The 230686-nt window shown below is 39.5% G+C and carries 220 protein-coding genes and 1 other RNA gene (2 of these 221 running past the window's edge); 109 read left to right on the forward strand and 112 right to left on the reverse strand.

Features of this window, described 5'->3' with window-relative positions:
- Both WAA86_RS04280 and WAA86_RS04285 read right to left on the reverse strand, forming a co-directional pair.
- Window positions 1-198, reverse strand: partial view of a magnesium chelatase gene (locus tag WAA86_RS04280; RefSeq protein WP_337299747.1) — the 5' portion only. The gene continues 1272 nt to the left of window position 1, outside the view; only the first 198 of its 1470 coding nucleotides appear in the window; it begins with the start codon at window positions 196-198; the stop codon falls past the left edge of the window.
- A 40-nt stretch (window positions 199-238) separates the two neighbouring features.
- Entirely contained in the window at window positions 239-1381 is a 1143-nt protein-coding gene (locus tag WAA86_RS04285) for a vWA domain-containing protein (protein ID WP_337299748.1), read from the reverse strand.
- Window positions 1382-1459: 78 nt separating this feature from the next.
- On the opposite strand from WAA86_RS04285, the gene WAA86_RS04290 reads away from it, so the two are divergent.
- The gene (locus WAA86_RS04290; protein WP_337299749.1) at window positions 1460-2278 is read left to right on the forward strand and encodes a DUF1853 family protein; all 819 of its coding nucleotides are present in this window, start codon (window positions 1460-1462) and stop codon (window positions 2276-2278) included.
- Here WAA86_RS04290 and hisIE read toward each other — a convergent pair.
- The 19 genes from hisIE to WAA86_RS04385 form a co-directional block, all read right to left on the reverse strand.
- A complete protein-coding gene (gene hisIE, locus WAA86_RS04295) occupies window positions 2273-2914 on the reverse strand; it encodes a bifunctional phosphoribosyl-AMP cyclohydrolase/phosphoribosyl-ATP diphosphatase HisIE (RefSeq protein WP_337299972.1) in 642 nt (213 codons plus the stop codon). The two genes, WAA86_RS04290 and hisIE, sit on opposite strands and share 6 nt — an antisense overlap.
- Window positions 2915-2979: 65 nt before the next feature.
- Window positions 2980-3735 (reverse strand): imidazole glycerol phosphate synthase subunit HisF, encoded by a 756-nt coding sequence (hisF, locus tag WAA86_RS04300; protein ID WP_337299750.1) that lies wholly within the window; start codon window positions 3733-3735, stop codon window positions 2980-2982.
- Window positions 3736-3799: 64 nt separating this feature from the next.
- Window positions 3800-4531, reverse strand: coding sequence for a 1-(5-phosphoribosyl)-5-[(5-phosphoribosylamino)methylideneamino]imidazole-4-carboxamide isomerase (gene hisA, locus WAA86_RS04305; RefSeq protein ID WP_337299751.1), 732 nt, complete (start codon window positions 4529-4531; stop codon window positions 3800-3802).
- Between the two features lie 9 nt (window positions 4532-4540).
- Window positions 4541-4960: a GNAT family N-acetyltransferase gene (locus WAA86_RS04310; RefSeq protein ID WP_337299752.1), complete on the reverse strand. Its 420-nt coding sequence runs from the start codon at window positions 4958-4960 to the stop codon at window positions 4541-4543.
- A gap of 3 nt (window positions 4961-4963) precedes the next feature.
- The gene (gene hisH, locus WAA86_RS04315) at window positions 4964-5548 is read right to left on the reverse strand and encodes an imidazole glycerol phosphate synthase subunit HisH (RefSeq protein ID WP_337299753.1); all 585 of its coding nucleotides are present in this window, start codon (window positions 5546-5548) and stop codon (window positions 4964-4966) included.
- 84 nt (window positions 5549-5632) lie between these two features.
- Window positions 5633-6766: a bifunctional histidinol-phosphatase/imidazoleglycerol-phosphate dehydratase HisB gene (gene hisB / locus WAA86_RS04320; RefSeq protein ID WP_337299754.1), complete on the reverse strand. Its 1134-nt coding sequence runs from the start codon at window positions 6764-6766 to the stop codon at window positions 5633-5635.
- Between the two features lie 50 nt (window positions 6767-6816).
- Window positions 6817-7869 carry a histidinol-phosphate transaminase gene (gene hisC, locus WAA86_RS04325; RefSeq protein ID WP_337299755.1) on the reverse strand — a complete coding sequence of 351 codons (1053 nt, stop codon included), beginning with the start codon at window positions 7867-7869 and terminating at the stop codon, window positions 6817-6819.
- Between the two features lie 63 nt (window positions 7870-7932).
- Window positions 7933-9222 carry a histidinol dehydrogenase gene (hisD, locus tag WAA86_RS04330; protein ID WP_337299756.1) on the reverse strand — a complete coding sequence of 430 codons (1290 nt, stop codon included), beginning with the start codon at window positions 9220-9222 and terminating at the stop codon, window positions 7933-7935.
- A complete protein-coding gene (hisG, locus tag WAA86_RS04335; protein ID WP_337299757.1) occupies window positions 9222-10079 on the reverse strand; it encodes an ATP phosphoribosyltransferase in 858 nt (285 codons plus the stop codon). The genes hisD and hisG overlap by 1 nt, the downstream gene beginning before the upstream one ends.
- A 241-nt stretch (window positions 10080-10320) precedes the next feature.
- Window positions 10321-11136 (reverse strand): prohibitin family protein, encoded by an 816-nt coding sequence (locus WAA86_RS04340; protein ID WP_337299758.1) that lies wholly within the window; start codon window positions 11134-11136, stop codon window positions 10321-10323.
- A 22-nt stretch (window positions 11137-11158) separates the two neighbouring features.
- Window positions 11159-13192, reverse strand: coding sequence for a VWA domain-containing protein (locus WAA86_RS04345; protein WP_337299759.1), 2034 nt, complete (start codon window positions 13190-13192; stop codon window positions 11159-11161).
- 87 nt (window positions 13193-13279) lie between these two features.
- Entirely contained in the window at window positions 13280-14026 is a 747-nt protein-coding gene (gene fabG, locus WAA86_RS04350; protein WP_337299760.1) for a 3-oxoacyl-[acyl-carrier-protein] reductase, read from the reverse strand.
- A 153-nt stretch (window positions 14027-14179) separates the two neighbouring features.
- Entirely contained in the window at window positions 14180-15052 is an 873-nt protein-coding gene (gene sucD, locus WAA86_RS04355) for a succinate--CoA ligase subunit alpha (protein WP_337299761.1), read from the reverse strand.
- Window positions 15053-15126: 74 nt separating this feature from the next.
- Window positions 15127-16059: a UDP-3-O-(3-hydroxymyristoyl)glucosamine N-acyltransferase gene (locus WAA86_RS04360; protein ID WP_337299762.1), complete on the reverse strand. Its 933-nt coding sequence runs from the start codon at window positions 16057-16059 to the stop codon at window positions 15127-15129.
- A 75-nt stretch (window positions 16060-16134) separates the two neighbouring features.
- On the reverse strand, window positions 16135-16701 hold the full coding sequence (gene efp / locus WAA86_RS04365; protein ID WP_337299763.1) for an elongation factor P: 567 nt from the start codon (window positions 16699-16701) through the stop codon (window positions 16135-16137).
- Window positions 16702-16706: 5 nt separating this feature from the next.
- On the reverse strand, window positions 16707-17492 hold the full coding sequence (gene lpxA / locus WAA86_RS04370; RefSeq protein WP_337299764.1) for an acyl-ACP--UDP-N-acetylglucosamine O-acyltransferase: 786 nt from the start codon (window positions 17490-17492) through the stop codon (window positions 16707-16709).
- A gap of 1 nt (window position 17493) precedes the next feature.
- Window positions 17494-18894: a bifunctional UDP-3-O-[3-hydroxymyristoyl] N-acetylglucosamine deacetylase/3-hydroxyacyl-ACP dehydratase gene (locus WAA86_RS04375; protein ID WP_337299765.1), complete on the reverse strand. Its 1401-nt coding sequence runs from the start codon at window positions 18892-18894 to the stop codon at window positions 17494-17496.
- Window positions 18887-19915: a UDP-3-O-(3-hydroxymyristoyl)glucosamine N-acyltransferase gene (gene lpxD, locus WAA86_RS04380; protein WP_337299766.1), complete on the reverse strand. Its 1029-nt coding sequence runs from the start codon at window positions 19913-19915 to the stop codon at window positions 18887-18889. The genes WAA86_RS04375 and lpxD overlap by 8 nt, the downstream gene beginning before the upstream one ends.
- A gap of 23 nt (window positions 19916-19938) precedes the next feature.
- Window positions 19939-21168, reverse strand: a complete 1230-nt coding sequence (locus WAA86_RS04385) for an HD domain-containing protein (RefSeq protein ID WP_337299767.1) — start codon at window positions 21166-21168, stop codon at window positions 19939-19941.
- A 37-nt stretch (window positions 21169-21205) separates the two neighbouring features.
- Here WAA86_RS04385 and porX point away from each other — a divergent pair, with 37 nt between their 5' ends.
- The 3 genes from porX to WAA86_RS04400 all read left to right on the forward strand — a co-directional run bounded on the left by porX (window position 21206) and on the right by WAA86_RS04400 (window position 23888).
- On the forward strand, window positions 21206-22750 hold the full coding sequence (gene porX, locus WAA86_RS04390) for a T9SS response regulator signal transducer PorX (protein WP_337299768.1): 1545 nt from the start codon (window positions 21206-21208) through the stop codon (window positions 22748-22750).
- Between the two features lie 20 nt (window positions 22751-22770).
- On the forward strand, window positions 22771-23175 hold the full coding sequence (tsaE, locus tag WAA86_RS04395; protein WP_337299769.1) for a tRNA (adenosine(37)-N6)-threonylcarbamoyltransferase complex ATPase subunit type 1 TsaE: 405 nt from the start codon (window positions 22771-22773) through the stop codon (window positions 23173-23175).
- Window positions 23176-23504: 329 nt separating this feature from the next.
- Complete coding sequence (locus WAA86_RS04400; RefSeq protein WP_337299770.1) at window positions 23505-23888, forward strand: hypothetical protein; 384 nt, start codon at window positions 23505-23507, stop codon at window positions 23886-23888.
- Window positions 23889-23893: 5 nt separating this feature from the next.
- On the opposite strand, the gene WAA86_RS04405 is transcribed toward WAA86_RS04400, so the two are convergent.
- Window positions 23894-25153 carry a hypothetical protein gene (locus WAA86_RS04405; RefSeq protein WP_337299771.1) on the reverse strand — a complete coding sequence of 420 codons (1260 nt, stop codon included), beginning with the start codon at window positions 25151-25153 and terminating at the stop codon, window positions 23894-23896.
- A 99-nt stretch (window positions 25154-25252) separates the two neighbouring features.
- A complete protein-coding gene (locus WAA86_RS04410; protein ID WP_337299772.1) occupies window positions 25253-26539 on the reverse strand; it encodes a hypothetical protein in 1287 nt (428 codons plus the stop codon).
- A 633-nt stretch (window positions 26540-27172) separates the two neighbouring features.
- Here WAA86_RS04410 and WAA86_RS04415 point away from each other — a divergent pair.
- From WAA86_RS04415 to WAA86_RS04430, 4 genes are all read left to right on the forward strand, one after another.
- Window positions 27173-27706, forward strand: coding sequence for a hypothetical protein (locus WAA86_RS04415; RefSeq protein WP_337299773.1), 534 nt, complete (start codon window positions 27173-27175; stop codon window positions 27704-27706).
- A 410-nt stretch (window positions 27707-28116) separates the two neighbouring features.
- Window positions 28117-28647: a hypothetical protein gene (locus WAA86_RS04420; RefSeq protein WP_337299774.1), complete on the forward strand. Its 531-nt coding sequence runs from the start codon at window positions 28117-28119 to the stop codon at window positions 28645-28647.
- Window positions 28648-28689: 42 nt separating this feature from the next.
- Window positions 28690-29889, forward strand: a complete 1200-nt coding sequence (locus WAA86_RS04425; RefSeq protein WP_337299775.1) for an alanine dehydrogenase — start codon at window positions 28690-28692, stop codon at window positions 29887-29889.
- 3 nt (window positions 29890-29892) lie between these two features.
- Window positions 29893-30276 (forward strand): DUF4258 domain-containing protein, encoded by a 384-nt coding sequence (locus WAA86_RS04430; protein ID WP_337299776.1) that lies wholly within the window; start codon window positions 29893-29895, stop codon window positions 30274-30276.
- Window positions 30277-30301: 25 nt separating this feature from the next.
- Here WAA86_RS04430 and WAA86_RS04435 read toward each other — a convergent pair whose 3' ends face one another.
- A complete protein-coding gene (locus WAA86_RS04435) occupies window positions 30302-31468 on the reverse strand; it encodes a proline dehydrogenase family protein (RefSeq protein WP_337299777.1) in 1167 nt (388 codons plus the stop codon).
- Window positions 31469-31562: 94 nt separating this feature from the next.
- Here WAA86_RS04435 and aroB point away from each other — a divergent pair, with 94 nt between their 5' ends.
- Together aroB and WAA86_RS04445 are read left to right on the forward strand one after the other, a co-directional pair.
- Window positions 31563-32624 (forward strand): 3-dehydroquinate synthase, encoded by a 1062-nt coding sequence (aroB, locus tag WAA86_RS04440; RefSeq protein ID WP_337299778.1) that lies wholly within the window; start codon window positions 31563-31565, stop codon window positions 32622-32624.
- 98 nt (window positions 32625-32722) lie between these two features.
- The gene (locus tag WAA86_RS04445) at window positions 32723-33052 is read left to right on the forward strand and encodes a hypothetical protein (RefSeq protein ID WP_337299779.1); all 330 of its coding nucleotides are present in this window, start codon (window positions 32723-32725) and stop codon (window positions 33050-33052) included.
- Here the strand turns inward: WAA86_RS04445 and WAA86_RS04450 are convergent, their stop codons facing one another.
- The 4 genes from WAA86_RS04450 to WAA86_RS04465 form a co-directional block, all read right to left on the reverse strand.
- Window positions 33053-33940 (reverse strand): YihY/virulence factor BrkB family protein, encoded by an 888-nt coding sequence (locus tag WAA86_RS04450; protein WP_337299780.1) that lies wholly within the window; start codon window positions 33938-33940, stop codon window positions 33053-33055.
- Window positions 33937-34452 carry a DinB family protein gene (locus WAA86_RS04455; protein ID WP_337299781.1) on the reverse strand — a complete coding sequence of 172 codons (516 nt, stop codon included), beginning with the start codon at window positions 34450-34452 and terminating at the stop codon, window positions 33937-33939. The genes WAA86_RS04450 and WAA86_RS04455 overlap by 4 nt, the downstream gene beginning before the upstream one ends.
- A 64-nt stretch (window positions 34453-34516) precedes the next feature.
- A complete protein-coding gene (locus tag WAA86_RS04460; RefSeq protein WP_337299782.1) occupies window positions 34517-34996 on the reverse strand; it encodes an Lrp/AsnC family transcriptional regulator in 480 nt (159 codons plus the stop codon).
- A 114-nt stretch (window positions 34997-35110) separates the two neighbouring features.
- Complete coding sequence (locus WAA86_RS04465) at window positions 35111-36220, reverse strand: M14 family metallopeptidase (protein ID WP_337299783.1); 1110 nt, start codon at window positions 36218-36220, stop codon at window positions 35111-35113.
- Window positions 36221-36513: 293 nt separating this feature from the next.
- Between WAA86_RS04465 and WAA86_RS04470 the strand changes: the two genes are divergently transcribed.
- A complete protein-coding gene (locus WAA86_RS04470; protein ID WP_337299784.1) occupies window positions 36514-36918 on the forward strand; it encodes a helix-turn-helix domain-containing protein in 405 nt (134 codons plus the stop codon).
- 201 nt (window positions 36919-37119) lie between these two features.
- Entirely contained in the window at window positions 37120-37368 is a 249-nt protein-coding gene (locus WAA86_RS04475) for a hypothetical protein (RefSeq protein ID WP_337299785.1), read from the forward strand.
- Window positions 37369-37616: 248 nt separating this feature from the next.
- Here the strand turns inward: WAA86_RS04475 and WAA86_RS04480 are convergent, their stop codons facing one another.
- From WAA86_RS04480 to ychF, 5 genes are all read right to left on the reverse strand, one after another.
- Window positions 37617-38576: a sterol desaturase family protein gene (locus WAA86_RS04480; protein WP_337299786.1), complete on the reverse strand. Its 960-nt coding sequence runs from the start codon at window positions 38574-38576 to the stop codon at window positions 37617-37619.
- Between the two features lie 96 nt (window positions 38577-38672).
- A complete protein-coding gene (mscL, locus tag WAA86_RS04485) occupies window positions 38673-39107 on the reverse strand; it encodes a large-conductance mechanosensitive channel protein MscL (RefSeq protein ID WP_337299787.1) in 435 nt (144 codons plus the stop codon).
- Between the two features lie 8 nt (window positions 39108-39115).
- Window positions 39116-41764, reverse strand: coding sequence for a DNA gyrase/topoisomerase IV subunit A (locus tag WAA86_RS04490; RefSeq protein ID WP_337299788.1), 2649 nt, complete (start codon window positions 41762-41764; stop codon window positions 39116-39118).
- 31 nt (window positions 41765-41795) lie between these two features.
- On the reverse strand, window positions 41796-43649 hold the full coding sequence (locus tag WAA86_RS04495; protein ID WP_337299789.1) for a DNA topoisomerase IV subunit B: 1854 nt from the start codon (window positions 43647-43649) through the stop codon (window positions 41796-41798).
- 309 nt (window positions 43650-43958) lie between these two features.
- Window positions 43959-45053, reverse strand: a complete 1095-nt coding sequence (gene ychF, locus WAA86_RS04500) for a redox-regulated ATPase YchF (RefSeq protein ID WP_337299790.1) — start codon at window positions 45051-45053, stop codon at window positions 43959-43961.
- Between the two features lie 380 nt (window positions 45054-45433).
- Between ychF and WAA86_RS04505 the strand changes: the two genes are divergently transcribed.
- On the forward strand, window positions 45434-48391 hold the full coding sequence (locus WAA86_RS04505; protein WP_337299791.1) for a TonB-dependent receptor: 2958 nt from the start codon (window positions 45434-45436) through the stop codon (window positions 48389-48391).
- Window positions 48392-48449: 58 nt separating this feature from the next.
- Window positions 48450-49193: a class I SAM-dependent DNA methyltransferase gene (locus WAA86_RS04510; RefSeq protein ID WP_337299792.1), complete on the forward strand. Its 744-nt coding sequence runs from the start codon at window positions 48450-48452 to the stop codon at window positions 49191-49193.
- Between the two features lie 50 nt (window positions 49194-49243).
- On the opposite strand, the gene WAA86_RS04515 is transcribed toward WAA86_RS04510, so the two are convergent.
- Window positions 49244-49594 (reverse strand): 4Fe-4S dicluster domain-containing protein, encoded by a 351-nt coding sequence (locus WAA86_RS04515; RefSeq protein WP_337299793.1) that lies wholly within the window; start codon window positions 49592-49594, stop codon window positions 49244-49246.
- 66 nt (window positions 49595-49660) lie between these two features.
- On the opposite strand from WAA86_RS04515, the gene WAA86_RS04520 reads away from it, so the two are divergent.
- The 5 genes from WAA86_RS04520 (at window position 49661) to WAA86_RS04540 (ending at window position 53767) form a co-directional block, all read left to right on the forward strand.
- Complete coding sequence (locus WAA86_RS04520) at window positions 49661-50722, forward strand: acyl-CoA reductase (RefSeq protein ID WP_337299794.1); 1062 nt, start codon at window positions 49661-49663, stop codon at window positions 50720-50722.
- A gap of 69 nt (window positions 50723-50791) precedes the next feature.
- Window positions 50792-51856 carry a 3-phosphoserine/phosphohydroxythreonine transaminase gene (gene serC, locus WAA86_RS04525; protein ID WP_337299795.1) on the forward strand — a complete coding sequence of 355 codons (1065 nt, stop codon included), beginning with the start codon at window positions 50792-50794 and terminating at the stop codon, window positions 51854-51856.
- A gap of 38 nt (window positions 51857-51894) precedes the next feature.
- Window positions 51895-52845, forward strand: a complete 951-nt coding sequence (locus WAA86_RS04530; RefSeq protein WP_337299973.1) for a D-2-hydroxyacid dehydrogenase — start codon at window positions 51895-51897, stop codon at window positions 52843-52845.
- 107 nt (window positions 52846-52952) lie between these two features.
- Window positions 52953-53414: a DUF6146 family protein gene (locus WAA86_RS04535; RefSeq protein ID WP_337299796.1), complete on the forward strand. Its 462-nt coding sequence runs from the start codon at window positions 52953-52955 to the stop codon at window positions 53412-53414.
- 35 nt (window positions 53415-53449) lie between these two features.
- The gene (locus WAA86_RS04540; RefSeq protein ID WP_337299974.1) at window positions 53450-53767 is read left to right on the forward strand and encodes a DUF6787 family protein; all 318 of its coding nucleotides are present in this window, start codon (window positions 53450-53452) and stop codon (window positions 53765-53767) included.
- Between the two features lie 285 nt (window positions 53768-54052).
- Here WAA86_RS04540 and WAA86_RS04545 read toward each other — a convergent pair whose 3' ends face one another.
- The 7 genes from WAA86_RS04545 to msrA all read right to left on the reverse strand — a co-directional run bounded on the left by WAA86_RS04545 (window position 54053) and on the right by msrA (window position 58990).
- On the reverse strand, window positions 54053-54931 hold the full coding sequence (locus tag WAA86_RS04545; RefSeq protein WP_337299797.1) for a sterol desaturase family protein: 879 nt from the start codon (window positions 54929-54931) through the stop codon (window positions 54053-54055).
- Window positions 54932-54998: 67 nt separating this feature from the next.
- A complete protein-coding gene (locus WAA86_RS04550) occupies window positions 54999-55469 on the reverse strand; it encodes a monoheme cytochrome C (protein WP_337299798.1) in 471 nt (156 codons plus the stop codon).
- 5 nt (window positions 55470-55474) lie between these two features.
- Window positions 55475-56695 (reverse strand): sulfite oxidase, encoded by a 1221-nt coding sequence (locus WAA86_RS04555; RefSeq protein ID WP_337299799.1) that lies wholly within the window; start codon window positions 56693-56695, stop codon window positions 55475-55477.
- A gap of 97 nt (window positions 56696-56792) precedes the next feature.
- Entirely contained in the window at window positions 56793-57356 is a 564-nt protein-coding gene (locus WAA86_RS04560; protein WP_337299800.1) for a class I SAM-dependent methyltransferase, read from the reverse strand.
- 126 nt (window positions 57357-57482) lie between these two features.
- Entirely contained in the window at window positions 57483-57782 is a 300-nt protein-coding gene (locus WAA86_RS04565) for a hypothetical protein (protein ID WP_337299801.1), read from the reverse strand.
- A gap of 50 nt (window positions 57783-57832) precedes the next feature.
- Window positions 57833-58432, reverse strand: coding sequence for a GTP cyclohydrolase I FolE (gene folE, locus WAA86_RS04570; RefSeq protein WP_337299802.1), 600 nt, complete (start codon window positions 58430-58432; stop codon window positions 57833-57835).
- Between the two features lie 15 nt (window positions 58433-58447).
- Window positions 58448-58990: a peptide-methionine (S)-S-oxide reductase MsrA gene (gene msrA, locus WAA86_RS04575; protein ID WP_337299803.1), complete on the reverse strand. Its 543-nt coding sequence runs from the start codon at window positions 58988-58990 to the stop codon at window positions 58448-58450.
- Between the two features lie 241 nt (window positions 58991-59231).
- On the opposite strand from msrA, the gene WAA86_RS04580 reads away from it, so the two are divergent.
- The 18 genes from WAA86_RS04580 to WAA86_RS04665 all read left to right on the forward strand — a co-directional run bounded on the left by WAA86_RS04580 (window position 59232) and on the right by WAA86_RS04665 (window position 78837).
- Complete coding sequence (locus tag WAA86_RS04580) at window positions 59232-59894, forward strand: ABC transporter ATP-binding protein (protein ID WP_337299804.1); 663 nt, start codon at window positions 59232-59234, stop codon at window positions 59892-59894.
- Between the two features lie 2 nt (window positions 59895-59896).
- Window positions 59897-60454 carry a CPBP family intramembrane glutamic endopeptidase gene (locus WAA86_RS04585; protein WP_337299805.1) on the forward strand — a complete coding sequence of 186 codons (558 nt, stop codon included), beginning with the start codon at window positions 59897-59899 and terminating at the stop codon, window positions 60452-60454.
- Window positions 60451-61215, forward strand: a complete 765-nt coding sequence (locus tag WAA86_RS04590; RefSeq protein WP_337299806.1) for a TIGR02757 family protein — start codon at window positions 60451-60453, stop codon at window positions 61213-61215. Before WAA86_RS04585 ends, WAA86_RS04590 begins: the two co-directional genes overlap by 4 nt.
- A gap of 180 nt (window positions 61216-61395) precedes the next feature.
- On the forward strand, window positions 61396-62886 hold the full coding sequence (locus WAA86_RS04595; RefSeq protein ID WP_337299975.1) for a S10 family peptidase: 1491 nt from the start codon (window positions 61396-61398) through the stop codon (window positions 62884-62886).
- Between the two features lie 127 nt (window positions 62887-63013).
- Window positions 63014-63361, forward strand: coding sequence for a hypothetical protein (locus WAA86_RS04600; protein ID WP_337299807.1), 348 nt, complete (start codon window positions 63014-63016; stop codon window positions 63359-63361).
- A gap of 207 nt (window positions 63362-63568) precedes the next feature.
- Complete coding sequence (locus WAA86_RS04605) at window positions 63569-65137, forward strand: glycerol-3-phosphate dehydrogenase/oxidase (RefSeq protein WP_337299808.1); 1569 nt, start codon at window positions 63569-63571, stop codon at window positions 65135-65137.
- A gap of 63 nt (window positions 65138-65200) precedes the next feature.
- A complete protein-coding gene (glpK, locus tag WAA86_RS04610) occupies window positions 65201-66691 on the forward strand; it encodes a glycerol kinase GlpK (RefSeq protein ID WP_337299809.1) in 1491 nt (496 codons plus the stop codon).
- A 24-nt stretch (window positions 66692-66715) separates the two neighbouring features.
- Complete coding sequence (locus WAA86_RS04615) at window positions 66716-67450, forward strand: MIP/aquaporin family protein (protein WP_337299810.1); 735 nt, start codon at window positions 66716-66718, stop codon at window positions 67448-67450.
- A 113-nt stretch (window positions 67451-67563) separates the two neighbouring features.
- Window positions 67564-68838 (forward strand): mechanosensitive ion channel family protein, encoded by a 1275-nt coding sequence (locus tag WAA86_RS04620; RefSeq protein ID WP_337299811.1) that lies wholly within the window; start codon window positions 67564-67566, stop codon window positions 68836-68838.
- Between the two features lie 167 nt (window positions 68839-69005).
- On the forward strand, window positions 69006-69797 hold the full coding sequence (locus WAA86_RS04625; RefSeq protein WP_337299812.1) for a DUF3050 domain-containing protein: 792 nt from the start codon (window positions 69006-69008) through the stop codon (window positions 69795-69797).
- A gap of 53 nt (window positions 69798-69850) precedes the next feature.
- Window positions 69851-70924 (forward strand): AI-2E family transporter, encoded by a 1074-nt coding sequence (locus tag WAA86_RS04630; RefSeq protein WP_337299813.1) that lies wholly within the window; start codon window positions 69851-69853, stop codon window positions 70922-70924.
- 91 nt (window positions 70925-71015) lie between these two features.
- Window positions 71016-71657, forward strand: coding sequence for an SGNH/GDSL hydrolase family protein (locus tag WAA86_RS04635; RefSeq protein ID WP_337299814.1), 642 nt, complete (start codon window positions 71016-71018; stop codon window positions 71655-71657).
- A 176-nt stretch (window positions 71658-71833) separates the two neighbouring features.
- A complete protein-coding gene (locus tag WAA86_RS04640) occupies window positions 71834-73354 on the forward strand; it encodes a bifunctional GNAT family N-acetyltransferase/carbon-nitrogen hydrolase family protein (RefSeq protein WP_337299815.1) in 1521 nt (506 codons plus the stop codon).
- A 170-nt stretch (window positions 73355-73524) separates the two neighbouring features.
- The gene (locus WAA86_RS04645) at window positions 73525-74532 is read left to right on the forward strand and encodes a glycosyltransferase (RefSeq protein WP_337299816.1); all 1008 of its coding nucleotides are present in this window, start codon (window positions 73525-73527) and stop codon (window positions 74530-74532) included.
- Window positions 74533-74675: 143 nt separating this feature from the next.
- Complete coding sequence (locus WAA86_RS04650; RefSeq protein ID WP_337299817.1) at window positions 74676-76595, forward strand: BatA domain-containing protein; 1920 nt, start codon at window positions 74676-74678, stop codon at window positions 76593-76595.
- Window positions 76592-77842, forward strand: a complete 1251-nt coding sequence (locus tag WAA86_RS04655; RefSeq protein ID WP_337299818.1) for a dihydroorotase — start codon at window positions 76592-76594, stop codon at window positions 77840-77842. Before WAA86_RS04650 ends, WAA86_RS04655 begins: the two co-directional genes overlap by 4 nt.
- Before the next feature lie 10 nt (window positions 77843-77852).
- Window positions 77853-78176: a hypothetical protein gene (locus WAA86_RS04660; RefSeq protein ID WP_337299819.1), complete on the forward strand. Its 324-nt coding sequence runs from the start codon at window positions 77853-77855 to the stop codon at window positions 78174-78176.
- 1 nt (window position 78177) lies between these two features.
- Entirely contained in the window at window positions 78178-78837 is a 660-nt protein-coding gene (locus WAA86_RS04665; protein ID WP_337299820.1) for an alpha/beta hydrolase, read from the forward strand.
- Here the strand turns inward: WAA86_RS04665 and WAA86_RS04670 are convergent.
- Window positions 78834-79328: a hydrolase gene (locus tag WAA86_RS04670; RefSeq protein ID WP_337299821.1), complete on the reverse strand. Its 495-nt coding sequence runs from the start codon at window positions 79326-79328 to the stop codon at window positions 78834-78836. The genes WAA86_RS04665 and WAA86_RS04670 overlap by 4 nt on opposite strands.
- 15 nt (window positions 79329-79343) lie before the next feature.
- Window positions 79344-80108, reverse strand: coding sequence for an MBL fold metallo-hydrolase (locus WAA86_RS04675; protein ID WP_337299822.1), 765 nt, complete (start codon window positions 80106-80108; stop codon window positions 79344-79346).
- Between the two features lie 88 nt (window positions 80109-80196).
- On the opposite strand from WAA86_RS04675, the gene WAA86_RS04680 reads away from it, so the two are divergent.
- Complete coding sequence (locus tag WAA86_RS04680) at window positions 80197-81654, forward strand: TonB-dependent receptor (protein WP_337299823.1); 1458 nt, start codon at window positions 80197-80199, stop codon at window positions 81652-81654.
- Between the two features lie 62 nt (window positions 81655-81716).
- Here WAA86_RS04680 and bcp read toward each other — a convergent pair whose 3' ends face one another.
- A complete protein-coding gene (gene bcp, locus WAA86_RS04685) occupies window positions 81717-82169 on the reverse strand; it encodes a thioredoxin-dependent thiol peroxidase (RefSeq protein ID WP_337299824.1) in 453 nt (150 codons plus the stop codon).
- Window positions 82170-82221: 52 nt separating this feature from the next.
- Between bcp and WAA86_RS04690 the strand changes: the two genes are divergently transcribed.
- Window positions 82222-82884: an endonuclease III domain-containing protein gene (locus WAA86_RS04690; protein WP_337299825.1), complete on the forward strand. Its 663-nt coding sequence runs from the start codon at window positions 82222-82224 to the stop codon at window positions 82882-82884.
- 254 nt (window positions 82885-83138) lie between these two features.
- Here the strand turns inward: WAA86_RS04690 and WAA86_RS04695 are convergent, their stop codons facing one another.
- Window positions 83139-83720 (reverse strand): RNA polymerase sigma factor, encoded by a 582-nt coding sequence (locus tag WAA86_RS04695; protein WP_337299826.1) that lies wholly within the window; start codon window positions 83718-83720, stop codon window positions 83139-83141.
- 247 nt (window positions 83721-83967) lie between these two features.
- Here WAA86_RS04695 and uvrA point away from each other — a divergent pair, with 247 nt between their 5' ends.
- The gene (uvrA, locus tag WAA86_RS04700; protein ID WP_337299827.1) at window positions 83968-86745 is read left to right on the forward strand and encodes an excinuclease ABC subunit UvrA; all 2778 of its coding nucleotides are present in this window, start codon (window positions 83968-83970) and stop codon (window positions 86743-86745) included.
- 126 nt (window positions 86746-86871) lie between these two features.
- Entirely contained in the window at window positions 86872-88191 is a 1320-nt protein-coding gene (locus tag WAA86_RS04705; RefSeq protein ID WP_337299828.1) for a hypothetical protein, read from the forward strand.
- 95 nt (window positions 88192-88286) lie between these two features.
- On the opposite strand, the gene WAA86_RS04710 is transcribed toward WAA86_RS04705, so the two are convergent.
- The 4 genes from WAA86_RS04710 to WAA86_RS04725 are packed head-to-tail and all read right to left on the reverse strand — an operon-like array spanning window position 88287 to window position 93750.
- Window positions 88287-89759, reverse strand: a complete 1473-nt coding sequence (locus WAA86_RS04710) for an oligosaccharide flippase family protein (protein WP_337299829.1) — start codon at window positions 89757-89759, stop codon at window positions 88287-88289.
- Window positions 89750-91030 carry a glycosyl transferase family 1 gene (locus WAA86_RS04715; RefSeq protein WP_337299830.1) on the reverse strand — a complete coding sequence of 427 codons (1281 nt, stop codon included), beginning with the start codon at window positions 91028-91030 and terminating at the stop codon, window positions 89750-89752. The genes WAA86_RS04710 and WAA86_RS04715 overlap by 10 nt, the downstream gene beginning before the upstream one ends.
- Window positions 91030-93465, reverse strand: a complete 2436-nt coding sequence (locus tag WAA86_RS04720) for a YfhO family protein (RefSeq protein ID WP_337299831.1) — start codon at window positions 93463-93465, stop codon at window positions 91030-91032. Before WAA86_RS04720 ends, WAA86_RS04715 begins: the two co-directional genes overlap by 1 nt.
- Before the next feature lie 21 nt (window positions 93466-93486).
- Entirely contained in the window at window positions 93487-93750 is a 264-nt protein-coding gene (locus WAA86_RS04725; RefSeq protein ID WP_337299832.1) for a DUF4834 family protein, read from the reverse strand.
- A gap of 104 nt (window positions 93751-93854) precedes the next feature.
- Between WAA86_RS04725 and WAA86_RS04730 the strand changes: the two genes are divergently transcribed.
- Both WAA86_RS04730 and WAA86_RS04735 read left to right on the forward strand, forming a co-directional pair.
- Entirely contained in the window at window positions 93855-94838 is a 984-nt protein-coding gene (locus WAA86_RS04730; RefSeq protein WP_337299833.1) for a transporter, read from the forward strand.
- Window positions 94839-94949: 111 nt separating this feature from the next.
- A complete protein-coding gene (locus tag WAA86_RS04735) occupies window positions 94950-96071 on the forward strand; it encodes a GTP cyclohydrolase (protein ID WP_337299834.1) in 1122 nt (373 codons plus the stop codon).
- Window positions 96072-96140: 69 nt separating this feature from the next.
- Here WAA86_RS04735 and WAA86_RS04740 read toward each other — a convergent pair whose 3' ends face one another.
- The 3 genes from WAA86_RS04740 to WAA86_RS04750 all read right to left on the reverse strand — a co-directional run bounded on the left by WAA86_RS04740 (window position 96141) and on the right by WAA86_RS04750 (window position 100792).
- Complete coding sequence (locus WAA86_RS04740; protein WP_337299835.1) at window positions 96141-97400, reverse strand: aminotransferase class I/II-fold pyridoxal phosphate-dependent enzyme; 1260 nt, start codon at window positions 97398-97400, stop codon at window positions 96141-96143.
- Window positions 97401-97527: 127 nt separating this feature from the next.
- The gene (locus WAA86_RS04745) at window positions 97528-98568 is read right to left on the reverse strand and encodes a PLP-dependent cysteine synthase family protein (protein ID WP_337299836.1); all 1041 of its coding nucleotides are present in this window, start codon (window positions 98566-98568) and stop codon (window positions 97528-97530) included.
- A gap of 85 nt (window positions 98569-98653) precedes the next feature.
- Window positions 98654-100792, reverse strand: a complete 2139-nt coding sequence (locus tag WAA86_RS04750; protein ID WP_337299837.1) for a S9 family peptidase — start codon at window positions 100790-100792, stop codon at window positions 98654-98656.
- 63 nt (window positions 100793-100855) lie between these two features.
- Between WAA86_RS04750 and WAA86_RS04755 the strand changes: the two genes are divergently transcribed.
- Together WAA86_RS04755 and WAA86_RS04760 are read left to right on the forward strand one after the other, a co-directional pair.
- Entirely contained in the window at window positions 100856-101182 is a 327-nt protein-coding gene (locus WAA86_RS04755; RefSeq protein ID WP_337299838.1) for a YbaB/EbfC family nucleoid-associated protein, read from the forward strand.
- Window positions 101183-101334: 152 nt separating this feature from the next.
- Window positions 101335-101658: a YegP family protein gene (locus WAA86_RS04760; protein ID WP_337299839.1), complete on the forward strand. Its 324-nt coding sequence runs from the start codon at window positions 101335-101337 to the stop codon at window positions 101656-101658.
- On the opposite strand, the gene WAA86_RS04765 is transcribed toward WAA86_RS04760, so the two are convergent.
- Both WAA86_RS04765 and WAA86_RS04770 read right to left on the reverse strand, forming a co-directional pair.
- Window positions 101653-102675 (reverse strand): threonine aldolase family protein, encoded by a 1023-nt coding sequence (locus tag WAA86_RS04765; RefSeq protein WP_337299840.1) that lies wholly within the window; start codon window positions 102673-102675, stop codon window positions 101653-101655. The genes WAA86_RS04760 and WAA86_RS04765 overlap by 6 nt on opposite strands.
- A gap of 15 nt (window positions 102676-102690) precedes the next feature.
- Window positions 102691-105108 (reverse strand): zinc-dependent metalloprotease, encoded by a 2418-nt coding sequence (locus WAA86_RS04770; protein ID WP_337299841.1) that lies wholly within the window; start codon window positions 105106-105108, stop codon window positions 102691-102693.
- A gap of 193 nt (window positions 105109-105301) precedes the next feature.
- On the opposite strand from WAA86_RS04770, the gene WAA86_RS04775 reads away from it, so the two are divergent.
- The 8 genes from WAA86_RS04775 to fumC all read left to right on the forward strand — a co-directional run bounded on the left by WAA86_RS04775 (window position 105302) and on the right by fumC (window position 115281).
- Window positions 105302-106768, forward strand: a complete 1467-nt coding sequence (locus tag WAA86_RS04775) for a circularly permuted type 2 ATP-grasp protein (RefSeq protein ID WP_337299842.1) — start codon at window positions 105302-105304, stop codon at window positions 106766-106768.
- Window positions 106769-106777: 9 nt separating this feature from the next.
- Entirely contained in the window at window positions 106778-107725 is a 948-nt protein-coding gene (locus tag WAA86_RS04780) for an alpha-E domain-containing protein (RefSeq protein ID WP_337299843.1), read from the forward strand.
- 43 nt (window positions 107726-107768) lie between these two features.
- Window positions 107769-108620 carry a transglutaminase-like domain-containing protein gene (locus WAA86_RS04785; protein WP_337299844.1) on the forward strand — a complete coding sequence of 284 codons (852 nt, stop codon included), beginning with the start codon at window positions 107769-107771 and terminating at the stop codon, window positions 108618-108620.
- Window positions 108621-108685: 65 nt separating this feature from the next.
- A protein-coding gene (prfB, locus tag WAA86_RS04790; RefSeq protein WP_337299845.1) for a peptide chain release factor 2 occupies window positions 108686-109787 on the forward strand; the annotation gives its coding sequence in 2 pieces (ribosomal slippage) (window positions 108686-108748 and window positions 108750-109787; 1101 coding nt in all).
- Between the two features lie 99 nt (window positions 109788-109886).
- Window positions 109887-110228: an arsenate reductase (glutaredoxin) gene (gene arsC, locus WAA86_RS04795; RefSeq protein ID WP_337299846.1), complete on the forward strand. Its 342-nt coding sequence runs from the start codon at window positions 109887-109889 to the stop codon at window positions 110226-110228.
- Between the two features lie 162 nt (window positions 110229-110390).
- Entirely contained in the window at window positions 110391-110852 is a 462-nt protein-coding gene (locus WAA86_RS04800; protein ID WP_337299847.1) for a hypothetical protein, read from the forward strand.
- A 15-nt stretch (window positions 110853-110867) separates the two neighbouring features.
- On the forward strand, window positions 110868-113342 hold the full coding sequence (locus WAA86_RS04805) for a TonB-dependent receptor domain-containing protein (protein ID WP_337299848.1): 2475 nt from the start codon (window positions 110868-110870) through the stop codon (window positions 113340-113342).
- Between the two features lie 541 nt (window positions 113343-113883).
- On the forward strand, window positions 113884-115281 hold the full coding sequence (fumC, locus tag WAA86_RS04810) for a class II fumarate hydratase (protein ID WP_337299849.1): 1398 nt from the start codon (window positions 113884-113886) through the stop codon (window positions 115279-115281).
- Window positions 115282-115356: 75 nt separating this feature from the next.
- On the opposite strand, the gene WAA86_RS04815 is transcribed toward fumC, so the two are convergent.
- Window positions 115357-116244, reverse strand: coding sequence for a hypothetical protein (locus tag WAA86_RS04815; RefSeq protein ID WP_337299850.1), 888 nt, complete (start codon window positions 116242-116244; stop codon window positions 115357-115359).
- Window positions 116245-116423: 179 nt separating this feature from the next.
- Between WAA86_RS04815 and WAA86_RS04820 the strand changes: the two genes are divergently transcribed.
- Entirely contained in the window at window positions 116424-116891 is a 468-nt protein-coding gene (locus WAA86_RS04820; RefSeq protein ID WP_337299851.1) for a GNAT family N-acetyltransferase, read from the forward strand.
- A gap of 87 nt (window positions 116892-116978) precedes the next feature.
- Complete coding sequence (locus tag WAA86_RS04825; protein WP_337299852.1) at window positions 116979-117773, forward strand: MBL fold metallo-hydrolase; 795 nt, start codon at window positions 116979-116981, stop codon at window positions 117771-117773.
- Window positions 117774-117829: 56 nt separating this feature from the next.
- Here the strand turns inward: WAA86_RS04825 and ettA are convergent, their stop codons facing one another.
- The 3 genes from ettA to WAA86_RS04840 form a co-directional block, all read right to left on the reverse strand.
- Window positions 117830-119521, reverse strand: coding sequence for an energy-dependent translational throttle protein EttA (gene ettA / locus WAA86_RS04830; protein WP_337299853.1), 1692 nt, complete (start codon window positions 119519-119521; stop codon window positions 117830-117832).
- Window positions 119522-119556: 35 nt separating this feature from the next.
- Window positions 119557-119739 (reverse strand): CAL67264 family membrane protein, encoded by a 183-nt coding sequence (locus tag WAA86_RS04835; RefSeq protein WP_062054425.1) that lies wholly within the window; start codon window positions 119737-119739, stop codon window positions 119557-119559.
- A 73-nt stretch (window positions 119740-119812) separates the two neighbouring features.
- Window positions 119813-120796: a Gfo/Idh/MocA family protein gene (locus tag WAA86_RS04840; RefSeq protein ID WP_337299854.1), complete on the reverse strand. Its 984-nt coding sequence runs from the start codon at window positions 120794-120796 to the stop codon at window positions 119813-119815.
- Window positions 120797-120872: 76 nt separating this feature from the next.
- Here WAA86_RS04840 and WAA86_RS04845 point away from each other — a divergent pair, with 76 nt between their 5' ends.
- Both WAA86_RS04845 and WAA86_RS04850 read left to right on the forward strand, forming a co-directional pair.
- Complete coding sequence (locus tag WAA86_RS04845) at window positions 120873-122501, forward strand: acyl-CoA carboxylase subunit beta (RefSeq protein ID WP_337299855.1); 1629 nt, start codon at window positions 120873-120875, stop codon at window positions 122499-122501.
- Window positions 122502-122559: 58 nt separating this feature from the next.
- Window positions 122560-122982: a DoxX family protein gene (locus WAA86_RS04850; RefSeq protein ID WP_337299856.1), complete on the forward strand. Its 423-nt coding sequence runs from the start codon at window positions 122560-122562 to the stop codon at window positions 122980-122982.
- Between the two features lie 56 nt (window positions 122983-123038).
- Here the strand turns inward: WAA86_RS04850 and WAA86_RS04855 are convergent, their stop codons facing one another.
- From WAA86_RS04855 to WAA86_RS04875, 5 genes are read right to left on the reverse strand one after another with little or no spacing between them, the layout of a single operon-like run.
- Complete coding sequence (locus tag WAA86_RS04855; RefSeq protein ID WP_337299857.1) at window positions 123039-125036, reverse strand: TonB-dependent receptor plug domain-containing protein; 1998 nt, start codon at window positions 125034-125036, stop codon at window positions 123039-123041.
- Window positions 125037-125046: 10 nt separating this feature from the next.
- On the reverse strand, window positions 125047-126393 hold the full coding sequence (locus tag WAA86_RS04860; RefSeq protein ID WP_337299858.1) for a M24 family metallopeptidase: 1347 nt from the start codon (window positions 126391-126393) through the stop codon (window positions 125047-125049).
- 42 nt (window positions 126394-126435) lie between these two features.
- Entirely contained in the window at window positions 126436-127524 is a 1089-nt protein-coding gene (locus tag WAA86_RS04865) for an AMP-binding protein (protein ID WP_337299859.1), read from the reverse strand.
- 5 nt (window positions 127525-127529) lie between these two features.
- Window positions 127530-128462, reverse strand: coding sequence for a CPBP family intramembrane glutamic endopeptidase (locus WAA86_RS04870; protein ID WP_337299860.1), 933 nt, complete (start codon window positions 128460-128462; stop codon window positions 127530-127532).
- Window positions 128453-129505: an o-succinylbenzoate synthase gene (locus WAA86_RS04875; RefSeq protein WP_337299976.1), complete on the reverse strand. Its 1053-nt coding sequence runs from the start codon at window positions 129503-129505 to the stop codon at window positions 128453-128455. The genes WAA86_RS04870 and WAA86_RS04875 overlap by 10 nt, the downstream gene beginning before the upstream one ends.
- Window positions 129506-129552: 47 nt before the next feature.
- On the opposite strand from WAA86_RS04875, the gene WAA86_RS04880 reads away from it, so the two are divergent.
- Window positions 129553-130347: an SDR family oxidoreductase gene (locus tag WAA86_RS04880; RefSeq protein WP_337299861.1), complete on the forward strand. Its 795-nt coding sequence runs from the start codon at window positions 129553-129555 to the stop codon at window positions 130345-130347.
- Here WAA86_RS04880 and WAA86_RS04885 read toward each other — a convergent pair whose 3' ends face one another.
- From WAA86_RS04885 to WAA86_RS04930, 10 genes are all read right to left on the reverse strand, one after another.
- On the reverse strand, window positions 130348-131028 hold the full coding sequence (locus WAA86_RS04885; protein ID WP_337299862.1) for a metal-dependent hydrolase: 681 nt from the start codon (window positions 131026-131028) through the stop codon (window positions 130348-130350).
- Between the two features lie 23 nt (window positions 131029-131051).
- Window positions 131052-133013: a sensor histidine kinase gene (locus tag WAA86_RS04890; RefSeq protein ID WP_337299863.1), complete on the reverse strand. Its 1962-nt coding sequence runs from the start codon at window positions 133011-133013 to the stop codon at window positions 131052-131054.
- A gap of 587 nt (window positions 133014-133600) precedes the next feature.
- On the reverse strand, window positions 133601-134353 hold the full coding sequence (locus WAA86_RS04895; protein ID WP_337299864.1) for a LytR/AlgR family response regulator transcription factor: 753 nt from the start codon (window positions 134351-134353) through the stop codon (window positions 133601-133603).
- A 33-nt stretch (window positions 134354-134386) separates the two neighbouring features.
- Complete coding sequence (gene menA / locus WAA86_RS04900) at window positions 134387-135295, reverse strand: 1,4-dihydroxy-2-naphthoate octaprenyltransferase (protein ID WP_337299865.1); 909 nt, start codon at window positions 135293-135295, stop codon at window positions 134387-134389.
- 2 nt (window positions 135296-135297) lie between these two features.
- Window positions 135298-135897, reverse strand: coding sequence for an SPOR domain-containing protein (locus tag WAA86_RS04905; protein ID WP_337299866.1), 600 nt, complete (start codon window positions 135895-135897; stop codon window positions 135298-135300).
- 171 nt (window positions 135898-136068) lie between these two features.
- Window positions 136069-136899: a CvfB family protein gene (locus tag WAA86_RS04910; protein WP_337299867.1), complete on the reverse strand. Its 831-nt coding sequence runs from the start codon at window positions 136897-136899 to the stop codon at window positions 136069-136071.
- Between the two features lie 104 nt (window positions 136900-137003).
- A complete protein-coding gene (locus WAA86_RS04915; RefSeq protein ID WP_062054454.1) occupies window positions 137004-137345 on the reverse strand; it encodes a DUF2853 family protein in 342 nt (113 codons plus the stop codon).
- 37 nt (window positions 137346-137382) lie between these two features.
- Window positions 137383-139113, reverse strand: a complete 1731-nt coding sequence (menD, locus tag WAA86_RS04920; protein ID WP_337299868.1) for a 2-succinyl-5-enolpyruvyl-6-hydroxy-3-cyclohexene-1-carboxylic-acid synthase — start codon at window positions 139111-139113, stop codon at window positions 137383-137385.
- A gap of 51 nt (window positions 139114-139164) precedes the next feature.
- Entirely contained in the window at window positions 139165-140292 is a 1128-nt protein-coding gene (locus WAA86_RS04925) for a chorismate-binding protein (protein WP_337299869.1), read from the reverse strand.
- Between the two features lies 1 nt (window position 140293).
- Complete coding sequence (locus WAA86_RS04930) at window positions 140294-140716, reverse strand: PaaI family thioesterase (protein WP_337299870.1); 423 nt, start codon at window positions 140714-140716, stop codon at window positions 140294-140296.
- A 110-nt stretch (window positions 140717-140826) separates the two neighbouring features.
- Here WAA86_RS04930 and WAA86_RS04935 point away from each other — a divergent pair, with 110 nt between their 5' ends.
- The 5 genes from WAA86_RS04935 (at window position 140827) to WAA86_RS04955 (ending at window position 145307) form a co-directional block, all read left to right on the forward strand.
- Window positions 140827-141468, forward strand: coding sequence for an alpha/beta hydrolase (locus tag WAA86_RS04935; RefSeq protein ID WP_337299871.1), 642 nt, complete (start codon window positions 140827-140829; stop codon window positions 141466-141468).
- A gap of 264 nt (window positions 141469-141732) precedes the next feature.
- Window positions 141733-142446, forward strand: coding sequence for a Crp/Fnr family transcriptional regulator (locus tag WAA86_RS04940; RefSeq protein ID WP_337299872.1), 714 nt, complete (start codon window positions 141733-141735; stop codon window positions 142444-142446).
- Between the two features lie 221 nt (window positions 142447-142667).
- Entirely contained in the window at window positions 142668-143198 is a 531-nt protein-coding gene (locus WAA86_RS04945; protein WP_337299873.1) for a hypothetical protein, read from the forward strand.
- Window positions 143199-143598: 400 nt separating this feature from the next.
- Complete coding sequence (locus tag WAA86_RS04950; RefSeq protein WP_337299874.1) at window positions 143599-144126, forward strand: hypothetical protein; 528 nt, start codon at window positions 143599-143601, stop codon at window positions 144124-144126.
- Window positions 144127-144485: 359 nt separating this feature from the next.
- Window positions 144486-145307: a hypothetical protein gene (locus WAA86_RS04955; RefSeq protein WP_337299875.1), complete on the forward strand. Its 822-nt coding sequence runs from the start codon at window positions 144486-144488 to the stop codon at window positions 145305-145307.
- A gap of 65 nt (window positions 145308-145372) precedes the next feature.
- Here WAA86_RS04955 and WAA86_RS04960 read toward each other — a convergent pair whose 3' ends face one another.
- Together WAA86_RS04960 and dnaK are read right to left on the reverse strand one after the other, a co-directional pair.
- The gene (locus WAA86_RS04960) at window positions 145373-146299 is read right to left on the reverse strand and encodes a hypothetical protein (RefSeq protein WP_337299876.1); all 927 of its coding nucleotides are present in this window, start codon (window positions 146297-146299) and stop codon (window positions 145373-145375) included.
- Between the two features lie 131 nt (window positions 146300-146430).
- Window positions 146431-148338, reverse strand: coding sequence for a molecular chaperone DnaK (gene dnaK, locus WAA86_RS04965; protein WP_337299877.1), 1908 nt, complete (start codon window positions 148336-148338; stop codon window positions 146431-146433).
- A 348-nt stretch (window positions 148339-148686) separates the two neighbouring features.
- Between dnaK and WAA86_RS04970 the strand changes: the two genes are divergently transcribed.
- Window positions 148687-150111 carry an L-serine ammonia-lyase gene (locus tag WAA86_RS04970; RefSeq protein WP_337299878.1) on the forward strand — a complete coding sequence of 475 codons (1425 nt, stop codon included), beginning with the start codon at window positions 148687-148689 and terminating at the stop codon, window positions 150109-150111.
- A gap of 3 nt (window positions 150112-150114) precedes the next feature.
- On the opposite strand, the gene WAA86_RS04975 is transcribed toward WAA86_RS04970, so the two are convergent.
- Window positions 150115-150567, reverse strand: a complete 453-nt coding sequence (locus WAA86_RS04975; protein WP_337299879.1) for a nuclear transport factor 2 family protein — start codon at window positions 150565-150567, stop codon at window positions 150115-150117.
- Between the two features lie 117 nt (window positions 150568-150684).
- Between WAA86_RS04975 and panB the strand changes: the two genes are divergently transcribed.
- Both panB and WAA86_RS04985 read left to right on the forward strand, forming a co-directional pair.
- Window positions 150685-151503 (forward strand): 3-methyl-2-oxobutanoate hydroxymethyltransferase, encoded by an 819-nt coding sequence (gene panB / locus WAA86_RS04980; RefSeq protein ID WP_337299880.1) that lies wholly within the window; start codon window positions 150685-150687, stop codon window positions 151501-151503.
- A 6-nt stretch (window positions 151504-151509) separates the two neighbouring features.
- The gene (locus tag WAA86_RS04985; RefSeq protein WP_337299881.1) at window positions 151510-152208 is read left to right on the forward strand and encodes an RluA family pseudouridine synthase; all 699 of its coding nucleotides are present in this window, start codon (window positions 151510-151512) and stop codon (window positions 152206-152208) included.
- Window positions 152209-152213: 5 nt separating this feature from the next.
- On the opposite strand, the gene WAA86_RS04990 is transcribed toward WAA86_RS04985, so the two are convergent.
- Window positions 152214-153077, reverse strand: a complete 864-nt coding sequence (locus WAA86_RS04990; protein WP_337299882.1) for a DMT family transporter — start codon at window positions 153075-153077, stop codon at window positions 152214-152216.
- Window positions 153078-153080: 3 nt separating this feature from the next.
- Entirely contained in the window at window positions 153081-154625 is a 1545-nt protein-coding gene (locus WAA86_RS04995; protein ID WP_337299883.1) for a hypothetical protein, read from the reverse strand.
- Window positions 154626-154771: 146 nt separating this feature from the next.
- Between WAA86_RS04995 and WAA86_RS05000 the strand changes: the two genes are divergently transcribed.
- A complete protein-coding gene (locus tag WAA86_RS05000) occupies window positions 154772-155944 on the forward strand; it encodes a 2-isopropylmalate synthase (protein ID WP_337299884.1) in 1173 nt (390 codons plus the stop codon).
- Window positions 155944-157062, forward strand: coding sequence for a 3-isopropylmalate dehydrogenase (gene leuB / locus WAA86_RS05005; RefSeq protein WP_337299885.1), 1119 nt, complete (start codon window positions 155944-155946; stop codon window positions 157060-157062). Before WAA86_RS05000 ends, leuB begins: the two co-directional genes overlap by 1 nt.
- Window positions 157063-157119: 57 nt before the next feature.
- Here leuB and WAA86_RS05010 read toward each other — a convergent pair whose 3' ends face one another.
- On the reverse strand, window positions 157120-158343 hold the full coding sequence (locus WAA86_RS05010) for a peroxiredoxin family protein (protein WP_337299886.1): 1224 nt from the start codon (window positions 158341-158343) through the stop codon (window positions 157120-157122).
- A 293-nt stretch (window positions 158344-158636) separates the two neighbouring features.
- Here WAA86_RS05010 and pheT point away from each other — a divergent pair, with 293 nt between their 5' ends.
- Window positions 158637-161063 (forward strand): phenylalanine--tRNA ligase subunit beta, encoded by a 2427-nt coding sequence (gene pheT / locus WAA86_RS05015; protein ID WP_337299887.1) that lies wholly within the window; start codon window positions 158637-158639, stop codon window positions 161061-161063.
- A 52-nt stretch (window positions 161064-161115) separates the two neighbouring features.
- On the opposite strand, the gene WAA86_RS05020 is transcribed toward pheT, so the two are convergent.
- Both WAA86_RS05020 and WAA86_RS05025 read right to left on the reverse strand, forming a co-directional pair.
- The gene (locus WAA86_RS05020) at window positions 161116-161682 is read right to left on the reverse strand and encodes a fasciclin domain-containing protein (protein ID WP_443217565.1); all 567 of its coding nucleotides are present in this window, start codon (window positions 161680-161682) and stop codon (window positions 161116-161118) included.
- 124 nt (window positions 161683-161806) lie between these two features.
- A complete protein-coding gene (locus tag WAA86_RS05025) occupies window positions 161807-162382 on the reverse strand; it encodes a fasciclin domain-containing protein (protein WP_337299888.1) in 576 nt (191 codons plus the stop codon).
- A 201-nt stretch (window positions 162383-162583) separates the two neighbouring features.
- Here WAA86_RS05025 and WAA86_RS05030 point away from each other — a divergent pair, with 201 nt between their 5' ends.
- Window positions 162584-163300 (forward strand): hypothetical protein, encoded by a 717-nt coding sequence (locus WAA86_RS05030; RefSeq protein ID WP_337299889.1) that lies wholly within the window; start codon window positions 162584-162586, stop codon window positions 163298-163300.
- A 91-nt stretch (window positions 163301-163391) separates the two neighbouring features.
- Here the strand turns inward: WAA86_RS05030 and WAA86_RS05035 are convergent, their stop codons facing one another.
- Entirely contained in the window at window positions 163392-165020 is a 1629-nt protein-coding gene (locus WAA86_RS05035) for an ABC-F family ATP-binding cassette domain-containing protein (RefSeq protein WP_337299890.1), read from the reverse strand.
- Window positions 165021-165191: 171 nt separating this feature from the next.
- On the opposite strand from WAA86_RS05035, the gene WAA86_RS05040 reads away from it, so the two are divergent.
- On the forward strand, window positions 165192-166574 hold the full coding sequence (locus WAA86_RS05040) for a TlpA family protein disulfide reductase (RefSeq protein ID WP_337299891.1): 1383 nt from the start codon (window positions 165192-165194) through the stop codon (window positions 166572-166574).
- 73 nt (window positions 166575-166647) lie between these two features.
- On the opposite strand, the gene fsa is transcribed toward WAA86_RS05040, so the two are convergent.
- From fsa to ffs, 3 genes are all read right to left on the reverse strand, one after another.
- A complete protein-coding gene (gene fsa / locus WAA86_RS05045; RefSeq protein ID WP_337299892.1) occupies window positions 166648-167301 on the reverse strand; it encodes a fructose-6-phosphate aldolase in 654 nt (217 codons plus the stop codon).
- A 79-nt stretch (window positions 167302-167380) separates the two neighbouring features.
- Window positions 167381-168190 carry an SDR family oxidoreductase gene (locus WAA86_RS05050; RefSeq protein ID WP_337299893.1) on the reverse strand — a complete coding sequence of 270 codons (810 nt, stop codon included), beginning with the start codon at window positions 168188-168190 and terminating at the stop codon, window positions 167381-167383.
- A gap of 110 nt (window positions 168191-168300) precedes the next feature.
- Window positions 168301-168399, reverse strand: an RNA gene (gene ffs, locus WAA86_RS05055) — signal recognition particle sRNA small type.
- 242 nt (window positions 168400-168641) lie between these two features.
- Here ffs and WAA86_RS05060 point away from each other — a divergent pair.
- From WAA86_RS05060 to WAA86_RS05095, 8 genes are all read left to right on the forward strand, one after another.
- Entirely contained in the window at window positions 168642-169688 is a 1047-nt protein-coding gene (locus WAA86_RS05060; protein ID WP_337299894.1) for a glutaminyl-peptide cyclotransferase, read from the forward strand.
- Window positions 169688-170077 carry an acyl-CoA thioesterase gene (locus WAA86_RS05065; RefSeq protein WP_337299895.1) on the forward strand — a complete coding sequence of 130 codons (390 nt, stop codon included), beginning with the start codon at window positions 169688-169690 and terminating at the stop codon, window positions 170075-170077. Before WAA86_RS05060 ends, WAA86_RS05065 begins: the two co-directional genes overlap by 1 nt.
- Before the next feature lie 18 nt (window positions 170078-170095).
- Window positions 170096-171643: a hypothetical protein gene (locus tag WAA86_RS05070; protein ID WP_337299896.1), complete on the forward strand. Its 1548-nt coding sequence runs from the start codon at window positions 170096-170098 to the stop codon at window positions 171641-171643.
- A gap of 157 nt (window positions 171644-171800) precedes the next feature.
- Complete coding sequence (locus WAA86_RS05075; RefSeq protein ID WP_337299897.1) at window positions 171801-172532, forward strand: LytR/AlgR family response regulator transcription factor; 732 nt, start codon at window positions 171801-171803, stop codon at window positions 172530-172532.
- Window positions 172533-172673: 141 nt separating this feature from the next.
- Window positions 172674-172832 (forward strand): hypothetical protein, encoded by a 159-nt coding sequence (locus WAA86_RS05080; protein WP_337299898.1) that lies wholly within the window; start codon window positions 172674-172676, stop codon window positions 172830-172832.
- A 121-nt stretch (window positions 172833-172953) separates the two neighbouring features.
- The gene (locus WAA86_RS05085; RefSeq protein WP_337299899.1) at window positions 172954-174999 is read left to right on the forward strand and encodes a tetratricopeptide repeat-containing sensor histidine kinase; all 2046 of its coding nucleotides are present in this window, start codon (window positions 172954-172956) and stop codon (window positions 174997-174999) included.
- Between the two features lie 15 nt (window positions 175000-175014).
- Complete coding sequence (locus tag WAA86_RS05090) at window positions 175015-175683, forward strand: histidine kinase (protein ID WP_337299900.1); 669 nt, start codon at window positions 175015-175017, stop codon at window positions 175681-175683.
- A gap of 153 nt (window positions 175684-175836) precedes the next feature.
- Complete coding sequence (locus tag WAA86_RS05095; protein WP_337299901.1) at window positions 175837-176508, forward strand: hypothetical protein; 672 nt, start codon at window positions 175837-175839, stop codon at window positions 176506-176508.
- 54 nt (window positions 176509-176562) lie between these two features.
- Here the strand turns inward: WAA86_RS05095 and glyA are convergent, their stop codons facing one another.
- Window positions 176563-177837, reverse strand: a complete 1275-nt coding sequence (gene glyA, locus WAA86_RS05100; RefSeq protein WP_337299902.1) for a serine hydroxymethyltransferase — start codon at window positions 177835-177837, stop codon at window positions 176563-176565.
- Window positions 177838-177949: 112 nt separating this feature from the next.
- On the opposite strand from glyA, the gene fahA reads away from it, so the two are divergent.
- Together fahA and WAA86_RS05110 are read left to right on the forward strand one after the other, a co-directional pair.
- Window positions 177950-179239 carry a fumarylacetoacetase gene (gene fahA, locus WAA86_RS05105; RefSeq protein ID WP_337299903.1) on the forward strand — a complete coding sequence of 430 codons (1290 nt, stop codon included), beginning with the start codon at window positions 177950-177952 and terminating at the stop codon, window positions 179237-179239.
- Between the two features lie 142 nt (window positions 179240-179381).
- Window positions 179382-180569, forward strand: a complete 1188-nt coding sequence (locus WAA86_RS05110; RefSeq protein WP_337299904.1) for a hypothetical protein — start codon at window positions 179382-179384, stop codon at window positions 180567-180569.
- A 53-nt stretch (window positions 180570-180622) separates the two neighbouring features.
- Here the strand turns inward: WAA86_RS05110 and ytxJ are convergent, their stop codons facing one another.
- A complete protein-coding gene (gene ytxJ, locus WAA86_RS05115; protein ID WP_337299905.1) occupies window positions 180623-181018 on the reverse strand; it encodes a bacillithiol system redox-active protein YtxJ in 396 nt (131 codons plus the stop codon).
- Between the two features lie 167 nt (window positions 181019-181185).
- Between ytxJ and clpB the strand changes: the two genes are divergently transcribed.
- Both clpB and WAA86_RS05125 read left to right on the forward strand, forming a co-directional pair.
- Window positions 181186-183786: an ATP-dependent chaperone ClpB gene (gene clpB, locus WAA86_RS05120; protein ID WP_337299906.1), complete on the forward strand. Its 2601-nt coding sequence runs from the start codon at window positions 181186-181188 to the stop codon at window positions 183784-183786.
- 111 nt (window positions 183787-183897) lie between these two features.
- On the forward strand, window positions 183898-184494 hold the full coding sequence (locus WAA86_RS05125) for a TetR/AcrR family transcriptional regulator (RefSeq protein ID WP_337299907.1): 597 nt from the start codon (window positions 183898-183900) through the stop codon (window positions 184492-184494).
- A 2-nt stretch (window positions 184495-184496) separates the two neighbouring features.
- On the opposite strand, the gene WAA86_RS05130 is transcribed toward WAA86_RS05125, so the two are convergent.
- On the reverse strand, window positions 184497-185900 hold the full coding sequence (locus WAA86_RS05130; RefSeq protein WP_337299908.1) for a PorP/SprF family type IX secretion system membrane protein: 1404 nt from the start codon (window positions 185898-185900) through the stop codon (window positions 184497-184499).
- Between the two features lie 94 nt (window positions 185901-185994).
- On the opposite strand from WAA86_RS05130, the gene WAA86_RS05135 reads away from it, so the two are divergent.
- Entirely contained in the window at window positions 185995-186522 is a 528-nt protein-coding gene (locus tag WAA86_RS05135) for a SixA phosphatase family protein (RefSeq protein ID WP_337299909.1), read from the forward strand.
- On the opposite strand, the gene WAA86_RS05140 is transcribed toward WAA86_RS05135, so the two are convergent.
- Window positions 186519-187265: a DUF6503 family protein gene (locus WAA86_RS05140; RefSeq protein ID WP_337299910.1), complete on the reverse strand. Its 747-nt coding sequence runs from the start codon at window positions 187263-187265 to the stop codon at window positions 186519-186521. The genes WAA86_RS05135 and WAA86_RS05140 overlap by 4 nt on opposite strands.
- Window positions 187266-187378: 113 nt before the next feature.
- On the opposite strand from WAA86_RS05140, the gene smpB reads away from it, so the two are divergent.
- On the forward strand, window positions 187379-187840 hold the full coding sequence (gene smpB, locus WAA86_RS05145; protein WP_337299978.1) for an SsrA-binding protein SmpB: 462 nt from the start codon (window positions 187379-187381) through the stop codon (window positions 187838-187840).
- Between the two features lie 29 nt (window positions 187841-187869).
- On the opposite strand, the gene WAA86_RS05150 is transcribed toward smpB, so the two are convergent.
- Window positions 187870-188511, reverse strand: coding sequence for a protein-L-isoaspartate(D-aspartate) O-methyltransferase (locus tag WAA86_RS05150; RefSeq protein ID WP_337299911.1), 642 nt, complete (start codon window positions 188509-188511; stop codon window positions 187870-187872).
- A 237-nt stretch (window positions 188512-188748) separates the two neighbouring features.
- On the opposite strand from WAA86_RS05150, the gene WAA86_RS05155 reads away from it, so the two are divergent.
- From WAA86_RS05155 to WAA86_RS05195, 9 genes are all read left to right on the forward strand, one after another.
- Window positions 188749-189714, forward strand: coding sequence for a Gfo/Idh/MocA family protein (locus WAA86_RS05155; RefSeq protein WP_337299912.1), 966 nt, complete (start codon window positions 188749-188751; stop codon window positions 189712-189714).
- Window positions 189715-189815: 101 nt separating this feature from the next.
- The gene (locus WAA86_RS05160) at window positions 189816-190703 is read left to right on the forward strand and encodes a 3-hydroxyacyl-CoA dehydrogenase family protein (RefSeq protein WP_337299913.1); all 888 of its coding nucleotides are present in this window, start codon (window positions 189816-189818) and stop codon (window positions 190701-190703) included.
- An 8-nt stretch (window positions 190704-190711) separates the two neighbouring features.
- Window positions 190712-191947, forward strand: coding sequence for a DUF1015 domain-containing protein (locus WAA86_RS05165; RefSeq protein WP_337299914.1), 1236 nt, complete (start codon window positions 190712-190714; stop codon window positions 191945-191947).
- A 44-nt stretch (window positions 191948-191991) separates the two neighbouring features.
- Window positions 191992-192651, forward strand: a complete 660-nt coding sequence (locus WAA86_RS05170) for a YggS family pyridoxal phosphate-dependent enzyme (protein ID WP_337299915.1) — start codon at window positions 191992-191994, stop codon at window positions 192649-192651.
- Window positions 192652-192689: 38 nt separating this feature from the next.
- Entirely contained in the window at window positions 192690-194051 is a 1362-nt protein-coding gene (locus WAA86_RS05175) for an exonuclease domain-containing protein (protein WP_337299916.1), read from the forward strand.
- Between the two features lie 50 nt (window positions 194052-194101).
- Window positions 194102-194941 carry an ion transporter gene (locus WAA86_RS05180; protein WP_337299917.1) on the forward strand — a complete coding sequence of 280 codons (840 nt, stop codon included), beginning with the start codon at window positions 194102-194104 and terminating at the stop codon, window positions 194939-194941.
- Entirely contained in the window at window positions 194941-195852 is a 912-nt protein-coding gene (miaA, locus tag WAA86_RS05185; RefSeq protein WP_337299918.1) for a tRNA (adenosine(37)-N6)-dimethylallyltransferase MiaA, read from the forward strand. Before WAA86_RS05180 ends, miaA begins: the two co-directional genes overlap by 1 nt.
- Window positions 195853-195854: 2 nt before the next feature.
- Complete coding sequence (locus tag WAA86_RS05190; RefSeq protein WP_337299919.1) at window positions 195855-196367, forward strand: gluconokinase; 513 nt, start codon at window positions 195855-195857, stop codon at window positions 196365-196367.
- A gap of 30 nt (window positions 196368-196397) precedes the next feature.
- The gene (locus WAA86_RS05195) at window positions 196398-197735 is read left to right on the forward strand and encodes a GntP family permease (RefSeq protein ID WP_337299979.1); all 1338 of its coding nucleotides are present in this window, start codon (window positions 196398-196400) and stop codon (window positions 197733-197735) included.
- A gap of 51 nt (window positions 197736-197786) precedes the next feature.
- Here the strand turns inward: WAA86_RS05195 and WAA86_RS05200 are convergent, their stop codons facing one another.
- From WAA86_RS05200 to WAA86_RS05260, 13 genes are all read right to left on the reverse strand, one after another.
- The gene (locus tag WAA86_RS05200) at window positions 197787-198497 is read right to left on the reverse strand and encodes a response regulator transcription factor (RefSeq protein WP_337299920.1); all 711 of its coding nucleotides are present in this window, start codon (window positions 198495-198497) and stop codon (window positions 197787-197789) included.
- A 9-nt stretch (window positions 198498-198506) separates the two neighbouring features.
- Complete coding sequence (locus WAA86_RS05205) at window positions 198507-200087, reverse strand: sensor histidine kinase (RefSeq protein ID WP_337299921.1); 1581 nt, start codon at window positions 200085-200087, stop codon at window positions 198507-198509.
- Between the two features lie 85 nt (window positions 200088-200172).
- Entirely contained in the window at window positions 200173-200754 is a 582-nt protein-coding gene (gene coaE / locus WAA86_RS05210) for a dephospho-CoA kinase (protein ID WP_337299922.1), read from the reverse strand.
- The gene (locus tag WAA86_RS05215; protein WP_337299923.1) at window positions 200751-201710 is read right to left on the reverse strand and encodes a CdaR family protein; all 960 of its coding nucleotides are present in this window, start codon (window positions 201708-201710) and stop codon (window positions 200751-200753) included. Before WAA86_RS05215 ends, coaE begins: the two co-directional genes overlap by 4 nt.
- A gap of 3 nt (window positions 201711-201713) precedes the next feature.
- On the reverse strand, window positions 201714-202721 hold the full coding sequence (locus tag WAA86_RS05220; protein ID WP_337299924.1) for a glycosyltransferase: 1008 nt from the start codon (window positions 202719-202721) through the stop codon (window positions 201714-201716).
- 68 nt (window positions 202722-202789) lie between these two features.
- Window positions 202790-203602 carry an enoyl-ACP reductase FabI gene (locus WAA86_RS05225; protein WP_337299925.1) on the reverse strand — a complete coding sequence of 271 codons (813 nt, stop codon included), beginning with the start codon at window positions 203600-203602 and terminating at the stop codon, window positions 202790-202792.
- Between the two features lie 52 nt (window positions 203603-203654).
- Window positions 203655-205307 (reverse strand): DNA repair protein RecN, encoded by a 1653-nt coding sequence (gene recN, locus WAA86_RS05230; RefSeq protein ID WP_337299926.1) that lies wholly within the window; start codon window positions 205305-205307, stop codon window positions 203655-203657.
- Window positions 205308-205364: 57 nt separating this feature from the next.
- Window positions 205365-206255 (reverse strand): type IX secretion system protein PorD, encoded by an 891-nt coding sequence (gene porD / locus WAA86_RS05235; protein WP_337299927.1) that lies wholly within the window; start codon window positions 206253-206255, stop codon window positions 205365-205367.
- Window positions 206248-207453: a bifunctional phosphopantothenoylcysteine decarboxylase/phosphopantothenate--cysteine ligase CoaBC gene (gene coaBC / locus WAA86_RS05240; RefSeq protein ID WP_337299928.1), complete on the reverse strand. Its 1206-nt coding sequence runs from the start codon at window positions 207451-207453 to the stop codon at window positions 206248-206250. The genes porD and coaBC overlap by 8 nt, the downstream gene beginning before the upstream one ends.
- A gap of 3 nt (window positions 207454-207456) precedes the next feature.
- Entirely contained in the window at window positions 207457-207789 is a 333-nt protein-coding gene (locus WAA86_RS05245) for a DNA-directed RNA polymerase subunit omega (protein WP_200960645.1), read from the reverse strand.
- A gap of 13 nt (window positions 207790-207802) precedes the next feature.
- Window positions 207803-208612: an outer membrane protein assembly factor BamD gene (locus WAA86_RS05250; protein ID WP_337299929.1), complete on the reverse strand. Its 810-nt coding sequence runs from the start codon at window positions 208610-208612 to the stop codon at window positions 207803-207805.
- 157 nt (window positions 208613-208769) lie between these two features.
- Window positions 208770-209660: a 4-hydroxy-tetrahydrodipicolinate synthase gene (gene dapA, locus WAA86_RS05255; RefSeq protein WP_337299980.1), complete on the reverse strand. Its 891-nt coding sequence runs from the start codon at window positions 209658-209660 to the stop codon at window positions 208770-208772.
- Window positions 209660-210196: a DUF6913 domain-containing protein gene (locus WAA86_RS05260; RefSeq protein ID WP_337299930.1), complete on the reverse strand. Its 537-nt coding sequence runs from the start codon at window positions 210194-210196 to the stop codon at window positions 209660-209662. The genes dapA and WAA86_RS05260 overlap by 1 nt, the downstream gene beginning before the upstream one ends.
- A 66-nt stretch (window positions 210197-210262) precedes the next feature.
- Here WAA86_RS05260 and WAA86_RS05265 point away from each other — a divergent pair, with 66 nt between their 5' ends.
- From WAA86_RS05265 to WAA86_RS05275, 3 genes are read left to right on the forward strand one after another with little or no spacing between them, the layout of a single operon-like run.
- Window positions 210263-211027, forward strand: coding sequence for a 5'-nucleotidase (locus WAA86_RS05265; protein ID WP_337299931.1), 765 nt, complete (start codon window positions 210263-210265; stop codon window positions 211025-211027).
- A gap of 1 nt (window position 211028) precedes the next feature.
- The gene (locus WAA86_RS05270) at window positions 211029-211940 is read left to right on the forward strand and encodes a metallophosphatase (RefSeq protein WP_337299932.1); all 912 of its coding nucleotides are present in this window, start codon (window positions 211029-211031) and stop codon (window positions 211938-211940) included.
- A gap of 6 nt (window positions 211941-211946) precedes the next feature.
- Window positions 211947-212453, forward strand: coding sequence for a GyrI-like domain-containing protein (locus WAA86_RS05275; RefSeq protein ID WP_337299933.1), 507 nt, complete (start codon window positions 211947-211949; stop codon window positions 212451-212453).
- Here WAA86_RS05275 and WAA86_RS05280 read toward each other — a convergent pair.
- The 4 genes from WAA86_RS05280 to WAA86_RS05295 form a co-directional block, all read right to left on the reverse strand.
- Window positions 212440-212742 carry a hypothetical protein gene (locus WAA86_RS05280; protein ID WP_337299934.1) on the reverse strand — a complete coding sequence of 101 codons (303 nt, stop codon included), beginning with the start codon at window positions 212740-212742 and terminating at the stop codon, window positions 212440-212442. The genes WAA86_RS05275 and WAA86_RS05280 overlap by 14 nt on opposite strands.
- 11 nt (window positions 212743-212753) lie before the next feature.
- The gene (ligA, locus tag WAA86_RS05285) at window positions 212754-214751 is read right to left on the reverse strand and encodes an NAD-dependent DNA ligase LigA (protein WP_337299935.1); all 1998 of its coding nucleotides are present in this window, start codon (window positions 214749-214751) and stop codon (window positions 212754-212756) included.
- Between the two features lie 69 nt (window positions 214752-214820).
- Complete coding sequence (gene prmC / locus WAA86_RS05290; protein ID WP_337299936.1) at window positions 214821-215672, reverse strand: peptide chain release factor N(5)-glutamine methyltransferase; 852 nt, start codon at window positions 215670-215672, stop codon at window positions 214821-214823.
- A gap of 6 nt (window positions 215673-215678) precedes the next feature.
- Window positions 215679-216164 carry a GNAT family N-acetyltransferase gene (locus WAA86_RS05295; RefSeq protein ID WP_337299937.1) on the reverse strand — a complete coding sequence of 162 codons (486 nt, stop codon included), beginning with the start codon at window positions 216162-216164 and terminating at the stop codon, window positions 215679-215681.
- 40 nt (window positions 216165-216204) lie between these two features.
- Between WAA86_RS05295 and ribD the strand changes: the two genes are divergently transcribed.
- From ribD to WAA86_RS05315, 4 genes are read left to right on the forward strand one after another with little or no spacing between them, the layout of a single operon-like run.
- A complete protein-coding gene (gene ribD, locus WAA86_RS05300; protein WP_337299938.1) occupies window positions 216205-217257 on the forward strand; it encodes a bifunctional diaminohydroxyphosphoribosylaminopyrimidine deaminase/5-amino-6-(5-phosphoribosylamino)uracil reductase RibD in 1053 nt (350 codons plus the stop codon).
- Complete coding sequence (locus WAA86_RS05305; RefSeq protein ID WP_337299939.1) at window positions 217250-217852, forward strand: HAD family hydrolase; 603 nt, start codon at window positions 217250-217252, stop codon at window positions 217850-217852. Before ribD ends, WAA86_RS05305 begins: the two co-directional genes overlap by 8 nt.
- 1 nt (window position 217853) lies before the next feature.
- Window positions 217854-218717 carry a DMT family transporter gene (locus WAA86_RS05310; protein WP_337299940.1) on the forward strand — a complete coding sequence of 288 codons (864 nt, stop codon included), beginning with the start codon at window positions 217854-217856 and terminating at the stop codon, window positions 218715-218717.
- A complete protein-coding gene (locus WAA86_RS05315) occupies window positions 218717-219337 on the forward strand; it encodes an IMPACT family protein (RefSeq protein ID WP_337299941.1) in 621 nt (206 codons plus the stop codon). Before WAA86_RS05310 ends, WAA86_RS05315 begins: the two co-directional genes overlap by 1 nt.
- A gap of 6 nt (window positions 219338-219343) precedes the next feature.
- On the opposite strand, the gene WAA86_RS05320 is transcribed toward WAA86_RS05315, so the two are convergent.
- On the reverse strand, window positions 219344-219742 hold the full coding sequence (locus WAA86_RS05320; RefSeq protein WP_337299942.1) for an acyl-CoA thioesterase: 399 nt from the start codon (window positions 219740-219742) through the stop codon (window positions 219344-219346).
- Window positions 219743-219949: 207 nt separating this feature from the next.
- On the opposite strand from WAA86_RS05320, the gene dnaA reads away from it, so the two are divergent.
- Genes dnaA through WAA86_RS05335 form a run of 3 tightly spaced genes read left to right on the forward strand, consistent with a single transcriptional unit; the run spans window position 219950 to window position 222576 of the window.
- Window positions 219950-221374 carry a chromosomal replication initiator protein DnaA gene (dnaA, locus tag WAA86_RS05325; RefSeq protein ID WP_337299943.1) on the forward strand — a complete coding sequence of 475 codons (1425 nt, stop codon included), beginning with the start codon at window positions 219950-219952 and terminating at the stop codon, window positions 221372-221374.
- Between the two features lie 9 nt (window positions 221375-221383).
- Window positions 221384-221842: a low molecular weight protein-tyrosine-phosphatase gene (locus WAA86_RS05330; RefSeq protein WP_337299944.1), complete on the forward strand. Its 459-nt coding sequence runs from the start codon at window positions 221384-221386 to the stop codon at window positions 221840-221842.
- A gap of 8 nt (window positions 221843-221850) precedes the next feature.
- Window positions 221851-222576: an SAM-dependent methyltransferase gene (locus WAA86_RS05335; protein WP_337299945.1), complete on the forward strand. Its 726-nt coding sequence runs from the start codon at window positions 221851-221853 to the stop codon at window positions 222574-222576.
- A gap of 50 nt (window positions 222577-222626) precedes the next feature.
- Here the strand turns inward: WAA86_RS05335 and WAA86_RS05340 are convergent, their stop codons facing one another.
- From WAA86_RS05340 to dapF, 4 genes are all read right to left on the reverse strand, one after another.
- On the reverse strand, window positions 222627-223229 hold the full coding sequence (locus tag WAA86_RS05340) for a hypothetical protein (RefSeq protein WP_337299946.1): 603 nt from the start codon (window positions 223227-223229) through the stop codon (window positions 222627-222629).
- A 185-nt stretch (window positions 223230-223414) separates the two neighbouring features.
- Complete coding sequence (gene mltG, locus WAA86_RS05345; RefSeq protein WP_337299947.1) at window positions 223415-224458, reverse strand: endolytic transglycosylase MltG; 1044 nt, start codon at window positions 224456-224458, stop codon at window positions 223415-223417.
- Window positions 224458-224982 carry a GNAT family N-acetyltransferase gene (locus WAA86_RS05350; protein ID WP_337299948.1) on the reverse strand — a complete coding sequence of 175 codons (525 nt, stop codon included), beginning with the start codon at window positions 224980-224982 and terminating at the stop codon, window positions 224458-224460. Before WAA86_RS05350 ends, mltG begins: the two co-directional genes overlap by 1 nt.
- Window positions 224976-225752: a diaminopimelate epimerase gene (gene dapF, locus WAA86_RS05355; RefSeq protein WP_337299949.1), complete on the reverse strand. Its 777-nt coding sequence runs from the start codon at window positions 225750-225752 to the stop codon at window positions 224976-224978. The genes WAA86_RS05350 and dapF overlap by 7 nt, the downstream gene beginning before the upstream one ends.
- A gap of 131 nt (window positions 225753-225883) precedes the next feature.
- Between dapF and WAA86_RS05360 the strand changes: the two genes are divergently transcribed.
- The 5 genes from WAA86_RS05360 to rplS form a co-directional block, all read left to right on the forward strand.
- Window positions 225884-227281 (forward strand): S1C family serine protease, encoded by a 1398-nt coding sequence (locus WAA86_RS05360; RefSeq protein WP_337299950.1) that lies wholly within the window; start codon window positions 225884-225886, stop codon window positions 227279-227281.
- A 117-nt stretch (window positions 227282-227398) separates the two neighbouring features.
- A complete protein-coding gene (locus WAA86_RS05365) occupies window positions 227399-228844 on the forward strand; it encodes a glyceraldehyde-3-phosphate dehydrogenase (protein WP_337299951.1) in 1446 nt (481 codons plus the stop codon).
- 194 nt (window positions 228845-229038) lie between these two features.
- Complete coding sequence (locus tag WAA86_RS05370) at window positions 229039-229668, forward strand: tRNA (guanine-N1)-methyltransferase (protein ID WP_337299952.1); 630 nt, start codon at window positions 229039-229041, stop codon at window positions 229666-229668.
- A 142-nt stretch (window positions 229669-229810) separates the two neighbouring features.
- Window positions 229811-230485, forward strand: coding sequence for a tRNA (guanosine(37)-N1)-methyltransferase TrmD (gene trmD, locus WAA86_RS05375; RefSeq protein ID WP_337299953.1), 675 nt, complete (start codon window positions 229811-229813; stop codon window positions 230483-230485).
- A 139-nt stretch (window positions 230486-230624) separates the two neighbouring features.
- Window positions 230625-230686, forward strand: partial view of a 50S ribosomal protein L19 gene (gene rplS / locus WAA86_RS05380; protein WP_337299954.1) — the 5' portion only. 289 nt of this gene lie beyond the right edge of the window; only the first 62 of its 351 coding nucleotides appear in the window; it begins with the start codon at window positions 230625-230627; the stop codon falls past the right edge of the window.

Consider the following 230686-nt stretch of genomic DNA (forward strand, 5'->3'; position numbering starts at 1 on the left):
ATTGTGCCTGGAAAGAATGGCCCGCTCCAATTCTGGAATAACAGAATTTTCATATCCCCAAACTCCGGTAAAGGTCTGTTCTTTGTTCTTGATCTTCTGAATTAGGTTGTCCCTAAGTTCATCTTTGATATTTTTTGTACGGTATCCTGCACTTTTTAGTGCACCCAGGGTGCTTATTTCTTTATAGTTCAATTTCATATATTTTTTTAAATACTTCTCTGGATGAAGTATGCTGTTATTATCCTTTCAATCGTTTTCTTCTGTTCTGTTCGTAATCTTCAAAGATCATTTCTCCAAGGCCCTTTAAACCTGTAAAAAATGCTTTTCCATTATTGGCCTCGGCAAAATGTCGTACAAATTGGGTCAGGTACGGATCTTGGGCGATCATGAATGTGGTAATGGGAATATGTAATTTTCGGGCCTGTCTGGCCATATTGTAACATTTCTCAACAATATAATCATCCAAACCCACACTATTTTTGTAATAGGTCCCATCTGGCATTCTCAGGCAACTGGGCTTGCCATCGGTGATCATAAATATTTGCTTGTTGGTATTCCGCTTCCTCCTTAGCATATCCATGGCCAATTGCAAACCAGCAACCGTATTGGTATGATAAGGTCCCACTTTCAAATACGGAAGATCTTTGATGGGAATGGGCCATGCATCATTTCCAAATACCAATATGTCCAAGGTATCCTTTGGGTAACGGGTCGTGATGAGTTCTGCCAAAGCCATGGCCACTTTTTTTGCCGGTGTAATCCGGTCTTCCCCGTAGAGTATCATACTATGGGAAATATCGATCATGAGCACGGTACTCATTTGGGCTTTGTATTGTGTGTCCTCAACCACGAGGTCATCTTCGCTCAGGGCAAAACTATCCATCCCATGGTTGATTTGGGCATTTTTTAAGCTTTCGGTCATGGAAATATGCTCCAACCCGTCCCCATAGCGGTATTCCCTGAATTCCCCGGTATGCTCATCTCCCCTACCGGATTTTCCAGTTTTATGGTTACCGGAACCACTGCGTTTGAGTTTGCCGAAAATCTGATCCAACGCAGCCTGCCTTATAATGCGCTCCATTTTGGCAGTAATGGACAAATCCCCATCGCCTTCGCCATTACCGTCACCATTACCATCCTTAAATTCTTCCCTTAAAAATCCTTTTGCTTTTAAGTCTTCTATAAAGTCCTCAATGGTGTAATTTTCATCTGTAAGTTCGTATTCCTTATCCAGTTCCCGCAACCAATCCAACGCCTCTTCCACATCGCCGGAAGTATGCGTGATCAGCTCTTTGAAAATCTCAAAAAGCTTTTCGAACGGAGTTTGGTTCGGTGCTTCATAGTTGGTAAAACGAAACCCTTTTCTTTTGTTCATAGCCATTCTATAAATTTAATACATTTGGAAGAGACCCTTAATTTTTTAAAGAAAACTTAACGGTTTGCACTACTTTAGTATCGTATGGATATCGCAAACCTTTCAAAATTTAACGCATTTTTACAAACCCCTCCCCTATGGCATGGGAATTACGATGGTCTAGAGCAATTTGAATTTCCAGATATCGACCTGAAGGATTTTCATTGTGAACCCATCCCGGAAAATTTAAGACTGGGCCATCAGATGGAACATATTTTTCATCAACTTATAACCAATTCTTCCCGATATCGGATAAGTGCCTTTAACATTCCCATTAGAAGGAACAAAATTAGTTTGGGGGAAATCGATTTTATTTTGGAGGACTTGACAATGGAAAAAAGGTTACATGTAGAACTTACCTATAAGTTTTATGTGTTGGATCCGGAATTTCCCAGTCTATTGCACCAATTGGTAGGACCCAACCGAAGGGATACCTTTTATGCCAAAAAAGAAAAGATCAAAAACCATCAAATACCTTTGTTGCATTCGGCAGAAGGAGATAAGGTATTACAGGACTTGGATATAGATTACAGGGGTGTTGAGCATCGAGTTTGTTTTAAGGCCCAGGTATTCGTTCCCATTCATCATGAAAAAAGTAGTTTCTTCCCTTTCAACAGTGAATGTGTTGCTGGTATTTGGATGGACAGGGATACTTTTTCATCCTTTATCGATGGTGAGGACCAACTCTATATTCCACCTAAAAAGGATTGGCCTAAGGCACCTACATCAGATTTAGATTGGCAAACCTATGACGAAGTACTTGGGGACATCAACACCCAATTGTCCAATAAAAATTCCCCAATGGTCTGGTTGAAAAAGTCCAATGGGGAATTGATGAAAATCTTTGTGGTCTGGTGGTTATGATTTGTTGTGCCTAACCTTTAATACCTCCACAATATCGTTGAGTTTAAATCCTTTTGCTTGAAGTAATATCAAGTAATGGAACAGCAGGTCGGCACTTTCATCCAAAAAGAGCCCATCATTATTATCTTTGGCTTCGATGACCACTTCTACAGCCTCTTCTCCAACCTTTTGGGCCACTTTATTGAGCCCTTTTTGAAAGAGTGAAGAAACATAGCTAGGTTTGCCATCTGCATCAATGGGAGCCTTTCCTTCTGCTTGATCCTTTCTATTTTGTATGATTTCCTCCAAGCCGGATAGAAATCCAAATGCCTGGACATTTTTATCCCCCCAACAGGTATCCGTTCCCTTGTGGCACGTAGGGCCAATAGGATCTACCGATACCAATAGGGTGTCCTGATCACAATCCAATTGGATATTGGTGAGTTTCAGAAAATTTCCACTCTCCTCCCCTTTGGTCCACAATCTGTTTTTTGTTCTGCTGAAAAAGGTTACCGTTTTGGTCTCCATGGTTTTATTATAGGCCTCCTCGTTCATATAACCAAGCATCAAAACATTTTTGGTATTCACATCTTGTATAATGGCCGGGACCAACCCATCTTTATTTTTATCAAAATCTATTTTCATAATTGTTTTAATTTTTTGCTGATGTCTTTCTATTTGGCACAACTTGTTTGGCTGTAAACCTACATAGGCGATATCTTTTATAAACGAACGGGAATGTCGTTCTTTTTTAATTCTTCCTTGAGATCCCTGATTTCAATTTCCTTAAAATGGAATACACTTGCAGCCAAGGCGGCATCAGATTTTCCATCAATAAAGGTATCCGTAAAATGCTGTATGGTACCGGCACCACCTGAGGCAATGATCGGAATATTCAGTTCATTGGACAATTTGGCCAAGGCCTCATTGGCAAAGCCATTTTTGGTTCCGTCATGGTTCATGGAAGTAAATAGTATTTCCCCTGCACCACGGCGCTCTACCTCTTTGGCCCATTCAAAAAGATTGAGTTCAGTTGGAACCTTGCCACCTACCAAATGAACGATCCATTCCCCATCTATTTGTTTGGCATCAATGGCAACAACGATACATTGGGAGCCAAATTTTGCCACCAAATCATTGATCAATTGAGGGTTTTTGACTGCAGAGGAATTGATGGAAACCTTATCAGCTCCATTTTGCAATAGGATATCCACATCCTCCACGGAAGAAATACCACCTCCCACGGTAAAGGGGATATTTACTTTTTCTGCCACCCTTAAGACAAGGTCAGCTAAGGTTCTCCGTCTCTCCTCTGTTGCTGATATATCAAGGAAAACCAATTCATCGGCTCCCGTTCTTGCATAGATTTCTGCCAATTCGACTGGGTCTCCCGCATCGCGTAGATCAACAAAATTAATGCCTTTTACAGTACGGCCATTTTTAATATCCAAACAAGGAATAATACGCTTTGTCAACATTGTCTTTGTACTTTATTTTGGTAATCCAAGGGGTAATTCTCTCCTTGATATTCCTTCAATTATTCTAACTACTCTTACTTATGAATTCTTCCAATTGTTTCATGGAAATCCTTCCCTCGTATATGGCTTTGCCAATGATGGTCCCTTCACATCCCATTTCCGCCAATTTTGGAAGTTCGTCAAAGGTAGATATCCCCCCGCTGGCTATCAGTTTTATCCCAGGAGCGGCCTCCTTTAATATTTTTGAGTATAGCTCAAATGATGGGCCCTCCAGCATACCATCTTTGCTGATATCCGTACAGATTACATAAGTTATTCCTTCTTTCTGGTACGTTTTGATAAAAGGCACCAGTTCTTCTTTGGAATCTTCCAGCCAACCGGATACAGCAACTTTTTCATTTTTGGCATCAGCGCCCAAAATAATCTTATCGGAACCAAACTTTTCTATCCAACTGATAAAGGTCGCCCTATCTTTTACGGCAATACTTCCTCCTGTAATTTGCCGGGCCCCACTCTCAAAGGCGATCCTTAGATCATCATCCGTTTTGAGTCCGCCTCCAAAATCTATTTTCAAGGCCGTTTTGGAAGCAATCTGCTCCAATACGCTATGGTTGACAATATGTTTCGATTTTGCCCCGTCCAAATCAACCAAATGCAGGTATTCAATACCATGCGCCTCAAACGCCTTGGCTACCTCCAAGGGGTTTTCGTTGTATATTTTTTTGGTATCATAATCCCCTTTCGAAAGTCTAACACACTTCCCATCTATGATATCTATTGCAGGTATTATTCTCATATGCTTATTTTATAAAAGGACTACCTTGTCCTTGGCCATCCAAAGTTTTGAGTTCCCAATTTTTTCAAATCCATAACGCTCGTAAAGAGTGTGGGCATCCTTGGTTTTCAGCGCAAATGTTTTTATCTTACTTAAAGCATCACTTTTAATGATGTGGTTTATTAATTTATTTCCTAATCCCTTGCCTTGATGTTCTTTAAAAATAATCACATCCATCAGATAGGCAAATACAACAAAATCTGTTACTACCCTGGCGAACCCCAACTGTTCATTTGTTTTGGAATACAAACCGAAACAATAGGAATGCTGGATGGTTTTCTGGACATCTTCCAACGTTCTGCCCATTCCCCAATACGAGTCCTGGCTTATATATTGGTGAATTTTGTAAGTATCCAGCTGTTCTTTGTTTGTGGTTATGTACGTTTCCATGGTTTAAACAACTTCTAAAAAGTTTCTCAAAATGGTTTCGCCCACAATGCTACTTTTTTCGGGGTGAAACTGTGTTCCGTAAAAATTGTCCTTTTGCAAGGCTGCACTGTACAGGACGTCATATTCTGATTCTGCTATGGTATCTGAGCATATTGGGGCATAAAAACTATGTACCAGATAAATATGCTCCTTTTCTGGGATTCCATTAAATAATGGTGACTTTAAATTGGTGATTTGATTCCACCCTATTTGTGGCACTTTTACATTTTTGGTAAATTTTTTCACATGCACATCAAATATCCCCAAACCTTGGGTATTTCCTTCCTCTGAGGAATGGCACATCAGCTGCATCCCCAAGCAAATTCCCAAGACTGGTTGTTTAAGTTCTGGGATTATGGCATCCAATTTGCTGTCCTTAAGCTTGTTCATGGCACTGCTTGCTTCTCCTACCCCAGGAAAGATAACCTTGTCGGCTGACATTATTTCTTCCACGTTATCACTTAAAATGGCCTCATACCCCAGTCTTTGTATGGCAAATTTGATACTCTGTATATTTCCAGCACCGTAGTTTATAATTACTATTTTCATTATTTTTTGATAGGCATTTAAAATCGTCCTTAGAATCCCTTCATACGAATGCCGATTCTGGTAATACGATTATTTAATTAAAGTTTATAGTACCCCCTTGGTGCTGGGTAGAACCATTTTTTCCACGTCTCTTTTCACAGCCATTTTTATGGCCTTGGCAAAAGCCTTGAAAATAGCCTCTATTTTATGGTGTTCATTGGTGCCTTCTGCCTTGATATTCAAATTGGCTTTGGCCCCATCCGTAAAGGATTTAAAAAAATGAAAGAACATTTCTGTCGGCATTTTTCCAATCATTTCCCGTCTGAATTCTGTTTCCCACACCAACCAGTTGCGGCCCCCGAAGTCAATCGCTACCTGTGCCAGACAATCGTCCATAGGCAAGCAAAATCCATATCTTTCTATCCCAAGCTTATTTCCCAGGGCCTTATGGAATACTTCTCCCAATGCAATTGCAGTGTCTTCTATGGTGTGGTGTTCATCTACCTCCAAATCCCCTTTTACCTTGATATCCAAGTCCATTTGTCCGTGCCTCGCCAATTGGTCCAACATATGGTCAAAAAAGTCGAGCCCGGTTTTAATGGAACTCTTTCCCGTACCGTCCAGATTTAATTTTATGAAGATATCCGTTTCATTGGTTTTGCGGTTTATTTCAAAGACCCTGTCTTTCAGCTTTAAAAATTCATATATTTTTTCCCAATCATTGTTTTCTAGGGCAATAATATCATTGAGTTCTTCGCGCTTTACAGTGATCTCCCCAGTACCCAAATTGGTATTGTCATTGATGTAGATCCCTTTGGCCCCTAAATTCTTGGCCAATTCTATATCGGTTAATCTATCTCCAATCACAAAGGAATTCTTTAAGTCGTACTGATCAGAAAAATACTCGGTCAACAATCCCGTTCCAGGCTTTCTGGTAGGGGCATTTTCATGTGGAAAAGTTCTGTCCAAAAAAACCTTGTCAAAAACCACTCCTTCATTTTCAAAAGATTTAAGGATAAAATTGTGTACAGGCCAAAAGGTGTCTTCTGGAAACTTATCGGTTCCCAATCCGTCCTGATTGGTGATCATGACCAGTTCATAATCCAACTCCTTGGCTATCTTACCCAGAAACGTAAAGGCTTTGGGGTAAAAGATCATTTTGTCAAAGGCATCAATTTGTTCATCAATGGTTTCTTTGATGATGGTGCCATCCCTATCTATAAATAATACTTTTTTCATATGACATGTTCCAAACCCAACTTCCGTTGTGGTTGCCTTGGGTTTATTTTTTAGTTATCTATTTCCTTTAATCGTGCTATCAGTTTCCTGTTCTCCTCGGGCGTACCAACCGTAAATCTCAACGTATTGGCACAAAGGGGTTGGGTCGTCCTATTTCTTACCACAATCCCGGCGTTTAACAACTGGTTGTACCTGTGGGTGGCATTATCTACCTGTGCCAGAATAAAATTGGCATCGGAGGGATATGTCTTTTCCACAAATCCTATCTCCGCCAATACCTGGTTCAAGGCGTTCCTTTCCCTTAGGATCTCTGCAATCTCATTACGGACGTCATCAATAGCATGTAACCGCTCCAAGGCCCGTTGTTGGGTTAGTTCATTGACATTGTAGGGCGGCTTTATTTTATTGAGCATGGCTATGATTTCTTCCGATGCATAACAGATTCCCAGGCGAATGCCGGCCAAACCATATGCCTTGGATAGTGTTTGGGTCACAATTAGATTAGGATATTGCGGTAATTCGGTAATCCAGCTGGCATCCTTTGAGAAATCTATATAGGCCTCATCAATCACGACCAATCCATTAAAATTAGTCAATAATTCACGGATATGGGTACTTGAAATACCATTTCCTGTTGGGTTATTGGGGGAACAAATAAACAAAAGTTTACTGTGTTGGTCCATTACCTTCAAGATTTCGCCCACATTGGGCTGGAACTCCTCGGTCAGTAAAACTTCCCTATTTTCAACGTTATTGATATTGGAAAGCACCTTGTACATCCCATAGGTTGGTGGCAACGAAATGATATTATCCACCTTGGGCTCGCAAAATGCCCTAAAAAGCAAATCGAGCACTTCATCGCTTCCGTTTCCTAAAAGGATCTGTGATGCTTCCACACCTTTTTGGGTCGCTAAAACATCCTTTAAACTGCGTTGCTGTGGGTCTGGATACCTGTTGACACCATTCTCAAAAGGATTTTCATTGGCATCCAAAAAAACCATCTCAGAGCCATCTGAAACGTACTCATCCCTGGCAGAAGAATAAGGACTGAGTCCTTTTACATTCTCCCTTACCAGATTGTTAATGTTTATTTCAATTTTCATAGTCGTATGTCCAAAGGACAAATAGCCGGATTCCAATGTGAGGTGCAGCGGAATCTTGGGTTTTTAATTTTTCTTTAAACTCTTTAACCTAAGGGTAACAGCATTTTTGTGTGCCTGAAGTCCTTCCGCCTCTGCCATTAGCTCAATGGTCCTCCCAATTTCTTGGATCCCCAGATCAGAAATTTTCTGGAAGGTCATACTTTTCATAAAACTGTCAAGGTTGACCCCACTGTATTGTTTGGCATAACCATTGGTCGGTAATGTATGATTGGTACCCGAGGCATAGTCCCCAGCACTTTCTGGGGTATAATTGCCAATAAATACCGATCCAGCATTACAGGTGTTGTCCAAAAAGAATTCTTCATTTCCCACACATAGGATGTAATGTTCCGGACCATATTCGTTGATAAGTTCTATCGCCGTATTTTCTTCCTCCACAAAAATTAACTTGCTGTTGGCCATGGCCTTCAAAGCTATTTCCTTTCTTGGGAGCACATTGATCTGTTTTTCTATTTCCTTTTCTACTGCTTCGATCAATTTTTTAGAGGTAGAAACCAAGATTACCTGACTGTCTATCCCGTGTTCGGCCTGACTCAATAGGTCCGATGCCACAAAGGCGGCATTGGCCGTATCATCGGCCATCACCAATAGTTCGCTTGGTCCCGCTGGCATATCTATGGCCACCCCATACTTGGTTGCAATTTGTTTGGCAACAGTAACATATTGGTTTCCCGGACCAAAAATTTTATACACCTTGGGAATAGATTCGGTTCCAAAGGTCATGCCTGCAATGGCCTGTATGCCCCCTACCTTAAATATTTGGGTTACCCCGCAAAGACTGGCCGTGTACAAAATGGCCGGATTGATTTTACCTTCTTTATTCGGGGGAGAGCATAGTACTACTTCCTTACAACCGGCAATCTCCGCCGGAACCGCCAACATTAGAATGGTTGAAAACAAAGGTGCCGTACCTCCTGGAATATACAATCCCACCTTTTGAATGGGCCGTTTTTCTTGCCAACATTGTACTCCAGTGGTGGTCTCCACAGCTACTTTCGAAGTTATTTGTGCCCTATGGAAGATCTCAATATTGCTTTTTGCCTGTTGAATGGCAGCTTTAAGGTCCTCAGACACCAATGATATTGCTTCCTCTATTTCTTTTTGGGCAACCCTGTTGTTTTCCAACAATACGCCATCGAATTGTTGGGTATATCTTTGGATAACGCTATCTCCCTGTTCCTTAACCTCCCTGAAAACTTGGTTGACGATCCCCTCTATTTCAGCCACTTCTTGAGTTGGTCTTTTGAGAAGTACCTCCCAATCCTTTTTTGCCGGACTATAAATTTTGTTCATTACAGTACCATTTTTTCAATTGGACAAACTAAAATTCCTTCTGCTCCCGCATCCTTTAATTCTTGGATTACCTCCCAGAATTTGTCCTTATTGATTACAGTGTGCACTGAGCTCCATCCTTCATCAGCCAATGGAAGTACGGTAGGACTCCTCATACCCGGCAAAAGGGCAATGATTTCTTTTAATTTCTCATTTGGAGCGTTTAATAGCACGTATTTGGATTGCCTTGCCCTAAGAACCGATTGAATCCTAAATCGTAATTTTTCCAGTAACTTTTTGCCTTCCTCGGATATTGATGGGGAGACGGCCAGTACAGCCTCACTTTGGAGCATGACCTCCACCTCTTTTAGATTGTTTTTAAAAAGGGTACTCCCACTGGAGACGATATCACAAATGGCATCCGCCAAACCTATATTAGGAGCTATTTCCACAGAACCATTGATAATGTGAAGCTCTGCCTTTACCCCTTTTTCCCTTAAATAATTTTCCACTGTATTGGGATAGGAGGTGGCAATTTTTTTACCCTCAAAATCCTTGACAGATTGATATTTTACCGATTTGGGCACTGCCAGGGAAACCTTGCACTTGGAAAAACCAAGCTTTTCGGCTACAATGATATCCTGACCTTTTTCTATCAAAACATTTTCTCCAATGATGGCAATATCTACCACCCCATCCCTTAGATATTGGGGAATATCCCCATTTCTGAGATAGAATACTTCCAATGGGAAGTTTCTCGATGAAGCCTTTAGCTGATCTTTACCGTTATCAATGGATATTCCACAATCTTTTAAGATCTGGAGGGAATCTTCATTGAGGCGTCCACTTTTTTGAATAGCAATTTTAATTTTTTTCATGTGTTATACATTGTTTTTTGGCCTGAACAAACAAACAGGATGTTAAAAACAAAACCCGTTTGATTGCTCAAACGGGTTAGAATATATTTTAGTTACAACAATACATTTCTAGCTCGCTTGATTGCAAGTAAAGAAATGATGATGATGTACACTGTACTTTTTCATATGCCAGCAAAAATAATACTAATTTTTATTCTTGAAAAATTTATGTCTCACATTTTATTTCAAAAATGTTAAAATACTATTGATTACCTAAAATTATTGGCATTCCGCTGTCCCCGGACCCAATCACAATTACTTTGCTATTTGGAGACTCCGATAATTTTATCGTAGCTTCTATTCCTTTGTCCTGAAGAATTTTATCGGTCAGGGAGGCACTTAAAATACGGTTTGCATCTGCCTTTCCCTGGGCCTCAATTCGTACTTTTTCTGCTTCCTTTTGGGCAGTAACCAGTCTAAATTCATATTCCAAGGATTCTTGTTCCTGCTTTAATTTACGTTCAATGGCTTCTTTGATCGTAGGTGGTAGCGTTACATCGCGTACCAAAACCTCATTCAGTTGTATGTGCTGTCCGTCTACAATCTTTTTGGTTTCCTCAAAAATTTCGGCCTGTATGGCGTCCCTTTTGCTCGAGTACAATTGTTCTGGGGTGTATCTTCCTACCACGCTACGTGCAGCTGATCTAATGGTGGGCAATAAAACCCTTTGGATGTATTCCTCTCCCTTTTCCTGGTGCAATCTGCCCAGTTGATCCGCCTTTGGTTGGAACCATGCCGAAGCGTCCAATTTAATATCCAAACCATTGGAGGAAAGTACATTCATTTTCTCAAAAACCTCTTGTTGCCTTACCTCATAAATGAATACTTTGTTCCAAGGGGCTACAATATGAAAGCCCTCCCCCATGGCAGGTTCATCCGTAACGACACCACCTCCAAATGTTTCATAGAGCACTCCGGCCTTACCGGACCCAATGGTAACGGCAGATTTGGTAATTAAAATGATAAGTAAGATAATAATGAATATTGCAGGTAATGCAATCTTTGGTAATTTGTCCATTTTGTAATTCTAAATTTAATTTTTAACTCAATCCGTTATATTTCCTTAAAAACCATTCTGCCGAAAAAGCTGCTGCAATCAAGGCCAAAAGGATTCTAAAATCGATTAAAGATACGACATTTTGAGTACCTACTTGTGATGGCAGGTAACGCTTGTCATTAACAAGCTGGTTGATAAGGCTATCCATCCCATCGGCATAATAAAGTTGTCCATTGCTGTTTTGGGCCAACCTTCCCATTTTCTTATAGTTACTGGACAGAAATTGTTTTTCAACATCAAAATCCAATATCTTAAATTGTCCGGTTTTGGAAATATTCTCATTTTGGACATCTACCCTGAACTCATAACTGCCACTGGTCAGATTTTGAAGATCAACTTCGTAATAACCGTTTTTCAGCAACATGGGCAGATCCCTGCCAGTATCTTCGGATATCCTTTTAATGTTCATGTTCAGAGAGGCATTGCCATCAAATAAATAGGTCTTATCAAAGTATGTAGCCTTTATTTTGGCATCTCCTGCACCGGAAAAAACGGCATTATAATCAAGTGTTAATCGCTCTTTGGCATTATTGGTGGCCAGATAAAGTATCAGCTTGCCCATCAATTCGTCAAAATTATCGAAACTCCGATCATTTCTAAAGCTCTGCATTCTCCATTTCCATATATTCTCACCAAAAAGGACCGCTTCTTTTTTGGCACCATCTGTAAGGATAGCCAATAGGGGCTCTCCAACATCTATACCCTTGATACGCTGGTCCATTAAGGTTTCATGCGGTTTCGTAATGAGAATCTCCCCCAGATCACCCTCCAAAGGCGGATAGTTGTCCACTGAAAATTCAGCGTTGTTGAATATGGTGAAATCGGGATTCAATACCGGGAAAATTTCTTCCGTTTGATTGTAGTCCGTTTTTTCAAAACTATTTTGTACGGAATTCAAAAAACCCCAGTCAGTTTTCGAACCCGTAACAGTAAACCTTTGGACACCCTTGGTCGCTATGAAATTGTATATAGGTTTAAAGGAACGGGTAGGCTGATATAATATGAACAGATCTATATCGTCCAGGGTTTCCAGTTCGGTATTGGACTTGTAGAGGACCACATTTCGTTGTTCATTGCTCTCTATCGCTTTTGTCAGTGCTCCAATATCAGGATGTAGGATATCAGATATGATGGCTACGTTCGTTTTTTCATCTATGACCTCCAAGGCAAGTTCGCGCTGGTTATTGGTAGTGTTTTTTTCACTGCTTAAGGGGCTTGCTGTAATTTTTATTTCTTTGACACCTACCGAATTGGCTTCCAACAAGGTGAGTATTCTTTTGGAATTGTCAGTATTGGACAACTTTACAGCTTCAGTTGCCACTACCCTACCGTCCATTAATATTTTGATAAGGGTATTGATACTCCCTTTCCCATCATAGGTAATATAGGTCTCTATGGGAAATTTGTTTTTCAAGAAGGCATATTTGTTGGCATTGACCTGGGAAATTCTAATATCATCATAGGAGGTCGTATCACCTACGACCATCGGATACAGATCCATTTTTCCAAATGTACCGTTATACTCATAATCCTCCCCCACGGTCTGGTTTCCATCACTGATCAAAATAGCAACCGAGTTGGAATTATCGAACATTGTGCTACTCGCATTGATGGCATCGGCAATGTTGGTGCTTTTTTTACTGAAGGTCAAACTGTCCAAGACCTCCAAACTATTTCCGAAACTGAATGTGTGAAGGTTGAAAAGTTCTAAAACCACGCTGTTCCCTGACACCTTTTTTATCAAGGAGTCTATGTTGGTTTTATTATTGATTTCCTTCAGAGAGGATGAATTATCCACCAAAACGACCAGATTGGTCTTTTCTATGCGGTACTCAGTTTTGGTGAATTTGGGATTGATCAATAATAGAAGAATTCCAAATATGCCAATAAAACGCAAAAGGGAGAGAATAACGTTCTGTTTTCTACTCCCTTTGTTTTTGTAAAAATATTGGAACAGTACTATCGCCAATGCGACCAAGGCCGCAAGCAATATTAATAGTACTGAAGATGTCTGCATATATGGGTGTGAAATTAATTTATAGGTCTAGGCATCAATCCGTTTTAATTGAATAAAAATGGAACGACCCCGAAGCCCAATGAAAGGTTATGTCAACATGCCACCATCAACATTAAGTACCTGTCCAGTTACATAGGCAGAAAGATCCGATGCAAAGAACAAACATGCATTCGCAACATCATCAGGAGAACCACCACGTTTCAATGGAATTCCGTCCCTCCATCCCTGAACTACCTTGGCATCCAGTTTATCAGTCATTTCTGTTTCGATAAATCCTGGAGCAATGGCATTGCAGCGAATGTTCCTGGAACCGAGCTCTAGGGCCACAGATTTTGTAAAACCAATCATTCCTGCCTTGGATGCGGCATAGTTGGTCTGTCCTGCATTACCCTTAACCCCAACCACACTACTCATATTGATAATAGAACCCTTGCGCTGTTTTAGCATGGTGCGTTGTACAGCCTTGGTCATGTTGAAAACAGATTTTAAGTTGATCTCTATTACCGTATCAAAATCTTCTTCGGACATACGCATAAGCAAGTTGTCCTTGGTTATTCCTGCATTGTTGATCAGTACGTCGATGCTATCGAAATCTTCCAAAATACTGTTGACCAATTTTTCTGAATCCTCATAACTGGCAGCGTTACTCTTATAAGCCTTGGCTTTTACTCCTTTAGCTGTTAATTCTTTTTCCAATTCAAGGGCAGGTGCCTCACTGGAACTATAGGTAAAGGCTACATTGGCACCATGGTCTGCAAAAACCTTTGCAATTCCCATACCTATTCCTCTACTGGCTCCGGTAATAATAACATTTTTTCCTTCTAGAAGTTTCATGTGATTCTGTTGTTTACTTAAGTTGATGTTCAAATATAGGCTATGTTTCAGATAAGGCGAAAAAAAAACCCTATTCCTCCTGAATTTTCTTCAGGGCAATAGGGTTTTTTTCTAGATTCAGTAACTGAATCCTTTAGGATTATTGGAAAATGACTATCCAGCCACTTCCTTTACTTTAAGTCCAATTTCCGCTGGAGAATCCACTACGTGAATCCCACATTCTCTCATAATGCGTTTTTTGGCCTGGGCTGTATCATCACTACCGCCAACAATCGCACCGGCATGACCCATGGTCCTACCTGCAGGAGCAGTTTCTCCAGCGATAAAACCTACAATTGGTTTCTTGCTACCGCTAGCTTTGTACCAATGGGCAGCATCAGCTTCCAATTGACCACCGATCTCACCGATCATAACCACACACTGTGTCTCTGGATCGTTTATCAATAGCTCAACCGCTTCTTTAGTAGTAGTTCCAATGATTGGATCTCCACCAATTCCAATTGCTGTGGTAATTCCCAAACCTTGACGAACCACTTGGTCAGCAGCTTCATAGGTCAAAGTTCCAGATTTTGAAACAATTCCGATATTTCCTTTCTTGAAAACAAACCCTGGCATGATACCAACTTTTGCCTCGCCTGGGGTAATAACACCAGGACAGTTAGGGCCTATCAATCTACAATTCTTATCTTTAATATAGTCGTATGCCTTCACCATATCGGCAACAGGAATACCTTCTGTAATGGTAATAATAACTTTGATACCTGCTTCAGCAGCTTCCATAATGGCGTCTGCAGCAAATGCGGGTGGTACAAAAATAATAGTTGTATCAGCCCCTACTTTCTCAACAGCCTCTGCAACAGTATTAAAAACAGGTCTTCCCAAATGCTCTTGTCCACCTTTTCCAGGAGTAACACCACCAACTACATTGGTTCCGTATTCGATCATTTGTTCGGCATGAAAAGTACCTTCACTACCTGTAAAACCTTGTACAATAATTTTCGAGTCCTTATTAACTAAAACGCTCATTCTATATTTGGTTTATTTTTTGGTTTACAAAAATATGTCTTAAAAAACGATTTCTAAAGTATTCCCTTGCTTATTTATTCCTTCAGTTTATCCAATATGGCCGGGATCTGTTTTACATAAGCCAATTGCTTTAATTTTTCCCTTGCTTCCTCGGCCGGACTACCAAAATAATTCTTGCCTCCCTCCAATGACTTTGCTACACCCGTTTGTGCCAGAATAACAGCTTTTTTTCCAATGGTGATACCACTGGTAACCCCTACTTGACCCCAAAGAATAACTTCATCCTCAATAACAACGCACCCTGCTATGCCCGTTTGGGAAGCAATAAGACACTTTTCACCTATTACGGTATCATGGCCTACATGGACCTGATTGTCCAATTTGGATCCCTTTTTTATGGTGGTATCCCCAGTGACCCCTTTGTCTATGGTACACAATGCTCCTATATCCACATGATCCCCTACAACTACCCTACCCCCAGACAATAATTTGTCATAACCGGTAGGTCTATTTTTGTAATAAAAGGCATCCCCGCCAAGCACGGTCCCTGCATGAATGGTAACATGGTTTCCAATCACACAATTATCATAAATGGAGACGTTGGAATGGATGGTGCAATGGTCCCCAATAACCACATTGTTCCCAATAAAAGCATTGGGCTGAATAATGGTATTTTTTCCAATTTTTGCAGATGGAGCAATGTTGTTGGTCGCTTTTTCAAAAGGTCTAAAAAAGTTGGTCAACGTATTGAAATCCCTGAATGGATCATCAGAAATCAAAAGCGCCTTTCCTTCTGGGCATGCTACTTCTTTGTTGATAAGTATTACCGTTGCGTTGGAACTCAATGCCTTTTCATAATACTTGGGATGATCTACAAAAACGATATCTCCCGCTTCCACCACATGAATTTCGTTCATACCCAGTACCGGGAAATCATCATCACCAACGTATTTGGTATTGATAATGCCTGCAATTTGCTTTAAGGAATACGGAATGGGAAATTTCATAAGTGGCAATTAAAAAAAGGTGTTAACCACAGGAGAAATCTCCATAAGTTAAACACCTTTACATGATTAACTAGTTTATTCTTTTACACGCTCCATATAAGCGCCTTTCTCAGTGTCGACTTTAATTTTATCACCTTCGTTGATGAACAAAGGAACATTCACACTTGCACCTGTTTCAACCTTGGCTGGTTTTGTGGCGTTGGTAGCGGTATTTCCCTTTACTCCAGGTTCGGTGTAGGTTACCTCCAATATTACACTGGCAGGCATATCAACAGAAAGGGGCATGCTGTCTTCTGTATTGAACAGAATGGTTACCAACTCTCCTTCCTTTAATAGACCGGGAGCATCCAAGGCACCTTCTTGAAGGGTAATTTGGTTGTAATCATCGGTGTTCATAAAATGATAGGTCTCACCTTCGGCATAAAGGAACTGGTAGGTTCGGGTCTCTACACGGACATCCTCAATTTTATGTCCTGCGGAAAAAGTATTATCGATCACTTTTCCTGTGGTAACACTTTTTAGTTTTGTACGAACAAAAGCTGGGCCTTTCCCTGGCTTCACGTGCAAGAATTCAATAATTTTAAAAATATCATGATTATATCTGATGCATAATCCTTTTCTAATGTCTGATGTAGATGCCATATAAATTAATTTGTACTAAAATATCCTTTCATGATCCCTCGTTGTGAATCTCTTATAAACTGTAAAATTTCGTCCCTTTCAGGTGTTGCTTCCATCTCTGCCTCTATAATCTGGGCAGCCTGGGAATTATTGTAATTTTTTTGGTATAGAATCCTATAGATATTCTGGATCTCTCTGATCTTATCCGATTCAAAACCCCTTCGTCTGAGTCCGACCGAATTGATACCTACATAAGACAAGGGTTCCCTTGCCGCCTTTACGAATGGAGGAACGTCTTTTCTTACCAAGGAACCCCCTGTCACAAACGCATGGTGCCCAATGGACACAAATTGGTGCACGGCGACCAGACCTGCCAAGACCACATTATCACCAATAGTGACATGACCGGCCAAGGTAGAGTTATTGGAAAAGATACAATTGTCTCCAATAAAACAATCATGGGCCACGTGACAGTATGCCATTATGAGGCAATTCTTACCTATTTTGGTCTTCATACGGTCCGAAGTTCCCTTGTTAATCGTGGCACACTCCCTTATGGTAGTATTGTCCCCGATCTCCACGGTAGTTTCTTCCCCTTTATATTTTAAGTCCTGGGGGGATGCCGAGATAACGGCCCCTGGAAAAATATTGCAATTTTTACCTATTCGTGCACCTTCCATGATAGTGACATTGGATCCAATCCAAGTCCCCTCTCCGATAACAACATTATTATGAATAGTAGTAAACGGCTCCACCACCACATTCTTGGCGATTTTTGCCCCTGGATGTATATACGCCAGTGGTTGGTTCATATTATTTCTTTTTTGCTATTTGTGCCATCATTTCTGCCTCGCAAACCAATTTTCCATTAGCATAAGCGTAGGCCTGCATATGGCATATTCCCCTTCTAATTGGGGTGATCAGGCTACAGTGGAATATTAATGTGTCACCTGGCAATACTTTTTGTTTGAATTTCACATTATCGATCTTCATAAAGAAGGTCAGGTAATTTTCTGGATCTGGAACGGTACTCAATACCAATATCCCTCCCGTTTGTGCCATGGCCTCTACTTGTAAAACTCCAGGCATAACAGGAGCATCAGGGAAATGACCTACGAAGAATGGTTCGTTCATCGTCACATTTTTCATCCCCACCACATGGCTATCGGATAGTTCCAATATTCTATCGATCAATAGGAATGGAGGTCTATGCGGCAACATGGCCATAATTTGATGAATATCCATCAATGGTGGCTGGTTTAGATCATAGGAAGGAATATTGTTCCTTCTTTCCATTTTTATCATCTTGGACATTTTCTGAGCAAATTGGGTATTTACAAAGTGTCCTGGTTTATTTGCAATGACCTTTCCTCTGATCCTTGTGCCTATCAGGGCAAGATCTCCAATGACATCCAACAATTTATGTCTGGCCGCCTCATTCGGATGATGCAAGGTAAGATTGTCCAATATTCCATTCGGCTTTACCGAAAGTTTATCTTTTTTGAAAGCTTTTTGAAGCTTAACCATGGTAGCATCGGAAATCTCCTTGTCCACATAAACAATGGCATTGTTAAGGTCTCCACCTTTGATCAAACCATGCTCTAGCAACGTTTCCAATTCATGTAAAAAACTAAAAGTCCTAGCAGGTGCAATTTCGGTCTTAAAATCAGATAAACGATCCAATGTAGCATTTTGGGTTCCCAAAACTTTGGTCCCAAAATCAACCATAGTGGTCACTTGGTATTCGTCTGAAGGCAAAATGGTTATTTCACTTCCCGTAGCCTCATCCTTATATGAGATGACTTCCTTTACTATATACTCATCCCTCACGGCTTCTTGTTCCATGATGCCTGCTTTTTCCAAAGCTTCGATGAAATATTTGGAGGAACCGTCCATAATTGGCGGTTCGGAAGAATTCAACTCAATCAGGACGTTGTCAATTTCCAACCCTACCAATGCCGCCAATACGTGCTCGGAAGTTTGGATCTTGACACCATTTTTTTCCAAATTGGTGCCACGTTGGGTATTGACCACATAATTGGCATCTGCCTCTATGATGGGCTCTCCTTCCAGATCAACTCTTTTGAAGGCATAGCCATGGTTTTCAGGAGCGGGCACAAATTTCATTGTGACATTCTCACCGGTATGTAATCCAACACCGGACAGTGTAATCTCCTTCTCTATAGTCCTTTGTTTTGCAGTAGTTTTACTCACTGGTTTTATTTTTTTCTAGTTCTTCCAATCTATTGACAAGCTTCGGTAAATTCTTGAAATGTACGTAGGATTTATTGAAATCCCCATAATGAAGGGAAGGAGATCCTTGTAAAATTTCACCATCCTTGATATTTCTACCAATTCCGGATTGAGCCTGTATCTTTACCCTATCTCCAATGACAATATGGCCAACAATGCCAACTTGCCCTCCTATCATGCAATTTTTACCTATTTTGGTTGATCCCGCAATTCCCGTCTGAGCGGCGATTACGGTATGCTCTCCAATTTCCACATTATGTGCAATTTGGATTTGGTTATCTAATTTAACACCTTTTCTTAAAATAGTTGACCCCAATGTTGCCCTATCTATGGTGGTCCCTGCCCCAACGTCCACGTTATCCTCTAAAATCACATTCCCAGTCTGTGGAATTTTGGTAAATTCCCCGTTGCCATTGGGTGCAAAACCAAATCCGTCTGCCCCAAGCACTACACCGCTGTGTATCACACAATTATTGCCAATACGCGTATCCGAGTATATTTTGGCACCTGCAAAAACAGTCACATTGTTCCCTATGCTAACATGGTCCCCAATATAGACATTGGGGTAAATTTTTACGTTGTCACCTACTTTTACATGCTCTCCTAAATAAGAAAAGGCCCCTAGGTAAAATCCGCTTCCGTACGTTACAGATTCGGAAAGGAAAACTGGGTTTTCAATGCCTGTCTTAATAATATTTTTTGCTTGGTTGTAATACTCCAATAATTTGGAAAATGACTCATAGGCATCATCAACCTTGATCAGGGTAGTCTTTAAAACATGCTCCGGCTTAAAGTTTCTATTGACAATAGTGATGGAAGCCTCGGTAGAATAAATGTAGGGGGTATATTTGGGATTGGCCAAAAAAGTCAGGGAACCATCTTCCCCTTCCTCTATTTTGGACAGCTTGTGCACAGTTATTTCAGGGTTACCTTCAACCTCACCTTCCAAAATACCCGCAATCTGGCTAGCTGTAAATTTCATGAGGACAAAAGTAAGAAAAATTGTTAAACGTCAACTTTGGGATAACAGATATAATATTTCGTGACTGTTTTGGATAGCGCTTTTAAATTTAGATGGTCGGAAGCCTTGGCCACATCGGTGATTCTGCCATTTCTTCGCACGATATTGATGTTTTGTCTGTCTTGGTCGTAGGCCTTATTGCCTATCTCTCCGCTAAAAACAAAATAGGCAGTTTCCTGGTCCGTGAGCTCATGGGAGTTTTGAAATTTTTGGAATTGTTTTTTAAGCTTTTCAGGATCAATGGGTTTATTCTTCATTTTGATGGTCAGCAGCTTCCTATTGATGATCATGTCGCATAATTTTGAAAGGACAAAATCCGGATGATCTACCCATAATTTGATGGCGGAAAGGATATCCACATCGTCTAATTTGGCAAAAATCTCCAAAGTTTCATCATCAAAATTATCTTCATTGATCTTGTGTTGAATGAAGAACAACAAGGATTTGCTACAGTGCACCGTTTCTCCCTTATCCAGAAGTTCCTTGGCCCTTTTTAAAACGCTGATCAATAATTTTTCGGCCACCAGGCCCGTTTTGTGCAGATACACCTGCCAGTACATGAAACGTCTGGCCATTAGAAATTTCTCTACGGAGTAAATTCCTTTTTCTTCTACCACCAATTCCCCATCTACCACATTGAGCATGGTGATCATTCGCTCAGAACTCACATTTCCTTCGGCTACACCGGTATAAAAACTATCTCTTTTGAGGTAATCCATCCGGTCCATATCAAGCTGACTGGACACCAATTGGTTCAAGAATTTTTTGGGATAGGCTCTATTGAAGATTTGTATGGCTGTAGTTAAACTTCCGTTAAACTTCTTATTCAGTTTCTCCATAAAGAGCAATGAAATATGCTCATGGCTCACCCCTTCCACGATGCTATGCTCCATGGCATGGGAAAACGGCCCATGTCCTATGTCATGCAATAAAATGGCACATAAAAGCCCCTCTTCTTCTTTGGGCGTAATCTCAACCTTCTTGAAACGAAGCACTTGGATGGCTTTTTGCATAAGATGCATACAGCCCAAGGCATGGTGGAACCTGGTATGGGTAGCTCCAGGGTAAACCAAGTAAGAGAGACCCATTTGGGAGATCCTTCTCAATCGCTGAAAATAAGGTTCGGCAATGAGGTCAAATATTAAGGTATTGGGAATGCTAATAAATCCGTAAATTGGATCATTAAATATTTTAAGTTTGTTTGATTTAATCAAAATCACGAATCTTTAAGGCAGCAAATATAAGCACTAAATGAACAAGATTACAATCCTATGGGTAGATGATGAAATTGATCTGCTTAAACCACATATCATATTCCTAGAAAGCAAAAATTACGAAGTGATCACCTGTTTAAGTGGACAGGAAGCCTTGGAGGAACTCACAAAGAGCAAGGTAGACATCGTTTTTTTGGATGAAAATATGCCTGGAATCTCTGGCTTGGAAACCTTGAACGAAATAAAGGTGATCAATGCCTCCCTTCCTGTGGTCATGATCACCAAAAGCGAAGAGGAGTTTATCATGGAGGAGGCCATAGGCTCCAAAATTGCCGATTATCTCATCAAACCGGTAAACCCTAACCAGATACTATTATCCCTCAAAAAGAACTTGGACCATTCCAGATTGGTTTCTGAGAAGACCACAGCCAATTACCAGCAAGAATTTAGGAAGATATCCATGGACCTCTCCATGGTGAACTCCTATGGAGAATGGGCCGAATTATACAAAAAACTCATTTATTGGGAATTGCGATTGGAGGAAATTGAAGATTCCGGAATGTTCGAGATCCTGGAATCACAGAAGGTCGAGGCCAATGCCCAGTTCTGCAAATTCATGGAGAAAAACTATGAGGACTGGTACCAGGGGGGCGATGCCCCAGTAATGTCCCATACCTTGTTTAAGGAGTTGGTAAAACCAGAATTGAAGGACAGCAAAACCTTACTGTTGGTCATCGATAATTTAAGGTATGACCAATGGTTGGCCTTTGAAGATACTTTGAACACCTTTTACAAAAAGAAAAAGGAACTACCTTATTATAGTATACTTCCAACAGCGACCCAATATGCCAGGAATGCCATCTTTTCGGGGTTGACGCCCTTGGATATGGAAAAGAAGTACCCAGATTGGTGGAAAAACGATACCGATGAGGGGGGTAAGAATTTATTTGAAGCAGATTTCCTGGGGGCACAAATAAAAAGATTGGGATTGGACCTCCAATGGGACTACCATAAAATTAGCAGCTTAAAACAGGGCAGGCAATTATCCCAAAATTTTAAATCGCACAAGGATAATGACCTAACGGTCATTGTTTATAATTTTGTGGATATGCTCTCACATTCAAGGACAGAAATGGAAGTGATCAAGGAACTGGCATCCAATGATAAGGCGTATAGGTCTTTGACCCTGAGTTGGTTTAAGAACTCGCCTTTATTGGAAATCATACAACAGGCGCAAAATATGGGGCTAAAATTGATCATAACCACAGACCATGGGACCATCAACGTAAAACAGCCCTCCAAGGTTATAGGCGATAAGGAAACCAGTCTTAATTTAAGGTATAAAACTGGAAGGAGCCTAACCTATGAGGAAAAAGATGTTCTGGAAATTAAAAATCCCAAGGATGTCCATTTGCCCAACATCAATGTGAGCAGTTCCTTTATTTTTGCCAAGAACGATTTGTTTTTTGCCTATCCCAACAACTATAACCATTATGTAAGTTATTACAGGAATACCTATCAGCACGGTGGTGTTTCTTTGGAAGAGGTAATTATTCCTTTTGTTGTATTGGAGCCCAGGTAATTAGATTAGATCATATTTTTATGTTGTATACAGAAAGAGAGTTGCCCTTGGTGGCACAGAAGATTGTAGAAACAGCCAAGTCTAAGGTGCTATGTTTCCATGGGGCCATGGGGGCGGGCAAAACCACTTTGATCAAAGCTTTGGTCAAGGTTCTGGGTGCATCGGGCAATGCCAACAGCCCTACATTTGGTATCGTGAACGAATATCATACAGATTCCAATGAGTTGTTGGGATATCATTTTGATTTTTATCGATTGAACAAAGAGGAAGAAGCTCTGGATCTGGGGATTGAAGAGTATTTGTTTTCCGGGGCTTGGGTTTTTATAGAATGGCCGGAAAAGGTATCTTCTTATATTCCTGAGGATTGCACCCATCTTTATATCGAAATAAAGGATCAAAAGACAAGAGAATTAAATTTCGGTTAAAATTGCCCTTCTTTTTTATGTGCCAAGCTTCTGAGTCACCACTTAGAGCTAACTGGTTTTGCCATAATTTTTAAGCCAATGGAGTAAGTAATCATTGCTGATTAAGACTACATTCTTAAATTTAGAGTAATTAGTTTATAACTAAAATTTTGTTAAAAACGGCACCATCTATACAGAATAAACTACCAAAAATGAAGAATAAGCCCTACAAACAACAAAAATAATCGCATTTAATCCTATTTTTTATTTTATACCACTCATTATTTACGTATATTTGTTTGTATATTCGATAACAATATAGATTGAAATCTATAATTAAATCCTCCATTATGATAAAAACGATTGACAGATTAACACAGTTCATCAAATATGCGGGTTTAAGTGCCCGTCAATTTGACTTATCCATAGGTGCCGGCAACGGTTATACTTTGAGGATGAAAAAAAATCATGCTTCCATAGGTAGTGATGTCATTGAAACCATTATCAGAACTTACCCGCAATTAAATTTGGTTTGGTTGATGACCGGTGAAGGCGAAATGATCAAAAAAGGTGCTGAATCCAAAACATTGGAGTTCGATCAGCTTCCTGCTACCAAACAACAGGAAATAGAAAAGATCATTGAACAAAAAATTAGGGAGCGTCAGGAAAATGAGTTACAAAAACTTCTTTTAGATGTGACCCAGGAGATTGAAAAGACAAAAAGCAAAGATTAGTCCCCCTACTCTGCTTTTTTAGAATTCATTTCATCGATCAAGGCTTCTTTAAGTTTCATTAAGGAAGCCTTATTTTTTTCCATATTTTCTGGATTATTATCTGCTTTAATAAACTCCAATTCATTTCTTTTATCGGACAAATGTTGATTTTGTTGGCTTATCTCTTCCAATAAGCTATCGATCTTATTTACAATGTCCAGGTAAAGATCATGCAGCCTGTATTTGTATTGAATACGATTGGAAAGAAATAAGATCAGAACTAGAATAAAAAGAATGGCCGGGGCCGCCTTAAACAATTCAAACTGATCAATTATGTTCGATTTATTTTTTAAGGTTTCCCAAACTTGGTAGGTGTATAGAATAATAGGAATGAGAATAGCATAACGCCACCAAGCCCTGCTACTGATAAACCAGATTATTAGTGGGATTAAGGCAAAGACCTTAAGAGAGATATACCAAATAAAGGTAGCAACATCTTGAAATCCAAAATCATGGATAAAAAGCCAACCCAAATTAAATGATTTCGTGCCATTTGGAATTAAATCAGTAATGATGTAACAAATGGGTATTGCAATAAAAATTATACTACTAATGTTTTCAAACAACTTTCTAATGGACTTAGAGCCAATTTGTCCCGAATAAAATAAACCGCCGTCCTGATCAAGAACCCGTTGGGTGTGGTACAGCTTATTCAAATATTGATCCTTGGATATCTCTTTTCGTCCCATTTCCAAAGACATTATCCACGCATTGAGCTGATCGTATATGCGTTTGGATTTACTGCCAAACATCTCGTGTGATTCCAGATCCAAAAATATCGTATCATTCTTTTGTAGCTTTTTCAGTCTAATTTTATTTATAAAGAGAATCACACAAATAACAAAAGCAGTAATAATTAAGCAAAACATTCTATTGGTCCATGGATCAGGGAGCTGTATAAATATAGCCCTCCAACATAAATCATAGGTAAAAACAGCAATGGGAATTAATATAAAATTTCGTCTAAAAAAATTGGACTTAAAATACCATATGGAAAAGAGAATTATTGGTGTTATACAAGTTAAAACAAACCACGCAAAACCTTGGTTAGAATAGAAGTTATGATCATATGTATGATTGAAAATTCTAAAAGATTTTTCCGTTTCGCTAAAAAAAGGATGGATATACAGGGAAATAGAGGCCAGAACTATAACTAAAGGTATGTATAGATCCTGTTTCCATCTTTGCTCCCAAATATTATTTTTTACTTCTATCTTCTTAGGCATGAATAGTATAAAATGGGAACCTAATCCTTGTTAAAATTTCCAGTGAAAATAAAGATTATTACCTCAGTTTAAAATTGTATTGCGGTTTAAAATGAATAGTTAAAGATCATTTTTCTTGGTGTATTCCATTTTCTTTTTGGAATTCATTTCATCGATCAAGGCTTCTTTGAGTTTAATTAGGGAAGCCTTCTTTTCATCCAAACTTTCCATATTGTTGTTGGACCTAATTGAGTCCAGCTCTTTTTTCTTATTGGTCAACTCAGTATTTTCCCTACTTATATTTTCTAATAGTACATCAATCTCGCTGACAATGTCTTGATAAATATCAATCATTTTGTATTGGTATTTGATACGATTGGATATGTACAAGACCAATGCTACAATAAATAGTATGGCGGGAGCAGCCTTTAACAATTCATATTGATCTACTTGATTGGATGTTAGATTTAAAATTTCCCATATTTGGTAGGTAAAAAGAATAATTGGAATCAAAATTGCATGACGCCACCAAGTCCTACTGCTGATAAACCATATCATTAACGGCAATAGGGCAAATATCTTTGTTCTGATATAAATTATAAAATAATTTATATCAGCAAAACCATGGTCATGAATAGAAAACCACCCGAATGAATAAGACTTTACTCCAATGGGTATAAATCTCGAAAGGATATAAAGCACGGGAATAGAGACTAAAATTAGACAGCTAAGTATTTCAAAAAGCTTCCTTTTCTTTCTGTCCCTTAGGCCCTTCAATTTAAATGAAACCAATTCTTCATCCAGTACTTGACGGGTTTGAAATAAATTTTTAAGATATTCATCTTTGGATATTCCTGGCTCTTTATTTTCCATGGACAATAACCATTCACTTACTCTACCATATAGGTTTTTAGCAGTGTTTTTATTTAATATATATCCCGTCAGATTCGTTAAAATGAAGTTTCCTTCCACGCGTTTTACTATTCTATACTTATCAAATAATAATAGTAATCCTAAAAATATAGCAGTGATAGTCAAATAGAATAATATTTCAATTCCTTTATTAGGAAGTGAAATAGTTGAAATTATGGTCCTGCTTAAGTCATATACAAAAACCGACAATGGAAAAAGGATATAATAACGCCATGCATGATTTGACTGTATAAACCAAAGGGAGAAAAGAAATGCAGGAATTAAGTTTATAAGCAGGAACCAAACATAAGACTCATTTGAGATAAAGCCATGTTGAAAGGTTAAGCTGAAAAAAGTAAATGTATTTTCTGTATTGCTAAAAAAAGGATGTATGTACAGGGAAATAGAGACCAGAACTATAACTAAAGGTATGTATGAATCCCGTTTCCACCTTTGCTCCCAAATATTATTTTTTCCTTCTTTCTGCTTAAGCATGTATAGTATAAAATGGGAACCTAATCGTTGTTGAAATTCCAAGTGAAAATACTGATTATTATCTAAGCGTCGAAATTTGCATTTTAGTATATTTTTCTAAAATTATAATGGAATCAAATTGAAGACTGCAATTAATCCATTGGACTTTCATCTTAGAAAACCGTAGAACTTATATTTTCTCGAGTAAAATTTTTTGGGCGTCCCTCTGGATAAGTCAGATTATTATTGTACATTTTCCATGAAAAGACACTAAATTCGATGAAAGTATTTTTTTTATCGATGAAATGTATTGTTTTGTCGTTATAATGCAAATTGTATGTAATTTTTTTCCTACATTTGTATTGAAGATGAAATTTTATTAACTAAAAACTTTTTACGATGAACACAAAAAAGATTTTTTTCGCTGTGATCGCCGCTACTACGTTGTTAGTTGCTTCCTGTACTTCCAGTACAGCTAGTGATGATGCAGTGTACGAGCAAGGGATCGACAGAGGCAAGGTAACTATTCCGCCAAACGGATAGACTTTGATCTGAAACTGAAAAAGGCAGTCTATTTATTAGTCTGCCTTTTTTTTTACACAATATTTTCAGGGATACCAAGTTATTAAGGGTAATACTATTATTGTTTAAAATATGGACCAAACCAAAGTAACCATAAAAAAGAAATTAATTATTGAAGGCTTCTTGGCCATCATCATTGTCCTTTCTGTGCTCTTTTTCTATTCCTATAAGTACATGAATGGCAGTGAGGAGATGGAAGAATGGAGTTTTTTGGGTATGAACTTTACAAAAAATGGGTACCCTACCATACAAACAGCGATTTACTATTATATTGGTAAAGTAGTACCACTATATTTGCTTATTATTTGGTTCCTTACCTGCAAAGAATGGTGGTACCACGCTATCTTGGCCCCCATTGCCATGTATGCCTTCCAATTGTTTTCGCTGTTCTTTTCAGATAATATGAAAATGGATGAGAATGAACTTTACTACCTGCTCCTAGTATGTATGGTCATCATACCCGTGGTTTACTTTATTCGTGTAAAATTATTTGACAAGCACGTACACGGTATAGATCTGGAGGCTATGGACGCAGAACTTAAGATGTTGCAAGAAAGGGATCGCTTAAGACAAGAGAAAGAGGAACAAAAATCCAAAAAATTGTAAACATTGAAGATATTGTACCCAAAAGCACTTCAATTACAACGAATGAGCCAACCTTCTTCACCATAGAGCAACAAGTTTTGCTCCAAGATGTATTAAGGCAAGAAGGAGAAATCTACTAAAGATTCCTGAACATTAAAACTCCAGTTCATAGGTTGCATTGAAATAGAAATATTCAATTGCCTATAAGGCTATGACCACATGGTTACAAGTTCAAGATTTAGCCATTTGCATAGACGTTCCCATTACTGAGGTCCAAGTTGCCCAGGACACCATAAAATAATTTGTCACCGATACAATGAGAAAAGTCCAACCTATGATCCATTGGTTTCGGAATGATTTTATCCATCAATCTGAGAAGGCAATAATTTCATTGATTATTTGTTATAGAGGAAACCTAATAAAAATGCCGTATGAAATCGACCAAAGGAATAGCAAAAACCAAATTGTTTATAGAATCACTGATGATATTTCTGATTATTTTGGCTCCTTTTATTTTTAAAAGCCATGAATATGTATCGGAAGATCCTGAAGCGTCCCTTAACCTTTTTGGCTTTATAATTGATAACAATGGGTTTCCGAATTTACAAGTCTACATTTGGTATCTCTTGGGTAAGTTAATTCCCTTTTACCTTTTGATCATTTGGTTTTTTACTTCCAAACAATGGTGGTACCATATTATTTTGATCCCTATTTGCATGTATGCCTTTCAGTTGTTTGAAAATTTTTATTCTGACAATCAATATATAGATACAAAAAATGCACTTTGGATTTTACCGGTTTGTATGGTCATTATCCCTATTGTTTATTTCATCCGGATAAAGTTATATGACAAACACGTAAACGGCATTGATCTGGAGGCCATGGATGCCGAATTAAAGATGCTTCAAGAAAAGGAACGTTTACGCAAGGAGAAAGAGGAACTTAAATCAAAAAAATTGTAAATTTGAAGATGTTGTGCCTAATGGCACCATCAATTAATACGTATGAGCCAACCTTCTTCACCATTTAGCAAGCAACAATTACTGCCCCAAGAAGAAACTTTAGAAGTTTTAAGACAAAAAGGAGAACTCTACATTGGAATTCCCAAGGAAAACCAATTCCAGGAAAAACGTATATGCCTTACCCCAGATGCCGTTAATGCCATTACGGCTCACGGTCACCGGGTACTGATAGAGGCGGGAGCTGGAGAAGGGGCCAATTACTCAGATGTTGATTATACCAATGCCGGGGGAGAAATTACTAGAGACACCAAAAAAGTATTCTCATGCCCTTTGATCTTAAAGGTAGAACCCCCCACCCAATCAGAAATTCAGTTATTGAATCCGCAGGCAACCATTATTTCTGCCCTACAGATAAAGACCCAATCAAAAAAATATTTTGAGGAACTCGCCAAAAAGCGAGTTACCGCTATTGCCTTTGAGTATATCTTGGATGATGACGGAAAGTACCCAGCTGTTAGATCCTTAAGTGAAATTGCGGGTATCTCTTCCGTATTGGTCGCTTCCGAAATAATGGCCGCCACCAATAAAGGCAACGGACTGATGTTTGGCAATATTAGTGGGGTACCACCTGTTGAAGTGGTTATTATAGGTGCCGGTACCGTAGGAGAATTTGCAGCAAGGTCGGCAATTGGTTTGGGTGCCAATGTAAAGGTGTTCGATAATTCCATCACCAAGCTCAGAAACATACAGACCCATTTAAGACAAACAGTCTATACTTCTACCATACAGCCCAAGAATCTTTTAAAAGCCCTGAAACGCTGTGATGTAGCCATAGGCGCCACCCGTGGGAAGGATAGGTCACCCATTGTAGTCACCAGTACCATGGTGGAGCACATGAAAAAAGGAGCCGTGATCATAGATGTGAGTATCGACATGGGCGGCTGTTTTGAAACTAGTGAAATCACCACCCATGACAAACCCACACGTGAAAAATTTGGGGTCATCCATTATGGGGTACCCAATATACCCTCCAGATATCCCAAAACATCATCAATATCCATCAGTAATATTTTTACCCCCTACCTTTTGAAAATAGGGGAAGATGGTGGACTTGAAAATTCCCTGAGATTTGATAAAGGGCTAAGAAATGGCTTATATTTGTACCATGGTATTTTGACCAACAAATCGGTTGGGGAATGGTACGACCTTTCTTATAGCGATATCAATTTTCTTATTTTTTAGTGTATGGCATTTATAAAACGACTCGGCTTCTTTTTGGTCGGTCTTTCTATTGGAATTGTTTTTCTGACCTTCTTTTTTAAGAAAAAAACGGAAGAAACCGGAACCTCCTTCTGTTATTTTCCCAATTGTAGGGTATTGAAGGACCTAAGGTCCAAACCTATCTCCTACTCCGAGGATATCAATGAATTGTTGGCTTCCAACAAATTGGACACCTTGGATATCAATTCATTCTTTACCGATGGTGATATTGATTTTGGCAACAGTGATACCAAGGCAGTTCCCTGCCGAACCTATGTCATTGAAGGTACTATAAAAGAAAAAGAGGCAATTTTAAAAGTTAAAAATTGCCCTTCCAAGGTTGTAGTGGAACAGATAATCCTATATTAATAGGAACACTGTACCGTTCTTATACTTATATTTTTCTTCGGGTACGTTCCTTTTTCAATAAGGTAAGTTCCCTAGTGGTCTGCCCGGAAACAGAAGTGTTTTCTTCTGCTCTTCTAATGAGGTAGGGCATTACATCCCTGACCGGACCAAATGGTAGATATTTGGCCACCTTGTAACCATGGGCTGCCAAATTGAAAGAAATATTATCGCTCATCCCATATAACTGGCCGAACCAAATATTGGGCTCATTTTTGGCAATGTTCTTTTTTTCCATGAGCTCCATCAACTTATAGCAGCTCAATTCGTTATGGGTACCAGAGAAAAGTGCAATAACATCAAGATGGTCCACGATATATGCAATTGCCGCATCAAAATTCTCATCGGTTGCCTTTTTTGATGGACAAATAGGTGTAGGATAGCCTTTTTCTTCAGCCCTCTCGTTTTCCTTCTCCATATAAGCGCCTCGAACTACCTTGAATCCAACCTTGAAATTCTGATCTAGAGCTTTTTGATGCATTTTTTTCAGATAATCCATACGGTCCCAACGGTACATTTGTAGGGTGTTGAACACGATGGGTTTTTCCTTATTGTATTTCATCATCATATCCTCAACCAGACTATCCGCTGCGTCCTGCATCCAACTTTCTTCCCCATCAATGAGCAGGGCCACATCCATATCATGGGCCTTCTTACAAACTTTGTCAAAACGGTTAATAATACGTTGCCATTCCTGGCTCTCGGCCTCGGTCAAAGTCTTCCCCTCCCCTATTTTTTGGTAAATGGCGAAACGGCCAAAAGCCGTTGGTTTGAACACGGCATAAGGTATGCTGTCTTTTTCTTTTACAAAATTGAGGATTTCCATAATTTTCTCGTAGGCAAAATCAAACTGATTTTCTACGTCTTTCCCTTCCACGGAATAGTCCAATACCGAAGACACCCCTTTATCGTACATCTTTTCAATTAGCGGCAAACAATCCTTTTCATTTACCCCCCCACAAAAATGATCAAAAACTGTGGCTCTTATCAATCCTTCCACCGGCAAATGCGCCTTTATGGCAAAATTGGTTACCGCCGAACCTATTCTCACCAAGGGTTCATTGGCAATCATCTTGAACAGGAAATAGGCTCGCTCCAGTTCGGAGTCTGTTTTTAACGCAAAAGCTGTTGCGGTATTTTCAAAAATTTGATCCATTATTGTCAATTTCGTAACGGGCCAAATATAAGTAAGGAATATTTATTTTATCAATAAAAATAGCCTTTATTTTGTCTTTTTCAATATGTTCAAAATGAATTCCATAGCCAGCGATTCCTATACGGTACATTTCAACGAAAAAGCTTTTAATGCTTTAAACAGACACTTAAAAGGGGCGCATTATTCCAAGATTTTCATCCTAGTGGACGAGAACACACACAATCTGTGTCTGCCCCAGTTTATGGCCGAAATTGAAGGCGAATATGTATATGAGATCATTGAGATAGAAGCTGGGGAAATCCATAAGAATTTGGACACCTGTGCACAGGTTTGGGAGGCGATGTCCGAGCTTGATGCAGATCGAAAGAGCCTTATGATCAATTTGGGCGGTGGCGTTATCACCGATATGGGGGGATTTATAGCTTCTTGTTTTAAAAGGGGCATCCATTTTATCAATGTACCCACTACCCTATTAGCTATGGTTGATGCCTCCGTGGGAGGTAAGACAGGCATTGATCTTGGACCATTGAAGAACCAGATTGGCGTAATCAACCAACCTCAAATGGTCCTTGTGGTATCCGATTTTCTTAAAACATTGGAAGAAAGGCAATTACAAAGTGGATTTGCAGAAATGCTGAAGCATGGACTCATCAAGGATAAAAAATACTGGGAGGAGCTCAAACTTCTTTCCAGTTTTGACGATATGGACGAATTTATTTATCATTCCGTCCTTATTAAAAATGAGGTGGTACTCCAAGATCCTACCGAACAAAATATCAGGAAAATCCTGAATTTTGGACATACGCTGGGACATGCCATAGAATCCTATTTTTTGGAAAGCACTGCACATGAGACTCTATTGCATGGGGAAGCCATTGCCATTGGGATGATAATGGAAGCGTTTTTGTCCAAAGAACTTACGGGTCTTCCTGAAAAGGACCTGAAAGACATCAAGGATACCTTCCTAAAAAGGTATGAAAAAGTGGTGTTTACGGAGGAGGACATCCAGACCATTTTAGGTTTAATGAAGTTCGATAAAAAGAATTCACACGGGAATATCAATTTTGTGCTCTTGAATTCCATAGGGAGTCCGGTCATCGACATCAAAATACCTAACAATTTGTATATCAAGGCATTTGAATACTACAAGGATTAAAGCCTACGCCTACTAAAACGAAGGTTTTACAACTCTTTCAGTGGTGAAAGAAATAAATAGTATAGCTTAGGATAAGAAACCTTCCTAAAAACCATACTATGATACGCAGACTGGTAGACTACAAGAAACTGGACCACCAAGTGGCCAACCTACTCATTGAAAAATATCCACACGGGTACGGAGATGGAGATATCATCTCTTTTAAAAATATGCAGGGCGAAATTGTGGAAGCTGTAGAAGTAAAAACAAAGGATACCCTTTATTTGATCAAAATCAGTAAGTGTCTAGCCCGCTTTATCGCTGAATTCGATGATAAAATGGAAAAGGAACTGGAGATCAAATCAATCAAACCCGAAAAAATTGCCGGGGAGGAAGATGAAGCCGAATATGAGTATGAAGATAGCCATGAGGAAGATTATGATGAATAGCTACGCATCATCACGTATCGCTTTTTTGTTGGGTCCTACTTTTTCATTGCGATGGGTGGCATATTGAAAAGTAAATTCCGCACCAAAAAATATAATGATACAGGTATAGTACACCCATAACAGTATCAATACCACAGAGGATGACCCTCCATAGACGGATGTAGGATCACTTTTGGTGAAATAGAAACCCAAGAGGTACTCCCCTATCAAAAATAGCAAGGTGGTAAGACCGGCACCCAAAAAGGTTGTCTTCCAGCGAATATCTATATCTGGCAACCATTTGAAAATGGCTCCGAACAGCCCTGTAATGATACAAAAAGACAGTAAAAAACTAAATAGTTCTGCAAAAACGGCCGCTATTTGAGGCGCTACTTGTCCCACATATTCGCTCATCACATTCAGAAAAATGGATAATATTAAGGAAACCAAAAATAGAAAACCCAAGACCAAGATCATCCCAAAAGAAATCAACCTGTCCAACATGGTTTTTAGGAAGCCAGTTTTTTTTGATTTCACCCGCCAAATGGCATTCATCGTCTTTTTCAATTGGACAAAAACCCCGGTAGCACCAAATAGCAACATGGCAATTCCCAAGACAACGCTAAACGTACTACTTTGATTCAGCGCGGCATTGGCAATCATACCTTCTATAGCCTCTGAGACCCCTGCGCCTATTAACCCTCCCAGTTTCTGAACGATTCTTCCCTTCACCGCCTCTACACCAAAAAAATACCCTGAAATAGAAACCACAATCATTAGTAATGATGGTAGGGAGAACAAGGTATAATAGGCTATAATGGCACTTTTGCCAAACGGGTCATTGTTATACCACGAGGCAAAGGTTTTTTTTAAAAGTAAAAAAAATGTTCCAAGCCTCTGTGTCATCATAAATATCTATTCTGCAATATGGCCAAATGGTGTTTCTGATGTCCGGAAATAATGAGCCCGGCAGCACCCACACTCATTTTAGCACCACTGGCCATACCCGTCCTGTTCAGTTCCTTTTCTTCAAAAGTTTCGAACAAGGCAATCGTTGATTGACGCACCGCCAAATATTCCTTGATAATACTGTCTTTAGACCGACTGTTGGCGTTAGATGCTGGGACATATTCATCTTGGTCGAATCCTGGAAGTGGCGTCCGGTCATTTCTATAAAAACGCAGCGCCCTATATTGAAAGATCCTTTCCGTATCTATCAAATGTACCAAGACCTCCGAAACGGTCCATTTACCAACTCCATAGGCATAAGTGAGCTTTTCATCGGGAATGTTCTTTACCTCATTGATAAATTGATCCATTCCGCTTTTCAATCCTTCCATTAATTCTACATCACCCAAGGCGTCTATGTAAGGCTGGTAATAAGAATTGTATTCAGTGGTAAGTAAATCTGTTGCTTTCATTGGTATAAAATAAAAATCCCAATCAAAGGTAATGATTGGGATTTTAAATATGTTGGAATCTTAATTACAACTCATTAAAAATGGTGTGCATCAATCGCTTTTTGTCATTGATACTCTCCTCCAACGATATCATGGTTTCAGTCCTACTGATACCGTCAATATCATCTATTTTAAAAATAATATTCTTAGCATGATTTGTATCCTTCGCCCTGATTTTACAGAAAATATTGAATTTTCCAGTGGTAATATGTGCTACAGTTACAAATGGAATTTGATTTAAACGCTCCAAGACAAATTTTGTCTGATGTGTTTTTTCCAAAAAGATACCTACATAAGCAATAAAGGCATATCCCAATTTTACATAGTCCAAGGTCAAGGAGGAACCTTTAATGATACCTGCCTCTTCCATTTTCTTCACCCTAACATGAACAGTACCTGCAGAAATCAATAATTTTTTTGCTATATCCGTAAATGGAGTTCTGGTATTGTCTATAAGCATGTCCAGAATCTGGTGATCTATTTCGTCTAATTTAACTTTACTCATCTGAGAATTTATTTTGAGCAAAAATAGAAAAATAAGGAATTAAATGTAATAAATAATCTCATTTTTTGGGAAAATCATAACGATTTGTATATTTCAAACGATTTCATTCAATAATTACCCCAAACAGTCCATCACTTTTTTGTTCAATTTAATAGATTTCAGGTCATTTTCATCAAGGCAATCATAGGTCTTATGGCCATAAAATTGGTGAAGATCACCTGTCTTTTCCACAAAGGGCTGAAATTTAATGGCAGTAGATTCCAAAACCTCTTTATAAAGCACACCTATATCCATTCTTTTAGTTTGAGAAGCGAGCAGAAGATGGGCATTCTTGATTAAGACATCAAAATATAGCTTTCCGTTTTCCGGAATTTCAAAGTAGTGATCTTGGGGATATAAAGGGATCTCTGCCCTCGCTATAGTTTCCAAGCCTTTGAGCATGGCATAAAAGATATATTCCCTTGTTTTTTCCCGACTGTAGTCGCCAGGGAAGTGTCCGGCTTCAAATAAAATGGTTGGGGTATTCAACATTTGAAATGCATCTCCAACACAATTATGGTTGAAACTGTCATCATACCTGCCCACCTGCCCTGGAATCAATTGCTGAATAAGGCTGTTCATGGCAACTATCAATTGCATACTCACTCCCCTTGTTTTGGAAATACTCCTTTCCTGGTCATGTGCGGGGGACAAAAAGGAGATGGTTGCCGGTTTGTTTTCTTGGCCCACATTAAAAATGGTGCGTTGATCATGTAGATTAAAGCAAAAATCGGGCTGAAAAGCATCGTAAATCGCTCTTAACACCTTGCTTTCCGGTTGTGAACGGTCATGGGCATCCCTGTTTAAATCGATCTCGTTGGCATTTATCCTAGTGTAGGCCGCAGCCCCATCTGGATTTAATATAGGAATTATCTGTACCGTGCATTCCTGGAGAATGGTGTCTGCCAAAACAGAAGGTAGCGATAAATAGTTTATTAGATCCAAAACGGCCTTGGTTGTTGTTGATTCATTTCCATGCATCTGAGACCACATCAATATTTTTTTAGGTCCGTAGCCCAAGGTCACCATTTTAATTTTTTTCTGCTGGACAGATAAGCCAATGACCTCAAAATGTAAATTATGGGAATGATCAAACAAGAACTTATCAATAGCGTCAATGGTGACATATCTATCAACGACCGTATTTTCTTTTACAGTTGAATAATCTAGATTAAATGGATGCATGTAATTGTTGTATTTAATGGTTACAAAACTAACATCAAATAAAATTACAATTGTATACGTATAATTATTACAAATGTATACAGTTGTTATTCTAGTTTTCGACCATGTTTGTAATTGGTTATTGACCTTTTACCTTACTATAGGGTGTATTGATATAAAGTACTTACAAATCACTATTTCAATTACTTATAATTATTCATTTAAAGTTATTATTCCATAAATAAAATCAAATGAGCCGTCTCATTGATTTGATTTTACATAGTTTTGGTTACATTTGTATAAAAATTATTACAATGTTAAATCAGGATGCGTTTTTAAAAAGACTTGATGCAATAATGCAGTATTATGATGTTTCTGCATCGGCGATGGCCGATAAAATTGGGGTACAGCGTTCCAGTATTTCACACTTGTTGACTGGAAGAAATAAACCCAGTCTGGAATTTGTGATGAAGGTTGTAGATGCTTTTCCGGAAGTGAATCTTTATTGGTTGCTTCAAGGGGACGGTGAATTCCCTACGCGGAAAAAAGAAACTGCCACCCTATTTACTACTCCTGAAGAACCCATGTCAAAGGAAACTGCTTCACCCCCTGAAGCCAAAAATCCAAAGGTCCTAGAAGCTTACGTTAAACAAGTTGAGCGCATCGTGATCTTTTATACGGATGGCAGTTTCCAATCCTACTCGGAAATAAAAGATTAGTTGCGTCTGTTCCATAAAAAGTTGCTAGCGGATTAAATGGTAGATAGCCACAATTTTCTTTTCTTTGTGGGTATGATCAAATATTCGTTTTGCACCCTGTTTTGTTTGTTATTGTGTGTTTCCTGTTACCAGCCGGAACGCGACTGTACTCAATTTAAAGAGGGGGAGTTTAGCTTTACCTCTTCTGTCAATGGGAAAGAAATGACAACAACTTTTATTCGCAAAGACGGTGTAGAAATTGATTTTTTTCAAGGAAAGAGGGATACATCTACCGTTAGATGGATCAACGATTGTGAATACATTGTAAAAAAGATAAATCCCAAGAATATGGCAGAGGAAAAATCGGTCCATATGAAAATACTTTCAACAACAGACAATACCTATACTTTTGAGTACAATATTGTTGGAGACAATAAAAAGTCAAGGGGAACAGCTACCAAGACCAATTAAAGTTTATTAAAAAACTGTAGCATACCTATATGAGGCTATATGGCCTTTGCAGTAATTGATGCAAATGGATTATGTGGTCGTAGTGATTCCGGTAGATATTTACACTCCCAATTTAAATATACCTGTAGCGTTTTGGAATATAAGATTCGCAAATATGCATACAGCAACAGGAATGGTCAGATTGAATTAATTTCAAGCATAAAAAAAAGCCCTTGGGAGACCAAGGGCTTTTTTTAAACTAGGATTTCCTAATTGGGTCTACTATATGCCAATTCGGGATTAACATCCTTATGCTTTTTAAAAAGACGTTGTTGTTGCTTTACTGTTAGGGTACTGCCATCATGACTCCATCCTGGAGGACCAAAGATGTACATAAAGGCATGTGACAATTTCTTGGATTTCTTCACGTCCTTATAAATATCTTTGAACTCATGGGTAAGGATCACAATGGGATTGTGTGAGTCCGGGGCGTGTATGACGCCATATTTAACATCTATATCATCATCCAACTCCTTCCAAGTACCGAACATCTTATCAAAAATGTTTAGGAAGCCTCCGTGGTTTTTGTCCAAATATTCTACATTTTGAGCATGGTGGACCTGATGCATGGTATGGGTATTGAAGATCTTTTCCAAAAACCCCATTTTCGGAACATAAACCGAATGAAGCTGAAATTGCCATAACGCCTCAATTCCCAGACAGACGACAACCATTTCTGGCGGAAAGCCAATTGCCGGCATCCACATATAGAACAATGGTTTGTATAAAATGGTAAACCATCCGTTTCTGACAGCTGTCCCCAGATTAAAGTTATCCGATGAATGATGTACAATATGGGCAGCCCATAGAATACGTATTTCATGATTGGCCCTATGGAACCAGTAATAGGTGAAATCGTCGGCCAATTGACAAAGTAGCCATATGTACCAAGCATATCCAAAGGCTTCATATCCAAGAATATTGGTCCTTATGCCATTGGCAGCAATGGGATTGAAAAGTTCATAGGTGAATTCAAAAATTACAATGGCAGAAATTACCTTTATCAAAGGCGCAATAATAGCAGAGCCAATACCCATAAAACCACTGGCTGCAAAGTCTTTCCATTCGTAAAGATCATCATCTCCATGGGTCTTGCTGTAGGTTAATTCCAATAAGATAAAAGCGATAAAACAGGGAACTCCGTATACTAACGGATTGGTGAAATCCATAAAAACAACATTTTTGGTAAATATAACAATAAACTCATGCTCTTCCTTAATACTTTAACATCTACATGAAGATTGGTGTTAAGGATTATTGGGTACTTATTTTTCTTTGATGCTTTTTAATAATTTATTTTGCTCTTTCATCAGTTTTTCCAAATTGGCCAATAACTCAATATCCTTAGGGGTTGCCACCTCTTGGTTTTTTGGATCTTCGGATTTTGTTTTAAACCGATTGATAAACTTGATAACAACAAATATGGTAAAGGCAACTATGACAAAGTCTACAAAAACTTCAATAAGTTCACCATAGGCTATGGCTACTTCCTCAGTATTTCCACTGGCCTCCCTTAGTATTAATTTCCTGTTGGTGTAATTTACACCGTCGGTCAGCAAATTAAGGGGTGGCATGATAACCTTTTTTACGATGGCATTGACCACCTTATTGAAAGCCGTACCAATTATGATACCCACCGCCATATCGATCATGTTTCCTTTGATCGCAAAATTCTTGAATTCTTTAAAAAAATCCTTCATGGCGCTATTTAAAACAAAAGTGTCTGACCTTCATCTTCCGGCTTTGATCCTTTTGACTTAGAATTTGATATGGGCCTATCATCAGAAGAATCCACTGCTTCCTCATCTATCACTTCCATTTCCTCCGGTTCTTGCACTTCGGGTTCTTCATAGGGCAATGGCTCCAGCGCATTGACACTTTTCACCTTGTCGGCCGTTAAAACATTGCCTAAAGCTTTAATTCCTTTTACCGCTATAAAATCTTCCAGATCAATAGTTTGATTTGGCTTGGCATCTTTTCCTCTTGGCTTCACGAATTCAACTTCCACTACCGGCCTCCAGTCCGACGAAATCAGTTCCAAAACCGATTTTGGATGTTCGGAAATGAAAAGTTCTTCTTTTCCTTCGTTTTCGATTACAAATCGCTTGATATAGTACCGCTCCTTTTCTCCCTCGTAGTAAACTGCCGATAAGGGTTTTTCCGGGTTCCATTTTTCCAGTAAGATCATATCATCATCAAAATGGGTCGAAAGATCGGGCGTCAAAGTTTTTGCAATTCCTTTTTGGGTAACCACGAGTAGAAGATCATCCCCCCTAAATTCTCCCAATAGCTCACCCCTGCCATCTACATTGAGCCTTCTAACTACTTCATCGAACCATATTTTTCTTGGTTTGAGGGTAGAGACTCCTTTTTCCTTTAGTTCAACCCGTTTTACAGGATATTTTGTGACCACATTACCTTTGGAAGCTCTTCCTTTTATTAGAACATCTGCAAAGTCAATATCCCATTTTAATTTTTTAATACTACCTGCCTGACGCAATAGGACGGTGACCACCTCGGCTTCCCCATTGGGATTTGCAGAAAAATACAACATCTCAGAATTGGCCTTGCCATTGGTAAGATCGTAAATCTTATCCCTTGTGATGCTTGTTACGTTAAATCTCTTGATATAACTGGGGCCGCCTTTTCCGTCTTTATAGATCATGTTATAGATGGTGCGCTTGTCCTTTTTCTTAAAAACAGCTACATGAACTATATTTTTACCTATGAAAGTTTTGGCATCCACCTTGGTGACCATCATTTTACCATCTTTGGTAAAGCAAATAATATCATCAATATCGCTACAATCAGTGACATACTCGTCTCTCTTCAATGAAGTGCCCACAAAACCTTCCTCCTTGTTTACATAGAGTTTGGTATTGCGAATAACAACCTTGGTAGCTTCAATATCGTCAAAAATTCGAATTTCGGATTTGCGCTCCCGGCCTTTCCCGTATTTTTCCTTTAGACTTTTGAAATAATCAATGGCGTACTCCACTAAGTGCTCCAAATGATGTTTTACTTGAGCTATTTTTTCCTCAAGGCCTTCAATAAATTGTTGTGCTTTTTCTAAATCGAATTTGGAAATCCTTTTGATTCGAATTTCTGTTAGTCGAACTATATCCTCTTCAGTAACAGCTCTTTTTAAATGGGCAATATGGGGCTGAAGTCCTTTGTCGATAGCCTTGATAACACCTTCCCAGGTCTCTTCCTCTTCAATATCCCTATATATTCTCTTTTCTATAAAAATACGTTCCAAAGAGGTAAAATGCCACTGTTCTTCCAACTCGGAAAGTTGTATTTCCAATTCCGCTTTCAAAAGCTCTACCGTATTCTCCGTAGATCTTTTTAGCATTTCCACTACACCGATAAATAGTGGCTTATTGTCCTCAATGATACAGCCCAAAGGTGAAATGGAAGATTCGCAGGCCGTAAAGGCGTATAGGGCATCTATAGTCTTGTCTGGGGAAATACCACCCGGCAAATGCACTAAAATTTCAACATCGGCTGCGGTATTGTCCTCAATTTTTTTGATTTTGATCTTGCCCTTATCGTTCGCTTTAAGGATAGAATCTATTAAAGTAGAGGTGTTGGTTCCATAAGGTATCTCACTTATAACCAGTGTATTTTTGTCCAGCTGAGATATTTTGGCCCTCACCCTGATCTTTCCACCCCGCAAACCTTCATTGTAGTTGGTAACATCGATGATCCCAGCGGTAGGGAAATCAGGAAAAAGGGTAAATCGCTGCCCTTTCAAATGCTTTATGGAACTATCTATTAATTCAATAAAGTTGTGGGGAAGTACTTTGGTGGATAATCCTACCGCAATACCCTCAGCCCCCTGTGCCAGAAGCAAAGGAAACTTTACGGGCAGGTTGACGGGTTCTTTTCTTCTACCGTCATATGATTGCTGCCATTCGGTTATTTTAGGACTAAAAACAACTTCCAGACCAAATTTGGAGAGTCTAGCTTCAATATATCGAGAAGCCGCGGCCCCATCTCCGGTGAGTATGTTACCCCAGTTCCCTTGTGTATCTATCAACAAGTCCTTTTGTCCGAGCTGCACCATGGCATCTGCAATACTTGCATCACCATGAGGGTGATACTGCATCGTATGTCCAACAACATTGGCTACTTTGTTGTAACGGCCATCATCGAGCTCTTTAAGGGCGTGCATGATCCTCCTTTGAACAGGTTTAAAACCATCTTCAATGGCCGGTACGGCACGTTCTAAAATAACATAGGAGGCATAGTCTAAAAACCAATCTTTGTACATCCCTGTGACCTTGGTCAAAGAATCCTGGGAGTTGTCTAGGTTTTCGTTAATTCCATCATTTACTTCTTCATTCTCTTCCATTCAGAAAGATTCGTATTAGTTTGGTTTATAATCAGTTTTCCTTGACTAGATCAAGTTCAACTTTAAGGTTTTCTATGATAAATTTTTGGCGGTCAGGCGTGTTTTTTCCCATATAGAATTCCAACAATTGCTCTATGGACATGGCTTTGTCCAACATTACGGGCTCTAAACGGATATCGTCTCCAATGAAATGCTGGAATTCGTCTGGAGAAATCTCCCCCAAACCTTTAAACCTGGTGATCTCTGGTTTTCCAGTCAACTTTTCAATAGCATTTTTTCTTTCTTCTTCACTATAACAGTAAATGGTTTCTTTTTTATTTCTTACCCTAAACAAAGGGGTCTGTAAAATATAAAGATGATTCTCCTTGATCAATTCCGGAAAAAATTGAAGAAAGAAGGTAATCAACAGGAGTCGGATGTGCATTCCGTCGACATCGGCATCTGTAGCGATTACAATGTTGTTGTATCTGAGGTCTTCCATGGACTCCTCTATATTCAAGGCTGCCTGTAGTAAATTGAATTCCTCGTTTTCATAAACGATTTTTTTGGTCATGCCATAAGAATTCAAAGGTTTCCCCCTTAAACTAAAAACGGCTTGGGTATTCACATCCCTGGATTTGGTGATAGAACCTGATGCAGAGTCACCCTCGGTAATAAACAAGGTGCTTTCCAAACGCTTTTCGTTTTTCATATCCCCAAGATGCACCCTACAATCCCTTAATTTCTTATTGTGAAGACTTGCTTTTTTAGCTCTATCCTTTGCTAGTTTACGAATCCCCGAAAGTTCTTTTCTTTCCCGTTCCGCCTGCATAATTTTTCGCTGCAGCTTCTCTGCGGTATCCGGGTTTTTATGTAGGTAATTATCCAGCTGTTTACCAACAAAATCATTGATGTATGTTCTAACGGTGGGAAAATCGCCCCCCATGTCAGTTGACCCCAATTTGGTTTTGGTCTGACTTTCAAAGACCGGTTCCATCACCTTGATGGCAATAGCTGATATAATGGACTTTCTAATGTCCGATGCATCGTAGTTTTTTCCGTAAAAATCTCGAATTGTTCTCGCAACAGCCTCTCTAAAAGCAGATTGGTGGGTACCTCCCTGGGTAGTATGCTGACCATTTACAAAGGAATGATATTCTTCGCTATATTGCGTTTTACTGTGGGTTATGGCAACTTCAATATCCTCGCCTTTTAAATGGATAATTGGATAAAGCATATCATCCGCAGCGTTGTTATCTTCCAAAAGATCCTTCAAACCGTTTTCTGAATGGAATTTCTCCCCATTGAAAACTATGGTAAGCCCCGGATTGAGATATACGTAGTTTTTGAGCATGCGCTCCACATACTCGTTCCTATATTTATATTTTTTAAAGATGGCCTCATCGGGTATAAAGGAAACCTTGGTTCCCTTTCTTTTGGATGTATCTACTGGCCCATCTTCGGAAACTAAATTTCCTTGGTGGAATTCGGCAGTTTTTAATTGGTTTTCCCTTGATGATTCAACTTTGAAGAATGTGGAAAGGGCATTCACGGCCTTGGTACCAACGCCATTTAGACCTACAGATTTCTTAAATGCCTTACTGTCATATTTACCACCAGTATTCATTTTAGAAACCACATCAACTACTTTGCCCAAAGGAATACCACGACCATAATCCCGGACACTGACAACATTGTCCTTAATACTGATATCAATGGTCTTCCCTGCACCCATCACAAACTCATCAATACAGTTATCCAACACTTCTTTTAGTAGTATATAGATACCATCGTCTGCAGAGGAACCATCGCCCAATTTACCAATATACATACCAGGACGCATACGGATATGCTCCTTCCAATCCAATGAACGTATATTATCTTCGGTATATTGGGTGTTTTCCATTAATTCAGTAGTTTAAGGCGCGTTGCTAATATAGGGAGTGTTCCAAAAAGATAAAAACACTACCTGTTAAAGTAATTAACAATAGCAAGTATTCAATTGTTGATATGGCTTGTGCTTCTAAAGGTTCCTATTTCTGTAACGGCAATAGAAAATCACCACTATCAGAAGGACCTAAACGATAATATAGCAAAAATATAATAAAAAAAACCCCAAGTGAAAAGAATGCTCTACTCGGCATATAGCTCACTAGGGGATATTATTTGAATGCACAAAAAGGGAAAAACCCCTAAATTCTTTTAGTTCTATAAATTACACATTAAAACGGAAGTGCATTACATCACCATCTTTAACGATGTATTCTTTGCCCTCTACTCTCATTTTACCTGCCTCTTTTACTTTGGCTTCACTTCCAAAATTTACAAAATCGTCATAGGCAATCACTTCGGCACGGATAAATCCCTTTTCAAAATCTGTATGTATAACACCAGCGGCTTGTGGCGCGGTTGCCCCTACAGGAATGGTCCATGCCCTAACTTCTTTGACTCCTGCCGTAAAATAGGTTTCAAGATTCAATAATTTATACGCACCACGAATCAATTTGGCTGAGCCAGGTTCTTTAAGCCCTAGGTCCTCCAAAAACATCTGACGCTCTTCATAGGTTTCCAATTCCGTAATGTCTGCTTCTGTTCCTACCGCCAAGAAAATGACTTCTGCATTTTCATCCTTTACGGCTTCTTTGACCATTTCTACATATTTGTTACCGGTAGCTGCGGCCTCTTCCCCTACATTACATACATACATTACAGGTTTGTCTGTTATGAATTGTAATGGTGTCACAAATTCACTTCTGTCCTCTTTACTAAATTCAATTGCACGAATGGAAATTCCTGCTTCTAAGCCTTGTTTAATTTTCAAAAGAACTGCCTCCTCTTTTTGAGCATCTTTGTTTCCCGTCTTGGCAGCACGTTTTACCTTTTCGAGCTTTTTGTCTACCGTTTCCAGATCCTTTAATTGTAGCTCCATATCAATGGTCTCCTTGTCCCTGATAGGGTTTACGGAACCATCTACGTGAACAATATTGTCGTTGTCAAAACATCTGAGCACATGAAGAATGGCATCGGTCTCACGGATATTTCCCAAAAACTGGTTGCCAAGTCCTTCTCCCTTACTAGCTCCTTTAACCAAACCTGCTATGTCCACAATCTCTACTGTTGCAGGCATTACACGCTCGGGATTGACCAAGGATTCTAATTTTTCCAATCTTGTATCTGGCACATTGACCACACCTATATTAGGTTCTATAGTACAAAAAGGGAAATTGGCACTTTGTGCTTTTGCATTGGACAAACAATTGAAAAGTGTTGATTTACCTACGTTTGGCAATCCTACGATACCTGCTTTCATTCTTTCATTATTTTGAGGGTGCAAATATAGTTTTAAAAAGCAAATTTTTAACCATCAAACTTGCAAACTGTACTATGGTTGTTTGTAAAGGTGATATGGACCAGAAATGGTCATCGTGAATTTAATCACGAAAACGATTGAATTTATTGGCGGCTTTATTCATGTTAAAAATATCCACGGACTAATAAACTCAACAAAAACAAGGGTTATGAGGATTTAATTAGAAAATAATCGTATATATTATTATGTAATAATTGTTTGTAACTTCCTATAAGAATTGGTCAAAATGTTATGGAGGCGAATCGATTTCTCCTAAAAAAATGTTAATTCACGATATTTTTATTATTTTCGGCAACATATTAACTCAAAAAATAAACTATATGAGATTATTTAATGCTTTAACAGCATTTCTTTTACTGTCAGTTTCTACTGCGTTTGCACAGAATTCCATTAGTGGAACAGTTAAGGATGAAGCAGGTTTGCCCCTTGCAGGAGTAAACATTGTCGAAAAAGGTACAAGTAATGGAACATCTACCAATTTTGATGGAAATTTTGAAATGTCGGTTGCAGATGATGCAACTTTAGTTTTTAGTTATGTTGGGTTTGCCACTACAGAAATAAAAGTGGCGGGAAGATCCACAATTGATGTAGTGCTTGCAGAAGGAATGCAACTGGAAGAATTTATCGTAGTTGGTTCCAGAACGGCTCCCCGAAGTAATACAGATTCTCCGCTACCGGTAGATGTATTGCCAGCAAAGGAATTAACCTCCACTGGACAAATGACCTTTGATAAGGCCTTGCAATACAGGATTCCATCTTTTAACACGGTTCAAACGCCGGTAAACGATGCAACTTCTTTATTGGATCCTTATGAAATCAGGAACATGGGACCAAGTAGAACCTTGATTTTGATCAACGGTAAAAGAAAAAACCTTAGTGCCCTATTGTACACCCAAACCTCTCCGGGTCGTGGTGAAACAGGTGCAGATATCTCAGGGATTCCTACCGATGCAATCAAAAGGGTAGAAATTCTAAGAGATGGTGCTTCTGCACAATACGGATCCGATGCCATTGCTGGGGTTATGAACATCATCTTGAAAGATGATGCCGATGAAGGTTCTGCAACGATCAGAACTGGAATTACTTCTGAAGGTGATGGTGAAATGTTTGGTATTGCTGTCAATAATGGTAGTACCATTGGTGAGGATAAAGGGTTTATCAACTACACTGTTGATTTGTCAAAAGTAAACTTATCCAATAGACCAGGTACGGTTAACGCAACTGGAGAATTTTTGGATTTTGTATATGTTAATCCTAATGATGAAAATGGAAACCCAAAATCAAATGCTGCTGATATCATAGCTGCCAATTCCGCTGGACAAGGATTTGTGAATGAGTTTTTGGGAAGGAAACCTGATGCAGGAAACATTAATGGATCTCCGGAAACAGCGGCTGCGAAATTTGAGGTAAACACAGCTTTTGATGTTAGTGATAACACCGAAATGTATGCTAATGCGGCCTATGTTTATAAAAAAGTAAACAGTTTTGCGAACTATAGAACTCCGTATTGGAGAACAATTGAATCTTTTCCATATCTAGCAGATTTCTTTCCAGGCAACAATCCAAATAATGCTGGAGCAGGAGGAGGATATGATGGATATGTGCCTACTTTCGAAGGGGATTTGAGTGACTACAATGGAACTATTGGATTCCGTACTACTAAGGACGATTGGAATATTGACCTTAGTTTTACTACTGGTGGCAACACTCAGACTTATAAAGTAAACAACACCCACAATAGAAATTTCGTGTTTTCACCATCCACATGGGTAGATACTAATGGAGATGGTAATGTTGATACAACAGCATATGATGCAAACGGAGATGGAACAGTTGACCAAGGCGAGGGAGTAGAAATTACGCAAGGTTCTCAATTATATAGAGAAAACAGTCCACGTTCTTTTGATCCTGGAGGAACAAGATTTAGTCATAATGTAGGAAACATTGATATTTCAAGAATTTTATCGGATAAAGTGAGCATAGGTTTTGGGGCCGAGTTTAGAGCTGAGACTTTTGAAGTGATCGAAGGTGGATTAGCATCATATGACGGCGGTGGTGCCGATTCATTTGCAGGAAACAGTCCTGAGAATTCCGGAAAATTCAGCCGTTACAACCTTGGTGGTTATTTCAGTTTGGATTATGATGTTACCGAAGACTTCTTGTTAAGCGGTACTGTGAGAACTGAAAATTATTCTGATTTTGGAAATACTTTCATTTACAAAGTAAGTTCAAGGTATAAGTTTGCCGATGATAAGGTTACTTTAAGAGGATCCTTATCTACAGGATTTAGAGCTCCTACCCTGCACCAGATCTACACTCAGAAAGCACAATACAGCTTTATACCTGGTCAAGGTATCCAAGTTGGAGGTTTGGTAAACAATGTATCCTCTCAAGCAAACATTTTAGGAATTCCACAATTGGATGCTGAAGAGTCAACCAACTTTACTATTGGTTTGGGAACAAAAATCAACCCTAACTTCAATGTGACATTGGATTACTACAATATTGCCGTTAAAGATCGAATCGTGTTGAGTACAGAAATTACGGGTACTGCATTTGATGACAACGGTAATAACATAGGTACAACAGCTTTAGATGGCGTACTTAGAAATAATAATCTATCTGATGTAAGTTTCTTTGTAAACGCGATCGATACAAGAACATCAGGTATTGATTTTGTAGCGAACTACAGAAATATTATTATAGGTGAAGGTATGTTGAGCTTCAATTTGGCAGGGAACTACACCATCCAAAATGAAAGGGATGGAGATGTTAAAAACCCAACTTTGGTTGAAGATGCAGGTCAATCCGTAGTAAATGCTACTCAAGAAGCCTTGTTTTTCACTTCTAGACCGCAAACCAAATGGATCTTGGGTGCTAACTACGACATCAACAAATTTGGATTCTCTTTGAACAACACCTATTTTGGAAAGACCACATTTAAGCAACAAGGTCTGGACAGTAATTTGAGAACCGAATTTACACCAAAAATCGTGACAGATTTAGGTGTTAATTTTAGCGCAACAGACAAATTAACTTTAGCATTAAATATCAATAATATATTTAACATATTGCCAGAATGGTCCTTTAAGGCAGAGAATGCTGCAGGACAGGCGATTATAGATGATACTTCTGTTGATGCATTTGGACTTACCCAACTTCAAAACAATTCAAACTTGATTACGTTTAACCAACGTTACTCTCAAATGACCTATGATGGATACCACTTCAGTCAATTGGGAACTATGTTGAACTTTTCTATAAATTATAGTTTCTAAAAAAACTAAATTAATTATAAAAGCTACCTATTTTTAGGTAGCTTTTTTTTTTGAGCCTATGAGCAATTTGTACGGTCCTGGATTATCAAAGATATTCGATAAGATCTATCAAGGATTTATTGATTATGAAGCTGAATTTGAATTATATGCGAACCTCTGTTTATCGAGAAATGTAAAATCCATCTTAGAATTGGGATGCGGAACAGGGAATTTAGCGAAGAGATTCAGTAAAAGCTTTCATGAATATCTCGGTTTGGATTTTAGTGAACATATGCTTGCCATTGCAAAGGAAAAATTCCCTGCCGGCAATTTTATGCAAGGAGATATGCGAAATTTCTCATTGGATCAAAAATATGATGCTGCCCTGATAACCGGCAGATCTACTAGCTATTTACTATCCAATCAAGATTTTCAAGACACTTTAAAAAGTGTTCATAGGGCCCTCAACCCAAGAGGATATTTAATTTTTGATTGTATCGATGCTGACAAGTTCATCCCCTATGTACGAAAGAACCCATCGGTAACCCACAAGTCTAAGGTAGAAAACAACTATTATTTCAGAACCTCAAAATGGCATTCAGATCCTAACGATAACACAATAATACATTGGAAATCATCTTATTATTTACAAAAAGATCCAAACACTCAATTTCTAGGAAAAGATAAGGTTACCTTCAAGGTATTTACAATGGCCGAAATAACCACTGCACTCAATAAAGCTGGATATGAGGTCCTTTCTATATTTGAACGCACTACTTATGCCTTTGATACCTTTGTAGTCTTGGCTATAAAAATGGAATAAAAAAAGCCCGATAATACAATCGGGCTCTTTTAATCTTATTCGTTGGGAACTTATTCTGGGTGCATAAAACGCTGTTTTGCCAGTAATTCCTCTTCGGATTCTACATGGCTGTCATCGGGAACACAGCAGTCCACTGGACAAACCGCGGCACACTGTGGCTCTTCATGAAAGCCCATGCACTCTGTACACTTATCAGGTGCTATATAATAAATTTCGTCACTTATAGGCTCTTGCACTTCATCAGCGTCAACTTCCGAACCACTTGGCAGTACAACCTTACCGGACAAAGAAGTCCCATCGCTATATCTCCAATCATCTGCACCTTCGTAAATTGCGGTATTTGGACATTCTGGTTCACATGCCCCACAATTTATACACTCATCAGTTATTATAATTGCCATATATTTCTTTTTCTATTGCTTACTTTTGCACAAAGGTAAAACCTATTAAAACACTATACAAATATAATGACTGAGCTTGAACTGAGATTAGAAGCATTTGTTAAACTTGGTGATTTATTCCGAGAGTTTTGTGAATTTTCCAATAATAACGATCAATATCAAGAAACTGACAACGTTTGGTTTATGGAAATGGATAAAACCATCGATTTGGCGGGACATAAAAATGGATGGTTCATTAAGGAAAATATATTGTTTTGTTTTGAAAAGTGGGGCAATCTCTTAACCCATAAAAACCTTGCCCATTGGGTGTCGGGATATGATATCAAACAAAACACACCCAAAACTGTCGCATTGATCATGGCTGGCAATATTCCACTTGTTGGCTTTCACGATTTTATGGTCACTATGCTGACCGGTAACAAGGCATTGATAAAATTATCCTCCAACGATAATATTTTGCTCCCTTTTGTCATTAAATATATAACCCATACGGCCCCTTCCCTGAAAGAGCAGATTAAAGTAACCGAAGGAACGCTGGAAGATTTTGACGTGGTCATAGCCACGGGAAGTGACAACACGGCACGCTATTTTGAACATTATTTTGGGAACAAACCTAACATCATTAGAAGAAATAGAAATTCACTTGCCGTTCTTACCGGAGCAGAAACCAATGAAGATCTACAAGCTTTGGGTGAAGATATTTTTAGATACTATGGTCTTGGTTGCAGGAGTGTTTCAAAACTATTTGTACCCAAAGATTATAATTTCAATACTTTTTTTGAATCCATATATCCCTATAATCCCATAATCAATCAGATAAAGTATTCCAATAATTATGATTACAACAAGGCAGTCTATTTAATGAGTGAATTCAAACTGCTCGATAATGGATTTTTAATGCTGAAAGAAGACCAAAGTTACTCCTCTCCTATTGCTACCGTATTTTATGAATATTACGATACTTTGGAAGCCTTGGCGTCCAAACTGCGAGCCGAACAGGAAAAAATACAATGTGTTGTTGGCAAAGGGATCATGGATAATGAAATATCCTTCGGACAGACCCAAAACCCAAGTTTATCTGATTATGCCGATGGTGTTGATACCATGGAATTTTTAATAAATGCATAAAATTAGAAGATTAAAGTCTTTTCTTTCATCTTAAATAAAGAACTTTACCATTTAAACATTTCACCACCCATGAAAAAACATAATTTTAGCGCAGGACCATGTGTCCTTCCCCAGGAAGTAATACTCAAATCCGCCGAGGCTATTCAGGATTTTAACGGATTGGGACTTTCCCTCATTGAGATATCCCATCGAAGTAAAGATTTTGTAGCTGTAATGGACAAGGCCCAGGCTCTGGCCTTGGAGCTTTTGGGACTTGAAAACAAAGGATACAAAGCCCTTTTTTTACAAGGGGGCGCAAGCCTTCAGTTTTTAATGACGGCTTATAACTTATTGGAAAAAAAAGCCGGCTATCTAAATACCGGAACTTGGAGCGATAAGGCCATTAAAGAAGCTAAATTATTCGGGGAGGTCCTCGAGGTGGGTTCGTCAAAGGCGGAAGGTTATAATCATATCCCAAAGATGTACGGGGTGCCCAATGACCTGGACTACCTGCACCTTACCTCCAATAACACCATTTATGGGACACAGATTAAAAGTTTTCCAAAGGTCAATGTTCCTTTGGTATGCGATATGAGCTCGGATATATTTTCCAGACAACTCGACTTTTCAAAGTTTGATCTGATCTATGCCGGTGCGCAAAAAAATATGGGTCCGGCCGGGGCTACTTTAGTGGTGGTCAAAGAGTCCATTTTAGGAAAAGTAAGTCGAAAAATCCCTTCCATGATGGATTATCAAATTCATATTTCGAAGGAAAGCATGTTCAATACTCCATCGGTTTTTCCGGTATATGTTTCCATGTTGACCTTGGAGTGGTTGAAAAATTTAGGTGGAATACCAGCCATTGAAGAGATCAACAATAAAAAGGCGCAGCTATTGTATTCGGAAATAGATTTAAATCCGTTGTTCAAAGGATATGCTGTTCAAGAAGACCGATCTGTCATGAACGCCACCTTTAATCTTACCGATGACAAACTTCAGGGTACTTTTGATGCCATGTGGAAAGAGGCGGGAATCAATGGCCTAAGTGGGCACAGATCCGTTGGAGGATATCGCGCCTCCATGTATAACGCCCTATCCTTGGAAAGTGTAGGCGTATTGGTGGATGTTATGAGCGAATTGGAAAGAAAAGCATAATTGCTGTAGAACTAAACTTTTATTCAAGATAGATGAGCATGAATATTTTGGTGAACGATAGAATATCACAAAGTGGAATAAAAATTCTGGAAGAGGCAGGTTTTGATGTCAATACGACCAAAGTTGCACAAGAGCAATTGATCCATTTTATCAATAAAAATAATATAGCTATACTTTTGGTCAGAAGTGCCACAACAGTGGATAAAAAAGTCATTGACGAGTGTCCAACTCTAAAAATTATTGGGAGAGCCGGTGTTGGCATGGACAATATTGAGGTTGAATACGCAAAACAAAAAGGCATCAAAGTCATCAATACCCCAGAGGCATCCGCTGATTCTGTTGCAGAACTGGTCTTTGCCCATTTATATGGAGGTGTACGCTTTATGCACGATTCCAATAGAAATATGCCATTGGAAGGCGATAGCAAGTTCAATAGCCTTAAAAAAGCCTATTCCAAAGGACTCGAACTGAAAGGAAAAACCTTGGGTATTCTTGGTTTCGGAAAAATTGGTCAGGCTACTGCCAAAATTGCTTTGGGGATCGGAATGAAAATTCAATATCACGACCATCATAGGGAAGAAACCACCATAACAGTTCCCTTCTTCGACGGACAAACCATTTCCTTTGTTTTAAAGAACAAATCTATGGAAGATCTCTTAAAGACTTCGGACTTTTTAACCATGCATGTACCCGCAAAAAAACAGTACGCTATTGGAAAAAAGGAATTTGATCTGATGAAAGACGGGGTTGGAATTGTAAATACTGCCCGTGGAGGGGTCATAGATGAAGTGGCCCTGGTTGATGCTTTGGAAAATGGAAAAGTGCTTTTCGCTGGATTGGATGTATACGAATCTGAGCCCAATCCAGAAATAAGGATTCTGATGCATCCACAAATATCTTTAACCCCACATATTGGAGGCAGTACTGTGGAGGCCCAAGAAAGAATTGGAATAGAATTGGCCCATTTAATTGTTGGAATGACCAAATAGCCCAGAAAATATAACACCCATATATTAACTTCTAAGAAGAATTTAACAAAACCATCTGTACAGCCAGATGGTTTTTTTGTAATTTAAGAAGTGAAAAAAAAGGCATTATGAAAATTAAACCATTTCTAAGAATCACTATAATCTTCATGGTTATGATGGTATGTATTGGCAGTTGCACCTCTAATAAACAGGCATTGAATGTCACCGATCAGGAAAAAATGGCCTTTGATCAAAAAATTGGTGACACCATAAATATTGCCAATGATAGTTTGGAATACGATATCATTATCATAGAACCTGGTTTCAACTTCTGGTTACGGTCTATAGCAAGACCCAGACAATATTACTCCCAGTCTTTTTTGGAAACTAGAAATGATATTTATGTAAGGGAGTGGAATGCCAGGGTATTACAACCACAACGTTTTGGTCCCAATTTATATGAACTTCAAATCAACTATGATCCATTTATTGATTATGGCTATGAGGTAAATTATCAATTGTATAATTATTTCATCTATTTTCAGCGCAAATACAACCAACGTTTAGGTCCTTTTGTTCCTAGAATTTAAAAACATTATCTTTGCCCGAGAATTTAAAAGAGGATATGAAGAAACTAAAGGAACGTTGGGACATAGATTCCAACTTCGAAATCGTCATTATTTTATTGGTATTTGCCCTTACCGGTTCCAGTTCCGTAAAAATAGCTCGCCCCTTATTGGAATCCATAGGATTTACTAGAGCTATATTCCCAGAAAGTGGCCTTTACTCCTTCTTATACTGGACGACCAGAATTCTTATTATATTTCCAATTTATCAAGTATTGCTCGTTATGTTCGGTTGGTTATTTGGTCAGTTCAAATTTTTCTGGAATTTTGAAAAGAAAATGTTGGGAAGATTGGGTTTAGGATTCCTGTTTAAATAATTTTCATTTTTTTTATCATCCCTTCCACTTGATTTCCAATTTTTTTGCCCTGGAAACCCTTATAAGGTCAATTAAATTTTATCCTTAATAACCCGCTGTTATCATCTGAAAACTCGCATCGGCACCCCGTAGACCAAGATTAATCAGGAAAAAGACACATTAGAAGGGAAACGAAACATTGGTCTAATACTTTAGTTATTATCAAACCATAAAAAAATCTATTGCAATAGTAAAAATTAGTCTGGGTCTTGACCTGTCACCATTAAAAAAACCAATACTTAGTACTTATTTATTCTTGGAATTTCCAAAACCATAGGTATTCTGCCCCAAAAAGTTTTTAGGAAAATTCTCATCGCCTTTAAATCCCAGCTGTATATCTCCACTATCTTCAGGAATATAGTTTGTTTTAAAAATGTAGTCCCATACACTTAGACTAATTCCGAAATTTACACCATAAGTACCTTTGGGCAAGTTGTATGCGTGATGGTAGAGGTGCATGACAGGATTATTTAGGAGATATTTTAGCGGACCCCATGTAATCTTAATATTGGAATGATTGAAGTGACCTATAGCAATGGCAAAGAAATGGACTATGTAGGCCTGTTCCGGCTCAAATCCCCCTAAAATCATAACACCAAAGGTCTTTAGTGGCTTATATAGCACATTTTCCATCCAGTGATATCTTAAATGGGCAGCAAACCCCATTTCCTTTACGGAATGGTGGACTTTGTGAAATTTCCATAAAAACTCATATCTGTGGAGAAGTATATGTGTAAACCATTGTACAAAATCCAAGACCACAAAAAATATCAATAACTGAAAAACCATGGGTAAGCGGCTCAAATCCATAATAGCCAAACTGTCAGCGGTAACCCCAATCTCTTTGAAAAAAACATCCAATAGTTTGTAAAACCCGCTGATCACTATTGCGAAAATGAAAAAATTGAAGAACATATAGAAACCGTCCAACCAAAAATCTTTTCTAAATATCGATTGGTACTTTCGCCAAGGGTAAAGAATTTCCAATCCCCAAACCAATAAGGAGATCGCGATAAGTCCCCAAAAATAGTTATTGTACCAAGGGACTTCAAATACGATGGACTTCCATGTCCATTGTAGTGTGCCAAATAGGGAATTTATAAATGCTTCTGCGTATTTTTCCAAAATAAAACTGCTTGTTTTACTGATAACTAAGTAGTAAAATAGTACTTCTCCTTACATCAGGAGGTCACTATTTCAATGTATACCAATCTATATTCTTTAAACCTTCTCGCCTTCCTTTGTTGATTGGACCATAGTGCTCTGCCAGATAATCTACAATAATACTTTCATTATCCCCTAGATCCCACAAGTTCTGGGTCTTTTGCATCCAACGAATAGTAGCTATCCATCCTTCTTTGCTCATACGGTTTTGGGTGACCAATTTAGCGGAGTGGCAATTAGTGCAGTTGTTAATGACCTCTTGCATTCCGACCGCATCAACAAAACCTGTTCGCAAATGAATCCCTTTTTCTATCCTTTCCGTATCTTCCTCTATATCAAAATACTCCACCTCGTTATCAGAAGTATTGGATAATGACAAACCGCTTTCATCATAATAATAAAAGAACACAGAAAGCAGGACCACCATCATTAAAAATCCCCTTATCAACAGTCTCTTTCGCCTTTCTTTCTTAGGGCTGTTTTTTTGTGATTCGTTCATTTTGTTTATAATACTTTGACCGCTATTCTATGACAGGCATTATTTAAATATCCCTTTGGATTCCAACCTGGAACCAACATTGGCTGTGCCGTTCCACGGCTATCCATTGCTTTTGCCCACACCTCATAATATCCTTTTTTTGGAAATAGGATCCCCGCAGAAAAATGCTGCCATGCCAATCGGTTTGCAGGACTTTGGAGCTGACAGTTTCTCCATGTAGCGCCAAAATCAATGGAGTACATCACTTTGGCCACCTCCAATTCTCCGGCCCAAGCGTGTCCTCTTATGTTTAATTTGGTACCCAAGTTTAACATGGCTCCCGATTTTGGGAAGGTAATGAGTGATTTTACAGGCATGGATTCTATAATAACCATATCGGATTCTTTAACAACTTCACCAGGAGCTACAGGATTCCTGGGCACCCGATAGGAAGATCCCGTCATTTTTTCACCGTCGTGCTCTTTGTTCCGTACGCTGATTCTATTGATCCATTTTCCAGAAACAGAAGCTGGCCAGCCCCCTGCTACCAATCGCAATGGATATCCGTGTGCTAGAGGTATCTCCTTTCCGTTCATCTGAAATGCCAACAGCGTTTCATCCATTAAGGCCTTGTACATGGGCACACCCCTAGAAATAGGCTCTTTTTTTGGGTCTCTGGTCAGGTGAAGATCCGTTCCGTGGTAACCTATATAAATAGCATCTTCTTTAATTCCTACATCCGCCAACACGTCCTTTAACCTTATACCGGTCCAGCTGGCACATGAAACTGCTCCTATGGTCCATTGGTTGCCCTTTGCCGGCGGATCAAATTCACTTCGTCCATTACCTCCACATTCAAGGGTCAATTGATAGGTATACCTTTTAAACTTTGTTTTGAGTTCGGCCAAACTATAGGTTTTGTTTTGTTTTACCGATTCCCCATCAATAGTAAGGCTCCAGTTTTGCACATCTATTTTTTCAGGAATCAATCCGTTATTCCTGATGAACATGGATTTATTGGGAGTTATCTTGTCATCCAATAAATGGGCCTTGGCCTCCATATTCCAAGGCTTGTCATTTAAGACTACCATTTCGCCATCCTTGGAGAACATTTTAAAAGGATCATTCTCCTGTAAGGCAATGGGTAAGTAATCCATAGGAATAGAAGCTCCAAACACTATTTCAGATCCTATGATACCGGACATGGTTCCCAGGGCCACCTTACCTAAAAAATTTCTTCTCTTCATAATTCTGTAAAAAGCTATTGTACTGAAGCAAAGGAATAAATTTAATGAATTCCTAAACAAATGAACCCGGCCAATTCCCCTTCATTAACCATTCTTCTCAATTCTTTTGAAGTACAAGAGTTGTCATACAACGCGTATCCTGGTCATTGGTTGTTTTAATGGGTTCCAGTAGCGTTAAACTAAAATCATCCAAAATCAATTCTATAAGTTGCCTGGTCAACAAAAAGCGTTGTGTACCGTCAGGAATGGCATATATACCACTCTCCTGGTGAACGGCAATTTTCTCCAGTCCTATATTGGAGGCCATTCTAATAAAAATACTTCCAGCAACTTTTAAGATCCTGACCATCTCAGCCAACATGCCCAAAAAATGGTTTTCATCCTTGGCAAAATGCAGTACTGCATTACATACTATATGATCAAACTCATCGTTCAAATAAGGTGTACTATCCATTTCTGATACAGTGAACTGCATACCTAAATTTGGATATAGCTGTTTTATAAATTCAATTTGTTCCACTTCCCTATCAATAGCCCAAATATTGTATCGATTGTAGTAAAACCAGTGGATATTTCTTCCCGTTCCACTCCCGGCATCCAATATTTTGTCATGTTGCTGATACCTACCTTTTACGATTTGGTCCAAGAGGTAAATATCCATGTTACCCAGAATTTTATTTAGATTTATGTGGTTCATGGTGTTGATAAAGCTGCGTTAAAAGGAAATAAAAAAGACCCAATCTCAATTTATTGAGCAATGGGTCTTTAAAATTAAGGTTTTTAAAAATTATACCTCTATGGTTTTCCGCTTTCCCGATGCTTTGATGACATAATTATAAAACCACATCAAGGTAAAGGTGGGGATAAAGTCAAGCCCTGGCACAAGTTCTTCAATAAATGAAACTACTCCCGCAGCCTGCCCAATTTTACCTTTATATAACCTAGTCATCAGCCATGCCGAGATAGGGGCCCATATAACATCCGAGAACTCCCCTATTCCAGGAATCAAAAAAGAAACCATTCCCATGGCATCGAACAAAAGGCCAAGAAAAAGGTTTCTATATTTATGTTGATCGATATTTGACATACTTATAATACTGTTTATTGATTGTGTGTATCAATAAAAGTACCAAATACTTATGACAATTTACTACTGATCAATTTAAGGAACTCATTTCTAGTTTCCTGTTTTTCAAATTGACCCCTAAATCCGGAAGTTGTAGTCACTGAATTCTGTTTTTGTACCCCTCTCATCATCATACACATATGGGAAGCTTCTATCACCACTGCAACTCCTTTTGGCTTTAGAGTGTTATTAAGGCACTCCAATATATCATGTGTCAAACGTTCTTGGACCTGTAGTCTTCTGGCAAATACATCAACTACGCGGGGAATTTTGCTCAGACCAACAATGTGTCCGTTGGGAATGTATGCGATATGTGCCTTTCCAAAAAATGGTAGCATATGGTGCTCACAAAGAGAATAAAGCTCAATATCCTTAATGATTACCATATCGTCGTAATCTTCCTTGAACATAGCGCCCATCAATATTTCCTCGGCATCTTGCTTGTATCCCTGTGTTAAAAACAGCATGGCCTTGGCAGCCCTTTCAGGTGTTTTTTCCAATCCCTCACGATTGACATCCTCACCTATTTCTTCAATGATGCGGGAGTACCTATTCCTAACTTCTGCAGTTATTTCAAAATTGTACTCTTCTAAACTTTTGTATGGCGACATATTATGTAGATATTATTAATATAGTTTGTTGCTGTAATACTTTTCTAATTTTTTGATTTTTGGATCTATGATCACTTGGCAATATCCTTGGTTCCTATGGTCATTATAGTAGTTGATGTGTTCTTCTTCTGCAAGATAAAAAGGTTTGGCCTCTGACAATGCTGTTACTATTGGACGATCGAAAATATTATTGAGATCAAGTTCCCTGATAAACTGCTCGGCAATTAATCTCTGGTTTTCATTTTGATAAAAAATCTCACTCCTATATTGGGTACCTACATCGTTTCCCTGACGGTTTAAGGTTGTGGGATCGTGCGTGGCAAAAAATACCTCTAATAACGTTTGATAGTCAATCTCCCCAGGATCATAAATAATCTTTATCCCTTCCGCATGTCCCGTTCGGCCGGTACAAATTTCCCTGTAGGCTGGATTTTTAATATTGCCTCCAGTATAACCCGGGATTACTTCCTTTACCCCCCTTAACCGTTGAAAAACAGCTTCGGTGCACCAGAAACATCCACCTGCCAGGATTGCGATATCGTAATTGGATTCATTCATATTTAAATGTTTATCATTTTTAGATAAACGTTGAACAAATTTATTCATTTATTTCTTCTATCCCCCAAATTAAATGATAAATCGTTCTTAATTTTTAAAACTAGTTCATCTACACCATCTCTAAGTCGTTCTTAATCCCGCTTCCTTTCCTATATTTAAAACATTATTGGGTATCTAACAGCAAGCCATTATTTTGTATTCTTGGGCTTTATGATTACTTTCAACCCCTCAAAATAAACTCATGATCAAGGCTACCAATATCCAAAAATATTATGGCGAACTCCAAGTGCTAAAAGGGGTTGACCTGCATATAAAAAAGGGAGAAGTTGTTTCCATCGTTGGGGCTTCGGGTGCAGGAAAAACAACCTTGTTGCAAATATTGGGCACTCTGGATAACCAGACCAATAAAAAGGACAGTGAGTTGCTTATTAATCAGACCAGTGTAACCACATTAAACGACAAGGCTTTGGCCAAATTCAGAAATGAGCACATTGGTTTTATTTTTCAATTCCATCAACTGCTTCCAGAATTTACCGCTTTGGAAAATGTGTGCATCCCTGCTTTCATAAAAAAAACGCCTAAAGACCAAGCTGAAATAAGGGCTAAGGAATTATTGGATTTTTTGGGCCTATCCCATAGATATCACCATAAACCAAGTGAACTGTCAGGAGGTGAACAACAACGGGTAGCTGTTGCCAGGGCCTTGGTAAACAACCCTTCCATAATCTTCGCAGATGAACCCAGTGGTAATTTGGATTCTGAGAGTGCTGACAACCTACATCAGCTTTTCTTTAAATTAAGGGAGCAGTTCGGACAAACCTTTGTCATAGTGACCCACAACGAAGAACTGGCGGAGATGGCCGATAGAAAATTGGTTATGGTAGACGGACTCATTACCACCTAGGGATGCTTTACAACGTTTGGAAATTTTTAAAAAATCCCAAATACCTAGAGTATAAAACTGCCCAAAGCAGGTACAAGAAAGTCATGTTCTTTTCGCTCTTGAAATGGATGCTCTTACTGGCATTCTCCATAGCAATATTCAATGGTGCACTGGCCGAAATATTGAATTTGGAATTTGGTGAACATGCCACAGAAAAGTTATTTTCCCAATATTCAATTTGGATCATCTTTCTTTTGGTAAGTATTGCTGCCCCATGCCTTGAAGAATTCTTATTTAGGGGACCCTTGGTTTTTTTCAAGAACAGTCCTTATTTCAAACATGCCTTTTACACTTCCATCCTACTGTTCGGCTTGGTCCATATTTTTAATTTTAAAGGAGACTTAGCGCTCTTTTATTTTGCCCCATTGCTTATTGCTCCCCAGCTTATGGCAGGTGTCTTCCTTGGATATATTAGAGTGAAATTGGGACTTAGGTGGTCTATTCTGTTACATGCCACTTTTAATACCGTATTATTGGGACCGGTACTGATGCTCAAAATTTTAAATATCCCCTTGGAATGAAAAAAAGTGACCTAAAAGAATTTTTGGATGCCAAGGTAATTCAATACAACCTTCCTGAATTTTTGGAAAGTGATCCTATACAAATTCCACATCTCTTCGATCGCAAAGAGGATATCGAAATCAGTGGATTTCTGACAGCCACGATTGCCTGGGGAAACCGAAAAAGTATTATAGCCAATGCCCATAAATTAATGGAGCTCATGGATCACTCCCCATATGATTTTATCATGAATCATACTGAAGAAGATTTGGGAAAATTAAGGCCCTTCGTTCACAGAACTTTCAATGGTGAAGACCTGGAACATTTTGTAAAAAGCTTAAAACATATCTATCAAAACCGCGGGGGCATTGAGGGTATTTTCACTACTGGTTCGGACAAGGATACCATACAACCTGCCATTTCTAGGTTTAAGGAAATATTCTTTGAAATTCCACATCCCAAACGAACCACCAAGCACATTTCAGATCCTTTGAAAGGGTCGGCCGCCAAACGGATCAACATGTATTTACGTTGGATGGTAAGGGACAATTCTACCGGAGTGGATTTTGGTTTATGGAAGGAAATTCCTTCGGCCATACTTTCCTGTCCGTTGGACGTACATTCGGGCAATGTTGCAAGAAAATTAGGCCTTTTAAAACGGAAACAAAACGATGCCAAGGCTTTGGCCGAGCTGGATAAAAGCCTACGGAAACTAGATCCAAATGATCCCGTAAAATATGATTTTGCACTATTTGGCCTAGGTGTTTTTGAAAAGTTTTAAACGAGATTGAACGATTTTGGGGTACACCTTTTATTTAATATTTGGTTGCAACAATGAGATCAGGGGAACTTCAAATCTCTTAAAATTTACGATAGTTTTAACACTTTGCCCTCCCACTGCCTGATGTCATTCTCTAATAAATAATTAAATTTAGAGAATTCAATAATCACTAAAACTATGATGAAAAAAACTACACTCTCCCTCATTGCTATTACCTTCACCTTCCTACTCTCAATGGCCCAAGACAGAACACTGCCTATCGATACCACGGTAGTTTCACAACACAGTGTTACTGTTAACGGGACATCGTTCAGTTATACGGCAAAAATAGGTACCCAGCCTGTTTGGGATGAAATGGGAAAACCAATAGCCGCACTCCATTACACCTATTACACCAGAAACAATGTTAAAAGTACAGAAGAAAGACCGTTGGTCATTTCATTTAATGGTGGTCCCGGTTCTGGATCTGTCTGGATGCATTTGGCCTACACAGGTCCTAGAATACTTAAAATAGATGATGAGGGGTATCCGGTACAGCCATATGGTGTTAAGGAGAATCCTTATTCCATATTGGATGTTGCGGATATTGTTTATGTAAACCCTGCCAATACAGGCTATTCCAGGACCATTCCTGTAAGCGGCAAAGAAGTGGATAGATCCAAGTTCTTTGGTATCAATGCCGACATCAATTATTTGGCAGAGTGGCTGAATACCTTTGTAACCCGAAATAACAGATGGCGTTCCCCAAAATATATCATTGGCGAAAGCTATGGTGGAACCCGCGTAGCAGGACTGGCCTTGGAACTACAGAACAGGCAATGGATGTATCTCAATGGGGTAATCATGGTTTCCCCAGCGGACTATAAAGTAATACGTGTGGGCGGCCCTGTTTCAGATGCCCTGAACTTACCCTATTTTACTGCTGCCGCATGGTATCAAAAAGCCTTGGACCCTACTTTACAACAGAAAGACCTATTGGATATTTTACCGGAATCCGAAAATTATACCCTGAACACCCTTATTCCAGCCTTGGCCAAAGGTGGATTTATTTCGGATTCTGAAAAAATGGAGGTTGCAAAAAAGATGTCCTACTACTCAGGACTTACAGAGAAAGAAATATTGGAGCACAATCTGATAATCCCCACCAGCTATTTTTGGAAAGCTTTATTAAGGGATAAGAGTGGATATACGATAGGTCGTTTGGATTCCCGATATTTGGGGCTGGACAAACAATTGGCTGGCGATTCCCCCGATTACAATTCGGAGATTACCTCATGGCTTCACTCATTTACTCCGGCCATTAATTATTACCTGCAGGAAGAATTGAAATTCAAAACGGACATTAAATATAATATGTTCGGACCTGTGCACCCATGGGACAACAATGATGATGAGACAAGGGACAATTTAAGGCAGGCCATGGCCCAAAACCCATATTTGAAGGTAATGTTCCAGTCGGGCTACTACGACGGAGCAACTACTTACTTCAATGCCAAATATACCATGTGGCAGATAGATCCCAGTGGACGAATGAAAGATCGTTTTAGTTTCAAGGGATACAGAAGTGGACATATGATGTACCTCAGAAAAGAGGATTTGCAGAATGCCAACAACGATATAAGGGAATTTATCCTAAATTCAGGTAGTAAGGGAACTTCTGCCAAATATTAAAACACAATTTGTGACAGCCCATTGATATGGGCTGTCACTTTTTTAAAGCCTTGGATACATCTTTTCAATTTTACCTGGAATGCTCAAATGTACCTACACAATTCATAAAAAACCGGATCATCTTGTTATGAAAATAACTGGATCCTATCACTATCAAGACTTTATCCAGATGCCGGAGATTATATGGCATGAGTGCCAATCACAGGGAATCTTTAAGATGCTCATCAGAGGAGAAGATCTGAAAGAAACCAATGCTCCTACCATCGACCGCTTTTTTATTGGCGAAAAAATCGCAGAGGTTTTACGTTCCAAAGTTAAATTGGCCGTGGTGTGGCCACCAGACCACATGACAAAACTTACCGAGAGCGTGGCAGTGAATAGGGCCGCTTATATGCAAATGTTTGTAGAACCCAATGACGCCAAGAAGTGGTTACTGGACAAAAAAGCCATTGAACCAGGGGAATTGTTCAAATAAACTACCTTCTATACTGCCATATCCGGCATCAATGCACAGTTACAAGGATCTATTTTGGACATTTCCTTCGCCTATGGGCATTTATTACTATGATCCAAATTTTTATTGGGATCAATTGCAGCCACTTTCATTTTTTTCAATTAGATTTCAAGAGAATGATGAATCCTTTTTTTTGTCTTACTATTGAACACTACTAAAAAATTTCATGTGAATATTTTTAACAGGGAAACAATTCTTGGCGGTTTAAATGATACCGAAAATTGGGATGTAATTATCATAGGTGGTGGTGCTACAGGATTGGGCATAGCCTTGGACAGCGCAACCAGGGGATACAAAACCATACTCTTGGAGCAAGTAGATTTTGCGAAGGGAACATCCAGCAGGAGCACAAAGTTGGTACATGGTGGCGTTCGATATCTAGCTCAGGGGCACATAGGCCTAGTCCGGGAGGCATTATTTGAACGAGGCTTAATGCTCAAGAATGCTGCACACCTCGTGACTAACCAATCCTTCGTTATTCCAAATTATCGATGGTGGGGAGGTTTCTTTTACACCACTGGATTAAAAATTTATGATCTTTTAGCAGGTAAACTGAGTATGGGAAAATCTTTCCATATCAGCAGAAAAGAGACCATAGAAAGATTGGAAACCTTGAAAACAGTACATCTAAAGGGAGGAGTCGTATATAACGACGGTCAATTCGATGATTCCAGATTGGCAATCAATATTGCCCAAAGTGCCATTGAAAACGGAGCTACACTTTTAAATCATTTCCAAGTCCAAAAATTAACCAAAGATGACCATGGCCAGATTAATGGGGTTATTGCCCAGGATAGGGAATCTGGTATTACCCACACCCTACGGGGCAAGGCCATTATCAACGCCACAGGAGTATTCACAGACGAAATCCTTAAAATGGATAACGCAGCGGCAAAAAATATGGTTCGTCCCAGCCAAGGGATACATTTGGTTTTGGACAATTCTTTTTTACCTGGAAAGGATGCCATTATGATACCAAAAACAGATGATGGTAGAGTTTTGTTCTTGGTACCGTGGCATGATAAAGTTGTTGTTGGGACCACAGATACTATCTTGGACAGCCATAGTTTGGAACCCGTGGCACTGGAGGAAGAAATTGATTTTATTTTATCCACTACCAATAGATATTTGTCCAAAGAAGTAAAAAGATCAGATGTGTTAAGCATATATGCAGGTTTAAGACCATTGGCGGCACCTAAAGATAAATCTGAAAAAACCAAGGAAATATCGCGAAGTCACAAAATAATCGTAGCTAATTCCGGACTTATTACAATCACTGGAGGCAAATGGACTACCTATCGGAGAATGGCGCAGGATACCTTGAACAAGGTCATAGCCCTAGGCAAACTGGAACATAGAAAATGTAAGACCATAGGGCTTCGTATACATGGATCGACAGAAAATATTGACCGAAATGACCATCTATATATCTATGGAACGGATAGTCAGGGCATAAAGAACCTAATACAAAAGGACACGACACTGGGTGAAAAATTACATCCCAAATTGGAATTTTTAAAGGCGGAAGTGGTTTGGGCCGTGAGAAATGAAATGGCCAGAACCTTGGAGGATGTTTTGGCCAGACGGGTTAGGGCACTTTTTCTTGATGCCAGAGCAGCCGTGGAAATGGCTCCGACGGTTGCGGATATTATGGCCAAAGAGCTCAACAGATCAACGGAATGGAAAAATGCTCAAATTACAGCGTTCAAAAGCATTGCGAAAAACTATATCTTGTAGCATAAGCAAGAACATATTGTTTTTGAGGTTACATTTTGATCAAATCTTTTATAAATTTAGAGGATGGACCAATATATTATTGCGCTAGACCAAGGAACTACTAGTTCCAGAGCTGTGATTTTCAATAAGGCCGGAAACATAGTTTCTTCTGCCCAAAAGGAGTTTACCCAATATTTCCCAAAACCTGGATGGGTAGAACATGACCCACTGGAAATTTGGTCTACTCAAGCAGGGATCGCCGCTGAGGCTCTTGTAAAAAAAGGGTTGAACGGTTCCAATATTGCTGCCATTGGTATTACAAACCAAAGGGAGACGGTCGTGGTCTGGGATAGAAAGTCGGGAGAACCTATCTACAATGCCATTGTGTGGCAGGATAAGCGGACAGCCCAGTATTGTGATCATTTGAAAGCACAGGGCAAATCTGAACTGATCAGGGAAAAAACAGGATTGGTCATCGATTCCTATTTTTCCGCTACCAAGGTAAAATGGATTTTGGACCATGTTGAAGGCGCACGCCAAAAAGCAGAGGCCGGAGATCTGATATTGGGCACCATAGATACTTGGCTTATTTGGAAAATGACCTTGGGTGAAAAGCATATCACAGATGTTACCAACGCAAGCAGAACCTTACTTTTCAATATCAATACCATGGCTTGGGATGATGAGTTGTTGGCACTTTTCAATATTCCGAAAAGTATGCTGCCCCAAGTAAAACAATCCAGTGAACTCTATGGTCATACCTCGGGAACCATAATCGCGGGCAAAATACCGATTGCCGGTATTGCTGGGGACCAACAAGCCGCATTGTTTGGCCAAATGTGCACCAAAGCAGGAATGGTTAAAAACACATACGGCACCGGTTGTTTTATGCTTATGAATATTGGCGAAAAGCCTATAGTCTCCAAGAATAATTTATTGACCACAGTAGCCTGGAAAATAAATGGAAAGACCACATATGCCCTTGAGGGGAGTGTCTTTGTTGCAGGGGCCGTGGTGCAATGGCTCAGGGACGGTCTTAAAATAATAAAATCATCTTCCGATATTGAAGCACTAGCCAGTTCCGTCCGCAGTACGGAGGGTGTATACTTTGTACCCGCCTTTGCAGGTTTGGGGGCCCCCTATTGGAACCAAAAGGCTCAGGGCACCCTTTTTGGGATAACAAGGGGCACCACAGATGCCCATGTGGCCAGAGCTGCCATTGAATCCATCGCATATCAAACCATGGATATCCTCAAAGCTATGGAGGCCGATGCAAGATTGACCATCAAGGAACTAAGGGTAGACGGTGGGGCTACGGTAAACAATACTTTGATGCAATTTCAATCGGATGTTTTGAACACCACCACTATTAGGCCCAAGGTCATTGAGACCACGGTCATGGGAGCTGCCTATTTAGCTGGTCTGGCCGTTGGATATTGGGATAGTATGGAAGAAATACAAGAGATCTGGCAGACCGATGTGCACTTCACCCCTACTGTGGAACGTGATGAGATTGAACAAGGCATTAAAGGATGGTACAAGGCCGTCGAAGCATTGCAATTTTGGGCAAAATAAATGTACCAACCAAACTAATATATTATGACTCCCTTTTTAGCTGAAATTATTGGTACTGGCCTGCTTATTTTATTGGGCTGTGGTGTTGTGGCCAATGTGGTATTGAGCAAGACTGCCGGAAATAATAGTGGCTGGATTGTAATTACTACGGGTTGGGCCCTAGCAGTTTATATTGGCGTAGTTGTAGCTGCCCCATACAGTGGAGCCCATTTAAATCCTGCTGTAAGTATAGGGCTTGCCTTCGCGGGAAAATTTCAATGGGAATCTGTTCCCTTATTTATTCTGGCCCAATTCATAGGTGCCATGATTGGTTCTTTTCTTGTTTGGGCCGTGTATAGAACCCATTTCAAGGCAACAGATAATGGGGCTGCCAAAAAAGCGGTCTTCTGCACCTCTCCTGCCATTAGGCATTATCCAACAAACCTTATCAGTGAAATTGTAGGGACTTTTGTATTGATATTCACCATTTTGTATTTCACGGACGCCACCATTACAGATACCAAAACCGTGGTTGGTTTGGGGTCTGTTGGGGCCATACCCGTAGCCTTTTTGGTATGGGCCATCGGCTTGTCACTGGGTGGAACCACTGGATATGCCATCAATCCGGCCCGGGATTTGGGACCGAGAATTGTTCATGCCCTACTGCCCATCAAAAACAAGATGGGCAACGATTGGAAGTATGCATTAATCCCGATACTCGGACCAATAATCGGTGCCATGTTGGCTGCAGGGTTATTTCTTCTTTTCTCATCCATGTAAACCGCTTTATTTTAATCCTAAAATCAATCTGACAAAGTCTATTGGATGAGATAATATAAAAGGTTGTTAATATACTTGATTAACAGTATCTATTTGATACTTTTGCCGTCATTATGATAAGTAAAAAAGAACTCATATTACCGGAATTGGCCCATGCCCTTTATGACTATTTTATAGCCCTAGGATTTTCGGAGAATTTGGCCAAATATGCCAATATGTTGGCTCTACTTATTTCGATGCTAGCGATCATTAGCATCGTGGATTTTGTTATCAGAAAAATATTGATCCAGGCCTTTACGGCATTCGCAAAGAAAACAACCACCACCTTTGACGATTTTTTGGTAACGAACAAGGTTCCGAGGAATGTTGCCCATATTGTTCCCCTGTTCATAGCTATCGAATTTATCCCCATTGTTCTGGTAGATTTCGATAATGCGGAAAAATTGGCGCAGAAAGGTCTACATATTTTCAGTATCATCTTGATCTTATGGATCGTAAGAAGCTTGTTGAACACCCTCAAGAGTTATTTTAAGACCCTGCCCCATTTACGGGACAAACCTATAGACAGCTATATTCAGGTATTTATGATTTTTGCCTGGGTGATTGGCATAACTTCTGCTGTGGCCCTAATTACAGGGTTTCCTTTTATTCAATTTATAACAACATTAGGGGCCGCTTCGGCTGTGGTCATCCTGATTTTTAAGGATACCATTCTGGGTTTTGTTGCCAGCATTCAGGTGTCCATCAATGATATGGTCCGGATTGGCGATTGGATCACCTTTGAAAAGTACGGTGCCGATGGAGACGTTACCGAAATTAATTTGGCTACCGTAAAGGTCAAGAATTTTGATAACACCACAACTACGATCCCTACATACGCACTAATAAGCGACTCGTTCAAAAACTGGAGGAGTATGGTGAATTCTGATGGAAGAAGGATCAAAAGGGCCCTGTTGATCAAACAAAAAAGCATTAAATACCTTAGCAAGGAAGATATTCAGAGGCTAAAGGGGATAGAGCTTATTTCAGCGTATTTGGATAGAAGGGAAAATGATATTGACAACTATAATACTACCAACAATATCAATAAAGAAATAGCCATAAACGGAAGAAACTTGACCAATATTGGGGTTTTTAGAAAGTATGTGGAAAGTTACGTGTCCAACCATTCTGCCATCAACAAAGATATGATGCTCATGGCCAGGCACCTGGCACCAACACCCCAAGGTATACCTTTGGAGATTTACGCTTTTAGCGCCGATAGAAGATGGGAGAATTATGAGCATATCATGGCAGATATATTTGACCATATACTTGCAGCCGTTCCTTATTTTGATCTGGAAATATTTGAGTACGACAATTCGGTTTACAATCCAAATATGCCTTGATAACACAGCTAGAAAAGAATCATATTTTCTTGTTAAAGCGCTTCATTAAAAAGGTATCGTCGTTTATCTTTACCTCCAAAAAATTGCGCCTTTTTGTTCGAGTTTTTAAAATGGAAACAACCCATTGAGATAAGGCAACGAATTGGCATGCTTATTATTTTTCGAAAATGGAACAGATCAATAGAATTGAAAAGGAAATCGACGGTTTAAGAAAACAATTGGCCAACCATCAATTGTATACCAGGTTATCAGAGGTAAATGATATTAAAATTTTCATGCAACATCATGTTTTTGCAGTTTGGGATTTTATGTCATTATTGAAGGCGCTCCAAATCAATTTAACGTGCACAACGGTTCCTTGGACTCCTAGACCAAATGCAACCTTGGCAAGATTTATTAACGAGATTGTACACGGGGAAGAAAGTGATATCAATGAACTTGGGGAGCCAAAAAGCCATTTTGATATGTATTTGGACGCTATGGATCAGATCAGTGCAAAAACAGCTCAGATCGATCATTTCATTGAGCTCATAAATAGCAACCATGACGTTTCAAAAGCATGTGAAAAAGTACATTTGGAAAGCGCAGTTAAGGATTTTGTTCAGTTCACCTTTGACATAATTGCAACGGGCAAGCCCCATCTGATAGCTTCGGCATTTACTTTTGGTAGGGAAGACTTGATTCCAGATATGTTTATTGAAATAATTAAGAATGAAGAAAAAGGGGGTGCCTCCAAATCATACAGCAAACTTTCCTATTATTTGAAAAGACATGTAGAAATTGATGGAGATGAGCACGGGCCATTATCCTTAAAAATGATCTCTGAATTATGTGGGGATGACCAGAATAAATGGGATGAAACCTTAGAGGTTGCCTTACAAGCCTTGGATCAAAGAATTAGATTATGGGATTTCATTGCTAACCAAATTGAATCCAAAAAACTGCAGCTGCAGAACTAATTCCCAAAGGGAAAAGCAAGATGCTGAAAATGGCGCCAGATAAAATTTACGATATGAAAGATTTTAGGACAACAAATATTTTATTACTGGTCATTGTGGTGCCCTTGGTATTCTACCTACTCAAAATATTATCCTTTATTTTTATTCCGCTGGTCTCATCCATGTTCATCGCATTGTTATTCTTGCCATTAATGCGGGGCATGAACAAAAGAAAGGTTCCCAAACCTATCAGTATTTTGGTCATAGTTTTCATTATAGCCTGTTTTTTTAAAATTGGGGGAGAACTGATACAGCTTACCAGCAACGAAATTTTATCTACCGATCAATCATTTTTAGAGCAGGCAGAGGCAAAATTGAACGTTATTATCGGTGATTTGGAAAAATCGTTGGGCATGGAATTGGTAGAGGGAGACGATGTGTATGGGCAACTGCTGAACAAGGACAATGTCATGTCCAATTTTGTGCCGACCCTTAGCTTCATTGGAAGTACCCTTACCATGTTGTTGATGACAGTTTTTTTCGCAGTTTTGTGGTTATCAGAATCCATCAACGTCCAAAAAGTATTGAATTCCACCATCATCAAACAAAAGCATTCCTCTGTTAAAGCATTCAGAAAAATAGAAAAGGATCTTATAAAATTTATTAAGGTCAAGTTCCTGGTAAGCTTTTTTACTGGGGTAGGAACTGGTCTGGCGTGCTATTTTTTTGATGTGAATTTTCCGATCTTTTGGGGATTATTTGCCTTTCTGATCAATTTTGTGCAGATGATAGGATCCTTTGCAACGGTCATATTCTTGAGCATTTTTGCTTTCGTCGGGATAGACTCAGTAAACGTTCTTTTGTTCTTTATCCTTTCAATCACCGGCGTACAAGTATTGTTAGGCTCTATTTTGGAGCCAATATTTATGGGGAAGTCGTTCTCCATCAATATCATAACAATTTTGGTGATGTTGATGCTATGGGGCTATATCTGGGGAGTGCCCGGACTAATTTTGGCCATACCTATTACCGTTTTTATAAAAATTATACTGGAACAATTTCCTGGGACCAGAATTATTGCCAAGATTATTTCCGGTGATGAAATAAAAGTGGGTTTGGGAATAAATTCTATTAGAAAGGTGTCTTAATTTTTTTGAATTGGTATTTCATTGGCCTTTAAATAACCTGATCATGCCATTATCCCATATTTACTATAACACATTAATCTTCACTTTTTTTATGACAGTCTCAATGGCAGCGCAGGATTGGGCCAACCTAGATAGGTATAGGGAAGCTAATGAGGCCTTGCAGAAGGAGTTGCCCAAAGAAGGAAGAATTGTGTTCATGGGCAATTCCATTACCGAAGGATGGAGTGATCACCATCCTGAATTTTTCAACAACCCAGCTTATATCAATAGGGGCATCAGTGGGCAGACCACACCCCAAATGCTGCTTCGTTTTAAACAGGATGTAATAGATCTGCAGCCTCAAGTGGTAATAATATTGGCCGGGATCAATGATATTGCTGGAAATACTGGTCCCGCGACACAAAAGATGATAGAGGACAATATTTTTTCCATGGTCGAACTGGCAAAAGTGCACGGCATTCAGGTCGTATTGGCCTCAGTATTACCAGCCTCTGAATTCCCTTGGGCACCTGGATTGGAGCCTGCGCAAAAAGTTATCGCTTTGAATACATCCTTGAGGTCCTATGCCGAAGCCAATGATTTGGTCTATTTGGATTATTTCACGGCAATGGTCGACGCCAAAAATGGGTTAAAAAAGCAGTATACCTATGATGGTGTTCACCCAAATGAATCGGGCTATAAAATTATGGCTCCGCTGGCTATTGCTGCCATTAATAAAACTGTGAACCAATAATTCTGCCAATTGTTCCATAGACTATGTTTCCTAATATTGTAGCTGGTCCCTGTAGACCTAACTACCATATAAACGGGTTCAATCCCTAATCCATGTGAAGTTGGACGGACCCAAATGATTTTTTTCCAAATCATAATTATTCGATACCTTTAAAAATCTAATCAGAAGTAGAAGTAATGAAAGAAATTGAAAATATTGAACTTAAATATTTGACCATAGAGGATTACCAAGAACTAAAATCTGCTATGATCGATTCCTATACCAATTTTCCCAATTCTTATTGGAGGGAACATCAAATAGATACCTTGATAAAAAAATTCCCCGAGGGCCAGGTAGTGCTTAAAATCAACAATCAAATCGTTGGTTGCGCCCTGTCCATTATTGTAGATTATGATAGTTTTGATGACCAACATACCTATCAAGAGATTACGGGAGATTATATGTTCTCCACCCATAGTCCTGATGGTGATATACTATATGGCATCGATGTCTTTATAAAACCTGAATTTAGGGGAATGCGCTTGGGTAGAAGACTTTACGATTACCGTAAAGAGTTGTGCGAGCGTTTAAATCTAAAAGGGGTAGCCTTTGGGGGAAGAATCCCGAACTATCATAAATACGCTGATGATATATCTCCAAAAGAATATATTGCCAAAGTCAAAAGAAAAGAGATTCATGATCCGGTACTCAATTTTCAAATGGCCAATGACTTCCATCCGGAGAAATTATTGAAAGGTTACATGGAAGGAGATCAAGCATCTGGAGAATATGCCGTGTTATTGAAATGGGACAATATCTACTACACCAAACCTCAAAAGAAAGCGGAAACGACCAAAACTCTAATAAGACTTGGTTTGATCCAGTGGCAAATGCGTCCATATAAAAACCTAGAGGAACTGATGCAGCAGGTGGAGTACTTTGTAGATGCAGTCTCTGGTTATAGATCTGATTTTGCACTATTCCCAGAATTCTTCAATGCCCCACTAATGGCTGAAAACAACCATTTGTCAGAACCGGCGGCTATCAGGGAGCTTGCAAAGCACACCACTGCCATTGTAGAACAGTTTACGAAATTGGCCATTACCTATAACATTAATATTATTTCGGGAAGTATGCCGGAAATAGTGGATAACCGACTTTATAATGTAGGTTATTTGTGTAGGCGTGATGGAACCAGAGAACGATATGAAAAATTACATGTTACACCGGACGAAGCAAAAGTTTGGGGACTACAAGGAGGTAACCAATTGAAAACCTTTGATACCGACTGTGGTAAAATTGGTATTTTGATCTGTTATGATTCCGAATTTCCCGAATTGAGCAGAATCCTGGCAGATGATGGAATGGATATATTATTTGTTCCCTATTTGACCGATACCCAAAATGGGTTTTCCAGAGTACGCAACTGCGCCCAGGCCAGAGCAATTGAAAATGAGTGCTACGTGGCTATTGCAGGAAGTGTGGGCAACCTTCCAAAGGTGCACAACATGGATATACAATACGCCCAATCCATGGTATTTACACCATGTGATTTCTCTTTCCCGGCTAACGGAATAAAAGCAGAGGCCACACCAAATACTGAAATGATCCTGATTGTGGATGTTGATGTAGAATTGCTAAGGGAACTGAACCAATTTGGAGCTGTAAAAAATTTGAGGGACAGACGGAAGGATCTTTTTGAATTGAAAAAAAGATAAGCAAAACCCCTTATAGATCTGGAGTCCAAATCGTTGTCAAGAAGAAATTCCTTCAATGATTTGGACTCTGATTTTAAGGAACAGATACCTTGGAAAAAACGTAAATTAAACGGTTCATTTGATGCAGAACTAACCCTATGGAAATCCGTAATAACGTGATCTTATAATCCATGCAAAATCCTTTGGTAAGTATTTTGATTCCCTTTAAAAATACCTCGGAATTCTTAGCCGATTGTATTAACTCCATCTTATTGCAAACCTATACCAATTGGGAGGTTTTGGCCATTAATGACCATTCCATTGACAATAGCATGCTCATCATGGAGGAATACGCAAAAAAAGATACAAGAATCAAAGTTTTTCACAATAAGGGAAAGGGCATTATAGAAGCTTTAAGAATGGCCTACACCCTCAGCAAAGGGGAGCTGATCACCAGAATGGATGCGGATGATCTGATGTTCCCAACAAAGTTGGACACCATGAAACAAAACTTGATGGCCAAAGGCAAGGGGCATATTGCGATTGGAAATGTGAAATATTTTTGTGAAGGGGAAATTGGGAACGGATATTATAAATATGAAAAGTGGTTGAACAAGTTGACCCTCACGGGATCCAATTTTACGGAAATCTATAAGGAATGTCCTATTCCCTCCCCTTGCTGGATGCTGCACAAATCTGACCTTGATAGATGTGGGGCTTTTGAATCTAACCGATATCCAGAAGATTATGATTTGGCATTCCGATGCTACGAACAAAAGTTCATCTGTATCCCGAGCGATGAGATTTTGCACTATTGGAGAGACTATGACTATAGGGCTTCCAGAACAAGTGAACACTATGCCCAAAATTATTTCTTGGATATAAAGCTCCATTATTTCCTAAGGTTGAACTATAGGGAGCACCGACCTTTGGTGTTATGGGGTGCAGGAAAAAAGGGTAAGGAAATTGCCCGGAACCTTTTAGAAAGGAAAATCGATTTCCATTGGATCTGTAACAATCCAAACAAAATAGGAAAGGATATTTATGGGCAGGAACTCCTTCATTTTAGTACGATGACCCCCATGATGGAACCACAGGTAATAGTAACGGTAGCAAACAGTGAAGCCCAAAGTTTTATCCACGACCACCTGAAGGGTCTACAATTGAGGCCATTAAAAGACTATTATTTTTTCTGCTAGCACCAATTTTTATAAGTGCCAACCCAATAAAAGCTTTGATCTGAGAACGTATAGAACTCCATATTTCAGCTACGGAAATTTAAGCCATATTGAATTAAAGGGAGTGGGGCTTTTTATTTATATTTGGAAAATTAAACTAGGGAATGCAGTATAAACATCCGGAACTACTTTGGGCATTATTTCTTCTACTCATCCCTATTATTGTACATCTTTTCCAACTTCGAAAATTTAAAAGAACTCCCTTTACCAATGTACAGCTATTACAAAAAGTAGTGTCACAATCCCGAAAGAGCAGTACACTAAAAAAGTGGTTGCTTTTAGCCACTAGAATCTTGCTGTTTACGGCCTTGGTAATTGCCTTTGCGCAACCTTTCCTGTCCAGCAAAACAGCCCTCCAAGAAAAGGAGACTGTTATATATTTGGACAATTCATTTAGCCTCCAAGCAATCGATGATAATGAAACCAAACTAAATAGTGGTATTCAGCAATTGATCAAGTCCCTGCCCAAAGATGAGACTTTTACGCTATTTACCAATGATAAGGTTTTTAGGGATGTTAAATTGAAAGACATTCAGAACGAGCTATTGGCCCTTGAATATTCTAACAACCAATTGCGCTTAAACGATATTTATTTAAAGGGGAGTACTTTTTTCGATGCTTCCAAACCTTCCCTTAAAAATCTGGTGGTCATATCCGATTTTCAAGAGGTTATGGCCTCAAAATCATTGGATTCCTCAAGTTTTTACAATCGGCACCTGGTACAATTGGAATCCGAAAATTTAGATAATATTTCCTTGGATTCAATTTATATTTCTTCCAATACCCCTGATAATATAGAAATGGAAGCCCTGCTCTCGGCCCATGGAGAAATAGAAGACACCCCGGTTTCCATATATAACAACGGTAAATTAATAGCCAAGACCGCTGCACAATTCAACAACAATAAAGCGAAAGTGTCTTTCACCGTCCCAGATAACACAGAAATAAATGGAAGTTTGGAAATTTCTGATGCGGGATTAAGCTATGATAATGTGCTTTATTTTAATGTGGCACCAAAAGAAAAAATAAAAATTCTGGCCATTAATGGTGTCGAGGATAACTTTTTGACACGAATTTTTACTGATGATGAATTTGTCTTTTCCGGTACGCCCTTGAACAAATTGGATTATAGCGCCATAGACGAACAGCAGATGATCATATTGAATGAATTGGAGGAAATACCTACGTCATTGGCTTCTGTTTTAAGCACATTCAAGGAAAATGGAGGTAGTTTATTGGTCATTCCTTCAAGAAACTCGGTCATAGCTTCCTATAACGCCTTTTTGAATGGGTTGTACAAGACCGGCATATCCCAAAAAATTGAGGGGGAACGCAATATAGTATCCATTAATTTTTCACATCCACTCTATCAAAACGTTTTTGATAAGAAAGTGGTCAATTTTCAATACCCCAAGGTATCGGAATTCTATGCAATTAAAACGGAGGCCCCACAATTACTCTCCTATGAAAATAGTGCCCCTTTTTTGGTCGGGGCCAAGGGTTTCTATTTTTTTACTGCTCCCCTATCCGAGGATATATCCAACTTCAAAAACTCGCCTTTAATAGTGCCAACCCTGTATACCATGGGCATGAATAGCTTAAAAATGGCAGATCTTTATGAAATCTTGGGTCAGCATAAATCAATTGACATTCCGGTAAGTTTGGGGAAAGATCAGATACTGAAGTTGTCACAAAAGGAATACGAGGTTATTCCCGAACAAAAATCCTACACCAACAAAACAACCCTCAGCTTTACCAATGTCCCCAATAGGGACGGCCTATTTTCAATCAACGAAAATGGAAGGACCCTAAAAAATATAAGTTTTAATAATCCCCGGAACGAAAGTGAACTTAGGTTTATGGATATGGACAATTTATCAGCTATCTCTACCTCGGACTCTATAAATTCCTTGTTCCTATCCCTTGAAAAAGAGAACAGCATTACTGAGCTTTGGAAATGGTTTATTATTTTTGCACTACTATTCATGTTGGTCGAAGTTCTTATCCAAAAAATTCTTAAATGAACATACTTTTAAAATCAGCCAAAATATTCGATACCAACAACAAAGACCTACATTTAAAGCGTCGGGATATCCTTATTAAAAATGGTACTATAGAAAAAATAGCCGCCAAGATAGATGCCCCATCTAAAGTAAAAATCATTGAGTATCCCAACTTACATGTTTCTATTGGATGGTTCGACAACAGTGTAAGTTTTGGTGAACCTGGTTTTGAGGAACGAGAGACCATAGCCAACGGACTGGGTACAGCGGCCAAAAGTGGTTTTACCGATATAGTACTCAATCCTACTTCCCATCCTATTCCAGACTCGAGCTCCGATATTGTTTTTCTCAAAAATGCCGCACAGGGACATGCTACCACCATGTACCCCTTAGGTTGTCTGACAGTCAGAGGAGAGGGCCGGGATCTGGCAGAGTTGTACGATATGAAAAGTGCAGGTGCAGTGGGCTATTACGACTTTAAACATGCCTTGGAAAATTCCAATCTATTAAAGATAGCCTTGCAATATGCCCAAAATTTCGACGGATTGGTCATGTCCTATCCCTTGGACCTGAAAATTGCAGGAAAGGGGTTGGTAAATGAAGGAGAGGTCTCTACTAAATTAGGATTGAAAGGAATCCCTTCCTTGGCCGAAGAATTACAAATTGCCCGGGATCTTTTTATCTTGGAATATACCGGTGGAAAATTGCACATACCCACCATATCTACGGCCGGCTCTGTGAAACTAATAGCTGAAGCCAAGAAAAAGGGACTGGATGTAAGCTGCAGCGTGGCTATCCATAACTTATTTTTTACGGATGATCATTTGGTAGAATTCGATACCCATTTCAAAACTATGCCACCTTTACGGGCCAAAAATGATGTAAAAGCGTTGATCAAAGGAATTAAAGATGGCACTATAGACACCGTGACCTCAGACCACATCCCAATGGATATTGAGCAAAAAAGGGTAGAATTTGACAACGCAGCAAACGGTAGCATTGGTTTGGAAAGTGCATTTGGAGGCCTGAACACACTTCTGGATCTGGAAACCACAATAACGTTGCTGACCAAAGGGAGAGAACGTTTTGGTCTAGATACTCCCAACATCAAAGAAGGCGAGAAAGCTACTTTAACCCTATTTGACCCGGATTTTGAATATACCTTTGATGCCAATCATATATTGTCTACCTCCAAAAACAGTATGTTTTTAGGTGCTAAACTAAAAGGAAAGGCCTTGGGTATTGTTTCTAACGGTCAAATAGTATAAAACATATTACATGGAAGATATTCAAAAAGGAAGAACTACGGCAATAGTCGCATATTTCACAATGGTAGGTGCATTGATCGCAATAACCATGAATATGGAACCTAAAAATGACTTTGCACGGTTCCATACCCGTCAAGCATTTGGGTTGCATTTATTTTTCCTCGGTTTTGCCCTATTCTTAAGTCAGTGGTTCAATGCCTATGCATGGTATGGATTGTACATCTCTTACTTAATTTTATGGGGATATGGTTTTATAGGAGCTATTTCAGGCAAAAAACAAATTGTCCCCTTGGTTGGTGATTTCTTTCAAAAATGGTTCACATTTATTCAATAATATGACTACAGCCCCCCTTTCCCTACAACATATCATAAGGCCATCATCCTTAAAAACTGGAAAACCCCCTGTCATGTTCATGTTCCATGGTTATGGTAGCAATGAAGAGGATCTTTTCTCCTTTGCCAATGAACTGCCGGAAGAACTGTGCATTGTATCCGTACGCGCCCCCTACCCTTTGCCCCCATACGGCAATGCATGGTACGCCATTAATTTTGATGCCCAAAATGGAAAATGGAGCGATGAGGACCAAGCGGTTATTGCCAGGGAAAAAATAGTGAAATTTATTGATGAGGCCTGTAGTACCTATCACTTGGATGAAAGTAGAATTACCCTATTGGGCTTTAGTCAGGGTACCATTCTAAGTTATGCGGTTGCTCTGTCCTACCCTGAAAAAGTAAGAAACGTAGTGGCCCTTAGTGGATATATCAATGAAAATCTATTGATAAAAGACTATACTGAAAAAGATCACAAAAATCTCAATATCTATGCATCCCATGGAATGGTGGACCAGGTCATACCTCCAGATTGGGCACAAAAAGCACCCGGAATCTTAGAATCTTTGGGAATTCAACATAAATATGAAGAATTCCCTGTGGGCCACGGCGTTGCCCCACAGAACTTTTATTCCTTTAAAAAATGGCTGGAAGACAAAATTTAATTACTTCTGGCATACAAAAGATGGTCCAATAAGGTAAAATCTACACTTAGATCATCTTTGAGCTCATATTTTAAGAATATTTCGCCCCAATATTGGCCATCAGAAAAATCAGCGATGATCCATTTATGGTTCAAAGTCTTAATTTTATTGATCTTGAAATCTCCTTCCATACCCTCATAAGGCACTAGGGGATTATCTCCTTTGGATTCATTGGTTTCCAGTAATTTATCCTCTATATAACGCGAAGGATCCTCTACGTTCAAATGATCATAATAGGCCAAAGCATCATCATTGTTGTCCAATGTAAAATATTGGACATCCAACACTTTTAGGTTTAGTTTTTGAACGGAATCTTGCATTTGGACCATGTCCTTTTCCAAACTCTCTATTTTTCCATTTTTATCCTTGACCATATTGTTGGCGCTGACAAATTGGTACAAGGCTATTAAAGCGGCAAAGATGAATAGGTATAAAAATATTTTGCTCTTCATGGATACTCAGAATTCTTAAAGGTTTAAAATTAAATTGTCGTACGCCAAATGTACATCTTTTGGCAGTTTTTTCTCCACTTCCTCATGAAATCCCAACATATGGCTGATATGTGTAAAATAGGCCTTGTCAGGCTTTACCTTGGCTACAAAGTCCAAAGCTTCCTCTAAATTGAGATGGGAATGGTGCGCCTCTTCACGCAAGGCGTTCACTACCAAAACCTTAACACCTTTTATTTTTTCTATTTCTTCTTCTGCCATGGTTTTGACATCGGTCAAGTAGACAAAATCAAAAATTCTGTAGCCAAACACCTGTAGCCTATTATGATAGGCCTCCACGGGGACGGCCATCGCATTCCCAATTTTAAAGGGCTTATTGTTCTCCACGATGTTGACTTCAACAGCTGGAGCTCCGGGATATCTATTTTCCCCGGCAAAAATATAATCGAATCTTTTTTTCAATGAATTTGCTACCCTTTCATGGGCATAGATTGGGATGTCTCCCTGCCTAAAAAAAAAAGGACGTATATCATCTATCCCAGCGGTATGATCGGCATGCTCGTGTGTGAATAAAATCCCATCCATTTTGGTAACTTTATGTGTCAACATTTGCTGCCTAAAATCTGGCCCACAGTCGATGACATAATTAAAGTTGTCCCAAGATACCATTACCGACACCCTTAGCCTTTTATCCTTTGGATTTTTACTTAAACAAACAGGGTGCGAGCTCCCAATAACAGGGATTCCTTGAGATGTTCCGGTACCTAAAAAAGTAATTTTCAACGTATCACCTATTTATTCCAAATTTATAACTTATTTATTTAATAGATAACCCAATCTTTTTAACTTTGTTGCACGTAAAACAACTACAATGGCTTCTGTCTTAAATAAAGATACCGCATTTGAAAATATCCCCTCCATTAAGGCAAAAACCTTAAGGATAAATTTAAACCCGGACATATACGGAACTTTTGCTGAAATTGGCGCAGGGCAAGAAACTGCCAGGCATTTTTTTAGGGCAGGTGGTTCTTCCGGGACCATTGCGAAAGCGATGAGTGCCTATGACAAGGATTTTAGTGACGCTATCTATGGCATTGAGCCAGACGGCCGCTACGTTACCCAATCCAGGCTAAAGCGAATGTTGGAATATGAAATGCAGCTTACAGAAGAGCGCATTAGCCGTCAGAAGCATCCAGACAGACTGTTTTTCTCCTATGCAAACACGGTTGCAACCATTGATTTTGCGAAAAAATTTAAAGGACATGGATGGGTCGGGATACGTTTTCAATTAGACCCCAACCAAAAAGAGTGGGATGAGATCGTGCTACACATCCGATTCAGGCAGAATGAAGCTAGGCTACAACAGGAAACCTTGGGTATTTTAGGGGTCAACCTTATTTATGGTGCCTTCTATAAATACGATCAGCCAAAAAAAATATTGAGATATTTATATGATCATATAGATAAGGATACCATTGAAATTGATATGATCAACTTTTCTGGTCCCAACTTTAAAAATGTGGACAACCGTTTAATGAGCCTACAGCTTATTAAGAACGACATGACCGATGCGGTAATGTTCGGCCCGGATGGAAACAACCTGTTACCGGCTGCAATCTTGTACAAAAAGAATATTTTGGCCTTAAGGGGCAGTTTCCGACCGGTTACCAAGGTAAACTTGGATATGTTCCAGAAATCATACGACATATTCGTTCGGGAACAGACCGTAGATATCAATAATACCATTGTAATTTTTGAGATTACGCTATCCAACCTTAAAGCCTCTGGTGAAATAGACGAACAGGATTTTATGGATCGGGCGGAACTGCTCTGCTCCTTGGGACATACCGTAATGATCTCCAAATTTAGAGAGTATTACAAACTGGTGGAATATTTCAACAACTACACCAAATCCAGAATTGGCCTTACCATGGGGGTAAATAATTTGGTGGAAGTATTTGACGAGAAATACTACAGACATTTAAGTGGTGGTATTTTGGAAGCCTTTGGTAAACTGTTCTTTAAAGATCTTAAAGTGTACCTATATCCAATGAAGGATGAAGAAACCGGACAGATCATGACCAGTAACAACGTCAAGGTTCACCCTAGGATGAAAGAACTTTACAAATTCTTCAAGTACAACGGAAAAGTAATGGATATCATTGATTACGATCCAGAAATCCTGCACATATTCTCAAGGGACGTATTAAAGAAGATTATCAATAAAGATGAAGGTTGGGAAGCAGAACTCCCTGAAGGAATCGCAGAGATCATCAAAGAGAAAGATTTGTTTACCAAAAAGCTGGTTAAGGCAGAGGAAAGCAAATAATAATTCCATTATAAACGTAAAGCGCCCCATTTGTATTGGGGCGCTTTTTTTTTAATTGCTCCTTATTCCAATATCTGGGCGGCGTGGTCCTTGGTCTTTACCTTATCTATTACCCTGGTCAAGATTCCCTTTTCGTCAATAATAAACGTCTTTCTATGGATACCGTCGTATTCTTTGCCCATGAATTTTTTTGGTCCCCACACCCCGAAGGTATTGATTACTGTGTGGTCCTCGTCTGCTAATAGTGGGAAAGGAAATTCATATTTGTTTTTAAAATTTTGCTGTTTGGTCTGGGAATCTTCACTGACCCCTAGCAAGTGATATCCCTGTTTTTGCAGTTCCGTATAGTTATCCCTTAGGTTACAGGCTTCTGCTGTACATCCTGGGGTATTGGCCCTCGGATAGAAAAATACAATCAATTTTTTGCCCGTATAATCGGATAGGGAAATGGGGTTACCATCTTGGTCCTGTGAAGTGAATGCCGGTACTTTATCACCCTCTTTTAGTGTGTTCATCTTTTTTTATTTAAATTCGTGTTTCATATTTCTATTGTAAAATTAAACAAAAATGACGAAAGCCGAAAAGGTCTGCTTCACTATAAAAACACTTCAGGAACTTTACCCAACCATTCCGGTACCTTTGGATCATAAGGACCCATACACGTTGCTGATTGCTGTGCTAATGTCTGCCCAAAGTACAGACGTTCGTGTAAACCAGATTACGCCCTTATTGTTTGAGCGAGCGGATAACCCTTTTGATATGGTAAAGTTGAGCGTCGAGGAGATCAGGGACATCATCAGACCGGTTGGACTCTCCCCTATGAAATCGAAAGGAATACATGGCTTGTCAAAAATATTGATTGAAAAATATGATGGAGAGGTACCCCAAGATATTGCTTTGTTGGAAGAATTACCGGCCGTAGGCCATAAAACAGCAAGCGTAGTGGTTGCCCAGGCTTTTGGTATACCCGCCTTTCCCGTAGATACCCATATTCATAGATTAATGTACCGATGGGGATTTACCAACGGAAAAAATGTAGTTCAGACCGAAAAAGATGCCAAAAGATTGTTTCCCATGGAATTATGGAATGATCTTCACCTTCAGATCATTTGGTATGGCAGGGAATATTCTCCAGCACGGGGTTGGGATCTGGAAAAGGACATCATCACCAAGACCATAGGACGCAAAACTATCTTGAACGAATACTATCTAAAACAAAAAAAGACCTAATCATAGGTCTTTTTTGTTTTATTTCGGAACTACTAGATGTTAGTTCAAATTATTTTCGAACTGCATATTGTTGTATTCTACAATCTGTAAAGATCTAGAATAATTCATCAAAAACTGAATAGTTTCTGGACATGCCTTAGCCAATTTGCATGTATTTCGTTTTGTAGAGTAAATTCTTTCCATATATAATAGCTTAGTTATGTTAAGATAACGCCACATTATTGGAAATATTGTTCTACACGACCTATTGCAGATTAATTCGTTAAAACGATATTATGTTTGTTTATGATCTTTCTCATGTTGATCAGGGCATAACGCATTCTTCCCAATGCCGTATTTATGCTTACTCCTGTATTTTCCGATATCTCCTTAAAACTCATATCCTTATAGATACGCATTAGAAGTACTTCTTTCTGATCATCTGGAAGTTCTTCGATAAGAATTCTCAGGTCGGTATCTATTTGATCCTTGATCAGTTGCTTTTCAGCATTCAATTTGTCATCACCTATGACGGAGAAAATATTAAAGTCGTCACTACCTTCGAACATCGGCATTCTTTTGTTCTTTCTAAAGTGATCTATAATTAGGTTGTGCGAGATACGCATTACCCAGGGTAAAAATTTACCCTCTTCACTATAGGATCCTTTTTTTAAGGTTTTGATCACTTTGATAAAGGTATCTTGAAAGATATCCTCTGTTACATCCCTGTCCAATACTTTAGAGTAAATGAAGCTGGTGATTCGTTGGTTGTGTCTGTTTATCAGGATTTCCAATGCCTTTTCGTTTCCGGCAATATAATCCCTTACTAATACTGAGTCATCAATCTGTAGTTCCATACAAATTACTTTTTTTTGGTTAAAATTAGGGGCCTCCCCTTTCGGAAAGGACTTCTAGTTATTTAGGTAAATTCTAAAAAGTAATTTTTCTGTATAGGCCTATATAGTTATTAATTACAATTCAAATATATAAAAAAGAAGAGCTTATAAAAAAACATTGTTGTGATCTGCCCAATTAGTGATGTTAAAGTGTGGATTGTAGTTATTAAAAAGGACATATCGTATCTTTGCAGCCTTAAATTAGCGTATGTCAACGATTTTAGATGTCAATCCAAAGCAAAATATAATCATCAAAGGTGCAAAATTGCACAACCTCAAAAATATCGACGTTGTTATTCCGCGCAATAAGCTGGTTGTCATTACAGGGCTTTCCGGCTCTGGGAAATCAAGTTTGGCGTTTGATACCCTTTATGCCGAAGGTCAAAGGAGGTATGTTGAATCCCTTTCTTCCTATGCCAGGCAATTTTTGGGCAAATTGGACAAGCCCAAAGTGGATTATATAAAAGGAATCGCTCCGGCCATCGCTATAGAACAAAAAGTAAACTCTACCAATCCCAGATCAACAGTAGGGACCACTACGGAAATCTATGATTATCTTAAACTATTATATGCCCGGATTGGAAAGACCATCTCCCCTATTTCCGGTTTGGAGGTAAAGAAGCATACCGTTACCAATGTGGTAGATCATATAAAGAATTATGAAGCGGGAAAAAAGTTAATTCTTTTGGCGCCTGTTCAGATAAAAAAAGATAGGGATCCCGTTAAATCCCTCCAGCTATTTTCCAAACAAGGATATGCAAGGATCAAATATAAAGGTGAGGTAATTCGTATTGACGATAGCATTACCGAAATTGACCGTGAATTTGATCTAGTTGTGGATAGAATCATCACCAAGGACGATGAGGATTTTTACAATAGATTGGCAAATGCTATTGATACGGCCTTTTTTGAGGGCAAAGGGGCATGTATCATAGAAGAGTTGGATAGTGGTGAACAAGTCCATTTCAGCAATAAATTTGAACTGGACGGAATGCAGTTCCTAGAGCCCAATGTACACTTGTTCAGCTTCAACAACCCCTACGGAGCATGCCCGAAATGCGAAGGTTATGGGGACGTAATTGGTATCGATGAGGATCTGGTAATTCCAAATACCTCCCTATCGGTCTATGAAAATGCCATTTTTCCATGGAGAGGGGAAAGTATGGGATGGTATCGGGATCAATTGGTGAATGCTGCATACAAGTTTGATTTTCCCATCCACAAACCTTGGTTTCAATTGAGTGATGAGCAAAAACAATTGGTATGGAGTGGAAATTCGCATTTTATTGGTATCGATAAGTTTTTCCAAACCTTGGAAGAAAAGAGTTATAAAATCCAAAATAGGGTCATGTTGTCCAGATATAGGGGCAAGACCAAATGTAACCTCTGCAAAGGGAACAGGTTACGCAAGGAGACAGATTACGTCAAAGTCTCCGGTAAATCCATTTCGGAACTTGTTGAAATGCCCATTACCAAACTGATACAGTTTTTTGATGAGTTTTCACTGAGCCAACATGACGAACAGATAGCATCACGCCTTTTGATAGAAATTAAAAGCAGGTTGGGATTCCTGAACAAAGTTGGTCTCACCTACCTCACCCTAAACAGAAAGTCGAACAGCCTATCCGGAGGGGAAAGCCAACGTATCAACTTGGCCACCTCATTGGGCAGTAGCCTTGTAGGATCCATGTATATATTGGATGAGCCCAGTATAGGATTACACCCAAAAGATACTGAAAACCTGATCGACGTTTTGAAATCATTACGGGATTTGGGCAATACGGTAATTGTGGTAGAACACGATGAGGATATTATGAAGGCCGCAGATGAAGTAATAGATATAGGACCGGAAGCAGGAACGCATGGTGGTCATGTAGTGGCTCATGGTACCATGCAGGATATTTTAAATTCCTCTTCATTGACTGCCCAATACCTCAATGGGTCCATGGCCATAGAAGTTCCCAAACAAAGAAGGAAATTTAAAAACCATATTCATATTAGTGGCGCTAGGGAAAATAACCTCAAAAATATAGACGTTACCTTCCCGTTAAATGTACTTACAGTAATCACTGGAGTTTCCGGTAGTGGGAAGAGTACCCTGGTAAAAAACTTATTGTACCCCATAGTATTGAAGGAAGTGGGAGGCTATGGGCAAAAAGCCGGACAGTATTCTGAAGTAGAAGGGAATTATTCGTCCATCAAGCATGTAGAGTTCGTAGACCAGAATCCGATAGGAAGGTCGTCACGATCCAACCCGGTTACCTACATCAAGGCCTATGATGATATCCGTAATTTATTCGCAAATCAAAAGCTCAGTAAATTAAGGGGCTACCAGGCCAAACACTTTTCATTTAACGTTGATGGCGGGCGCTGCGAAAAATGTAAGGGGGAAGGTGAAATAACTGTAGAAATGCAGTTTATGGCCGATGTTCATCTAGAATGCGACGTATGTAGCGGAAAAAGATTTAAGAAAGAAATACTAGAAGTTAAGTTCGAAGAAGTCAATATTGACGATGTACTGAATATGACCATCGATGATGCCATTGAATTTTTTGAAAAGAATCAGCAGTCAAAAATAGAGGGTAAACTAAAACCTTTACAGGATGTAGGGTTGGGTTACGTAACCCTTGGACAGTCGTCCTCTACCCTATCCGGAGGGGAAGCACAACGTATTAAGCTCGCTTCATTTTTGGTGAAAGGAAGTACCAAGGAAAAGGCGCTCTTTATTTTCGATGAGCCTACCACCGGGCTGCACTTTCACGATATTAAAAAATTGCTCAAATCCTTTGACGCCCTAATTTCCAAGGGACACTCCATTGTGGTTATAGAACACAATATAGATCTGATCAAGTGTGCCGACTATATTATTGATCTGGGACCAGAAGGAGGAGATAAAGGAGGTCAGTTATTGGCCCAGGGCACACCGGAAGAGGTTGCGAACAATAAAAAATCTTTCACCGCCAAATATCTTAAGGAGAAGTTATAATCTTATATTTAATTTTATATTACTTATAATCAAATACTTAAGTGTGTTTGATTTTTTTTGGCACACTCTTTGAAATAAGGTTATCAAATGTAAATAATTACATTCCGAACTTTAAAACCTTATATCATGAAAAACTTAGTACTCCTTTTTACAGCGTTGATTTTTGGTGCTTCCAATGCCATGGCTGTTACGGTAGAAGATAAGGTTGCAATACGCAATGCTTATAATTACAACAACTCCTTTATTTTTGTTGAAGATGGCATTACGTTTTCGGTATACCCAGACGGAGAATTCGACTTTTATATTGATGATAGAGCTGGGGTAAGCGCCAATGTGAACTTTAGAAATACCAGTATTACCTTTAACTCTGGTTATGATTACAACCCATATGTACAGTACGATGATTATGGAGCAGTAATCCAGGTAGAGAACATTCCTATATATTATGATTACTACGGAAGGGTAACCCAAGTAGGCAATGTAGATATATCCTATAACCGGGGACGAGTAAATAGATTGGGTGGTTTATATGTTTACTATAACAGAAACGGGGTATACAGCCATCATACCGGATTCATCAATGTTTACAATAGATATTACGTATACAGGCCTTTTCACAACTATTTTGCTAGACCAGCGGTAGGATTATGCTTGGTATATAACAGACCATATAGAAGATATTATGAACCCGTACGATACACGTATTACAAGCCATATTACAACAACTATAGAAGATCATATGCGAAATTTGGATATGAGCACAAGTACAAAAAAGACCATTACAGAAAATCTGATGTGTACAGGAACGATAGGCGCGTTGTAGCAAGAGATAACCATTCCAGAAGAAATGATGGATACAGGACTACAGGCAACGTTATCAGAAGAAGCGAAGGACGTAGTGTTGATTATTCAAGGAACAATACTTACAGTAGATCGAATAGAGATTGGGAAAGAGATGATGATGATGATTCTAAACGCAATAATAAGGATGCTAGGAAAAGTAATTCCAACAGATCGGATAGAGATGATTATGATTCCAGACGAAATGGGGATTATTCAAGAAAAAGTAATTCCAATAGAACAGATAGATCTGATTATAATGCTAAAAGAAATATTGACCGAAATAGTGGCGAGAGCAGATCATCCAGGCCCGCGGTTAACAGAACTGTAACTAAAAGGGAAGTATCTAGGTCTCCAAGGAACACAACAGTTACCAGGACCAGTACTTCTTACAAAAAACCGGAGGGAAGAGATGCTGGCAGAACGGTTACCACAAGAACCCAAAAGTCGGTTTCTTCGAAGCCCAGTGGTTCTCGGAATTCTAGAAGTTCACAGGTATCGTCCAGGACCTCTGCTCCCAAAAGCGTTGGGAAAGCTTCCACCAGCAATAGAAGAAGTGGTTCAGCCACCACCAGTTCTAGAGGTAGGAGTTCCAGAGATTTTTAAAAAATAGTTTTTAGGTTGGTTAGTTAGTTGTTTAACCCCGCGTCAATTTTATTGACGCGGGGTTTTTATTTTTAAATTGAAGTTACATCAATCCACTACTTAGCCCTATCATCCTTCCGCTTGAGATATTTGGAAAGTACGCCATAGACATCTTCCGATATTCGAAAACGGTAAAGTACACCCACGTAAAACAGGGTGATCAAGGTGCCTTTTAAAAAAATATTTACAATCGGGTGAAAAGCGAATCTCAAGGAAACAAACAATGCTATGACCAAGAGCAAGAGTGCTAAAACTTTTATTGTTTCTGATGTAAAGGGCTGTATGCCCAATTTTACTTTCACATAGGCCAGTTTAATGGTGTTATATATAAATATTGCAATAAATGTTGCAATTGCAGCACCATTGATTCCGTATTTTGGGATCAGCCATAAGTTGAACAAAATAGTAAGTACGGCCAAGAGTACGCCCATCACCAATACGGCCCTGTAGTAATCTGAGTTGTACAAAATAGCATTGTTGTTTCCCAATAAGGCGTCATATACTTTGGCCAATCCAATTAATAGGACCACTACAAATCCGCCTCTATAGGCTTCCGGTAATAAATAATAAAGATCATTAAGGTTCAAGATGATCAGGACAAACAAAAGGCCCGAAACAATAAACAGCGTCAAGGAACTTTTCTCATATAGCTTTTTCATACCTAATGTATCCTTCTTGTTCAATAATTCCGCAGTTAAAGGATAGGCTATCTGGTGCATGGACCTTGCAGGTACGGCGATAACTGTGGCTATAAAAATGGCCACACTGTAATAGGCGACATTTTCAATTTGAATGAATTGGTTGATCATAAACCGATCTACTTCCAACAAAATAACGGAAGCGGAACCCCCTAGAATAATTAGCGCACTATAATTGATTATTCTTGGTGTTGACTTGGGAAATGAGAAGATCAAATTTGGCATTCTTAATCGATAGGCATAAATTTTCATCAGAATAGTCCGCAACAAATAAACCCCTACCAGTGCCTTTAAGAATACTTCAATGGAAATAAGTTCATAGAATACCAGGAACAATAAAATGGTGACTCCTATTCTAGCGAATACTTCCTTCATAAAATTTCCAAATACAGATTTCATCCGTATTCTAGCCCAAGCATAGAAGACTTCAAAATAGGCCATGGAAAACCCGATCAGAAATATATACCACACATAACCTTTCACAATTGGATTTTCCTTGGATAGAAAATCTCCAATCACGGTATAACCAACGTACGTGATCGCAGTGGCCGGAATAATCAAAAAAAGTGGCAGGATCAACATCAAGGTTAGAAATCCGTCAGCACTTCTTTTGTCCTCAAAGGAACTATAGTATTTTACCAGGGTATTTGGGACCCCAAAGGCCAACAATGGCATGAGAATGGCAGAAGTGGATAGTATAACCCCAACGAGGCCGTAATATTCATCGGTAAGAAAACGGGTATATAGAAATAGGGTGTTTATGGCACCCACCCCAAACCCTAGATAGGTTACCAAGGTATTCTTAAAAGATTGTTTAAAGATTATTCCCATCCAATAAGCTGCGCTAATTTGCCAGTAAGCTCCCGCCTACAATATTGTTCTATATTCCGACTTTTCACATGAAGCTCATTTTTTTGATATGACTTAAACCATACCTCAAGTTGTTCCTTGATCCCAGTACTTTCATTATAACTAAACGCCTTCCCCGAATTGGTATCCGCGATCATATCGGCCACTTCCCAATTTTGTGGACCAATACCTAAAATAGGACGTTTTGCCTTCATATATTCAAAAACCTTCCCGGGAATTATTCCTTGGGTCTCCTCACTATCTATTTCCACCAATAACAATAGCTGTGAACTTTGTTGCTTTTTTACGGCCTCATCATGTGAAATATAACCAATCAATCTCACATAAGGTTCAAGACCATGACCATAAATAGATTGTAGTACATCTTCACTAACTACTCCTATCAGTTCTAGCTCAAGCTTTTTCTTAAATTCGGAATTTTCTTCGGTTAGCCCTTTTATTGCTTGCCATAACGACTCAGGATTCCTTCCGGTTAACAAGGAACCAATATGTGAAATGGTAAACTTATCGTCCAATTGTTCAATATGTTTTCCATCTCCATCATACCCATTGGTAATGACCTGTATTGGTTTGTCCGTAATCAGGGAAAATTCTTTTTTGGTGGTTTTACTGGTGACCACAATACAATCGGCACTATTGAGTACTTCAGATTCCAATTGGCGATGTTTTACTTGTGAACCTTTCGTAAGCCTTAGTTTTTTATGGTACCCTATGGAAGTCCACGGATCCCTAAAATCTGCTATCCATTGCAAGTCATTCTTGGATTTTAATTCCATCCCGATCAGATGGACACTGTGGGGTGGCCCTGTCGTGATTACCGTCCTTATACCCTCCTTTTCTATCACTTCCTGCAAATACGCTACAGAAGGCCTCACCCAGAATTTTCGTGCATCCGGAATAAATAAATTTCCTCGGATCCATAGCAGTAATTTCTCTACTATGGATTGATCGGTTGACTGAATAATGCCTGAACTAATTCTCTTGGTTTTCTTCTTTGAAAAAAGGCTTGCCAATTGATAAGGCTCAAATATCCTTTGTTTTAATATGTTTATCCCTTCAGGAATTTCGTTTCCAAAACTGGGATCAACAATTGGATAATGAGGATTCTCCGGAACATAAACAATGGGCTCAACATCAAATTCCCTAAGGTACTTTACAAATTTCAACCATCGCTGTACGCCAGGTCCTCCAGCGGGTGGCCAATAATAAGTGATGATTAGCGCCTTTTTCATTACGCTTCTTCCTTTTTACGGGAACTCCATAAAGAAAAGCCGATACCTCCTAAGATGAACAGGCCTAAAAGAACTGAGCTTGCCAAGGTAATTGTTCCCCCGGTCTCTATCACTTCAGGTTGAAATTTAAATTCAATTTTATGGTTTCCTGCAGGCACTTTCATGGCCCTAAGGATATAATTCACCTTAAAGTGAGGAGTTTTGATCCCATCGATATAGGCATGCCAGCCGTTAGCATAATACATTTCAGAAAAAACGACCAAAGCATCCTCGGAACTGATAGACCTATAGGTCAAATGATTGGGTTTATAGTCTACAAGTTTGATGGTTGCCGAAGCATCCTTAGGAAAGGAACGTGGTGCAATATTTGGAAAATCATTCTTATTAAAAACCGCCTCGTTCACAACATCCAAACTATCCAAGGCTTGCATCTCTTTGTTGGCACTTGTTACAGAAATCAGATCGGTTATGAACCAAGCATTTCCATTGGCATAAGGATTTAGAGCTGGATAATCCCTGCCCTCTTCATCTTGCTGCACCACATACTTTACGTTGAGCATATTCAGCACACGCATGTTGTTCTTGTACACATGGAACTCAAATAATTCCTGTAGAGCGGCAGGTTTTGCTGCATGGTACCCTCCGATCGATTGATGAAAGTAGGAAGTTCTCGCTCCATTTAAACCCTCTGAAGGATCATACACTCGGAATATTCCCGGATCTTTTGCTATCTGTTTGTCCATGGCAGTTTCCTGGAAAGGTTCTTCCATTTCCCTTGCCCTGACAAAATCAGTTTCGTTCACATATCGTAGATCAACACCTACAAGGTCAACTATAATTAGTACTCCAAGGGCCACCGTCAATAGGTTTTCTTTGATGCGCTCCTTGAGGTACAACCAAAGGGCGATGGCGGCCAAAAGGACATAAACCAAAGATCGGATCAAATCACTGATATAAACAGCTTCCCTGTCCAACTGTATCATGGTCATAATTTCGTCACCAAAATATTGTCTGTAAGTATCATCACTTTGTCCAACAAAATCAAATGTACCCTTGAATAGGAACAATAGGATCACAAAGCCCAGAACCGTTAAAAAAGAAATTTTTAAGGCGTTCAACTTTTTGGTCTTGTCCAAGGAAGGCTTAAATAATTGCACCAAGGCCATTATTGCCAAGATTGGGGCACACAACTCCAAGATTACTTGTATGGAAGATACTGCCCTGAACTTATCGTATAGCGGAAAGAACTCGATCATGAAGTCGGTCAACAAACCAAAATTCTTGCCCCATGAAAGTAAGAGGGCCATGATGGTACCTCCTACGAGCCACCACTTGGTCCTACCCTTAACCAGGAAAATGCCCATAATAAATAGAAAAAATACAATGGCCCCAATGTATGCAGGGGCGGCCACAATGGGCTGATCCCCCCAATATAGCGGTAGACCACTGGAAAATTCCAAGGCCTTGGACCTAGACAATCCCTGATTGGTCAAATAGGTATAGGCGTTGGATTCCGTGCCCAGGTCTTCACTATTGGAACCTCCAAACAATCTAGGTACAAATAAATTCATGGATTCGGCAATACCATAACTGTATTGGGTAATGTACTCTTTATCCAAGCCACTGGTACTCTCTTTAGGGGATCCATCGGGGTTGATCGTAAGCTCCGTTTTGCCCCTGGTACTCCAATCGGCGTATTCTTTGGTTGCCATTAGACTTGTGGCATTGACCAGAATACCCAAGAAAACAGCACCTATTAGGATACCTAGGGAAATAAAGAAATTCTTGTAGGTTTTATTTTGAATCGCATCAAGGAGATAGGTAGCTCCCACAACCAATACCAACAACATGAAATAATAGGTCATTTGATAGTGATTGGCACTTACCTCAAGAGCCATGGCCAAGGCGGTAAGAATAAAGCCCCAAATATATTTTTTTCTAAAAGTTAGGATGATACCTGCAAGAATTATCGGTAAATAGCCAATAGCGTGTGCTTTGGCATTATGTCCCACCCCTAAAATAATGATCAGATAAGTAGAAAAACCAAAGGCAAGAGCGCCTAGGGCAGATAGTCTGTAATCTACCTTCATACAGCACAATAGAATATAAAAACCTATGAAGTACAGGAATAGGTAATCGGCCGGTCTGGGCAAAAATCGGATCAGTCCATCCAATTGCTTCACATAATTATGGGGGTAATTGGCCCCAAGTTGATATGTGGGCATCCCTCCAAAGGCACTATTGGTCCAATAAGGTTCCTTTCCATTGGTATTCCTAAAATCGGCCTGTTCCTTGGCCATTCCGGTATACTGGGCTATATCGGATTGAAAAATTTTCTTTCCCTGTAAGACTGGGTGGAAGTACGCTAGGGAAGCTACAATAAATAGAACAAGAACAAAGAAATGTATAAATAGCGCTTTAATGCCGATTTTCATGGTTGGTTGATATGGTATTAATTAATCAATTTCCTCAAAGTCAATATATTCCCCAACTTTTTTGGAAGAGGTAGAGGCAGTCCCTTTATTTTTCTCGATGATGACGTCTCCCTCCTTTTCCTCATGGGAAGTAGGTTGATTGGAAAAACCACCAAATTTTTCCCGGAAATGCTGCTCGGTTTTTTTTGCCGCGTATCGTAATATTTTCGGACCAAACCATTTAGCCAATATTTTAAGAAAGAAATATACTAACAGAATGATTAATACCGTTCTTAACAAACCCATATTATTTCAAATATTTATATCAAAAATACAATTATAGCGTTGTATACATAGTGTAAAAGTCATAAAATAATAATAAAAACATGCCTTTAAGTAACCTCCTCGCAATGAAATATCCCTTTGTACTTGCCGTAACATTTCTTTTCCTATTTCCCATTTCGATAAATTCACAATATACCGATGTTATCAATTCCAATAGACCAGGCCAATCCTTTGGAGCTTATGCAATTGGAAAGAATGTGGTACAGGCAGAAATTGGGGTTACCATGGAAAGGGATGAACATGTCAAATTATTCACTGAATCCGATTTCCTGGGAGCGGATCTTACCCTGCGATACGGTTTTCTTTTTGAGCAATTGGAAATCATTTATGAGGGCTCTTATGTTAAGGAAGATATCATCTTTACCCAAAGGAACATAGAGGACAGTAGAATGGATTTTACCAGAAACAGATTGGGTGTGAAATATCTCTTGTACGATCCCTTTAAAAATCCTGAAAGAAATAAGCCCAACCTCTATAGCTGGAAAGCCAATCATGGATTTAAACTGAAAAATTTGGTGCCAGCAATCTCGATCTATGCCGGAGCCAACTTTGTTTTGGGTGAAAACCCGTACTACTACGGAGATCCTATGGTTTCTCCCAAAGCCATGTTAGCCACCCAAAGCAGATTATCCTCAAGGTTTGTGCTTATAACCAATATCGCCTATGACAGAATAGGAACGGATTTCCCTGAAATGAGTTACATCGTATCGGTATCCCATGCTTTGGGGAATCCCAAGTGGAGTGTATTCTTGGAACACCAGGGGATTAAAAGTGACCGCTATGCCGATGCCCTTGTAAGAACGGGAGTAGCTTATTTGTTCCATGAGAATTTTCAGGCAGATCTTAATATCGGAACTAATTTTAAAGATACCCCATCCAAACAATTTGGAACGATCGGCTTTTCGTACCGATTGGATATGCACAAGGACGAATTGATGCCCATAGAGGACCAAAATGGTGGAGAGAATGGCAATATCAATTCCAGCAAAATGAAAAAATCCAAAAAGAAGAAAAACAAAAATAAGAAGAAAGATGAAATTGACTTCTAATCCAAAATAGTCCCTGACAAAAAATAGGTTGATCCTATAACAGCGATAATTGAAGTGTCATTTTATTCTATTGATTAATATCACTAATATTGACGATAGAAAACTTATAAGATGATTACGATAAAAGAAGCCAATAATAAAACTGACTTAAAGAAGTTTGTAACCTTCCCTTTTACACTTTATAAAGATTCCCCTTATTGGGTACCCCCTATCATCAGCGATGAGCTAGCCTCTTTTGATAAGACCAAGAACCCCGTCTTTAAGGACGCCGAGGCTTGGTTTTATTTGGCCTATAAAGGTGACCAGATTGTAGGGCGCGTTGCGGCCATTATCAACCATATTGAGATCAATCAACAAAAGGTCAGCAAAATGCGTTTTGGCTGGTTTGATTTTATTGATGACTATGAGGTTTCTGGGGCCTTATTGGACAAGGTGGCCGACATTGGCAAACAACATCAACTGGAGTATATGGAAGGCCCGGTAGGTTTCTCAAATATGGATAAGGTAGGTGTTTTAACGGAGGGGTTCGACCATATTGGCACCATGATCACCTGGTACAACCACCCTTACTATGTAAACCATTTTGAGCATTTCGGTTTTGTTAAGGAAAAAGAATATTCAGAAAGTAAATTCCCATTTTCCAATGCGGATCCCAAGTTTTTTGAAAAAGCCAATGAACTGGTCCAGCGCAGATATGGGGTCAAGGCTATTAATTTCACCAAGACCAAAGATGTCATGCCCATGGCCGATAAGATGTTCGATCTTTTCAATGAGACCTATTCAAAACTTTCTTCATTTGTTCCCATTACCGACATCCAAAAGGAATATTTCAAAAAGAAATATATCAGTTTTATAAATCCTGAGTATATCAAATTTATTTTGGACAAGGATGACAAGCTCATTGCATTCGGAATTGTGATGCCATCTTTCTCCGAGGCCCTACAGAAAGCCAATGGAAAACTTTTCCCATTTGGGATCTACCATTTGTTGAAGGCTAAAAAGCAGAGTAAGGACGTAATTTTTTACTTGATTGGGGTGGACCCGGAATACCAGAACAAGGGGGTAACCGCAGTAATATTCAGCGAATATCACAAAACGTTCTCCAAAAAGGGGATTGAATTTTGTTACAGGACTCCAGAATTGGAGGACAATGTTGCCATTCGCCAATTATGGAAACACTTTGACCCCAAGGTGTACAAGCGCCGTAAAACTTTCCGAAAGGATTTAAAGTAGCACTGATAACAAATAAAAAATCCCATATTCTTAAATATGGGATTTTTTTGTTTTAATGAATACTAGCAATTATTCGCCCATTGCTGCTGCAACGGCTGCTGATAATCTTTTATAGGTTCCGTTCTGCAAACGCTCACGGATGGCAGAGAAAGCCTCCAAAGTTTCATTGATATCATCCATGGTGTGTGTTGCCGTAGGGATCATTCTCAATAGAATCAATCCTTTGGGAATTACCGGATAAACAACTATAGAACAGAAGATACCATAGTTCTCCCTAAGATCCTTCACCAAGGCCATGGCCTCAGGAATACTACCATTAAGGTAAACCGGGGTAACACAACTACTTGTGGTACCAATATCAAATCCTCTTTCTTTAAGTCCATTTTGAAGTGCATCCACATTTTCCCATAGCTTGGCTTTAAGCTCTGGCATGGTTCGCAACATATCCAATCGTTTTAAGGCACCCTTCACATAAATCATCGGCAATGATTTTGCGAACATCTGTGAACGAAGGTTATATTTCAAATAATCGATGATTTCTTTATCTGCAGCCAAGAAAGCTCCAATACTGGCCATAGATTTGGCGAAAGTAGCGAAGTATACATCTATTCCATCCTGTATCCCCTGCTCCTCACCAGCACCAGCACCTGTTGCTCCCAACGTTCCAAATCCATGGGCATCGTCTACCAAAAATCTGAAGTTGAATTTTTTCTTGAGCTCTACGATTTCTTTCAATTTCCCTTGTTCCCCACGCATTCCGAATACACCTTCGGAGATAACCAAAATACCTCCTCCTGTCTGCTCGGCCATTTTGGTGGCACGTTCCAAGTTCTTCTCAAGACTTTCAATATCATTGTGCTTAAAGGTAAAACGCTTACCCATATGCAATCTCACTCCATCAATAATACAAGCGTGGGAATCCACATCATAAACAATGATATCATCCTTGGAAACCAAAGCGTCAATGGTGGACAAGATTCCTTGGTACCCAAAGTTCAATAAATAGGCCGCTTCTTTGTTCACAAATGCAGCCAATTCCTGCTCCAATTGCTCATGAAAGTCGGTATGTCCACTCATCATCCTTGCACCCATTGGGAAAGCAGCACCGTATTCAGCTGCTGCATCTCCATCTACCTTTTTTATTTCCGGTAGATTGGCAAGGCCTAGGTAGTCATTAATACTCCAGGTTATTACTTCCTTACCTTGGAATTTCATTCTATTGGAAATAGGTCCTTCCAATTTCGGAAAAACAAAATATCCCTCTGCTTGGGAAGCCCACTTACCTAGTGGTCCCTTATTCTCAATTATTCTATCAAATAAGTCTCTCATTTAGACTGCTTAGTTTAGATGGCAAAAGTATAGATTTTTACCAAGGATTCATAAATTATTTTTAAGTAACAAAAAAAAGCAATGACTAGGATGGCCATTGCTTTTAATTCTATCTTAAAAAAGGTCCTTATTTTACGTATTGTATTTCTTGTGGCTCGGATTCATGTTTGCTATCAAAAAATCCTTGATCTTCCATCCATTGATCACTATAAATCTTGCTCATATACCTAGATCCATGATCAGGAAATATCACCACCACATTACTGTCTTTTCCAAATTCCCCTTTCTCATCCAACTGTTTTACAGCTTGCATTACGGCCCCACTTGTATATCCCACAAACATTCCTTCGGTCTTGGATACCTCTCTGGCTGTATGTGCACTTTCCTCATCGGTAACCTTCACAAATTCGTCAATCACGTCAAAATTAGTGGTAGAGGGGATTAAGTTCTTCCCTAACCCTTCTATGCGGTAAGGATAAATTTCGTTTGAATCGAACTCCCTGGTCTCATGGTATTTTTTCAATACCGAACCAAAAGCATCTACTCCAATGATTCTGATATTGGGATTTTTCTCTTTTAGGTATTTTGCTGTCCCGGAAATAGTGCCACCGGTTCCACTACATGCCACCAAATGGGTAATATTTCCATTGGTCTGGTTCCAGATCTCTGGGCCCGTTGAACGGTAGTGTGCCTCAGCATTCAAATCATTGAAATATTGGTTGATATAAATGGAACCCTTTACCTCGTTGTGAAGTCGTTTTGCTACTTCATAATAAGATCTTGGATCATCTGCACTAACATGGGCGGGACATACATAAACCTTGGCCCCCATGGAGCGCAACATATCTATTTTGTCCTTTGACGATTTGGAACTAACGGCCAGAATACATTCATAACCCTTAATGATGCTCACCATGGCGATACTAAAACCAGTATTTCCAGACGTTGTTTCAATAATGGTGCTGTCCTTGGTCAGGATCCCCTTTCTCTCCGCCTCTTCAATAATATAGGCGGCAATTCTGTCCTTTGCAGAATGTCCAGGGTTAAAGGCTTCTACCTTCGCGTAGAAGTTACCTGTAAGACCTGAAGTGATTTTGTTTAATTTGACTAGTGGGGTATTTCCTATGAGTTCTAGGACGTTGTTGTAAGCGTTTATCTTATGTTCCATAAAGGTCGTCTAAGTTAGAATCTATTAGTCTGTTGATTTTAAGATTAATAAAGTTCCAAGGGCAAAATTAATTTTTTTTTCCGAATTAATCGATTTTACCCTCTAAATCTAGTAAAAAGCTATACTCCTTGGCTACTTCCTTAAGGGACTCAAACCTTCCTGAAGCCCCGCCATGTCCAGCATCCATGTTAATATCTAGCAACAAAATATTATTATCGGTTTTATGTGTCCTAAGCTTCGCAACCCACTTGGCAGGCTCCCAATATTGAACCTGGGAGTCGTGCAAACCTGTAATTACGTACATATTTGGATAATCATGGGTGGTCACATTGTCATAGGGCGAATATGATTTCATATAATCGTAATATTCCTTTTCATTGGGATTTCCCCATTCATCATACTCTCCGGTGGTCAGTGGTATGGATTCGTCCAACATGGTGGTAACCACGTCAACAAAAGGTACGGCTGCAATGACCCCGTTGTAGAGTTCCGGCGCCATATTTACTATGGCCCCCATAAGCAATCCCCCCGCTGAACCACCCTCTGCATAAAGATGTTCCCTACTCGTAAAATTATTTTCTATCAGAAATTTGGAGGCATCAATAAAATCGGCGAACGTATTTTTCTTTTTGAGCAATTTACCATCCTCATACCATTTTCTGCCCAAGTATTCCCCTCCCCTGGCATGTACTATGCAATAAATAAAACCCCTATCCAAAAGACTAAGTCTTACCGTAGAAAAATAAGGATCCAAAGTATATCCATAAGAAGCATAGGCATATTGCAACAACGGACTGGTACCATCCAACTTGGTATCCTTGTGGTAGACCATGGATATTGGAATTTTGACGCCATCTTGGGCGGTAGCCCAAACCCGCTTGGATCTGTAATTGACCTTATCGAATTTCCCCCCAAGTACTTCCTGCTCCTTTTTGACTTCCTTTTCCTTGGTTCTCATATTAAAGTCGATTATAGAACTGGGGGTGGTCAAGGCATTGTAACCATATCGCAGTATTTCGGTATCAAAGTCTGGATTGGTACTTACGTAAGCCGTATAGGTTTCATTATCAAAGGGCAAATAGTAACTTTCATCATTGTCCCATCTGGTAATTTTTAATTGATTGAGCCCATTCTCCCTTTCGGAAAGAACGTAATAGTCTTTAAAAATGTCCACATCTTCTAAAAGCACGTTGTCCCTATGGGGTATAAATTCTTTCCAGTTGTCGGAAGAGGTATTCCCTTCGGCAGCTTTCATCAATTTAAAATTGGTAGCTCCATCTTTATTGGTCAACACATAAAAATTGTTTCCATAGTGTGCAATGGAATATTCCAAGCCCCGTTTTCTTGGGGAAAACATCTTAAACTGGGAAGAAGGCTTGTCTGCTTCCAAAAATTGATACTCTGAGGTCAGCGTACTGGCAGAACCTATGATGATGTACTTTTTGGATTTTGATTTGTAAACGTATGTATTGAAAGTTTCATCAACTTCATGAAAGACCAGTACATCATCTTCAGCAGGCGTTCCCAGCACATGCCTATAAATTTTATCGGATCGAAGGGTAACGGGATCCTTTTTGGCATAGAACAAGGTTTTGTTATCATTGGCCCATACAGCCCCGCCTGTGGTATTCTCAATTTTATCAGGATATATTTCTCCAGTTCGTAAATTTTTGATCTGCAGGTGATACTGCCTTCTTGAGACCGTATCCACTCCAAAGGCGGCCAAGTTATTATCTATACTGATGGCCAATCCTCCCAAATTGAAATAGTCATGTCCCTCGGCCAGAATATTACAATCAAACATAATTTCTTCAGGGGCATCCTCCGTTCCTTTCTTTCTGGAATAAATGGGATAATCCCTATCCTTTTCATATCTGGTTATGTACCAGTACCCATTTTGTTTATAGGGAACCGAAGAATCATCCTCTTTGATACGGGACTTCATTTCTTCGAAAAGTGCAGCTTGAAATTCTTTGGTATGTGCCGTCTGTTCTTGGTAATAGGCTTTTTCCTGTTCAAGGTAAGCTATGACATCAGGATTTTCCCTATCATTCAACCAATAGTAGTTATCAATTCTAACATCACCATGTTTTACAAGTTCCCTGGGTATTTTTTTTGCGATCGGAGCTTTTAATTCAACCATTTCCTTACTATTATTTTGACAAGAAGCTGCAAAGCTAATACTTAATAAAAAAAATAATTCCTTTTTTCCCAAGAGTCTCATAAAAATCATCTTTCTCCAAACAATTTAGTAATTTTGAACACTTAATAGAAAAAAAACGATGTTATGTTTGGAGATTTAATGGGAATGATGGGAAAATTGAAAGAAACCCAAGAAAAAGTGAAGGCTACCAAGGAAAGATTGAACCATGTTTCTTTGGAAGAGAAGTCTTCGGATGATCTTTTGAGAGTAACCATTACGGCCAACAGAAAAATAAAGGCCATACAAATTGATGACAGTTTGCTGAGCGATAAGGAACAATTGGAAGATTACCTTATTTTGACCTTGAACAAGGCCATAGAAAAAGCTACTGAAGTTAATGAGGCCGAACTTGCGGCCGTGGCAAAAGAGGGTATGCCCAATATCCCCGGAATGGATGCTTTCCTGAAATAACGAACCCTAGGTAGAAAGCAATTTTAAAGTCCCACAAAAGTTCTTTTTGGGACTTTAAAATGTTAAGGTTTGACTATTGTCAGCAGTATTATGGTATGGATAAAAAAAGACAGCCAAAAGTTTAGTATTTTTAGTAAAAAGCCAATTCGCAAATGATCCAGATAAAAAAGCACAAGGAAAATTCCTACCGTTTTAGCGTAAATACCTCCTCTGGGAGTACTATTTTGGAAAGTATTGATTTTTCCAATATAGAGGATGTCAAAAAGTCCGTCGCAGAGCTACAGGGAGCTTTGAATGAACGAAAGATTTTTGAGCGTAAAACGGACCATAGTGGTAAATTCCTGTTTCTTTTAAAAAACAAGGAAGGGCAGCTTATTGGCAGCAGTCAACTTTACAGTTCTGAGGCTGGAATGGAAAATGGCATCAAAAATTTAAAAACCTATTTTGACACCATTTCCAATATCCCTGAACTATAGGTTTTTTAATATTTTGAGAAATTCTTCATGCTGCGCATCGGAATAGTCCAAATGGGTCACGACACGTAGTTTTCCCTGCCCCATCCCTATCAAATGTACATTTTTGTCCTTTAATTTTTGTACAAAGGTTTCAGCACTCATATGTGCCTCATCAATCTCAAAGATAATAATGTTGGTTTCAATGGGTTCTACCTTCTTTATAAAGGATAATTGATTTAGCAAAACACCTATTTCATCCGCTTTTTTATGATCTTCTGCCAGACGATCCAACTGATGGTCCAGAGCATAAATGCCTGCAGCAGCCAAAAATCCTGCTTGTCTCATTCCTCCTCCCAAAACTTTTCGCACACGGAGGGCCTTGTGAATAAGCTCGGAAGTGCCCACCAAAACAGAACCCACCGGGCAACCCAATCCTTTACTGAGACAAACACTGATCGTATCGAACAACGCCCCATATTGCTTTGGACTTTCATTTTTAGCAATCATGGCATTCCACAATCTGGCGCCATCCAGATGATAGGCCAGTCCATGGGCATCACATACTTTTCTAATCCTCTTCAACTCCTCAAAATCCCAACAGGCACCACCGCCTTTATTGGTGGTATTCTCCACACAAACCAATGAAGTCAAGGGACTGTGGTAAAAATCGGGCGGATTTATGGAGGCTTCCACCTGAGCTGAGGTCATCATGCCCCTATGGCCATCTACCAGTTTACAGGAGACACCACTGTTAAAGCTTATACCACCACCCTCATAATTATAAATATGGGCAAATTTATCGCAGATCAATTGTTCTGCCGGCTGTGTATGCAGTTTTATGGCCGCTTGGTTGGTCATGGTGCCACTGGGAAAATAAAGTGCAGCCTCCATTCCGAACATGGCGGCAACCTTTTCCTCCAAGGCGTTCACGGATGGGTCCGCTTTAAAAACATCATCCCCTACTTTTGCGGACATCATGGCGTCCAACATTCCCGGTGTAGGCTTGGTCACCGTGTCACTTATCAAATTTATTTCCAAAATATAGCTGTTATTTTAATTTGTATACTCCAAACAATCCATACCAATAGGAGATCCATCTGGAATTTCCGGACTTGGTATTACTTTGAATTCTTCCGGATGGTTGTAGAAATTATCAATCCTTCGAATCATTTCCCTACTGATGGCGTCTTTGGATTTTGATGCCAATTCTGACTTTAGTTCCATCAATTTGTTGCTGGCAATGGCATTGACCTGTGGGTGCACCTTATTGTGTGCAGCCAAATTCATGATATGGAACAAAACTCTGAAATTGATAGATTGTTGTACCTCGTTCTCATAGGCATCCTTATGATTGTTCCCTAAGGTACCTTTTAACAAGGCGTCCAAAACCTCTGTCAATCCAAGATTGGATGTCTCCAAGCTTTTCTGCTGAATGAGTCGGGATGCCCGTTCTGGATGTAGCAATAGACCTAGGGTCATATCTGCTGCCGTTTCTGGTGCTGATAGAGCATCGAACGAAACACCCGTTTTGCCTTTAAAAGACTCCCTGGTTCTGTTATACCCTATTGCTCTGGGCGGAAAAAGGGACAATTTCTCCTTTGGAATGGCAATAACTTCGGCATCCAATGTATTTAGAATACTTTTTAGGGCCTTCATCTGTGTGTCCTTATCCACCGTTTTCACGGTCAACTGTCCATCTCCCTTTACTGTATAGTTGTAGTCCAAGCCTCCAATTACCTTGGAAACTGCTTCGGTCTGATATCTGTGAAAAAAAAATAAGGGAACGAAGACATCCTCCAAAACAGAATTGGGTTCATTTTTTCTAATATTATCCATAGAAAAATTTGATATGGCCGCTTTTCTCAATTCCAACATATCCATAAGTTCTTCACTTGCCGCTTTTCCATTGTCCCATAAATGGCCCAACACATGAGCCCCACCTTCTGGTCTGGCGTCCGCATCGGAAATATAACGCAATCCCTTATCCCGAGCCTCGTTCAAAATAGCATTGAGGGCTTCCCTTTCATTGGTTCCCTCCGGGAACTGTGCATAGGAATAGGCTACGGTGAACTTATCCCAAGCACCTATTCCTGTGGCATAAGCCTTGGAAAAATCTATTGCTCCGTTTTCAATTGAAAATTGGGGATGGGGATAGTCCATTACGGACGCCCTATCATTGGTGCTTGCCGCAAAATTATGGGCAAAACCAAGGGTGTGCCCAATTTCATGGGCGGATAATTGTCTGATCCTGGCCAATGACATTTCCAAAAGATCTTGGTAATTGTCGTCACGTTCGGCAAAAGGTTTGTCCATCAAGGCTTGAGCGATCAAAAAATCTTGCCTAATACGCAAACTGCCCAAACTCACATGGCCTTTCATAATTTCCCCAGTTCTGGGATCCGTGATACTACTTCCGTAACTCCATCCCCTAGTAGACCTGTGTACCCATTGGATCACATTGTAACGCACATCCAAAGGGTCGGCATTATCTGGTAGTATTTTCAATTGAAATGCATCTTTATACCCTATTGCTTCAAAAGCTTGGTTCCACCATTTGCCACCATCCAACAATGCCGAACGAACCGGCTCCGGGGTACCATTGTCCAGATAATAGATGATGGGCTCCACGGCCTCACTGACGGCAGCAGTTGGATCCTTTTTCTCCAACCGATGGCGTGTTACATATTGTTTTAGTATAGGTTCCTGAACCGGAGTGGCGTAGTCATAATAGGAAAAGGGGTAGGAACCGCTTCTGGGATCAAATTCCCTTTTATTATAACCATCATCTGGAAGCTCAATAAAGGAATGATGTTGGGCAACTGTTACAATTTTGGTGTTCGGGGCAACACCTTCCAAAAGTTTCGCCTTTTCCTCTGCTACTCCGGTAAAGGTCAACATAATATCCATCTCCACGTTTTTGGGAAATGCTTTTGTCCTTTCCAAGTCAATGGCACTCTTACTTTTATCCAAACTATAATTCCCCTGCTTCTTCTCCTTTAATCTAATGGCAACCCCATGCACATCCTGCATTAAAAAGTCGGTCATATCAATGATAAAGCGACCGTCCTTTTCCTCTTCTATTTTAAATCCGAATAGAATGGACTTGGCAAAAGCCTGCTCAATAGATTTTTTTTCCAAGGAATTCTCTGTAATGGCCCTATACTTTAAGTTGGGCTGTACCAAAAGGAGTTTATTTCCTGCCCTTTTAAAATAGACCACCTGTTCATTGCCCAATTGGCCACGGTCCAATCCAAGATCATTGCTTCCAATGCCACTGCTCAGAGAATACACATATAAGAATTCTTTATTAAGATCCTGTACTTCCATGAACACCTTATCATTCCCTTGATCATAGTAAAAAGTGAAGAGACCTTCGAACTTCTTGAAATTTTTACTTTTTTCAGAAAATTGGGCAGACAACATGGAGGTTGCAGTCAAAAAGACCACAGCAAACTTTAATAGATATTTCATAGGAATAAAAATTGAAGTTCTAAATTTATGTAAAATGATTCAAACATTATTATCTCCTGAAAATATTATAGAAAAATCCGTGATACCGTAAAATTATACCGCCCTATCGTGCCAAAAGATAATTCTTGGGTCAATCCAAAAAAATAATGTCGCTAATTGACTAAAATAAAGTACCTTAAGTAAAATTTTACTTATGAGCTCTGAAATTAAAAAACCTATTTTCTCCTCCTACATGAACGACCCCAATCTCTTTGATGAAGTTTTTGAAGCCCAAGGGAAAACCAAAAATGTTTATCAGAAGTTGTTTGATCTTTATGGAGACCACTCAATTCAGGATTATGTCCAATTGAACAATAAGGCTAAATCCTCTTTTTTCAACCAAGGAATTACTTTTCAGGTTTATGGGGACCATGATACCAAAGAGAAAATATTTCCCTTTGACCTCTTCCCAAGAATCATAGATTCTGATGAATGGGAAATCATTGAGCGTGGAGCCATACAGAGGAGCAAGGCTTTAAATCTTTTTTTATGGGATATCTACCACGATAAAAAAATTATCAAAGACGGTATCGTTCCCTTAGATCTTATAAGCTCTTCCGCGAATTATCTTCATCAAATGATCGGTGTTGATCCCCCCGGAGGAATTTACAATCATATTTCCGGAACGGATATCATCAAACATTCCGATGGACAATATTACGTACTTGAAGACAATATAAGATGTCCATCGGGTGTCAGTTATGTCATTTGCAACCGAACAGCCCTAAAAAGGGCTTTATTTGGTGTATTTAACCATTATAAGACACATACAGTAACGAACTACGCAGAAAACTTACTTGAAATACTGGAGAGTGTTAAGCCAAAAGGGGTAGATGTCCCCAATTGCGTGGTGATAACACCTGGCATGTACAATTCTGCCTTTTACGAGCATTCCTATTTGGCGAAGGCCATGGGCGTAGAACTGGTAGAAGGCCGGGATCTGTTCGTGGAGAACGATTTTGTGTATATGAAAACCATCCGTGGACCTATCAAAGTTGATGTGATCTACAGAAGGGTAGATGACCAGTTTTTAGATCCGCTGGAATTTCGAGCAGATTCTTCTCTTGGGGTACCGGGACTGTTTGCAGCCTATTTAAAAGGCAATGTGTGTTTGGCCAATGCCCCTGGAACGGGTGTTGCTGATGATAAGGCGGTCTATACGTATATGCCACAGATCATTAAATACTATTTGAATGAAGAGCCTATCCTAAACAATGTGCATACCTATCATTGTAGCCGTCCAGATGAATTGAAATATGTACTGGAACACATTCATGAGCTGGTGGTCAAACCAGTGGACGAAGCAGGTGGATACGGAATTTCCATAGGCAATAAACTAACCAAAGAAGAGATAAAAACGGTACAGCAACAGATCAAGGAACATCCAAGAAAATATATTGCACAACCCATAATGTCATTGTCGGTACACCCAACCTATATTGACGATAGTGAGTCTTTTGAACAGCGTCATGTAGATCTTAGGACCTTTACCCTATTGGGCAATAAAAAAGAGTTTGTGCTGAAAGGTGGGCTCTCCAGGGTAGCGCTCAAAAAAGGCAACCTTGTTGTAAATTCTTCACAGGGAGGTGGATCAAAAGATACTTGGGTATTAAAAAAATAAAACTGACTTATGCTAGCAAGAGTTGCGAATAACCTGTTCTGGATGGGGCGTTACATTGAACGTGCCGAACACGTGGCCAGATATTTGAATGTAAATTATTTTTCTTCCTTGGATGCTCCCAATGAGCTGTCCCAATCAAGGCAGTTTGTGCTCAGATCCATGATGTTCTTTGTAGGTGAACCCATACACGATCATTCCGAGGAGTTAAAAGAGGGGGAAATATTATACAACATCGGACTCAATCCGGATATGTCTTACTCCATTATCAATAATGTGAAGTATGCCAGGGAAAATGCCAATAGCGCCAGGGATTTGATATCTACGGAACTCTATGAGGCCATTAACAAGTTCTATCATTTTGTCATCAATTATTGTAAGGACGATTTTACAAAAAAGGGATTGTATGATTTTACCATGAACATTGCCGAAATGACAGCCATTTTACGGGGTAAAATCAGGGGTACACTCTTACATGACGAGGTATATGCCATCATAATGTTGGGCATCAATATTGAAAGGGCCACCCAAGTAATCAGAATAATTAATGCCAAGTATAACGACGCGGTATATACCAAGGGAAATTACAGAGATAAAATAAGCAATAGCTTTGAATGGATTACCCTATTAAAATGTGTGGAATCCTATGATATGATGAGGCGATTTTACAAGAAGACCCCCAATAGCATATCCACCTTGGAGTTCCTTATCTTAAATCCTGATTGCCCCCGCTCCGTAATCAACAGCATCAATCAGGTGTACAAACATATCAAGGTCTTGGATGAATCAAAAAATCCGGATAAGAATTCTACGGCATTTTTGGTCAGTAAGGTTAAAGGGGAGTACGAGTTCAAATATGCCGAGGAAATTGAAGAGGATATGCAAAGTTTTATTGAAAACATTCTCAATAGCCTGGTACAAATAAGCCAGAAAATGGAAAAAGAGTTTTTTCACTATTGATTAACAATGCATTGGCTTACTTTTGCAGCTTCAATTCCATAGGATGTCCTTTGAATATACAGTAACCTACAAGGCCGAAAATAATTACGAGAACACCGTTGAAGATGCGGCCTGGCAATTCTTGATCGTTCCTGAAACCAATGAATCCCAAGAACTCATTGCGATTGATTTTCATAATTCATTGAATGCCAAATTTGAATATTCTATCAATGGGTTGGGGTTTCAAACTATTAGGGTTACCCCAAAACAACCCTTCCAAAATATAAATTTTAAAGGTTCCTTTACGTTGATCAAAAAATACTTGAACCCTTTTGAGAATCTGCCGGTTTTCAACAGGGCTGAAAATTATAAAGAAATACAAAGTTTAAGTTTTCAAGTAGATTTTGAGCCCTTTCTTCGTAAAACAGCGTATACTGCCCTACCCAAAAAAGCTGAAGGTATTTTTAAATTTGAAACTTCTGTAAATATCTTTGAGAACTTGCAGCAATTGAATCATTGGGTCTATAATTTTATACATTTTAAATCCGGAATTACCCATGTGGATACCAAATTGGAGGAAATTTTAGCACATAAGACTGGGGTTTGTCAGGATTTTACCCATTTATTCTGTGCTTTGGGAAGGATAAATGGTATACCTACCCGATATGTTTCCGGTTATCTTCACCAGGGAATTGGATATTTTGGAGATTCCCAGATGCATGCTTGGGCAGAATGTTATGTCCCTGAAGCTGGATGGATTGGATTTGACCCCACTAATGATCTGTTGGTCAACGAAAACCATATAAAGGTATCCCATGGAAAGGATTACAATGATTGCTCTCCTTTAAAAGGTGTAGTTTATTCTTTGGGTAAAAATGAGACCGTTCATTCGGTGGAAGTACATTCACAACAATAAATAACCTTTTCTTTTTCCTCAAGAATCAAAAAAAAGAACCCTATTTTTGGGTCAAAATATAGCATATGATAACTACAGACCATTATAAGAGTCTCATTGATCGCCTTGGTGCGTTAAGGAGGTATCTTTGACATAGATGCCAAGCTTGTCGAAATAGAAAACGAAGAAGAAAAAACACTGGAACCTAATTTTTGGGACAATCCCCAAAAAGCACAGGCACACATGAAGTTGATACAATCCAAAAAACAATGGGTTGACGATTTCAATGAGGTAAAATCCCTATTGACCGACTTGGAAGTTCTGATAGAATTCCAAAAAGAAGGTGCAATTCCAGAAGAAGAGGTTCAATTGCATTATGACAAAATTGTCGATGCTCTGGAGCATCTGGAATTCAAGAATATGCTTTCAGACGAGGGTGATGATCTCAGTGCCGTATTACAAATTACTGCAGGTGCTGGGGGAACGGAAAGTTGTGACTGGGCCGCTATGTTGATGCGCATGTATCTGATGTGGTGCGAAAAAAACGGATATAAGGTTAAGGAAGTAAACTATCAGGACGGTGATGTAGCTGGGATCAAGACGGTCACTTTGGAAATTGAGGGCGATTTTGCCTTTGGATGGTTGAAAGGAGAAAATGGTGTCCATAGATTGGTTCGTATTTCCCCTTTTGACAGCAATGCCAAAAGGCATACCTCTTTTGCTTCGGTCTATGTATACCCCCTTGCGGATGATAGCATTGAAATAGATATCAATCCGGCTGATATCTCTTGGGCCTTTGCAAGATCTGGAGGTGCTGGGGGACAAAATGTAAACAAGGTAGAGACCAAGGCCATCCTGACACACCACCCGACCGGAATTGTGGTGCACAACTCAGAAACCCGATCCCAACTGGACAATAGGGAAAATGCAATGCGATTGTTAAAATCGCAATTGTATGAAATTGAATTGCGCAAAAGGCAGGCCGCCCGTAATGAAATAGAAGCATCCAAAATGAAAATAGAATGGGGCTCGCAGATCAGAAACTATGTAATGCATCCCTATAAATTAGTGAAGGATGTTCGTACGGGAGAGGAAACAGGAAACGTGGATGCCGTTATGGACGGGCAGATCAATCCATTCCTTAAGGCCTATTTGATGATGATGGGACAAAAGGAAGAAACCAAATAGCCCTGATGTTGCTTTTTCTATTTTGGGGTGTAAGGAAATCAACAGCCTGTAGACCCTTTATTCATTACATTAAAAAAGTTGAACGGTAAAAAATGAATTATGATCAAAATATATCATAATCCTAGATGTCGAAAGTCTAGGGAAGCGTTGGAACTATTAAAAGAATCCGGCAAAGAATACGAAGTGGTCAAATACTTGGAAGAAATCCCCACCAAAGAAGAACTGAGGGAGGTATTAAACTGCCTATCCCTGAAAGCAGAAAACTTGGTTCGCAAAAATGAACCGATCTGGAAGGAAAAGTTCAAGGGCAAATTACTATCGGAAGAGGATATTATCAATGCAATGATTGCTTACCCAAAGCTAATTGAAAGACCCATTGTCATAGAGGGCGGAAAAGCCATTATCGGTAGGCCTCCGGAGCGGGTCCAAGAAATGCTCTAGATTCTATTTAATTTTTTTGTTTAACGTTTTTTTGTTATTGTTTAACAAACTTTAACGTTGATTTTTAGCCAAGCCGCTTTTGTTGAATGTGATTTAACATACATTTAACCAAAGCGGCTTAAACCTTCCAGTATTTTTGGACTCTAACCAATCATTATAGATATGAAGACCAAGAATTCACACATTTTCACAGTATTGATGCTACTTTTTTCAACCAGCTTGATCCAGGCCCAATACGGCTATGGAAACGGGTATGGAAACAATGGTTATGGCAGAAGGCAGAGCAATGTTCCCCAGGCGCAACAAGCTCCAGAAAAGGCAGAACCAATGACTGCGGAAGAAATGGTAGAATCGCAGATGCCCGCCATTGCAGAAGCCTTGGAATTGAACGAATTTGAAAAAGCAGTTGTCAGTACCACCCTTATCAAGTACATGAGGCAACGCATAGAAATTCAAATCTTGCAATTGGAGGCAGATAAAATGATGGAAGCCTATGAACGGATAAACTTGGAACAGGATGCGGAATTGAAAGCCGGACTTCCGGAGGAAAAATATCAAGCCTTCTTGGATATGAAGGAAGATGGCATAAAGAAAACGAAACGAAAAAAGAAAAAAAAGAATTAAGAATCAAATCAAGCTATGAAAAAACTAATACCACTACTACTTATTTTAACAACGGCCTTAACCTACGGCCAAAGACCACAAAGAGACACAAATCCTATTACAGTAAGTGGTACAGTTTTGGATCAGGAATATGGAGGGCCTTTGGAATATGCCACTCTAATATTGCAAAGTGTAAATAACCCAGAGAAAGTAACGGGAGGAATCACAGATATTGACGGTAAGTTTAGCGTAGAAACAGAACCTGGTTTGTACAATATTAGAGTAGAATACATTTCCTATAACACTTATCGTTTGGACAACCAGCGTCTTAATACATCCAAGAATCTGGGCACCATCAAATTGGGGATCAATGTGGAACAGTTGGAGGCTGTGGAAGTAGTCGGGGAAAGGACAACGGTAGAAGTTAGGCTCGATAAAAAAATATATAATATAGGTAAGGACATTACCACAAGTGGTGCCAGTGTTAGTGATGCTCTGAACAACGTACCTTCCGTAAGCGTAGACGTAGAAGGTGCCATAAGTCTTCGAGGTAATGAAAATGTACGGATTCTCATCAATGGTAGACCTTCTGCCCTGGCAGGGTTCGGTTCCAACGATGCCTTACGACAGTTACCCGCAGACGCAATTGAAAAGGTGGAGGTCATTACCAGTCCTTCTGCCAGATATGATGCTGAAGGGACGGCCGGTATCTTGAACATTATCCTGAAAAAGGAAAAAACCTTGGGTTTCAATGGTTCCATCAATACCAGTATTGGTTATCCGGCTGCAAGTCAGCTTAGTTCCAATATCAACCTACGTACAGACAAATTCAACATTTTTAATACGCTGGGTTTCAGTTATAGACAACCCCCCGGTGGAGGATTCGCTGATAATACATATACCAGTGGAGATTTTGATAGAATCATAGAGGATAGGGACATCGAAAGGGAAAACCTTAGTTTTAATTTCAACATTGGAATGGAATACTTTCTAACCGATAAATCTTCTATTACAGCTGGATATTTCGCAAGAATTTCAGATGGAACCGATGTCACGGAGAACCTAAGTAGACGCTTTGTAGGAACCGATATCGCCAGTAGAACAATTAGAACAGAAGAGGAGAATGAAGATGATAAAAGCAATCAAATATCATTAAATTACATAAATAACTTGGATGATGACGGTCAAAAGCTAACAGCAGACTTACAGTACTCCTTTGATACCGAAGACATTTTTACCGTGATTCAAGAAAACAATACGTTTCCCAATAACGATTTATTGGCCTTTGAAAATATTACGGAAAAGGAAAACCAGAAAGAATTTTTATTTCAAGCGGATTATGTCTTGCCTTTGGGAGATGCACAGTTTGAAGCAGGATATCGTGGAAATTTTGAAGTGACCGATAATCCTTTTAAATTGGAAACGGAAGATTTGGAGACTGGGGAATTAGTGTTAAGACAAGACAATAATTTTAAATATACCGAAAATGTTAATGCGCTTTATACCCAATATGGCAATAAGTATGGAAAATTCTCTTTTCTGGCTGGATTAAGATTAGAAAACACCCAATTAAAAGGAGAATTGACATCTTTTGATCTTGAGGCCTTACAGGAATCTATAGGAGAAGATATCGACGTTAATTTTGACAAAAACTATTTAGGTCTTTTCCCTACCTTGAACTTGATCTTTGAAATAGCAGAAAGAGAGAACATAACTCTAGGTTACAACCGTAGAATCAATAGACCAAGAGGTTGGTATATCAACCCATTTCCATCGAGGTCCAGTAGAACCAATATTTTTCAAGGAAACCCGGATTTGGACCCTGCTTTTGCCAATGCGTATGACCTTGGTTATTTAAAAAGATGGGAGAAGCTAACCTTTACCTCCTCTATTTACTATCAGAAAGAGACCAATTCTTTTGAAAGAGTTCAGGAAGAAACGGGAGAATTGACAGAAGATGGTATTAGGATTATTCGTACCGTACCTATTAACCTATCTACCAATGAAAGGATTGGTGCAGAGGCGGGCGTACTTTATAATCCAACTAAATGGCTTCGTTTAAACTATAGCTTCAATTTTTTTCAATTTTCAACCGAGGGGGCTTTCAACGGTGTGGATTATGGCGCGCAAAATACGAGCTGGTTTACCCGATTTAGTTCCAAGGTAACCTTACCCGGTAAATTAGAGTGGCAAACCAATGCCTTTTATTCCGGTCCCAGTAACAATGCCCAGACGACCAATGAAGGAATTTTTTCCCTGAATTTGGCCTTCAGTAAAGATATCATGGGTGATAAGGGTACACTTGCATTTAACGTTAGTGATCTTTTAAATTCTAGAAAAAGAAGATCTTTTACGGAGACCGACTTTTTCACCTCCAATAGTGAGTTTCAATGGAGACAAAGACAGTTTAATCTTTCGTTTGTCTACAGGTTCAATCAGCCTAAAGGAAAGCAGAATGGCAGACGAAATAACATGCCAGAAGATGAGGAAAGAGATTTTGGTGGTTCTTAATGGAAATCAGTCATCAAGACGTTCAAAGGAGGCCAAATGGCCTCCTTTTTTATATTTTGATCTCTTGGTACGGTTTGCAATAAATTGGTGCTTTTCCCAAGCTACCGAACCAGGTAACAGATAACAGACTGTAATTGTATTAAATAATAATTTGACAAGCTCTAGTCCAAATCATGAATTGAAACTGATGTCCAAAAAGCATATTGGGGGCGTAAACAAAAAAGAAGCCTTTTGGCTTCTTTTATTATTCGTTGCGTTTCGCTTTTCTGGCGTCGCGTTTTTCTTTCAAGAATTCCAACAATGAACCACCCAACCAATAAGGAATAACAAAGGTCAACAGAAAAATCATTAACCAAAATCCAATGGTAAGTATCGTTAAAAATGCTAAGAAACCTAAGTACTGGTCGAATTCAAACATGAGTGATAAATTTTAACGTTTACAAAGATACTTTGAAATAGATGAATACTACAAATCAAATTCAAAAAAAATGGAAATAAATTGGCAAAGCAGTACCTTTGTGAGAAACAAAACCACTTTAAAATGAGCTTTAGAATTGAAAAAGACACCATGGGAGAGGTTAAGGTCCCATCCGATAAATATTGGGGTGCCCAAACAGAGCGTTCCCGAAATAATTTTAAAATAGGTCCTTCGGCTTCCATGCCCTTGGATATTGTCTATGGCTTTGCATATCTTAAGAAGGCGGCTGCCTTTGCCAATCACGACCTTGGAGTCCTCTCCAAAGAAAAAAGGGACATGATAGGTGCAGTTTGTGACGAAATATTGGAAGGTAAGCACAATGATCAGTTTCCTTTGGTTATCTGGCAGACGGGTTCTGGAACACAGAGCAATATGAACGTCAATGAGGTTGTTGCCAATAGGGCACATGAGATGGCCGGTCATAAAATAGGAGAAGGAGAGAAAACCATCCAAGCAAACGATGATGTGAACAAATCTCAATCGTCCAATGATACTTTCCCAACAGGAATGCACATTGCGGCGTATAAGAAAATTGTAGAAGTCACCATCCCTGGAGTTACCCAACTTAGGGATACCCTACATAAGAAAGCACAAGAATTCAAAAATGTGGTGAAAATTGGGCGTACCCACCTTATGGATGCCACTCCCCTCACCTTGGGTCAAGAATTTTCGGGTTATGTTTCCCAATTGGACCATGGACTGAAAGCTTTGAAAAACACATTGCCGCATTTAAGCGAATTGGCATTGGGTGGTACTGCTGTAGGCACAGGACTGAACACTCCGGAGGGTTATGATGTGCTGGTGGCAGAATATATTGCCAAGTTTACCAATCTACCTTTTGTTACTGCAGAGAATAAATTTGAAGCTCTAGCTTCCCATGATGCCATTGTAGAAAGCCATGGTGCCTTAAAGCAATTGGCCGTGGCCCTGAATAAAATTGCCAATGATATTAGAATGATGGCCTCAGGACCACGTTCTGGAATTGGCGAAATCATTATCCCCGCAAATGAACCTGGAAGTTCCATTATGCCTGGGAAGGTAAATCCCACACAATGTGAGGCACTCACCATGGTCTGTGCGCAGGTAATGGGGAACGATGTAGCCATTACGGTAGGTGGAACCCAAGGGCACTACGAACTGAATGTGTTTAAGCCAATGATGGCAGCAAATATCCTGCAATCAGCAGAATTGCTGGGTGATGCCTGTGTGAGTTTTGATGAGAATTGCGCCATTGGAATAGAACCAAACCATGCTGTAATCAAACAATTACTGAACAATTCATTGATGTTGGTCACTGCATTGAATACTAAGATAGGATATTATAAAGCAGCTGAAATAGCCAATACAGCCCATAAAAATGGAACCACTTTAAAAGAAGAAGCCATAAACCTTGGTTATGTTACCGCTGAGGATTATGATGATTGGGTAAAGCCCGAGGATATGGTAGGATCCATGAAATAAATTCGCAATAGCGAACAAGCAAAATAAAAAAGGGGCAATCAAATGATTGCCCCTTTTTATTATGAATAGTGTTTACTATTTCAAGGTGAACTTGGAAGTTCCCAATAATTTTAATTTACCATCATAAACGTTTACCATGTAATTCCCTTTTTGGAAATCACCAGCGGGTTTGCTGATATAGTCACAAACATCCAATGACTTGTTCTCGTAATAGAAGTTTGTTTCTTTGCTATAGGTTACAGAAGCTCCGCTATCAACAGTTTTAGAAAAACTCTCGCCCAATACGTTTCCTTGAGGATCCAATACTTCAATATAGAATTCTCTATCACCTGCCTGTGCAATGGCATTGTTGGCCACAGTAAAACAAATCTTAAATTTATCTGTACCTCTTGCTCTTTGCGTAGAAACCATTTTACCACTAGATCTTTCTTTTACAGCATCAACAGAGAACTTTGAAAGGTTAAGTGCCGATCCTCTTTCTACAGCAGAAGCCAATTGCGTATTCTGTACTACCAATGAATCATTGAAAACAGTTTGTTTTTCCAACTCAACAAACGTACTGTCTCTCTGCATGGCCAACCTACTGTTAGACCTTGTAAGAGAATCTACTTGTTTCATTAGTTGCTCTCTTTCTTTCTTCAAAACTGTAACTTGGTTTCTAAATCTGTATAAAGCAGAAATATCACCCTTCATAGTTTTAACAGAATCTATGTACTTTGCAATTTTGTCCCTAGCGATTACCAATTCTTCGTTAGTGGCATTACTTTCCAAGATAGCTTTGTCGTATTCCGACTTTAAGCTGTTCAAATCTTCAACTACCAACTGCTTTTCTTGTTGCAAGATCTCAGTAGTCTTTTGTTTGTCTTTATAAAGACTTACGGTGTAAATAATAGTACCCAATAAAATGATACCTAGTAATCCAGCGATTACTTTTAAACTGTTATTGTTTTTTGTCTCAGTCATAATTAAATTATTAATTAACCTTAGTTGATTTTACTTTTTGTTAAAAGTTGATTGTTTGTATACGACTATATACGTCGCAATTGTTCTTTTAGATTTTTTTGTGGAAAAAAAATTTTATTCCGCACAATAAACAATTCTTAACCTTAATTTTATGCTTTCATATTATTATTGATCCTATCATGTCCTTGAAAATAATACCCTTTGAACCCAAATATGCAGTCTCCTTTAAGGAACTTAATATGGCTTGGCTGGAAAAATACTTTTATGTGGAGCCACATGATGCCGAACTGTTGGAAAATTGTGAGCAGACAATCGTTGATAAAGGAGGTTATATCTTCTTTGCCCAATATGACGGCAGCATTGTAGGGTGCTTTTCCTTGATCAAATTGGAGGACGGGATATACGAACTGGGTAAAATGGCCGTAGATCCCAACTACCAAGGACTAAGAATTGGGCAAACCTTAATGGAACATGCCTTGGGTTTTGCCAGGTCGCACAGCTGGCAAAAAATAATCCTGTATTCCAATACGAAATTGGAAAATGCCATCTATATCTATAAGAAGTACGGGTTCACAGAAATTGAATTGGAAAAAAATACCCCTTACGAGAGAAGCAACATTAAAATGGAATACCTTATAGATCGATAATCCTTATATGACTAAAAGAATTTTCGATTTAAATATTCACCTTTCCAACAGCCTGTAGAATATCTTTAGAAATAAATCGTACATTTTATGAAATCAATCTTAATTGTATTTACTGTGCTTTCATCCATCCTGTTGGGATGTAAGGAAAAATCTAAGGAAATGTCCAGCCAACCAGCTCTTAACGAAACCTCGGTGGCAAAAACGGTTCAGGCGGATCTGAAAATTATTCCTATAGCGCATGCCACCACTGTTCTTGAATGGGACAATCTAACCATTTATGTTGATCCAGTTGGCGGTGTCACTGCCTTTGAAGGACAGAAGCAACCCGACCTCATTTTAATTACCGATATTCACGGAGATCATTTTAGCCTAGAAACGCTTCAAGAACTGAATACAGAGAAAGCAAAAATTGTTGTTCCCCAGGCTGTAGCCGATAAAATGCCCGAAGAATTCGCAACACAATTGGATGTTTTGAACAATGGGCAATCCAAGGAACGCTATGGCATCACCATAGAAGCTATTCCCATGTATAACTTAAGGAAAGAAGCACTTCAGATGCACCCCAAAGGCAGAGGAAATGGCTATATCTTGAACATGGATGGCAAGCGTCTTTACTTTTCAGGAGATACAGAGGATATTCCTGAAATGAGATCCTTGGAGAATATTGATATGGCCTTTATATGCATGAATCTACCCTATACGATGACCGTGGAAAGTGCCGCCGATGCTGTCCTGGCATTTAAACCCAAAGCGGTTTACCCCTACCATTACAGGGGAAATCCAAATGTAAGTGACGTCTCTGCCTTTAAAGCCTTAGTAGAAAAAGGTAACTCAGACATCCAAGTAATTCAGTTGGACTGGTATCCTTCAGAGACTTATTAAAACAAAAAAAATCCCGTTGTGCAACGGGATTTTTTTATCTTGATATGGATCGTTATCTAGCGGATCAATTTTTTATACTTGATACGTTTTGGCATAATATCACCACCCAAACGTTTTTTCTTGTTTTCCTCATAATCAGAGAAAGATCCTTCAAAGAAGTATACTTGTGAATTCCCTTCAAACGCTAAAATATGTGTACAGATCCTATCCAAAAACCATCTATCGTGAGAAATGACCACTGCACAGCCAGCAAAATTCTCAAGACCTTCTTCCAAAGCTCTCAAGGTATTTACATCCAAGTCGTTCGTAGGCTCATCCAATAACAATACGTTTCCTTCTTCTTTTAAGGTCATGGCCAAATGCAGCCTGTTACGCTCACCACCGGAGAGCATATTTACTTTTTTGTTCTGCTCGCTGCCAGAAAAGTTGAACCTGCTCAAATAAGCCCTGGAATTTACTTGTCTTCCCCCCATCATGATTAGCTCCTGCTCATCACTAAAGTTTTGCCAAATAGTCTTTTCAGGATTAATATTGGAATGGCTCTGATCTACATAAGCAATCTTTGCCGTGTCTCCCACCACAAACTCACCACTATCGGGATTCTCTTCTCCCATGATCATTCTAAAAATGGTGGTCTTACCAGCACCGTTAGGTCCTATAACACCAACAATTCCCGCTTGTGGTAATTTGAAATTTAAATCCTCATATAATAATTTGTCACCATAGGCCTTGCTAACTCCAATGGCCTCAATAACATTGGTTCCCAATCTTGGACCATTGGGGATATAAATTTCCAAGTTTTCGTCCAATTGTTTCTGGTCTTGGCTCAGTAATTTATCATAATTTTTTAAACGTGCCTTTTGTTTGGTCTGTCTTCCCTTTGCTCCTTGACGTACCCACTCCAGCTCACGCTCCAATGTTTTTTGTCTTTTGGAGGCCACCTTGCTCTCATCGGCCATACGCTTCGACTTCTGATCTAACCAAGATGAGTAATTCCCTTTCCAAGGAATACCTTCACCTCTATCCAATTCCAAGATCCATCCCGCAACGTTGTCTAGGAAATATCTATCGTGTGTCACGGCAATTACAGTTCCCTTGTATTGAGCCAAGTGATGCTCCAACCAATGTACGGACTCTGCATCCAAGTGGTTAGTGGGCTCATCCAAAAGCAATATTTCTGGCTCTTGCAACAAGAGCCTACATAGTGCCACTCGTCTTCTTTCCCCTCCGGAAAGAACGGAAATCTTTTTGTCGGGCTCGGGCGTGCGCAAGGCATCCATGGCTATTTCCAATTTGGTGTCCAATTCCCAAGCATCAGTGGCATCTATCTTATCCTGTAACTCAGCCTGTTTATCCATCAGTTTTTGCATCTTATCCGCATCCTCATAAACTTCAGGAAGACCAAACATATCGTTGATCTTATTGTATTCGTCCAAAATAGCCACCGTATCGGCAACACCTTCTTTAACGATCTCCAATACCGTTTTGGATTCATCGAGCTGTGGCTCTTGCTCCAAATAACCCACCTTATAACCGGGAGAGAATACTACATCACCTTGAAAATTCTTATCTACCCCGGCAATAATCTTTAATAACGTAGACTTACCAGATCCGTTAAGACCCAAGATTCCAATCTTAGCTCCATAGAAAAAGCTTAGATAAATATTTTTTAATACCGGAGTATTGGCTGTCTTATAGGTTTTGGTAACCCCAGACATGGAAAAAATGACTTTCTTATCGTCAGACATAAAATAATATAATTAAAATTGATGATTTGGCTCAGTTATACCCTGCCCTTTAAGGCATTGAACACCCAAGCTATAGCAAAAAAACCAATACCAACTGCTGCAAAACCCCATCCTGCAATATCCTTATATCTAAAAGCCCCAAGCGCAATCAATGAAAGGCCTACAATGATCATTATAAAGGTCGCCCACGCAAGCACGGTATTCTTGTTCATTCCCATATTCTGTTAGTTTTTTTTGGTACCGACAAATATCGTAAATTTTAAAAGATTTAATAAATGAAAAGAAAAAACTTTAGCCCTCAGATGGAAAGGCAATACCTGTTTGTTCCCTTATGTGGTCCATGATCTCCATCAATTCCAAACTATTTTTATGGGACCACAGGTTACTTTCCAGTTTTCCGGAAGCCAAGCAAGTATTGACCTCTTCAATTTCATAGCTATAACCCTTACCAATGGTAGGTTCCGTTATATTGTCTTTCTCTCCCTTTCTTTCAAAAGTAAAACCATTGGTTTCGTGCCATCTTGGGTGAATATAAATGGAACCATCAGTCCCTGTGATCTTGGCCTTCATTTCGGAATTACTGGTTAGACCAGAGTAGAGCATGGCTTGTGCCTTATCGTACTCGAAGATCAAAGAAGTCTGAATTTCCGCACCAGTATGGTGAAATTTCGAGGATGCGAGTATCCTATGAGGTTTTCCCAGCATTAGGTAGGCCAAAAATATGGGATAAATACCTATGTCCAATAGAGACCCCCCTGCAAGGGCAGGATTCAACAAACGCCCCTCTTCCTCCCTGTCCAGAGCATAAAAGGCGAAATCTGCCTGCAGGTAACTTATATCACCTATTTTTTTTGCATCCACCATTTCCTTGATTTTTCTAATGGACGGGTTGAACCTAGTCCATAGGGCTTCCATCAAAAACACCTTGTTTTTATGGGCAGCTTCCACCATTTTCATCACTTCTGCCTTATTGATCCCCATTGGTTTTTCACAGAGAACATGTTTTCCATGCTCCATAGCCGCTATGGCCAAAGCTGCATGATAGGTATGGGGAGTGGCAATATAAATGATATCGACTTCCGAAGCATTGAATAGCTCTTCATAACTGCCATAGGCATAGGCTGCATCATATTCTTTGGCAAATTCGGAAGCTCTATCCAAATTTCTTGAGGCCACCGCTACCAATTTTGAACTTTTGGTCAGCCTAAGATCTTTGGCAAAACTATGGGCTATTCGTCCAGGGCCCAAGATACCCCATCGTATTTTGTTTTCCATTTTCAACTTAAGTTTTGTCAAAGTTAATCAATATAACTCCTTATCTTTATGCCACAAAAAGAAACTATTTCAAGGAATGGACATTAACTTCAACAAGAACGAAGACCATAATAAATTACTACTATCAACCTTAAAACAACGCTTGGCCAAAGTTCATTTGGGTGGTGGAAAAGGCAGAATCGAAAAACAGCACGAGCAGGGAAAAATGACCGCTAGGGAGCGCATTGATTATTTGTTGGACAAGGGCAAAAAATCTATTGAAATAGGGGCTTTTGCCGGAGAAGGAATGTATTCGGAACACGGTGGGTGTCCTTCTGGTGGTGTGGTAATCAAAATTGGATATGTAAAGGGCAAACAATGCATCGTGGTAGCCAATGACGCTACAGTGAAGGCCGGTGCTTGGTTTCCGATAACCGGAAAGAAAAACCTAAGGGCACAGGAAATTGCCATAGAAAACCGATTGCCCATCATTTACCTTGTGGACAGTGCCGGTGTTTACCTTCCCATGCAGGACGAAATATTTCCCGATAAGGAACATTTTGGACGCATATTTAGAAATAATGCGGTCATGAGCAGTTTGGGGATCACCCAGATAGCTGCCGTTATGGGCAGTTGCGTTGCGGGAGGTGCCTATTTGCCCATCATGAGTGATGAAGCACTGATTGTGGATAAGACAGGTAGCATATTTTTGGCAGGAAGTTACCTAGTAAAAGCTGCCATTGGCGAAAGTATAGACAATGAAACCTTGGGTGGGGCAACCACGCATTGTGAAATAAGTGGCGTTACGGATTACAAAGCCAAGGACGACAAGGACGCCCTAGATACCATTAAAAACATTATTGATAAAATTGGAGATTTTGATAAAGCCGGCTATAATAGAACAGCGTCCAAAAAACCAATCAAAAAACAAGAGGACATCTACGGAATTTTGCCTGCTTCCCGTTCCGATCAATATGACATGTTGGAAATCATTGAAAGATTGGTGGACGATTCTGAATTTGAACAGTATAAGGAAAGATACGGCAAGACAATTTTAACAGGGTATGCCCGTATAGATGGTTGGGCCGTTGGAATAGTTGCCAATCAAAGGAAGGTGGTAAAGACTACCAAAGGCGAAATGCAATTTGGCGGGGTCATTTATTCGGATTCAGCAGACAAGGCTACCCGATTTATTGCCAACTGTAACCAAAAGAAAATCCCATTGGTATTCTTACAAGATGTAACCGGTTTTATGGTAGGCAGCAAAAGTGAGCATGGAGGTATTATAAAAGATGGTGCCAAAATGGTGAATGCCGTCAGTAATTCTGTAGTACCCAAATTCACCATAGTTATTGGTAATAGTTATGGTGCAGGTAATTACGCCATGTGTGGAAAGGCTTTTGACCCAAGGTTTATTGTAGCCTGGCCCAGTGCAGAATTGGCTGTAATGAGTGGGAATTCTGCTGCCAAAGTGTTATTGCAAATAGAAAAAGCCTCTTTAAAAAAGAAGGGGGAAACTATAACTGAAAAGAAGGAAGCTGAGCTTTTCGCTAAAATCAAAGACCGGTACGATGACCAGGTGTCTCCATATTATGCCGCTGCTAGGATATGGACAGATGCCGTAATAGATCCATTGGAGACCCGAAATTGGATTTCCTTGGGTATTGAGGCCGCCAATCACGCCCCGATAGAAAAGAAATTTAATTTAGGGGTCCTACAGGTTTAATTTTGTTATATCGCTTATTTTCAGTAATTTAATAGGAGTAATTTTAATCTTTTCAATCATGGGAACTATTAAAACACTCAACAAGTGGGCGAATAAGCATACCTATTACCCTCTTGACCTATTGCGTATTGCTCTAGGTCTTTTTCTCTTTGTGAAAGGTTTGTATTTCATTGGCAATACCCAAATGATTTTGGAACTCATTGCTCCTTTAAAAGGATTTGCAGGTAGTATGTTAGCGGTTCATTACGTGGCGCCGGCACATCTAATAGGAGGACTACTCATCGTTTTCGGATTGTATACCCGATGGGCCGTTCTTACCCAGCTGCCCATAATTATTGGAGCCGTCCTTATTAATTTTATAGGCGAGATGAATACTACCAATTTAATATTGGCCATTACCGTTCTAATTGTTTGTGTATTCTTCCTTTTTTATGGATCCGGAAAACATTCAACGGATTATTACCTAAAAATGGAATCTTGATCTTTCGTTACAACGTGGGTATATTTTTATCAGCACTATAGAATGGCAAAGTCATGCTATTCCACGATTATCGTTGCCACATTTAATTTTTGTAGCGGTTCGGTGAAATTGACCATAACCTCTTTTTTTGATTGTTCCGGAGTTCCAAAATTTTCATAGATACTACATTTTAAAGTAAAAATTTCGGGAGTACTGTCCCCGTTACTTCCTAAATACGTAGCATTAAATATCCATTTCCCGCTAACATCCCCATAGAATTCAAATTCCTCACTTGTATATCCATGCTCAATTTCATCTTGGATTCTTTCCGATTTGGATGCATAGCTATGGTCCCAATCAAAGAATCTATTATCAGGATTTACAAACTGTAATTCAAAGTCGGCCTTGGGCGTATTCCACTCAAAAACCAATCTCACATTATATTTTAAATTTTGGAAATATTTTGGATCTACTTTAGTGGTATTCAGTTTATCTTGATGAAGAAAAAGGATGTTCCTTATTTCGCGATCCAGTGTTTTTGATAACTGTTCATTGTTGAAAGAGACATTGCGCTTGGCCAGAGCCAACAATTGATCCAATGCCTGTTGCGACTTCCCTTGGTCTGCAAGAGCCAAAGCAATATCAAGATTGGATTGGACCATCTTAGGATCTAAAACCAAAATCCTTTCGTTGATCTGGACAACTTCCTTGTATGCCCCAATGGAAGACAGGGCCAAAGCGGCCGATTTTAACTTGGGAATATCATTGGGGAACAATTCTACCATATTGGATAAAGCCCTCACGGCAATCTCAGGCTCGCTAGCCTTAAAATAATTAAAGGCGTCCATATAGAACTGAACACTGCTGCCATTAAAATTTCGCAACGCTATATAGGTCTCATAAGCTTCATTTGGTGATGAAGATTTTTGCAAAGATTTCAAAACAGCGGTATACGTGGTTTCTATCTGATCAATATCCTCCACGTAAACATTGTTCTTTAGCCTTGCCATATCTTGTTTTTGACCTTTAACAACTGGTGCCTTTGAGCTCTTGGTAGTGATCAAGATTACTCCATTGGCACCTAAGGTCCCATATTTTGTCGTAGCCGCCATGCCTTTTAAGACTGTGATATCCGCTATGTTGTCAGGATTCAAAAATCCAAAATTTGCCAATGGGGAAGAGCCGTTGGAATTGGATTGTTGTTGTGGCACCCCATCAATAACGATGAGACCATAGTTGTTCAATAACATGGAATTATCAGTACGCATTTTCACTTGGCTGATATCCTGGTTCTGCTTAACCTCTACACCTGAAAATTTATTCTGGACAGATTGTGATACATTGGTTTGTATTGGAGTAATATCCTCCTCCCCTATGGATTGTACTGCCACACCTACCCTATCTTCGTCTATCTCACCAGAAGCAGTCCTCACTGTTCTATCTTCCTTGTTATTCCTAGTATTTTCTGTCACAACAACCTCTTCCAAATTTATTCCCAGCGATCTTGGTTCATTTGCTTTAGCTGGTTCAGAATTGGATGCTTTAGGGGAGCCTGTTACATCCTCCTTTGCTTCCAAAACCCCATAATCGAATATCCTGGCCTTATTGGCCACCAACAGTTTGTTAAGTCCAAATTGATCTTTATTGGGGCTACTGTTTATAATAAAGGTCTTAACTCCAAAATTTGGAACGGTACCGGCCATATTCTGGTTACCATCTGTAAAGAGCAATAAATCGGTGTGATGTAAGGAGATAACTTGTTCCAGTGCCCCATAATTGGTAGCACCATCATAGATTACCTTATTCAGTTTCTCTTTGAGGGCCGTCCAGTTTCCGTTGCTGATCTGAATTTCTTGGTTTTCGATAACGGCATTGCTGAAGATTACCAAGTTTACCTTGGCTTCCTGGTTGACCTTGAAGTAATTTTCCAGAAATTTAAGATCATTTTCAATGGACCTATTTGCCATGGATAGGGACGCATCCCAACCTACCATTACATATTTTTCATTTTGAGCATGGACAGTTCCGCAGATGACAAGGAGCCAGAAACAGCATAAAAATCTTTTAAATCCCATAAAAGTTAAATTAATTTCCCTGATGACCCTTTATCCGTGGGATCAACAATAACTCGGTCTGCCTTCCGTTCACATATCTAAATCCGTCCTCACCATAAAAACCTGCCTCCTCCAACATTATTCGGATATCCCTATTCCACTCAGGAATTGTTATTGTAGTATTCAATTCTATGGCATACACCGTATTTGGATTTAATGGATAATTCTCACCATCATCTTTCATCACCCCGCCCTGTGAATCCCACATGCCAATGGTAGTACCTGCTGAATGTCCGTACATACCCAATGGATGGGTATAAATAGACGGCCTCAATCCAGCGGCTTTGGCCTCCGACAGGGATTTCGCCAAGATTTCATTTCCTGTACGGCCGGCAATCATATTCTTTGTCAAAAAATCTTGTACCCTATTCCCATCTTTTAACCCATTGACCAAAAATGCGGGAGCCTCTTTTTCCCCAGGCTTCAGGACATAGGCCAATTCCTGGCAATCGGTGTTGAGACGCAAATAGGTAATTCCAAAATCGCAATGCAATAAATCTCCCGGAAGGATCACCATATCCTCTGGCCTTCCAGAAAAAGAATATAGGTGGGATACCAATTCATCACTGGTTCTTTGGATATCTACGGTAGGGTGAAACCATGTCTCAAGGCCCAAATCGGTTACTTTTTGTCTCATCCACCATTCAACCTCAGTTGTGGTGGTCACTCCCGGTGTAATTACTTTTTCAGAAAAGGCTTCCGCTATGATATCATGGGTAATATCAACCAACTGATTATAGATAACCATTTCCCTTTCCGTCCTTGTCTCAATCCATCCTACGGCCAATTTTTCTGCTGAAGTCACGCTGGACAGGTATTTTTTGGGAAGGTTGGCCATAAACTCATCATAATCGGTTTTGTCCAAGCCATCGGCTATGTTATGGTCCTTTGAATAATTGAGTCCAATTTTGGATGGCTTCCTTTCTTCGATCAATTGTATCAATCGCTTCCATTGATCTGGTTCTTTTTCCTTGTCCCATGCAGATGAAATGCTCTCCCCTACGTTATAACGGGCCACTGCAAGTTTTTCGATCGTATTGTTGGACTTGTTTCTGTAAAACATAAGAATGGTCCGCCTCCTTGCATTCAGCCAAGTGGCGGGCAACATGGTTTTAATTACGGGGTCCTCATTGTATTCCCTTGAGATGACAATCCACATATCAATACCTGTTTTATCCATTAAGGTTGGCAACAAGACATTGAAACGGTCCTCCATTATTTCATCTACAACTTTGGCCCTTTCCACCTCTGGTAATATTTGTTGGGCATTGGAGGCGATGTTAAAAAATAATAAAAGGATTAAAATGGTAGTTCTCATTGGATTGTTTGGTTTTAATTTGGTTTTAGTAATACCGTGAATTTATACTGTGGCTAGTTCAATGGTTCTATTTCTATCTAGTTTACCGTTTCCGGTTTCAGCAAATTTGGCTACGGACACCATTTTCTTTGGAATTTCAAAATTCTGGAGGGATCCCTTATTTTTTAATTCCTCCAAAAAGTTGTTGGCCACGCCGTTCCCTTCTACGAATAGCACCAATTTTTCCCCTAGGACTTCATCGGGCATTCCGGTTACAAAAAATCTTGTGGAGAGGTATGATGACAATTTACTTTCAATTTCTTCCGGGATCAGCTTGACTCCTCCTGAATTGATGATGTTATCATAGCGACCCAGCCATTTAAATTCATGGTCATCTATAATTTCCACCAGATCATTCGTGACTACAGCCTCCTCTGACAGTAAGGGTGCATCTATGACCAGACATCCCCTTTCATCGGCATGTATTTTTATATCTGGAAGTACTTTAAAGTTACGATCGCTCTTATCTGGGTTTTGACTAACTTTTTTTATGGCGACATGGCTAACGGTTTCCGTCATACCATAGGTCTCATAAATGTCATTATCCAAAGCTTGGATTTTGTCTCTAAGCTGCATGGACAATGGGGCTCCCCCGACAATCAAAGTTTTGATCTGATCTACTTGGTCCAATGAATTTTCCAATTGTAAAGGGACCATGGCCCCAAATTTATACGATTTGGAAATACCGGCCAATGGCGTTGCTGTGGGCTCCACATAGTCTAACCTTAACCCAAGTACCATGGCTCTGACCAGCATCATTTTACCCGCAATATAGGACGCGGGCAAACAATGAATCACGGCGTCCCCGGCTTCCAAACCAAAAAACTCTGCGGTTCCCAAAGCCGAATTTATCATATGCTCTTTTCTAAGGAGTACCGTTTTGGGCATTCCCGTAGAACCGGATGTTTTTACGCTGATGGTGGGCTTATCATTCAGCCAATCCAATAGGAAATCTCCGAATGGATTTTCAAAAGGGACTCCTTCTTTTATCAAACAATATCCAATTTCCCTTAATTCCGCTGCATTACAGGAGATACCATTTATTTTAAACTTTGGATGAACTTCATTATAATTGGTTACCATTGTTTCCATAACATTTAGCTGATTGATTTTTCTACTTGTAATTTTCCTATTAATCTTTCTTTCCAGTTTTTCCATCCATATTTCTTCGAAAAAATATAAAGAACGGTTGGATATATTACCAATACCGGGATAAAAACGTCCCAGCCCAATTGGGGCTGCGAAATATCCCTATAAATTGAATCGGTTTGAAAGGCTGTCCAATCGGCCGTCACCAAAAGGGCCGTCGTCAAATTATTGGCGGCATGAAAGCCCAATGCAAGTTCCAAACCTTCGTCCATTAATGTCATGATCCCCAAAAAGAACCCTGTTCCTATATAATACACCATTATGCCATAACCCAATTTTTCCACTTCGGGGTTTCCCAAATGCAAAAGTCCGAAGACAAGGGAGGTAATAACCAAGGGCAGCCACCGGTTTTTAACCAAAATGCCAATGCCCTGCATCAAATACCCTCGCATCAAATATTCTTCACAACTGGTCTGTACAGGGATCAATATCCCACCGATGACCAAAAGATATAAAAAAGGTTCCAGTTTAAAATTAAAAATATAATCCTCCGGTGAAAATGCTATGTCGACCCCAACCATAATAATGGAAATGATCGCCCAAAGAAAAAAAGCAAAACCGATCCTATTCCAGTCCACCTTTATTCGAGAAGTGGTCAAATCGATAATTTTTTGATTGTGTACAAGCTTTGCTGTCAACAAGGTCGCCAACAGTCCAAATGCGAAGGACAATAGCATTAGAAACAAAAAAAGATTGGTACCCAATAAGGCAGACATCCCCGGGATATCTACTGGCATATTGCCTTGCCCTACCGATTTTACAATAAGGGTTGCGACCAACGGAAGCATCCCTATAATTTGCCAACCAAAAAAAATGATAATAATACCCACTACATAACGCCAACCTTCATGAAGGCCTTTATAAGCCTGTTCTATGTACATATCTGCTCAATTTTATTCATATCCCAAGTTTCATTTTTTTGGTAATATATCTTACCGTTTTCAACCTTTAAAGGCGATTTTATATTATTGGTGTACAAGCTTCCCGTTCCTAAACCTTGGGGGAGATCATTTTGCAAGGTAGCAGTCCATTGGGCTATGGCATTTAATCCAATATTACTCTCCAAGGCACTGGTGACCCACCAGCCGATATGGTATTTTTCAGCAATATCTATCCATTCCGAACTACCTCGGAACCCTCCTACCAAACTAGGTTTTAAAATGATGTAATGTGGCCGTATCGCTTTTAGCAATTTTTCTTTTTCTTTCAAGGAGGTCACTCCTATCAATTCCTCATCCAAGGCTATGGGCAATGGGGAATTGGCACATAATTCCATCATTTCAGAACTATGGCCCTGTTTTATGGGTTGTTCAATGGAATGAAGGTCGTATTGTGAGAGAATTTTAAGTTTCTCCATGGCCTCCTCCATCTTAAAGGCACCATTGGCATCTACACGAAGTTCTATTTGGTTCTTATTGTACTTTTTACGAATGGAAGATAATAAGGATATCTCAGTATCGAAATCTATGGCCCCAATTTTCATTTTAATGCAATTGAAACCCTCGGCCAATTTTTGTTGTATCTGTTCGAGCATAAAACCTTCATCGCCCATCCAGACCAAGCCATTGATAGCAATGGGCCTCGCCTCTTTGGTAAAGGGAGAGGGGAAAAGTTCAAAAGGCTCCTTGGATTCATAAGAGACAAACGCCTGTTCGATCCCAAATTGGATACTTGGAAAATCCGCTAGCTGGCTCCATAGTTTTTTACTTCCCAAATGAATGTTGTCGCAGGTCCATTTTAACTTAGCCTCATAGTCGGGAACATCATCAATACTCAACCCTCTCAGTATTCCACATTCCCCAATACCAAAACGATCCCCATCTTTAATGACAAGGAACCAAGTCTCTTTTTGGTGAAGCACCCCACGGGAAGTTCCACTTGGTCTTTTGAAGTCCAAGATGTATTTTTTGTACTCGGCTTTAATCATATGGAACCAAATTTAACTATATTTTGAATGATTAAAACAAAGAAATGAAAAGGATTGGGGATAAAACAATTTGGATTACCGGAGCGTCTTCGGGAATTGGGGAAGCACTTACTTACGAACTATCCAAATTGGGCTGTTCGCTGGTGATATCTTCTAGGAATGAAGCACAACTAAGGACCATTAAAAATAAATGCACCTATCCGGAGCAAGTCCATATGCTGTGCTTGGAACTGGATGATTACCAAGGAATGGATGATGTAGTTCTAAAAGCTATTTCCTTTTACGGTCAAATAGACATCCTGATCAACAATGCCGGAATCAGCCAACGTTCCTTGATCGCCAATACCGATATAGAAGTTTATAAAAAACTTATGGATACCAATTATCTGGGTACCGTAGCTTTGACAAAGGCCATTCTGCCCCACTTCATAAAACAAGGGAAGGGGCAATTTGTCACCGTGACCAGTGTAATGGGAAAGTTTGGATCTCCATACCGTTCTGGTTATTGTGCGGCCAAACATGCCCTTCACGGCTTTTTTGATGTCCTGCGCATGGAACACGAAAAAGACGGTATTTTGGTTACCCTTATATGCCCTGGTTTTGTAAATACCAATATTGCCAAAAATGCCCTGACCGGAAGTGGTCTAAAGCAATTGAGTAATGATCATGCCACTGTAAATGGATTGGACCCTACTGTTTTTGCCATCAAGATGATCCAAGCTATAAGGGAACAAAAATTTGAGGCCTATATTGGGAAAAAGGAAATCTTAGGCGTATACCTTAAACGATTCCTCCCTAAGTTGCTCCACAGGGTGGTTTTAAAAAGCGAGGTCAGGTAATTAAATGTTGATATAATCCCCAATTTCCAGCAGGTGTAATTTTTTACCTGAGTCACCAAACTTTTTCAGTGCCAATTCGTGGTCTATCTCAATATATCCAAAAGTATCAAAGTGATAGCCCAAGATAGTATCACAGGCTACAAAGTCAGACGCCAAAACGGCATCATCCACGCCCATGGTAAAGTTGTCCCCTATGGGCAATACGGCCAAATCCAGTTTAGTGGTAAGCGGAATCAATTTCATATCCATGGTCAGGGCCGTGTCCCCAGCGATGTAAATATTTTTTTCATGGTCAGAAAGAACAAATCCCCCAGGTTGTCCACCATAAGATCCGTCTGGAAAAGAAGAGGTATGGATGGCATTGACATACTTAAGTATCCCAAAATCAAAATTCCATTGTCCTCCATGATTCATGGGATGTGCTTTAAATCCTTTCTCCTGATAGTGAACGGCAATTTCATAGTTGCTGACAATGGTGGCTCCAGAAGTCTTTGCAATGGCCTCCACATCCAATATATGGTCTTGATGCGCATGGGTAACCAAGATATAATCCGGATTTAAGTCCTTGACCTTAATCTTTTCTTTCGCTTTTTCATTGCCCGAAATAAATGGGTCTACCAATAAGGTTTTACCACCTGTCTCTATGAGTAACGTTGCATGCCCTAAAAAAGTAATTTTCATGATTCTGGATTTTTGATTCAAATTTATTTAAAATTGAACCAAAAACGGACTCCATCGGCAGTTTTGTCGATATTCAAGGTAGATTGAAGCTGATTCACCAAACGGTTCATCAAACGAATACCCATTGAGGCGCTGGTACGCTCGTCCGTATCTTCTGGTAAGCCAATACCATTATCGGTATATTCAAAATATCCCTGTTCCCCATTTTTACGAAGATGTATATAGATTTTTCCATTTTCATCATCCGTAGGGAATGCATATTTAAAGGAATTGGAGACAAGTTCATTGAGTATCAATCCAAATGGAATGGCCCTATCTATATCCAGTTCTGTACCTTCAGCATCAATGGTAATGTTAATATTATGTCCTCCTTTTTTATAGACCGATTGGATACTATTGATCAAACTTTCAATATAGCCCTGCATTTCAATAACCGAAAGGTCATCGTTCTGATACAATTTTTGATGGATCAGGGCCATGGCCTTAACCCTGCTCTTGCCTTCTTCCAGTGCTTCTATAGCAGCCTTGCTCCTGGTATTTTTGGTCTGGAGGCTCAATAGACTGGATACCATTTGAAGATTGTTCTTCACCCTATGGTGAATTTCTTTAAGGAGTGAATCTTTTTCCACCAAAGAGGCCTCAATGATATACTTCTGTTCGGCAATCAAACGCTGGGTCTTTATACTCTTCAAATAAGCATAAACCAATCCGGCAAAACCCAATAGGGTAAATATTAAAGAGATAAAAACTAGACTGATACGTTCGTCTTTGGCTTGTAGATCTAGACGGGATTTTTCCAACGCCAATTTCTGTTCCTGCATTTGGTTCCTGCTGTTCTCCAAATCCTGGCTGGTCAATGCGGCCAATTGCTGGGTGCGCAATGCAGATTCATAAACATTTATTGAATCCCTGATTCGAACATTTTTCTTTAGATAGAAAGCGGCATTTCTATAATCCTGAATTTTATCGTAATAGGTAGCCAAGGCCCTATTCTTTTTCAAGATATTGTCAATTTTTCTTGGCTGGAGATCTGCTTTAAGATACTGTCTGGCCTTTTCGTAATTACCCAACTGAAGGTGGCATTCTGCCAGTTCCAGCGTGTTCTCCACTACATCGGAAGAGAATTTTCCTTTATTGAATTCTTTTATGGTAATAATACTGCCCTCAAGCCATGGAATCGCTTCCTTATATTGTCTTAATTGTGCATAGCACCTACCAATATTTCCCTCAATGATACCTTTCAAATAATTGGCCTCAATAATTTCCCTTTCCGTTCTAATATTGGTAATGTCATTCAAGAAAATATCTATGTGTCCTTTGGCCTCCTTGAATTTTGATAGTGCTACGGAAGAGGAGTTATCCAAGCGCAGATAATTCCCAATGTTATTGTGGTATTTTGCCAAGGAATAGTGGTCATCCTCACTAATGGTCTTCATGACTTCCATGATATAGTCCTGCATGGCCTTTCTTGGAAGGCCCAGATTGGCATAAATATCATAGGTGGCAACATTTTTACTCAAGCCTATCGCCTTCTTCTCCTTACGGATTTCCAATTGTTTGTCATACATCTGAAGGCGGGCATAATTGTAATCCATCAGATCTAACAGGATCTTTTTCGTATTGAGATCCAAACTACTTTTATTCTTATAAAGCTCATTGGCAATAGCCACACTTTTATCATAATCACCTAGATCGTGATAGATTTGGGACTGCATTATTTTGAACTTCCTGATACTGATGGAATCCTTGTCCTTTTCAGCCTTTACCAAATCCACTTGAACGGCATCCAACCAATCATAAGCAGAATTTTCATTGTACCTGTTGGGAGAATCAAAGAAGTAGTTGAACTTATCAGTAGCACCTTCCTTGATCTTGAACTTTCTTAAGGTGCTGTCCTCCTTCGAAACGGATTGTGCATGTAAAACACCCGTAGCCAAGTGAAACGCAATTAAAAATCCAAATATGTTGATAAGCAACCTAACCATAATTTGCCAAGGAATAAAATTCATTAAATTTTTCAAAGGTACCATCCCTTTGATACTTGTAAAATAAGTCGTTTGAAACGGACAGACGATTCATATTTCAAAAATAACATTATAAAATGTCAACGATGAAATTTTGTTGTCAATAGATTTGATAATGTGGCCAGTTTTTGTCCTCCACAATGCAACAAACGTCACCTTTTCATTTGCCAAAAAGCAGCAGTAAAATTAAGTTCAAGAATAAACCTGTCTCTTATGGCAGCCTTATTTTTTAAGGCAACCATAATAACTAAAAAGGCCGTACATCAGATGCACAGCCTTTTAGGAACACTATATATGAAAATGATAAGATTTGGGTCTCTTTCAATTACACTTCAAAGATATGTGCATCTTAGGTATTTGCCATACTATTGTTGTATAACCGCCCAGAAATGTTGTGAAATGCAACATTTAATTTTAAGGGTGTATTTCATCGATAAAATAAACCCTTTTTGTAGAAAAATATAGCTTGGATTTCACAAAGTGATCAAAATCAAAAAACCATTCCCAGCAGATACTGAGAATGGTTTTATGACTTACTGGAATAAAATTTACGAGTTCATCGCCGAAATAATGAACTCCTTGAATTCTTTGGATATAGGTATTAATGTATTATTGATCATGATATCCTTTGAATTGATGGCATCAATATGATCCACATTGACGATATATGATTTATGGGCCCTATAAAATTTATTCTGGGGCAATTTCTCCAGGTAATCCTTTAATGGTGATCTGACCAAAAATTTCTTATCCGCTGTGTTCACTTCCAAGTAAACGTTATCCGCTTTAATGAATTGGATGTCGCCAAATTGTATCCTGTAATACAAATGTTGTTTTTTAACGAAGATAGAATCTTTCAGTACTGAATTGGACATGAGCTTCTCATCCTCATCATTGGAGTTATCACTATCTCCTTTTTCAGAATAATTGAAACTGGAAAGTGCTATTTCGATGGAAGTGTAAAGATCCTGCTGTTCAAATGGCTTCACCAAATACCCGTTGGGCTTCACCGTCTTGGCATTTTCTACCGTGGCCCTATCCGAGTTGGAAGTCACAAAAATGAAGGGAATATTATAGTTGTCCCTGATGTGTTTTCCAAGATCTATTCCCGTCTTGTCCGAAGCTAGAATGATATCAATTAGGACCAGGTCTACCTGATTGTTTTTAAGTACTTCCACTGCCTGTTCATAGACAATCACATTGTCTACTATCTCATAGCCAATCTCCTCTAACATCGATTGCATATCATCAGCGATGATGACGTTATCCTCTACTATAAGAATCTTAATTGGTTGTTCCAAATTGAGTGTGGTTTGATTGTTAACTGACCAAATTTACGAAAAAATATTAAAAGAAAAGTAAAACAATATTGCCAATAAAAATGTACTTAGCGCCAATTTTTTCAGTTCTGGATCCAATAAAACCTGATCCTTGGTTTCATATACTTTTTTCACGTGAGCCCCTATGGGCACAAAGCCCAAAAGTGGAATAACACTGATCCAATCCATGAAGTTAAGACCTATGAACACGAGCATTGCCAGAAAGGCCGTGAGCAATAAAAAGTAGTGGTATCGCTTCCCATTTTGATACCCCATTTTAACCACCAAAGTATTTTTGCCAGCCTTTTTATCGGACTGTGAATCTCTTAAATTATTTAAGTTGAGAACGCCTACGCTCAACAACCCAATGGTGATGGCAGGCAAAAAAGCGTCCATATTAATGAACTTTGTATATAGGAACATACACCCAAGGACCCCTAACAGTCCAAAAAAGAGAAAAACAAATAGATCCCCCAGACCTTTATAACCATAGGCAGAAGTTCCCACAGTATATTTGATGGCCGCCCAGATACTGGCTGCACCTAACACTAAAAACAAAAGAATGTAGCCGTAATATTCAATTCCAAATGCCATGTACACCAATAGGAGTACCAAAAGAATATTTATGACAATACTCAGTACAATCCCCAATTTGAGTTCTTCCTTGGATAAAATACCGCTCTGAAGTGCCCTTTTGGGACCAATTCTATCCTCATTGTCCGTTCCCTTTACCCCGTCGCCATAATCATTGGCAAAATTGGAAGTTACTTGGAACCCGATAGTGGTCAGTAATGCCAGAAAAAAAATAATAGGGTCAGTATAACCATAAAACCCGGCTAATCCGGTACCTACAATTATACCTGAAATGGATAGTGGGAGTGTTCGTAATCTCGCGGCATTGAGCCACGCCTTGGTTTTGGACAAAATTAATAAGGTTCTTCTATTTTAATCCTTTTTCCATCCTGATAGGAAGCAACAAAAGCATCTGCAAAGCCCATTTTGACCAATTGATATCTAAAAGATCTGGCTTCCGCCAAGGATTCAAAATTGCCCAGTGAATAGGAATAAAATGGATGGGTCTTCACCAACATGGTATTGGACAACGCCTCAGAGGTAAGTGTTAGATTATTATCGACAAATGATTTGATCTGTACGGAGTAGATTGTTTCCTTTTCCAAGAAACTCTTGGCCAAATAAAATTCTTTGACTTGACTGAGTTCTTCATTTTTCCTTTTCAGGTTGTCCATTCTATATTTTATTGCTTCCAGACTATCAATGGAAACCAAAAGGTTGTTCCTGTTTTCGTATGAAGCTGAACTGCTGACACCTGCCGAAAAAGAAGTAACGGCCAGGGCTCCTATAAGAAAGAGTCCTGTTATACCCGCCAGTACATTGCGCTGTATCTTGTTCCTTTTAATTTCTTTGTTCTTGAATTTTATCTGATCTAGAAGACGCTCATTGATAATCTGAGCCTTATCAATATCCTTGTGCAATTCCAACAAATCGCTTTCCTCAATGAATGGCATATATTATTTCTGTTTTCAGGGGTCAGTATGATTAAAATTAAGCAAATTCAGCCTATAAATTTACCTAACAACACAAAAATAGAAGTTTTTGATCAAATTAAAAATTTAAAGCTTTTAATATTAGGATATTGACAACTTATTTTAAAGTAAAGATTGAAAAAAGAAGGATCCCTAAACCAAATAAATCCCATCCTCCTTAATGTCAATTTTACGTTCCCTATATAACGTACCGATACCTTTTTTGAAATTCTTTTTGCTCAGCTCAAAGGCATATTTAATGTCCTCCGGGTCAGATTTATCATGGAAAGGCAAGAACCCGCCAGCCTTGGTCAGGTGCTCGTAGATAAGATTGGCCGCTGGCTCCACACTTTTATACCCAATGGGCTCCAGGGAAACATCAATCTTGTTGTCTTCTCTGATGCCTTTTATATAGCCTTTCATCTTATCTCCCACCGATAATTTTTTGAAGATTTCATTGAGATAGACCAGCCCTTTATGTTTATTGTTGATGATAACCTCCCAACCCAGATCTGTCAATCTGGTCACGATTATATCCACCTCTTCCCAGTTACTAACGGTGAGCACCTCATTATCGATAAATTTATCGAGCTTATTGCTTGCGACCAACCGTTGGGTTTTGTCATCCAAATAACAATATACCACATACGATTGTCCTGTTTGCATTTTGGTTCGTTGTTCGCTAAAAGGTACCAAAAGATGCTTTTCCAGACCCCAATCCATAAAGGCGCCAATATTATTGACCTCAACAACTCTAAGTAGGTTGAAGGTATTTCTAACAATATAGGGCTTAATGTTTGTAGTCACGGGCCGTTCTTCGTGGTCCAAATAGCAGAATACGGTAATCTCATCCCCTATTTCATAAATTTCAGGTACATACTTATTGGGCAGTAGCACCTCCGTACCTTCTCCGTCTCCTAAAAAAAGCCCAACACTGGTGTCCCTTAAAATTTCCAAAGTGTTGTAATTGCCTAACTCTATCATAAAATATTATATACTTGATGCCAAAAATACGTTTAAAAAATCTGCCGTAAAAAAAAGCCGCTCTTTTTAAGGAACGGCTTATAGCTTTTTTTTGCATTTAGGGTCTATTTATAAACTGATTCTTTCTTGAAATGCTTGGCCAATAGATAATAGACTACTGCCCTGTACTTATTCCTTTCGGAAGAACCATATTGTTCCATGACACTTTTGATACCTTCCATCAGTTTTGGACTGTCGCTCATCCCCAACTTTTTTATCAAGAAGTTATTTTTTACGGTTTCCAATTCTTTTTCGTCAGAACCAGAAACGGTGGATGCATCTCTATTATAAATTGATGGACCGCAACCAATGGTCACTTTGGTCAAAAAATCCATATCCGGGGTTACCCCAATTTTGGTTTTTAAATCAGAAGCATACTTTTCTATCAGCTCATCTCTTTTACTCATAATGGTCGGTGTTGGTTTAGTTAATTATTATTCCTTCCTAAGATATAAAATCAAAATAACTAAGCAAAATTTTATTGTTCAATACTCGTGGAGTTTTAATTTCCAAGAGTTTGGGTTTGTCCGACTTGGCAAAAAAATCGGATAATTCCGACCCTAAATCCTTTTCGTTTGCTGCCCATCTATAATCCATGTTGAACATGGAACATAAATGGGAGGCATCCAGCTGGTGTACCGTTTCAAAGAAAGTTTCAAAATTTTCTGTATCCTCCTGTCCTGGTAGGATCCTAAATATGCCCCCTCCTTCATTGTTCAATACAATAATCCTAAAATCTGAACGCATATAACTGTTCCAAAGGGCATTACTGTCATAGAAAAAACTTAAGTCGCCCGTTATGAACAATGTGGGTTCCTGCTTTATGACGGAAGCTCCAATTGCCGTAGAGGTACTGCCATCAATGCCACTGGTACCCCTATTGCAAAAAACATGCAAACTTGGATCCAGATCAAAAAGCTGGGCATATCGGATGGTAGAACTGTTGGCCAACTGCAATTGGTAACCATGGGGAATACTATTTAAAATATGATAGAACGCCAGCATATCACTAAACGCAATTTGGTTCATATATTCTTGGCGCTTCAATTGATACCTCTTTTTAACTCCATTCCAGTAATTGAAATAGTTACTTTCCCGAGGGACCAAACTTGTATTGAAATTCTTAAAAAATTGTTTTGGCCCGACCCTAAAATGATGTGAAAGGCAGAAAAAAGTGTCGTTTGCCTTTTTTGGGTCTACGTGCCAATGGTGTTTGGGTTTGAATTTCCTCAAAAAGGCCTTTATTTTCTTGGACACGATCAAGCCTCCAAAGGTCAATAAGATATCTGGCCTCAATTCTTGAAAAAGGGCTTCTTTATTTGAAGACTTTTCAATAGGCGCAACAATACTATCAATGCTGCCAAAGAAATTCGGATGATGAAGATTGGATGTGGTCTCCGTAAATACCAAAACTGATGGGTCATTGGCGACAGTATCCAAAAGGTCTTGCACCTCATGGTCAGGGTAATGCACCCCTACCAAGATCATTTTCCTCTTGGAAGCATTCCAGAGCTCCACAAATGGATCCAGATCTTCCAACTGATGATCTGGCTGTATGTCCTTCAGCGCAACGTGCTTTGTCATTACAGGCTTCTCCAGTACACCGTATAGCGGTTCCTCGAAAGGAACATTCATATGTACGGGAATGTTGTCCGCCAAGGCCATATCCAAGGCCATTAACAACTGGTCTTCATTGTATTTTTGAACAAGTTCCTGCTGATTGCTTTCTTCTTCGGTCATGCCTTGGGGACTATTATTTCTAATGTCCAATTTTAAGTTGGCCGAATATCCTATATGGTTTTGGAAAACATTTTCCTGCCTAATGGTCTGTCCGTCCCCAATATCAATTTTGTGTGGCGGCCTATCCGCCGTGATCACCACCAAAGGAATATCACTATAAAAAGCTTCCGCAATGGCCGGATAATAGTTTAGCAATGCGCTTCCGGAAGAACATAATAAGGCAACTGGCTTTCGCAACTGTTGGGCCATTCCCAAGGCAAAAAACGCAGCACAACGCTCATCAACTATACTGAAGCATTCAAAGAATGGGTCTTCTGAAAAACCAATGGTCAATGGGGCGTTCCGGGAACCGGGAGAAATTACTATATGATTTATACCTCTTGCTTTGCAATGGTAAACTACAGTCTGTGCTGAGGGTATGCTTGTGTATTTCATGAATAACAAAAATACGACGGAAGTCGTTCTTAACCCAATCCTTTAATAGGATTACGATCTATTTTGGATTACTTTTAACATCGTGGACGCTTTGTTTACGGTTTCCTCCCACTCCTGCTCAGGAACAGAATCTTTGGTGATGCCACCCCCAACATAGATACTAGCTTTTTGGCCTATGATTTGCATGGATCGTAAATTGACATATAGGTCGGTTTTGGTGTGAATGGATCTATAGGCCCTGTTCTCTATATTTCTTCTATTGGAGGATCTCGATGTTTCTTCCTTAAAATTCAACTCTCCAAGATAGCCGGTATAGTATTCCCGATCGTAATTTTCATTGGCCTTGATAAATTCATAGGCGTCTTTTTTAGGCAAACCTCCCACGGCAGGTGTAGGATGTACTTCCTCCAGCAACTTTTTTATATCCAATTGTTCCAACCTTCCCTCTATGATTGTCCTGAGGTGCATTAGACCGCCAGCCTGTACAGATTCGGTTTTGGATATCTTCAACTGGGATACCATACCTTGGATGGCGTTGGTGATATAGTCGGTGACCATTTTTTGTTCTTCCTTCTCTTTCTCCCCCCAATGAGGATTGGGATCTCCAGTGTAGGGTTGTGTACCCGCCAAGGACATTGTCCTGATCTCCTTATTCCGGATACGCACCAACTCCTCTGGGGTAGCCCCCAGCCAAAGTCCTACTTTTGGATGATACCACATATAGCAAAATGCCAAAGGATATGTTTTCAATAATTTTAGGAACAATTGAAGAGGTGTACCCTGAATGGGCGACAAAATTCTTCTGGAGAGAACCACTTTTTTAAATGTGCCCTGTTTAATTTCCTCAATGGCTTTGGCTACCAGCTGTAGATGAAAGTTTTTTTCACTGGGATCGATTGGTGGATAGATTACTGCCGACTTAGAACTTTGGTCACCTTGTTGTTCACTTTCAACAAAGTCCGCTTTATGAACCTCATCCGGTTTTAAAAGAATTACAGGTTCGCTGTCATCAAAGGGGGCAAATATAAAACCGGTCTCCTCAAAATCCTTACAGTAATTTAAGAGCCCATCCGATTGAAAAATGGCATTGACGTTTTGTTGGCCCGGTTTTCTATAGGCAACCAATGGCTTTCCTTCTGAAAACTGTTTTTCGATTCGCTGTAAAAGTTGTGGGAACATATTACTTTTTAGGCAGTGCTAAAGTAGTTAGTTTGCACAGAGAAATAAGATTGTCATCCTTATCCGTGATCTTAATATCCCATACTTGCGTGGTGCGCCCTTTGTGCATGATCACGGCCTTGGCATATACATCTCCTTCCTTAATACTTTTTACGTGGTTTGCAGATATCTCTATTCCCCTGACAAAAAACTCCTGTGCGTTTAAAAAAATATACGAAGCGGCACTACCCACACTTTCAGCCAATGCAACCATGGCTCCCCCGTGCAATACACCATCCGGTTGATATACTTTTGGGGTTACGGGCATTTTACCCACCAAGAAATTTTCCCCGACATCTACATATTCGATATCCAAAGTTTCCATTAAAGTGTTTTTTGAATTCTCATTGCAGATGCGCAGTATTTTTTCCTTGTATTCGTTCATATCTGAGTTTTTTGTAAAATTAAGGATTCTATTATCCAAATAGTAATTCTACTTGTATTTAAATGGTATCCCAAATGCCATTCAAATTTGTAAAGTTGTAATTTTGGATCATGAATTCAAATGAAAAGCAGGTAACCTATACCATTTCCAATACCTATAGTACGTTAAATGAGCTCACGGAACAAACCAAGAGAGTATGGTTTGTCTTTCATGGCCTTGGGCAATTAAGTACATATTTTATCCGATATTTTAATGAGCTGCCATCAAAAGAAAATTACATTATTGCTCCGCAGGCACAATCCAAATATTACCTCAACAGCTCCTATTCCCGCGTTGGTGCGTGTTGGCTGACAAAAAACAATACAGGAGAAGGGATTGAGAATGCTCTTGAATATATCGATACGGTCCATAGAAACGAAAAGATACCTGCCCGATGTGAATTGATCATTTTGGGGTTTTCCCAAGGGGTTTCCATGGCAACAAGGTGGGTGGCTTCCAGAAAATTGGAATGCCATCACCTAGTTCTATATGCGGGAAGCCTACCAAAGGAGTTGATACCTGCAGATTTTGCTCATCTCCTTGGGAAACAGTCAAAAGTTACCAGCATCCTAGGGGATACGGATGCCTATATAAATGAAAAAAGAAGGCATGAAGAGGATGCGAAAACTGAACACTTATTTCAGGGGAGGGCTACCCTTGTACATTTTGAAGGTGGACATGAAATTAAAAAGGAAATCATCAATGCACTTTAGGGAATAGCTCCTTATTTATCACGTTCCCATTTTTATAGCCATACAAATCACTTATTTAATTGAATATGAATCATTTATTGATAAACATTTAACACAACGGCACCCTGTTTCTTACATTTTATGTTATTAATTTTTGTAAATTACCAATTCAGAACATTATCTAAGAATTCTCCCCTATTATTTCATTAAGTTATTAAAGCAGGAATGCTTGTAGCAATGCATTTAAGTTCCCTTAATTTTTTTAAGTCTTAAAAAGTTGGCAGTTTGAATATAGGATTAGAAAAATACCGACATTATTACGAAACTCTAACAGAGAGTGAACTCTTTCGTCATGTTACGCACAATTCACTCAATCAGCTTTTGGAAATTTCCGCTGCTCAAAATTGGCCTAAAAAAACATGTATTCTGGACACCAGCCATACCCTTTACACTTTCCATATCCTGATCACTGGAAAAATTAAGGTCTACCATTTCGATTCCTCCAATGATAGGCTGCTTACTTTATTTCTATTACAGGACAATGACGTCTTTGATATTTTTTCGTTGATGGGCTGTGGAACACATAAGGTATACTATGAAGCCTTGGAAGATTCAGAGGTTTTGTGCATACAGGTTCCCTTGATGAAGGAATGGATGAAGGAGAATCCCTTGGTCCACAAATCCTTTTTGTCATACACCGTCCAAAAAATGAACGTTCTTGAAAGGTTTATCATCAATGTTGCATTGGAGGATATCCCTACCCGACTTGCCCGTCTGTTGTACAATAACATGGACAAATCTTCCAGGCAATATCAATCGATATGTGGACTTTCACATAAAGAGCTGGGCGCGCTTATTGGCACTACAAGAGCGGTAGTCAACAGACATATTCAAAATTTTAAGGAAGAAGGTATTCTGGAGGTTAGCAGAAATCAAATTACCATAACCAACATTCACCTACTCAAAGAAAAGTTGCTGGAAAAAAGGTCTAGTTATTAGAAATCTACCAAATTACTAGGTTTTTTTATCAATTAATACATTTAAGGCCCTCAAAGCTACCTAGGTAGCATTTATAATTGTAGTTAGGGCGTACATTAGTAATAGTGAATGGCTAACTATTTTTTACTCGAAGCCAATCCCCCCTCTTCAGGTTATTACAATACTTAGCTAAGCTATATTGGCCAATTAGTTTTGTTTATTAACCTTTAAATAAATATATCATGAAAAATGTTTTAATCGGTTTATTATTTCTGGGTCTGACCAGCCTAGCCTACGCACAGGACAAGCCTGCCAAGGATGCCGACGTAGAGGAAGTAAAGTTGACTGGAGTTACAGTTAAAAACATGAACGCCAACTATTTGAACAAGGTCCAAGACCCTACAACACCGGAAAGAGTGGTGCAATTGGAAAATACCGCAGCCAGATACGATATTACGGAATCCGATATCTATGATGGTAACCACGAGGCCTATGAGGTCATCTTTGAGCAAACCAATGGACGTATCATAGCTACCTATGATCAAGACGGTAATATCCTTACTTCTTTTGAGAAATTTACGGATTTGACCCTTCCTGCACCTGTAAGGAATAATCTTTACAAGGAGTATCCAGGCTGGACTGTTCACAAAGACGCTTACTTGGTTTCTTACTATATAAATTCTGACAATGTGAAGAAATTATATAGGATTCAATTAAGGAAAGAAAACCAAAAGTTAAACCTTAAATGTGATGTAGACGGAAATATTTTATAGATGATGAAATGAATCAATTTCATCATTTTTAATTTGTCTACGCAATGAACTTAAATAAGGGCGGGCAAAAAGCCCGCCCTTATACGTCTCGAGAAACTTTAGATCATCTAATTTTTACAGCTTCTTGAATAAGATGTATAACAAGTAAGCTATGTTAAATTTTTTATACCATTTAAACGGGTATAAAGCATACAAAAAAACAATAAAAACACTGTTAAAACTGGTATAAAGGCTACCAAAGTAGCTTTAGCATACCCTCGATTATAAGTATTTTAGCACAAACAAAAGGCTAGTGATTGTTTATATTTAATCCACTGCCCCCCGAACTTTAGGATAGTACAAGAATTAGTCAAGCTCTATTGACAAATTAATTTTCATTTTTAATCTTAAAAAAATCATCATGAAAAACGTATTATTCGGTTTATTCTTTTTAGGTCTTACCAGCCTAGCTTATTCCCAAGAGATACCTACCAGTATTGACCTCAAAGAAGTAAAATTAATAGGGGTTACCGTAACGCCGTTAAATACAACCTATTTAAGGAAGGTACAGGATCCCGATACTCCAGAGCTTGTTAAAAAACTAGAGAATACCGCAGCAAGATTTGATGTAACGGAAGCCAGCATTTATGACGGCAACCATGAGGGGTATGAGGTCATCTTTCAACAGACCAACGGGCGTATCATAGCCACTTATGATCAAAATGGGAAAATAGTATCCTCTTTTGAAAAGTTTACCGACTTGAACCTTCCACCACGGGTCCGAAACAATATTGCAAAAGAATACCCGGGATGGATAGTACACAAGGATGCCTATTTGGTTTCCTATTATGTGGATTCCGAGCATGTAAAAAAAGTCTATAAAATTCAAATTAGGAAAGAAGATCAAAAAAAGAACCTGAGGTGTACCATAGATGGTGTCATTCTTTAAATATGGCACACTTTTTACTGGTATTTTTAATCTTAAAAAAAGAGGGCATTTGGCCCACTTTTTTTTACCAAGAACCAAATCTTTTTTGGCGAAATCCTTAGACTAAGTGGGTGAAGATTCTATTTTCATTCCAGGCACTCCATAGATCATGATAGGCACAGGTGACATGAACCATGCCTGTCCTATTTGTCTACTTATTACATCCTCAAATTGGAGCGGTCTATAGATGAAACGACATCTTTATCCGACAAAATACTCAAGTTCACCACAAATTGTAAGGCGTTGACATCATATTTTTTTCCCATTGGAAATTTATTTCCTTCTTGCGGGCGAATACTTTGAAATTAACCCCCAATATCATGAACAGAGCAACCCTAGTATTAATTTCCATCCTATTTTTGAATTCGGCAATATATGCGAACTGCGGAGAAGCTTATTCCTCGGCTACCTATGCGTTGAATCACACCAAAAAGTCATTGGATTCCAATAATTTTGACCATCAGATGTACTATGCCGATAGGGCCATTGAAGCATTGGAAAAAACAAAAGGATTGGCGGAAAATTGTGGCTGTGACGACTCTACGGATTTTATCCTAAATGGTTTGGTAGATTTAAAAAAATCAGCAGATCCCGAAGATTGGGACAAAGGAAGGTATTTTGCTCAAAAGGCCTATGAAGACCTACAGTCCTTGATAAACGCCTTTGATGTCTGCACCAGTTCCGCTCCTAGCATCAATTACAGTATTGACAATATTGCGGCCACAGAAGCATCAAGTACGGCACTACAGATGGAAGAAAATGGACTAAAAGAACAACAGAAACAATTGGAGTTGCAACAACAAAAAATATTGGAGCAGCAACGTCTGTTGGAAAGGAAAATTGAGGAACAAAAAAGATTGGCGGCAGAAATTCAAAGGGCCAGGGAATTGGAATATGAAGAGCAATTGAAACTGAAAAGGATTGCTGAAATTTCCTTAATGGAATATGAGGCAAAACTAAAAGAGCTGGCAACTGCTCTTGGATGTTCCAACCCCTCAACCACCAACATTGTGAATGCCGCACGGAGCGAAAAAGCATTGAGAAGTGAAACACTGGAGGCTACACGGAAATACTATGTGGATCAAGCGTTATTGCTGCAAAAACAGGCGGTGGAAAGCCTGAACATATGTGCGAAGCAATAAACTCACATTAACCAATAAAAAAGGGCTGTGTTGGAAACGGCCCTTTTTTTTATGGTAACAGGCTATCAATTGGATATATAATATTTGATTTTTCTGGTAACATAAGAATTATCCGGGGTCACTATCTGCTTAACCCAATTTCCATTCTCTGTATTATCATATTGGTAAATATATTTTTTCAAGGATATCCCCTGCCCTATTTTGGTCCTTAGTTCCATCAACATTCCCATTTGATTATAGACATAGGTTTTGCTTAGTTTGGGCACAAACTTCTTTGTTTTTTCATCAAAAACAAGGTCGGTCTCAGAGATAAGCTTCTTTTTAGCATTGTATACCTGTTCCTTGGCGGTATTGGGCTCACCGTTTAAATAATCCGTTACCAATATTACTTTCTTTTGGATGTTGGTTTTCGATTTTGTTTCCGTGGTCTTGACGGTTTTCAACAATTCGGAATTTAAATAATAAGACGCGGTCTTTTCCCCTGGACCAGAAGCATATTCTATGGAAGTTTCATCAATTCCATCGTTATTGGTCCTTTTGATCCTTACCAAGTGATCGTCCTTATCATAATGATACTCGTACTTGTCCAGAAATTCCTTGTTATAGGAAACAATTTTTTCTGTTATTTTTTTATTTCCAGTGGTATCTATGGTATAAATATTAGCAATGGACGTATTTCTATCAAATACCCCATCCCTATAGTTCTCAAAACGCTTTTCCTTTAATTCTCCATTGGCGTATTTATAGATGGTTATATCATAGTCATCATCGTTATAGCGGGTTATGGATTGCGTTAGTAGTCCGTCTTCATTAAATTCGAATTCCTCCCTGCCATAATCGGTAATGATCAAACATGATTTAACCGGACCTTTTAGGTCGAAGTCGGTGTATTTGAAAATATTGATCTCTTGGGAGAGTACCGTTTGCGTACCAAACAGGGCTGTAATACCCACTAATATGCCCAATGAGATTGATTTGTAGTTTTTTACCATGGCCCAAAATTAGTTGATATTCATCCAAAACAAAAAGAAAAGAAGGTCAAATAAAAAAGGGACGAATTGCTTCGTCCCTTTTATGGTTAAAGATTTGCTTGATTTTACGATCAAACACCTCTATTTGTCATTTATTTTACTTCCTCGAAGTCAACATCTTCTACATTGTCACCTTCCTTGGCTCCAGCATCTGCACTAGGTTCACCGTTTGGAGATGCTCCTGCTTGTTGTCCTTCGGCTTGCGCTTTGTACATTTCTTCGGAAGCTGATTTCCACGCTTCGTTGATTTTATCCAAAGCTGGAGAGATCATAGCTAAATCTTTCGACTCATAAGCTTTCTTCAATTCCTCCAAAGCATCTTCAATTGGTTTCTTTTTATCGTCCGATAATTTTTCGCCAAATTCTTTCAGTTGCTTTTCGGTTTGGAAGATCATTCCGTCCGCTTCGTTCAACTTATCAGCAGTTTCTTTCGCTTTTTTATCCGATTCGGCATTGGCTTCTGCCTCAGCTTTCATTTTTTTGATTTCTTCTTCTGTCAATCCTGAAGAAGCTTCAATACGGATATCCTGCGATTTGTTGGTAGCCTTATCTGTTGCAGACACCTTGATGATACCGTTGGCATCAATATCAAAGGTAACTTCAATCTGAGGTGTTCCTCTTTGTGCTGGTGGAATTCCGTCCAAATGGAATCTTCCTATGGTCTTGTTATCCGCAGCCATTGGTCTCTCTCCTTGCAATACATGGATTTCCACAGAAGGCTGATTATCTGCCGCTGTTGAGAATACCTGTGACTTTTTAGTAGGGATAGTTGTGTTGGCCTCAATTAACTTGGTCAGTACACCGCCCATAGTCTCAATACCCAATGACAAAGGAGTTACGTCCAATAAAAGAACGTCCTTTACATCACCGGTCAATACACCTCCCTGGATGGCTGCACCAACGGCAACCACTTCATCGGGGTTCACACCTTTAGATGGTTTTTTTCCAAAGAACTTCTCAACGGCTTCCTGAACAGCAGGAATCCTAGTGGAACCACCTACCAAAATGATTTCATCGATATCACTCTTGGAAAGACCCGCCGCTTTTAGTGCTGTCTCACAAGGTGCTATGGTCCTTTTTACCAAATCCTCGATCAATTGCTCGAATTTTGCTCTGGACAAGGTACGAACCAAATGCTTTGGTCCTGAAGCTGTAGCCGTAACGTAAGGTAGGTTAACCTCTGTTTGTGCAGAAGAAGACAATTCTATCTTGGCCTTTTCAGCTGCTTCACGTAAGCGTTGCAATGCCATTGCATCCTTGCGCAAATCGATTCCTTCTTCCTTATTGAATTCATCTGCCAACCAATCGATGATCTTTTGGTCAACATCGTCACCTCCTAAGTGTGTATCACCATCTGTAGACAATACTTCAAATACTCCATCACCCAATTCTAGGATAGAAACATCATGTGTACCACCTCCAAAGTCAAAAACAACAATTTTTTGCTCGGTATCTTTTTTATCAAGACCGTAGGCCAAAGATGCGGCTGTTGGCTCATTGATAATACGCTCAACTGTTAGACCGGCAATTTCACCAGCTTCTTTGGTAGCTTGTCTCTGGGCGTCGTTAAAGTAAGCAGGCACGGTAATTACCGCTCTAGTTACAGATTGTCCCAAATAATCCTCAGCAGTTTTCTTCATTTTCTGAAGTATCATAGCTGATAATTCTTGTGGAGAATACAAACGTCCATCAATATCAACTCTTGGGGTATCGTTGTCTCCCTTAACTACCTTATAAGGTACTCTTCCTGCTTCCTTACTGGATTCAGAATATTTATTACCCATAAATCTCTTGATAGAGTATATGGTTTTATGTGGGTTTGTGACCGCCTGACGCTTTGCAGGGTCACCTACTTTAATTTCTCCGCCTTCTACAAATGCTATAACAGATGGAGTTGTTCTTTTTCCTTCAGCATTTGGGATAACTACTGGCTCGTTACCTTCCATTACGGATACGCAAGAGTTGGTGGTTCCCAAATCGATTCCAATAATCTTACTCATGTTTATGTTTTTATTGTGTTGAAAATTCCTTTTGTAATTCGATACCTATAAGTCAATGATTGTGCCATTGAAAAAAATATGACAAGGTGGCAGACTACCGTGCACCTTAATGACAATAACGGACCAACTTTAACAATAATGAAGACACCTGCCTGCCGTTGACACACTCTGGACCACATCCACCACAACAAAGAAGGGAGTAGGGCCACAAACCTTTGATGTATGCATTTGATTGATTCTATGTCACTTAAAAGTTGTCGGGAGTTATTTACCGCAATAAACCAATTTCTCCTTCATTTTTTAGCGAAGAGAAACATATATTTGTTATCAACTTAATCGATTGCGTAAATGGAATGTATTAGCACTTTCGACATGCTTAAAATTGGGGTAGGACCGTCTAGTTCCCATACTCTTGGTCCGTGGAGGGCTGCTGAAAGGTGGATCAAAGAAATGAAGGAAGATGGTATCTTTGACCAGGTTTCTGCCATTAAGGTACACATCTACGGATCCTTGTCTCTAACGGGAAAGGGACACGCAACAGATTTGGCCATTATGCTGGGATTGTCAGGGGCAGATCCCGAATATATTCCCATTGAAGATATAAGTGGTATTGTTGAGGATATTAAGTCCAAAGGCACCATAAACTTCAACGGCGAAAAAGAACTTGCCTTTGATGCCAAACAGGATATTGTATTTGAAAGGGAATTTCTACCCTTCCATGCCAATGGGATGTTGTTTGAGGCGACGCTGGACTCTGGGGAAAAGATAGTGGAAACCTACTATTCTATTGGTGGAGGTTTTGTGGTCAAAGAAGAACGTGAGAATGCCAAACAAAACCTAAAGGTCTTTAGGACATTTCCCTTTCCCATTGTCAAGGGCACGGAACTCTTGGCCTTTTGTAAGTCTGAGAACAAATCTATTTCGGAACTTGTTTTGGAAAATGAGCGATCCCTGCGCTCTGATGATGAAATTGACCGGGAATTGCAACGTATATGGGATACTATGTTGGAATGCATGTATATAGGTTGTCATACAGAAGGCCATTTGCCGGGTGGTCTAAACGTCAGAAGGCGCGCCTATGACATGTGCCAAAGTTTAAAAGGGGACATTCCCTACAATACTCCCCAAGAGTGGTTGGAAGCCATCCGAAAGACCGAAGTAAAGTTTAGGCAAATTCTGAAGTGGGTAAGTTGTTTTGCCCTCAGCGTCAATGAAGTCAATGCTTCTTTGGGGCGGGTTGTAACTGCTCCTACCAATGGCAGTGCAGGGGTAATACCTGCCGTTTTGATGTATTACATGGTCATAGAAAACCATGATGCCACCTTCGAGCATGTAAAAAAGTTTTTGATGGTAGCAGGGGAAATAGGAAGTATCTTTAAAAAAGGAGCTACAATTTCGGCCGCTATGGGCGGTTGCCAAGCAGAAATTGGGGTTTCCTCGGCCATGGCGGCCGGAGCCCTTACCGAACTGATGGGCGGTACCCCAGAACAGGCCTTGATGGCAGCTGAAATTGCCATGGAACACCATTTGGGACTTACCTGCGACCCTATTGGGGGCTTGGTGCAGGTACCGTGCATTGAACGGAATTCCATGGGCGCCATAAAAGCTATCAATGCAGCAGAATTGGCAATGGATTCCAATCCGGAAAATGCCAAGGTCCCCTTGGACAAAGTGGTTAATACCATGTGGGAGACAGCCAAGGACATGAGTTCCAAATACAAGGAAACCTCTGAAGGCGGCTTGGCCGTTGGAGTTTATCTAAGTGATTGTTAATTCTTATTGGCAGCCTTCCTTGCGCCTAGTATCAATTATATAGATGATTTTCCACCCTTTTGAATCTCTTAACAATTGGAAGGAATTTACTCCACAGTGACTGATGTTATCATTGAGCCAAAATTCATAGGGTGTCCAAGCATGGGCCATGTCACCATCTATCTGGATATTGAAGGACAATAGTTTTTCCTCAAACTTGGTCGTGAAAGGTATACTTATAATGTGCTTTTCAAAATCACTGTAATTATCGGAACGCACAAAACTACGATCTTCTTTTTTCGCTATCGTCTGAATGATCACCTGATCTGAAACTACACTTCTTAATATTATGGAATCTTGTTGGTGGAACCCCTTGAAGAATGTCTCGATGGTTTGTTTAACGGTTTCCTTATCCGTGCTTTGGGCACTGATATTAAAATGATATAGGAAAAGGAAAAAACAGATTAAAATTCTCATTTTATGATTTTTGGAATCGAATTTCGAAAATAATTTAATTTTTTTAAAGCTGAAACTAGGAATCCTTAAAAGTTTTTGAACAAAACTCCTTACTTTTATCCTCCAAAATAAAATTTCATGTCTGTAGCCAAAAAAGAATACAAGAGGGTAACCGTAAAATCCTTGATAGAAATGAAAAGGAACGGGGAAAGAATTTCCATGTTGACTGCCTATGACTTTTCAATGGCAAAAATTGTCGACGATGCCAATGTGGATGTTATTCTTGTTGGGGATTCTGCCAGTAATGTCATGGCCGGGCATGAGACCACCTTACCCATTACATTGGATCAAATGATCTACCATGCCTCATCCGTGATCCGTGCCATAAAGCGGGCCTTGGTAGTGGTTGATATCCCATTTGGCAGTTACCAAAGTGATCCTAAGGAAGCATTGCGTTCCGCGATCAGAATTATGAAAGAAAGTGGTGCCCATGCGGTAAAAGTTGAAGGTGGCATAGAAATAAAAGAATCGGTAAAAAGAATTCTCAATGCGGGAATTCCTGTAATGGGACATTTAGGACTAACCCCACAGTCCATCTATAAATTCGGCACCTATACCGTTAGGGCCAAGGAAGAAGAGGAAGCAAAAAAACTTCTTGATGATGCCAAGTTATTGGAGAAATTGGGTTGTTTTGCCATTGTATTGGAAAAAATCCCGGCGCAATTGGCAAAAAAAGTAGCAGAGAGTGTCCATATTCCAGTTATAGGCATAGGGGCAGGAAACGGTGTAGACGGACAGGTATTGGTTATCCATGATCTTTTGGGGATCACACAAGAATTCAATCCAAGGTTCCTTAGAAGATATATGAATCTATATGAAGAAATGGGTAATGCCATTTCCCAATATGTCACTGATGTTAAGAGCAGGGACTTTCCCAATGAAGAAGAACAGTACTAGTTGATTTTGGAAGATAAAACAATTTCTACCGCCGAGAACCTTCAAGTTCTATACGAGGACAACCATCTTATTGCCATCAATAAAAGACCAGGAGATATTGTCCAAGGCGATAAGACAGGAGATGCCCCATTGAGTGAGGTGGTAAAAGAATACCTAAAAAAGAAATACAATAAACCAGGTAACGTATATTTAGGGGTTGCACATCGTTTGGACAGGCCAACATCTGGGATTGTTGTTTTTGCCAAAACATCCAAAGCGCTTCCCAGACTCAATAAACTTTTTGCCGATAAGGATGCCAAGAAAACGTATTGGGCAGTAGTTAAGAACGCCCCAGAGCAGCAAACTGCAACGCTTACCCATTGGATGAAGAGAAATACCAAGCAGAACAAGTCGTACGCCCATAAAAAGGAGGTCCCAGAAAGCAAAAAAGCAATTTTGGACTATCGATTGCTCAAAAAATTGGACAACTACTTTTTATTGGAAATTGACTTAAAAACGGGTAGACATCATCAGATACGTTCCCAATTAAATGCTATAGGAAGTCCTATCAAGGGAGATCTGAAATACGGTTTTGATCGCAGTAATAAAGATGGCAGTATCCACTTGCACGCCAGAAGCCTCTCTTTTGTGCACCCCGTCAAGAAGGAATTGCTTCAACTAATCGCCCCTCCTCCGGAAGAGCCTATTTGGAATGCTTGCTTATAAGTAAGTTATCTGTAGGTTCTCACACTTTCAATTACGACGGAACCCAAGATCAATATTCCACCAAAAATAGTCATTAAGGAAGGGATCTCTGCCAAAAAGATAGCTCCTATGATGATTCCATAGACCGGCTGTACACTACTGATAATACTGGCTGTGGTAATTGAAAAATATTTAAAAGTGTTCAAAAATAACGTGTGTCCAATGGCCGTGGTCAGCAAAGCGAGCGTTAATAATCCCTTCCATTGGCCGAGCACGCCCTCAGTTTCCATAAAGAAAAATACGGGTAATAGAACAGCGGATACGATGATCATCTGATAGCACATAAGGGATGAACCATTATAGTTCTTCACCCTTGCCTTTAACACCAAATTTCTCAAGGCATAGCATAGTGCGGACAGCACCCCCACCCCTACTGCAAGTGCATAGGAATTGCCCAACTCAAACTTTGGCACCAAAAAATAGATCCCGCCCAAGACCATAAGGCCCAACAATAAGTGAATTTTTAAAAATTTGGTCTTTAGAAGTATGGGTTCCAACAGGGATGTAATTACGGGATACGTAAATAGGGACAACATTCCAATGGCTACGTTAGACAATTTAAGGGCATAAAAATAGGTGATCCAATGAAGCCCCATAAATATCCCGCTCATAAAAATAGGTACGTAGTCCTTTTTATCTATCCGTAAAGATATTCCTCTCCATTTGCAGAAAAGCCATAATAACAAAAATGCCAAAAGGGCTCTGGAGGCTATGGTGATCGGCACTGGTAAGTCAATGAACCTACCCAGGGCACCTGATGTACTCACAAAGATCATGGCCAGGTTTATTTCCAATAAATGGACGAGATGTGGGTTCTTGGCGCTCAACAATAATTACCTAGTTAGTGCCAAAGCCTTTTCCCTGATTATCTCGGCCACCGGTCTATTTTCCAAATGACTCTCTAGCCAAGAAAGGATATCCAGATATAAAAATGCCCTTTTCTCGTAAGGATGGTCTTCATACTTTTTCAATTCATTATATAATTTTTGGAATTCGTCCTTGAGCTCATGGGGATAAATATTGCCCAGGTTCCTTAAGAACTTGATCATTTCCTTTTGAACGGCATGTAGGTCGTTCATTTTCAGCAAAAACTTATAGGTGCTCTTAAGCTGGACTTCCAAATGATAATCCATCCCGGCCTCATAATGGGCAACTAGGCTTAGGACACGGGCGAAGCACATCAGGTCCTCGCGCATTTTCAGGTTTTTGTTGTTGATGATTTTTTTAAGGTATTGAATGCAGGTCTTGTTATCTCCCATACTAAAATAAAGACATGCAATCTTGTAATAAAATACCATGACATGGTGCTCGTCTATACGCTCCTTATGTTTGTTGATCCCGTATTCTATAATTTTTACCAGATATAGGCCCTTTTCAAAAGTTCCTTCCATAAAATGGAGGTTCAATTTATTGGAATTGATGTACAAAAAAGCCAAGGATGAAATGTTGTCATTTTTTGGAAATTCCTCGCTATTGACCATCGCTTCCAGCCTATCCAGGGTTTCCTTGAACTGAGAGCTATATTTCACGTAGAACAGGGATTCCAAAAGATAGTGGTTGCCTTTTAGGAAAAAAACGGGATTCAAATAGATCATCTCCTTATTTTCATAAAATAGATCTACCCATTTGCTGGAATATTTATAGCAGGACAAGAAATCCTGGGTAAGAAAACTGTACCATAAATGGGCTTTATAAAGCCATAGTTTTTCTCTGAATCCAAGTTCATCAATATGGTAATCTGGCAAATGGTCATCAAAATACTTTTTAACTTCCTTTATTTCCGCATCGCTCCTCACATAACCTACTTTAAGCATCATGCCATATAATTGGAGGGATAGATTGGAAAGCTTACTGGTAATCACGTTCTGTTCGGATAGTTTTTTGGCCTGCATCGCCAATTCATCCGCCCTATCGGGAATACTCCTGGTTATATATTGGGTCTCAATTATCTTTTCCAACTCAACAATCTCGTAGGCTATATTCTTCTCTTCGTTGTCAATAGCCGTACTCTTTGCCTTATCTAATATTTTTAAGCTTTGCTTATAGAGTCCTTTTTGGTACAAAATAGTAGCAAAATCGAGCTGTTCCCTAATCTGTACCCGTATATTTTGGTTGACTGGATTTAATCTTAAACTCACCAGTATTTGCTTATAGAGGTGGGCCTTGAGATTGGATAACTGGGTTTTTTTAACAATCCCGCTTTCCAAAATGGCCTTTTCATCATAATCCTTCATCTTGTCCAAGAGGTTGAACAAGGCCAAAAACTTGGCATCCGTATTCACACCCAGTCTCCCTACATAGAGCTTAAACTGTCTCTTTTCTGACTTGGAAAGTGATTTTATCAATACAAACAAAGCATCTTTATGTGCAGTTGTCATCGTAATATTTATTATTTAATTAGCTGTAAATCAGAGTTTTAAATATAACAAAAAGTAACTTAACGTTGTAAATGTTTTTCTAGACTCCATCCAGTTGGTTAAGGTAGCCATATATTCGTATAGCTTACCTAAAATACACAAATATAATGAGCAAAGATAAAGTACAAATATTTGACACGACGCTGAGAGATGGAGAACAAGTCCCAGGATGCAAATTGGATACGAAACAGAAACTTGTTATCGCAGAAAGATTGGATGTATTGGGTGTAGACGTTATTGAAGCAGGGTTTCCCATTTCTAGCCCAGGAGATTTCAATTCTGTGAGTGAAATTGCAAAATTGGTGCAAAATGCTACTGTCTGTGGATTGACCAGGGCAGTAAAAAAAGATATTGAAGTTGCCGCTGAGGCTCTCAAATATGCAAAAAAACCAAGAATCCATACGGGAATCGGAACCTCTGACTCCCATATCAAATATAAGTTCAATTCCAATAGGGAGGCTATTATTGAAAGGGCCGTTGAAGCTGTAAAATATGCCAAGACCTTTGTTGAGGATATTGAATTCTATGCAGAGGATGCCGGAAGGACCGATAATGACTTTTTGGCCAGAATTTGTGAGGAAGTTATCAAAGCCGGTGCAACGGTGTTAAATATTCCCGATACCACGGGATATTGCCTTCCTGAAGAATATGGTGCAAAAATTAAGTATCTTAGGGACAATGTTACAGGCATTCATAAAGCAACGTTATCCTGTCATTGTCACAATGACCTTGGATTGGCCACTGCAAATTCGATTGCAGGGGTAATCAACGGGGCTAGACAAATAGAATGTACCATAAACGGTGTGGGTGAAAGAGCCGGTAACACTTCCTTGGAAGAGGTAGTCATGATATTGAGACAACATCCTTATTTGAATTTGGATACCAATATCAATAGTAAATTACTATATGATACCAGTTTGATGGTTTCACAAAAAATGGGAATGCCAGTACAGCCAAACAAAGCAATTGTTGGTTCCAATGCATTTGCCCATAGTTCAGGAATCCATCAGGATGGGGTAATTAAGAATAGGGAAACCTACGAAATTATGAACCCGGAAGATGTTGGTGTAACAGAATCCTCCATAGTACTTACCGCCAGAAGTGGTAGGGCTGCTCTGGCATATCGTTCCAAAAGAATTGGTTATGAACTAACAAAAGTTCAATTGGACGTTATTTATGAGGATTTCCTAAAATATGCAGATCGCAAAAAAGAAATCATGGATGAGGATATCCATGAAATCATCGAATCTAGTTCGATTAATATAGAAAAGGTAGCTTAATGAACCTAAATATTGCACTTTTACCTGGAGATGGCATCGGCCCTGAAGTATTGGCACAAGCAGTGAAATGCCTGCAGGCCGTAGAGGAAACCTTTAACCATCATTTTACCTATACCGAAGCTTCCATTGGAGCGGTGGCCATGGACCAAACTGGGAGTCCCCTTCCAGATGAAACCTTGGAAATCTGCAAAGCTGCTGATGCCATTTTATTCGGAACCATTGGTACGCTGAAGTACGATGAGAATCCGGATGCCAAAGTGAGGCCTGAGCAAGGGCTTTTGCAATTGCGCATGGAGTTGAACCTTTTTTCGAGTATTAGACCAGTCAAAATATTTCCAACCCTTTTTGAAAAGTCTCCCTTGAAAAAGGAGATCATTCTGGGAACGGATTTTGTAATCTACCGTGAACTGACCGGGGGGATCTATTTTGGGGAGAAAAAATTAAGCGCCGACGGCACGGTTGCCTCTGACCTTTGCCAATATTCTGAGAAAGAAATAGGGCGCATTGCCCATTTGGCTTTTAAAGCTGCAAAAAATAGAAAGCAGAAACTAACCGTAGTTGACAAGGCCAATGTACTGGAGACCTCCAGATTATGGAGAAAAGTGGTCAAAAAAATAGGGGAAAGTTATCCTGAGGTGACACTGGAATTTCTTTTGGCCGACAATGCTGCCATGCAGATTATGCTAAATCCCAAACAGTTCGATGTTATCCTGACAGACAATCTTTTTGGTGATATATTATCGGATCAAAGCAGTGCCATATGTGGTTCCAAAGGGTTATTGCCCTCTGCATCCATAGGGAATGATCATGCCATGTTTGAACCTTTTCACGGATCCTATACACAGGCCCAGGGAAAAAATATTGCCAATCCAATTGCATCCATACTATCGGCGGCAATGTTATTGAACCATTTTGGTTTAAATGAGGAGGCACAGGCCGTCATAGTTGCTGTTGACAAGGCCTTGAGAAAAAACATTTCCACAAAAGACATCAATGCTTCCAGTATATATGGAACCAGTCAGGTAGGTGATTTTATATCACAAAATATTATCGACTCGGAGGAAGACCTCAATTTCAATTATGAAAACATTGGTCTTGGGAAGTCGACCATTATATAAATTAAGTAGCTAAATTCTTTAGAAAAAGCCTTTTCAAAATTTTGAAAAGGCTTTTTTTTATTCGTTCAACAGGCTTCCGACCAAGGCGCGGAAATCCTTATCGAACTGATCATACTTATCGCCCGTAGCAGGTCCATTGAACCCTGTTGTAATCTTTCTGACCTTTCCGGTTTTATCCAGAACAATGGTTGTAGGATAGGAAAGGATATGGTTGAGCATAGGCAATTTTTCTTGGGCCAATTCCTTATCCGATGATCCGTACTGCGCAAGTAGGATGGGGTATTGAACTCCTATTCGTTCCTTTAGTCGGTTTATGGCCTTAAAAGCCGCTTCCTCCGTTTTAGCATATTCAAAAGACAATGCCACTACCTGTAAGTTGTTCTGCTTTTGTTCTTTTAAATAATTGACCAAATATTTTGTTTCGTCCAGACAATTGGGACACCATGTACCCATAATCTGTACGATGACCACTTTGTCCTGGAACTGTGGGTCCTCCAAGGAAACGGTATTACCATGGGTATCTGGAAACATAAATGATAATTTATCATACCCTTCCTTTATATAGGTCAAAGAGTCCTCATCTGGCAGTTCATAAGAGGCATTTCTTTTGGCGACAAATGGCTCCTTGAAGTGATCACCGGAATAGAAGGTACCGTTAAGTGTACTATCGGTCGCTTTTGCGATGAACATAAAAACATGGGCCCCATCGAAGGTAGAAAGTTTTAGGGAGTCACCATCCATCACTCCCTCCAAAAAACGATAATCACCCGTGGTGGTTCTAAAGGTACCTACTACCCTGTCCCCTGTCTGGGTGAACATACCCTTGCCCATATAGCTGTCGTCCGTATTGGGACTGAATTCAGTTTCCCAAATACCACCAATATTCTTTGTGGAAGGGGTTTTAACTTCAAATCTTCTTTCGACACCATAGGTAGCCTTGAAGTCAACACTCCGCTCCATACTTTCCTGAACAAACACTCCAACAATTTCTTCAGGCGTAAAAACACCACTGATATACCCTTCAAAAGCAGGCATTTTTATTAAGATGGAATCATTCTCGATAGCAATCTCGTCTATGGCCAAAACTTCGTCCGCATTATAGGATTCCATGAGGTAGCCTCCGGAAGCAGATTTGGATATTTTAAAATTAAAAGGCATCATTTGATGGTCCATCAATTTCATTTTGCCCAACCACATACCCTCCTTTAACGTTGAGGGCTCTGTATTTTTACAGGCCGTAAGAATTGAAAATACCGAAAGTAAGAAGGCAATTTTTTTCATGTGTGAGTTTTATATTTTGAAGGTCGATTTATGGCAAATATACTTACAATAAAAAATAAAAGGATTTCAATTGAATACCTATTGAATGTCTTATTGCATTGTTTTATCTTTGGGCACTTAAATATTCGGCATTCCATGGGGTTTTGCCAGGTTGATAAAATCCCAACAATGCATTTATCAAAAGAAAATATTTCAGATTGTTTCAATGCCTATATAAAATACCACATGCCTAGCATAGGTATTAACGAAGGCAGTCTCTAATTTGAACCCTGACAAAATAAAAGAAAGTATCAATGAAAATATCTTACAACTGGTTAAAACAGTTCATTAAAATTGATTGGGATTCCCAGAAGACAGGAGAACTATTGACCGATTTAGGATTGGAGGTTGAGGGAATAACCGCATTTGAATCTGTAAAAGGCGGCCTCAAAGGTATTGTTGTAGGAGAAGTTCTTACCTGTGTAAAGCATCCGAATGCTGATAAACTAAAATTGACTACCGTAGATATTGGTGCCGAGGCTCCTATACAAATTGTATGTGGAGCTCCCAATGTTGCTGCAGGACAGAAGGTTCCCGTAGCCACCATCGGTACAACGCTATACACTAAAGAGGGAGAATCTTGGACCATAAAAAAAGGCAAGATCCGTGGAGAGGAAAGCCAGGGAATGATCTGTGCCGAGGATGAGATTGGTCTGGGCAAGGGCCATGATGGTATTATGATCTTGGAAAATAGCCTGGTACCAGGTACTCCCTGCAGCAAAGTGTTTAAAATAGAACACGACGAGGTTTTTGAAATTGGACTTACGCCAAACCGTGCAGATGCGATGAGTCATTTTGGGGTGGCCAGAGATCTCAAAGCCGGTCTTAAGCAAAAGAATATCCAGAAAGAACTGATAACCCCATCGGTCAGCAATTTCATAGTGGAGAACAGGTCTCTAAAAATAGATGTGGCCGTTGAACAAAGTGAACTGGCACCTAGGTATTGCGGGTTAACCATGAGCAACCTCATTGTACAACCATCACCAGATTGGCTTAAAAACAGGCTAAAGGCCATCGGAATTACGCCTAAGAACAATGTCGTAGATGCCACGAACTACGTACTTCACGAATTGGGACAACCACTGCATGCTTTTGACGCTTCAAAAATAAAAGGACATAAGATAATGGTCAAGACCCTGCCAAAAGGTTCCAAGTTCACTACATTGGACGGAATTGAGAGGGAATTGCACGAGGAAGACCTTATGATCTGTGATGCCGAAAAACCATTGTGTATTGCGGGTGTTTTTGGAGGTGAGAATTCTGGGGTAACGGAATACACTACCTCCATCTTTTTGGAAAGTGCTTATTTCAATCCAATTTCAGTAAGAAAAACAGCAAAAAGACACGCATTGAATACAGATGCCTCTTTTAGGTTTGAAAGAGGGATTGATATCAACAATGTGGAATATAGCCTAATGAGGGCAGCTCTGTTGATCAAAGAAATTGCCGGTGGTGATATTACATCGGATGTTGCCGATTTTTATCCTAAAAAGAAGGATGATTACCAGGTATTCTTGACCTATGACAAAATTAATAAGTTGATAGGGCAGGAAATTCCGGAAGATACCATAAAATCTATTTTGGCGTCTTTGGACATTAAGGTTAAAAATGTTTCGGAATCAGGGATGGGCCTTGCCATACCCTTCTACAGGGTAGATGTGCAGCGTGAGGTTGATGTTATAGAGGAAATATTACGGGTCTTTGGATATAACAATATACAATCGAAAGAAAAGTTGAACGCCTCCATCGCTTCTACTTCTAAATTTGATGATTATAAATTACAAAATTTGATTGGGGACCAATTGTCTTCCCAAGGCTTTTATGAAATCCTGGCCAATAGCCTGACCACTCCAGATTACATCGCATTATCTTCAGACACCAAGGAAGAGGAGTCCGTGAAGATCATGAACCCACTCAGTACGGACCTATCTGTTATGAGACAGTCCATGCTTTTTCCAGGTTTGGAGGCCATCTCTTACAACAGCAATAGAAAAAAACAGAATATCAAGTTCTTTGAATTTGGCAAAACTTACCATCAACACCAATCTGAAAGGATCGAAAACAAGCATCTAAGTCTTCTGATCACCGGTAACAAGACCGAGGACAGCTGGAATCTTCCCACCCAACCTTCCAACTTTTATTTTTTAAAGGCCAGTGTGGAAAACATTCTATTGCGTTTGGGAATTGCAGAAACCAGTTCCTTGCCAACCCAAGCTGATGTCTTTTCTGAGGGTCTGACCCTAAATGTTCAGGACATTAAACTAGTGGAGTTTGGAGTTGTAAAGAAATCCATTACCAAGCATTTCGATATCAAACAAGAAGTGCTTTATGCCGATTTTGATTGGTCCGCATTGTTACAATTGATCCCTAGGAAAAGTATCATTTTCAAGGACATTCCAAAATATCCAGAGGTAAAAAGGGATTTCGCACTATTGTTGGACAACAAGGTAACCTTTAAGGAAGTACACGATATTGCTTTTGAAACGGAGAAAAAATTGTTGAAAAACATCAATCTTTTTGATGTCTATACAGGCAAGAACTTACCGGATGGCAAAAAATCATACGCCGTTTCCTTTACTATTCAGGATACAAAAAATACCCTGACCGATAAACAAATAGACAAAATAATGTCCAAGCTCAAAGCCAACTACGAAAAACAGCTGGGAGCAGAATTAAGATAACAAAAAAAGGCTGGATAAAATTCCAGCCTTTTTTTGTTGTTATTCGTTTTTATTACATTTCAGAAGAAGGCAACAAAACGGTGTCTATCACGTGGATAACGCCATTGGATTGGTTGACATCTGCAATGGTCACCATTGCCATAGATCCGTTGGCATCAGAAATAACTACACCTTTCCCTTTTTTCATAGCATAGATTTCCTGACCGTTTACTGTTTTAAAGGTGGCCTTTCCTTTACCCATTTTAATGGCATTCAAAATATCTGAAGCGCTCATTTTTCCGGCTACCACATGATAGGTCAAGACTCCTTGAAGAGCAGCTTGGTTTTCCATCATCAACAGATTGTCCACTGTTCCCATTGGCAACTTGTCAAAAGCAGCATTTACTGGGGCAAAAACGGTAAATGGACCTTCAGATTGTAAGGTGGCTACAAGATCAGCAGCCTTTACTGCAGCAACCAAAGTAGTATGGTCCTGAGAATTTACAGCATTCTCAACAATGTTTTTCGTTGGAAACATTTCTGCTCCACCCACCATTTTTGTGTCTTGTGCCATTGCTGGTACGGCCAACATAACCAATAAAATACCTAATACAGAATTTTTAATGTTTGAAATTTTCATAATACTTATTTTTAAGTTCAACATCACTTACGGAAATAAGTTGGGCGAGGTTTTAAAAAATAAATATATAATTGAAATAGACCGAAATTAAAAAGATGGTCTTTTAACGTTGCTCCTACAATTCTTAAAGGGAGATACTATTTTTTTGAGGTAGAATTACGCTGTCTATGACATGTATAACGCCGTTGCATTGATTGGCATCAGCCGTGGTAATACGTGCTGAATTTCCAAAACTATCGGTCAATACAATATCAATGCCACTCATAGTGGCGGTTATCTTGTTTCCCTGCACCGTTGTCAGGGTAGTAGTGCCTTTGCCTCGGGACATCGCTTTTAATAGTTTTGAAGCAGTAATATTACCTGCCACTATATGATAGGTCAAGAGGGATCGCAACTTCATTTTATTTTCGGGCTTTAATAGATCGGCCAGCTCTAGGGGAGTCAACTTATCAAAGGCAAGATCAGAAGGTGCAAAAACGGTAAAAGGTCCATCTTTGTCTAAAATTTCTGTCAGATCCGTAGCATTTATGGCTGCCAATAAGACCTTGTGATTATCAGAATCTTCTGTATTCTGAACAATGGATTTATTGGGATCCATGGCAATACGGCCAATTTTAGAGCTTTTATTGTTGCTTTGGGCATATAGTGACAACCCACTTAAAGTAAAGATTAAAACAAGGCTAAAAACAGGCAATTTCATATTTCGTATCCAGGTCAAGTGTTCAAAAATCGACAAAGTGTATCAAAAGATCGACAATATACAATTATTCCCAAAGCTATTTTCGGTCCCTGATGGAGTAACTTTTATTTAACATTATTTTAACATTTAATTTAAGATACCTCTATTATTATAAAAAAGGGTAAATCCCTAACTTTGATGAAGTTGCTAAAAAAAAAGAAAATGATTAAGAAAACGAACATCGAAGAGAAACTACTTCAGGTCAAAGAAAAGAGGGCTGACCCCCAAAAAATTATTCAGGAGGTCTATCAAATTTTGAACGATACCTCGAAAACTGACCTTCGTATTGAAAAAAATCTTGGTAACGGTAAGACCCATATTGAAAATGCCTTTGATTTTGATCAATTGGAAACCCAAAGAATTTATCACATCGATCAAATAAAACAAATTTGCATTGATTATAGGTTGCGTTTCCTGGATTCCAAATATTTTAAAGGAGATATTCCAGATGAGGCCATTTCTGAAATTAAAAATTTGGAAAATAAGCACGACTTGGAGCTACAGGGATATAAAATCATAGCGCCCTCAAAAATGTTCAAACTAAAGGACAAGGATGATCCATTGTTATTTGCTCCAATTGGTAACGATTACTATTATTTGATCCATAAGTGGGGGAATGACCTTCATCCTTTACGCAGAATTTTTGCATGGCCGTTTAAAAGTATCGTAAATCTAACCCTGATCGTACTGCTTGGGAGCTATTTGTTGACTTTATTGGTACCTTCCGGACTGTTTTCCAAAGGTGATTCCAATGCGGAGTTTTGGATTATATTTTTCTTTATGTTCAAGAGCGCGGCATCGGTGATTATCTTTTATGGATTTGCCTTGGGCAAGAATTTTAATCCCGGTATTTGGAACAGTAAATATTTCAATACTTAATATTCAAACCACTGTAATAAAAGACCAAAGCCCTCTATCATTGGAGGGCTTTGTTTTTAAATGCTAAAACATAAAATGGTCCATTTTAGAACTAAACGGTAACCGCATACATTTTATCTCGCTGTTCCTTAATGGATTTATCGGACATGTACTCATCAAATGTAAGGTACCTGTCTATATTGCCATTAGGGGTCAATTCCACAATCCTATTGGCCACAGTTTCTGCAAACTCGTGATCATGGGTCGTTAACATGACCGTACCCTTAAAGTTCTTCAGGGAATTGTTGAATGCGGTTATACTTTCCAGATCTAAGTGGTTGGTAGGCTCATCCAACATAAGGACATTCGCCCTTATCATCATCATCCTACTCAACATGCACCTTACTTTTTCGCCCCCTGACAAAACGGTACATTTTTTTAGGGCCTCTTCACCACTAAAAAGCATTTTGCCCAAGAATCCTCTAATATAGACTTCTTCCCTCTCTTCTTCCGTTTTTGCCCATTGGCGCAACCAATCCACCAAATTGATATTGTCCGTAAAGAAATCGGAGTTATCCGCAGGAAGATACGATTGATTGGTGGTTACTCCCCATTGGAAGGTCCCACTATCGGCCTTTCTATTATTGTTTATAATTTCATAGAACGCTGTGGTAGCCCTTGAGTCCCTGGAAATTACCGCTACCTTATCCCCTTTTGCCAAATTAAGGTTGACATCTTTGAACAATATATCTCCATCTTCAGAGGTGGCGGATAATTTTTCAATATTCAAGATCTGATCTCCTGCTTCACGCTCACGATCGAAAATTATAGCAGGATATCTTCTGCTGGATGGTTTAATATCATCGATCTTCAACTTGGAAAGCATTTTCTTTCTGGAAGTTGCTTGCTTACTTTTTGCCACGTTGGCACTGAAACGCATGATGAATTCCTGCAGCTCTTTCGCTTTCTCCTCGGCTTTTTTGTTCTGTTGTGCCCTTTGCCTCGCAGCTAGTTGGCTACTTTCGTACCAGAAGGTGTAGTTTCCTGAATAAAGATTTAATTTTCCAAAATCGATATCTGCGATATTGGTACATACGGCATCCAAAAAGTGACGGTCGTGAGAAACTACAATAACTGTATTTTCATAATCTGCAAGAAAATTCTCCAACCAACTAATGGTCTCGTAATCCAAATCGTTTGTTGGCTCATCCATGATCAATACATCAGGGTTGCCAAAAAGTGCTTGGGCCAATAACACCCTTACCTTTAATTTGGAGTCCATATCGGCCATCAACGTATAATGTAAATCCTCCGATATGCCCAAATTGGACAAAAGGGCTGCAGCATCACTTTCGGCGTTCCATCCGTTCATTTCTTCGAACTGCACCTGTAACTCCCCTATTCTATCTGCATTTTTATCATCGTAATCTGCATAAAGGGCATCCATTTCTTTCTTAATGGCCGCCAAGGGCTTGTTGCCCATGACCACCGTTTCCAACACTGGAAGTGCATCAAAAGCATTATGGTCCTGTTCCAAAATGGACATCCTTTTGCCCGGTTCCAAATGAACACGTCCAGAGGTCGGATCAATTTGACCAGAAAGAATTCGCAAAAAAGTTGACTTTCCAGCACCATTGGCACCGATGACTCCATAGCAGTTTCCTTGAGTGAAGCTCACATTAACATCATCAAAAAGCACTCTTTTCCCAAATTGTACTGATAGATTGGATACAGATAACATATATCTTGTTTTTAAATTTCGTGCAAAAATAGTGAAAATATAAGAGGTATTCCAATATCTTACCCGCCCTTATTGCGATTGAAAGCGCAGGCTTAAATTTTTAACTTGCAATTAACAACATTTCGCCCTGCTCTTTAGTAGTTTTGAGAACACTAAGGATGGTATGCCTATATGAGAAAAATTACTTTTTATCTTTTTGCATTTATATTGGTAGGTTGTCAGGTGGACAAGAAAAGTATACAGTCGGCCTTCTTCTCCGGCGAAATTGTCAACCCGACAAACAACTATGTGGTTTTATACAAAGATGAAATTGTCATAGATTCTGCCAAGTTGGATGAGAACAATAGGTTTACCTTAAGGTTGGATCAAGTAGACGAAGGTCTTTACCATTTTGACCACCATCCTGAGCTGCAATATGTATATCTGGAGAAAGGTGACAGTTTGATGATTCGCCTTAATACCTCGGATTTTGATGAATCGTTGGTATTCTCCGGAACAGGGGAAGTAATCAATAACTTCCTGTTGGAAATGTTCCTCACCTACGAGGAGGAAGAGCCGTTGATCAATGAATTTTATGAACTTGAGCCAGAGGCTTTTAGCAAAAAAATTGATTCTTTAAGGCAATCAAAGTTCCTATTATTGAAAGAATTGGAAAACGATATGCCCTTGTCCGACAAGGCCCTGGAAATAGCTAAGGCCAATATTGACTACACCTACTATGCCTACTATGAGAAATATCCTTTTAAGCACAGAAGAAAATTAGGTGAAAAATCCATCCATGAGCTTTCAAGCAACTTTTATGGGTATAGAAAGAACATAAATTACAACAATACAAATCTCACCTATTTCAGACCCTATTACAATTACATGATCTACAATATTGGCAATATGTCCTATATGGATTGTGCCGAAGAATGTAAAAAAGGGGAGAATAAAATAAAAAATCAGCTTCATTACAACCTTCACAAATTAAAGTTGATAGACAGCCTGGTAAAAGAAAATAGCCTTAGGGACAATCTTTTCCGCAATGTGGCCATGGACTATTTATTGAAGGTCCATGACAATGAAGAGAACAACAACCTGTTCATCAACGATTTCCATAAAAGATCCGGAAATAACAAGCATATAGCGGAAATCGACGGCCTATATACAGGTATTCAGAATATCCAGCCAGGCAATAAAATTCCTGATCTGGAACTTTGGAACACCAATGGGGAGAAGGTATCTTTAAGGGAAGTGACCGGCAATAAAAACATAGTGCTATATTTTTGGACGGGAACCCAAAAAAGGCAGTTTGAAAATATAAATAAAAGGGTACAGGAGCTTCAAGCCAAGAATAAGGATGTCATTTATATAGGCATCAATTACAAAACAGAACAGCCCCAGTGGACTAGTATCGTTGAAAAATATGAATTGGATAAGGACAACCAATTTCGATCCGATAATTTTGAAGAACTCACTAATTCCCTGATCATCTATCCTACCAACAAATGCATTCTCATGAAGGATGGGGTTATCGTCAATGCGTTTGAAAATTTATATTCCATTAATTAGAATATATCTTTGAATTAAAAAGCCCTGTAGGAGTAACCTACAGGGCTTTTTAAATTATAAACTCCACTATTTATTAGTTTCCTTTCTTGTAATCCTCCAAGAATTTCGCAAGTCCTATATCGGTCAATGGATGCTTTAAAAGTCCTTCAATGGCAGATAATGGTCCGGTCATGACATCAGCTCCCAATTTGGCACAGTCTATCACATGCATGGTATGTCTAACAGATGCCGCCAATATTTCCGTATCAAAACCATAGTTGTCATATATAAGTCGGATTTCCGAAATAAGGTTCAAACCATCGGTTGAGATATCATCCAATCTTCCTATGAACGGTGATACATAGGTAGCACCAGCCTTAGCAGCCAACAAGGCTTGACCCGCTGAAAATACCAGTGTACAGTTGGTTCGGATACCTTTGTCGGAAAAATACTTGATCGCTTTAACACCATCCTTGATCATTGGAACTTTAACCACAATTTGTTCGTGCAATTCTGCCAATTCTTCACCTTCGGCGATCATTTCATCAAAAGTTGTCGCAATAACCTCTGCAGAAACATCACCATCCACGATATTACAAATATCCACGTAGTGCTTTAATATATTATTCCTACCGGTTATTCCCTCTTTGGCCATAAGTGAAGGATTTGTGGTAACTCCATCCAATACCCCTAATTCTTGGGCTTCTTTTATTTGTTGCAGATTTGCTGTGTCTATGAAAAACTTCATATTGCTGAATTGATTTTAAAGGTTAGTAATAAAGGAGCAAGATATTTGATTATGGGCTCCTTTTCAATTTATTACAAAATTACAACTTATAATGGTTCAGAAGTAGTTTCTCGTACTGTTTGTCCGGTAAAATTTTCTTTAAAAAGAGTGAAAATTTTTGCATAAAGGCGCCTACCTTATAATGTATTTTTGGACGGTCTGTCCGTATGATGGCAAACACCGCTTCAGCTACACAGATAGGATCTTTCCCATCATTCACATGATCGTTTATCATTTTCAGCGTATTGCCATAGGGTACTTTGTAAGGGGATTTGGGTTCCACTGGGGCATGGTACCGTCCCGAGGCTATATTGGTAGCAAAATCGCCCGGAGCCAGATTCGTAATGTGTACCCCAAAATCTTTGGTCTCCATTCGCATGGCTTCTGTAACCAGTTCCAGGGCCCCTTTGGTTGCCGAATAAATACCCCGATATGGTAGTCCCATATAGCCCGCGATGGAAGTAATATTAATTATTAAACCTGAGTGCTGCTGCCTCATTGCTGGCAAAACGGCTTTCATCATATGAATTGGGCCATGAAAATTGGTATTGAACGCTTTTTGTATTTCTTCATGAGGAGTCTCCTCTATAGGTCCTGTAATGCCAATCCCTGCATTGTTGATCAATACATCCAATCTTCCCTCCTTTTCAAGAAGTTTTTGAATAGCCTCCGAAATGGATTCAGGGACACTGACATCCAACTCCAACAAACTAAAATGATCAAAGTCCGGATATTTGCCCAAACTCCTGGTAGTACCATATACCTTGTATCCTTTTGAGGACAAAAATATTCCTATAGATTTTCCTATACCGGAAGAACCTCCTGTGATCAAAACAACCTTACTTTCCATAACTCCTAAAAATTGGGTACAAAATAACAAATAAAAAAAGAGATGGGAAGGCTTTCAGGTGGGTGGAAGTGAAGTAAAATCTGTTCTAAAACGAAAGTATTGGGTACAAAAAAAGGCAAGCTACCTACATCGCACTGCTACAACCGCATACCCTTGCTGTGTTCCCACCCTGGGGGATTCTGCAGGAGCTAGTCGTGTAGGACTTGCCGACTGCAAATATACAACCTTTTAATTTTTTCACAATCTTTTTACAGTCTTAATTTAATTAAATACCTTGCCTTGGCAACCTGCATTTCTACTTGTTTTTATAGTTGATTGGCATAGAGAATGTTGGGATGGTATCGCAAAATACAAACACCAAAAAAAGATTAGCTCATTGGGGCGAAAAAATGAATCATAGGATTATGCTAGCTAAATAAACCACCAAGGACTAACACCTAAAAACTCAAAAATGAAAACCCTTAAGTATTTAGTAATAACATCATTTACCGTGGCATTCCTCTCTTGTGGCGGAGGGAATTCTGCAACATCAAAACTTTTCAATATTCAGTTGGAGGGAAACAAAACGGAATTCAATCAAAACCAGACAATCAGTATCGAACTGGGAAATCCAAAACAGAAGACCATAAACTCAGTATCGTATAGCATTGATGGAATGGCATTGAACCCTACGGATGGAAAAATCACCTTAAACGTGCCAACGTTGGGCAATAAGTCCGTCGTGGCAAACGTAGTATATGATGACGGGACGGTAGAAATAACAAAGAAAATTAAAATACTTGCTGCCAATCCCCCTGAAATCTACACCTATGAAATTCTAAATGAATATCCCCATGATATAAACGCTTATACGCAAGGGTTGGAATTTCACAATGACACCCTATATGAGAGCACAGGAAGACGGGGGCAATCCTCTTTGCGAAAAGTAGACTACAAAACGGGAACCGTTTTAAAACAAATTGACCTGGATAAAACTTATTTTGGAGAAGGAATTACCATCTTAAAAGATAAAATTTATCAATTGACATGGCAAAGTGGAATGGGTTTTATATATAGCTTGGATACTTTTGAAAAAATAGACACATTTACCTATGACCAAAGTAGGGAGGGCTGGGGATTGTGCAACAATGGAACAAAATTATTGAAAAGCGACGGTTCTGAAAAAATTTGGAATCTTAATCCAGAGACCTTAAAAGAAGAAGGTTATATAGAAACGGTGACCAATAAGTCCATTTTCAACAAAACCAATGAATTGGAATACGTGGACGGAAAAATATACGCCAACGTTTATCTAAAGGAAAGCATGATGATTATTGATGCTAAAAGTGGCGCCATAGAAGGCGTGGTTAATTTTGGTGGATTAAAAGAAAAAGTGAAACAGCATGGTGATCTGGATGTGTTGAACGGTGTAGCTTATCATCCCGTAAGAAAATCGTTTTTTGTAACCGGCAAAAATTGGGACAAGCTTTTTGAGGTTAACATAATTAAAAAACAATAATGACCCCATTTGAAAAAGACATACAGGTACAAGCGGAGGATTTGGATGATTTAAACCATGTCAACAACGTCCGATATGTGCAGTGGATCCAGGATATCTCCAAGGAACATTGGCAAAAAAAAGCACCTGCAACTTTAAAAGAAGAGGTTATTTGGGTAGTATTGAACCATAATATTACCTATAAGAGTGCGGCCAAATTGAACGACCATATTAAAATAAAGACCCATATTGCCAAAACAAAAGGGGCCATTTCTACGCGTATTGTGGAAATGTTCGATGCCGGTACCAATTTGCCCATTGTATATGCAAAGACGGAATGGGTCATGTTGAATGCAGTCACCTACAAACCCATGCGGGTTTCTGAAGAAATCCAGAATATATTTACATAAACCAATCTTGAGGAAGCTATGTTCAAAATTCAAGGAATTCGTACGGCATTTCTACTGCTGCTAATTCCAATGTTATGGAGTTCCTGCAGAAAGGATTTTGATTACGCCCCAAGTATGGGAAACCTTCAATTCTCAAAGGACACAGTTTACCTAGACACCGTATTCTCTGCAATTTCAAGCAGCACTTACACCTTAAAGGTATTCAACAAAAGCAAAAAAGATCTCAAAATCCCCAATATTAGGCTCAAAAAGGGAGAAAACAGTAGCTACAGGCTCAATGTAGACGGAGTAGCTGGCAATACTTTTGTTGATATCCCAATTTTGGCCAAGGATAGTCTGTATATTTTCATTGAAAATACACTGGACATAAGTGATGGGGCACAAAAGGACTTTTTAAGCACGGATGCTATATTATTTGATTCGGGAGCTTATGAGCAACAAGTGGAGCTCGTGACCTTGATCAGGGATGCAACATTTTTATATCCCGAAAAATTTGATCAAGGTTCAACGGAATCTTTTGTGCTTCCTTCCGAAGAGAATGCCCCTTCCTCCATGCAGGCCTATCAGCTTCCGGATAATCTCTTACAATTTACCAATGATAGGCCCTATGTGATCTATGGGTATATCCTTATTGGACCGGATAAAACCTTGGTCATGGAAGCCGGTACCAGAGTATTTCTACACAAAAATTCTGGAATAATTATAGGAAAGCGAGCCCATTTAAGAGTCAATGGTGTTTTGAGCGAAAATTCCGATCTGTTGGAAAACGAGGTTATCCTTGAAGGAGACCGATTGGAACCCACGTTTGCCGAAATTCCGGGTCAGTGGGGAACTTTATGGCTTACTTCAGATAGCAAAGGTGCCGATATTAACTATTTGACCATAAGAAATGCCACCAATGGTATGTTGGTTGATGGGACGAACACAGCCAACACCCCTACCCTTACCATTAAAAACTCCCAAATATATAACAGTTCCAATTCCAATCTTTGGGCAAGAACGGGATCCATCAAAGGAGAGAACTTGGTTTTGGGAAATTCTGGAATTTCTTCCTTAAAATGTGAGCTTGGCGGGTCTTATCATTTTGTTCATTGTACCATGGCCAATTATTTTAGTTACGGATTTAGATCGGGTCCTGCCGTACACTTATCCAATTTTCTGACTTCAGATCAAGGGGAAGTGTTTAGAAAGGATTTGAAAGAAGCCTCATTTGATAATTGTATTGTAACGGGCAGTGGCTCTGGTGAATTGGACTTAAGGTCCATGGACAGCGCACTCTTTAATTTTTATTTCAATCATTCTCTTATTACCTCCAACACCACTGTGACCAACCAAGATAATCCCTACTATAATTTTGACAATGAAATCTTCTACAACAACATTATTTTAAATCTGGACCCAAACTTCAAGGACAGGTCAAAAAACGATTTTAGGATTGGATCGATGTCTTCGGGAATCAATAAGGCAGACCGCAATAAGGCTGTTTTGGTACCCTTGGATTTAATGGGTTTTGATAGGACAGATAGTCCCGATATAGGTGCATACCAATTTATATCAGAAAATTAAACAGGTTACTTACAAGCCGTTCATCTAAAAAGAAATGTTTTTCTTTTAGAGACACTTCATATACAATATATTAGACAGGAAAACCATAGATATTCTATGGTTAAAATATAATCACTCCTCGGTACTTCGTTGTACTTTGTACCCAAATATATTGTCTATGGAGTACACATATATTATAATAGATTCCGACGCTACCTCCAACCTACAACTACAACACCATCTTGAGGAATACGGGGAGTTTATCTGTACGGCCCATGCACACAATAGTGCCGATGGGTTGAACTCCATTTTAAAATTCAATCCAAGTATTGTTTTCATCAATCTGAATGACAGCGCCTCCGAATATTTTCATATGGTTTTGGAATTGCACCAATATAAGAAGGAACTGCCCATTTTAATAGGTATTTCCAAAGGAAAACAATATGCCTACGAAGCAATAAAAAATAATTTTTTTGATTATTGGCTTATGCCGTACAGTGAATTCGACATCAGAAAATCCCTGTTGAAACTAAAAAAATTGATGCCGAAGGAGGCTGTTTCCCAGACCATCTGTTTAAAATCCTATAAGGACTATAGATATGTGGATACAGATGAGATCCTATATTTGAAGGCAGATAATAATGCAACCGACTTTATATTAAGAGATGGTAGCACCATAAGTGCCTTTAAAACATTAAAAACTTTCGAAGAAACCCTTCCCAAAAATTTCATTAGGATTCACCAGAGTTATATCCTAAATACAAAATATGTTTCCAGGATCAACTATGGCAAATCTATTTGTTCTTTAAAACAGGACAACCACCAACTTCCCTTCTCGAAATCCTACAAGGAAAACATCGATGATTTAAAGAAATTGCTTTCCAAAAGCAGCATCCGCACCTTAAATTAATCGAATTCTCTCAAAACCAGTACATATACCCTCAAAAGTGACCATTTCACTAAAGTGCCCTATTACGTCTTTCCAAAAATGAACCCTCTTTATAAATTAGCCGTATACAAAGAAATAATCAACCCCTAAACTATATTTAAGATGAAAAAAGTATTCGGAATTTTGGCAATAGCAGTATTATCAACTGGTTTATATTCTTGTGAAACGGAATCCAACATGGAAGAGACACAAGCATTATATGAGAGTTTGGATACCAATGCTACGGATGGTAGCGTTGTAAAAACCGACGGAAGGGATTAAAAACATCTGAGAATTTTTAATAGGCTTCAACATTACCGTTGGGGCTTTTTTTTTATCTTGTCTTTTTCTAATTTTAAAAGACAGCCACATCAAAAGTAAATTTGTTAGAAACTTCAAATATTTGGTCTTATTTATATTGACCGCCTGTCAGAACAGAAATAATAACGATTCAAAAAATGAAAATATTTCTCAAAATGACAGCGTATTGACATGGATACAACTTAGCAGAAATAATGATTTTCCGGATGAACAAAGGTTAGATTTCCTAAAAAAAGCAGTTGATTATACCTATACAATTTCAAATGACTCCTTAAAAGCTAATTACTTTTCAAAAATATCCCTTAGCTATTTAAGACTAAATGACTCTTTTTCATTTAGAAAAACAAACTTTAAAGCTTCAGAACTTTCAAAAAAAAGCAATGACTCTATAACACTTGCCGAATCTCATTGGGATTTAGGTGAGTTTTTTAGAGACATTACAGTTGAAGACAGTGCCTATTATCACTTCGCATCTGCACATAAAATTTATTCCTCCTTAAACAATCAATTTTTAGCAGGTCGCATGTTATACAATATGGCTGTAGTTCAAGGAGACATCAAGGATTACACGGGCAGTGAAATAAATACCTTCAAGGCCATTGAGCTATTAGAGCCCCTGGATAAATATGAGCAACTGTACAAATGTTATAACAGTTTAGGCGCGGTTTACAATTCTTTGGGTGAGTATGACAAGGCCTTGGAATATCATCAAATAGCCTTGGATTATTTGACCAAGTTTGATGATGAGGGTTCCCGATTTGTAACCCTGAACAATATTGGCGATACCTACCTTAACCAAAGAGACTATAATACGGCTAGTTCATTCTTTCAAAGGGTAATTAATATAGAAAATCTTAAAGAAAAAGACCCCACAACATATAGTAAGGCCCTTGGTAATTTCGCAAAAACCAAATTACATTTAAAGGACACCTTTGGTCTAAAAAATACATTTTTGAAGGTATTGCATATTCAGGACAGTATCAACGAAGTTGTAGGGATGTCCCTGACCAATTATTACTTGGCAGAATATGCCCTGGCCAAAAAGGACACCAATGCGGCCCTGGCATATGCCAAAACCTCAAGATCCCTAGCGCAACAAAGCACCAACAACAAAAGAATCTTGGAGAGTTTGGAGCTCATTAGCAAGCTCGATACCGAAAATTCAGCCCAATATGTCCAAGAATACATACAGCTCAATGATAGTCTACAAAAGGAAGAGCGTCAGATTAGAAATAAGTTTGCACGGATCCAATTTGAAACGGACCAGTTTATAGAACAAAACCAATTACTGGCCAAACAAAAGCAGTTGTGGTTGGGGGTTGCCATAGGACTCTTCTTTTTGGCCATTGCCATCGTCAGTATTATCTCCTTACGCATAAAAAACCAAAAATTAAAGTTCGAACAGCAGCAGCAAGAAAGCAACTTGGAAATTTTTAATCTCATGCTGTCACAAAAGGAAAAGTTTTTAGAGGGGAAACAAGAGGAGCAAAAAAGGGTATCTGAAGAACTCCATGACAGCATCCTGGGCCAAATGCTAGGTATAAGGCTTGTATTGAGCGGCCTCAACAACAAAAATGGGGAAACGGAAACAAAACAAAGGGCAGAATACCTTAAAAAACTGCAAGAGGTTGAAGAAGAGGTCAGGACTATTTCCCACGAATTGAACGACGCCGCTTATCAAAAAATTCATAACTTTATTTATTCGGTAGAAGATCTTTTGAAAAGTATTGAAACAACCTCTCCTGTAGACTGCAATTTGGAATATACCACAGATTTGGAATGGGACCGGTTAAACAGTGAGGTAAAGATTAACATCTATAGGATATTGCAGGAAAGTCTGCAAAATTGTGTAAAACATGCTTTGGCAAAGAATATTGAGGTAACCCTGGATGCCAACGAAAACGAGATATTGGTCGGTATTTCTGATGACGGTGTCGGGTACCAGGTAAAAAGGGAAAAGAAAGGTATTGGTCTGAAGAATATCATATCCAGAGTACAGAAAATGAAAGGCTCTGTGGATATCAAAAGCAAAATAGGAAAGGGGACAACGCTTTTGGTAAAAATACCTATCCAAAATAAATTGGGTACATTTGACACACAAAAAGAAGCCAGAAATACAGAATTTTAGAACAATCAAGGAATAATGAAAACACTACGGATCTTAGCGGTAGATGATCATGAAATGACCATGATTGGATATAAATTTATCTTGGAAGAAATTCAATTTGAGGACTATAAAATTCAAGTAGACACTGCTAAAACATATGATCTGGGGAAGCAAAAAATAACCGACTCCGCGAAATCTTTTGTATATGACATTATCATGCTCGATATTCAGCTGGGGCCGGCCAATGAAACCCAACCCCATACCGGGGAAGATTTAGGTATTTATGCCCGTAAAGTAGTGCCCAGTTCCAAAATAGTGTTTCTGTCATCATTTAGTGACAATTATAGAATCAATAGCATTTTAAAATCTGTGGACCCGGAAGGATACATGGTCAAAACCGAAATAGACGAAGGTGCCCTCAATGATATGGTTAGGACGGTTATGACCGAACCCCCTTACTATACCAAGAAAGCACTGATTGCCATTAGAACCAAAATGGCAAACGATATTCCTTTGGACGATAACGACAAGAAAATTTTGTACCACCTGTCCATCGGTACCAAAACCAAGGATATGATAGACCATATTTCACTTTCATTACCAGGTATTGAGAATAGAAAGCGGCAATTAAAAACCATATTTGGAGTAGAAAAACAAAATGACCAAGCCCTGATCACAGAGGCAAGAAATAGAGGCTTTATTTAAAAAGCAGGTAATTTCTTTAAGAAAACCTTCATTTTTCTTACAATCCCTAACATTTTTGATAAAAACCATATTTTTTCTAAGGTTTTTATATAGTGTATGCACCTTATTTAAAATTAACTTCGTGTATATACTTAACCAAATCCCTCAATTAGTATGCCTCTGCACACCGAAAGTTTTAACAACAAATTTAATTCCAGTGTTGTTACCAAGTATCAAATCACTGGGCTGGATATCTTTGAGAAAAGTTTGGCAAAATATTTTTTCTCCGAGGTTGACGTAAACGTTCACAGTTCAAATGAATTGGAAGCCAATTTGAACATAGAGTTTCAAAACAATCTAAACCTTGGCGAAGTTTTATACTTTTTAAATACGCATACTTGGGAACATGAGGAGGATCAATTGATAATGAGAAATATCAATCCATTTCTAAAGGCATTACAAACATTAAAACAGCAAAATTCCATATCCATTGATATCGAGGAGATTTCCATTTTATTAAAGGACACCTCTATTGTTATCAAAAAAATATATTCCCAAAGCATTCCCGCCCAATTGGAAAATATCTTGGAAGAAATTACAAACCACCATTATAAGCTTACCCGAAATTCACAGGAGGTACCATTTGAAATGTACATTCCAGTATTTGAAGAGGGACCCTTGGAACCAAACAGCAACTTGGAAGACATTAGAAACTCAAACCAAAGCGCAATTAACGACTATTTTGGGTTTTGGGGTCTATATTTTGATTCTGAAGAAGATGCAGTAATATATGATTTAGAAAATAAATCAATGGTCTATGGCGATCTATTTATGCTAAATCATTAAAGGTCTCCAAGAACACCAATAGTAGGGCTATTGGTGTTCAAAGACCAACTTTTTTTAGGCATTGAACAATGCCCTGCCGCGCATCATTTCATTGACCTGGTCACGAACTTCCTCTATTACCGCTTCGTTATCCTTATTGGTCAATACCCTATCTATAAATTCAACAATAGTAGCCATATCAGCTTCTTTTAAACCTCTAGTGGTAATCGCTGCGGTTCCGAAACGAATCCCAGAAGTGATAAAAGGAGATTTATCATCAAAAGGCACCATGTTCTTATTGGCAGTTATATCGGCCTTGACCAACACATTTTCTGCCTCTTTCCCTGTAATATCCTTATTTCTAAGATCAATCAGCATCATGTGGTTATCCGTTCCTCCGGAAATGATTTTATAATCTTTGGCCATGAATGCTGCAGCCATTGCCGCTGCGTTCTTCTTGACCTGTAACATATAATGAAGATATTCATCTGTCAATGCCTCTCCAAATGCTATCGCCTTGGCCGCAATAATGTGCTCCAAGGGTCCACCTTGGTTCCCAGGAAAAACCGCAAGGTCCAACAGTGCCGACATCTTTCTTAAGCTCCCATTTTTCAAGGTTATTCCAAATGGGTTATCAAAATCCTCTCCCATCAGGATCAATCCACCTCTAGGACCCCTTAAAGTCTTATGGGTGGTGGTGGTAACGATATGACAATGTGGAAGTGGATCATTCAAAATACCTTTGGCTATAAGACCAGAAGGATGTGAAATATCGCCCAATAACAATGCTCCAACACTGTCTGCTATTTCTCTAAAACGTTTAAAATCCATATCCCTGGAATACGCAGAGGCACCAGCAATAATCATTTTTGGCTTTTCCTTTGTGGCTATCTCTTGGATCTTATCATAATCCAAAATACCGGTCTCTTCATCTACACCGTAAAAAACAGGTGTATATAATCGGCCTGAAAAGTTCACAGGTGAACCATGGGTCAAATGACCTCCATGAGAAAGATCAAATCCAAGGATTTTATCTCCTGGTTGCAAACATGCATGGTAAACCGAGGCATTGGCCTGGGAACCGGAATGGGGTTGCACATTGGCATAAGCAGCACCAAAAAGTTCTTTAGCCCTATCAATGGCAATCTGTTCCACCTCATCAACAATTTCACAACCTCCATAGTATCTTTTTCCAGGGTAGCCTTCGGCATATTTGTTGGTTAATACGGATCCAGCAGCCTCCATAACTTGTGGACTGGTGAAATTTTCCGAAGCTATCAACTCAATTCCTTCCAATTGGCGTTCCTTCTCAGCCTCTATTAATTCAAAAATTTGATTATCTCGATGCATAACAAAAATATTCTTCTAAATAAGCCGTAAAAATACGAATTGCCAGCCTTAAATTGGAAGAAAATAATATATTTGATAAGAATTTTATCAAATACAAATTAACAATTATAACATGCCGATAAAAAGTAACGACCCTTCAAAAAAAAGTTGGATACCTGTAAGGGACAATTCTGATTTTCCTATACAGAATATACCTTTTGGGGTTTTTTTAACGCGGGATGATATTATCACTATAGGTACTAGAATTGGGGACCACGCCATTGATTTGGGTGCCCTCCACCAATTGGGATACTTTAAGGATATTCCGTTAACAGATGATATTTTCTTGCAGGACACCTTGAACGATTTTATTTCAGATGGCAAAAAGACCTGGAGATTGGTTCGAAACAGGATCAGTGAAATATTTGATGCCAACAACCCTGAACTAAAGAACAATGAGGAGCATAAAAAAATAGTCCTTTTTACCATGGATGAAATAGAAATGCAACTTCCTGTTCAGATCGGTGATTATACCGATTTTTATTCCAGTAAGGAACACGCCACCAATGTGGGCAAAATGTTCCGCGATCCTGAAAATGCCTTGCTGCCAAACTGGTTGCACATCCCGGTAGGATATCATGGTAGAAGTTCTTCCATAGTTCCTTCCGGTACCCCAATCTACAGGCCAATGGGACAGACATTACCCGCAGGATCGGACGAACCGATCTACGGACCATCCAAATTGGTTGATTTTGAACTGGAGATGGCCTTCATTACCACCGATGCCAATATCCTTGGGGAAACAATCCCTGTCAATGAAGCCGAGAACTATATATTCGGAATGGTCCTTTTCAACGACTGGAGTGCCCGTGATATACAAAAATGGGAATATGTACCCTTAGGCCCATTTTTGGCAAAGAATTTCGCTTCCTCCATTTCTCCGTGGATCGTGACCATGGACGCATTGGAACCTTTTAGAGTTGAAAGCCCAAAACAGGAACCAAAACCCCTACCCTATCTTCAACAAATTGGGAAAAAAGGTTTTGACATAAATCTAGAGGTCGATATTACTCCTGAAAATGGCGAACCAACAACGGTTACCAAATCCAACTTTAAATATATGTATTGGACGATGGCCCAACAATTGGCCCACCATACCGTAAATGGATGTAAAGTGAACAGCGGTGATATGATGGGGAGTGGAACCATCTCTGGACCAACTCCCGATTCCTATGGCTCCATGTTGGAACTTACCTGGAGGGGAGAAAAGCCATTGAAACTAAAAGATGGAACCGAACGTAAGTTCATTCAAGACTTCGATACCGTAACGATTAGAGGGTATTGTGAGAAAAGTGGGGTACGTATAGGTTTTGGAGAAGTATCCTCCAAACTACTTCCAGTTTTCCAGTCCAAGAAAAAATAATCGACCTTCATACCTTCAAAGGCCCTTTAAACAGGGCTTTTTTTTTGTTTGTATACGAATTTGCAACTAGTTGCGTTTTGTTAACATATAGTTTATTGGCACGGCTATTGAATTATATGTTACAATCGTTAAACAAACCATTATGAAAAAACTACTACTCCTAAGCTCTTTTGTTTTGCTATTTATAGCATGTGGGGGCGTAAAAAAAACTCAGGAAGCCCTAAATGTAGGGAACTATAACAACGCCATAAATAGTTCCTTGAGCAATCTTGCAGAGAACAAGTCAAAAAAAAGCAATCAACCTTATATCCTCTTATTGGAAGAGGCTTATAAGAAAAACACGGAAAGGGAATTAGAGGAAATTGCCTTTTTGAGGAAAGACAATAATCCGGCGAATTTAGAAAAGATATACGATAGCTATACCCAATTGAAGAATATCCAAGAAAGGATCAAGCCCTTATTGCCTCTTTACCTGAGGGATGAAAATAGAAACGCCAGATTCAGTTTCAACAATTATGATGAAAAAATATTAAGAGTAAAACAGGAATTGGCGGACTACCTTTATGACAATGCGAGTTATTTGTTGAGCAATGCTTCTAGCAAAGCCGATTACCGAAAGGCCTATGAGGATTTTGTTTATTTGGATAAAATCAATCCAGGATATGGGGATTGCAAGGAAAAACAAGAAGAGGCCTATACCAAGGGGCGTGATTTTGTCATGGTAAGAATGATAAACGATTCCGATCAGATTATCCCGTCGAGGTTGGAAGAGGAACTTTTAAATTTCAATACCTACGGTATTAACAACCTATGGACAGAGTACCACGCTCAACCATTGAAGAACATCAAATATGATTATGAAATGGAGGTGGCATTTCGAAGTATTGTCATTTCCCCAGAAAAAGTGAGCGAGAAGCAGATTAGCAAGGAGAAACAGATCAAGGACGGATATCGTTATGCGGAAGACGCAAATGGAAATATCCTTAAGGACAGCTTGGGTAATGAAATAAAAATCGACAACTTTAAGACAGTTCGATGTGATTTTCATCAATTCACCCAATTTAAGGCCGCTCAAGTCGTAGGAAACGTGAGTTTTAAGGACTTAAGGACCAAACAGACCATCAATAACTATCCCTTGGCCAGCGAATTTGTCTTTGAGCACATTTATGCCAATTATCAAGGCGATAAAAGAGCTTTGGAAACAGATCTATTGAATTTAATCGGAGTGGTTTCCGTGCCATTCCCTTCCAATGAACAGATGGTATATGATGCCGGTGAAGATGTAAAAGGAAAACTAAAAAATATCCTCCAAAATCAGAGGTTCAACTGATCCACAACAAATAAATAGATAGTAAACAGCCCTTTGATAGGGCTGTTTTTATTTTAAAGATATTTCTCCAATGAAATATCATTGATGGCGCCATGAGAATCATGGGCCACTACAGTTCCATTTTTGATAACCAATAATTGTGGGGATTGGTGCACCACCTTAAATTTATCCGCAACCCCATTGGACACCTGTCTGTAGGATAGCAAATCCAAATAATACAGGTCTATCCGATCAGCGGGCAGGTTAAACGAACTCTTGAACATGTTCATTACCATTCTACTGATACCACAAGTGGTTGAATGTTTAAAGATCACCTGCACCTTATCGACAGATTTTGTTTCAATCTCATCCAGTTGGGATATGGATACCAAAGGAATCCAAGGCAGATCGGATTCTCCCTTATTCGCTGAGGCATCTTTATTCCCGAAAATATTATTTAATAATCCCATTTCGTAATTTTAATGTTAAGTCGGACAGGCTTTAAAAACTTACAACCTGACGAATTGTCGTTTTTTTTCTAAGAATTACCGTCATTTTGTCTACAACTTTATCTTGGTAAGATTGTTGACCTTATGAAAATCAAAAGTAAACAATAACATTAAAAGACATAAATCATATGAACTTAAATAATTTCACTACTAAATCCCAAGAAGCCATACAGCAAGCACAACAGCTGGCCCAAGGTCTTGGACACCAACAGATAGAGAATGAGCATATTTTTAAGGCCATTGCTACTGTTGATGAAAACGTATTGCCCTTTATTCTCAAGAAATTGAATGTAAATATCGGCATGGTCAACCAGATTCTGGAAAAAGAATTGGAAAGTTTTCCAAAGGTATCCGGTGGGGAGCTTATGCTTTCTCGAGAAGCTGGCAAAACACTTACCGAAGCGGGTGTTATTGCAAAGAAAATGGAGGACGAATATGTATCCATCGAACATTTATTATTGGCGATTTTCAAATCGAAAAGTAAGATCTCCCAAATCCTAAAAGATCAAGGAGCAACAGAAAAACATCTCCTATTGGCCATTGAAGAATTGCGAAAAGGAGGAAAAGTAACTTCCCAAAGTGCAGAAGATACCTATAACTCCCTCAATAAATACGCAAAGAACCTGAATGAACTGGTAGATAGTGGAAAATTGGATCCTGTTATTGGAAGGGATGAGGAAATCAGACGAATTCTTCAAATTCTATCGCGAAGGACCAAGAACAATCCCATGCTTGTTGGGGAACCAGGTGTCGGTAAGACGGCCATTGCCGAAGGATTGGCGCATAGGATCGTGCAGGGAGACGTACCGGAAAACTTGAAGGACAAGATTATTTATTCTTTGGATATGGGCGCCTTGATTGCCGGGGCCAAATACAAAGGGGAATTTGAAGAGCGACTAAAATCGGTTATTAAAGAGGTTACTTCCTCAGATGGAAATATTGTATTATTTATTGACGAAATACACACCCTTGTGGGAGCGGGCGGAGGACAAGGAGCCATGGATGCCGCCAACATCTTAAAACCAGCATTGGCCAGAGGTGAATTACGCGCTATTGGAGCTACAACCTTGGATGAATATCAAAAATATTTTGAAAAGGACAAAGCATTGGAACGAAGGTTCCAAAAAGTAATGGTGGATGAACCCGATACGGAAAGCGCCATTTCCATCCTTAGGGGGATCAAGGAGAAATATGAAGCCCACCACAAAGTACGTGTCAAGGATGACGCGGTCATCGCTGCAGTGGAACTATCACAACGTTATATCACCAACAGGTTTCTTCCGGACAAGGCGATTGATTTGATGGATGAGGCTGCCTCCAAGCTAAGAATGGAGATCAATTCCAAGCCCGAAGAACTGGATGTTCTGGACAGAAAAATCATGCAGTTGGAAATTGAAATTGAAGCCATTAAAAGGGAAGATGACCAAGCAAAATTAAAATCGCTCAACATAGACCTTGCGAACCTTAAAGAAGATCGCCACGAAATTTTTGCCAAATGGGAAAGTGAAAAGACCGTGGTAGATAATATCCAAAAAACGAAACAGGATATAGAAAACTACAAGTTGGAAGCGGAACGTGCGGAAAGGAACGGTGATTATGGTACGGTTGCCGAATTGCGCTATGGAAAAATAAAAGAGGCCAATGAAAAGCTGGAACAGCTCCAAAAAGAACTGGAAAAACAACAGGATGCCGGCACCTTGATCAAAGAGGAGGTCACCAAGGAGGATATTGCCGAGATTGTAGCCAAATGGACCGGTATCCCTGTGGCAAAAATGCTACAGAGCGAACGGGAAAAACTATTGAAATTGGAAGATGTGCTCCATAAAAGGGTTGTAGGTCAAGATGAGGCCATCCAAGCAGTATCTGATGCCATCAGAAGAAGTAGGGCCGGACTGCAGGACACCAAAAAACCAATTGGCTCTTTCCTTTTCTTGGGAACTACGGGTGTTGGTAAGACAGAACTTGCAAAAACCTTGGCTTCCTATCTCTTTGATGACGAAAATGCAATGACCAGGATAGACATGAGTGAATATCAGGAAAGACATGCCGTGAGTAGACTTGTGGGTGCGCCTCCGGGGTACGTAGGTTATGATGAAGGTGGGCAGTTGACGGAAGCTGTAAGACGCAGACCTTATTCTGTGGTATTGTTGGATGAAATTGAAAAAGCACATCCAGATACCTTTAATATTTTATTGCAGGTATTGGACGAAGGAAGGCTGACCGACAACAAAGGACGGGTGGCCGATTTTAAAAATACCATTATTATCATGACCAGCAATATGGGTAGTCATATTATCCAGGAAAAATTTGATGACAACAATGATATCTACAGTGCCACGGAAGCAGCAAGAGTAGAGGTTCTTGGTCTTTTGAAAAAAACGATCCGTCCCGAATTCTTGAATAGGATAGATGACATCATCATGTTTACACCTCTGAATATGGAGGATATTACAGAAATTGTGAAATTGCAATTGGAAGGTCTTAAAAAGATGGTAGCTAAGCAACACATTACCATTGATGCTACCGAGGATGCCATCGAATATCTGGCCAATAGGGGTTATGACCCCCAATATGGCGCTAGACCGATCAAGAGGACCATACAAAAAGAGGTCCTCAACAAACTCTCTAAGGAGTTGTTGAGTGGGACAATCAAAGCAGATAGCATTATCCTGATCGATGCATTTGATGATGAACTGGTTTTTAGAAACCAAAACGAATTGGTAAAATAAAAGCAGTACTTTATTCATAATGAGGGCATTCTAGAAAGGATGCCCTTTTTTTTAAAATACATATACCATACAGTATATATATTTTTTATCTTCGTATAAAATTGCTTGTAAATGTCCACTAAAGCTGAAAGAACAACCGCTTATATCATTGAAACCGTAGCTCCCATTTTCAACAAATACGGATATGTGGGTACAAGTATGAGTCATCTCACCGATGCAACAGGTCTGACCAAAGGTGCTCTTTATGGCAATTTTGAGAACAAGGAGGCCTTGGCACTTTCTGCTTTTGAATACAACAGCAAAAAATTATTGGCCGCAATTGATGAGGCCTTGGATAGTGACGGCAATTCCCTTCAGAAACTGTTCAAACTAACAGACCTTTACCGTCATTACAATGAATTCACCTATGAACTGGGAGGCTGTCCTGTTTTGAATGTGGGGGTAGATACCCAAGTAAATAACCATTTACTGGCCGCCGCTGTTCGGGAAACCGTTAAAACCATTGAAGGCAAAATTGCCTTGGTGATTGAGAACGGCGTCAAAAACAATGAAATAAGCATCCCTGTAACACCCCTACAATTTGCCAAACAATTATACACCATGATTCAAGGGGCCGTAGCCATGGCGACCATTACCAGGGACAAAAAATACCTGCTTAATACCATTACCTATCTGGATCACTTGATCAGCAAGGAAATTAAAAAATAAACTCACTCCCCTATTACCCTGAATATCCAGGTTGTGTCCGAATACCTGCCATAAAACTTGCTATCTCTAGCCTTTTCAGCGGCCTCCAGAGAATTGTAGCGATCAAGGTAAACATAGTTGAAATTGTTCAATGACCTATAAAAGGATTGGGGCTCCAAACCTTTCTTGCGCAAGGATGACATAAAGTTCTCAAAGTATTTTTTGGTGCCAAAAACATTGGCAATGAGATAATACCCTGGTATTAGACCTTCCTGCTTCTCTACCTCCTCATATTTTCCCTTCGTAACGACATTGTTTTCTTTGGACTGTGGTATTTTTGTGGACTCTTTTTCATTTGCGGTCACAGTCTTAATGATATCTTTTTCTGCTTGGGGCAATGTATCCTTTTTTTGTGTTTCTGATTTTGATTCTTCCGTTTTCGGAACACTTTTAAGCTGTTCGGTAACCTTCCCCTCCTCTTCGTTCAATCCCGGGGTAATGGTGACTTCCTGAGTCACAATTTCTTGCTCCTTTTTATTCCCAAACCTGAATGCGGTGATCAACTCAAAGGTGGGATCCTTATCCTTTACATTTTGGTCCAGTCCGAATTCCATTAATACCCCCACGGACAAGGTCTTGAAAAAGTTCCCGCCCAAACCGGCTGATGCACCATAAAAATTATTATATCCTCCTTGTACCCAAAAGTTAGGACTCGTCAAAGATGTAGTGAGTCCTAGTTGGGAATCCATTTGAGGAATATCCTTTAAATAGATCCTGGGTTGCAAGTAAGTGTTCTCTGTGGTTCCGAATAGCGTTATTGGTATATCGTATCCAATGGCCCCCATGATTACCTTATTATTATTGCCCCTACTTTCATTAACCTTAGCGTTAAAACTATAAGCAACAAAATTCTCGGAAGTAACAGAAAGGCTAAATCCATTTTGCATAAATCGTATCCCTGGGGCGATTTGCATTATAAAATCGTTGGAACCATCATTAAAAAAAACATTGCCAGGTCTATCGTCCGCTATTTCTCTTTGATAGCCCAAAACATTTAAACCAAAGGCCAGCTTTGAATGTTCACCAAGATCGAAGGCATAGACATAATTTAAAATGCCTCCTGTTTGCAAATAAATGCCCGTATTGTGTTGAATGAACCCTCCACCAATCACAGAATTCTCATTTAAATTGGTGGTATAGTTTAAAAGAGTCGTGGAAGGATCCGCATCTACCGTTTGCCATTGCCATCTGGTCCAAAGGGCTATGGATTGTGGGTTGTTTTTATCCAGGGCGAATGTTGGATCCAGTAAGCTGGCATTGAACATCGTTAGATTGTGCTGCCTTAGATCGCCAGGCAAGGCAACATCCTGCGCATGGGTTCCAAAAACAACGACAAAGAACAAAAGAATCAGATGAAATTTCCCCATAATCAAAAAAACATGTTTCTAAATGGCAGTCATACTAATTTACGTTAATTTTAGGTACTTATTAAGATAGTAGTAAATAATACGCATAATGGTTATGAAAATAAAAAAGCTTTTGGTTCTAGTTCTTTGTTTCTCCTTTTTTATAGGTTGCAAAGAAGAAAAGGTTGTTGAACAACCCATGGAAAGCGTGGTAACAACATTTTATTTGATAAGGCATGCCGAAAAGGATAGAAGCAATCCGGACAATACCGATCCTGAACTGAACCAAGACGGATTGGGACGTTCCATACGTTGGGCCGAGGTTTTTGATCTGATTCCCTTGGACGAAATATACTCCACGGATTATGAAAGGACCACCATGACTGCAGCCCCAACAGCAGTAAAAAAAGAACTGACACTAAAATACTACGATCCAAAAGATCTTGATGTAGATCAGTTCATCGTGGATAACATGGGGAAAAATGTATTGATTGTAGGACATAGCAATACCACCCCGGAATTCGTGAACAAGCTCATTGGAAGTCAAAAGTATGAGGAGATTGATGATTATGACAATAGCAATCTTTTTATCGTCCAAATTGTAAATGGCATCCCAACGGACATCAGACTTAAGATCAATTAATCCAATCGATCCACGGCTACATTGTTCAACTCTATTTTTGATAATAGTTCCAGCTCGCCAGATTGGTATTTGGCACCAATCTGGTCTATGGTGGTTGCATCGTCCTTAGGTTTGTAATTTTCATAATCTACAAACCTTATCCCATTGACAAAGCGCTCGTTATAAGCGGCCCTAAAACGGACGCCTCCATCATTGACATGAAAATCATAGGCCAGATAATCTGGTTTAAAAGTCTCCTTATTGATCCAATACAGATAAGTGTCCTCAAAGTCATCTCCTCCCCCAGCTTGCTCAAAGGTTACCTTTATCTTATAGTACTCCTTCCCTTTAATGGTTTCTGTCTCCAAAAGTGTTTTATTCACTGCAGGATCATTTAGTCCGTAAGGCAGTTTTACAAAATAATGAACGGAGTTAACGGCATTGTCATAGGCATTGGCAACGGTATCGTGCAGCACTTCCAGATTACCGTCAATATAGCGTTCAAATTTAGTGCTGGACTTTATATCCTCTACCTTCTTGCCGTCTACCTCAAAGATGCGCTTTAGTACGCCCTTGTTCCCAATTCCCTCGGATATATAGTGCTTATCCCTAAAATCAAAGGAAACTTTGCTCGAGGGATACAATTCACCACCACTAACCACTATGGCCTTGTCCACAATATTTTGTGCGGTTAAAGTTTCCTTCTTTTGCTCTTTGCATGAAATCACAGCACAAACCAATAAGAGAATCAATACGTTTTTCATAATTCTAAAGTAATGAAAATAGTTATTATCAACATTTAGGACAAAGGTTGGCAAAATAATTCTAAATCCTATAAATGGATTATTCTTTTATTGTTGTTACTTTTGTGGGTGCTATGCAGAAAAACATCAATATAAAGAATAAGAAAGCCAAGTTCGAATATGAGATTTTGGATACGTACGTTGCCGGAATAGTCCTTTCGGGAACCGAAATAAAATCTATTCGACTTGGAAAGGCATCCATATCTGAAAGTTTCTGTGAATTCAATGATCAATCCGAGCTTTTTGTGATCAATATGCAGGTGGATGAATATTCCCACGGAAGCCATTACAACCATAAGCCAAAAGCTGAGCGTAAGTTATTGTTACAAAGAAGGGAGCTTAAAAAGCTAGAGAAAGAAGTCAAGACTTCTGGACTCACCATAGTACCTTTAAATCTTTTTGTCAATGACAATGGATTGGCCAAACTAAAGATTGCACTGGCCAAGGGTAAAAAATTATACGACAAAAGGGAGGTTATCAAAGAAAGGGATACCAAACGTAATTTGGACCGGATCAAGAAAAGTTTTAACAACTAGAGACCCATAATTATTCCCGGTGATTTGCTCTAGTTTTTGTCCTCCAACAAGGGCACGAACCTAAAGGAACCATATTCCTTTTTTTCAAATTCCAATTCGGATTTTCTTATGAACAAGGTCATGACCTGATCATCCGTTCCAACAGGAATCACCAATCTTCCCCCAATTTTTAATTGGGCCATCAGTGGTTTGGGGACATAGGGGGCCCCAGCGGTAACCACTATGCCATCAAACGGAGCTTCCTCCGGTAATCCCTTGTAACCGTCACCGAATATCATTTTTTTGGGGCGGTATCCCATTTTTTTGAAAAAGATGTTGGTTTTTTTAAACAGCTCCAATTGCCTTTCAATAGTATATACTTTTGCTTTTAATTGCAACAAGGCTGCCGTTTGATATCCACTTCCCGTACCAATCTCCAAAATTTTATGGTTGGGGCTTACTTCCAAAAGTTCGGTCTGGAAGGCTACGGTATAGGGATGGGAGATCGTTTGGTCAGCACCAATGGGAAAAGCCTTATCCTGATAAGCGTGATCTTCAAAAGTACTATCTAAAAATAAGTGGCGGGGTATGGTGCGTATTGCCTCCAATACTTTGTGGTCTACAATTCCTTTTTCAGCCAGAATATCGGCCAATTTATTGCGCATTCCACGATGTTTAAGGGTATCTTTCAAAAGTCTGGTTTTGGGCTACGAAGTTAAAAAAAAGGATGGCTATTCTAATGGAGCATCTTAAAAAGTTATCCATAGCCTTATAAAAAAGACACCTCTTGAAATTTTGCAAACAACATCTAGGTTACAGGTGTTAGCACGCTCTGCATCTAAAACTCCCATTGTGAATTCCTTAAAACTACGTATCAATTTTCATGGAAGAATCGTTTCATATCCTTATTTTTGACAAAAACGAATTATATGCTCAAGGTTGGAGTTCTGGGAGCAGGACATTTAGGAAAAATACATTTGCGCCTTTTAAATGAATCCCAAAAATATGAACTGGTAGGATTTTTTGACCCAGATGCCATCAACGGCAAAAAAGTAGCGAATGAATTTGGATACACCTATTTTGACAATATCAATACACTAATTGATGCGGTAGATGTCGTTGACATTGTCACCCCTACCTTATCCCATTTTGATTGTGCCAAAAAAGCCATGGAAAAGGGAAGGCATGTTTTTATAGAAAAACCAATTACCAACACCTACGAGGAGGCAGAGGAACTTTTGAACCTTGAAAAAAAATTCGGGGTAAAAGGTCAGGTAGGTCATGTGGAGCGATTCAATCCTGCGTTTTCGGCTGTGAAGGATAAGATACAGAACCCAATGTTCATTGAGACCCATAGACTGGCCGAATTCAATCCAAGGGGAACAGATGTTCCCGTGGTTCTAGATCTGATGATACATGATATTGATGCCATCCTTAGCGTTGTACAATCTGAGGTAAAACAGATCAATGCCAGTGGCGTATCTGTGATCAGTAACTCCCCTGACATTGCCAATGCTAGGATAGAATTTGAAAATGGCTGCGTTGCCAACCTTACGGCGAGTCGTATTTCATTGAAGAACATGCGCAAATCCAGATTCTTTCAACGCGACGCCTATATTTCGGTTGACTTTTTGGAGAAAAAAGTAGAAGTAGTCAAAATGAAGGATGCCCCGGAAACACCTGGGGATTTTGACATGGTCTTACAAAATGCCGAAGGTGAGAAAAAACAGATCTATTTTGAAAATCCCACCATAGCTGCGAACAATGCCATATTGGATGAGTTGGAGACCTTTGCAGATGCCATTAACAACAATACCACCCCTGTGGTTTCCTTATATCAGGGAACCCAGGCCTTAAAAGTGGCCTTGCAAGTAATAGACTCCTTTAAAAAGTAAAAAAGTACAGCGAGGGCCAACACTGGCCCTTCGGGACTTGATTGACAATCAACAGGGCCGAAAATATTTAAAAAATAACAATAAAACACTAAAATTAAAGCATGAAAAATATAGCAGTTATAGGTGCTGGGACCATGGGCAATGGAATAGCCCACGTTTTTGCCCAAAATGGTTATAAGGTAAACTTAATCGATATTTCCCAATCGTCATTGGACAAAGGAATGTCGGTTATTGAAAAAAACCTGGACAGAATGGTTTCCAAAGGATCCATTGCTGAAGGAGTTAAATTGGACACCCTTAAAAACATCACCACCCATACTGTGCTCAATGAGGGAGTAAAAAACATGGACTTGGTAGTGGAAGCTGCCACTGAGAATGTGGAGATCAAATTAAATATATTTAAGGAACTGGATCAGGTCTGTGGTCCGGATACCGTGCTGGCCACCAATACCTCCTCTATTTCCATCACCCAGATAGGGGCCGTTACCAATAGACCGGACAAGGTCATTGGAATGCATTTTATGAACCCTGTACCCATCATGAAATTGGTTGAAATCATCAGGGGTTACAATACCTCCGACAAAGTTACCAAGGATATTATGGAACTGTCCGAGAAATTGGGCAAAACACCAACAGAAGTAAACGATTACCCTGGATTTGTGGCCAATAGAATTTTAATGCCCATGATCAATGAGGCCATTGAAACTCTTTATAACGGTGTTGCCGGAGTTACCGAAATTGATACGGTTATGAAGCTGGGAATGGCACATCCGATGGGGCCATTGCAATTGGCGGATTTTATAGGATTGGATGTGTGTCTATCTATATTAAATGTCATGTACGATGGATTTAAAAATCCTAAATACGCACCTTGTCCCCTCTTGGTCAATATGGTAATGGCAAAAAAATTAGGCGTCAAGTCCGGAGAGGGATTCTATGATTATTCTGAATCCAAAAAAGCGGAAAAGGTATCCGTACAATTCATTTAAAATAATTTATGGCCATCATCAAGGCTTTTAGGGCCATTAGACCAGCAAAGGATAAAGCGCCTTTTTTGGCATCTCGTTCCTATGAGGATTATACCTCTAAGGAATTGAATGCCATACTCACCTATAATCCTTTTTCGTTCCTTCATATTATCAACCCCGGTTTCAAATTTGACAAAAAGGTGTCCGGAGGGGAACGGTTAAGACTTATACGCAATAGGTATTTGGAATTTTTGGAGGATGAAATCCTGATCAAGGACACCGTTCCCTCTTTTTACCTGTATAAAATAGAAAAGGAAGGTTTTAGTTCCTGTGGTTTATTCTGTGGTACCAGCGTTGAGGATTACAAAAACAATGTCATTAAAAAACACGAGGATACGATAAAACATAGGGTCAACCTTTTTGCGGTATATCTAAAAAATGTGAGTTTTAATGCCGAGCCGGTTTTGATGACCTATCCTGACAATGAGACTGTGGGAAAAATTATCAACGAAGTAAAGCGTAGTGAGCCCGAATACCGATTTTCAACTACCGATAAGGCGACCCATTCCCTTTGGACCATAACCAAAGAGAGCGACATATTGAAATTACAGGACGAGTTCAGTAAAATTGACTCGCTTTATATTGCCGATGGACATCATAGAAGTGCTTCTTCCATGATATTTGCCGATAAATCCAAAAAAAGCAATCCATCACATACTGGTGATGAACCCTACAATTATTTTATGAGCTATCTGATCCCTGAGTCAGAGATCAAGATTTTTGAGTTCAATAGGATGGTAAAAGACCTGAATGGACTTACCAAAGAAGAATTTCTGATTGCATTGGACACCTATTTCAAGATTGAAAAGAAGGGCAATGTATTATACAAACCTCTGGAAAAACACCAATTCAGTATGTATTTGGATGGTGAATTTTACGCCTTACAATTGAGAAGGCAAATATTCAAATTCACGGATGCCCTGAGTAGACTGGATACCCAAATTCTATACAAAACAATCTTGGAACCCATCTTGGGCATATCCGATCTCAGAAAGGACAAAAGAATAAAATATGGTTTCGGCAAGAACAACATCTTCAACATGAAGGATGAAATAGATAAAGGTAACTTTATGGTTGGTTTTGGAATGGTCCCTGTATCTATTGAAGAGCTGAAGGATATTGCCGATGCAGGATTGGTAATGCCGCCAAAAAGTACCTATATTGAGCCTAAAATAAGAAGTGGCCTTACCATATATGAACTATAGTTTGCGTTTTACTCTTCTTACATTTGAATAAAGAAATCAAGAGAATGGCTATCAAAGAAAACTTAGAGGAAATCCTTGGATCCATCCCAAAAACTGTAACTTTAGTTGCGGTGTCAAAAACAAAACCTGATCAAGATCTTCAAGAGGCCTATGATGCAGGACAGCGGGTTTTTGGAGAAAACAAAATACAGGAAATGACCCAAAAGTGGGAGAACCTACCCAAGGATATCCAATGGCACATGATTGGACATGTACAGACCAACAAGGTAAAATATATGGCGGAATATGTATCCTTGGTGCATGGGGTGGATAGCCTTAAACTGCTCAAGGAAATTGACAAGCAGGCGAAAAAGCACAACAGGATTGTTGACTGTCTTTTACAAATGCATATAGCCGAGGAAGACACCAAATTTGGATTGGACGATGCCGAACTTCGGGATCTACTTTCTTCGGAAATATTCGGGAAATTAAAAAACGTGCAAGTTGTTGGACTCATGGGCATGGCCACATTTACAGACGATAAAAATCAAATCCGTAGGGAATTCAAGCAACTTAAAAAGCAATTTGACACCTTGAAGGAAACACTGCCAAACATACATACTCTTTCCATGGGAATGAGCGGAGATTATGAAATAGCCATTGAGGAAGGAAGTAACATGATCAGGATTGGGAGTAGTATTTTTGGAGCACGGAACTACCAATAAAATTAATAGCAATTATTGACCCATAAGGGTAAAGGAAAATGTACGTAATACTCGATATAGAAACTACTGGCGGCAAGTATAATGAAGAGGGAATCACTGAGATTGCCATCCATAGATTCGATGGACACGAAGTAGTGGATCAATTTATAAGCCTGATAAATCCCGAGAAGGAAATTCAACCGTTCGTCGTAAACCTGACAGGCATCAACAACAAGATGTTACGGACAGCACCCAAGTTTTATGAAGTGGCAAAACGTATTGTCGAAATAACATCGGATGCCGTAATTGTGGCCCACAATGCCCAATTCGATTATCGTATTCTACGCACAGAATTCAGAAGGCTTGGTTTTAACTTTGAACGCAAAACCCTTTGCACGGTCGACCTATCAAAAAAACTGATACCAGACCAGGACTCATATAGTTTGGGGAAATTGGTACGTTCCCTGGGTATCCCAGTGAGCGATCGTCACCGGGCGAATGGGGATGCCTTGGCGACCTTAAAATTATTTAAGCTCCTATTATCCAAAGACAATGACAAATCCATCGTTAAAGAGATTACCAAGGCAGAGTCCCTTGGAGAACTCTCCCCTACCCAATTGGATATTGTGGAACAACTCCCTTCTGTTCGCGGCGTCTATTACATGCACAATAAGGACGGTGAAATAATATTTCTCGGCAATTCCGGAAATTTAAAAAAGAGGGTAAACCAACATTTTACAAGTGACGGCTCCAAAGCCAGAAGAATTCAAAAAGAAACAAAAACCGTCACGTTTGAACGTACAGGGAGCGAATTGGTGTCACTATTAAAGGAAAACGAAGAATTACAAAGGAACAAACCCAAATACAATACCTATTCCAAGAGAAAGCTATTTTCTTATGGGATCTATAAACGGACCGATCCCAACGGATATTTTACGCTGAGCAGCGAAAAGATCAATCCCGGACCTGGACTGGCAGCTACTTTTAACAGCATACATGCTGCCCAAAATTTCCTTTATAAGATAACAGAAGAATTTCAACTCTGCGATAAATTAAATGGTATTTCCCAAGCCAAGACCAATTGTTCAAAATATACCTCAGGAATATGTTTGGGAGCATGCATACAAAAAGAAGAGGCCCCTTCTTACAATAAAAGGGTTGCATTGGCCTTAGAAACCTATTCCATTGCCAACAAGAATATGATTCTAATAGATAAGGGCCGAGAAATAGGAGAAAAAAGTGGCATTCTGATAAAAAATGGGGTTTTTAAAGGATTGGGTTTTTTTGATTTAAATTATCAAATCAACAAGATCCAAATTATGGAAAACATCATTACCCCAATGGAGGATAATCCCAATACCACCTTTCTAATCGAATCACATCTTAGAAAGGGAAAAATAGCCAAAATTGTTCCCTTGTAAACGTCCCCTTATTTAGTGCACTTTTATTATTTTTACTAAAAAGCAATCTTTTGAGCCACCAACCCAACCTTTCCAAAAAATGGAAAAAAAAGATCCATGAAGTAATCTACGGGACCCACACCCCTGCTGGCAAACTTTTCGACATTATCTTATTGATCGTTATTGTTTACAGTATTATCATTGTGATGCTGGAAAGTGTCCCTTGGATAGATGAACAATATCACACTTTTCTGAATATATCTGAATGGACCGTTACCATTCTATTTACATTGGAGTATATTTTAAGGATCATATGCATACGCAAGCCCAAGATCTATATCTTCAGCTTCTTTGGTATCGTTGATCTGTTGTCCACACTACCAAAATACCTGTCCCTTTTATTCGTAGGATCTCAATATCTTACAGCGTTTAGAGCGTTGCGACTCTTGAGGATTTTTAGAATCCTAAAATTGGCGCGTTTTGTTGGGGCATCCAATAATCTGGCCAGAGCCCTTAGTGCAAGTAGGTCCAAAATTTTAGTATTTGTTTTTTTTATCATTGTAATTTCTGTTCTTCTAGGTACTGTCATGTATATCGTTGAAGGACCTGAAAACGGATTTAACAGTATTCCACACAGCGTCTATTGGACCATCGTAACATTGACTACTGTAGGATATGGGGATATTTCTCCACAAACACCTTTGGGACAGTTTCTGGCTAGCCTAATTATGATCATAGGTTATGGCATTATTGCCGTTCCCACTGGAATCGTTTCTGCCGAGTATACCAGTGAGATGAATAAAAGAAATGTCGTCGACAAAGGAAGGGCATGTGCCACATGTGGTACCGAGGTCCTAAGGAAGGATGCTGATTTCTGCAGGATCTGTGGCAACAAATTAACGGATGATTAATGGCGGATAAATGGCTTATTTCCATTATAGGACCCACTGCTATAGGTAAAACCTCCTTGGCAATAAAACTTGCCCAGCATTTTGGTACAGAGATCATATCAGCCGATTCTAGGCAGTTCTTTAAAGAAATGTCCATCGGTACTGCGGTCCCCTCCAAAGAGGAGTTGGCAGCAGCAAAACACCATTTTATCCAGAATATCAGCATTTTTGATCCTTATTCGGTTGGAGATTTTGAAAGGGAAGCTATTTCTCTCCTTCAAAAATTGTTCTCTATTAATGACATTGTTATCATGGTTGGGGGAAGCGGTCTTTATATAGATGCGGTAACCAAAGGCCTTGACAAATTCCCCGAGATTGACCCTGCCATCAGGACGCGATTAAATGAGCTTTTAAAGGTGGTAGGAATCTCTGCACTTCAAAAACAATTGTCCGACCTGGACCCTGAATACTATCAGAAAGTAGATATAGATAATCCGCACAGGTTAATCAGGGCTCTCGAAATATGTATAGGTGCCGGAAAGCCATTCTCCTCCTTTTTGGACCAGGAAAAAGACCCAAGGGAATTTAAGACGCTGAGTCTTGGCATAGATGCAGATCGCAAAATAATTTATGACAGGATCAACCAAAGGGTAGACCTTATGGTAAAAGCAGGATTGTTGGAGGAAGTTAAGTCACTTGAACCCTACAAATCCCTGAATGCACTGCAAACCGTTGGTTATAGGGAACTTTTTAAATATTTTGAGGGTGATTGGACTTTGGATTTTGCCATTTCCGAAATTAAAAAGAACAGCAGAAGATTTGCCAAAAGGCAATTGACCTGGTTTAAAAAAAATGAAGAAACCATTTGGGTAAACTACCAAGAGGATATAAAAGACATCGTTGAAAAAATTAATCAGAAAATCACTTCATAGACATGAGTTCAGATATTGGATATATTCTATTTGTCATGGGCGTATCCGGCTCGGGCAAATCTACCATAGGAAAGTTATTGGCAGAGGCCTTGGACTATCCATTTTTTGATGGAGATGATTTTCATCCGGAATCCAACATAAAAAAAATGAGTGCTGGTGATCCGCTTACGGATGAAGACCGACATGGATGGTTGTTAGCTTTAAATGAATTGGCAAAAAAACAACTGGGAACAGGGGCCGTTATTGCCTGCTCCGCCCTAAAGGAAAGTTATAGAAACCTCCTACAAAAAGATATTGACAATAACGTACACTACATTTATTTGAAGGGGTCTTTTGAAGATATCCTTTATAGGCTGAAACAAAGGAAAGGTCACTTTATGCCCATGGAATTGTTACAATCCCAATTTGATCTGATGTCCCCCCCTAAGGATGCCATTGAGATAGATATCAATCAAAGTCCCGATAAAATGGTCCGTTTTATTTTAAACGCCTTGGATAGATTAAAGGAAAACTAAATTGCCAATACACCAACCAAAATTATCATGATGGAAGCCCAACTGATCTTCGCCGTAATCCTAGGCATATCCGTACTCTTGTTTTTGATCTTAAAATTAAAAATCAATGCTTTTATTGCTCTTTTGATTGGAAGTATCTTGGTGGGGATTGCTGCTGGCTTGGATGCAGAAAAGATTATTGATACCGTTCAGGAAGGTATGGGGAACACCTTGGGATTCGTTGCAACGGTGGTAGGTCTGGGAGCCATGTTCGGAGCTATCTTGGAATATTCAGGAGGTGCCAAAACCATTGCCAATTTTATGATTTCCAAATTTGGCGTCCATAAAGCCCCATTGGCCATGGTGATTTCGGGCTTTCTAATCGCCATTCCTGTATTTTTTGATGTGGCCTTTATCATATTGGTACCCATGATCTATGCCCTTCAAAGAAAAACGCGAAAATCATTATTGTTATATGCCATCCCCCTTCTTGCCGGTTTGGCCATTACCCATGCCTTTATCCCTCCCACTCCCGGACCCATAGCGGTGGCCAATATTTTAGGGGCAGAATTGGGTTGGGTTATCTTCATTGGATTTATTGTGGGAATCCCGACCGCACTTGTTAGCGGACTGGTATTTGGAAAGTTTATTGCAAAAAAAATTCATGTGGAGGCACCCGCAGCAAATGAAAAAGATGAGCAAACTGGACTTCCCAATGCGGGAATCACTTTTTGGATCATTAGTGTACCCATAGTTTTGATTTTGCTCAATACAGTCTTGAACAGTGATTTGGTGGCATTGGAAAACAAGACCTTGAAGAATATCATAACCTTATTGGGTCACCCCTTTAGCGCCCTTATTATTGCCAATATCCTAGCTTGGTATTTTTTTGGTATAAGACGGGGCTATAGTAGGGATAAGCTATTTAAGATCACCACAAAATCTCTGGAACCGGCAGGGACCATTATTCTCCTTACGGGTGCAGGTGGCGTTTTCAAGCAAATGCTCACCAATACGGGAGCCGGTGAATTATTGGCGACCTCCTTGAGCGAGGCCGGCATACCCTTATTGGCCTTTGCCTTCATTAGTGCTGCCATCGTAAGAATCATTCAAGGCTCCTCGACTGTGGCCATGATCACTGCCGCCGGATTGGTAGCTCCACTTTTAACCAATAACGTGCTCAATGGTCCGCAATTGGCCTGTATGGTGATTGCAATAGCTTCCGGCGCAAGTATTTTCTCCCATGTGAACGACAGTGGTTTTTGGTTGGTAGGTCAGTATTTGGGCATTACTGAAAAAGAAACATTCAAATCATGGACCATGATGACCACCATTCTCGCCTTGACAGGTTTTCTAAGTGTCTTGATAATCAATCAATTTTTAAAATAAAAAAACCGTTCAGATTGCTGAACGGTTTTTCGTCAAATTTCCTTACGGTACCTATTCTTCAGATTTTACAACCAATCTGAATCCTTCACCATGAATGTTCAATATTTCCACATTCTCATCCTTTTTCAGGTACTTACGAAGTTTAGCGATATACACATCCATACTTCTTGATGTGAAATAGTTATCATCCCTCCATATTTTGGTCAGGGCCAATTCCCTTGGCATTAGGTCGTTCTCGTGCAACGCCAATAAACGCAACAATTCATTTTCCTTTGGAGAAAGCTTGATGGCCTCTTCTTCCTTGTATTTCAAAAATCGTAGTTTGGAATTCAATTGGAAGCCTCCTATGTTGAACTCAAACTTTTTGCTGTCAGCGAGTCCGTTGGATGCCTTTCTCTGCAAAATGGCTTTTAGTTTCATAAGCAATACCTCAGAGTCAAAAGGTTTGTTCAGATAATCATCAGCTCCTGCCTTATATCCTTTTAGCACATCCTCCTTCATGGTTTTGGCGGTTAGGAATACTATGGGAACATGTTCGTTTTTTTCCCTTATTTCCTTAGCCAAGGTAAAACCATCCTTGTATGGCATCATGACATCCAGAATGCAAACGTCAAAATTATCTTTTTTAAATTTTTCAAAACCTTCCATTCCATTTTTTGCCAAGACAACATCGAAGTCGTTCATGGTCAAATAATCTTTGAGTACGATACCAAAATTAGGATCGTCTTCAACCAAAAGTATTTTCTTATTCGCTGTTTCCATATTCATTTTTTAAATTAAAGGTAGTTTTATATAGAAAGTACTTCCTTTACCTTTTTCACTTTCTGCATACACCTCACCCTGGTGATCTTCAATAATTCTTTTTACATAGGCTAACCCAAGGCCGTGGCCCTTTACGTTGTGAATATCACCCGTATGTTCCCTATAAAATTTTTCAAATACCTTTTTAAGGACAGCTTTGCTCATCCCAGAGCCTTGGTCCTGAATTTTAATAATTATATAATTTTTTGCCAACTCCGTAAATACATCAATCTTTGGTGCATTAGGTGAGTATTTAATGGCATTATCCAAAATATTTACAACAACATTGGTAAAGTGCATATCATTAGCCAATACATCGGACCGCTCAGCGTCCAAATGGGTTTTGATATAACCGCCCCTATCATCAACAATGAGTTCCACATGGGCAATGGCGTCATGGATAATCTCATGGGCATCAATCCTATCCTTACTAATATCCAATTGATTTTTTTCCAGTTTGGAAATCCTAAGAACATTCTCCACCTGCGCATGCATTCTTTTATTCTCATCCCTGATCATCTGAAGGTAACGCATTACCTTTTCTTTATCTTCTATGATTTTAGGGTTTTTGATAGCCTCAACTGCCAAATTGATTGTAGCAATAGGGGTCTTGAACTCATGGGTCATATTATTGATAAAGTCGGATTTGATCTCGGAGATCTGTTTTTGTTTTATCAGTTGATATATGGCACTTGAGTAGGCCACCACAATGACCAATGTAAAAACAAGGGACAAAATGGCCATCCCAAGAATGGAACTGATCAAGAACTTTTTCTTTTTGGGAAAAGAGATCAAAAGAGAAAAGTCCGTCATGCCCTCACTGTCCCCGAAAATGGGTGCCTCATAGAGGGTACTCCCCACAAATTTAAATTTCCTGGATCTTACCTTTGTTGGCAACCCTTTACTGTATACCCCGTATTCATAGTCAATATCTATCCCACGGTTTTGCAGCTCACGATCCAAGATTAATTCTATTTCTTGCTTGGTTACCCTTTTATGTATGGGTACTGTTTTGGCATACTCCCTAAAAACATCATCGAACTGTGCTTTCTCAATGGAGGAAAGACCGCCGATTTTCTCCAAGGTTTGAACCGGACTAAGCTTAAATGCCTTACCATCCAAACCGAAGTCCTCCCTAAAAATTGTTTTGGTACGTTTGCTCGTAAAATTTTTCAGGGTCGTACTATCGGTACCTATGTCATTGTCAAAGAACGTTGATGCCACACTGTAGTCCTCTTCTAAAATTCCATGTGAATAAAAGAGTACTTCGTTGGAATTGACATCCCTATCTACAAAAAAGAAATTCCTAAAATGTGAATCTTTGGGCTTGCCAAGACTATCCTTGAGGTTCACATACCTATCCGAGTAGTCCTTTATCTCCCTATCCTCTATCTTCTCCGTTGCCTTGGTTAAAACCTCAGAAACCGCATTTGAAAACTGCTCCTCTTTATCATCAACTGATTTCTTGATCCAATACCCCTGGACAAAAATAATGCCCACAAGGGACAGGCTCATCAGGATAACAAGGAGTACGAATAACTTCTTGTTCATTAGCGTAAAATTAGAAATTTAACATTTAGTGGATTGTACGTTTAACCTAAACTTAACAAAAATGTTAAAATTTAAGTCGTAAGGCCTATTCCTTAAGGAAAACCTGATGAATTTCCTGTACTTTTCTCTTGGTATCCTCCAAGTCGATATTATGAATGACATAAGTGGCTAGCGCCATCTTAGCTGCCTCATCCCATTGGTTATCCATTCTGGACAGAACATCTTGCTCTTCTACCTTATCCCGGGCCATGACCCTATTTATCCTAACCTCCTTGGGGGCCGTTACCAACACCGTGGCATCATACCTATCTTGCATCCCATTTTCAAATATAATTGCCGCCTCCTGAACCACATATGGATGATCCTGATCCTTTACCCATGAGTGGAAATGCTCCTTTACCGCAGGATGGACTATCGCATTCAATTGACTTAATAGATTCTTGTCCGTAAATACCTTTTTGGCAATATATTCCCTATTTAAAATTCCCTTTTGGTATGCTTCCCCTCCAAAAATCGAAATAATCCCATCCTTGATATTTTCCGAAGTGTTCATGAGAAGTTTTGCCTCTTTATCGGAATTGTATACGGGAACTCCCATGGCCTCGAACATTTTTGCCACCGTGGACTTCCCACTGCCAATACCTCCTGTAAGTCCAATTAGTTTCATTGTCGTTTCAAAATATATTCCACTTCCTTCTCCATGATCTTACAATCGAAAAGTCCCACTGGTTTGTTTACCAATTTTAAAGTAATCAAAGAGGATTTGGTGTCCTTTACGGTATTATAATCTGCCACCACCCTAAAATCAGCGGCTTTTACATTTTTTAAACTCTCTATCTTTCCCTTACACAGAACAGATACCTTATTGGGAAATGTTTTTATTTCCATGTCCTGATCAAGGTTGGTAACTTCCACTGCCACCTCCAGAATTTTTTCTGAAAAGCGGGCTACCTTTCCAGAAATGGCCACTTCACTTGATGAATACCTCGTATCCAATAAAGCCTTGGGTTTTATTAGCGCCAAGTTTACTGAAAAATCATCTTTCACATCTTTTTTGTTCACCGTTGAGGTCCTGACATTTCTAATGGTATCAATTTCATTCTTTGGTCCAAAAATGGTTACGTGCTCTGGCTTCATTTCCAAGGATCCGTCCAACATATAATTCTGTGCATAATCTATCCGAAGTCTCGATATTATCGGAACCTTCTTGGAATACAGTTTATACAGGGCAAAATATAAGGTATCCGTATTGTCAACATCGACCAGCGAAATGGATGACGGCAATTGGGCCTCTATCTGACTCACACAGGATTCCTGGGGCAAATAATATTTAGAACCTCTTTTTTTGATATAGGACAGGTCCAACTGAATTACTCTGGGACTGAAATTGTTCCGCAAGAACTGAAACCCGCTTGATTGGAGCTTTACCTGAAGCTCATCTTTGGAAGAACCTTTGAAGAGTAAGCTATCGGGAACATTTACATAATCCAACTTATAGGAAGTATTACTGGTATACTGCTCCGATAAGTTACTGACAAACCAAGCCAAACCAGAACACAACAAGAATAGTGAAAAGATTTTCACTTTGCGTTTCTGCAGTCCATTGTTTGTTTTTTTTACCACGCTTTACGTTGTCTTAAAAAATAGTTTAGGAAAAATTTCCTGGGGATTTTTGTTTGATGCATTAATTTTTAGGGTAGATTCCAAGAACCCCCTGCCATAACCATAAAATTGTATGGCCACAGCAACCATGGACAATATAGCAATCTCCAAATCCTTGTTCTTAATTAAAGAATCTATCAACAGAACAACAAAATAAAGGAGATATCCCAGTAACAAAAATGTATTCCCCATAAGGGCAAAGACCAGGGAAAACAAAAGTCCCAAACAAAAGACGGTAGGAAACCAATAGGTTATCTTGGCGGTACTAGGATGCCATTTATTGAGAATGGGCCTGACCATACCGAATTTATTCACTTGAATATAAAATTTTTTCCAATCGATACGCCTTTTATGGAATACATAGGCCTCATTGATCAATTTGGTCTGGAAACCTTTTTCCCAGATTCGTATGGTAAGGTCCGGATCTTCCCCTGGATGGATGTTGCCAAATCCGCTTGTAGCTTCAAAGGCTTTTTTTGAAATACCCATATTAAAACTTCTCGGCTGAAATTTACCTACAGCCTTTTTACCTCCCCTGATGCCTCCAGTGGTAAGCGTAGAGGTCATGGCGTAATTGATGGCCTTCTGTACCTTGGAAAACGACTCATGGGCAGTATCAGGACCACCATAGCAATCCACATATTCTTTTTTCAATGACCTGTAAGCCATTTCCAAATAGTCTGGCGGCAAAATACAATCAGAGTCCAAAACGATAAAATAGTTTCCCTTCGCATGGCGCATTCCGTAATTCCGGGAATCTCCTGGACCCGTATTTTCCTTTTTCAGATAGGTAATTGGAAGTTTGGATGCGTACTCCGCTATAACCTCCTCGGAACTCAAATTGGATCCATCTTCAACGATCACAATCTCATAAGGTTCCTGATAGGTTTGTGGCAATAGACTGTCCAACAGCTCCCTGATTTCATTAGGCCGGTTATATACAGGAACTATAAAGGAAAAAAACAAATCCATTTCTTTATTTTATAAACATAAAAAGCCATCCTTTTGAACGGGATGGCCTTATATCTATGATCGTAATATTACTTCGTAAATTGCTCTATAACCTCTTGACTGACCCCTGTATTGGAGAAACCCCCATCGTGAAATAAATTCTGCATGGTTACTTTTTTGGTCAAATCTGAGAATAAGGAGATGGTGTAATCCGCACAGTCCTGTGCAGTGGCATTGCCCAGTGGCGACATTTTATCGGCATAGCTGATAAATCCATCAAACCCTTTTACACCTTGTCCGGCTGTTGTTGGCGTTGGTGATTGAGAAATGGTATTGACCCTTACTTTCTTTTCTTTTCCAAAGAAGTATCCAAAACTACGGGCAACAGACTCCAAATACGCTTTGTTGTCGGCCATATCATTATAATCTGGGAATGTTCTTTGAGCGGCCATATAGGTCAAGGCCACAATACTGCCCCATTCGTTCATGGCATCCGCCTTGTAGAGCGACTGCATTACCTTATGGAAAGATAAGGCAGAAACGTCCCAACCTTTGGTAGTAAAGTCATATTTTTCATCTGTATATGCCCTTCCCTTACGAACGTTGACGGACATTCCTATGGAATGAAGAACAAAATCCAATTTTCCCCCAAGTATTTCAACAGATTTGGCAACAAGATTGTCCAAATCCTCCTCACTGGTTGCATCGGCAGGGATAATTTCTGAACCCGTCTTTTTTGCAAGTTCATTGATCTGCCCCATTCTCATGGCTATTGGCGCGTTGGTCAGAACAAAAGTTCCACCCTCTGCATGCACCCTCTCCGCTGTTTTCCAAGCTATTGAGTTTTCATCCAAAGCCCCAAAAATAATTCCTCTTTTACCTTTTAATAAGTTGTATGACATGTGTAATCAGTTTTCTAAGGTTGATATTTGATTCAAATATATTTAAAATAAGTTAATTCAACAGTTCTCTTGCATGGGCAATTGCAGAATCGGACATGGCCTTACCACCCAGCATCTCTGCTAATTCTGCCACACGCTCCTCTTTGGATAATTTTTTCATATTGGTATGGGTCTCCTGCTTATCTTCTTCCTTGTACACCTTAAAATGGTGATCTCCCTTAGAGGCCACCTGAGGCAGATGGGTAATGGAAAAAATCTGCATTCCTTGGCTCATCTCCTTCATGATGTCGCCCATTCTGGAAGAAATCTCACCGGACACCCCGGTATCGATCTCATCGAACATCATGGTCGGTAATTGCTCATACTTGGCCAAAATGGATTTTATGGTCAGCATGATACGGGACAACTCCCCACCAGAGGCAACTTTCTTTAAAGGACCAAAATCGGTTCCTTTGTTGGCCGAAAAAAGAAAAACCAAGGTATCCTTTCCTTTCTTTCCGAAAGTTATCGCCGGATGTATCTCTATTTTAAAGGTGGCACTCGGCATCCCCAATGAGACCAACATTTCTTCCAACTGCTGCTTAAGTAAAGGTACAACCTTTTCCCTTCGCTTTCTAAGAGTGACGGCTATAGCCTCCAACGCCTTATCCTGTTCTGTCAATTGGACTTGTTTTGACTTAATGGCCGATCCAACATTTTCTGTGGCATCTACCTTTTCGGACAATTCCTCCCTGATTGCGATTAATTCTGAAATATCCTGGGCCCCATGCTTTTTCAATAGGTCGTACAGCAATTGTAGTTTTCCATTGATCTGCTCCAATAATTGGGGATTGGCCTCTACATTCTCAAAAAAGTTCTGAAGTTCCGAAGAGATATCGTCCACCTCTATAAAAACAGATTGTATGCGTTCATTGAGTGCAGTAAACTGCGTCCCGAAAGATGATAATTTATTGGATATCTGTTTCAATTCGGTCAGTAAGGTGACCACTCCTATCTGTTCGTCATTGAGTAATTGGTTTCCTTTGGAAAGGTATTCCGTGATGGCCTCCACATTGCTCAACTGCTCATACTGCTCCTCCAATTCTTCCTGAATACCAACCTTTAAAGGGGCCGACTCCAATTCCTTCAATAAAAAGCTGTTGTATTCGTGTTCTTTGGTGCTGTTTTCCTGAAATTCCAAAAGTTTCTTTAACTCCTTGCTCGTTTCCAGGTACTGGGTCCGCTTATTTCCGTAGTCCTCTAGAATTTTCCCATTATCGGCAAGGGCATCTATGACCTTTAGCTGAAAATCGTCCTCGGTCATCTGCATAGTCTGATGTTGGGAATGAACATCAATCAGACAATCTCCCAAATAGGATAATATGTCCAATGTCACTGGAGAATCATTGACAAAAGCCCTGGACTTCCCACTGGGCAATATTTCCCTCCTTAAAATAGTCCTAGGTTCATAATCCAATTCCTTTTCCTTGAAAAAAGGTTCCAGATCATATTTCCCAATTTCAAATTCAGCCTCAACGATACATTTATTCTCCTTGTTCTTTAAGGAGGACAGATCAGCTCTTTTTCCCAAAACCAAAGACAGACCGCCCAATAAGATAGACTTACCGGCCCCTGTTTCTCCCGTAATTATAGTAAAGCCATTCGTAAACGAAACGTTCAAATGGTCTATTAAAGCGTAGTTTTTAATTGAAATTGTAGTCAGCAATGTTGAATAGATTATTGCCGTAAAGATAATTGATATTCCACTGGAAAAAAATGGAGGTCAATATTTTATTTCATTCCAAGTATTGGAATAAAATGGGGCAACCCTTGTCAAGGTCTCTTTGAGCTGTACCACGTCCATTTTGGGACCATCCGAAAAAATATCCTTGATCTCATCCGATTTGGCATCAAAAAAAGTCTGTATCAAAAATGCATTTGGACGTCTTTTGACCATGGTCTCCATTAATCTCATGGTTCCCGCGATCACTTGTTTCCCGGTACTGTTGTTGTCTGCCAAGATATCAAGGCCCTTTCTATGATAATTGTACATGGCAATGCGGTATTCCCTGAAGGTATTGGACAAAAGATTGTCCACCAATTCAAAACGCGTACGATCACTGGATGATTGGCTCCATCCCGTATAACTACTTCCCTGGGCCTGGGTTACTATATTTTGGGCTTTTCTAAAATATTCGTTTCCCCCTTCCAAAGCAAAAGTATCGGCATCCAATCCAAGCATAATATAAACATAGTAAGAAACGACCCCTACCAAATTGGAATCGAATACATTTTCGTTGTATACTAAAGGCTGGAATTCTATATATTCAAAATTGAATTGATTGTCCTTGTAATTGAATACTGGGCTTTCGTAAGAAGTATTATATACCGGCCTTGAGGATTGCAATTGAATACTTGCCTTGAACCTATTGGATTCAAACTCCGTTACAGTGATAAACATTCTGGCGTTAACCCGTTCACGTTCCTTATATACTTTGTTGGTCCATTTGTTTTTGTTCACAAAATCGTTCAAGGAGCGCTCCAGGGTCTTAAAAATCTGTTGATTGGTCTGCCCTACTTGGTCTGAGTTTATGGTGACGGTACAATTTAGTTCTTGGGCGTAAAGGGACAGGGTAAGCAGTGAACAACAAATTGCAAGTAAAAGCCTATGCATGGATTCTATTGATTATTTCATTCATAATATCCAACGCCACCTCTGCCTTGGTCTTTAATGCAAACGTTTTTATACTTGAATTCTTATCCATGAACGTAATTTTATTGGTTGCCTTTCCAAAACCGGCTCCTGAGTCATTCATGGAGTTCAACACGATGGCATCCAGATTTTTCCTAGCTAATTTGCCTTTGGCGTTTTCAAGTTCATTTTCGGTTTCCAGGGCGAATCCAACGAGAAACTGATGTTTCTTTTGTTCTCCCAAGGACAGGAGGATATCTTTATTTTTGACCAACTCCAAATTTAGATGATCGTCCTTTTTCTTGATCTTTTGATCTGCCACCACTTTTGGCCTATAATCTGAAACTGCCGCTGCACAAATAACGATATCCATTTGTCCGTAATGCGAATGGACCTCGGTGTACATTTGATCTGCAGATACGACCCTCACCAATTTGATAGCCTCATTTTGCACGTCCAGAGCCGATGGACCAGAAACCAAGATGACCTCAGCACCTTTGGAGGCAGCCGCTTTGGCAATCTCAAAACCCATCAAACCTGAAGAGTGGTTACCAATAAAACGAACGGGATCTATGGCCTCATAGGTCGGACCGGCGGTGATGAGCACCTTTTTCCCCTTTAGTGGCAAATCACTGGATAAAGTTTCCTTGATAAAGTGCAGTATATCTTCCGGTTCTGCCATTCGCCCTTCACCGTGAAGTCCACTTGCGAGCTCCCCTGATGTTGCCGGAATCATAATATTGCCAAAAGACCGCAACTTCTCGAACGAAGCAAGTGACGATGGATGCTTGTACATATCAAGATCCATTGCCGGGGCAAAAAAAACAGGGCACTTGGCCGAAAGGTATGTGGCCAAAAGCAGATTGTCACAAGTGCCATTGGCCATTTTTGAAAGGGTGTTGGCCGTTGCGGGCGCGATCACCATATAATCTGCCCAAAGTCCCAAATCCACATGATTGTTCCAAGAAATACTTTCCCCTTCTTCATGTACAAAGGAGGAAAGTACAGGATTTTTTGAAAGTGTGGCCAAGGTGAGTGGGGAAACAAAAGAGCTGGCACTATCTGTTAAAATCACTTTAACATTAGCGCCAGCTTTTATCAGTAAACGTACCAGAAATGTTGTTTTGTACGCGGCTATACCCCCGGTTATTCCTAGCAGGATATTCTTACCGCCCAACATATCTTAAACGTCTTTTTCTGTATTTCTATGGTATATTTTATCCTCCAACCACTCTACAACTGCCAATGCATGAGGCTTAGGAAGTTTTTCATAGAATTTGGAAACTTCGATTTGCTCTTTGTTTTCAAAAACCTCATCCAAGCTATCGCTATAAGTAGCAAACTCCTCCAATTTCTCCAACAACTCTTTTTTTATCTCGGAGTTGATCTGAATCGCTCTTTTGGAAACGATGGAAATGGCTTCATAAATATTACCTGTGTTAGCGTCAAACTCATTTTTGTTGATGGTAACCGTGGAAACGGGTGCCTTAGAGTTTTTCAAATCGTTCATGTTCATGGTGAAAGTATTATTATTTGGAAAAATTTTCTAATTCGTTGTTTATGGTCTGAATCATATCATCCGCTTTCTTCAAATATTTTGATTCAGGATAATATTTTTTCAAATTATTGTAGGCCACTTTGGCTTCTTGCAGCCTGTCCGCTTTTTTGCTATCATAACTGTTCAAAGCAAAATTGGTAGAGGCATTGAACTTATAAAACAAGGCATCCTCCCTATAAATGGAGCCTGGGTAATCCAATAAGAAGTTTTCGGCCCCGCTAATGGCTGGGGTTAGGAAGCTAAAATCAAAAGCACTGATCTTGTTGTACTGTGCTACAATCTCTATGGCCTTCTTCTCCTTTTTGGTTGTCAGCTCCTTGGCCATGATATTGGCTCTTTCGAAATATTCAGAATCCGGGTAGGTATTGATAAAATTTTGAAGTTTTGCCAAAGCTTTATCGGTATCTGTCTGGTCCAATGAATATCTTGGGGAAAGCTCATAATAGCTCTGAGCACCTAGAAATGCCGCTTCCTGTAATTTTTCACTCTTAGGATAGGATTTAATAAATCGTTCAAACTGATAGCCTGCCAGATTATAATCTCCGATCTCAAAGTAAGAATCCGCAAAGAAGAACATCACACGCTCTCCTTGGGGTTTACCCACATATTTTGGAGCTATCTGTTCCAGTAACCTATTTGCCTTTTTGTAATCTCCCTCATTATACAGTTTTTCAGCAAGTTCATATTTCGCTGAGCTGTCCTCGTTCTTAAGTACCTTCTGGTACTCACTACAGGAGCTGAATAAAACTACAAATACAAAAAAGGATAAAAGCTGCTTCATTTTTAAAAACATTTTGCAAAATTAGCGATTCTAAACGGATATAAAAAACATTTTTTATCGTGCTAAAATAGTCTTACGACCCACTTTAACCATCTAATTGGCGAAGTTTTAACGTTACCGCAATTAATTTAAGCAGCTGATGGTTTTTAAACAGTATTTAGGCATGTACCTTGGACAAGGTTTTTAAAAAATTATTTATGTTACCTTTTAATTCCGGTGTGGCTTCCATTAAAGGCAAGCGTACTGCGGCAGTAGAAATTTTTAAGGATTCGAAAACTGCCTTGATCCCGGCCGGATTGCCTTCCAAAAAAATGAGCGACATAGCGTCCATCAGTCTATAATGCAGGTCATACGCTTCCTTGACACGACCTTGCATTCCCAATCTAATCATTTGGGACAATTCTGAAGGGGTCCCTTGCCCCAATACAGAAATTACCCCTGCACCCCCAGCAAGAACGGTGGGCAAAGCGGTAATATCATCTCCTGATATGACCTGAAAGCCGGTTGGGGCGCCTTTGATGATCTGCATGATCTGGGTGATATCCCCGCAAGCTTCCTTAATGGCCACAATATTGTCAAATTCATGTGCCAACCTCAGCGTTGTAGCAGGAAGCATATTACTTCCTGTCCGCCCAGGGACATTATATAAGATAATGGGCTTGGAAGACACTTTGGAAATAGCCTTAAAATGTTGGTATATCCCTTCTTGGGAAGGTCTGTTGTAATAAGGTGAAACCGAAAGGACGGCGTCGAAAACACTTAAATCTGTTTGCTGGAACTCCTCTACCAAAGCAGCCGTATTGCTTCCTCCTAGACCAAGCACCAATGGCAACCTTCCGGCATTGGCCCTAACAACGGTATCGATCACCAATTGCTTTTCTGATTTGCTCAAGGTAACTGACTCCCCTGTTGTTCCCAAAACCACCAAATAATCAATACCTCCATCTATACAAAAGCCTACAATCCTTTCCAATGCTTCCGTATCTACTGAAAAATCCTTTCTAAACGGGGTTACCAATGCCACTCCCGTTCCCTGCAACTGTTCCATCATTTAATTTCGTTAAGAATAAACAAATACTTCCTAAGCTCCTTTTTGAATATATCAAAATCCTTTATGGAAATATTCAATATTAAATCGTTTAAATTTTTATCAACCTCCCCAAAGCCAACATTCAATCTGGTTTTGGTTTGTAATGTCATCAATTGCAACAACAATTTATCCTTGCTGTAATAATTGATCAACAAATCGTATTCTCTATTCAAAAACTCCTTGGCGTAAGCATTTTCTATGACGCCTCCCCATCCTAAATCCCTATCGGAAAATACCGGAGTGGTATAGGGTGAGTTTTTGTCCCGTTCCTCCCGATAACCGATCACATGAACCGCATTGGGCTCAAGGGAGAATTCGTGCACCAAATCATAAAAAACATTGGTATCATCAAACTGATCCAAATTAACAATACAACCAATAGAGCTTATCCCTTTCTTTCTATCTGACCGCGCTATGGTCCTACCCAATTCCTTCTTTAGAAATTTGCGCCCAGATTTATGTTTAAATTTATCAGTGATAGCCCTTAAAAACATGTATTTTTACATTTGTACAAAGGTAAATAATATCCAAACAAATCTATCACGAAGATACGCAGTATAATGAATTTAAAAATACAACATTTTGTTATAATTATAACATTTGGACTGTTTTTTTCCTGTAAGGACAATCCGAAAACACTGTTTAAAATTGAAGGCAGACAAATCCCGATCACCAATACACTGGTCCCAGTAGATTCCATAGCGCAATTTGTTTCCCCTTACCGAAATAGAATCAATGAAGTTCTGGATAGTACCTTGGCCTATGCCTCCGCAACCTTTACCACCGAAGATGGTCCATTAAACTCCAGTGCCGGGAATTTCATGGCGGACATTGTCATGTCGGAAGCAGGCCCCATCTTTCAAAAGAGGACCAACAAAGAGATCGATTTTGTCCTACTGAACAAGGGAGGTATCCGCTCCATCATCTCCAAAGGCGGGGTTAGTGCAAGAGACATGTATCAGGTTATGCCTTTTGAGAACACCATTGTGGTTGTGGAGCTTTCCGCTAAATCTGTCAGAGATCTCATCACATTTCTAATACAGTCAAAACAGCCTCATCCCGTAGCGGGTATACAGATCCAATTAGATCGCAACGGCAGTTTGGCCGCTGTCAACATCCAAGGGATGCCTTTTGATGAGGACCGCACCTACTTTGTTGCTACCTCCAATTATCTGGCCAACGGTGGGGATAATATGAACTTTTTCAAAAATAAAATCAGTCTAACGGAAACCGATTACCTGTTGAGAAATGCGATGATTGATTACCTCAGAAAAACGGATACCATTGTTCCATTGGTAGACGACAGATTTATTCAAACAAAATAAAATGGAAAGAAGAAAATTTATAGCACAAACTGCGGCATCTACAGCTTTTGTTGGATTGGGTGGTTTAAGCTTGGCATCTTGCCAAAACCTGGCCGCAAAGCACATCACCATCCTACACACCAATGATGTGCATAGCCATATTGACCCATTTCCATCAAATCATTCCGAATTCCCCAATTTAGGTGGACTTGCGCGCAGGGCCACTTTGGTGGAACAAATACGCAAAGAAAACCCCAACACACTCCTGTTGGATGCTGGGGATATCTTCCAAGGCACTCCATACTTTAACTTTTATGGGGGCGAATTGGAATTTAAGTTGATGAGCATGCTTAAATATGATGCTGCTACCATTGGCAACCATGATTTCGACAATGGTATAGAAGGATTGTATGCACAATTGCCAAATGCAAAATTTCAATTCCTCTCGGCCAACTATGATTTTACAAATACCATTATGGATGGACAAGTAAAACCGTATACCACCTACCTGTTAAATGGCATCAAGGTGGGGGTTTTTGGATTGGGAATAGCCCTGGAAGGATTGGTGACCAAAAAACTTTATAAGGAAACCGTTTACTTGGAACCTATAGAAATAGCCCAGGACATCAGCAAAACCCTTAAGGAGGAAGAAAAATGCGATATGGTCGTATGTCTTTCACATCTAGGCTATTCTTACAGGGACATCCAACTTCCCGATGATCTAAAATTGGCAGCGAGAACAGAACATATAGATCTGATCATTGGCGGTCATACCCACACCTTCCTGGATAAACCGACCATTGCTACCAATAGAATCGGAAGGCAAGTTCTGGTCAATCAGGTTGGGTGTTACGGCATCAATTTGGGAAGGATAGATTTCTATTTCGATTCTGAAAAGAATGTAACTGTGGATGGAGTCTCCATAAAGGTATAGTCTGGCATGCATGTAAATATAGTTGCTATTGATCCAAAAATACTGGTCGGAAAAAGGCTCCAAATGTCCCTTTCCAAAGACAGGACACCCATGCTTTGGCAAAACTTTATGCCCTACAGGAATTCCATAAAGCACCGAACATCCTCGGCACTAATTTCTCTGCAAGATTACAAAAACCCTTTTTGCCTGCAAGATTTCACGACAACTACCGAATTTGACAAATGGGCTGCGGTAGAAGTGTCAAAAGTACAGGATCTTCCAGAAAACATGGAGACCTATACCATATCCGGTGGACTTTATGCGGTATTTACGTATGTTGGGACACCCCAAGGTTTTCGAAATTTCCTATCAGATATTTACAATGAATGGTTTCCCAGTGCCGACTATATCTTGGATCATAGACCACATTTTGAAATATTGGGAGACAAATACAGAAACAATCATCCAGATTCCGAGGAAGAAGTTTGGATCCCGGTCAAGAAAAAGATAAAGACCTCCTTTACGGATCTATAAAATATGCCACCAACGTTTTTTGCTCGTCCGCAATGGAAATTTTCGGAAATGACTTCTGAGCTTTTCGGTACCAGTATTCCGCATTGAACTTGTCCCCTTCCTTCCGGTGCAGATAGGCATGGATCCAACTGCCATCAGGACCAGACATATTTTGGGCAATGTCGTGGGAAGCATCCCAGTTTCCCTGAACATCGTACCACATAGACCTCAGTCCTGAATTCCAATCCATCGGTGGTTCCACCACTTTTAAGGATGCATGGAAACCCTCCAAGTTAGGCTTTACAGACATACATGTAGCGTTTATTGTAGCATGACCAAAAAGTCGTCTTCGGTGATAATGGGTATTCCAAGCCCTTCGGCCTTGGTTCTTTTGCTTGGTCCCATTTTGTCTCCCGCCACCAAATAGGAGGTTTTGGAGGAAATAGAGGAACCAACTTTCCCTCCATTGTCTTCGATCAATTTTTTGAGCTCATCCCTACTCACCTTTTCAAAGACACCGGATACAACGAAAGTAGAACCCTTGAGCAATTCGGTCTGGTTCTCCAATTTATCTGCCGAAAGTTCAAATTGCACACCATAGCCCTTTAAACGCTCTATAATTTCAAGGTTCTTTTCCTTTTGAAAAAACTCAATGACACTGTTGGCTATAACCTGCCCAATTTCATCAACCGCCATCAGTTCATCGTAAGAGGCAGACATCAGGGCATCTATATTTTTATAGGCTTTGGCAAGTTTCTTGGCAACGGTTTCTCCTACAAATCTAATCCCCAAGGCAAAGAGGACACGTTCAAAAGGTATATCTACAGATTTTGCAACCCCTTTGACGAGGTTTACCGCAGACTTCTCAGCCATTCGCTCCAATGGCATGATCTGTTCCTTTTTCAGAATGTACAAATCCGCATAGTTTTCTATCAAGCCTTCCTTGTACAACAATTCAACTGTCTCACCACCTAACCCCTCAATATCCATGGCCTTTCGTGAAATATAATGCTGGATACGGCCTGTTATCTGTGGTGGACAGCCATAATAGTTGGTACAATAATGTTTGGCATCCCCTTCCATACGTGTCAATTGGGTATGGCATTCCGGGCAATGGTCTATATAATTGGTAGGTTGGGAATCCGATGGTCTCTTAGAAAAGTCGACCCCAATAATTTTGGGAATAATTTCACCACCTTTTTCTACAAAAACAGTGTCGCCTTCTCGGATATCCAACTTGGCTATCTGATCTGCATTATGCAGGGAGGCCCTTTTTACGGTAGTTCCAGCAAGCAATACCGGCATTAGATTGGCTACAGGGGTTATGGCCCCGGTTCTTCCCACCTGATATGTAATCTCGTTCAAAACTGTGGAAACCTGTTCTGCTTTAAACTTGTAGGCCATGGCCCATCGTGGAGATTTCGCGGTATACCCCAACTCATCCTGATATTGTAGATTATTGACCTTTACCACAACCCCATCTGTTTCATATGGAAGTTCATGTCTGTGGATATCCCAATATTCCACAAAGGCCATTACTTCGTCTGTAGTTTTGCAAACTTTGGCCACGGTAGGTACTTTAAAACCCCAAGACCTTGTTTTTTCCAGCACTTCAAATTGTGAGGAGACATTGAGATCGGTGCCTACTATGCTATACAAGAGGCACTCCAAGGGTCGTAGGGCCACTTGTGCGCTATCCTGTAATTTTAAACTTCCCGATGCCGTGTTCCGAGGGTTCATATATGGGTCTTCCCCATTTTCTATACGTTCCTGATTCATTTTGGCGAAACCTTCAAACGGCAAAACGATCTCTCCACGTATATCGAACTTCTCAGGATAATCCCCCTTTAAACGCAAGGGAACAGATTTGATGGTTTTTATATTGGTAGTTACATCGTCCCCTTGAAAACCGTCGCCCCTGGTCACAGCACGGACCAATTGTCCTTTTTCATAGGTTAGGCTAATAGACGCACCATCGTATTTGAGTTCACAGGTGAATTCCACAGGAACATCTCCCAAATTTTTTTGAATCCGTTTTTCCCAGTCCTCCAAATCTTCCTTGGAATAAGAGTTCTCCAAGGAATACATACGATGTTCATGGGCAACTGTCTCAAAATATTTGGTAATACCCCCACCCACTCGCAAGGTTGGGGAGGTAGGGTCGTAAAATTCTGGATGTTGCGCTTCCAATTCCCTGAGTTCTTTTAATTTAATATCGAACTCATAGTCGGAAATTGTCGGATTGTCCAACACATAATAATTATAATTGTGTTCCCTTAGTTCACGGCGTAGGGTATCTATTTTATCTTGAATGTTCATTTTACGTCATTTTTTTTGAACTCCTATCGATCTTTTCCTCCCCGATCTTTAAATCAGATGTGATTGCATTTAATGAAGTTCTCCTTTAATCATTCTGTCATTGCCAAACATGTCCTTTTGTAATATCAATTGGGTGAAACCGCTGTTCACCATAAGCTCCAAGGTCTCCTTCCCTAAATACTGATTGATCTCAAAATAAAGACAACCGCCCGACTTTAAATGGGAAATTGCAAATTCTGAAATTTTCCGGTAAAACAAAAGAGGATTTTCATTGGGAACAAAAAGGGCATATCCAGGTTCGTGATCGGTGACATTGGCACTCATTTCCGTTTTCTCCAGATCTCTAACATAAGGTGGATTGGAAACTATGATATCAAATTGGTGCTCCAAATCTTTTGTTTCAAGAATATCGGCTTCTATAAATTCGACCTGAACTTCGTTTTTGTCAGCATTTGCCTGTGCAATCTTTAGGGATTCCCTCGAAATATCCAGGGCATATACTTTGGCATTTGGAAGATTTTTCGCCAGAGAAATGGCAATACATCCACTACCGGTACCAATATCCAATATTTTCAGTTCCCCCTGACGCTCTTTTTCCAGCGCTATAATCCATCGCACCAGTTCTTCAGTCTCAGGTCGGGGAATCAAGACATTTTCATCGACCTTAAACTCCAAATCCATAAAATGGGCCACGCCCAATATATACTGAACCGGCCGATGAAGCTTTAATTGGCTAAGCCCCTCGAACAGTGGCTGTTCCTCTTCCTTGGAGACCATGGTATTGGGTTGAAGGGCCAAAACAAAGCGCTCCAGTCCCAGATAATGTTCCACCATAAGGTAAAAGAAACTATCTACTTCCTCTTTGGGATAAATAGTATCCAATTCTACATGGAAAATATGCCTGATTTCTTTTAAAAGCATCTTTATCTATAGTTCCAACAACATCCAAACCGGACATGAATAGTGACCTGTATCGCCCATCCGTGCTTCAATGTACTGGAACCCGGTTTTCTTGTAGAGTTTTTGTGCATCTTCCATATAGGGCATGGTTTCCAGATAACATTTCTCAAAACCGTATTCCCTCGCCTTGGAAAGACATATATTCATCATTTGCGATCCTAAGCCCCTTCCCCTAGCGGCTTCCGTGAAATACATCTTTTGCAGTTCGCATACATTGCCATCATAATTCTCTAACTGGGCAACCCCGGCGCAACCAATGATTTGGTTGTTTTCTTCCACAACAAAATAACTGGCTTTGGGTACATTGTAGTTCTCATACATATGGTCCAAGGCCTTATCGGCATATGCCGTACCTACCTTGGGCACACCCAAATCAACCAATACCTGTCTGATCACCGATGCAACTTGCTTATTGTCTTGCGGTTGGATTTCCCTAATAATTGCTGAACTCATTTTTCTAAAGGGGTAACTTTTAATATTCTATTTTTGTGGGGTGAAGATACATGAAAAATATATTTTGCGATGTATCCAAGTAGCTAAAAATGGACTTGGATCCACCTTTCCGAATCCCATGGTAGGCAGTGTAGTGGTGCATGATAATGAGATAATTGGAGAAGGGTTTACGAGCCCATTTGGCGGACCTCATGCAGAGGTCAATGCGATCAACTCCGTAAAAAATAAAGCGTTGTTATCTGAGGCGACCCTCTATGTCACATTGGAGCCTTGCTCCCACCATGGAAAAACGCCACCTTGCGCCGATCTAATCATTGAACACAATATCCCCCATGTGGTCATTGGACTGCTAGACCCCCATATAAAGGTAGCCGGAAATGGTATCAAAAAATTGCAAAATGCCGGGTGCCAGGTCGTTGTCAATGTCTTGGAAAATGAATGTAGGGATCACCATAAGCGATTTTTAACCTTCCATGAACAAAAGAGGCCCTTTATAATCTTAAAATGGGCCGAAACCGCTGACGGCTTTTTGGCTCCCGAACAATCCTTGCGGGAAGAAGAACCAACGCCTTATTGGATCACCAATGTGCAATCCAGACAATTGGTCCATAAATGGCGAAGTGAGGAACAGGCTATATTGGTTGGGACCCATACCGTTCTCAAGGACAATCCAAAATTGAATGTGCGATCATGGCACGGCAAATCCCCCACACGGATCATCATTGACAGAAATTTGAAAGTGGGGAGCGATTTCCATGTAATGGACGGCAGTACCCAAACCATTGTGCTTACTCAGATTGAACATTCCAAAAGGTATGTACCAGGGATTGAATATGAGGTGATCGACTTTTCTAAAAATGTGGCGCTCCAAATATGTGAAGTCCTATATAGGCACAATATTCTTAGTGTCATTATAGAAGGCGGCTCCAAAACCCTACAAATGTTCCTAGATAACGATATTTGGGATGAAGCCAGGGTTTTCAAAGGAGCAAGCCGCTTCGGCAAAGGCTTACAGGCACCTATGATCCATAGTCTTCCCGTATTAAAAAAATCAATATTGACAGACACACTATTTATCTACAACAATGTTTAAAAATATAATTTTTGACTTTGGTGACATCTTCATCAATTTGGACAAACAGGCACCGATCCGGGAAATGCAAAAATGGGGACTGAAAGATTTTGAACCTTCATTTACGGAACTTCTATTTTCTTATGAAAAAGGGCTTATGGACTCGGAAACCTTTATTCATAAAATGAATGGATTTTTCCCAACAGCAAACAAACAGCAGATCAAGACAGGGTGGAATTCCATCATATTGGATTTTCCCGAATACCGATTAGAGTTTATAGAACAATTGGCAAGGGAAAAGGAATATAATTTGATCCTTTTGAGCAATACCAATGCCCTTCACATAGAAAAGGTCATAGAAAATATGGAAAAAGGGCGCTTCGAAAGATTCAAGAAATGTTTTGACAAATTCTACCTGTCCCATGAAATAAATTATAGAAAACCGGATGCCGAAATCTACCGATTTGTACTGGATACCAATCATTTAAAGGCTTCTGAGACCTTTTTTGTGGACGACACCCTGGAAAACACCTTGGCCGCTGAAAAGTTGGGCATCACAAGTTGGAACCTACAGGTTGGCCAAGAGGATATCGTCCAATTAAAATCAAAAATATAGCATGTTAGATCTTGCCCTGTCCGTCCTTTTTTCCAGTTCACTGTTTGTAATATTTAAACTTTTTTCAAAATATAACGTACAAACAATGTTCGCCATTGTCACCAATTATATAGTGGCGTGTTTATTTTCAACGCTGTTCTATGAGGACAATATCGCCATAACGGATATACCGAAGAAGCCATGGTTCATATACACTTTGGCCCTAGGTATTCTATTTATAATGGTATTTAACATAATGGCCAAAACATCACAAAAAATAGGTGTTTCGGTTGCTTCTGTAGCCGCTAAGATGTCCTTGGTCATACCAGTACTTGTTGGCGTCCTTGTCTATAAGGAAGTTTTAGGCCCCCTTAAGATATTGGGAATCATAATGGCCTTGGCCGCTGTATATTTTGCATCTATAAGAAGTAGAACAATTACCATAAAAATGGAGAACCTAGTTTTACCGCTTCTTGTTTTTATGGGTTCTGGCTTGGTAGATACATCGATCAAATATTTACAGGTTACCTTTATGGAGAAAGGCGATTTTCCCCTGTTTTGTACCACTGTATTTGGTGCAGCAGGAATTACCGGACTGATATTTATATTGATAAAATCCTATCAAGAACCGTTAAAGTTAAATCTTAAAAATATGTTGGGCGGATTGGTATTGGGAATCTTTAATTATTTTAGTATTTATTTTATATTGAGGGCCCTACAGAATGATTTTATCAACAGCTCATCTATTTTTACCATCAACAATGTTGCTATAGTCTTATTATCAACAATTTTCGGAATCCTATTCTTTAAGGAAAATTTGAGTAAAAAGAACTGGTTTGGTATTGGTTTAGCGGTCATTAGTATTATTTTAGTTGCCACCACCTAATGGAAGAAAGTCCCCAAGATACATACAAGACCATATTGAAACCTTCGGAGGAAATTCTTTTCAAGGAAAGAAAGAGTAAGTTCTTCGGTAATGCCTACCCCATAAGGGACGAGGAGGATGTAAAACCTTTGATAGAGGCCCTTCGAAAAAAACACCCTACCGCCAACCACGTATGTTATGCCTGGCAATTGGGGGTGGAAGAACCCCATTATAGGGCAAATGACGACGGAGAACCCAATAATTCTGCGGGTATGCCCATTTATGGTCAAATCCAATCCTTTGGAGTCACCAATGTTCTTGTGGCCGTAACAAGAATCTTTGGTGGTACCAAATTAGGTGTAGGCGGATTGATCACAGCTTACAGATCAGGGGCACAAATGGCACTCGAAGCGGCCCAGATTATAGAAAAAACTCTTCGGAAAGAATTTATTCTAAAGTTCGATTATGATCAGATGGACAAGGTCATGAGGACCATAAAACAGCACCAATTGGAAATTGTATCCCAAGAGATGGAGCTGAGTTGTACTATGGTCATATCGGCAAGAAAATTGGAGGCCGATCAAACCCAACAGCTTTTTACTGCCATGCATCCTCCAATAGATATCAAAATAAAGGAATAAAGAACTTTATATTTTTATCTTTTCCAAGATGGCTGCAGGACATTTCATAGGTCTTTTTGTGGCCATATCAATAAATGCCAAAACCGTATGTGCCTCGATCAAAATTTCATCCGCTTCGTTGTAAATTTTATAATCAAATTCTATCTTGACGGAAGGTCTTTTTTTGAGGGTGGTGACCACCCTGATCAGGTCATCATAGAGGGCTGATTTTTTGAAATTTATCTGTAGTGAAATAACTGGCAGCATCACCCCTTCCTCTTCCATTTTTTTGTAGGAAAATCCAAGCTCTCTTAACCATTCAACACGGCCCATCTCCAGATATTGCGCATAGTTTCCGTGATAGACCACTCCCATTTGATCTGTTTCCCCATATCTTACCCGAAAAGAAATTTGATTAGAATCCATATAATTTGATGTAAAAATGATATATTTAATAGCTTAGAAAATTTCCCATGCCAACATGAGAAAAAAAAAGCTATTAATCAATACCATTTGATTTTTTTTTTAGAATTTTTGTTCACATATTTGTCATGCTCTAGTATACCAGCAAATGCTGGCAAATCGAATGAATTTTTAGCCTAATCACTAACCACGAAAAGACGAAACTTTAAAATGAATGTTACTGCTAATTCCGTATGGAACAATTGTTTGGCTTTTATAAAGGACAACATACAACCGCAGGCATTCAAAACTTGGTTTGAGCCTATCAAACCTGTGAAGTTATCCAACAATGCTTTAAGTATTCAGGTACCTAGTAAATTTTTTTACGAATGGCTCGAAGAGCACTATGTAAAATTGTTGAAAGTTGCCCTGACCAAGGAGATTGGAGAAAGTGCTAAATTGGTTTATGTGATCAAAATGGAGAATACTTACGGTAACAGGGAACCTTTTACCGAAAAAATACCCAGTTCAAACAGATCTACTGTGGCTCCACAAGAATTGGATGTTCCCATTAAATCCAAAAACCCTGAACTGAAGAATCCCTTTGTAATCCCGGGGATCAGAAATATAAAAATAGAATCCCAACTCAATCCCAATTACAATTTTGACAATTTCTTGGAAGGTGATTCCAATAGATTGGCAAGATCGGCCGGGATGGCAGTAGCCAACAAGCCAGGAGGCACATCCTTCAACCCATTATTGGTTTTTGGTGGTGTAGGTTTGGGAAAAACACATTTGGCCCATGCCATCGGTGTTGAGATCAAGGACAAATATCCGGAAAGGACCGTATTATATATCTCTGCGGAAAAATTTACCCAACAGTACATAGAGTCTGTCAAGAAAAACACAAGAAATGATTTTATCCATTTCTATCAGCTGATCGATGTGTTGATTATTGATGACGTTCAATTCTTATCGGGCAAATCAGGTACGCAGGATGTCTTCTTCCATATTTTCAACCATCTGCATCAGAATGGCAAACAGGTAATCCTTACATCTGACAAGGCCCCTGTTGATATGCAGGATATCGAACAACGTTTACTGTCAAGATTCAAATGGGGACTCTCTGCAGAGCTACAGAGTCCAGATTATGAAACACGCATATCCATCTTGAAAAATAAATTGTACAGGGATGGGGTGGAGATGCCAGATGATATTGTAGATTATGTAGCCAAACATATCAAAAGTAATATTAGAGAGCTCGAAGGTGCCATCATATCACTTATTGCACAATCATCCTTCAACAAAAAAGAAGTTACCATTGAATTGGCCCAGCTGGTGGTAGAAAAGTTTGTCAAGAATACCAAACGTGAGGTTTCCATAGATTACATTCAAAAAGTTGTTTCTGATTATTTTGAAATGGATGTTGCCACCCTACAATCCAAAACCAGAAAACGCCATATTGTGCAAGCAAGGCAATTGGCCATGTTCTTTGCCAAAAAATTCACCAAGGCCTCCTTGGCCAGTATAGGTTCACAAATTGGAAAAAGGGACCATGCAACAGTTTTACACGCGTGCAAGACCGTGGACAACCTAGCAGAAACTGACAAGCAGTTTAAGAAGTATATTGAAGATTTAACCAAGAAATTCTCTTAGTCATACATCATGAAAACGAAAGTTCTAATGGTATGCCTCGGAAACATCTGTAGGTCACCGTTGGCCGAAGGCATCCTAAAAAGCAAAGTAGACATTAATCAGGTAGAGGTGGAATCTGCAGGAACTGCAGGTTTTCATATTGGAAAAAAACCGGATCACAGGTCCATTGCCGTAGCCAAGAAACACGGTTTGAATATCAACGACCAGCGCTGCAGGAAATTTTCACGTCAAGATTTCAGCGATTTCAACTATATCTATGCCATGGATCGCAATAATTATAGAAACATCATCTCCATGGCCAAAAATGAAGAAGATATCAAAAAGGTAAAATTGCTTTTGGACGAAATCAACATAGACCTCAAGGAAGTTCCTGATCCCTACTACGATGCTGAAGAAGGATTTGAACAGGTATACACCTTAATTGACAAAGCTTGTGATGCCATAGCATATCAATTGCAACATAATTAATACACTTTATGGATAACCCCGGGGACATTATTTTAGGAAAGCTTTATTTGATACCCACTACTTTGGGCGATAATGAACCCCTAGAGGTCCTGCCCATCTCCATAAAAAGGGCCATTGAACAAATAGATTACTATATTGTTGAAAACGAAAAAACGGCACGGCGCTTCATTAAGAAGATTTATTCCAAGAAATCACAGCCAGATCTTCATATTGAGTTGCTCAATAAGTTTACCGAACCAGAGGCTATCCCAACTTTTTTGGAGCCTTGTCTGGAGGGTCATCATGTAGGGATCATCTCCGAGGCAGGTTGCCCTGGCATTGCCGATCCCGGCGCTGATGTGGTACGAATTGCACATCAAAAAGGAATTCAGGTGGTCCCACTTGTTGGTCCGTCATCTATTCTTTTGGCCCTGATGGCAAGCGGCATGAACGGTCAAAGTTTCACCTTCAATGGTTATCTTCCCATAGATGGATCTGAAAGAAAGAGTGCCATAAAGCGCATGGAGAAAATCTCGAGGGAACAGAACCAATCCCAGATATTTATAGAGACACCCTATCGCAATGATAAATTAATGGCCGACCTGCTAAGAACCCTTTCCAGTGGGTGTATGGTCTGTGTGGCCTGTGACATCACTTTGCCCACCGAGTACATTGCAACCAAGAGTGTACTGGAATGGCAAAAAATAACCCTAGACCTTCACAAAAGACCTACCATATTTATCATTCACGCATAAAAAAACCTTAGTGTTTCCACTAAGGTCCTTTCTCATTTTCAAGATTAAATTTAAATTTTCGGGTTCCGCACTGGAGGGATATGTGAAATATCATATCCTGAGAACTTCCTCATGTAATAGGCGATACTTGTACCAAATTCGTCACTTACATTATGTTCTCCAAAAGAGCGCAAGAACTTCTTTACATTCCCAGCACCAGCCAAATGGGCTGCAGCCAAGATTCCAGACTCTGTCACCTTCACACCGCCAATACGCTTACCATTGAAACGCTTAATATCCCTTCGTAAAATCCACTTATTCCGGGCAATATTGGTATGAAATGCCTTTTCCTGTAACATAGGGTCATTGATAAAACGAGTGGCATTGTACACACCCATTAATTGCAAAGTACCAATTCCGAATTGATATTTGCCCAAGTACCCCAAGGCATTGATGGTGAAATAATCACCTTGTGATTCCTTAAAAGCCAAAGCTTCCTTGAATCCGATATACGAACTCCCCAAAAAGGGAGGTGCCACCATAACAGGGTTGAAAATAGTTTTGTTTTTGGGGAACAAAACTTCAGTAGGCTTATTTACTTTAAGGGTTGAGGGTACTTCCATTACTTTATAGGAAGCTGAATTAAACCCAAAACTCATTAAAATAAAAATCATGATTAGCGGACAAAAGACGTTTATCCATCTTCTCATAGTTTTGATTTCTTAAGACTTACTCTCTTGAAAAAGAGATGCTTAAATTTCTAAGGGCAAATATACGCCCTTATTTCTCTTAACAAACCAAAGATTGTCTTAAAAATGCTAATTTTTAGCTAAAATGCCTTAAAATCAGGATGATAGGTTTACCTGTTAATCTTTTGAGCATTGATCCAGCGCACATATTGTTCCTTATTTTGGTTGTGCTGAGTCAAGTTTTTCGCGAATTTATGGTACCCAAAATTCTCAACATTGGCTACAAAATAATAATACTCATGTTCTTCCGGACTCAACACGGCATCAATAGCCGATATATCTGGCATGGCTATCGGACCTGGAGGCAAGCCTGCATATTTATAGGTATTATAAGGAGAATCCAAGGTGAGATCCTTGTATAAAACCCTTTTGTAAACCGTATTGAAATCACCACTATTTAACTTTAGGGCGTAGATAACGGTTGGATCTGCCTGTAACTTCATTCCCACCTTTAGCCTATTCAGATAAACTCCAGCTACCCTTGGTCTTTCATCTACCTTGGCAGTTTCCTTATGAACAATAGAAGCCAGGGCGATCACCTCGTTGGGAGTCATTCCCATTTTTTTAGCCTTCTCCACTCTATCGGCATTCCAAAACCTCTGGTATTCCTTATGCATCCTATCCCTAAAACTTTCAGGCGATGTATTCCAGAAAAACTCATAGCTATTGGGGATGTACATGGCCAATTTGGTCTCATTGGTAAAACCATTGGCTTGTAAAAACTCCCTATCATTGAAGGTCTCCAATAATAGGAGACTGTCTGGCTCCAATTGAGCCGCTATTCTTCCGGCAAGGTCTCCCAGAGTTTCTTGATTATTGAAAGATACCCTAATAGGGATGTTTTTGCTACGCAGGGAGTTTACAATATCATTATTGCTCATTCCTTTTTCTATGAGGTACTTTCCTCCACGAACATTGGAAGCGTACCCTTTGCGTACCGCTACCTTTTCAAAGGTGGACATATTCTTTACTAATGGCGCCAACATTTCCTTTACGTCGTTAAAATCATCATCCGATCTTACAAAAACATGGGCCTCCTCATTGTTGAATTTTGTATTTGGCGCAAAAACAGCATTGTACACCATAAAAGCAAAGGCACCACCGGCAACTACGCCTATCAATAGGATAGCCAATAAAATTTTCTTTATATACATTACTTATTTATCTTTTGAAATAATATTTCTCCTTTATATTCCTTGTTATGGAAAACCCAATCTTTCTTCTCTCCTACTTCCACGAATCCCATTTTTTTGAACAAATGGATACTGGCTTCATTCCCACTGAGGACATTGGCATACAACTGGCGCAAATGTAGGCCATTAAACGCATAATTTTCCAACAATTCCATAGCCTCACGCCCAAGACCTTTATTTCTATCCTTTTCTTCCAAAATAACGATTCCTATACCTGCCCTATGGTTGTGCGGGTCAAAATCAAAAAGGTCAATCAGTCCAACTGCCCTATCCGAGGAATCACAGATACACAACCGCAATTGTTTTGCCTCATAGATATCTTTATGGGCATTGTCCAAGTATTGCTGCAAGATATATTTTGAATAGGGGGTCGTGGTTCCACTAATTTCCCAAATTTCCGTATTGTTCTCCAGCTCGTACAGAAATTGTAGATCCTCTGGTTCCAAAGCTCTTAGGTATCCAATTTTTCCTCTTAGGCTCAACATAAAATCTCCCCTTTAAATACCTGTTTTGCCGGACCTACCAAATGGATATTGCGGTATCCATCATTATGCTTTTCAAAGTGCACACTGAGATTACCCCCCAAAGTCTTGATGGAAACCTTATTTCCGGTAACCTTTCCCAAGTTATGCATTGCCAATGCCACGGCCGTTACACCCGTCCCACAGGACAGGGTTTCGTCCTCTACTCCCCTTTCATAGGTTCTTACATTGAAACTATCCTTACTTTCCAATTTAACAAAATTAATATTGCTGCCCTTCTCGCCATAGAGTCCATATCTAAGCTTTGCCCCTTCCCTGGGCACATCCACTTTTTGGATATCTTCTACCATCTGAACATGGTGTGGCGACCCAGTATCCAAGAATAGATAATCATCCTTTTCCTGTACTTCCACTACGTCCTGCATTTGAAGGCTTACTATTTCGCCATCCACGGATGCATGGTGCAAACCATCTACCGCCACAAAAGTCGCGGTATCGGCAATGACCCCTAAGTATTTTGCAAAAGCGACCAAACACCTTCCTCCATTGCCGCACATCGTGCTTGGGTTTCCGTCCGAATTATAATAGACCATCTTAAAATCGGTCTGCTCATCATTTTCCAATAGAATGAGTCCATCCGCACCGATGCCAAACTTGCGATCGCAAAGATCGGCCACCAATCGAGTATTTGATTTGGGAAATATTTCATCCCTATTATCGATCATGACAAAGTCATTTCCCGTTCCCTGATATTTGTAAAATATAAGCTTCATATCATATTTTGTGGTACAAATATAAAGCTTTATTAAGGGTTTTTTAGCAGTTAAAAAGACGTTAAACCCAAATAATTGCTGCTTAAATGAATTAATTTTACGGCAGTAGCATATATTAAATTTTATTCATCATGAAAAAAATAACCACTTTGTTATTGGTTTCCATTTTTGGAGGTGCCATCACCTTGGGAAGCTATAAATTATTCCTAGAAAAACCTAACTACGCTGTTGTGACCGAAAATGCCGACCATGGCTTTTTCAATACCAGCTATACCCCTACCTCTGCCAAGGGGGCTGGGATCAATGAGGTAGATTTTACCATTGCCGCACAGAATACGGTCAATTCGGTTGTGCACGTAAAAAATGTAACCGTGAGCAGCGGACCAACCACGATCATGGAATTTTTATATGGCTCTGGTGGCAGCCAAAGGCCGCAAGTTGGTACGGGGTCCGGGGTTATCATTTCCCCAGATGGTTACATTGTAACCAACAACCATGTTATTGCCAACGCCACCCAATTACAAGTTACCCTTAACAACAATAAGACATACACCGCCGAACTAGTGGGCACAGACCCCAATTCCGATATTGCACTCCTCAAAATAGATGCGAAGGACAAGCTTCCGTATTTGGCATTTGGCGATTCGGACAATGCTAAAATTGGCGAGTGGGTTTTGGCCGTTGGTAATCCTTTTAACCTGACTTCTACCGTGACAGCTGGGATTGTAAGTGCAAAGGCTCGTGATCTGGGTGGGATGACCAACCAGTCTTTTATACAGACCGATGCCGCAGTCAACCCCGGAAATAGTGGAGGAGCCTTGGTAAATACCAATGGTGACCTCATAGGTATCAATACAGCGATTACCTCCCAGACAGGTTCCTATGTAGGGTATTCCTTTGCGGTACCAAGCAATATTGCAAAAAAGGTCGTGGAGGACATTATGGAATATGGTAATGTCCAAAAGGGAATCCTTGGAATAAATACGGTAAGATCCTCTACCCCATACGCCATTGAAAACGGGATCAATGAGGTAGATGGTGTTTATATCACCAGTGTTGAGGAGGATTCAGGAGCCTATGATGCCAAGTTGCAGGAAGGTGATGTTCTTAAAAAGGTTGACGATATTGTAGTCCATAAGTTTCCAGATCTGGTGGGATATATTTCAACAAAAAGACCCGGAGATGAGATCAAGGTAACCATTGACCGGGAAGGTGAAACCTTGGTAGTGCCTGTTGTTCTTAAGGAAAGACAGACCTTGGTAGTTCCGGTCATGGGATTGGAAGTGAAAAATCTCAATCCTGAGGACCAAAAGAAATTCAAAACCAAAAAAGGGGTCAAAATTGTGGGGGTTCCAGAAAGTTTTAGGGGCTATGGATTAGAGGGCAAGGTCTTGCTTGCCGTAGACAATAAGGAGATCGGTAATATTACGGATGCCAAAAATCTATTTGGCGGCATTTCCAAATATGGTAAAACGAGTATCACCATGATCAACGAAAAAGGGGAACGCGAACGCCTTATTTTCCAATAAGAGAATTGAACTTAAAAAAGCGCTCTCAACAGAGCGCTTTTTTTATTGAACAAATGTTTTACGAAATCGATTGAAATATATATTTTTGCCGAAATTTAACAGTTTCAAACCCATTTAATGAGTCCCAACAAATACGAGAAAGAATTAGCTTTCCAAGCCGACAGAAGAAAAGCTACTACCGAATTTATCAAAATCACAAGCGATCTATGGTATGACAGTTCCATTGAGGTAGTACTTTTTAAAAATCAGATCATAGACAAGAATGTTAGCGACATCATCAACCTGCACGAATACGCCGGTCAGTTTGTTCAAAAACCCATTTCCATTTTCGACTCTGTTGAAATCCTAAGGGCTATTTATGATTTGAACTTGCCTCCAGCCAAATTGGATATCGGTAAACTTACCTATGAGTATCATTCAGATGAGAACAACTACAATAATGTAAAAGCATTTGTTGTCGACAAGTTAAAGGATGCCAGTAGTTCAAAAGAAATAAAGCCAAAGGACGTAGTTTTATATGGTTTTGGAAGAATTGGAAGACTTGTTGCCAGGGAACTTATGGCAAAAACAGGAAAGGGGAGTCAGCTTAGACTTCGCGCCATAGTTACCCGCGGAACAATAAACGCTGAAATTCTTGAGAAAAGGGCCAATCTATTGAGAACGGATTCTGTCCACGGCCAATTTATGGGTACTGTGGAAGTGGATGCCCCCAATGAAGCCCTGTTGATCAATGGGACCACGGTCCATATGATCAGTGCCGATAAACCAGAGGATATCGACTATACAAAATACGGTATTTACGGTGCCTTGGTCATTGACAACACAGGTGCCTTTAGGGATAAGGAAGCACTGAGCAGACATTTGTCGTCCAACGGAGCCTCCAGGGTACTCTTAACGGCTCCCGGCAAGGAAGTCCCCAATATTGTACACGGAGTAAACCATAATGAATACGACCCCGATAGCACAAAGATTTATTCGGCAGCCTCATGTACCACCAATGCCATTACCCCTATTTTAAAGGTAATAGAGGACACTTTGGGTATTAAAAAAGGACATTTGGAAACCATCCATGCCTATACCAACGACCAAAATTTGGTAGATAATATGCACAGCAAGTACAGAAGAGGTAGAGCTGCTGCTTTGAACATGGTAATTACCGAGACGGGTGCTGGTAGCGCGGTTGCAAAAGCCCTGCCCAGTTTAAAAGGGAAATTGACCTCCAATGCCATCAGGGTACCCGTACCCAATGGGTCTTTGGCTATATTAAATATAGAAGTGAACAAAAAAACCACCAAGGAAGGTCTAAACGAAATCGTTAAAAAATATTCCTTGGAAGGTGCGTTGGTGGAACAAATAAAATACTCCATGAGCAACGAATTGGTTTCCTCCGATATTGTTGGCACCAATGCCCCGTCTATCTACGACAGTCCGGCCACGATTGTCTCCGCAGATGGTAAAAATGTAGTACTATATATATGGTATGACAATGAATATGGATATTCCCATCAGGTTATCCGTTTGGCCAAATATATTTCGAAAGTAAGAAGATATACCTATTATTAATAGGTAAGGAAGATCCTTAAAATAATGTTCTGGTTAATTTCCAATCGGGCTACAATCATCATAATTCGATTTTTGTAGTCCGATTTTATATTTTGTCCGTATATAAAAAGGAATGTTCAATATGTTTTAATATTTAACATTATTAATTTACTTTAGTCTACACTTTCTAATTAATAACAAGAAGCATTTTATAAATGAAAATTCACAAAGTCCTATTTATTGCATTTGCCCTATTGGCGTTTAATCTACAGTTTGCACAGGAACAAGAACAGGTCGAAGAAGAACAAAGTCTCTCTTTGGACGGGGGACCGATAAGTAGCCAGTTCGAGTATATCACTTCCAATTCTGGAAATTATAATGCTAACGGCATTAGCTATGAGGTGGTAAAACTGATCAATATAGAAAAGCTTAGACAAAACGTTTTGGACAGTCTAAAGGTTTACAACAAAAAGACAGCTGAACTTAACGCGACCATTGCAGAAAGTGAAGCTACCATTAATACCTTGAACAAAAAGTTGGAAGAAACCTCCAATAACCTGATGACGGTCAATGAGGAGAAGGACAGTATTTCATTTTTGGGTATCATGATCGCAAAAGGGACCTATAATTTTATGCTATGGACCATCATTACTGGCCTGCTATTGCTTCTATTGTTCTTCATCTATAAATTTAGACAGAGCAATATCTTAACACAGGAAGCAAAAACTGGACTTTCAGATCTGGAGATGGAGTACGAGGACCATAGAAGAAGAGCCTTGGAGCGTGAACAGAAAATCAGTAGACAGCTACAGGACGAACTGAACAAGCACAAGAAAACAAAATAACAAAAAGCTCCGATCGGAGCTTTTTTTAGTGAGAGGCCAAAGTAAATGTCCAACCTGTACGCCCTTTCTCAATTACATACCTTTTATGGCAAAGAAGGACCATAAAATGTATCTTTGCACCATCTTATAAAGAAATACCCTAATGCGCATAGATATCATTACTGTTTTACCTGAGCTCATGTCCAGTCCTTTCGAAGCCTCTATCATGAAACGGGCCATAGAAAAGAATTTGGTAGAAGTCCATTTTCACAATCTTAGGGACTACACGGACTTAAGTTACAACCAGGTAGACGACTACCAATTTGGTGGTGGTGCCGGCATGGTTCTGATGATAGAGCCAATAGACAAATGTATTTCCAAGCTAAAATCGGAAAGGACCTATGACGAGGTGATCTATATGACCCCGGATGGGGAGACCTTGAATCAAAAGATTGCCAATGGCATCTCATTGAAAGAGAACATCATCATTCTCTGTGGGCATTACAAGGGAGTGGACCAACGGGTCAGGGACACTTTGATTACCAGGGAAATTTCCATAGGGGACTATGTTCTTTCAGGAGGTGAATTGGGCGCCGCTGTTCTTTGTGATACCATAATTCGACTTATTCCAGGCGTTTTGAACAATGAGACTTCGGCACTGACGGATAGTTTCCAAGATAACCTTCTTGCACCACCTGTTTACACCCGACCTTCCGATTATAAGGGATTAAAGGTTCCTGAAATACTACTCAGTGGCAATTTTCCCAAAATTGAAAAATGGAGGGAGGATGAAGCGCTAAAAAGGACAGAAAGGCTCAGACCAGATCTTTTAGAGTAAATAAATACAATAGAATTAAAAAAGAACGGAAATATGTTGTAAATTATAATTAATAAAGTAATTTTGCAACCTGTTAAAATTAACCTCTGGCGATATCCGTGAATGTTGATTTTAAGAAACTTAAAAAAATAAAATCAAGATGGAATCATTAATTAAATTTGTTCAAGACGAATTTGTTCCTAAGAAGGACTTTCCAAAATT

It is taken from the genome of Sediminicola sp. 1XM1-17 (genome assembly GCF_037203765.1).
In the GTDB taxonomy this organism is placed as follows: Bacteria; Bacteroidota; Bacteroidia; order Flavobacteriales; family Flavobacteriaceae; genus Sediminicola.

What these genes read in the sequence shown, in the direction of transcription:
- dnaK (WP_337299877.1), bottom strand. Translation starts at nt 148,338, where the DNA reads ATGAGTAAGATTATTGGAATCGATTTGGGAACCACCAACTCTTGCGTA.
- WAA86_RS04665 (WP_337299820.1), top strand. Translation starts at nt 78,178, where the DNA reads ATGACTACAGCCCCCCTTTCCCTACAACATATCATAAGGCCATCATCC.
- miaA (WP_337299918.1), top strand. Translation starts at nt 194,941, where the DNA reads ATGGCGGATAAATGGCTTATTTCCATTATAGGACCCACTGCTATAGGT.
- WAA86_RS04465 (WP_337299783.1), bottom strand. Translation starts at nt 36,220, where the DNA reads ATGCATCCATTTAATCTAGATTATTCAACTGTAAAAGAAAATACGGTC.
- msrA (WP_337299803.1), bottom strand. Translation starts at nt 58,990, where the DNA reads ATGAATGAATCCAATTACGATATCGCAATCCTGGCAGGTGGATGTTTC.
- WAA86_RS04860 (WP_337299858.1), bottom strand. Translation starts at nt 126,393, where the DNA reads ATGAGAACTACCATTTTAATCCTTTTATTATTTTTTAACATCGCCTCC.
- WAA86_RS04970 (WP_337299878.1), top strand. Translation starts at nt 148,687, where the DNA reads ATGGAATGTATTAGCACTTTCGACATGCTTAAAATTGGGGTAGGACCG.
- WAA86_RS04800 (WP_337299847.1), top strand. Translation starts at nt 110,391, where the DNA reads ATGAAGACCAAGAATTCACACATTTTCACAGTATTGATGCTACTTTTT.
- prmC (WP_337299936.1), bottom strand. Translation starts at nt 215,672, where the DNA reads ATGCTTTTAAAAGAAATCAGGCATATTTTCCATGTAGAATTGGATACT.
- WAA86_RS04560 (WP_337299800.1), bottom strand. Translation starts at nt 57,356, where the DNA reads ATGGATATTTACCTCTTGGACCAAATCGTAAAAGGTAGGTATCAGCAA.
- WAA86_RS04515 (WP_337299793.1), bottom strand. Translation starts at nt 49,594, where the DNA reads ATGGCAATTATAATAACTGATGAGTGTATAAATTGTGGGGCATGTGAA.
- WAA86_RS04975 (WP_337299879.1), bottom strand. Translation starts at nt 150,567, where the DNA reads ATGAGAATTTTAATCTGTTTTTTCCTTTTCCTATATCATTTTAATATC.
- WAA86_RS04505 (WP_337299791.1), top strand. Translation starts at nt 45,434, where the DNA reads ATGAGATTATTTAATGCTTTAACAGCATTTCTTTTACTGTCAGTTTCT.
- coaBC (WP_337299928.1), bottom strand. Translation starts at nt 207,453, where the DNA reads ATGTTGGGCGGTAAGAATATCCTGCTAGGAATAACCGGGGGTATAGCC.
- panB (WP_337299880.1), top strand. Translation starts at nt 150,685, where the DNA reads ATGTCTGTAGCCAAAAAAGAATACAAGAGGGTAACCGTAAAATCCTTG.
- WAA86_RS05020 (WP_443217565.1), bottom strand. Translation starts at nt 161,682, where the DNA reads ATGAAAATTTCAAACATTAAAAATTCTGTATTAGGTATTTTATTGGTT.
- WAA86_RS04750 (WP_337299837.1), bottom strand. Translation starts at nt 100,792, where the DNA reads ATGAGACTCTTGGGAAAAAAGGAATTATTTTTTTTATTAAGTATTAGC.
- leuB (WP_337299885.1), top strand. Translation starts at nt 155,944, where the DNA reads ATGAACCTAAATATTGCACTTTTACCTGGAGATGGCATCGGCCCTGAA.
- WAA86_RS05140 (WP_337299910.1), bottom strand. Translation starts at nt 187,265, where the DNA reads ATGAAAAACGTATTGATTCTCTTATTGGTTTGTGCTGTGATTTCATGC.
- WAA86_RS04930 (WP_337299870.1), bottom strand. Translation starts at nt 140,716, where the DNA reads ATGAACGAATACAAGGAAAAAATACTGCGCATCTGCAATGAGAATTCA.
- WAA86_RS04490 (WP_337299788.1), bottom strand. Translation starts at nt 41,764, where the DNA reads ATGGAAGAGAATGAAGAAGTAAATGATGGAATTAACGAAAACCTAGAC.
- WAA86_RS04520 (WP_337299794.1), top strand. Translation starts at nt 49,661, where the DNA reads ATGACTGAGCTTGAACTGAGATTAGAAGCATTTGTTAAACTTGGTGAT.
- WAA86_RS05360 (WP_337299950.1), top strand. Translation starts at nt 225,884, where the DNA reads ATGAAAAAAATAACCACTTTGTTATTGGTTTCCATTTTTGGAGGTGCC.
- WAA86_RS05190 (WP_337299919.1), top strand. Translation starts at nt 195,855, where the DNA reads ATGAGTTCAGATATTGGATATATTCTATTTGTCATGGGCGTATCCGGC.
- aroB (WP_337299778.1), top strand. Translation starts at nt 31,563, where the DNA reads ATGAATTCCATAGCCAGCGATTCCTATACGGTACATTTCAACGAAAAA.
- WAA86_RS04925 (WP_337299869.1), bottom strand. Translation starts at nt 140,292, where the DNA reads ATGTTCCCACAACTTTTACAGCGAATCGAAAAACAGTTTTCAGAAGGA.
- WAA86_RS05175 (WP_337299916.1), top strand. Translation starts at nt 192,690, where the DNA reads ATGTACGTAATACTCGATATAGAAACTACTGGCGGCAAGTATAATGAA.
- arsC (WP_337299846.1), top strand. Translation starts at nt 109,887, where the DNA reads ATGATCAAAATATATCATAATCCTAGATGTCGAAAGTCTAGGGAAGCG.
- WAA86_RS04595 (WP_337299975.1), top strand. Translation starts at nt 61,396, where the DNA reads ATGAAAAAAACTACACTCTCCCTCATTGCTATTACCTTCACCTTCCTA.
- WAA86_RS04960 (WP_337299876.1), bottom strand. Translation starts at nt 146,299, where the DNA reads ATGGTAAAAAACTACAAATCAATCTCATTGGGCATATTAGTGGGTATT.
- WAA86_RS04910 (WP_337299867.1), bottom strand. Translation starts at nt 136,899, where the DNA reads ATGATAGAGTTAGGCAATTACAACACTTTGGAAATTTTAAGGGACACC.
- mscL (WP_337299787.1), bottom strand. Translation starts at nt 39,107, where the DNA reads ATGAAGGATTTTTTTAAAGAATTCAAGAATTTTGCGATCAAAGGAAAC.
- dapA (WP_337299980.1), bottom strand. Translation starts at nt 209,660, where the DNA reads ATGGAACAGTTGCAGGGAACGGGAGTGGCATTGGTAACCCCGTTTAGA.
- ligA (WP_337299935.1), bottom strand. Translation starts at nt 214,751, where the DNA reads ATGAACATTCAAGATAAAATAGATACCCTACGCCGTGAACTAAGGGAA.
- WAA86_RS05270 (WP_337299932.1), top strand. Translation starts at nt 211,029, where the DNA reads ATGGAAAGAAGAAAATTTATAGCACAAACTGCGGCATCTACAGCTTTT.
- WAA86_RS04660 (WP_337299819.1), top strand. Translation starts at nt 77,853, where the DNA reads ATGGAAGATATTCAAAAAGGAAGAACTACGGCAATAGTCGCATATTTC.
- WAA86_RS04995 (WP_337299883.1), bottom strand. Translation starts at nt 154,625, where the DNA reads ATGACAACTGCACATAAAGATGCTTTGTTTGTATTGATAAAATCACTT.
- WAA86_RS04590 (WP_337299806.1), top strand. Translation starts at nt 60,451, where the DNA reads ATGAAAAAAAGTGACCTAAAAGAATTTTTGGATGCCAAGGTAATTCAA.
- menD (WP_337299868.1), bottom strand. Translation starts at nt 139,113, where the DNA reads ATGAAATACACAAGCATACCCTCAGCACAGACTGTAGTTTACCATTGC.
- WAA86_RS05165 (WP_337299914.1), top strand. Translation starts at nt 190,712, where the DNA reads ATGGCCATCATCAAGGCTTTTAGGGCCATTAGACCAGCAAAGGATAAA.
- WAA86_RS04620 (WP_337299811.1), top strand. Translation starts at nt 67,564, where the DNA reads ATGATAAGTAAAAAAGAACTCATATTACCGGAATTGGCCCATGCCCTT.
- WAA86_RS04285 (WP_337299748.1), bottom strand. Translation starts at nt 1,381, where the DNA reads ATGGCTATGAACAAAAGAAAAGGGTTTCGTTTTACCAACTATGAAGCA.
- tsaE (WP_337299769.1), top strand. Translation starts at nt 22,771, where the DNA reads ATGTTGTATACAGAAAGAGAGTTGCCCTTGGTGGCACAGAAGATTGTA.
- WAA86_RS04585 (WP_337299805.1), top strand. Translation starts at nt 59,897, where the DNA reads ATGCTTTACAACGTTTGGAAATTTTTAAAAAATCCCAAATACCTAGAG.
- WAA86_RS04625 (WP_337299812.1), top strand. Translation starts at nt 69,006, where the DNA reads ATGGAACAGATCAATAGAATTGAAAAGGAAATCGACGGTTTAAGAAAA.
- WAA86_RS05030 (WP_337299889.1), top strand. Translation starts at nt 162,584, where the DNA reads ATGATTAAGAAAACGAACATCGAAGAGAAACTACTTCAGGTCAAAGAA.
- WAA86_RS04670 (WP_337299821.1), bottom strand. Translation starts at nt 79,328, where the DNA reads ATGAAGAGCAAAATATTTTTATACCTATTCATCTTTGCCGCTTTAATA.
- WAA86_RS05110 (WP_337299904.1), top strand. Translation starts at nt 179,382, where the DNA reads ATGAAAAAACTACTACTCCTAAGCTCTTTTGTTTTGCTATTTATAGCA.
- hisF (WP_337299750.1), bottom strand. Translation starts at nt 3,735, where the DNA reads ATGTTGACAAAGCGTATTATTCCTTGTTTGGATATTAAAAATGGCCGT.
- fumC (WP_337299849.1), top strand. Translation starts at nt 113,884, where the DNA reads ATGAGCTTTAGAATTGAAAAAGACACCATGGGAGAGGTTAAGGTCCCA.
- porX (WP_337299768.1), top strand. Translation starts at nt 21,206, where the DNA reads ATGAACAAGATTACAATCCTATGGGTAGATGATGAAATTGATCTGCTT.
- WAA86_RS04775 (WP_337299842.1), top strand. Translation starts at nt 105,302, where the DNA reads ATGAGCTCTGAAATTAAAAAACCTATTTTCTCCTCCTACATGAACGAC.
- hisA (WP_337299751.1), bottom strand. Translation starts at nt 4,531, where the DNA reads ATGAGAATAATACCTGCAATAGATATCATAGATGGGAAGTGTGTTAGA.
- glpK (WP_337299809.1), top strand. Translation starts at nt 65,201, where the DNA reads ATGGACCAATATATTATTGCGCTAGACCAAGGAACTACTAGTTCCAGA.
- WAA86_RS04650 (WP_337299817.1), top strand. Translation starts at nt 74,676, where the DNA reads ATGCAGTATAAACATCCGGAACTACTTTGGGCATTATTTCTTCTACTC.
- WAA86_RS05035 (WP_337299890.1), bottom strand. Translation starts at nt 165,020, where the DNA reads ATGTTATCTGTATCCAATCTATCAGTACAATTTGGGAAAAGAGTGCTT.
- WAA86_RS04530 (WP_337299973.1), top strand. Translation starts at nt 51,895, where the DNA reads ATGAATATTTTGGTGAACGATAGAATATCACAAAGTGGAATAAAAATT.
- fabG (WP_337299760.1), bottom strand. Translation starts at nt 14,026, where the DNA reads ATGAAACTTCTAGAAGGAAAAAATGTTATTATTACCGGAGCCAGTAGA.
- WAA86_RS04755 (WP_337299838.1), top strand. Translation starts at nt 100,856, where the DNA reads ATGTTTGGAGATTTAATGGGAATGATGGGAAAATTGAAAGAAACCCAA.
- WAA86_RS04460 (WP_337299782.1), bottom strand. Translation starts at nt 34,996, where the DNA reads ATGAGTAAAGTTAAATTAGACGAAATAGATCACCAGATTCTGGACATG.
- WAA86_RS04690 (WP_337299825.1), top strand. Translation starts at nt 82,222, where the DNA reads ATGACGAAAGCCGAAAAGGTCTGCTTCACTATAAAAACACTTCAGGAA.
- WAA86_RS05315 (WP_337299941.1), top strand. Translation starts at nt 218,717, where the DNA reads ATGGAAGAAAGTCCCCAAGATACATACAAGACCATATTGAAACCTTCG.
- WAA86_RS04310 (WP_337299752.1), bottom strand. Translation starts at nt 4,960, where the DNA reads ATGGAAACGTACATAACCACAAACAAAGAACAGCTGGATACTTACAAA.
- WAA86_RS04615 (WP_337299810.1), top strand. Translation starts at nt 66,716, where the DNA reads ATGACTCCCTTTTTAGCTGAAATTATTGGTACTGGCCTGCTTATTTTA.
- WAA86_RS04430 (WP_337299776.1), top strand. Translation starts at nt 29,893, where the DNA reads ATGGCATTTATAAAACGACTCGGCTTCTTTTTGGTCGGTCTTTCTATT.
- WAA86_RS05065 (WP_337299895.1), top strand. Translation starts at nt 169,688, where the DNA reads ATGACCCCATTTGAAAAAGACATACAGGTACAAGCGGAGGATTTGGAT.
- WAA86_RS04850 (WP_337299856.1), top strand. Translation starts at nt 122,560, where the DNA reads ATGGGAACTATTAAAACACTCAACAAGTGGGCGAATAAGCATACCTAT.
- WAA86_RS04885 (WP_337299862.1), bottom strand. Translation starts at nt 131,028, where the DNA reads ATGAAAATTACTTTTTTAGGGCATGCAACGTTACTCATAGAGACAGGT.
- WAA86_RS04780 (WP_337299843.1), top strand. Translation starts at nt 106,778, where the DNA reads ATGCTAGCAAGAGTTGCGAATAACCTGTTCTGGATGGGGCGTTACATT.
- WAA86_RS04630 (WP_337299813.1), top strand. Translation starts at nt 69,851, where the DNA reads ATGAAAGATTTTAGGACAACAAATATTTTATTACTGGTCATTGTGGTG.
- WAA86_RS05335 (WP_337299945.1), top strand. Translation starts at nt 221,851, where the DNA reads ATGGATAACCCCGGGGACATTATTTTAGGAAAGCTTTATTTGATACCC.
- WAA86_RS04950 (WP_337299874.1), top strand. Translation starts at nt 143,599, where the DNA reads ATGAAAAACGTATTATTCGGTTTATTCTTTTTAGGTCTTACCAGCCTA.
- WAA86_RS05340 (WP_337299946.1), bottom strand. Translation starts at nt 223,229, where the DNA reads ATGATTTTTATTTTAATGAGTTTTGGGTTTAATTCAGCTTCCTATAAA.
- WAA86_RS04820 (WP_337299851.1), top strand. Translation starts at nt 116,424, where the DNA reads ATGTCCTTGAAAATAATACCCTTTGAACCCAAATATGCAGTCTCCTTT.
- WAA86_RS04535 (WP_337299796.1), top strand. Translation starts at nt 52,953, where the DNA reads ATGAAAATTAAACCATTTCTAAGAATCACTATAATCTTCATGGTTATG.
- fsa (WP_337299892.1), bottom strand. Translation starts at nt 167,301, where the DNA reads ATGAAGTTTTTCATAGACACAGCAAATCTGCAACAAATAAAAGAAGCC.
- WAA86_RS04565 (WP_337299801.1), bottom strand. Translation starts at nt 57,782, where the DNA reads ATGTCAAATATCGATCAACATAAATATAGAAACCTTTTTCTTGGCCTT.
- sucD (WP_337299761.1), bottom strand. Translation starts at nt 15,052, where the DNA reads ATGAGCGTTTTAGTTAATAAGGACTCGAAAATTATTGTACAAGGTTTT.
- WAA86_RS05070 (WP_337299896.1), top strand. Translation starts at nt 170,096, where the DNA reads ATGTTCAAAATTCAAGGAATTCGTACGGCATTTCTACTGCTGCTAATT.
- WAA86_RS04540 (WP_337299974.1), top strand. Translation starts at nt 53,450, where the DNA reads ATGAAGAAACTAAAGGAACGTTGGGACATAGATTCCAACTTCGAAATC.
- WAA86_RS04720 (WP_337299831.1), bottom strand. Translation starts at nt 93,465, where the DNA reads ATGAAAATCGGCATTAAAGCGCTATTTATACATTTCTTTGTTCTTGTT.
- WAA86_RS04635 (WP_337299814.1), top strand. Translation starts at nt 71,016, where the DNA reads ATGACAGTCTCAATGGCAGCGCAGGATTGGGCCAACCTAGATAGGTAT.
- WAA86_RS04345 (WP_337299759.1), bottom strand. Translation starts at nt 13,192, where the DNA reads ATGCAGACATCTTCAGTACTATTAATATTGCTTGCGGCCTTGGTCGCA.
- pheT (WP_337299887.1), top strand. Translation starts at nt 158,637, where the DNA reads ATGAAAATATCTTACAACTGGTTAAAACAGTTCATTAAAATTGATTGG.
- WAA86_RS04415 (WP_337299773.1), top strand. Translation starts at nt 27,173, where the DNA reads ATGGACCAAACCAAAGTAACCATAAAAAAGAAATTAATTATTGAAGGC.
- WAA86_RS04935 (WP_337299871.1), top strand. Translation starts at nt 140,827, where the DNA reads ATGAATTCAAATGAAAAGCAGGTAACCTATACCATTTCCAATACCTAT.
- WAA86_RS05310 (WP_337299940.1), top strand. Translation starts at nt 217,854, where the DNA reads ATGTTAGATCTTGCCCTGTCCGTCCTTTTTTCCAGTTCACTGTTTGTA.
- WAA86_RS05200 (WP_337299920.1), bottom strand. Translation starts at nt 198,497, where the DNA reads ATGGAAACAGCGAATAAGAAAATACTTTTGGTTGAAGACGATCCTAAT.
- WAA86_RS04905 (WP_337299866.1), bottom strand. Translation starts at nt 135,897, where the DNA reads ATGCCATTCATTGAGGAAAGCGATTTGTTGGAATTGCACAAGGATATT.
- WAA86_RS05135 (WP_337299909.1), top strand. Translation starts at nt 185,995, where the DNA reads ATGAAAATAAAAAAGCTTTTGGTTCTAGTTCTTTGTTTCTCCTTTTTT.
- WAA86_RS05295 (WP_337299937.1), bottom strand. Translation starts at nt 216,164, where the DNA reads ATGAGTTCAGCAATTATTAGGGAAATCCAACCGCAAGACAATAAGCAA.
- WAA86_RS04890 (WP_337299863.1), bottom strand. Translation starts at nt 133,013, where the DNA reads ATGGTTAGGTTGCTTATCAACATATTTGGATTTTTAATTGCGTTTCAC.
- WAA86_RS04435 (WP_337299777.1), bottom strand. Translation starts at nt 31,468, where the DNA reads ATGGATCAAATTTTTGAAAATACCGCAACAGCTTTTGCGTTAAAAACA.
- WAA86_RS04655 (WP_337299818.1), top strand. Translation starts at nt 76,592, where the DNA reads ATGAACATACTTTTAAAATCAGCCAAAATATTCGATACCAACAACAAA.
- WAA86_RS05365 (WP_337299951.1), top strand. Translation starts at nt 227,399, where the DNA reads ATGAGTCCCAACAAATACGAGAAAGAATTAGCTTTCCAAGCCGACAGA.
- lpxA (WP_337299764.1), bottom strand. Translation starts at nt 17,492, where the DNA reads ATGAACCAACCACTGGCGTATATACATCCAGGGGCAAAAATCGCCAAG.
- clpB (WP_337299906.1), top strand. Translation starts at nt 181,186, where the DNA reads ATGAACTTAAATAATTTCACTACTAAATCCCAAGAAGCCATACAGCAA.
- WAA86_RS04760 (WP_337299839.1), top strand. Translation starts at nt 101,335, where the DNA reads ATGATCCAGATAAAAAAGCACAAGGAAAATTCCTACCGTTTTAGCGTA.
- ytxJ (WP_337299905.1), bottom strand. Translation starts at nt 181,018, where the DNA reads ATGGGATTATTAAATAATATTTTCGGGAATAAAGATGCCTCAGCGAAT.
- WAA86_RS04835 (WP_062054425.1), bottom strand. Translation starts at nt 119,739, where the DNA reads ATGGGAATGAACAAGAATACCGTGCTTGCGTGGGCGACCTTTATAATG.
- WAA86_RS04945 (WP_337299873.1), top strand. Translation starts at nt 142,668, where the DNA reads ATGAAAAATGTTTTAATCGGTTTATTATTTCTGGGTCTGACCAGCCTA.
- WAA86_RS05080 (WP_337299898.1), top strand. Translation starts at nt 172,674, where the DNA reads ATGAAAAAAGTATTCGGAATTTTGGCAATAGCAGTATTATCAACTGGT.
- WAA86_RS04740 (WP_337299835.1), bottom strand. Translation starts at nt 97,400, where the DNA reads ATGAGAGACTTATTTGATAGAATAATTGAGAATAAGGGACCACTAGGT.
- WAA86_RS05090 (WP_337299900.1), top strand. Translation starts at nt 175,015, where the DNA reads ATGAAAACACTACGGATCTTAGCGGTAGATGATCATGAAATGACCATG.
- WAA86_RS04645 (WP_337299816.1), top strand. Translation starts at nt 73,525, where the DNA reads ATGCAAAATCCTTTGGTAAGTATTTTGATTCCCTTTAAAAATACCTCG.
- WAA86_RS04445 (WP_337299779.1), top strand. Translation starts at nt 32,723, where the DNA reads ATGATACGCAGACTGGTAGACTACAAGAAACTGGACCACCAAGTGGCC.
- WAA86_RS04785 (WP_337299844.1), top strand. Translation starts at nt 107,769, where the DNA reads ATGTCCTTTGAATATACAGTAACCTACAAGGCCGAAAATAATTACGAG.
- hisC (WP_337299755.1), bottom strand. Translation starts at nt 7,869, where the DNA reads ATGAAAATTGAAATAAACATTAACAATCTGGTAAGGGAGAATGTAAAA.
- WAA86_RS04845 (WP_337299855.1), top strand. Translation starts at nt 120,873, where the DNA reads ATGGACATTAACTTCAACAAGAACGAAGACCATAATAAATTACTACTA.
- WAA86_RS05025 (WP_337299888.1), bottom strand. Translation starts at nt 162,382, where the DNA reads ATGAAATTGCCTGTTTTTAGCCTTGTTTTAATCTTTACTTTAAGTGGG.
- WAA86_RS04710 (WP_337299829.1), bottom strand. Translation starts at nt 89,759, where the DNA reads ATGGGAATAATCTTTAAACAATCTTTTAAGAATACCTTGGTAACCTAT.
- WAA86_RS04805 (WP_337299848.1), top strand. Translation starts at nt 110,868, where the DNA reads ATGAAAAAACTAATACCACTACTACTTATTTTAACAACGGCCTTAACC.
- WAA86_RS05330 (WP_337299944.1), top strand. Translation starts at nt 221,384, where the DNA reads ATGAAAACGAAAGTTCTAATGGTATGCCTCGGAAACATCTGTAGGTCA.
- WAA86_RS05095 (WP_337299901.1), top strand. Translation starts at nt 175,837, where the DNA reads ATGCCTCTGCACACCGAAAGTTTTAACAACAAATTTAATTCCAGTGTT.
- WAA86_RS05250 (WP_337299929.1), bottom strand. Translation starts at nt 208,612, where the DNA reads ATGAAGCAGCTTTTATCCTTTTTTGTATTTGTAGTTTTATTCAGCTCC.
- WAA86_RS04825 (WP_337299852.1), top strand. Translation starts at nt 116,979, where the DNA reads ATGAAATCAATCTTAATTGTATTTACTGTGCTTTCATCCATCCTGTTG.
- hisB (WP_337299754.1), bottom strand. Translation starts at nt 6,766, where the DNA reads ATGAAAAAAGTATTATTTATAGATAGGGATGGCACCATCATCAAAGAA.
- WAA86_RS04865 (WP_337299859.1), bottom strand. Translation starts at nt 127,524, where the DNA reads ATGGAAACAATGGTAACCAATTATAATGAAGTTCATCCAAAGTTTAAA.
- coaE (WP_337299922.1), bottom strand. Translation starts at nt 200,754, where the DNA reads ATGAAACTAATTGGACTTACAGGAGGTATTGGCAGTGGGAAGTCCACG.
- WAA86_RS04360 (WP_337299762.1), bottom strand. Translation starts at nt 16,059, where the DNA reads ATGAAATTTCCCATTCCGTATTCCTTAAAGCAAATTGCAGGCATTATC.
- serC (WP_337299795.1), top strand. Translation starts at nt 50,792, where the DNA reads ATGAAAAAACATAATTTTAGCGCAGGACCATGTGTCCTTCCCCAGGAA.
- WAA86_RS04955 (WP_337299875.1), top strand. Translation starts at nt 144,486, where the DNA reads ATGAACAGAGCAACCCTAGTATTAATTTCCATCCTATTTTTGAATTCG.
- WAA86_RS04340 (WP_337299758.1), bottom strand. Translation starts at nt 11,136, where the DNA reads ATGGACAAATTACCAAAGATTGCATTACCTGCAATATTCATTATTATC.
- WAA86_RS05320 (WP_337299942.1), bottom strand. Translation starts at nt 219,742, where the DNA reads ATGGATTCTAATCAAATTTCTTTTCGGGTAAGATATGGGGAAACAGAT.
- porD (WP_337299927.1), bottom strand. Translation starts at nt 206,255, where the DNA reads ATGCATAGGCTTTTACTTGCAATTTGTTGTTCACTGCTTACCCTGTCC.
- uvrA (WP_337299827.1), top strand. Translation starts at nt 83,968, where the DNA reads ATGTCAACGATTTTAGATGTCAATCCAAAGCAAAATATAATCATCAAA.
- WAA86_RS04475 (WP_337299785.1), top strand. Translation starts at nt 37,120, where the DNA reads ATGACAACAACTTTTATTCGCAAAGACGGTGTAGAAATTGATTTTTTT.
- WAA86_RS05245 (WP_200960645.1), bottom strand. Translation starts at nt 207,789, where the DNA reads ATGAACATGAACGATTTGAAAAACTCTAAGGCACCCGTTTCCACGGTT.
- WAA86_RS05170 (WP_337299915.1), top strand. Translation starts at nt 191,992, where the DNA reads ATGGCTATCAAAGAAAACTTAGAGGAAATCCTTGGATCCATCCCAAAA.
- WAA86_RS04725 (WP_337299832.1), bottom strand. Translation starts at nt 93,750, where the DNA reads ATGGGTTTGTTAAGAACGGTATTAATCATTCTGTTAGTATATTTCTTT.
- WAA86_RS04555 (WP_337299799.1), bottom strand. Translation starts at nt 56,695, where the DNA reads ATGAAGAGAAGAAATTTTTTAGGTAAGGTGGCCCTGGGAACCATGTCC.
- WAA86_RS04450 (WP_337299780.1), bottom strand. Translation starts at nt 33,940, where the DNA reads ATGATGACACAGAGGCTTGGAACATTTTTTTTACTTTTAAAAAAAACC.
- WAA86_RS04600 (WP_337299807.1), top strand. Translation starts at nt 63,014, where the DNA reads ATGAAAATAACTGGATCCTATCACTATCAAGACTTTATCCAGATGCCG.
- WAA86_RS05075 (WP_337299897.1), top strand. Translation starts at nt 171,801, where the DNA reads ATGGAGTACACATATATTATAATAGATTCCGACGCTACCTCCAACCTA.
- WAA86_RS04705 (WP_337299828.1), top strand. Translation starts at nt 86,872, where the DNA reads ATGAAAAACTTAGTACTCCTTTTTACAGCGTTGATTTTTGGTGCTTCC.
- WAA86_RS04470 (WP_337299784.1), top strand. Translation starts at nt 36,514, where the DNA reads ATGTTAAATCAGGATGCGTTTTTAAAAAGACTTGATGCAATAATGCAG.
- WAA86_RS04715 (WP_337299830.1), bottom strand. Translation starts at nt 91,030, where the DNA reads ATGAAAAAGGCGCTAATCATCACTTATTATTGGCCACCCGCTGGAGGA.
- WAA86_RS04510 (WP_337299792.1), top strand. Translation starts at nt 48,450, where the DNA reads ATGAGCAATTTGTACGGTCCTGGATTATCAAAGATATTCGATAAGATC.
- WAA86_RS04410 (WP_337299772.1), bottom strand. Translation starts at nt 26,539, where the DNA reads ATGCTTAAGCAGAAAGAAGGAAAAAATAATATTTGGGAGCAAAGGTGG.
- WAA86_RS04580 (WP_337299804.1), top strand. Translation starts at nt 59,232, where the DNA reads ATGATCAAGGCTACCAATATCCAAAAATATTATGGCGAACTCCAAGTG.
- WAA86_RS04420 (WP_337299774.1), top strand. Translation starts at nt 28,117, where the DNA reads ATGAAATCGACCAAAGGAATAGCAAAAACCAAATTGTTTATAGAATCA.
- hisD (WP_337299756.1), bottom strand. Translation starts at nt 9,222, where the DNA reads ATGAACAAAATTTATAGTCCGGCAAAAAAGGATTGGGAGGTACTTCTC.
- WAA86_RS05370 (WP_337299952.1), top strand. Translation starts at nt 229,039, where the DNA reads ATGAAAATTCACAAAGTCCTATTTATTGCATTTGCCCTATTGGCGTTT.
- WAA86_RS05280 (WP_337299934.1), bottom strand. Translation starts at nt 212,742, where the DNA reads ATGTCTGTAAAGCCTAACTTGGAGGGTTTCCATGCATCCTTAAAAGTG.
- WAA86_RS05265 (WP_337299931.1), top strand. Translation starts at nt 210,263, where the DNA reads ATGAATTTAAAAATACAACATTTTGTTATAATTATAACATTTGGACTG.
- WAA86_RS04855 (WP_337299857.1), bottom strand. Translation starts at nt 125,036, where the DNA reads ATGGGATTTAAAAGATTTTTATGCTGTTTCTGGCTCCTTGTCATCTGC.
- WAA86_RS05010 (WP_337299886.1), bottom strand. Translation starts at nt 158,343, where the DNA reads ATGAAAAAAATTGCCTTCTTACTTTCGGTATTTTCAATTCTTACGGCC.
- WAA86_RS04695 (WP_337299826.1), bottom strand. Translation starts at nt 83,720, where the DNA reads ATGGAACTACAGATTGATGACTCAGTATTAGTAAGGGATTATATTGCC.
- folE (WP_337299802.1), bottom strand. Translation starts at nt 58,432, where the DNA reads ATGTCGCCATACAAAAGTTTAGAAGAGTACAATTTTGAAATAACTGCA.
- WAA86_RS04640 (WP_337299815.1), top strand. Translation starts at nt 71,834, where the DNA reads ATGAAAGAAATTGAAAATATTGAACTTAAATATTTGACCATAGAGGAT.
- WAA86_RS05225 (WP_337299925.1), bottom strand. Translation starts at nt 203,602, where the DNA reads ATGTCATACAACTTATTAAAAGGTAAAAGAGGAATTATTTTTGGGGCT.
- dnaA (WP_337299943.1), top strand. Translation starts at nt 219,950, where the DNA reads ATGAATGTTACTGCTAATTCCGTATGGAACAATTGTTTGGCTTTTATA.
- trmD (WP_337299953.1), top strand. Translation starts at nt 229,811, where the DNA reads ATGCGCATAGATATCATTACTGTTTTACCTGAGCTCATGTCCAGTCCT.
- WAA86_RS04815 (WP_337299850.1), bottom strand. Translation starts at nt 116,244, where the DNA reads ATGACTGAGACAAAAAACAATAACAGTTTAAAAGTAATCGCTGGATTA.
- WAA86_RS05350 (WP_337299948.1), bottom strand. Translation starts at nt 224,982, where the DNA reads ATGTTGAGCCTAAGAGGAAAAATTGGATACCTAAGAGCTTTGGAACCA.
- WAA86_RS04870 (WP_337299860.1), bottom strand. Translation starts at nt 128,462, where the DNA reads ATGTACATAGAACAGGCTTATAAAGGCCTTCATGAAGGTTGGCGTTAT.
- glyA (WP_337299902.1), bottom strand. Translation starts at nt 177,837, where the DNA reads ATGCATCGAGATAATCAAATTTTTGAATTAATAGAGGCTGAGAAGGAA.
- WAA86_RS04770 (WP_337299841.1), bottom strand. Translation starts at nt 105,108, where the DNA reads ATGAAATATCTATTAAAGTTTGCTGTGGTCTTTTTGACTGCAACCTCC.
- WAA86_RS04735 (WP_337299834.1), top strand. Translation starts at nt 94,950, where the DNA reads ATGATTACGATAAAAGAAGCCAATAATAAAACTGACTTAAAGAAGTTT.
- lpxD (WP_337299766.1), bottom strand. Translation starts at nt 19,915, where the DNA reads ATGAAATTTACAGCTAGCCAGATTGCGGGTATTTTGGAAGGTGAGGTT.
- WAA86_RS04495 (WP_337299789.1), bottom strand. Translation starts at nt 43,649, where the DNA reads ATGGAAAACACCCAATATACCGAAGATAATATACGTTCATTGGATTGG.
- WAA86_RS04455 (WP_337299781.1), bottom strand. Translation starts at nt 34,452, where the DNA reads ATGAAAGCAACAGATTTACTTACCACTGAATACAATTCTTATTACCAG.
- WAA86_RS04730 (WP_337299833.1), top strand. Translation starts at nt 93,855, where the DNA reads ATGAAATATCCCTTTGTACTTGCCGTAACATTTCTTTTCCTATTTCCC.
- smpB (WP_337299978.1), top strand. Translation starts at nt 187,379, where the DNA reads ATGCAGAAAAACATCAATATAAAGAATAAGAAAGCCAAGTTCGAATAT.
- WAA86_RS05130 (WP_337299908.1), bottom strand. Translation starts at nt 185,900, where the DNA reads ATGGGGAAATTTCATCTGATTCTTTTGTTCTTTGTCGTTGTTTTTGGA.
- WAA86_RS05305 (WP_337299939.1), top strand. Translation starts at nt 217,250, where the DNA reads ATGTTTAAAAATATAATTTTTGACTTTGGTGACATCTTCATCAATTTG.
- WAA86_RS04840 (WP_337299854.1), bottom strand. Translation starts at nt 120,796, where the DNA reads ATGGAAAACAAAATACGATGGGGTATCTTGGGCCCTGGACGAATAGCC.
- ychF (WP_337299790.1), bottom strand. Translation starts at nt 45,053, where the DNA reads ATGAAAGCAGGTATCGTAGGATTGCCAAACGTAGGTAAATCAACACTT.
- WAA86_RS04400 (WP_337299770.1), top strand. Translation starts at nt 23,505, where the DNA reads ATGATAAAAACGATTGACAGATTAACACAGTTCATCAAATATGCGGGT.
- WAA86_RS05000 (WP_337299884.1), top strand. Translation starts at nt 154,772, where the DNA reads ATGAGCAAAGATAAAGTACAAATATTTGACACGACGCTGAGAGATGGA.
- WAA86_RS04550 (WP_337299798.1), bottom strand. Translation starts at nt 55,469, where the DNA reads ATGAACGAATCACAAAAAAACAGCCCTAAGAAAGAAAGGCGAAAGAGA.
- WAA86_RS04290 (WP_337299749.1), top strand. Translation starts at nt 1,460, where the DNA reads ATGGATATCGCAAACCTTTCAAAATTTAACGCATTTTTACAAACCCCT.
- efp (WP_337299763.1), bottom strand. Translation starts at nt 16,701, where the DNA reads ATGGCATCTACATCAGACATTAGAAAAGGATTATGCATCAGATATAAT.
- WAA86_RS05050 (WP_337299893.1), bottom strand. Translation starts at nt 168,190, where the DNA reads ATGGAAAGTAAGGTTGTTTTGATCACAGGAGGTTCTTCCGGTATAGGA.
- bcp (WP_337299824.1), bottom strand. Translation starts at nt 82,169, where the DNA reads ATGAACACACTAAAAGAGGGTGATAAAGTACCGGCATTCACTTCACAG.
- WAA86_RS04405 (WP_337299771.1), bottom strand. Translation starts at nt 25,153, where the DNA reads ATGCCTAAGAAGATAGAAGTAAAAAATAATATTTGGGAGCAAAGATGG.
- WAA86_RS04425 (WP_337299775.1), top strand. Translation starts at nt 28,690, where the DNA reads ATGAGCCAACCTTCTTCACCATTTAGCAAGCAACAATTACTGCCCCAA.
- WAA86_RS04680 (WP_337299823.1), top strand. Translation starts at nt 80,197, where the DNA reads ATGGCTTCTGTCTTAAATAAAGATACCGCATTTGAAAATATCCCCTCC.
- ettA (WP_337299853.1), bottom strand. Translation starts at nt 119,521, where the DNA reads ATGTCTGACGATAAGAAAGTCATTTTTTCCATGTCTGGGGTTACCAAA.
- WAA86_RS05040 (WP_337299891.1), top strand. Translation starts at nt 165,192, where the DNA reads ATGAGAAAAATTACTTTTTATCTTTTTGCATTTATATTGGTAGGTTGT.
- hisH (WP_337299753.1), bottom strand. Translation starts at nt 5,548, where the DNA reads ATGAAAATAGTAATTATAAACTACGGTGCTGGAAATATACAGAGTATC.
- WAA86_RS04915 (WP_062054454.1), bottom strand. Translation starts at nt 137,345, where the DNA reads ATGAGTAAAAGAGATGAGCTGATAGAAAAGTATGCTTCTGATTTAAAA.
- WAA86_RS05220 (WP_337299924.1), bottom strand. Translation starts at nt 202,721, where the DNA reads ATGGATTTGTTTTTTTCCTTTATAGTTCCTGTATATAACCGGCCTAAT.
- WAA86_RS05155 (WP_337299912.1), top strand. Translation starts at nt 188,749, where the DNA reads ATGCTCAAGGTTGGAGTTCTGGGAGCAGGACATTTAGGAAAAATACAT.
- hisG (WP_337299757.1), bottom strand. Translation starts at nt 10,079, where the DNA reads ATGAAAAAAATTAAAATTGCTATTCAAAAAAGTGGACGCCTCAATGAA.
- WAA86_RS04745 (WP_337299836.1), bottom strand. Translation starts at nt 98,568, where the DNA reads ATGGAACATAAGATAAACGCTTACAACAACGTCCTAGAACTCATAGGA.
- WAA86_RS05060 (WP_337299894.1), top strand. Translation starts at nt 168,642, where the DNA reads ATGAAAACCCTTAAGTATTTAGTAATAACATCATTTACCGTGGCATTC.
- fahA (WP_337299903.1), top strand. Translation starts at nt 177,950, where the DNA reads ATGCCGATAAAAAGTAACGACCCTTCAAAAAAAAGTTGGATACCTGTA.
- WAA86_RS04480 (WP_337299786.1), bottom strand. Translation starts at nt 38,576, where the DNA reads ATGGATTTCACCAATCCGTTAGTATACGGAGTTCCCTGTTTTATCGCT.
- WAA86_RS04880 (WP_337299861.1), top strand. Translation starts at nt 129,553, where the DNA reads ATGAAAAGGATTGGGGATAAAACAATTTGGATTACCGGAGCGTCTTCG.
- WAA86_RS05125 (WP_337299907.1), top strand. Translation starts at nt 183,898, where the DNA reads ATGTCCACTAAAGCTGAAAGAACAACCGCTTATATCATTGAAACCGTA.
- WAA86_RS05195 (WP_337299979.1), top strand. Translation starts at nt 196,398, where the DNA reads ATGGAAGCCCAACTGATCTTCGCCGTAATCCTAGGCATATCCGTACTC.
- mltG (WP_337299947.1), bottom strand. Translation starts at nt 224,458, where the DNA reads ATGTATATAAAGAAAATTTTATTGGCTATCCTATTGATAGGCGTAGTT.
- WAA86_RS05275 (WP_337299933.1), top strand. Translation starts at nt 211,947, where the DNA reads ATGCATGTAAATATAGTTGCTATTGATCCAAAAATACTGGTCGGAAAA.
- dapF (WP_337299949.1), bottom strand. Translation starts at nt 225,752, where the DNA reads ATGAAGCTTATATTTTACAAATATCAGGGAACGGGAAATGACTTTGTC.
- WAA86_RS05260 (WP_337299930.1), bottom strand. Translation starts at nt 210,196, where the DNA reads ATGTTTTTAAGGGCTATCACTGATAAATTTAAACATAAATCTGGGCGC.
- WAA86_RS05160 (WP_337299913.1), top strand. Translation starts at nt 189,816, where the DNA reads ATGAAAAATATAGCAGTTATAGGTGCTGGGACCATGGGCAATGGAATA.
- WAA86_RS05205 (WP_337299921.1), bottom strand. Translation starts at nt 200,087, where the DNA reads ATGAACAAGAAGTTATTCGTACTCCTTGTTATCCTGATGAGCCTGTCC.